Annotated in this window: 183 protein-coding genes and 3 pseudogenes (2 of these 186 cut by a window edge); 99 read left to right on the plus strand and 87 right to left on the minus strand. The window is 61.3% G+C overall.

Annotated features, from left to right (window positions below; translation table 11 throughout):
* Positions 1–890: the 5' portion of a sugar porter family MFS transporter gene (locus DYST_RS02795; protein ID WP_239949880.1), read on the minus strand. Its footprint begins 544 nt before the window's first position; only the first 890 of its 1,434 coding nucleotides appear in the window; it begins with the start codon at positions 888–890; its stop codon lies off the left edge, out of view.
* Between the two features lie 257 nt (positions 891–1,147).
* Here DYST_RS02795 and DYST_RS02800 point away from each other — a divergent pair, with 257 nt between their 5' ends.
* A complete protein-coding gene (locus tag DYST_RS02800; RefSeq protein WP_239952062.1) occupies positions 1,148–3,415 on the plus strand; it encodes an alpha-galactosidase in 2,268 nt (755 codons plus the stop codon).
* 71 nt (positions 3,416–3,486) lie between these two features.
* Here DYST_RS02800 and DYST_RS02805 read toward each other — a convergent pair whose 3' ends face one another.
* The 3 genes from DYST_RS02805 to DYST_RS02815 form a co-directional block, all read right to left on the minus strand.
* The gene (locus DYST_RS02805; RefSeq protein WP_239949883.1) at positions 3,487–3,825 is read right to left on the minus strand and encodes a hypothetical protein; all 339 of its coding nucleotides are present in this window, start codon (positions 3,823–3,825) and stop codon (positions 3,487–3,489) included.
* A gap of 203 nt (positions 3,826–4,028) precedes the next feature.
* Positions 4,029–4,355, minus strand: a complete 327-nt coding sequence (locus tag DYST_RS02810; protein WP_102304559.1) for a YkgJ family cysteine cluster protein — start codon at positions 4,353–4,355, stop codon at positions 4,029–4,031.
* Positions 4,352–5,023 carry a class I SAM-dependent methyltransferase gene (locus DYST_RS02815; RefSeq protein WP_102304560.1) on the minus strand — a complete coding sequence of 224 codons (672 nt, stop codon included), beginning with the start codon at positions 5,021–5,023 and terminating at the stop codon, positions 4,352–4,354. The genes DYST_RS02810 and DYST_RS02815 overlap by 4 nt, the downstream gene beginning before the upstream one ends.
* 937 nt (positions 5,024–5,960) lie before the next feature.
* Here DYST_RS02815 and DYST_RS02820 point away from each other — a divergent pair.
* The 5 genes from DYST_RS02820 (at position 5,961) to DYST_RS02840 (ending at position 22,036) form a co-directional block, all read left to right on the plus strand.
* Complete coding sequence (locus DYST_RS02820; RefSeq protein WP_102304562.1) at positions 5,961–6,182, plus strand: TonB-dependent receptor; 222 nt, start codon at positions 5,961–5,963, stop codon at positions 6,180–6,182.
* 737 nt (positions 6,183–6,919) lie between these two features.
* Positions 6,920–21,100 (plus strand): putative Ig domain-containing protein, encoded by a 14,181-nt coding sequence (locus DYST_RS02825; RefSeq protein WP_239949885.1) that lies wholly within the window; start codon positions 6,920–6,922, stop codon positions 21,098–21,100.
* A complete protein-coding gene (locus DYST_RS02830) occupies positions 21,097–21,246 on the plus strand; it encodes a hypothetical protein (protein ID WP_239949886.1) in 150 nt (49 codons plus the stop codon). The genes DYST_RS02825 and DYST_RS02830 overlap by 4 nt, the downstream gene beginning before the upstream one ends.
* Positions 21,247–21,491: 245 nt before the next feature.
* Entirely contained in the window at positions 21,492–21,695 is a 204-nt protein-coding gene (locus tag DYST_RS02835) for an antitoxin Xre/MbcA/ParS toxin-binding domain-containing protein (RefSeq protein ID WP_239949888.1), read from the plus strand.
* Between the two features lie 77 nt (positions 21,696–21,772).
* Complete coding sequence (locus DYST_RS02840; protein WP_239949890.1) at positions 21,773–22,036, plus strand: hypothetical protein; 264 nt, start codon at positions 21,773–21,775, stop codon at positions 22,034–22,036.
* A 616-nt stretch (positions 22,037–22,652) separates the two neighbouring features.
* Here DYST_RS02840 and DYST_RS02845 read toward each other — a convergent pair.
* Together DYST_RS02845 and DYST_RS02850 are read right to left on the minus strand one after the other, a co-directional pair.
* The gene (locus DYST_RS02845) at positions 22,653–22,886 is read right to left on the minus strand and encodes a hypothetical protein (protein WP_239949892.1); all 234 of its coding nucleotides are present in this window, start codon (positions 22,884–22,886) and stop codon (positions 22,653–22,655) included.
* Between the two features lie 252 nt (positions 22,887–23,138).
* Positions 23,139–23,498, minus strand: a complete 360-nt coding sequence (locus DYST_RS02850) for a helix-turn-helix domain-containing protein (RefSeq protein WP_239949895.1) — start codon at positions 23,496–23,498, stop codon at positions 23,139–23,141.
* Positions 23,499–23,647: 149 nt separating this feature from the next.
* Here DYST_RS02850 and DYST_RS02855 point away from each other — a divergent pair, with 149 nt between their 5' ends.
* The 8 genes from DYST_RS02855 to DYST_RS24250 all read left to right on the plus strand — a co-directional run bounded on the left by DYST_RS02855 (position 23,648) and on the right by DYST_RS24250 (position 31,106).
* Positions 23,648–26,686 (plus strand): CHC2 zinc finger domain-containing protein, encoded by a 3,039-nt coding sequence (locus DYST_RS02855; protein WP_239949897.1) that lies wholly within the window; start codon positions 23,648–23,650, stop codon positions 26,684–26,686.
* Positions 26,687–26,690: 4 nt separating this feature from the next.
* Positions 26,691–27,800, plus strand: coding sequence for a site-specific tyrosine recombinase XerC (gene xerC, locus DYST_RS02860; RefSeq protein WP_239949899.1), 1,110 nt, complete (start codon positions 26,691–26,693; stop codon positions 27,798–27,800).
* Between the two features lie 39 nt (positions 27,801–27,839).
* A complete protein-coding gene (locus DYST_RS02865) occupies positions 27,840–28,115 on the plus strand; it encodes a DUF1778 domain-containing protein (protein WP_239949901.1) in 276 nt (91 codons plus the stop codon).
* Complete coding sequence (locus tag DYST_RS02870) at positions 28,112–28,612, plus strand: GNAT family N-acetyltransferase (RefSeq protein WP_239949903.1); 501 nt, start codon at positions 28,112–28,114, stop codon at positions 28,610–28,612. The genes DYST_RS02865 and DYST_RS02870 overlap by 4 nt, the downstream gene beginning before the upstream one ends.
* A 318-nt stretch (positions 28,613–28,930) precedes the next feature.
* Entirely contained in the window at positions 28,931–30,052 is a 1,122-nt protein-coding gene (locus tag DYST_RS02875) for a hypothetical protein (protein ID WP_239949905.1), read from the plus strand.
* Positions 30,034–30,390, plus strand: coding sequence for a hypothetical protein (locus tag DYST_RS02880; protein WP_239949907.1), 357 nt, complete (start codon positions 30,034–30,036; stop codon positions 30,388–30,390). The genes DYST_RS02875 and DYST_RS02880 overlap by 19 nt, the downstream gene beginning before the upstream one ends.
* Positions 30,391–30,421: 31 nt before the next feature.
* Complete coding sequence (locus tag DYST_RS02885; RefSeq protein WP_239949908.1) at positions 30,422–30,850, plus strand: hypothetical protein; 429 nt, start codon at positions 30,422–30,424, stop codon at positions 30,848–30,850.
* 55 nt (positions 30,851–30,905) lie between these two features.
* A complete protein-coding gene (locus tag DYST_RS24250; RefSeq protein ID WP_428993952.1) occupies positions 30,906–31,106 on the plus strand; it encodes an antitoxin Xre/MbcA/ParS toxin-binding domain-containing protein in 201 nt (66 codons plus the stop codon).
* Between the two features lie 329 nt (positions 31,107–31,435).
* Here the strand turns inward: DYST_RS24250 and DYST_RS02890 are convergent, their stop codons facing one another.
* On the minus strand, positions 31,436–31,828 hold the full coding sequence (locus tag DYST_RS02890) for a hypothetical protein (RefSeq protein WP_239949910.1): 393 nt from the start codon (positions 31,826–31,828) through the stop codon (positions 31,436–31,438).
* Between the two features lie 463 nt (positions 31,829–32,291).
* Between DYST_RS02890 and DYST_RS02895 the strand changes: the two genes are divergently transcribed.
* The 28 genes from DYST_RS02895 to DYST_RS03025 all read left to right on the plus strand — a co-directional run bounded on the left by DYST_RS02895 (position 32,292) and on the right by DYST_RS03025 (position 56,405).
* Positions 32,292–33,443 carry a tetratricopeptide repeat protein gene (locus tag DYST_RS02895; RefSeq protein ID WP_239949912.1) on the plus strand — a complete coding sequence of 384 codons (1,152 nt, stop codon included), beginning with the start codon at positions 32,292–32,294 and terminating at the stop codon, positions 33,441–33,443.
* On the plus strand, positions 33,433–33,696 hold the full coding sequence (locus DYST_RS02900) for a flagellar biosynthetic protein FliQ (RefSeq protein ID WP_102303253.1): 264 nt from the start codon (positions 33,433–33,435) through the stop codon (positions 33,694–33,696). Before DYST_RS02895 ends, DYST_RS02900 begins: the two co-directional genes overlap by 11 nt.
* A gap of 11 nt (positions 33,697–33,707) precedes the next feature.
* The gene (locus tag DYST_RS02905) at positions 33,708–34,466 is read left to right on the plus strand and encodes a flagellar biosynthetic protein FliR (protein ID WP_146010506.1); all 759 of its coding nucleotides are present in this window, start codon (positions 33,708–33,710) and stop codon (positions 34,464–34,466) included.
* Position 34,467: 1 nt separating this feature from the next.
* Complete coding sequence (locus DYST_RS02910; protein ID WP_239949913.1) at positions 34,468–35,541, plus strand: EscU/YscU/HrcU family type III secretion system export apparatus switch protein; 1,074 nt, start codon at positions 34,468–34,470, stop codon at positions 35,539–35,541.
* On the plus strand, positions 35,538–37,598 hold the full coding sequence (locus DYST_RS02915; protein ID WP_239949915.1) for a flagellar biosynthesis protein FlhA: 2,061 nt from the start codon (positions 35,538–35,540) through the stop codon (positions 37,596–37,598). The genes DYST_RS02910 and DYST_RS02915 overlap by 4 nt, the downstream gene beginning before the upstream one ends.
* A 7-nt stretch (positions 37,599–37,605) precedes the next feature.
* Positions 37,606–38,283 (plus strand): flagellar hook-basal body protein, encoded by a 678-nt coding sequence (locus tag DYST_RS02920; RefSeq protein ID WP_239949917.1) that lies wholly within the window; start codon positions 37,606–37,608, stop codon positions 38,281–38,283.
* Positions 38,284–38,293: 10 nt separating this feature from the next.
* Entirely contained in the window at positions 38,294–39,061 is a 768-nt protein-coding gene (locus tag DYST_RS02925; RefSeq protein ID WP_102303257.1) for a flagellar hook-basal body protein, read from the plus strand.
* 2 nt (positions 39,062–39,063) lie between these two features.
* On the plus strand, positions 39,064–39,768 hold the full coding sequence (gene flgA / locus DYST_RS02930) for a flagellar basal body P-ring formation chaperone FlgA (RefSeq protein ID WP_239949918.1): 705 nt from the start codon (positions 39,064–39,066) through the stop codon (positions 39,766–39,768).
* Positions 39,758–40,348 carry a flagellar basal body L-ring protein FlgH gene (locus DYST_RS02935; RefSeq protein ID WP_158241337.1) on the plus strand — a complete coding sequence of 197 codons (591 nt, stop codon included), beginning with the start codon at positions 39,758–39,760 and terminating at the stop codon, positions 40,346–40,348. Before flgA ends, DYST_RS02935 begins: the two co-directional genes overlap by 11 nt.
* Positions 40,345–41,457 carry a flagellar basal body P-ring protein FlgI gene (locus tag DYST_RS02940; protein ID WP_239949920.1) on the plus strand — a complete coding sequence of 371 codons (1,113 nt, stop codon included), beginning with the start codon at positions 40,345–40,347 and terminating at the stop codon, positions 41,455–41,457. The genes DYST_RS02935 and DYST_RS02940 overlap by 4 nt, the downstream gene beginning before the upstream one ends.
* An 8-nt stretch (positions 41,458–41,465) precedes the next feature.
* Complete coding sequence (locus DYST_RS02945; protein ID WP_102303261.1) at positions 41,466–41,834, plus strand: flagellar basal body rod protein FlgB; 369 nt, start codon at positions 41,466–41,468, stop codon at positions 41,832–41,834.
* 2 nt (positions 41,835–41,836) lie between these two features.
* Positions 41,837–42,250: a flagellar basal body rod protein FlgC gene (locus DYST_RS02950; protein ID WP_233202414.1), complete on the plus strand. Its 414-nt coding sequence runs from the start codon at positions 41,837–41,839 to the stop codon at positions 42,248–42,250.
* Positions 42,247–42,549 (plus strand): flagellar hook-basal body complex protein FliE, encoded by a 303-nt coding sequence (gene fliE, locus DYST_RS02955; protein WP_239949921.1) that lies wholly within the window; start codon positions 42,247–42,249, stop codon positions 42,547–42,549. Before DYST_RS02950 ends, fliE begins: the two co-directional genes overlap by 4 nt.
* Positions 42,550–42,588: 39 nt before the next feature.
* Positions 42,589–44,013, plus strand: coding sequence for a flagellar basal-body MS-ring/collar protein FliF (fliF, locus tag DYST_RS02960; RefSeq protein WP_239949923.1), 1,425 nt, complete (start codon positions 42,589–42,591; stop codon positions 44,011–44,013).
* Positions 44,010–44,459 (plus strand): hypothetical protein, encoded by a 450-nt coding sequence (locus DYST_RS02965; RefSeq protein ID WP_239949925.1) that lies wholly within the window; start codon positions 44,010–44,012, stop codon positions 44,457–44,459. The genes fliF and DYST_RS02965 overlap by 4 nt, the downstream gene beginning before the upstream one ends.
* Positions 44,456–45,091 (plus strand): FliH/SctL family protein, encoded by a 636-nt coding sequence (locus tag DYST_RS02970; RefSeq protein ID WP_239949926.1) that lies wholly within the window; start codon positions 44,456–44,458, stop codon positions 45,089–45,091. The genes DYST_RS02965 and DYST_RS02970 overlap by 4 nt, the downstream gene beginning before the upstream one ends.
* Positions 45,091–46,416 carry a FliI/YscN family ATPase gene (locus DYST_RS02975; protein ID WP_239949928.1) on the plus strand — a complete coding sequence of 442 codons (1,326 nt, stop codon included), beginning with the start codon at positions 45,091–45,093 and terminating at the stop codon, positions 46,414–46,416. Before DYST_RS02970 ends, DYST_RS02975 begins: the two co-directional genes overlap by 1 nt.
* Positions 46,413–46,862 (plus strand): hypothetical protein, encoded by a 450-nt coding sequence (locus DYST_RS02980; RefSeq protein ID WP_102303268.1) that lies wholly within the window; start codon positions 46,413–46,415, stop codon positions 46,860–46,862. Before DYST_RS02975 ends, DYST_RS02980 begins: the two co-directional genes overlap by 4 nt.
* Positions 46,862–47,668 carry a hypothetical protein gene (locus DYST_RS02985; RefSeq protein ID WP_239949930.1) on the plus strand — a complete coding sequence of 269 codons (807 nt, stop codon included), beginning with the start codon at positions 46,862–46,864 and terminating at the stop codon, positions 47,666–47,668. The genes DYST_RS02980 and DYST_RS02985 overlap by 1 nt, the downstream gene beginning before the upstream one ends.
* Position 47,669: 1 nt before the next feature.
* Positions 47,670–48,089, plus strand: a complete 420-nt coding sequence (locus tag DYST_RS02990; RefSeq protein ID WP_239949932.1) for a flagellar hook assembly protein FlgD — start codon at positions 47,670–47,672, stop codon at positions 48,087–48,089.
* 10 nt (positions 48,090–48,099) lie between these two features.
* Positions 48,100–49,260 carry a flagellar hook protein FlgE gene (locus tag DYST_RS02995; RefSeq protein ID WP_239949934.1) on the plus strand — a complete coding sequence of 387 codons (1,161 nt, stop codon included), beginning with the start codon at positions 48,100–48,102 and terminating at the stop codon, positions 49,258–49,260.
* Positions 49,257–50,009: a hypothetical protein gene (locus DYST_RS03000; RefSeq protein WP_239949935.1), complete on the plus strand. Its 753-nt coding sequence runs from the start codon at positions 49,257–49,259 to the stop codon at positions 50,007–50,009. Before DYST_RS02995 ends, DYST_RS03000 begins: the two co-directional genes overlap by 4 nt.
* 15 nt (positions 50,010–50,024) lie before the next feature.
* Positions 50,025–50,327, plus strand: a complete 303-nt coding sequence (locus DYST_RS03005) for a FliM/FliN family flagellar motor switch protein (RefSeq protein ID WP_239949937.1) — start codon at positions 50,025–50,027, stop codon at positions 50,325–50,327.
* A gap of 1 nt (position 50,328) precedes the next feature.
* Entirely contained in the window at positions 50,329–50,730 is a 402-nt protein-coding gene (locus tag DYST_RS03010; RefSeq protein WP_239949939.1) for a hypothetical protein, read from the plus strand.
* Between the two features lie 56 nt (positions 50,731–50,786).
* Positions 50,787–51,464, plus strand: coding sequence for a flagellar type III secretion system pore protein FliP (gene fliP, locus DYST_RS03015; protein WP_102303342.1), 678 nt, complete (start codon positions 50,787–50,789; stop codon positions 51,462–51,464).
* Positions 51,418–52,179, plus strand: coding sequence for a sigma-70 family RNA polymerase sigma factor (locus DYST_RS03020; protein ID WP_275666921.1), 762 nt, complete (start codon positions 51,418–51,420; stop codon positions 52,177–52,179). Before fliP ends, DYST_RS03020 begins: the two co-directional genes overlap by 47 nt.
* 18 nt (positions 52,180–52,197) lie before the next feature.
* A complete protein-coding gene (locus DYST_RS24255) occupies positions 52,198–52,467 on the plus strand; it encodes a transposase (protein WP_428993978.1) in 270 nt (89 codons plus the stop codon).
* Positions 52,468–53,003: 536 nt separating this feature from the next.
* Positions 53,004–56,405, plus strand: a complete 3,402-nt coding sequence (locus DYST_RS03025; protein WP_239949942.1) for a hybrid sensor histidine kinase/response regulator — start codon at positions 53,004–53,006, stop codon at positions 56,403–56,405.
* 45 nt (positions 56,406–56,450) lie between these two features.
* On the opposite strand, the gene DYST_RS03030 is transcribed toward DYST_RS03025, so the two are convergent.
* The gene (locus DYST_RS03030; protein ID WP_239949944.1) at positions 56,451–57,362 is read right to left on the minus strand and encodes a LysR family transcriptional regulator; all 912 of its coding nucleotides are present in this window, start codon (positions 57,360–57,362) and stop codon (positions 56,451–56,453) included.
* A 166-nt stretch (positions 57,363–57,528) separates the two neighbouring features.
* Here DYST_RS03030 and DYST_RS03035 point away from each other — a divergent pair, with 166 nt between their 5' ends.
* From DYST_RS03035 to DYST_RS03070, 8 genes are all read left to right on the plus strand, one after another.
* Positions 57,529–58,326 carry a response regulator transcription factor gene (locus tag DYST_RS03035; protein ID WP_239949946.1) on the plus strand — a complete coding sequence of 266 codons (798 nt, stop codon included), beginning with the start codon at positions 57,529–57,531 and terminating at the stop codon, positions 58,324–58,326.
* A 581-nt stretch (positions 58,327–58,907) separates the two neighbouring features.
* Positions 58,908–68,540: a YDG domain-containing protein gene (locus tag DYST_RS03040; RefSeq protein WP_239949948.1), complete on the plus strand. Its 9,633-nt coding sequence runs from the start codon at positions 58,908–58,910 to the stop codon at positions 68,538–68,540.
* Positions 68,541–68,605: 65 nt separating this feature from the next.
* Positions 68,606–70,315 (plus strand): ShlB/FhaC/HecB family hemolysin secretion/activation protein, encoded by a 1,710-nt coding sequence (locus tag DYST_RS03045; RefSeq protein ID WP_239949950.1) that lies wholly within the window; start codon positions 68,606–68,608, stop codon positions 70,313–70,315.
* 282 nt (positions 70,316–70,597) lie between these two features.
* Positions 70,598–71,182: a lipocalin-like domain-containing protein gene (locus tag DYST_RS03050; protein WP_239949951.1), complete on the plus strand. Its 585-nt coding sequence runs from the start codon at positions 70,598–70,600 to the stop codon at positions 71,180–71,182.
* 46 nt (positions 71,183–71,228) lie between these two features.
* Entirely contained in the window at positions 71,229–72,011 is a 783-nt protein-coding gene (locus DYST_RS03055) for a class I SAM-dependent methyltransferase (protein ID WP_239949953.1), read from the plus strand.
* Positions 72,012–72,267: 256 nt separating this feature from the next.
* Complete coding sequence (locus tag DYST_RS03060; protein WP_239949955.1) at positions 72,268–73,122, plus strand: LysR family transcriptional regulator; 855 nt, start codon at positions 72,268–72,270, stop codon at positions 73,120–73,122.
* A gap of 564 nt (positions 73,123–73,686) precedes the next feature.
* On the plus strand, positions 73,687–74,196 hold the full coding sequence (locus DYST_RS03065; RefSeq protein ID WP_239949957.1) for a lipocalin-like domain-containing protein: 510 nt from the start codon (positions 73,687–73,689) through the stop codon (positions 74,194–74,196).
* 18 nt (positions 74,197–74,214) lie between these two features.
* The gene (locus DYST_RS03070) at positions 74,215–75,999 is read left to right on the plus strand and encodes a DUF885 domain-containing protein (RefSeq protein WP_239949959.1); all 1,785 of its coding nucleotides are present in this window, start codon (positions 74,215–74,217) and stop codon (positions 75,997–75,999) included.
* A gap of 82 nt (positions 76,000–76,081) precedes the next feature.
* Here DYST_RS03070 and folE2 read toward each other — a convergent pair whose 3' ends face one another.
* The 8 genes from folE2 to DYST_RS03110 form a co-directional block, all read right to left on the minus strand.
* Positions 76,082–77,023 carry a GTP cyclohydrolase FolE2 gene (gene folE2 / locus DYST_RS03075; RefSeq protein ID WP_239949961.1) on the minus strand — a complete coding sequence of 314 codons (942 nt, stop codon included), beginning with the start codon at positions 77,021–77,023 and terminating at the stop codon, positions 76,082–76,084.
* 28 nt (positions 77,024–77,051) lie between these two features.
* Positions 77,052–78,359, minus strand: a complete 1,308-nt coding sequence (locus DYST_RS03080; protein ID WP_239949963.1) for a S8 family serine peptidase — start codon at positions 78,357–78,359, stop codon at positions 77,052–77,054.
* Positions 78,356–78,991: an anti-sigma factor family protein gene (locus tag DYST_RS03085; protein WP_239949965.1), complete on the minus strand. Its 636-nt coding sequence runs from the start codon at positions 78,989–78,991 to the stop codon at positions 78,356–78,358. The genes DYST_RS03080 and DYST_RS03085 overlap by 4 nt, the downstream gene beginning before the upstream one ends.
* Positions 78,988–79,575, minus strand: a complete 588-nt coding sequence (locus DYST_RS03090) for a sigma-70 family RNA polymerase sigma factor (protein WP_102303282.1) — start codon at positions 79,573–79,575, stop codon at positions 78,988–78,990. Before DYST_RS03090 ends, DYST_RS03085 begins: the two co-directional genes overlap by 4 nt.
* A gap of 64 nt (positions 79,576–79,639) precedes the next feature.
* Positions 79,640–80,428 carry a TorF family putative porin gene (locus tag DYST_RS03095; protein WP_239949967.1) on the minus strand — a complete coding sequence of 263 codons (789 nt, stop codon included), beginning with the start codon at positions 80,426–80,428 and terminating at the stop codon, positions 79,640–79,642.
* 181 nt (positions 80,429–80,609) lie between these two features.
* Complete coding sequence (locus DYST_RS03100; protein WP_239952063.1) at positions 80,610–80,957, minus strand: c-type cytochrome; 348 nt, start codon at positions 80,955–80,957, stop codon at positions 80,610–80,612.
* Between the two features lie 70 nt (positions 80,958–81,027).
* Positions 81,028–82,356, minus strand: a complete 1,329-nt coding sequence (locus DYST_RS03105) for a cytochrome C (RefSeq protein WP_428993953.1) — start codon at positions 82,354–82,356, stop codon at positions 81,028–81,030.
* A gap of 47 nt (positions 82,357–82,403) precedes the next feature.
* Complete coding sequence (locus tag DYST_RS03110) at positions 82,404–83,015, minus strand: cytochrome b (protein ID WP_239949968.1); 612 nt, start codon at positions 83,013–83,015, stop codon at positions 82,404–82,406.
* Positions 83,016–83,257: 242 nt separating this feature from the next.
* Between DYST_RS03110 and DYST_RS03115 the strand changes: the two are divergent.
* The 15 genes and pseudogenes from DYST_RS03115 to DYST_RS03185 form a co-directional block, all read left to right on the plus strand.
* Positions 83,258–83,653 (plus strand): annotated as a pseudogene (locus tag DYST_RS03115) (sugar 3,4-ketoisomerase); the annotation flags it as partial.
* Between the two features lie 21 nt (positions 83,654–83,674).
* The gene (locus DYST_RS03120) at positions 83,675–84,346 is read left to right on the plus strand and encodes an acetyltransferase (RefSeq protein WP_239952065.1); all 672 of its coding nucleotides are present in this window, start codon (positions 83,675–83,677) and stop codon (positions 84,344–84,346) included.
* Between the two features lie 6 nt (positions 84,347–84,352).
* Positions 84,353–85,300, plus strand: a complete 948-nt coding sequence (locus DYST_RS03125) for a hypothetical protein (protein WP_239949970.1) — start codon at positions 84,353–84,355, stop codon at positions 85,298–85,300.
* Complete coding sequence (locus DYST_RS03130; RefSeq protein ID WP_102303288.1) at positions 85,293–86,225, plus strand: GNAT family N-acetyltransferase; 933 nt, start codon at positions 85,293–85,295, stop codon at positions 86,223–86,225. Before DYST_RS03125 ends, DYST_RS03130 begins: the two co-directional genes overlap by 8 nt.
* On the plus strand, positions 86,225–87,337 hold the full coding sequence (locus tag DYST_RS03135) for a DegT/DnrJ/EryC1/StrS family aminotransferase (protein WP_239949972.1): 1,113 nt from the start codon (positions 86,225–86,227) through the stop codon (positions 87,335–87,337). Before DYST_RS03130 ends, DYST_RS03135 begins: the two co-directional genes overlap by 1 nt.
* The gene (locus DYST_RS03140; protein WP_239949974.1) at positions 87,334–88,584 is read left to right on the plus strand and encodes an O-antigen translocase; all 1,251 of its coding nucleotides are present in this window, start codon (positions 87,334–87,336) and stop codon (positions 88,582–88,584) included. Before DYST_RS03135 ends, DYST_RS03140 begins: the two co-directional genes overlap by 4 nt.
* Positions 88,581–89,535 (plus strand): annotated as a pseudogene (locus DYST_RS03145) (glycosyltransferase). The gene DYST_RS03140 and the pseudogene DYST_RS03145 overlap by 4 nt, the downstream one beginning before the upstream one ends.
* Positions 89,532–90,707, plus strand: a complete 1,176-nt coding sequence (locus tag DYST_RS03150) for a hypothetical protein (RefSeq protein ID WP_239949975.1) — start codon at positions 89,532–89,534, stop codon at positions 90,705–90,707. The pseudogene DYST_RS03145 and the gene DYST_RS03150 overlap by 4 nt, the downstream one beginning before the upstream one ends.
* 42 nt (positions 90,708–90,749) lie before the next feature.
* Complete coding sequence (locus DYST_RS03155; protein WP_239949977.1) at positions 90,750–91,670, plus strand: lipopolysaccharide biosynthesis protein; 921 nt, start codon at positions 90,750–90,752, stop codon at positions 91,668–91,670.
* Positions 91,667–92,509: a class I SAM-dependent methyltransferase gene (locus DYST_RS03160; RefSeq protein WP_239949978.1), complete on the plus strand. Its 843-nt coding sequence runs from the start codon at positions 91,667–91,669 to the stop codon at positions 92,507–92,509. The genes DYST_RS03155 and DYST_RS03160 overlap by 4 nt, the downstream gene beginning before the upstream one ends.
* A gap of 4 nt (positions 92,510–92,513) precedes the next feature.
* Positions 92,514–93,737, plus strand: a complete 1,224-nt coding sequence (locus DYST_RS03165) for an amidohydrolase family protein (protein WP_428993954.1) — start codon at positions 92,514–92,516, stop codon at positions 93,735–93,737.
* Complete coding sequence (locus DYST_RS03170) at positions 93,737–94,435, plus strand: class I SAM-dependent methyltransferase (protein WP_239949980.1); 699 nt, start codon at positions 93,737–93,739, stop codon at positions 94,433–94,435. The genes DYST_RS03165 and DYST_RS03170 overlap by 1 nt, the downstream gene beginning before the upstream one ends.
* A gap of 20 nt (positions 94,436–94,455) precedes the next feature.
* Positions 94,456–95,970, plus strand: a complete 1,515-nt coding sequence (locus DYST_RS03175) for a B12-binding domain-containing radical SAM protein (protein WP_239952067.1) — start codon at positions 94,456–94,458, stop codon at positions 95,968–95,970.
* Between the two features lie 3 nt (positions 95,971–95,973).
* Positions 95,974–97,098, plus strand: a complete 1,125-nt coding sequence (locus DYST_RS03180) for a glycosyltransferase family 4 protein (protein WP_239949982.1) — start codon at positions 95,974–95,976, stop codon at positions 97,096–97,098.
* Positions 97,095–98,207, plus strand: coding sequence for a glycosyltransferase family 4 protein (locus DYST_RS03185; protein ID WP_239949984.1), 1,113 nt, complete (start codon positions 97,095–97,097; stop codon positions 98,205–98,207). The genes DYST_RS03180 and DYST_RS03185 overlap by 4 nt, the downstream gene beginning before the upstream one ends.
* Here DYST_RS03185 and DYST_RS03190 read toward each other — a convergent pair.
* Positions 98,177–99,451, minus strand: coding sequence for a nucleotidyltransferase family protein (locus tag DYST_RS03190; protein WP_239949986.1), 1,275 nt, complete (start codon positions 99,449–99,451; stop codon positions 98,177–98,179). The genes DYST_RS03185 and DYST_RS03190 overlap by 31 nt on opposite strands.
* Positions 99,444–100,922, minus strand: coding sequence for a B12-binding domain-containing radical SAM protein (locus tag DYST_RS03195; protein ID WP_239949987.1), 1,479 nt, complete (start codon positions 100,920–100,922; stop codon positions 99,444–99,446). Before DYST_RS03195 ends, DYST_RS03190 begins: the two co-directional genes overlap by 8 nt.
* A gap of 207 nt (positions 100,923–101,129) precedes the next feature.
* Here DYST_RS03195 and DYST_RS03200 point away from each other — a divergent pair, with 207 nt between their 5' ends.
* Both DYST_RS03200 and DYST_RS03205 read left to right on the plus strand, forming a co-directional pair.
* Positions 101,130–102,140 carry a serine kinase gene (locus tag DYST_RS03200; RefSeq protein WP_239949989.1) on the plus strand — a complete coding sequence of 337 codons (1,011 nt, stop codon included), beginning with the start codon at positions 101,130–101,132 and terminating at the stop codon, positions 102,138–102,140.
* A gap of 149 nt (positions 102,141–102,289) precedes the next feature.
* Positions 102,290–103,810, plus strand: a pseudogene (locus tag DYST_RS03205) (ATP-binding cassette domain-containing protein); the annotation flags it as partial.
* A 243-nt stretch (positions 103,811–104,053) separates the two neighbouring features.
* Here DYST_RS03205 and DYST_RS03210 read toward each other — a convergent pair.
* Positions 104,054–104,842 (minus strand): flavin reductase, encoded by a 789-nt coding sequence (locus DYST_RS03210; RefSeq protein WP_239949991.1) that lies wholly within the window; start codon positions 104,840–104,842, stop codon positions 104,054–104,056.
* Between the two features lie 139 nt (positions 104,843–104,981).
* A complete protein-coding gene (locus tag DYST_RS03215) occupies positions 104,982–105,611 on the minus strand; it encodes a class I SAM-dependent methyltransferase (protein WP_239949993.1) in 630 nt (209 codons plus the stop codon).
* A 370-nt stretch (positions 105,612–105,981) separates the two neighbouring features.
* Between DYST_RS03215 and DYST_RS03220 the strand changes: the two genes are divergently transcribed.
* Positions 105,982–107,115, plus strand: a complete 1,134-nt coding sequence (locus DYST_RS03220) for a YncE family protein (RefSeq protein WP_239949995.1) — start codon at positions 105,982–105,984, stop codon at positions 107,113–107,115.
* A gap of 282 nt (positions 107,116–107,397) precedes the next feature.
* Here DYST_RS03220 and DYST_RS03225 read toward each other — a convergent pair whose 3' ends face one another.
* The 5 genes from DYST_RS03225 to DYST_RS03245 all read right to left on the minus strand — a co-directional run bounded on the left by DYST_RS03225 (position 107,398) and on the right by DYST_RS03245 (position 110,905).
* Positions 107,398–107,727, minus strand: coding sequence for a hypothetical protein (locus DYST_RS03225; RefSeq protein WP_239949997.1), 330 nt, complete (start codon positions 107,725–107,727; stop codon positions 107,398–107,400).
* Positions 107,728–107,988: 261 nt separating this feature from the next.
* Complete coding sequence (locus DYST_RS03230; protein ID WP_239949999.1) at positions 107,989–108,912, minus strand: alpha/beta fold hydrolase; 924 nt, start codon at positions 108,910–108,912, stop codon at positions 107,989–107,991.
* A 207-nt stretch (positions 108,913–109,119) separates the two neighbouring features.
* Positions 109,120–109,887: a hypothetical protein gene (locus DYST_RS03235; RefSeq protein WP_239950001.1), complete on the minus strand. Its 768-nt coding sequence runs from the start codon at positions 109,885–109,887 to the stop codon at positions 109,120–109,122.
* On the minus strand, positions 109,884–110,306 hold the full coding sequence (locus tag DYST_RS03240) for a hypothetical protein (RefSeq protein ID WP_239950003.1): 423 nt from the start codon (positions 110,304–110,306) through the stop codon (positions 109,884–109,886). The genes DYST_RS03235 and DYST_RS03240 overlap by 4 nt, the downstream gene beginning before the upstream one ends.
* Positions 110,307–110,371: 65 nt before the next feature.
* Positions 110,372–110,905, minus strand: coding sequence for a LysR family transcriptional regulator (locus tag DYST_RS03245; RefSeq protein WP_239950005.1), 534 nt, complete (start codon positions 110,903–110,905; stop codon positions 110,372–110,374).
* 160 nt (positions 110,906–111,065) lie between these two features.
* On the opposite strand from DYST_RS03245, the gene DYST_RS03250 reads away from it, so the two are divergent.
* Both DYST_RS03250 and DYST_RS03255 read left to right on the plus strand, forming a co-directional pair.
* Entirely contained in the window at positions 111,066–111,683 is a 618-nt protein-coding gene (locus tag DYST_RS03250) for an isochorismatase family protein (RefSeq protein WP_102303328.1), read from the plus strand.
* 184 nt (positions 111,684–111,867) lie between these two features.
* The gene (locus DYST_RS03255) at positions 111,868–112,371 is read left to right on the plus strand and encodes a DoxX family protein (RefSeq protein WP_239950007.1); all 504 of its coding nucleotides are present in this window, start codon (positions 111,868–111,870) and stop codon (positions 112,369–112,371) included.
* Between the two features lie 208 nt (positions 112,372–112,579).
* Here DYST_RS03255 and DYST_RS03260 read toward each other — a convergent pair whose 3' ends face one another.
* Positions 112,580–113,998, minus strand: a complete 1,419-nt coding sequence (locus DYST_RS03260) for an aldehyde dehydrogenase family protein (protein WP_239950009.1) — start codon at positions 113,996–113,998, stop codon at positions 112,580–112,582.
* A gap of 98 nt (positions 113,999–114,096) precedes the next feature.
* On the opposite strand from DYST_RS03260, the gene DYST_RS03265 reads away from it, so the two are divergent.
* Together DYST_RS03265 and DYST_RS03270 are read left to right on the plus strand one after the other, a co-directional pair.
* A complete protein-coding gene (locus DYST_RS03265; RefSeq protein ID WP_239950011.1) occupies positions 114,097–114,984 on the plus strand; it encodes a LysR family transcriptional regulator in 888 nt (295 codons plus the stop codon).
* 231 nt (positions 114,985–115,215) lie between these two features.
* Complete coding sequence (locus DYST_RS03270; protein WP_102303331.1) at positions 115,216–115,437, plus strand: TonB-dependent receptor; 222 nt, start codon at positions 115,216–115,218, stop codon at positions 115,435–115,437.
* 156 nt (positions 115,438–115,593) lie between these two features.
* Here DYST_RS03270 and DYST_RS03275 read toward each other — a convergent pair whose 3' ends face one another.
* A complete protein-coding gene (locus DYST_RS03275) occupies positions 115,594–116,643 on the minus strand; it encodes a hypothetical protein (protein WP_239950013.1) in 1,050 nt (349 codons plus the stop codon).
* Between the two features lie 378 nt (positions 116,644–117,021).
* On the opposite strand from DYST_RS03275, the gene DYST_RS03280 reads away from it, so the two are divergent.
* Positions 117,022–117,954 carry a cytochrome b/b6 domain-containing protein gene (locus DYST_RS03280; RefSeq protein ID WP_239950015.1) on the plus strand — a complete coding sequence of 311 codons (933 nt, stop codon included), beginning with the start codon at positions 117,022–117,024 and terminating at the stop codon, positions 117,952–117,954.
* On the plus strand, positions 117,947–118,702 hold the full coding sequence (locus DYST_RS03285) for a molybdopterin-binding protein (protein WP_239950017.1): 756 nt from the start codon (positions 117,947–117,949) through the stop codon (positions 118,700–118,702). Before DYST_RS03280 ends, DYST_RS03285 begins: the two co-directional genes overlap by 8 nt.
* A gap of 182 nt (positions 118,703–118,884) precedes the next feature.
* Here DYST_RS03285 and DYST_RS03290 read toward each other — a convergent pair whose 3' ends face one another.
* Positions 118,885–119,895 carry an AraC family transcriptional regulator gene (locus DYST_RS03290; protein WP_239950019.1) on the minus strand — a complete coding sequence of 337 codons (1,011 nt, stop codon included), beginning with the start codon at positions 119,893–119,895 and terminating at the stop codon, positions 118,885–118,887.
* 55 nt (positions 119,896–119,950) lie between these two features.
* Here DYST_RS03290 and DYST_RS03295 point away from each other — a divergent pair, with 55 nt between their 5' ends.
* A complete protein-coding gene (locus DYST_RS03295) occupies positions 119,951–120,925 on the plus strand; it encodes an SDR family NAD(P)-dependent oxidoreductase (protein ID WP_239950021.1) in 975 nt (324 codons plus the stop codon).
* 108 nt (positions 120,926–121,033) lie between these two features.
* Here the strand turns inward: DYST_RS03295 and DYST_RS03300 are convergent, their stop codons facing one another.
* Together DYST_RS03300 and DYST_RS03305 are read right to left on the minus strand one after the other, a co-directional pair.
* A complete protein-coding gene (locus DYST_RS03300; protein ID WP_239950022.1) occupies positions 121,034–122,833 on the minus strand; it encodes an alpha-L-fucosidase in 1,800 nt (599 codons plus the stop codon).
* Between the two features lie 343 nt (positions 122,834–123,176).
* The gene (locus tag DYST_RS03305; RefSeq protein WP_239950024.1) at positions 123,177–123,956 is read right to left on the minus strand and encodes an alpha/beta hydrolase; all 780 of its coding nucleotides are present in this window, start codon (positions 123,954–123,956) and stop codon (positions 123,177–123,179) included.
* Positions 123,957–124,129: 173 nt separating this feature from the next.
* Here DYST_RS03305 and DYST_RS03310 point away from each other — a divergent pair, with 173 nt between their 5' ends.
* A complete protein-coding gene (locus DYST_RS03310) occupies positions 124,130–125,608 on the plus strand; it encodes an HD domain-containing phosphohydrolase (RefSeq protein WP_239950026.1) in 1,479 nt (492 codons plus the stop codon).
* Positions 125,609–125,765: 157 nt separating this feature from the next.
* Positions 125,766–126,275, plus strand: a complete 510-nt coding sequence (locus tag DYST_RS03315; RefSeq protein WP_239950028.1) for a GNAT family N-acetyltransferase — start codon at positions 125,766–125,768, stop codon at positions 126,273–126,275.
* Positions 126,276–126,404: 129 nt separating this feature from the next.
* On the opposite strand, the gene DYST_RS03320 is transcribed toward DYST_RS03315, so the two are convergent.
* Positions 126,405–128,486, minus strand: coding sequence for a S9 family peptidase (locus DYST_RS03320; protein ID WP_239950030.1), 2,082 nt, complete (start codon positions 128,484–128,486; stop codon positions 126,405–126,407).
* A 446-nt stretch (positions 128,487–128,932) separates the two neighbouring features.
* Here DYST_RS03320 and DYST_RS03325 point away from each other — a divergent pair, with 446 nt between their 5' ends.
* The 3 genes from DYST_RS03325 to DYST_RS03335 all read left to right on the plus strand — a co-directional run bounded on the left by DYST_RS03325 (position 128,933) and on the right by DYST_RS03335 (position 131,743).
* A complete protein-coding gene (locus tag DYST_RS03325; RefSeq protein WP_239950032.1) occupies positions 128,933–129,793 on the plus strand; it encodes a hypothetical protein in 861 nt (286 codons plus the stop codon).
* Between the two features lie 282 nt (positions 129,794–130,075).
* Positions 130,076–131,206: a PIN domain-containing protein gene (locus tag DYST_RS03330; RefSeq protein ID WP_239950034.1), complete on the plus strand. Its 1,131-nt coding sequence runs from the start codon at positions 130,076–130,078 to the stop codon at positions 131,204–131,206.
* A gap of 273 nt (positions 131,207–131,479) precedes the next feature.
* Positions 131,480–131,743 carry a hypothetical protein gene (locus DYST_RS03335; protein WP_239950036.1) on the plus strand — a complete coding sequence of 88 codons (264 nt, stop codon included), beginning with the start codon at positions 131,480–131,482 and terminating at the stop codon, positions 131,741–131,743.
* A gap of 1,092 nt (positions 131,744–132,835) precedes the next feature.
* Here DYST_RS03335 and DYST_RS03340 read toward each other — a convergent pair.
* The 10 genes from DYST_RS03340 to DYST_RS03380 form a co-directional block, all read right to left on the minus strand.
* Positions 132,836–133,069, minus strand: coding sequence for a hypothetical protein (locus DYST_RS03340; RefSeq protein ID WP_239950038.1), 234 nt, complete (start codon positions 133,067–133,069; stop codon positions 132,836–132,838).
* 98 nt (positions 133,070–133,167) lie between these two features.
* Positions 133,168–133,512 (minus strand): SEC-C metal-binding domain-containing protein, encoded by a 345-nt coding sequence (locus tag DYST_RS24260; RefSeq protein ID WP_428993955.1) that lies wholly within the window; start codon positions 133,510–133,512, stop codon positions 133,168–133,170.
* The gene (locus tag DYST_RS03345; RefSeq protein WP_275666922.1) at positions 133,512–134,267 is read right to left on the minus strand and encodes a VC1465 family Xer recombination activation factor; all 756 of its coding nucleotides are present in this window, start codon (positions 134,265–134,267) and stop codon (positions 133,512–133,514) included. The genes DYST_RS24260 and DYST_RS03345 overlap by 1 nt, the downstream gene beginning before the upstream one ends.
* Positions 134,268–135,123: 856 nt before the next feature.
* Complete coding sequence (locus DYST_RS03350) at positions 135,124–136,311, minus strand: zonular occludens toxin domain-containing protein (RefSeq protein ID WP_275666923.1); 1,188 nt, start codon at positions 136,309–136,311, stop codon at positions 135,124–135,126.
* A 10-nt stretch (positions 136,312–136,321) separates the two neighbouring features.
* Positions 136,322–136,615 carry a DUF2523 family protein gene (locus DYST_RS03355; protein WP_239950044.1) on the minus strand — a complete coding sequence of 98 codons (294 nt, stop codon included), beginning with the start codon at positions 136,613–136,615 and terminating at the stop codon, positions 136,322–136,324.
* Positions 136,615–137,193 (minus strand): hypothetical protein, encoded by a 579-nt coding sequence (locus DYST_RS03360; protein ID WP_239950045.1) that lies wholly within the window; start codon positions 137,191–137,193, stop codon positions 136,615–136,617. Before DYST_RS03360 ends, DYST_RS03355 begins: the two co-directional genes overlap by 1 nt.
* 924 nt (positions 137,194–138,117) lie before the next feature.
* Positions 138,118–138,339, minus strand: a complete 222-nt coding sequence (locus DYST_RS03365; RefSeq protein WP_239950047.1) for a major capsid protein — start codon at positions 138,337–138,339, stop codon at positions 138,118–138,120.
* 213 nt (positions 138,340–138,552) lie between these two features.
* Entirely contained in the window at positions 138,553–138,840 is a 288-nt protein-coding gene (locus DYST_RS03370; RefSeq protein WP_239950049.1) for a G5P family DNA-binding protein, read from the minus strand.
* Positions 138,822–139,901 carry a replication initiation factor domain-containing protein gene (locus DYST_RS03375; RefSeq protein ID WP_239950050.1) on the minus strand — a complete coding sequence of 360 codons (1,080 nt, stop codon included), beginning with the start codon at positions 139,899–139,901 and terminating at the stop codon, positions 138,822–138,824. The genes DYST_RS03370 and DYST_RS03375 overlap by 19 nt, the downstream gene beginning before the upstream one ends.
* A 213-nt stretch (positions 139,902–140,114) precedes the next feature.
* Positions 140,115–140,285, minus strand: coding sequence for a hypothetical protein (locus DYST_RS03380; protein WP_239950051.1), 171 nt, complete (start codon positions 140,283–140,285; stop codon positions 140,115–140,117).
* Between the two features lie 201 nt (positions 140,286–140,486).
* Between DYST_RS03380 and DYST_RS03385 the strand changes: the two genes are divergently transcribed.
* A complete protein-coding gene (locus tag DYST_RS03385) occupies positions 140,487–141,203 on the plus strand; it encodes a helix-turn-helix domain-containing protein (RefSeq protein ID WP_239950052.1) in 717 nt (238 codons plus the stop codon).
* A 367-nt stretch (positions 141,204–141,570) separates the two neighbouring features.
* On the opposite strand, the gene DYST_RS03390 is transcribed toward DYST_RS03385, so the two are convergent.
* On the minus strand, positions 141,571–142,752 hold the full coding sequence (locus DYST_RS03390) for an alginate lyase family protein (RefSeq protein WP_239950054.1): 1,182 nt from the start codon (positions 142,750–142,752) through the stop codon (positions 141,571–141,573).
* Positions 142,753–143,289: 537 nt separating this feature from the next.
* On the opposite strand from DYST_RS03390, the gene DYST_RS03395 reads away from it, so the two are divergent.
* From DYST_RS03395 to tssA, 4 genes are all read left to right on the plus strand, one after another.
* On the plus strand, positions 143,290–144,372 hold the full coding sequence (locus DYST_RS03395) for a phosphatidylinositol-specific phospholipase C1-like protein (protein ID WP_239952068.1): 1,083 nt from the start codon (positions 143,290–143,292) through the stop codon (positions 144,370–144,372).
* A 220-nt stretch (positions 144,373–144,592) separates the two neighbouring features.
* Complete coding sequence (locus tag DYST_RS03400) at positions 144,593–147,313, plus strand: TonB-dependent receptor (protein ID WP_239950055.1); 2,721 nt, start codon at positions 144,593–144,595, stop codon at positions 147,311–147,313.
* Between the two features lie 102 nt (positions 147,314–147,415).
* A complete protein-coding gene (locus DYST_RS03405) occupies positions 147,416–148,660 on the plus strand; it encodes a histidine-type phosphatase (RefSeq protein ID WP_239950057.1) in 1,245 nt (414 codons plus the stop codon).
* Between the two features lie 186 nt (positions 148,661–148,846).
* Positions 148,847–149,899, plus strand: coding sequence for a type VI secretion system protein TssA (tssA, locus tag DYST_RS03410; protein ID WP_239950059.1), 1,053 nt, complete (start codon positions 148,847–148,849; stop codon positions 149,897–149,899).
* A gap of 30 nt (positions 149,900–149,929) precedes the next feature.
* On the opposite strand, the gene DYST_RS03415 is transcribed toward tssA, so the two are convergent.
* The 28 genes from DYST_RS03415 to DYST_RS03550 form a co-directional block, all read right to left on the minus strand.
* Entirely contained in the window at positions 149,930–151,027 is a 1,098-nt protein-coding gene (locus DYST_RS03415) for a hypothetical protein (protein ID WP_239950061.1), read from the minus strand.
* A gap of 5 nt (positions 151,028–151,032) precedes the next feature.
* A complete protein-coding gene (locus DYST_RS03420) occupies positions 151,033–157,248 on the minus strand; it encodes a filamentous hemagglutinin N-terminal domain-containing protein (RefSeq protein WP_239950063.1) in 6,216 nt (2,071 codons plus the stop codon).
* Positions 157,249–157,261: 13 nt separating this feature from the next.
* Positions 157,262–158,962 (minus strand): ShlB/FhaC/HecB family hemolysin secretion/activation protein, encoded by a 1,701-nt coding sequence (locus DYST_RS03425; RefSeq protein WP_428993979.1) that lies wholly within the window; start codon positions 158,960–158,962, stop codon positions 157,262–157,264.
* A gap of 119 nt (positions 158,963–159,081) precedes the next feature.
* Positions 159,082–159,411 carry a hypothetical protein gene (locus DYST_RS03430; protein WP_102304094.1) on the minus strand — a complete coding sequence of 110 codons (330 nt, stop codon included), beginning with the start codon at positions 159,409–159,411 and terminating at the stop codon, positions 159,082–159,084.
* Entirely contained in the window at positions 159,408–163,064 is a 3,657-nt protein-coding gene (locus tag DYST_RS03435; RefSeq protein ID WP_239950067.1) for a bifunctional serine/threonine-protein kinase/formylglycine-generating enzyme family protein, read from the minus strand. The genes DYST_RS03430 and DYST_RS03435 overlap by 4 nt, the downstream gene beginning before the upstream one ends.
* A 2-nt stretch (positions 163,065–163,066) precedes the next feature.
* Positions 163,067–163,780, minus strand: a complete 714-nt coding sequence (locus tag DYST_RS03440) for a PP2C family protein-serine/threonine phosphatase (RefSeq protein WP_239950069.1) — start codon at positions 163,778–163,780, stop codon at positions 163,067–163,069.
* The gene (gene tagF / locus DYST_RS03445; protein WP_239950071.1) at positions 163,777–164,526 is read right to left on the minus strand and encodes a type VI secretion system-associated protein TagF; all 750 of its coding nucleotides are present in this window, start codon (positions 164,524–164,526) and stop codon (positions 163,777–163,779) included. The genes DYST_RS03440 and tagF overlap by 4 nt, the downstream gene beginning before the upstream one ends.
* A gap of 4 nt (positions 164,527–164,530) precedes the next feature.
* Positions 164,531–168,049: a type VI secretion system membrane subunit TssM gene (tssM, locus tag DYST_RS03450; protein ID WP_239950073.1), complete on the minus strand. Its 3,519-nt coding sequence runs from the start codon at positions 168,047–168,049 to the stop codon at positions 164,531–164,533.
* Between the two features lie 3 nt (positions 168,050–168,052).
* On the minus strand, positions 168,053–169,372 hold the full coding sequence (gene icmH, locus DYST_RS03455) for a type IVB secretion system protein IcmH/DotU (RefSeq protein WP_239950075.1): 1,320 nt from the start codon (positions 169,370–169,372) through the stop codon (positions 168,053–168,055).
* A gap of 4 nt (positions 169,373–169,376) precedes the next feature.
* The gene (gene tssK / locus DYST_RS03460) at positions 169,377–170,714 is read right to left on the minus strand and encodes a type VI secretion system baseplate subunit TssK (protein ID WP_239950077.1); all 1,338 of its coding nucleotides are present in this window, start codon (positions 170,712–170,714) and stop codon (positions 169,377–169,379) included.
* Positions 170,715–170,834: 120 nt separating this feature from the next.
* A complete protein-coding gene (locus tag DYST_RS03465; protein WP_239950079.1) occupies positions 170,835–171,422 on the minus strand; it encodes a helix-turn-helix domain-containing protein in 588 nt (195 codons plus the stop codon).
* Between the two features lie 349 nt (positions 171,423–171,771).
* Positions 171,772–172,413, minus strand: a complete 642-nt coding sequence (locus DYST_RS03470) for a response regulator transcription factor (protein ID WP_102304084.1) — start codon at positions 172,411–172,413, stop codon at positions 171,772–171,774.
* 32 nt (positions 172,414–172,445) lie between these two features.
* Positions 172,446–173,726 carry a type VI secretion system-associated FHA domain protein TagH gene (gene tagH, locus DYST_RS03475; protein ID WP_428993980.1) on the minus strand — a complete coding sequence of 427 codons (1,281 nt, stop codon included), beginning with the start codon at positions 173,724–173,726 and terminating at the stop codon, positions 172,446–172,448.
* Positions 173,727–173,758: 32 nt separating this feature from the next.
* Complete coding sequence (locus DYST_RS03480) at positions 173,759–174,304, minus strand: DUF6931 family protein (protein ID WP_428993956.1); 546 nt, start codon at positions 174,302–174,304, stop codon at positions 173,759–173,761.
* Between the two features lie 4 nt (positions 174,305–174,308).
* A complete protein-coding gene (locus DYST_RS03485) occupies positions 174,309–176,315 on the minus strand; it encodes a type VI secretion system Vgr family protein (protein ID WP_239950085.1) in 2,007 nt (668 codons plus the stop codon).
* Positions 176,316–176,628: 313 nt separating this feature from the next.
* Positions 176,629–176,874, minus strand: a complete 246-nt coding sequence (locus DYST_RS03490) for a PAAR domain-containing protein (protein WP_199039259.1) — start codon at positions 176,872–176,874, stop codon at positions 176,629–176,631.
* Between the two features lie 182 nt (positions 176,875–177,056).
* Complete coding sequence (locus tag DYST_RS03495) at positions 177,057–178,178, minus strand: hypothetical protein (RefSeq protein ID WP_239950087.1); 1,122 nt, start codon at positions 178,176–178,178, stop codon at positions 177,057–177,059.
* A 107-nt stretch (positions 178,179–178,285) separates the two neighbouring features.
* Positions 178,286–179,440 carry a hypothetical protein gene (locus tag DYST_RS03500; protein ID WP_239950089.1) on the minus strand — a complete coding sequence of 385 codons (1,155 nt, stop codon included), beginning with the start codon at positions 179,438–179,440 and terminating at the stop codon, positions 178,286–178,288.
* 109 nt (positions 179,441–179,549) lie between these two features.
* Positions 179,550–182,282 (minus strand): type VI secretion system ATPase TssH, encoded by a 2,733-nt coding sequence (gene tssH / locus DYST_RS03505; protein WP_239950091.1) that lies wholly within the window; start codon positions 182,280–182,282, stop codon positions 179,550–179,552.
* Positions 182,283–182,403: 121 nt separating this feature from the next.
* Positions 182,404–183,426, minus strand: coding sequence for a type VI secretion system baseplate subunit TssG (gene tssG / locus DYST_RS03510; protein WP_239950093.1), 1,023 nt, complete (start codon positions 183,424–183,426; stop codon positions 182,404–182,406).
* Positions 183,390–185,273, minus strand: a complete 1,884-nt coding sequence (tssF, locus tag DYST_RS03515; protein ID WP_239950095.1) for a type VI secretion system baseplate subunit TssF — start codon at positions 185,271–185,273, stop codon at positions 183,390–183,392. The genes tssG and tssF overlap by 37 nt, the downstream gene beginning before the upstream one ends.
* A 4-nt stretch (positions 185,274–185,277) precedes the next feature.
* On the minus strand, positions 185,278–185,781 hold the full coding sequence (gene tssE, locus DYST_RS03520; RefSeq protein ID WP_102304071.1) for a type VI secretion system baseplate subunit TssE: 504 nt from the start codon (positions 185,779–185,781) through the stop codon (positions 185,278–185,280).
* A gap of 12 nt (positions 185,782–185,793) precedes the next feature.
* On the minus strand, positions 185,794–186,582 hold the full coding sequence (locus DYST_RS03525) for a type VI secretion system accessory protein TagJ (protein ID WP_239950097.1): 789 nt from the start codon (positions 186,580–186,582) through the stop codon (positions 185,794–185,796).
* Between the two features lie 29 nt (positions 186,583–186,611).
* On the minus strand, positions 186,612–187,112 hold the full coding sequence (locus DYST_RS03530) for an Hcp family type VI secretion system effector (RefSeq protein WP_102304068.1): 501 nt from the start codon (positions 187,110–187,112) through the stop codon (positions 186,612–186,614).
* Positions 187,113–187,198: 86 nt separating this feature from the next.
* On the minus strand, positions 187,199–188,692 hold the full coding sequence (gene tssC / locus DYST_RS03535; protein ID WP_239950099.1) for a type VI secretion system contractile sheath large subunit: 1,494 nt from the start codon (positions 188,690–188,692) through the stop codon (positions 187,199–187,201).
* Positions 188,693–188,698: 6 nt separating this feature from the next.
* A complete protein-coding gene (gene tssB / locus DYST_RS03540) occupies positions 188,699–189,202 on the minus strand; it encodes a type VI secretion system contractile sheath small subunit (RefSeq protein WP_102304065.1) in 504 nt (167 codons plus the stop codon).
* Positions 189,203–189,517: 315 nt separating this feature from the next.
* On the minus strand, positions 189,518–191,311 hold the full coding sequence (locus tag DYST_RS03545) for an ATP-binding response regulator (protein ID WP_239950101.1): 1,794 nt from the start codon (positions 191,309–191,311) through the stop codon (positions 189,518–189,520).
* Positions 191,312–191,382: 71 nt separating this feature from the next.
* Positions 191,383–192,024: a response regulator gene (locus tag DYST_RS03550; protein WP_239950103.1), complete on the minus strand. Its 642-nt coding sequence runs from the start codon at positions 192,022–192,024 to the stop codon at positions 191,383–191,385.
* 539 nt (positions 192,025–192,563) lie between these two features.
* Here DYST_RS03550 and DYST_RS03555 point away from each other — a divergent pair.
* From DYST_RS03555 to DYST_RS03575, 5 genes are all read left to right on the plus strand, one after another.
* Positions 192,564–194,273, plus strand: coding sequence for a thiamine pyrophosphate-dependent enzyme (locus DYST_RS03555; protein WP_239950104.1), 1,710 nt, complete (start codon positions 192,564–192,566; stop codon positions 194,271–194,273).
* 220 nt (positions 194,274–194,493) lie between these two features.
* A complete protein-coding gene (locus DYST_RS03560; protein ID WP_239950106.1) occupies positions 194,494–195,561 on the plus strand; it encodes a hypothetical protein in 1,068 nt (355 codons plus the stop codon).
* A gap of 208 nt (positions 195,562–195,769) precedes the next feature.
* Positions 195,770–196,699 (plus strand): LysR family transcriptional regulator, encoded by a 930-nt coding sequence (locus DYST_RS03565; RefSeq protein ID WP_239950108.1) that lies wholly within the window; start codon positions 195,770–195,772, stop codon positions 196,697–196,699.
* 436 nt (positions 196,700–197,135) lie between these two features.
* Positions 197,136–197,651, plus strand: coding sequence for a hypothetical protein (locus DYST_RS03570; RefSeq protein ID WP_239950110.1), 516 nt, complete (start codon positions 197,136–197,138; stop codon positions 197,649–197,651).
* A gap of 174 nt (positions 197,652–197,825) precedes the next feature.
* Complete coding sequence (locus DYST_RS03575) at positions 197,826–199,952, plus strand: FUSC family protein (protein ID WP_239950112.1); 2,127 nt, start codon at positions 197,826–197,828, stop codon at positions 199,950–199,952.
* Positions 199,953–199,987: 35 nt separating this feature from the next.
* Here the strand turns inward: DYST_RS03575 and DYST_RS03580 are convergent, their stop codons facing one another.
* From DYST_RS03580 to DYST_RS03595, 4 genes are all read right to left on the minus strand, one after another.
* Positions 199,988–200,794: an FG-GAP repeat protein gene (locus tag DYST_RS03580; protein ID WP_239950114.1), complete on the minus strand. Its 807-nt coding sequence runs from the start codon at positions 200,792–200,794 to the stop codon at positions 199,988–199,990.
* 570 nt (positions 200,795–201,364) lie between these two features.
* On the minus strand, positions 201,365–202,660 hold the full coding sequence (locus DYST_RS03585) for a c-type cytochrome (protein ID WP_239950115.1): 1,296 nt from the start codon (positions 202,658–202,660) through the stop codon (positions 201,365–201,367).
* Positions 202,657–204,918, minus strand: a complete 2,262-nt coding sequence (locus DYST_RS03590) for a xanthine dehydrogenase family protein molybdopterin-binding subunit (RefSeq protein ID WP_239950116.1) — start codon at positions 204,916–204,918, stop codon at positions 202,657–202,659. Before DYST_RS03590 ends, DYST_RS03585 begins: the two co-directional genes overlap by 4 nt.
* A 42-nt stretch (positions 204,919–204,960) precedes the next feature.
* On the minus strand, positions 204,961–205,440 hold the full coding sequence (locus DYST_RS03595) for a (2Fe-2S)-binding protein (RefSeq protein WP_102304055.1): 480 nt from the start codon (positions 205,438–205,440) through the stop codon (positions 204,961–204,963).
* A 124-nt stretch (positions 205,441–205,564) separates the two neighbouring features.
* Here DYST_RS03595 and DYST_RS03600 point away from each other — a divergent pair, with 124 nt between their 5' ends.
* Positions 205,565–206,752: an XdhC family protein gene (locus tag DYST_RS03600; RefSeq protein ID WP_239950117.1), complete on the plus strand. Its 1,188-nt coding sequence runs from the start codon at positions 205,565–205,567 to the stop codon at positions 206,750–206,752.
* Positions 206,749–207,372: a nucleotidyltransferase family protein gene (locus DYST_RS03605; protein WP_239950118.1), complete on the plus strand. Its 624-nt coding sequence runs from the start codon at positions 206,749–206,751 to the stop codon at positions 207,370–207,372. Before DYST_RS03600 ends, DYST_RS03605 begins: the two co-directional genes overlap by 4 nt.
* Positions 207,373–207,427: 55 nt before the next feature.
* Here DYST_RS03605 and DYST_RS03610 read toward each other — a convergent pair whose 3' ends face one another.
* From DYST_RS03610 to DYST_RS03620, 3 genes are read right to left on the minus strand one after another with little or no spacing between them, the layout of a single operon-like run.
* Entirely contained in the window at positions 207,428–207,895 is a 468-nt protein-coding gene (locus DYST_RS03610; protein ID WP_102304052.1) for a nucleoside deaminase, read from the minus strand.
* 24 nt (positions 207,896–207,919) lie between these two features.
* The gene (gene cynS, locus DYST_RS03615) at positions 207,920–208,390 is read right to left on the minus strand and encodes a cyanase (protein WP_239950119.1); all 471 of its coding nucleotides are present in this window, start codon (positions 208,388–208,390) and stop codon (positions 207,920–207,922) included.
* 31 nt (positions 208,391–208,421) lie between these two features.
* The gene (locus DYST_RS03620; protein ID WP_239950120.1) at positions 208,422–209,081 is read right to left on the minus strand and encodes a carbonic anhydrase; all 660 of its coding nucleotides are present in this window, start codon (positions 209,079–209,081) and stop codon (positions 208,422–208,424) included.
* 115 nt (positions 209,082–209,196) lie between these two features.
* Here DYST_RS03620 and cynR point away from each other — a divergent pair, with 115 nt between their 5' ends.
* Positions 209,197–210,093, plus strand: coding sequence for a transcriptional regulator CynR (cynR, locus tag DYST_RS03625; protein WP_239950121.1), 897 nt, complete (start codon positions 209,197–209,199; stop codon positions 210,091–210,093).
* Between the two features lie 120 nt (positions 210,094–210,213).
* On the opposite strand, the gene DYST_RS03630 is transcribed toward cynR, so the two are convergent.
* Positions 210,214–210,951: an HD domain-containing protein gene (locus DYST_RS03630; protein WP_239950122.1), complete on the minus strand. Its 738-nt coding sequence runs from the start codon at positions 210,949–210,951 to the stop codon at positions 210,214–210,216.
* Positions 210,952–210,976: 25 nt separating this feature from the next.
* Here DYST_RS03630 and DYST_RS03635 point away from each other — a divergent pair, with 25 nt between their 5' ends.
* On the plus strand, positions 210,977–211,942 hold the full coding sequence (locus tag DYST_RS03635) for a GlxA family transcriptional regulator (protein ID WP_239950123.1): 966 nt from the start codon (positions 210,977–210,979) through the stop codon (positions 211,940–211,942).
* A 241-nt stretch (positions 211,943–212,183) separates the two neighbouring features.
* On the opposite strand, the gene DYST_RS03640 is transcribed toward DYST_RS03635, so the two are convergent.
* The 7 genes from DYST_RS03640 to DYST_RS03660 all read right to left on the minus strand — a co-directional run bounded on the left by DYST_RS03640 (position 212,184) and on the right by DYST_RS03660 (position 223,279).
* Complete coding sequence (locus DYST_RS03640) at positions 212,184–213,710, minus strand: DUF1254 domain-containing protein (RefSeq protein WP_239950124.1); 1,527 nt, start codon at positions 213,708–213,710, stop codon at positions 212,184–212,186.
* Between the two features lie 103 nt (positions 213,711–213,813).
* Positions 213,814–215,376 carry a DUF1254 domain-containing protein gene (locus DYST_RS03645; RefSeq protein ID WP_239950125.1) on the minus strand — a complete coding sequence of 521 codons (1,563 nt, stop codon included), beginning with the start codon at positions 215,374–215,376 and terminating at the stop codon, positions 213,814–213,816.
* A gap of 334 nt (positions 215,377–215,710) precedes the next feature.
* On the minus strand, positions 215,711–217,819 hold the full coding sequence (locus DYST_RS03650) for a TonB-dependent copper receptor (RefSeq protein ID WP_239950127.1): 2,109 nt from the start codon (positions 217,817–217,819) through the stop codon (positions 215,711–215,713).
* Between the two features lie 160 nt (positions 217,820–217,979).
* Entirely contained in the window at positions 217,980–218,381 is a 402-nt protein-coding gene (locus DYST_RS24265) for a DUF2946 family protein (protein WP_428993957.1), read from the minus strand.
* Positions 218,382–218,602: 221 nt separating this feature from the next.
* A complete protein-coding gene (locus DYST_RS03655; RefSeq protein ID WP_239950129.1) occupies positions 218,603–218,794 on the minus strand; it encodes a DUF1737 domain-containing protein in 192 nt (63 codons plus the stop codon).
* 174 nt (positions 218,795–218,968) lie between these two features.
* Positions 218,969–219,295: a BON domain-containing protein gene (locus DYST_RS24270; protein WP_428993958.1), complete on the minus strand. Its 327-nt coding sequence runs from the start codon at positions 219,293–219,295 to the stop codon at positions 218,969–218,971.
* Positions 219,296–219,445: 150 nt separating this feature from the next.
* On the minus strand, positions 219,446–223,279 hold the full coding sequence (locus DYST_RS03660) for an ATP-binding protein (RefSeq protein WP_239950131.1): 3,834 nt from the start codon (positions 223,277–223,279) through the stop codon (positions 219,446–219,448).
* 260 nt (positions 223,280–223,539) lie between these two features.
* Here DYST_RS03660 and DYST_RS03665 point away from each other — a divergent pair, with 260 nt between their 5' ends.
* Positions 223,540–224,178 carry a response regulator gene (locus DYST_RS03665; protein WP_239950132.1) on the plus strand — a complete coding sequence of 213 codons (639 nt, stop codon included), beginning with the start codon at positions 223,540–223,542 and terminating at the stop codon, positions 224,176–224,178.
* A 316-nt stretch (positions 224,179–224,494) separates the two neighbouring features.
* On the opposite strand, the gene DYST_RS03670 is transcribed toward DYST_RS03665, so the two are convergent.
* Entirely contained in the window at positions 224,495–227,863 is a 3,369-nt protein-coding gene (locus tag DYST_RS03670) for a GH92 family glycosyl hydrolase (RefSeq protein ID WP_239950134.1), read from the minus strand.
* Positions 227,864–228,240: 377 nt separating this feature from the next.
* Between DYST_RS03670 and DYST_RS03675 the strand changes: the two genes are divergently transcribed.
* The 4 genes from DYST_RS03675 (at position 228,241) to DYST_RS03690 (ending at position 230,512) form a co-directional block, all read left to right on the plus strand.
* A complete protein-coding gene (locus DYST_RS03675; protein ID WP_239950136.1) occupies positions 228,241–228,633 on the plus strand; it encodes a hypothetical protein in 393 nt (130 codons plus the stop codon).
* Positions 228,630–228,992, plus strand: coding sequence for a DUF2239 family protein (locus DYST_RS03680; RefSeq protein WP_239950138.1), 363 nt, complete (start codon positions 228,630–228,632; stop codon positions 228,990–228,992). The genes DYST_RS03675 and DYST_RS03680 overlap by 4 nt, the downstream gene beginning before the upstream one ends.
* On the plus strand, positions 228,992–229,342 hold the full coding sequence (locus DYST_RS03685) for a GIY-YIG nuclease family protein (RefSeq protein ID WP_239950140.1): 351 nt from the start codon (positions 228,992–228,994) through the stop codon (positions 229,340–229,342). The genes DYST_RS03680 and DYST_RS03685 overlap by 1 nt, the downstream gene beginning before the upstream one ends.
* A 144-nt stretch (positions 229,343–229,486) precedes the next feature.
* Positions 229,487–230,512 carry an aldo/keto reductase gene (locus DYST_RS03690; protein WP_239950142.1) on the plus strand — a complete coding sequence of 342 codons (1,026 nt, stop codon included), beginning with the start codon at positions 229,487–229,489 and terminating at the stop codon, positions 230,510–230,512.
* Between the two features lie 57 nt (positions 230,513–230,569).
* Here DYST_RS03690 and pgm read toward each other — a convergent pair whose 3' ends face one another.
* On the minus strand, positions 230,570–230,686 hold the end of the coding sequence (pgm, locus tag DYST_RS03695) for a phosphoglucomutase (alpha-D-glucose-1,6-bisphosphate-dependent) (protein WP_239950144.1). Its footprint extends 1,536 nt past the window's final position; 117 of the gene's 1,653 nt are visible here — the last part of the coding sequence; its start codon lies off the right edge, out of view; it ends in the stop codon at positions 230,570–230,572.

Below are 230,686 nucleotides of genomic sequence, written 5' to 3' on the forward strand. Positions count from 1 at the left end.
AAGATCACGTTGATGCCGCACCACTGCTGAAACACTGCCAGCACTACGCCAATCACCAGGATGGGGCGTACTTCAGGTGCCAACAGTGAAAAGCGCCTAGCGTTGCTGGTTGCCCCGTCGTGAGTCGCTCGGATCGCGGCGAGCACTTCGCGCGCGTAATCTGCGCCGCCAATGCGTTCAAGTACGGTGGCGGCCTGAGCATCGCGGCCGCGCCGACTCAGCCAGCGCGGTGACTCGGGAATCGTCAGTGCAAGCAGCAGGAAAAGCACTGCGGGCACGCCGCCGGAAAGGAACATCCAGCGCCAGCCGTGCTGCACGTTCCACGATTGCAATAGTGCTGCGGCGTCCATGCCCGCCGGTACAGGGCGGGCGATCCATAGGTTGACCAGCTGAGCGATTAGTACGCCGATCACGATAGTTAGCTGATTGATCGCAACCAGGCGGCCACGGACTGCCGCTGGGCTGACCTCCGCGATGTACATCGGTGACAGGCCGGAAGCCAGGCCGATACCGATGCCGCCGACGATGCGGAACGCTGCAAACGAGAGTGCGTCATTTGCTTCGGCGGCGCCGATCGCGCTGACAACAAACAATACCGACGCGATGATCAGCGAGGGGCGGCGGCCGTAGCGGTCAGCGAGCATGCCTGCGCACATGGCGCCAACGATGCAGCCGACCAGCGCCGAGCTCATCAGCCAGCCGGACATAGCTGGGTTGCGCACGCCAAAGTAAGTCTCGTAGAACAGCTTGGCGCCACCGATCACTACCCAGTCGTAGCCAAACAGCAGCCCGCCGAGTGCCGCTACCAGGCAGATCAGCCAGAGGTAAGCGGTGGGTGCGACGGCGGCGCTGTCGGGCAGGGTGCCCGGCATCGAGAAATCGTTATGCATGAGGACATCGGCTCCGCGGGCAGGGTGCGCCCGAGTGGGTGTGGCATGTGCGTCTTGTTTTGTAAATTGTCATACAAAAAGACAAGAAGCAAGGACGGGTTATCGCCTATTTATCGATGACTTGTTGCCAATGGTCATACAATATGTTTGCATCCATGAATCCACTCGCTCGGCGTGTTGCGTCATGGGCGTCTATTCAAAATCGCCGCGCACGATGACGTGACGGCTGCAACAATCTTTGAGGAGCGCGCTAGGTGATGCGACATTCCAGCGGCAAGATGTGCGCCACGGCACTCGTGTTGAGCTTTCTATGGGGCGGTGCTGCGCCAATGTCGCTGGCGGCCGCGCCCGCTGCAGCAAAAGCAGCGGCTAATGCTGGATCGGTGATCCGCTACGACGCTGCGCACAAGTTGTTCCGAATCGATGCGGGACATGTCACCTACGCTTTTGGCATGGATCCTGAGGGTGTGTTGCAGACGCTCTATTGGGGTGCGCGACTGGCTGCGGATGATCCTCTGGGCCCTGCGCATGTATCGCCGGGGTACTCCTCGTTCGACTCGCCGGGCAGCACGTCGCCCCAGGAGTACGCAGGCTGGGGCGGTCGCATCACCATCGCGCCGGACCTCAAAGCGCATTTCGCTGACGGCAATCGCGATTTGGTGATGCATTACGCAAGTCATCGCATCGATGGCAACGCGCTTGAGGTGGAGCTGCGTGATATCCGTCTCGATGTGTCAGTGTGGCTGCGTTACACAGTCGATCCGGCGACAGGCATCATCGGCCGCTCCGCGCGCATCGAAAATCGCACCGCGCAGGCGATGACTGTCGATGAGGCCTCGGCAGCGAGTTGGAACCTGCCGGCAGGCGACGACTACTCGCTGCGCTACCTCACTGGCGCCTGGGCGCGCGAATGGCATCTGCAGACCCGTGCCATCGTGCCGGGCGCCACCGAGCTTGGTAGCCGGCGCGGCACCACTGGCGACCAGAACAACCCGTGGTTCGCCATTGAGCGTGGCGGTCAGTGGAATGAGGAGCACGGCGACGTGTGGTTCGGCGCGTTGGCCTGGAGTGGCTCCTGGCACATCCGTGTTGACCAGGACGTGCTGCATCAGGTGCGCGTCACCGGTGGCTTCAATCCGTTCGACTTCGCCTATCGGCTGGCCCCTGGGCAGTCGCTGCAAACACCCGTGTTCTACGCGGGCTACACCTCGGGCGGTGTCGGTGAGGCATCGCGGTTGATGCACCGCTTCGAGATGAACACCGTGCTGCCCGAGCGTGCCGAAACCAAGCTTCGGCCGGTGTTGTACAACTCATGGGAGGCCACCGAGTTCAAGGTTGATGAAGCCGGCCAGGAGAGGCTGGCGGAGGCGGCGGCCAAGCTCGGTGTAGAGCGCTTCGTCGTTGATGACGGCTGGTTTGGCGCGCGCAACAGTGATCACGCAGGCCTGGGCGACTGGACGGTCAATCGCGACAAATTTCCGCACGGCCTCGCACCGCTGATCAGCAAGGTGCATGGGCTGGGCATGAGCTTCGGTCTATGGGTCGAGCCGGAGATGGTCAATCCCGACAGCGATCTGTACCGCGCGCACCCGGATTGGGCGCTGCACTTCGATGGCCGTCCGCGTAGCGAGGGGCGCAACCAGCTCGTGCTCAACCTCGCCCGCAAAGACGTCGCCGATTACGTGTATGGCGAGCTCGATCGCTTGCTGTCAGACAACGACATTCAATTTCTCAAGTGGGACTACAACCGCAACTGGACCGAGCCGGGCTGGCCGGAGGTTGCGCCGGAGGAACAGCAGAAAGTCTATGTAGCCTTTACCGACAACCTGTACGACATCATCCGCCGGCTGCGCGCGCGGCATCCCGGTGTGGAGATCGAGTCATGTTCCGGCGGTGGCGCGCGCGTGGATCTGGGCATTATGGGCCTGACTGACGAGGTGTGGCCCTCGGACAACACCGATCCGTCAGACCGTCTGTCCATCCAGGATGGCTTCACCTACGCCTATGCGCCCGGCGTGATGATGGCCTGGGTTACCGGCTCACCGAACTGGGTGAACGACCGGCGCAGTTCGCTGGACTTCCGTTTCTTGTCTTCGATGCAGGGCGGGCTCGGCATTGGCGCCAACATCCTTGAATGGACGTCGGAAGAAAGCGCCGTCGCGCAGCGCTATGTGGCTGAGTACAAGCGCATCCGCACTACCGTGCAGCGCGGCCTGTTGTACCGCGTGTTGTCGCCGCGCGACGAGTCGCCGCGATCAGCTACTGAGTCGGTGGCCGTCGACGGAAGCCAGGCCGTGTTGTTCGCCTTCCAGCGGCAAGGCCACGAAGCCGAGCCGTATCCCACGCTGCGCCTGCGCGGACTAGATCCGAAAGCGCGCTACCGCCATCGCCTGATTCATGGCGAAGCGGTAGAAGGCACACCCGTCGAAGCCAGTGGTACGTATTGGATGAACCAGGGCATCGGCTTAGACGTCCGCGGTGATCTGCAGGCGGCCGGTGTGGTGTTCGAGCGAGTGGGGTCGTAGCGGATCATTGATCCGCTACGGAGAACCCAGTGCGCTTGGCGGCGACGAGGGTGATCCATTGCTCTTTGCGCTCAGGCAATGCGCAAGCCTGTCGGGAACGCATAAACCTTGCCCGTGTCCGCTCCGCCACTTCGCGCCTTTTTCCAGGGCGGGGAGAGGTTGCTTCTCGATAGCAGGTCGTAGACCTTTTCCCTTACCCAGTCCCGCTGACCGGGTGGAACCCGGTCTTTGATCGCATTGGCGCGGTCAAAAAATTCGATCCAATACTTTGCGCTGCCATTAGGCTGCAGCATACATGGAACGATTGCTGCCAAGTATCTAATTTCGTTATCTATTTGGTTTTGACTTAAAGGCATCACTGTCACCGTGGCCACATTCAAGACTAACGATTTAAAGGCAAGAGGTGACATCCATAACCGCGAACGAAAGCCAATACTTGGCGGCGGGTACGCGGATGCGGGGTGAGCGTAGGAAGACCACCTCTCACCAGTAAGACGTTTGACCACGCCAGGAAGGAAATCCTTCGGGCGAGCGGCTTCAATCCGGCCAGGTTGGGGTCCGGCCGCTACTGGGCGGCAGAGTGGTTCGACGTGTGGCTAGGGCGCAGTAGAACCTACGCGGCCGATTCGTACCGTGCGCTGACGGCTACGGGGTCGTTGTACTCGGCGCGAACGCTCTTGCAATAGGGTCCATTCATCACAAAGCGGCGGCATACAGCGGGACGGCTTTCATAGATTCCACAGTTCATGCGTACGCTGTTCAAGGCTACGCACCAGCCGTCCTCTCCTCGCTTCATCACATGCAAGCCTTCTGGCGAGTGGGTGGTGAGGTGGCTAGGGATGGAATCTTCCGGTTGCAGGACGACCGTGAGACGACAGCAAACGGCCTCGCACAAGGAGCACTGTGCAGGGTCTTTGGCGGCGTTGGCTGTCTGAATCATGTGCAAGAAGGCTCTCCGCCTCGAATGTAGTGCAGAAGGTTGCCACGGTACGGTGGTGTATCGCGGTCATCCATGGGGCAGCGCTCTTCGGTCAGTACGAAGTGTTGCTCTGCCAATAGCTGGGTGAAGTGCTGACTGTGGTCACTGCCGGGGTCGGTAATCACCACCTCCGCCGATGGGTAGGCGTGCCGCTTGACGACTTCGGCGAGTAGTCGCGCTTGTGCCGATTCGTACAGCACATCACTCGCAATAATGGCATCGAAGCGACCTATCGATAGCTCGGGGGCATCCCAGGGGAGTCGATGGAAGTCAACGGTGGGTAGTGCGTTAAGTGCTGCGTTATAGCTAAGAAAGGACTTGGCCAAGGGGTGTACGTCCGATGCAACGATATCGGCGCCACGACGCTTGAGGACAAGGCAGGCCAATCCGATGCCGCACCCCAGTTCGAGGATGCGCTTTCCGTCTAGAGCGAAGCGATGCATGGCCTGGGCGAGAAGACGCTCCGATGGCCAGAGCTGACCGAAAAGCCCCCATTGCGTAGCCGAAAGCCCCGTGTGTTTACGGTGCCCTTTGGGGTCGGAAAACTGCTGCTTATCGCTCAGAACCCGCAGGCGGTACGTGTGGCCACCGATAGAGAGCTGCTCGTTGCGGGTTGCATAGACTTGCATTGATGCTCCCGGAGAGGCCCTTCAAAGAGGGCGAGGTGAAAGAGGGGAGCGAGGCATGTAGCCCAACAGGCCAATCATGACACGAGAGACGAGGATGTACTTGCGTAACTCACAGTACACCTCGCGTCACGCAGGTGACTCGCGTCATGAGCCGACACTTGACCTGACTTGGCGTTGGCCTTGATCGAGTAAGCGACGGCGTTGCCCATGGTTCAAATCGCGCGCTACCGCATCCTGCGTCCAGTAGATGATGGCGTGCGATTGGAGGTCGCGCCGGAATGGCCTGCATCGCGCGAAAAACGATCGGTTTTCCGGTAGTTGTGTTCCACCTCGGTTGTATCGCGCTTCTTTGCAGAGCCGCGGTAAACGTCATGGATATCAGATAGCGAGATCGGCTTGGTAGGTGGCGCCATGGGCAAGTTCCTTGGCAATCGGGGGACGCACAGGCCATATCGATCTCTCGAGTTCGAGTGATCGATATGGAAGAAAACGGTCTATCGACTAATGAAGGCTGTGATACCAAAGCGCTTCCATGCCAAGGCGAGTAGCGCACACCACCGCCCGATCCACGGTAACAAAATCAGCCTCGCGGAGACGGCGTAGATCGGCAACATGTCCAATGGCGTACAGCGACAACGGACAGCGCTTTACGACCTCACTCAATAGCGCCCATTGCTTGCAACTCAAACCCCGGGTTTGATGCGTGATCATGCGCTCTTGGTCGCGAACTTCCGTGCACACTGTCATATGAGTGAGCGCGGAGAAGTAGGGTGAACTAGCCCACCATACGCCCTTGTGGATCGCCAAGTGTTAGTTTCTTCGCTTTATGTTCCACGCGGGCATCATGCGAGAGCGCTTCCGGGCCATCCCGTACCTTCACATGTAACCTTCATCGGAGGAGTAGTGTCAGTTCACGGTATTCCGTGGAGGGGCGGCTATGCATGATCTATCTGGCATCACCAGCAATGGCTTTGATTACACCGCTCAGTACGATGCGGCGGCGCTGGATAGTGTCATTTGGGCCGCTACCTTCAGGAAGAGCGGGATCTATCGAGGGGTGCGGCACGGACGCGTCTTCGACGTTTCGAAACGGCAGAGTCCTGACGTAAAGCTCGCCGTGATGGAGGACATCGAGGAGATATGGGTCAACGAGCACTGACGGCCATTGGCGCGTAGCGTTGCCTCGCACGCGACCGGACCTTGTATGCCCTTCATGCGATCGCGTTCGCACACACTACGAACATGTGTTGGCGAAACGAGCTGCAGATTACGTTTTCGAACCGCAGCGGACATTAGCTTCGAGGCCGCCTTACTTATCGCGTTACCGGCATGAATGCCTGACGCTTTCATCTGCAAGAGCGTCGCTGCTGGTCTGATAGGTTGCGTTGCTTTGCTCGGCCCTCGTATCGATCGCGTACTCGATTGGGTGGATGCGCTCATCTGTCGATTTATCCGACACCCATGTCGAGCGTGTCGCTTGACTCCAACGGGCGGAGCCAGGGCATCCGCGGTTCGCTGTATACCCCGGGGCCATCATTAGTCGTGGATGCTGGGCTGCCGATGGATTTGAGCCTGAAGCGCCCGAATGGTCGCCTCGGTTGAGGGCGGGGATTCGGGGTAGTGGCTGGGGGTAATTGGTGGCGGGCGTTATCGTGGGTGAGGCGGGGCTGCTCTCGACCTGCAGAGCCAGTTTGGCTGCCCCAAACGACGCCTCTGGTGGCGCGGCCCTCACAGGAGGGCTCCCGTGTGTCACCTGGGGAATGCCCCGCGGCTTCTTTCGGGGGGTGAAGAAAAAAACGATCGGACCCCTAAACTTCTTCCTTTCATCCTGGATAGACATCAGAGGCCCAGCTTTGCGTGGGGCCTACTTACTGAGCCTATCTGGGGATTGGTCGAATGGTCGCAGTCATTTCGGGGAACGGTCTGGGTCTGGGTAACACGTCCTTGACCCAGTTGGGGCAAACGTCAGGAGGACAGGCGTCCATCGGGCAAGCCGGGGGCGGTCAATACCTCAACCTGGCCACCGGCAACCTGGTGCTGCAGAACGCCGATGAAGGCCTCATCGTCGACGGGCTCCCTCTGAATCTGCTGCGCACCTATAACAGCCTCGGGCAAGCGAGCGGCAACCAGGGGTGGTTGTTTGGTTTTACGCGCAACCTGAGTGCTGTCACCGGCACCCTGAATACCGCAGGCAGCACGCTCTCGCGCATTGCCGATGACGGCTCCACCGTCACCTACGCTTACAACGCCACCCTGGGCGTATACGTGAGCCAAGGGCAAAGCAGCGCCGGCGATACGTTGTCATGGAACGCGACCACGTCTAACTGGACCTGGACCGACGGCGCCAGTCGCGTGCAGGAAACCTACAACGCCAGTGGCCAGCTGCAGACCCTGAGCGACCCGGAGACCGGCGCGAGCTACAGCTTTGGCTACAACGCCAGCAACACTCTGAACACCATCACCGCCAGCGACGGCGATCAACTGCAGTTGGGATACACCAACGGCGCTCTGACCAGCCTGACGATCAGTGAGATTCCGCCGGGCGGCAGTACCGCCGTCGTGCGCCAGCAGGTGACCTACGGCTACGACAGCCAGGGCCGCCTGCAGACGGTCACCACCACGTTGGCCTCGGACACCCATAGCAGCAGTACCGCCAGCTACAGCACCAGCTATACCTACGACGGCACCAGCGACCGTGTCACCTCGGTGACCCAGAGTGACGGCACCACCGTCAGCTACACCTACGCCGCGGACAGCAATGGCACCGAACGTGTCGCCACCATCACCACTGGTACGGGCGCCGCGGCGCAAACGCTCACGCTGGGCTACAACCTAGTCACCGACACCACCACGGTGACCGACGGCCTCGGCAATATCACCACCTACACGTACAACGCCGCCGGTGAGCTCGTGCAGGTGGCGGCGCCGGCCGTGAACGGCGGCAGCCCAACCACCCAGTACAGCTACGACGCCAATGGCAACGTGCTGCAGGTCACCGACGCCAACGGCGGCATCACTAGCTACACCTACGATGCCAACGGTAATCGCCTGAGTGCGGAAGACTCGACCGGTCACACCGTTACTTACACCTATAACGCAGACAACCAGGTCACCAGCCAGACCACTTACAGCGTGGCTGCCCAGGGCGTGCCCGGGCAGAGCGGCTACGTGGCTCCCAGCGGTGCGCAGACCACGTACTACGTGTACGACGCCAGCGATCGCCTCAACTATGTGATCGACCCGGTGGGCAACGTCACCGAGCACGACTACGGCACCAGCAGTGGGTTAACGGTGCTGACCAGCACCAAGCAATACGTGGGTGTGAGCTACGCCCTGGCAGGGCTGAGTCCGAGCACGCCGCCGACCCTGGCGCAACTGCAGGGCTGGGTGGCGGGCGGCAACGTACAAGCTGTGCTTGGCCAAATGGTGCGCACAGACTACAGCTACGACGTACGCGGCCAGCTGAGCCAGTCAATCCAGTGGGATGTGCTCAATAGCAGCGGGCTGGGCACGCTTAGTGGCGATGTCGGCGCCACGGTCACCCGCTTCACCTATGACGCCCAGGGGCACCTGCTACAGAGTGCGACGGCGCGCGGTAGCAACCGCACCACCCTGGAGACCACCAGCTACACCTACGACGGCCTTGGTCGCCTGCTCAGCAGCACAGATCCGGTGGGCAACGTCACCAGCTATGTCTATACCGACAGCGGCAACCAGCTGGCCATCACCCAGGCGAATGGCCTGATCACCACGCAGGTGCGCAACAGTGCCGGCGAACTGGTCAGTAGCACTCAATCGGCCAGCGGGCAGGCCAGTCGCGTCACGTCGTATCTGTACAACGCTGCCGGGCAGGCGGTGGCGACCATCGATCCGGCCGGCAACGTCAGCTACACCTTTTACGATGCGGATGGCCGCGTTGCCGGTACGGTGGACGCAACGGGCGCGGTGATCGCCTATACGTACGACGCAGATGGGCATGTCATCGCCACCACGCGGTACGCGACCTTGCTCAGCACCGTTGGCTGGGTCAGTGGCGGCGCCCTTACCAGCAGCTACCCCGCTAGCCTGCCGGTGCCCACGAGCACCGCAAACGACCGTGCCGCGCACACGCTATATGACGCAGCAGGTCGCGTCATTGCCACCATCGATGCGGTGGGTAACGTCGTGACCACCGCGTACGATGGTGAGGGCAATGCGCTTGGCACCACGGCCTACGCCACGGCGCTGACCGGCACGCAATTGACGAGTCTTGGTGCAGCCCCGAGCTGGAGCGCCTTGCAGGCGGACCTGGTCACTAGCGCCAACGATCGGACCACGCACATCATTTACGACGCCGACAATCGTCCGGTGGCGAGCGTCGATGCTGCCGGCTACGTCACCGTCTCAACCTATGACACGGCCGGTCGAATCGTAAAGACCACGGCATACGCCACTGCGCTGACTTCTGCCCAGCTAACTGCCCTGGGTGCCGCGCCGGCGCTAGCTGCGGTGCAGGCGGACATCGCCACGAATCCGGCTGACCAGACCACTCGTACGTACTACAACGACCAGGGCCAGGTTGTTGCGCAGATCGACGCGGATGGTTACCTGACCACGACGTCCTATGACCAGACCGCGCACACCGTTGTCGATACGCGTTACGGCACCGCGCTGACCTCCGCGCAGCTCAGCTCCCTCACCGGCAGCGAGAGCACCGCGGCTCTCGTGGCGTTGCTCGGCTCATCGCCCGCCACCCAATCGACCACCAGTGCTTACGACGCCGATGGGCGGCTGTCCCAGCTCACCGCGGTGGATGGAACGGTAACCGTATACAGCTACAACACCGTCGGCCAGTTGTTGTCCAAGACGAGCACGCCTACCAGTGGTCAGGGCAGCGCACGCACAACCAGCGCCACCTATGACGCCTTCGGCGATGTCGCCACTGCTACGGATGGCAATGGCAAGGTCACCACGTATACGTACAACGTACTGGGCCAGCGCACCACAGCCACGGATGCCCTGGGCAACACCACCTGGACCTACTACGACGCCGATGGTCGCGTCGCATACACGGTGCAGGGTCAGCCCAGCGGTGCCACGCTCAATGCGAATGGCGACCTGGTCGCCTATACCTACAACGCGTTCGGCCAGGTGGCGAGCACGCGTCGCTACGCCGGCATGCTTACACTTACTACCGGCACAAGCAGTGGCAGCACACTTAATGCTGCAAACGCGACCACGGCGCAGGTGGCCGCTGCGGCAACTGCGCTGGCCAACCCGGCCACGGATAGCACTGCAACCTATACCTACACGCTCGACGGCCAGGTCGCCGGCACGATCGATCAACTCGGTTACCAGACCGCCAGCATCTACGACGCCTTCGGTGACCTGATACAGCAGCAACAGCAGTTGAGTGGCCCCAGTAACGCATTGGCCGCGGCCAATAGCACCATCACTACCTACGCCTATGACGCGCGTGGCGAGCGCACTGGCCAAACGGATGGTGCAGGCAGCGCCGTTGCCAGCAGTACAAGTAACGCCTACGACGCCTTTGGTCGCCTGATAAGCGCGACGGATGCGCGCGGTAACACCATCACCTACAGCTACGACAATCTCGGCCGCCAGGTAAGTTCCTCGCAGGTCGTGCAGGGCGCGACACGCACCACGCAGACGACCTACGATGCGTTTGATCGCGTGATGTACACGACCGATGGTGCTGGCAACGTCACCACGTACCAGTACGACCTGGCCAATCACAAAACCATCGTCACCACGGCCGATGGCGTCACCGTGACCACGGTGCGCGATGCCTTTGGCGATGTGGTGACCGTCACGGACGGTGCCGGCGACGTCACCACCTACACGTACGACGGCGACGGCAATCTGCTCACCACCAAGGATGCGCTGGGCAACCTCAGCAGCAATCAGTACGACGCGGACGGCCACCTGACTCAGACGACGGACGCTACCGGCCACGTCGTTACCTACACCTACGATGCCAGCGGCCACGTGTTGGTTCGTACGGTCGATCCGTCAGGCCTGAATCTCGTCACGAGCTACGCTTATGACGGTGAAGGCCGCGAACTAAGCGTTACCGATCCCACCGGTTCGGTGACCGCGTACAGCTACGACGCCGACGGCCATGTGCTAACCCAGGTGCAGGATGCCGGTACCGGCAAGCTCAACCTCACCACCACCTACACGTACGACGGTGCCGGCAGACAGCTCACTGTCACCGTGGGCGCGGGCACGAGTGCAGCACGGACTACCCAGTATGTGTACGACAACCTGGAGCGCCTGAGCCAGACGATCGTCGATCCATCCGGCCTGCACCTCGCGACCAGCTACACGTACGACGGCAACGACAATCTCACCAGCGTCACGGATGCGAATGGGAACATCACGCGTACCGTTTACAACGAAGCCGACGAGGCCGTCCTGAGCGTCGGCGCCACCGGCGCCGTGGTGCAAAAGACGTACGACGCTGATGGTCGCATCACTTCCGTGCACGCGTATGCCACACCGCTGACGAGCGCACAGTTGAGTGCGCTGGGCAGTGCGCCAAGCCTCGCGCAGGTTCAAGCCGATCTCACGGCGACGGGGGCGGATCAAGTCTCCTACACCGCTTACAACGCCGAGGGTCAGGTGCGTTACAGCATCGATCCATCGGGCTACGTGACGGAGACGCGTTACGACAGCGCGGATCGCGTAAGCGAAGTGCTTGCCTACGCCTACGCTGCCACCGTCTCCGCCAGCACGGCAGCAGCCTTGCAGCAAGGCACAGCGTTGGCTTCGCTTGCTCCTTTGGTCAGCGGTGCCGGCAATACCGATGCCAACGCCCAGGCGACGCTTCATCTATACGACGCGGATGGCCGTCAGCGCTTCACCGTGCAACAGAACACGGTGAATGGCCAGCTTGTGGGTGAGGTAACCGAGCAGCGCTATGACGCGGCGGGTCGCGTCACTGCCGCCGTTCAATACGGCAGCCTGCTGACGCTTTCGGCTGGCCAGTCGCTGGCTTTGCAATGGTCGACCAGTAGTGTGGCTCAGGCCTTGGCTAGTGCACCGAGCCATGTCACTGCGCAGGTGTACGACAACGCCGGTCGCCTGCGCTACAGCGTCGACGCCACCAGCCATGTCACCGAAACACAGTACGATGTTGATGGCAGGGTTACCGCGACCATCGCCTATGCCAACGCCATCACCCTGCCGGGTACAGCGACGGTAGCCTCGATGGCGAGTGCGGTGAGTGCTGCTAACAGCGGCACCAGTGGCGCACGGCTGACCACGACGACCTACGATGCCGCCGGCCGCGTCACCGCGACGGGCGATGCGCTGGGCACCAATGCAAGTTTCCAGTACGACGCCACCGGTCTGCAGACTGTCCGCACGAATCGCGACGGTCAGCAGACCTACGTGCTTTATGACAAGGCGGGTCGTAAGACGCTCGAGCAAAGCCCCGCTGTCACCGTTGGCAGTTACAACAGCAGTACGCAGCAGTACCAGACCGCCACGCAGTATCTGTACACCACCTACAGCTACGACAGCGTCGGTAACGTCACGGCGATCGGTCAGGGCACCGGTCCCGATTCGGCCCATGTAACCACGCTGTACACGACAAACTACGGCTACGATGCCGCCAATCACCAAACCAGCACGACCTACGCGGGTGTGGCCAGTACGCATGTGACGTACAACGCGCTCGGGCAGGCCGTGGTGGATCAGGATGCCGACGGCCACTACCAGTACAAGGCATACAACGCCGATGGCGAACTGGCTTACAGCATCGACGGCGATGGCTACGTTACCGCCACTGCGTACGATGCTTATGGCAACGCACTCACCACCACGCGCTACGCCAACGCGCTCAACGTCGGCGCCATCAGTGGCTGGGGTGCCGGCCAGCCGCTAAGCCTGGCGCAGGTGCAGCAAGGGCTGGTTGCATCGGGTAGCGATCGCACCGTTGCCACGACCTATAACCAGCTGAACCAGAAAACCCAGGTCCAGCAATCGTCGATCGCCATCGTGCTGACGGTGGGTCCCTTGGCAGGGCAAGGGGCGAACGGCTCGCCCACAACCACCTTCACCTACGACGCCTATGGCAACCAGACCAGCAGCGCTGTACTGATCCAGCCGGCATTGACGGTGGGCTCCACCAGCTCATCGGCTGTCTGGGCCACCACGTACAACTACTACGACGCACTGAACCACCAGGTGATGACGGTTGACCCCGTGGGTTACGTCACCACGACCGCTTACGATGCCTTCGGCGGCATAACCCGTGTCACGCAGTATGCGCAGGCCATTGGTACCAGTGGCCTCACCACGGCCGCCCAGCCAGGGTTGCCTGCGGCAGGCACCTATGCCACCGGTTATGACCGGGTCATTGCTTACGGCTACGACGCCATCGGTCGCAAAACCAGCGAGTCCGACACCGGTGAATACGATGCAGTGGGTGGTACGGCTGGCCAGTTCAACTGGTCCGCTGGCGCCACCACGGCGAGCAGCGTCACCACCTATGGGTACGATGGCGAAGGCCGCCTCACCAGCCTTACCGTAAACGGACGTACGACGACCACTGCCTATGACGCGGCCGGTCGAGTGATCAGCGTCACGGGGCCCTCGCGTCAGGTCTTGGTCGACAACTGGCAGAGCCAGTTGGCGAGTACCTCGCTAGACCTGACCACCAGCAGCCTGTACACCACGGTCAGCCCGGTCACCACCAGTCTGTACGACGCACTCGGCAACCTGCTCACGACTACGGTTTCTGCGGGTTCGCAGTCGCAGGTCACGCATTATTTCTACGACGCACTCAATCATCAGACGGGTGAGTCGGACACCATGGGCAACTGGTTTGCCACCACGTACGACAACAATGGCAATGTCCTAACCCAGAGCTCGACACTCACCGGCAATGCGGGCTCGGTGGCCGTTACCACCACCTACACGTACGACGCCAACAACCAACAGTTGAGCACAGTGACGCAGCGCAGTGGCGTCGGCGGTAGCGATACCTACTCGCAGGTGCAGTACAACGCGTTCGGCGAAGTGATTGCGCGCGGCGACAACAACGGTCTGGAGGCCCAGTACACCTACAACAATGCGGGTCAGCTCAGCACGGCTCCGGATGCCAAGAGCGGCGCCATACATACCTACGGATATGACCTGGCAGGCCATCAAGGTGTGGATGGCATCTATGTAACGGGTGGCAGCCAGCGCACCTGGACGGTCAATACCCTTGATCTGGATGGTCGGGTCGTGTCGCGCACCACGCCGAGCAGTTCGGCGTCCACGGGCAGCAATGGCACGGGCCAGCGCTTCACGTATGACAGGTGGGGCAATGTCAGCTCGCAGACCGACGAAAACGGCAACACCACCCACTTCTACTACGACAGCCAAAACCGCCTAATTCAGCAGGTGGAGCCGAATGTGCTTGTCGTGTCGGCCAGCGGCGTACGCACGTGGCAACAGCCGACCAAGGAGTGGTACTACAGCGTTGATGGCTGGCAGATCGGCTCCATCGACGAAAACGGCAATCAGAGCTGGAATGCCGTTGACGCGGTGGGCAACGTGGTCATTGCGCAGGATGGCGTGGGCAATCGCACCTACACCGGCTACGACTCGCTGGGTCGTGCCGTCGCGCAGCAGAACCCGCCGACTAACACCGCCACCGGCACCTACGCACGCATCACCTACACCAATTACAACGCGCTCAGCCAGATCGTGCAGCAGGGTGATTTCCTGCTCAACAGCACTGGCAACGGTCGCACGCAGCAGGCGCAGCAGACGTACGCACTCGACTCCAACGGCGACCGCATCCAGGTCACCGATGCGCTGGGCAATACCAGCTACTACAGTTACGACAGCCAGCATCGCGTACTGACCAGCCAAACCGCCATCCAGCATCAAAGCGGTTGGCAGGAGAGCTACACCTACGATGCCAGCGGCAACAAGATCGGCTACACCGACGCCAACGGCAATTCGGAAAGCTGGAACTACGACTACTTCGGTCGCGTGCAGTCGCACGTCGACCTGAGCGGCGCCACCACCACCTACACCTATGACGCCAGCTCCGGCCTGCTGGTGAAGCAGGTCAGCAACTGGGCGCCGAGCGGGCAGGGCAATCCAGGCTATGTGCCGGGCCAGCTTACCGGCAGTGGCAGCGAGCAGGATTACAGCTACTACGCGGACGGACAGGTCCAGCAACTCACGCAAAAGGTCGCTGGCGCGACCTCCGAGTGGGACACCTATCAGTACGACGCCAACGGTAACCAAACCAACGACACCACCTACACCATGGATGGCGGCGGGCTGGCGGTGCATAACGCCACCAGCACCAACTACGACAGCCATAACCGCATCACCACGGTAACCACGGTCAACCCGGACAACAGCGTTGCCAGTACCCGTACCGTCTACAACTACGACGCGGCCGGCAACCGTCGCGCGGTGTTCGTGCAGAGCGCCTACGGCAATGCCGCGGCCATCAGTGGCAGTGGCGCACCGCCCACGGGCGGTCCTGGTACGCAGACGGCACCGGCGGGAAGCTACTGGAATACCAACATCAGTGGCACGTTCACCGACAACGTCGGTTTCGGGCTGACCTTCAGCGCCACCGGCCTGCCGAGCTGGTTGTCGTTGAACAGCAATGGTGTATTCAGCGGCACACCCACGACAGCCGGCAGTTGGACGGTGGCGGTCACCGCCACCGACGTCAACGGCCAGAGCGTGACCACCAATGTCGTGGTCAACGTGCCCGTCGCGGCACCGGTGTTCAGTGCTGGCGCCGCCAACCAGATCGGCGGCGTGGGCGGCGCGCTCAACTTCAGCGTGCTGGGTGCCACCGATCCAAACGGCGCCGCCATCACCTACAGCGCTAGCCAGTCTGGCGGTGGGGCACTACCTTCGTGGCTCAGCTTCAACGCCAGCACGCTGGCGTTCTCCGGCACGCCCGTGCCGGGCAGTGTGGGCACCTACACCATTGCCGTTACGGCTACCGCAGCCAATGGCGGCGTGACCACGGAGACCTTCACGCTCAACGTGCAGTCCACGCCGCCCGTCATCAACGGCACGCTCAGCAGCCAGACGGTCTACGGCACGCGCCAGTTCGCCTTCGGTTTCAATACCGGCGCGTTCTACGAAAGTGACGGCGACACGCTGAGTTACACAGCCGGCACGTACCAGATGCAAACCATTCCGGGCGAGCCGGTCACGGAAAACGACTCACCACTGCCGGACTGGATGACGTTCTACACCAACACGCTCACGTTTAGCGGCACGCCGCCACAGAGTGCCGTGGGGCAAACGTTCAACATCTACGTCAAGGGCAAGAATCCGCAAGGGCAGTACGTCGAGGGCTATTTCAGCGTTACCGTTGCCCAGTACGTGCAGCCGCCGCCGGTCTACAACGGCAACCTGGCCAACCAGTCGGGCGTCATTGGCGGTGCGTCGCTCAACCTGCCGCTGACACCCAATGCGTTCACCGAGTCGGATGGCGGAGCACTCACCTATACAGGCTTGGTGCTCATTCCGGCGCATACGCTCACCATCAACCGGGGTGGCGAGCCCATCGATACCCAGGTGGCTGCTTCGTGGGTGACGATGAATTTCGTGGGACTGAGTGTCAATGCTTCAACCGGCGCGGTCACTGGCGTGCCGGTGGCCATGAGGTACGAAACGTCGTCGTTCTCGACCCCGGTTTACGCAACGATCAGCAGCTACCAGATCCAGATCACCGCGACCAATGCACAGGGTGGTGCGGCCTCGGGCATCTTCACCCTGAACAATACGTATGCGCCTGTTACTGTAGCCAACCCCATGCCGGCGCAGACGTATACGCCAAACACGGCTTTCAGTTACACCATGCCGTCCAACGTGTTCTACGACCCCACCGGCAACACGCTGACGTATAGCGTGAGCAATCTGCCGAGCTTCATGACTTACACCAATGGCTACTTCGGCAACAACGGTCAGTCCGCTCCAGTGGGAACGTATTACATCACGGTCACTGCGCGCGACCCCATTTCGGGGAACACCGCCAGCACCACGCTTACGGTCAATGTCGCGAACGTACCGCCCGCCTTCACTGCCGGCGCAACCAATATTTCGACGATGCAGAACCAGGCCTTCACCTATCAGCCGGCCGGCGCTGTTGACGCCAACGGCGATGCCATCACCTACATGGCGGGCTACTGGAACGGTTCAAGCTGGACCGGGCTGCCTTCCTGGGTGAGCTTCAACGCATCCACCCACACCTACACTGGCACGCCGCCGTCCCCCGGCAGCTACACGTTTTCGATGTGGGCCACTGACTCCCATGGCGCGGGCGTATACGAGACATTCACGGTCAATGTTTCCGCCCAGCCCCAGCCGCCGCAGTACGTCGGCACCATGAACGGCAAGCTCTTTGATTTCGCCTATCCGAAGGCTGTATCCATCAGCATCGCTAACCAGTTCATCGACCCGCAAGGGGCGGCGATCAACTACACATACTCATCGTCCACTGGCGGGATCGTGCCGTCGTGGCTGTACTTCAACGCGTCAACCCTGACGTTCACGGGCAACCCCAACATCCTGCGCGACAGCTATCTGACGTACGGGATCACGCTGACCGCCACCGACGCCAACAACGGCCTGTCCACCAGCATCACCTTCACCATCGGCTACCAGGGCAAGTCCACCGGGGTCAACTCCATGGCGATGCAGGCGCAGTCCGTGCAAGCGGTCCAGGCCGCGCAAGCTGGTGTGCCCGACCTCCAGAGCTTCTGGTTCACCTACGACGCAGACAATCGCACCGTCGTGAACAACGGCGCGCTGAGCAATGGACAGATCGTGCTCACGGGTGGCACGTACGAAGATCCCTCGTTCGCGAACCAGTACGACGCCGCCGGTAACGTCGTCATCCGTAACTCCGTCAATTCGGTCGCATATACCCCGACCTTTACCCACAACGTGACCTACAACGCTGGCGACTTGTTGAGCCAGCAGATGGTTTACGACGGCCGCAACGAACTGGCGCAGTCGTACTACCTCGTTGATACGACCATTGGCCAGAGCAATTTGGGCGTGCAGACCAAGTATTGGTATGACGCTGACGGTCATCAGATCGGTAACAACAACTACTTTGCATCCAATGCCCTCGAGCCGGAGCAAGGCCTGCCCGACATGCCGAACGGCACCATGTACATGCCTATTGGCGGGTGGCTCGAGTATGGCGCGGCCACAAGCTACAACGCTGATGGCCAGGTAACACAGCAGGTGAGCTGGGGCGGCCCGACGCGCGATTGGCACCAGTTGGGCCTGATCTGGGAGAACGGCAACCCCATGCCGGATGAAGGGCAGACGGCCGTGCCCACGACCGCCAGCGACGGCCAGGCCGTCATGGCATCCACCACGACGTACACCGCCTTCGACCATGAGGACAACGTCACCTCCTACAGCTTCTACCAGCCGGGCGTGACAGGTGGCAATCCGGCCTACGGCGCCAACTACACCGTCAGCTACATCCGCAAGGATGGCTATCTGGAGCAAAGCACGGCTGGCACGCCGACCGTCAGCGGATATCTGCCCGCTACCGACACCAGTTACTACGACGCCTTCGGCCAGCGCATCGCCGTCTCGCAGACCAGCCAGAACGGTGCCGGCAACGCCCAGAACGTCACTCGCGTGTTCGCCTATAACGCTACCGGAGAAATCCTTGAGCGTCGCACCGGCACCTCCAGTGGCAGCACGTTCACGCCCAATGGTGGCAACGGCACCGACCACTATGTCTACGCCAACGGCCAACAGATCGGGGACATGGATGAAGCTGGCGACATCAACGTCTCCGGCACGCTCACCGGTTTCAGCAGCGGCAACCCCACGCAGTACGTAGTGGCCTCCGGCGACACGCTGGAAAGCATCGCCCAGTCGGTCTACGGCAACAGCAGCCTGGCGTACATCATTGCTGCCGCCAATGGACTCACAAGTGATAGCGGCCTGGTAGTCGGGCAGGCGATCACTGTGCCGTCGGTGACGACGAATGCGAATACATCAACCACGTTCAAGCCGTATAACCCGGGGCAGATTATTGGCAGTACGACGCCGAGTTTGCCGGCGGCTCCTCCGCCGCCGCCGTCGAGTCATTGCAGTGGGTTGGCGGAGATTGTGGTGGCGGCAGTTATCGTCGTTGCAAGCATTTACACGGCAGGGCTTGCAGCAGAAGCCATGGGCGCAACAGCAAGCTCTACGTGGGCGGCCGGTGCGGCGGCGATGACTGGCGCGAGCTCTGCGGGGGTCGGTGCGAGTATGGCCGCAGCCGCGGCCGGTGGTTTTGTGGGGAGCTTGGCAGGGCAGGCGGCTGGCGATGCAATGGGCGTCAGCCATGGGTTCTCACTGGCAGCGGCCCTCACCAGTGGCCTTGCGTCGGGCTTGACTGCAGGCATTGGCGGGGCGATTGGTGGTCAGGGCGATGACTTCTCCATTGTTGCCAACAGTCAAGGTCATCTAGAGCCGGTCGGCGCCGGGCTTCTGGCCGGAGGCCAATATGCAAGTAATTCATTGGTTTCGAAGGTCACCGGTCAGGCGTCGCACTTCAGTTGGGCTGGATTGATCTCCACTGCGGTCACCTCGGGGATTACCGCTGATGCGGGTCTGGTCAGCGAGCCACTACAGAGCATGGGGCTTAGCTCGGGGTCGTTCGGGAGTGATCTGGCGGCGGGCATTCTGTCCAGTGGAGTGAGTCGCGAGACCACCAAGCTGTTGGGTGACGACCATGTGGCTAGTTGGGGCCAGACTCTGGAGGATGCGTTTGGGAATGCGTTGGGGAATGCCGCTATCGCAGGAATGAACAGCCCGAGCACCGCGCAGCAGGGCTTTAGTTTCGACTTCACTAAGGGCGGGCAGGGTGTAGGCGACACGATGGCCAGCGCGATCGATGGCAACGTTGCCTTGGCCGAAGGTTATGGCGGTCAATCACAAGATCCATTGAGCAATTTACCGCAGGTGCAATCCACCGATGAGCCCACGCTAGTGCAGCCTGGCGACGTGACGCGCTTCAAATGGAGCGCCGATGGGTCTCACATTAGCTGGACCGAGCATCAGCAGGAGGTCAGCTATTCCAGTGGAGGGGGCGATGACTCGGAGCTTCTGCCTATCCCTCAAGGGAATGCCATAACGGATCTTGCACCGGTTACCGTGAATGGAGTTACGGATCTCCCCATGCCGGATCACTTCGATGCCTTGTATCCGACAACGAATGCAGGTGGCGCGCAGATGGAGATTGGGGGATTCAGCGCTACGCCAAGTACCTTCGCAAGCAGGATGTACGACAGCGCCCAAGCAAGTGCTGATGCACTGACCGTGGCCGACGAGGTTTATACGCCGGGAATGGCCGGTATAACGCGTCTGACGCCGAAGGTGCTGGATGGCATAGGTCAACTCTGGGGAGGCCTCTTCGCATCCTCCTACGGAGGGGTGCTGCAGGGCACAAATCCATTCACGCAGGCGTCAATCAATGCTGCGGATGTCAAAAATACACGCTTCAATGTCGCGGCAAATATCGCGGTGTTGGGCGTTTCCGCAGCAGAGGATGGCCTTGAATCGATTGCCTCCCTCTTGAGAGGCACCTTTCAGAAGACTGCAGACGATGGAGTTCAAAACACGGCATCAAAATTGACTTTCGATCCATCGCTAAACGTTGTAGACAAGAATTTCTCTGTCAGAACGGGGCAAATCCTGGCGGATAATCCAGTGGGCTCCGCGAGCTATGCGCGACTACAAAGCCAAGGTACCAATGTGGTCTTTGTGAATGATCCAGAGATGGCATCCATGGGATGGTTTGACCCCAATGCCAATGAGGTGCGAGTGAATATGTTGCTACACTCCTCACCGGAGGATGCTGCGTCCACTATTGTTCATGAGGCCACGCATCAGAACGGATTCTTCAATGGCATTCCGCAGAATACTCAGTACACGGAGTATCAGGCGTTTAGGAACGAATACCTGTTCCAGAACGGCGTGAGGCCACCATTGAACGAGCGGATGAACATTTGGAACGACGTGCAACAGCTCTACCCTGATCTTCCTCAGGGTAAATATCCTTTTGGAGGTCAGCCATGAAGTCTTTGATCGCAGGCAAGGTTTCCAGTGCTGAGACGGTAAAGCTTATTGGCGAAGGATGGGAGTTGCACTGTCCCATCTGCAATGCAACCGTCAAGACGGTTCCGGAGCATTGGGTAAAAGGCACCCCCCCTACATGGAATTGAGTGTCCTGCTGATCAACGCCATTTCATGGTTCACTTCGATGACGGCGCTACGATGAGGGAGATGCGCGATCGCATGAAGGCAAGATCTCCTAAGTAGCGAATGTTTTAATAGGCGCACGCCTCGTGCCGATAAGCCGATAAGGGGCCGGAGGTAGTTAAATAAGGCTCGTTTGTCGCTGAGAAGCGTCCGCCTCGTGCGGACGTTTTTCTTTATGATGGCCTTCGGTCTTTCGACGGAGTGCTGCGTGGCGATCGTTGATGATCTACGTGTGAGGCGCGTCCTGCAGGCCGTCGAGGCGATATCGGGTGATCGCGACAAAGCGGTTGCGTGGCTACAGGAACCGCTCGTCACGTTCGGCGGCAAGACCGCTCTGGAGCTTGTCGCCGAAGGCCGCACCGACGATCTGCTGGGTTACCTAGCCTCGTTCGAATCCGGCTACGTCGGTTGAGCGGATGGCCCACAACGATCACGTGACATCGGTAGCGCGATGATCCGCTACCGATGTCACGCACGGGAGAAAGATGGATGAGCTACGCCACCGACGATGCCGAGATGTCGAGCGCCCGCGAGATCCTCTACCTATGCCGAGGCAAGCTGCTAGGCGAGATCCGTCAGGAGGCATCGAGCAGCCAGCCCGATGCGCGGCGCGTGGCTGACCTGGAAGGCATGCTGGACCAGCTGCGTGACGACATCCGCGCCGTCCAGGCAGGTGACCGTGCGGTGATCACGCGTGCCCGCGTGCTCTACGGTCGGCTTGTGCGCGCATGGTGCGCACCGGCAGCGCACTGACTAGTTGCATCATCGCTGCATCATTTTTGCCGCATATCTGCATCACGATGCGTCATTCTCGCATCATCGTTGCAGCAATATCGCATCATCCGTGCATCACGCCGTGGCCCGCTGGGCCACGTGATCGTGTCTGACCTTCTTGGCGTGTGCGTGGCGGCTTTTTTTGGGTGTTTTGGGCCGATTTTTGCCCTTAACTCTTAAGCCGATCCGCCATACACCATACGCACCTCTGCGGGTGCGCCAAGTGCCTGATCGCGCGGCATATATGCAGAAATGATGCACGACGCGATGTTTACACGGCTTATACACGACACCCCGCAAAGCCTTATCTGACGCCATTTCGGTGTAAACATGCGTTATACAGCCCGTCCGCGAACATGCGCGACTATGCGCGAACATCTGCGACTGTATGCGACGACGTGCGATCGGTCGCCGGATCGCGCATCGGCGCACGTTGTCGCGGATGAGCGCAAAGGAACAGACGGCAAGATGTGTCATGTGGGCCCACAAAGTGGCCCCACATGACCGGGCCTTACTCGCGCTGCGCACTCGACGGAAAGCACGCACGGCAAGGCGCACGGCGCAGCCGTGGCCACGCGAAGGCTGAGAGGGAAGGTCAGTCGCGCGTATCGAGTAGGGCGCGGCGGGTCACGTCCACGTTGTGGCGTTGCCGCTGCCAAGCGCGTTGCTCGGCAATCAGGGCGGCCAGGCGCTCGGCATCAGGGTACGGCTTGGCCTTCTCGGCCTGGACGAGCAAGCGAAGTTCACCAGCTCGCATCGCCCAGCGTGTCTTGTGCAGGTAAGCGAGGTTGCGCTCGCCAAGCCGGCGGTCCAGGTCATCACTCGACATGGTGGTGGTTCCTCCCGGATGACGTGCCGGTGAGATGGTCTTTATCTTAAAAGAAAACCCACCGCTCAGGCCGCTGTCGCGGCCCGTGCGGTGGGCTCTATGCGATGCCTGCCCGTGGGCGGATCGTTATCGTCTAGCCGCTCATCGACCCGACACGGACGTTTTCAGTGTACTGAAAGGCCGCGAGTGGGATGGAGCTAGTGCAGGATAGGCAAACACCGGTAAAGGTATATAACTCGGCGCCTTTGCCGCTTAGCGGCCCGCCTGAGCCAGCATGGAATCGAGCACTTCCGTGATGAGGCGCTGCTTGGCTTTAGGTAACTGACTGACCAGCTCCAACTGCCGTTGTAGTTTGGGAGCAGGGCCACGCTTGCCCGTTGTCTTTGCCGAGGCGCTACCGAGCAAGTCTTCCATGGCGACATCCAACGCCTTCGCCACCATCGTCAGCGTCTCCACGCCGATGCGCACGGTGCCGCCCTCGTAGTGGGCCAGGGTCTGCTGAGCAATGCCCAAGGCCTTGGCCAACTCGACCTGCGTGATGCCGCGCGCTTTGCGGTGCTCGGCGATGCGTTGGCCTAGTTGTTCGTAAAAGGCGCGGTCAGCGGCGGCCATGAGGGTATCTGGCAGAAAGGACGTGCTGGCGAGCATAGGCGGTGATCCTCGGGTGACGAGTTGACAATACTCGTATTACGGGTACTCTGCCAGCGAGTTATTTTTCTCCCAACCCCCTTGACAGGTTTTTCGGCCGGAGGCCGTTTTTGATGGCCCGTATTCCCGAACACGAGATCGAGCAGCTCAAACGCGAGGTGTCACTGGTTCGGTTGATCGAGGCCGATGGGATCGCCCTAGCCAAGCAGGGCAAGGACTATGCGGGTCTGTGCCCGTTCCACGAGGAGGCGACGCCCTCGCTGATCGTGACGCCAACCAAGAACCTGTATCACTGCTTTGGCTGCAATGCGGCCGGCGGCCCGATCGACTGGGTGATGCAGCGCCGTGGCGTGAGCTTCCGGCACGCCGTCGAGCTGTTGCGCGAGGGTCTTCCTTTAGCCGCCGGGGTGGAGGCGGCACCCGTGTCACGTTCGACCGTGCGCACGCTGACCGCGCCGCTGGCCACGGACACCGAGGATGCCGAAGCCCTGCAGCGTGTGGTCGGTTTTTATCACCAGACCTTGAAGGGCAGCGAGGACGCCCTGGCGTACCTGACGGCGCGCGGCCTCAATCACCCGGAATTGATCGATCATTTTCAGCTCGGCTACGCCAACCGCACCCTGGCCTATCGCTTGCCGGAAAAGAACCGCAGCGCCGGCGCGGCGATGCGTACGCAGCTGCAACGGCTGGGCATCCTTCGCGAGAGCGGGCACGAGCACTTCAACGGCTCGCTGGTCGTGCCGGTGTTCGACGCGACGGGGCGCGTGGTGGAGCTGTACGGTCGCAAGCTGCTGGACAACCTGCGTGCGGGCACGCCCAAGCACCTGTATTTGCCCGGCCCACATGCCGGTGTGTGGAACGCCGCCGCACTGACGTCCTCGCGCGAGATCATCCTATGCGAGGCACTGATCGACGCGATGACGTTCTGGTGTGCCGGTTATCGTCACGTCACCGCCGCCTACGGCGTGCACGGCTTCACCGACGAGATGCTGGCCGCGTTTCAGCAACACCGGGTCGAGCGGGTGATGATCGCCTACGACCGCGACGACGCCGGCAACCAGTCCGCCGAGGCCCTCGCGGAAAAGCTCATGGCTGTCGGCATCGACTGCTATCGGGTGCTGTTTCCGAAGGGCATGGATGCAAACGCGTACGCGTTGCGCGTGCAGCCGGCCGGTCGCAGTCTGGGCTTGGCGTTGCGCCAGGCCGAATGGATGGGCAAGGGGCGTGCGCCGACGCGGCCGCGCGTGCTCAATGCCGCCATTGATCTGCCGTCCGCTGTGATCGAGGAAGGCCATGACGCGGCGGCACCGACCGTCGAGGCCGAGCCGGCAACCGAGGCCGTGTTACCGGCCTCACCACTGCCCGACGCGCCGACGTCCGCGACGCCGGCCTATCAGGTCGTCGGTGAGGAAATGCGCCTGTTGCTGGGCGACCGTTTTTACCGCGTGCGTGGCCTGCCCACGAAACCGCTGCCCGAGCAGCTGAAGGTGAATCTGCTGGTCAAAGACCCGGCCAGCGAGGGCTATTACGTCGATACGGTGGACCTCTACAGCGCGCGGCAACGCCAGGTGTTCGGCAAGCAAGCCAGCCTGGAAGTGGGCGCGAGCGAGGAGGCGATCAAGAAGGATCTGGGTCAGCTGATTCTCGCGCTGGAAGGCTGGCAAGAGCAGCAACTCGTGCAGGCCCGCCAAGCCCAAGCGCAGGCCACGCTGAGCGACACCGATCGCGCCGCCGCGCTGGAGCTGCTGCAAACGCCGGACCTGATGGATCGCGTGCTGACCGATTTTTCCCGCTGCGGCGTGGTGGGTGAAGCGGTGAACAAGCAGGTCGTCTATTTAGCCGCTGTTTCGCGCAAGCTCGATCGTCCGTTGGCCGTGATGGTGCAAAGCTCCAGCGCCGCCGGCAAGTCGTCGCTGATGGATGCGGTGCTGCGTTTCGTGCCGCCGGAAGAACGCGTGCAGTACAGCGCGATGACCGGGCAAAGCCTGTTCTATCTGGGCGACAAGGATCTGCGCCATAAGATCCTGGCGATCAGCGAGGAGGAGGGCGCCAGTCAGGCCAGCTATGCGCTGAAACTGCTGCAGTCCGAAGGCGAAGTATCGATAGCCAGCACCGGCAAGAACGCCCAGACAGGCCAGCTGGAAACCCAGGAATACCGTGTCGAAGGCCCGGTGATGCTGTTCAGCACCACCACCGCGATCGACCTGGACGAAGAGCTGTTGAACCGCTGCCTCGTGCTCAGCGTGGACGAATCGCGCGAGCAGACCCAGGCCATCCATGCGCAACAGCGCCTGCGCCGCACGCTCGATGGCCTGAGGGCCAGCGAAGACAAGGCCCGACTCACCGCGCTGCACCAGAACGCGCAGCGCTTGCTGCGCCCGCTGAAAGTGGTCAATCCGTACGCCGAACGGCTGACCTTTCTCAGCGACAAGACCCGCATGCGCCGCGACCACGAGAAATACCTGGCCCTGATCGACGCCATCGCCTTGCTGCACCAGTGCCAGCGCGAGGTGAAGCGCGAGAGTTATCACGGCGCCGTCATCGAGTACGTCGAGGTGAGCGTGGCCGACATCGCCCTGGCCAACCGACTTGCCCACGCGGTGCTGGGCAGCACGCTGGACGAGCTGCCGCCGCAAACGCGGCGCCTGCTGGGCTTGCTCACCGCATGGGTGCGCAGCGAAGCAGCGCAGCAGGGCTGCGCGCCGTCCGCGTTGCGTTTCACGCGCAAACAGGTGCGTGATGTGACGGGCTGGGGACAAACCCAGCTCAAGGTCCATCTGGGCCGCCTGGAAGACATGGAATACCTCGCCGTGCATCGCCAGCCCTTCGGCAAGGGGATCGCCTACGAGCTGCGTTTTGATGGCGAGGTAGCCAGCGATGCGCCGCACCTGATGGGCCTGATCGATGCAGCCACCTTGTACGCCTACGACGACGAAAAGTCGGGAGCAACGGATGCATGGTCGGGGTCGGATCGGCCCGCTGTCGGCACGGCATCGGCCATGGATCGGTCACCTGACATCACGGCGCAGGTCAATGACAGCGCCGTTTTTGCCACACCGTCGATGCAATCGCTGGAAACTGCACGTCCGGGCACGCGCCGCACATCGCATCGTAGTGATGGGGCTTCTTCTTTAGCTGCTGTGCCGGCGTGATCCGATGGCTCGCCGCACCGCGCGCCGCTCGCGTTTCCTGACGCCGGTCGGCAACCCCGCCGATCCCGAGGGCTTGTTCGCTTACCTGCAGCGCTACCTGGAACACCTCGGGATCAAGGGCTACACCGAAGCCGGTATCCACAACACCGAGCGCTACGTACGCGCATTCATTCGATGGTGTGAACCCCGTGCGCTGACACGGCCCACCGAAATCACCAAGCCGATCATCGAGCGCTACCAGCGGCATTTGTTCTATCACCGCAAGGACAACGGCGAGCCGCTCAGCGTGTTCAGTCAGCGCAGCGCCTTGGTGCCGCTGCGTGGGTTTTTTCGCTGGCTGACCAAGCAAAATTACCTGCTCTACAACCCGGCCAGCGACCTGGAATTGCCGCGCTTGAAGCGCGTGTTGCCGCGGCACGTGCTGACCGAGGCGGAAGCCGAGCGGGTGCTAGCACTGGCCGATGTGCGCACACCGATCGGTATTCGCGACCGGGCGATGATGGAGGTGCTGTATTCCACCGGCTTGCGCCGCATGGAGCTGGCCAACCTGCGCGTGTACGAGATCGATCGGGCACGCGGCCTGGTGTTCGTCAACCAAGGCAAATGGCAGAAGGATCGCTGGGTGCCGGTGGGCGAGCGGGCGATGGCATGGGTGCAAACGTATCTCGACCAGGTGCGCCCGCAGATCGTGATGCCGCCGGACGACGGCACGTTGTTCCTGACGCGTGCCGGTGTGCCGTTCAACGAAGCGTGGCTCTCCACCACGGTTTCGGCGTACGTGCAGAAGGCCAACCTGGGCAAGCAGGGCGGTTGCCATTTGTTCCGGCACACCATGGCCACGCTGATGTTGGAGAACGGCGCCGATATCCGTTTTATCCAGGCCATGCTCGGCCACGCCGACCTCAAATCGACACAGATCTACACCCACGTCGCGGTCACGCAACTGAAGGCCATCCACGAGGCCACGCACCCGGCCAAGTCGCGCCGCGCGGCGGCGAAGGGCACCGGCGAGCCGGCCACCGCCAATGAGCTGTTCGCCGCGCTTGAGGCCGAGGCGGACGAAGAAGGCTTGAGGCGGACGAAGAAGGCTGAGGGCGGGGTGGCGTCCGGTTGACCGTGTGTGTACAATGTGTATACACAGAGGTATGCCGCCATGACCACCGTTGCTCGCCAAACCACCATCAACCTGCGCGCCCAGGCGCCGCAGCGCAGCCTGATCGACCAGGCGGCCCGTGTTGCCGGCAAGAGCCGCACGGACTTCATGCTGGAAGCAGCTTGCGAGAAGGCCCAGCAGGTGTTGCTGGACCAGACCGTGTTTGCCCTGGATGCGACACGCTTCAAGCGCTTCCAGGCGCTGCTCGATGCGCCCGTGGCGCACGGTGCGGCTCTGCGCAAGCTGCTGCGCCGGCAGGCGCCGTGGGAGGCGTGAAGCGACCGCCGCTCCGGGCGCCGGCGCCACTGGCCGATGCCCATCGGTTGGACGACTTCCGGTGCACCGAGCCGGCGCTGGAAACTTGGCTGAAACAGCGGGCCCGACGTAACCAACTGGACGGTGCTTCGCGCTGCTACGTAGTGTGTGCCGGCGAGGACGTGGTGGGTTACTACGCCTTGGCTGCCGGCGCCGTCTCGCATGAACAGGCCCCGGGCAACGTCCGCCGCAACATGCCCGATCCGATCCCGGTGATCGTGCTGGGGCGGCTCGCGGTGCACGCGGACTGGTCGGGCCAGGGCATCGGCGCCGGGCTCCTCAAGGATGCCGTGCTGCGCGCCCTGAGGCTGTCGCAGGAGATGGGCATCCGCGCGCTGCTGTGCCATGCCATCAACGAAGACGCCAAGCGGTTTTACCTGCATCACGGCTTCGTCGTGTCACCGATCGAACCGCTGACGGTGATGCTGAACCTGGCGAAGGTGCCGACGATCGACTGATCCATCGGTGCACATTCTTGGCGATCGCTGGGGGGCAAAAAACGCACGTCGGGGGTGGCGAGTTTTCGCCACCCCTTTTTTGCGCGTTCCGCCTTGCCTAACGTCTTGCTGCCACGACGAAAAATCGCGCCGCATTGAGCGAACACACGTCAGTCGATTCCGTTTGGGAATGCGTTGGGGAATGCCGCCATCGCGGGGATGAGTAGCCCAGGCGCAGCACAGACATCTATCCGGCAGGGCTCAAGTCCGGACTGGAATAACGCGCTATCCACGTACAATGCAGAGGGTGCGTCAGGTTGGCGGGAGCAAAATGCCGCGATGAGCTATGCACTGAATAGCAGCTCTTCCGTGGCAGCGGTCAACGGTGGTGGCGATACAGGCGGGGACTACCTGAGCCTGAAGGCCTCGTCGATCGACGACTTGTATAGCGCTGCCCAGGAGCTTAAAGCCACCGGCGCTCCCCAGGTGAGCTTCAGCACAATGTCGACCGATCAGGTCGAGTCGTATGTGCACGATTACAGCCAGCTAGGGATTTATCAGCCTGATGCGCAGACCCTAGCAACGGTCAATGTGACACCGACGGCGGAGGACATGGCAGCTGCCGGCCTTGGAAATGCCGGTGGTGGTTACGAGTTTGGCGGTACGCATGGCATCTCCGACACGGAGGCATTCTTTACCTTCAATCGGGCAGGTCAGTTCCTGAGTGGTGTGGGGCACCAACTCAAGGGAATGGCGACTAGCTCGATGATGGTCAATCCGCTGACGATGCCGGTCGTGTTGCCTCAGATGGTGAACCAGCTGAGTGATCGCTACACCCAAGCCTATAGCCAGGGCCAACTGGGTGACGCCGTGCTACAGGATGCGGGCGGTGCGGTTCACGGACTTGTGATGTCCACGCCCGTGGGTTTCATCAAAGCGCTCAACGAAAAGGATACGATGGGCGGCATGGAGCGGCTGGGTTCGTCGACGGTGGACGCGGCGATGTGGGTGGTGCCGGGAGCTATCGAAGGAATTCGGGCGGGCTCAGTTCCAAACACGGGAAGCCCAAACATTGTCTATCGCGCACTGAATGCCGATGATGCGGCGGCTCTTGATGCAGGCGGTGGATTGTCAGCGAAGGCGCCAGACGGAACCTGGACGGCTGCTGAGCACATTGCCAATGCAGGACCAGGTACTGGTGGAGCTGCTGCAAATAGCCCCTGGATATCGACCACTCGATCCCTTGAGGTTGCGCAGGGTTACGAGGGAGGGAATGGAATTGTGGCGATTGATCTGAGCAAGGTGGATGCACCTTACGTTGAGCTGTGGAAGCAAGCTCCTCCGACATTGGTGGGTGGTCCACAGTCCATTCCCTATTGGCGTTCTCTGTACGCGCAGGAAGTAACGGTGAATCAGGCCATTCCCAGGAATGCAATTATCGGATGGGTGAAGACACCATGACCGAGATGCGGGAAATGCAGGAGGATCTGAAGGAGAGACTATTCAGGTTTCTTCTTCCGATCCAGACGGAGCGCTATGTGGATCACCGCGCTTTTGAAGAGGTGATTGCGCGAGCAAACGACGCGGCACGACTGTTGAAGTCGCATGAGCTAGTTTCCAAGGCACTGCTAAACGATCTGCATATGACTTCGAAGGTGCTTCGCGCAGAGGCCGCTCATATCAAGCCAGAGACGGAAGCAATGCTTAAAATGGCAGGCAGGTTGGAATTTGTATTTGACTTGATTCTTCTGGGAGAGTCACCGGAGGATCGAGTCTCTGGCGTCGCTCGAATCGTTTGATTTTAGAAAATAGCCTGAGGAAGTGAGCGAAATGGAGCAGAGTCGTGGCCAGGTCCCCTCATTGCATGTGCCTATGCAGGTGAATATTTCGGGGTTTGATGTGGTGGATGAAAGCCTTCACATGATCGAGTGGCTCCGGCGCGGAAAGGATTTCCGCAGCTTCGTTGTGAATGACGTCGAGGCGGAACTCTATGCCCAGGACCAAGGTGCTCAGCTGCTCTCCGTTGATTGCGGGATACCGGAGTACGAAACCAAGCTGCAGCCAGATAGGTCGGGTGACAAAGCTATCGTTACTCAGTTTGGCGTGGTTTTCCCGATTACGGTTCGTGTTGTGGGAGGGGATGGACGGCGCTGGAAATTGCAAGTTAGGCACGGCTATCAAGCAACAAACATGGATGTGCCAGGTAAGTTCAACTTGCAGATGAATTTCACAATTATTGCTCACGAGGCCGAGGCTTGATGTGACACATGTTTTGATGGTCTGCGTCCAACACATCGTGCAAGGGTGATGAAAGGTGTTTCCTGACGTTAGCCCCTCTGTAGCCAGAGTCATATCGTCAGTCGAAGCGATATCGGGCGATCACGACAAAGCGGTGGCCTGGCTGCAGGAACCGATTGCAACGTTCGGAGGCAAAACTGCCCTAGAGCTGGTCGCCGAGGGCCGTACCGATGACCTGCTGGAAAACAGGGGTCAGAGTGCACTTTTTGATGCATGAGCCCCTTTGCGGGGTCGGCCAATTTTGGCCGGTCCTGCACGCCGATTGAGTTGGGCCTCGATCGCTGCGCGAAACCGCTCGGAACCCAAGGCATGCTGACGTTGAAGATGGAGCCGAATGCTGCCGAGGTCATCGGGAGATAGCACTTCGTCTACCAGGGCGCGGTAAGCCTCGCAGCGTTCGGCCTGCGTGTTGCCGAGTGAGAGGTAGCTGGCATGCGAGTAGATGAGCTTGTTGTCTTGCGGTGTGGGTGGCGTAGCTTGACCAGGACTAGCTCGCAGGATGCGCCACCAAGCGCGCGCAGGCGCCGGTGTTACCACCCAAGCCCATCACTTCTTCAAGCTGCGAATCATCTCGACAAACTGCGCATGGAATCGCTCATCGATATCCATCGCCTGATTGATCCGCTCGATCATCGGCTGAAACTGCGTGTTCTGCCTGAACTCGCCACCGAACTCCCACAGAATGATTTCCCGTAGCGTCGGCTCCCGCACGCGGCTGGTGGAATCGCTGTCATCCGGATCTACGTTGGCCAGCAGTGTTCGCAGGCGCTGACGCAGCTGTTCGATGGAGTGTGTTTGCGTTATTGCAGCCTGGTTTTTGCCGGTGAGCAACGTTGGCGATGCCGTGGCGGAGGAGCCCGTCGACTTGGCCTTGCCCTGAGCCAGGGCACGCATCGTTTCCAGTAACGAAGAGCCTGGGGTGATGCGGTCGGTCGGCATGCTGTGGTTCCTTGGTGCGATCAACGCAGTGAGTTTAACGGTGAAGGTGCGGACGAGTGGGTCGCCGGTGCACTGCAAGGGGTGTTTGCCGGACTTGTTCGGGGTCTTAGCGGCGAAGCAACAGGCATCTGGCTGCCTCGGCCGCCGCCAGAACTTGCGAACGTCAAATTCATGCAAGTGATTTTACGGAGTTTAATAGCGCAATATATTGCGATCCATTTGGCTTATTGACAGCTTCTTGACAGCGCACCTAGTCTCGCCGCGTCGCAGCCCAGATCAACATCACGGATCTGCTGGACAGCGCGGGGGCGCTGTTTTGAGGGGCTGGAATGCTAGGGGGCGTACGGTTTTTCGCCGTGCGTAAATGGATTTACGTGTACGAAATCATTCCGGACGCCGGGCGGCATTTCGCCCAGTTCTTCGTATCTATCCGCGGGCAGCATCGAAAGTTTAGGGTCGTCGCATGAGTCGCGTCGCATCCCTGGAAGCTTTTGCGGACCGCGACCCAACCAATCCCGATCTTCTTTGCGATCTGCTCGACAGCCTGGTGCTGGAGGGGCAGGTTCAGCGCGCTCGCGAGCGGCTGGAGCGGGCTCCGCAGGCGCTGCGTGCCATGCCGGGCGTGGTGTTTCGCGATGCACGGTTGGCGCTGGTCGAGGGTGATCTGCCCAAAGTCATTGCGCTGCTGAACCCGCTGGTTTCAGCGCTGCAGCCGGCACCGGCCGGGTTGTGCCATGACTTGGCCTATGCGCAGTTCACGCTGGGTGAGCCCGATGAGGCGTTGCGCACGTTGAGCAGGGCGTCGGCCGTCGAAGGTGATGACGTCATTTCCATTGCACTGTTGACCGCGCGCATCTGGCATCGCCAGCAACGCATTCGCGAGGCGCTTGCCTTGTTGGATGGTTTGCATGACCCGTCGCGACAGGCCGAGATCGACGGTTTGCGTGCACTGTTGCTGCTGGACCATGGCCAGGTATCCGATGCAGCGCGTGAGGCATCCCGCGCGTTGTCGCTGGATCCAGCGCAGTTCGAAGCCGGGCTGGTGAGCGGTTCGTTGGCATTGTCGGCGCGGCACGAGGATGCGGTTTCGATCTTTCAGCGACTGGTCGCCATGCGGCCGAATGTCGGACGGGCTTATCTTGGCCTGGGCGAAGGGCTGATGATGTCCGGCGATATCGTGGCGGCCACGGCCGTGCTCGATCGCGCTGTGACGTACATGCCCGATCACATCGGTACGTGGCATGCGCTGGCGTGGTGCCAATTGCTGCAGGGCAAGCTGGACGATGCGCAGCGGAGCTTTGATCAGGCGTTTGCGCTGGATCGTACGTTTGGCGAAACACACGGTGGTCGAGCCCTGATCCACGCGCTTCGCGGCGAGCGCGAAGCGGCCAGCGAATCGATCAAGCGTGCGCTACGGCTCGATCCCCATGGGCGCAATGCGCGCTACGCGCAGAGCGTGCTTCTGCTGGATGAGGGCCGGGAGGCGGAGGCGCAGTCGATCATCCAGGATCTGGTGGCATCGCCCCAGGCGGGGCGTCCGCTGGTTTCGCCGGATTTCGTCAATACGCTGCGCGACCTGCTGCGTCCGAAGCAGGGCGGCAGCCGTGGACACTGATGTCGCCATGCATTTGCTCGCACAAACACTGCTGACGGCGGCGAAGGTGAGTGCGCCCATTCTTGTCGCCACGTTGCTGGTGGGCGTCGTCATCTCCATCGTGCAGGTGGTGACGCAGATTCAGGAAATGACGCTGACCTTCATCCCGAAGCTCGTGGTGGTGGTGGTGATGTTCGTGATCACGGGCGCCTGGATGATGGCGGTGGTGGTGGAGTTCACGCGGCATTTGTTTGGCCTGGTCGCGGGAATGTAAGCGCAGTGAAGATGGATACGGATCTTGTTGTTTTTCTGCTGGCTATGGCGCGCTTTTCGCCCTTGCTGATGGTGCCCGCGCTGGGCCCGCTGGCGTGGGTGCCGGGGTATGTGCGCGTGATCATGCTGACGGCGTTGAGCGTGATTGCGCTCGGTTCGGCGGACATGCACGCCATCCAGGCGCATGTCACGGAGTCGCCCTGGCTGTTCGGGCTCGCCATGGCGGGCGAAAGCCTGGTCGGGCTTACCTTTGCGCTGGCGACGGTGCTGCCTATGGCTGCCTTGGGCTTTGCAGCCCGCATGGTGGACATGCAGTCGGGCGTGGCGGCGGCCAGCGTGCTCAACCCCTCCACCCGCACAACGGAATCACTGTTTGGCACGGTGATTCAGTGGAGCGGCATGGTGGTGTTTTTTGCGCTCGGCCTGCACGTGGTGCTGTTGCGCGGGCTGGTGTCGTCGATGCAGCTGGTGCCCATCGGCAGCGGCAGCGTGGTGGTTTCTCCGGGAACGTTCCTCGGCCTGCTGTCGACGCAGTTCCTGCTTGGCTTGATGGTGGTGCTGCCGGTGATCCTGGGTCTGTTTGCCATCGATCTGGGTACGGCGTACGCAAGTCGCTCCATGCCGCAGGCCAACATCTATTTCGTGGCGCTTCCGTTGAAGCTGCTGGCCGGCTTTACGCTGCTGGCGGCAACGTTGAGTTTTGCGCCGCCGCTGATCGAACGGTTGTTCCGCAACGCCTTTGCTGCGTTGCCGATGATGGGAGGCCACTGAGGTGGCCGAGAACGATCAGAACAAGACCGAGCAACCGACGCCGTTCCGTCTTGAGGAGGCGCGGAAGAAGGGGCAGGTACCACGTAGCCCGGAGATGACTGGCCTGGTGGTGACCTTGGTGTTCAGCGTAACGCTGTGCATCACCGCCTACACCTTGGCGCATGCCTGGGGCCGCTCGTTCGAGCGCATGATGTTGATGGCGGGCAATGCACCGGCGCCTTCAGTCGGCCTTATGCGCTGGATTGGCGCCACTTTTCACCCGGTATGGCAGGCGATGGTGCCGCTGGTGATCGCATTGGTGATCGCGGCCGTGGTGGCCAACCTCGTGCAGACCGGGCCGGTGTTCAGCACCGAGCCGCTCAAGCCTGACTTCTCCCGCCTGAATCCGGCGCAGGGCTTCAAGCGGATCTTCTCGATGCGCCTGCTGTGGGATCTTTTCAAGCTGACCTTCAAGGTTTCCTTGCTCGGCGGCCTGGCCTGGCTGTTGGCCGGCAAGCTGCAGCACCAGGTGCTGGCGACCGCCAATGCGGCACCCAGGGCGGCGGGCGTGCTGCTGCAATCGGTGTATGTGCGGGTCACGGTCTGGACGTTGGCCGCGCTGGCGTTTGTGGCGCTGTTGGATCTGTTGTTCTCGCGCCGCGAGTACCTGCGCAAGTTGCGCATGAGCCACAACGACATCAAAGACGAAGTAAAACGGCGCGAAGGCGACCCGGACATCCGCCAGAAGCGCAAGCGCTTGATGGTGGAGCTGCTCAAGCAGTCGCGATCCATCCGCCGTGTGCCGGAGGCGGACGTGGTGCTTACCAACCCCACGCATCTTGCGGTGGCGTTGCGTTATCGGCCGCGCACCATGCGTTCGCCGGTGGTACTCGCCAAAGGCACTGATGCCGTGGCTGCTGCCATGCGCAGCAAGGCCGCCGTGTCGGGCGTGCCTTGCCTGCGCTCGCCGGCACTGGCCCGTGCGCTGTTCCGCGAATGTGGCGTGGATCGGACGGTTCCCGATCATCTCTATAGCCAGCTGGCCCCGGTGTATCGCTGGCTCATGCGTCGGCCCGGCAACAGGATTTTCTCGTGAACACGCTCTTCGGTCAGATATGGAGCGGCAAGCGCGACATGGCGCTGGTGTTGGGCATGGTCGGCATCCTGATCATCCTGTTCACGCCCATTCCGCCGGGGTTGCTCGACTTTCTGCTGGTGCTCAACTTTACGACGGCACTGTTGGTGCTGCTCATTACGTTCTTCACCGAGACGCCGCTGAGCTTCTCCACGTTTCCGTCACTGCTGCTGATCACCACGCTGTTCCGCCTTGCGCTGAACATTTCGGCGACGCGCCTGATTCTGGACAAGGGCAATGCGGGGCGGGTGATCAACGCGATTGGCTCGTACGTGGTGGGCGGCAACTACGTGATCGGCCTGGTGGTGTTCCTGATTCTGGTGGTAGTGCAGTACGTGGTGGTCACCAGTGGCGCGCAGCGCGTAGCGGAAGTGGCGGCGCGCTTCACCCTGGACAGCATGCCCGGCAAGCAGATGAGCATCGACGCCGACATGAACATGGGGCTGATCGATCAACATGAGGCCAAGCGTCGCCGTGCCCTGGTTGAGCGCGAGGCTAGCTTTTACGGCGCAATGGACGGCGCGACCAAGTTTGTGAAGGGCGATGCCATCGCCGGCATCATGATCATCCTGATCGACATCATCGGTGGGCTTGCCGTGGGTATGGCCCAGCGCGGCTTGCCTTGGTCGGATGCAGCCCACCAATACACCTTGCTCACGGTTGGCGACGGCATCGTGACGCAGATTCCCTCGCTGGTGATTGCGGTAGCGACGGGCATCATCATCACGCGCGCGGCCTCCGATGCGCAGCTGGGTACCGAGGTGACGCGGCAGGTGCTGTCCAACTCGCGCACGCTGCTGATCGTGGCGTTGGCGTTGCTGGGCGTGCTGATGCTGCCCGGTCTGCCGGCATGGCCGGTGTTGGTGGTGTTGGCAGGCGTTTGCGCGTTGATTTTCTTCTCCGTGCGCAGCAAGCAGTCGAAGGGACAAGATGAGCAAGAGCAGGCGATGCCCGAAACACCGGCTGCTCGCTCCGAGGAAGACATTTACAAGTTGATGGCGGTCGAGCCGATCGAGATCCATCTCGGTACGGCGATCGTGGCCACGTACAAAGCCAAGAATCTGGATCTGGGCGAACGTATCGCCACGTATCGCAAGCAGTACGCGCTGGAGGCAGGTTTCATCCTGCCGAAGGTGAAGTTGATCCAGGAGGCGCCGCTGCCCGAACGGGGCTACGAGCTGCACGTGCAAGGTTCACGGGCGGGAAAGGGCGAGTTGCATTTCGATGCGTTGCTAGCCATTGATCCGGGTGGCAAGCGTCCGCGCCTGGAAGGCAAGGAAACCAAAGACCCTGCCTATGGCCTGCCTGCGCTATGGATATCCCCGGACCAGCGGCAGTTCGCTCGCGGGGCGGGTTACACCTTGGTCGATCCGGAAACGGTGTTGATCACCCATCTGGGCGAAGTAGTGAAGCGGTATGCGCCCGAGCTGCTGACCCGCGCGGAAACCGAACGGCTGGTCACGCGCGTGCGTGAACAGCAGGCATCGCTGGTGGATGAACTGATTCCTGGTGTCATGTCTTACACAGACGTCCAAAAGGTGCTCCAACAGTTGCTGCGAGAGCAGGTCAGCATCCGCAATATCGAGGCCATCCTCGAAGTGCTGGTCGACGCGGGCAAGACGCTCAAGCAGACCGACGAGTTGGTGGAGCGCGTGCGCGAGCGGCTTGGGCCGGTGATCTGCCAGCGCGTAAGCAATGCGCAGGGCGAATTGCACGTACTGACGCTGGCGACAGAGCTGGAGCGCAATATCGTTACGGCGCTGCGCCAACGCGAGGGCGCTGGCCTGTTGCTCAGCGATCCTGGGCAGTTGGAGGCGCTGCTTGGCGGCTTGGCCAAACAATCCGAGGCGATGATGGTTCGTAGCCATCTGCCTGTGCTGCTTTGCCCCAGTGCGCTGCGCCGGCATCTTCGCGCGCTCGTCCAGCGCAGCCTTCCCCATATCACCGTGCTCGGCATCAACGAGGTGCCGGCCTCCCTGGCAGTGAAGTCATTTGGCGTCGTCACGGCGACGCAGTGAGGAGTCCATGAGTAACGTCATTTCCAGTATTGCCAGTTACCTCAGCCGGGACGTCGAGTCGCTCGATGTCATCGGCCAGAACGTCGCGAACATGCGGACGGCCGGCTATCGCACCGAGCGTCTCAAGGGTGACTTCCGTACTGCGACCGGCGCCGATGACCGCGCCCTCAGCATGCTGGATGGCAACCTCGACAAGACCGGCGCGCCGCTGGATCTCGCCATTCAGGGTGCGGGCTTCTTCGTGGTGGACCAGAACGGCCAGGAGCGCCTGACGCGCAATGGGCAGTTTCATATCGACGCCGATCACCAGCTGGTGGATGCCATGGGCCGCCCCGTGTTGGGCGAAGCTGGGCCGATCACGCTCGACAGTGCCTCCGTACACATTGGTGTCGATGGCGCCATCAAGGATGGCGACAAAGAGATCGACACGCTGAGGATCGTCGGCATCGCCAACGCCGATGGCTTGCGCGAGATCGGCGATGGCCTCTATGCGTACGACGGTGCGACCGGCGACTGGAACGGCACCTTGCACCAGGGTGCACTGGAGCGCTCCAACGTCGACCCCGGCACCGAAATGGTGCGCCTGATGGAAGTGACTCGGCACGCGCAATCCGTGCAACGCGCCATTCAGGCCTATGACGCCGCCATGCAGGGCGGTATTTCCCACCTTGGCGACAACGCCTGAGGAGCACGAGATGATCGACGCGCTTTATATCGCTACCTCCGGCCTGAAAAGCCAGCAGAGCCAGATCGATACGCTCTCCAACAATATTTCCAACATGCAGACGCCGGGCTTCAAGGCCAAGCGCGTTGCGTTCGGCGACATCGCGACCATGTCGCCTGCCCAGGTGGCCGCAGGGCTTTCGCCGGAGAGCGAAGGCGCCGGTTCGGAAATTATTGCCACGACAGCGCTGTTCTCGCAGGGTCAGGTGATGCAGACCAACAACACCTGGGATCTCGCCATTCAGGGCAGCGGCTTCTTCGAGGTGGTGGACGGTAACGGCAACCATCTGTACACCCGCGCCGGCCAACTTCACGTGGATAGCGAGGGCTACCTCTCTACGGTCGATGGCAATCGATTGGCGCAGGAAATCCAGATTCCGCCGGACGCCGCGCAAATTCAGATCAACCAGAGTGGGCAGATCTACGCGAACGTCGGCGGCAGTGCCACGCAAACATTGTTGGGCACGATCGAGCTGAGCGTGTTCCCTTCTGCGGACGGGCTGCAATCGGTGGGTGGCAACAATTTTTCAGCCACGCAGGCCTCGGGTGACCCCAGCGTGGAGAAGGCGAACGAGAACGGCACTGGCAGCATTCTGCAGGGCTCACTGGAGAGCTCGAATGTGGACATGGTGTCGGAGATGTCTTCGCTGGTGATCGCGCAACGGGCCTATCAGCTCAATGCACGCGTGCTGCAGGCATCTGACCAGATTCTCGACACCATCAATAATCTCCGGCAGTAAGCATGCGCCTGCTTCTTTTCGCTCTCGCCATCTTGTTGTTGCCCCTGCGCCTTATGGCCGGGGATGCGCAGCAGACAGTGGTCGCATCCCGACTGGTCGATGCGGCCCAGATCGTGCTGCGCGAGCGCCTGCCGGGCAACGGCGATGCGACGCTGTCCACCATGGGGGCGCCGGAGGACGTTCGCGTACCCACCGGTGCGGTGAGCATCAAAGCCCGCGACGTCAGCGGGCGCTGGCCGCGTTCGCGCGTTGGCGTGCCGGTGGATGTGTTGGTCGATGGCAGGGTTGTTCGGTCTGCCACAGTGTGGTTTGCCGTGAGCGTTCGCGGCAAAGCGCTCACTTACAGCGAGGACGCTGCCATGGGTGTGCCGGCGCAGTCCCTGCGTACGCAGGCCGCCGACATTGACATGGCGGCGCTCCAGGAAACGCCAGTCGAAAGCCCCGAAGCACTAGATGGCCTGCGCCTGCGCAGGCCGGTGCAGGCGGGCGCGCCCGTTCTGTCGAGTGATTTTGAAAAGATTCCAGACGTCGATCGACGGGAGAAGGTGCGTGTGCTCGCGAGCTACGGCGCCATTCATCTGACGACGCACGGCGTCGCCAACAGCACGGGGAATGCGGGGGACGTGGTTCCCGTGCTGGTTGATGGTGCCGATGTGCCGGTGCGTGCTCGGGTTACCGATAAGGGAGTGGTCGAAGTTGTCCAGTAAACACGTCATTGCGCTCATTCTGGCCTGCGTGCTGATGGCGCCGCGCTTGCATGCTCAGCATGCCGACGGCTCGATGATCGAGCCGGATACCTATCGGGGCCTGGCTGCCGACCGGCGTGCCCATCAGGTGGGGGACACCCTCACCGTGGTGGTCACCGAGACGGCGCAGGCATCCGCCAGCGCCAATACCGATGCGGATAGCGGCGTACAGCTTGCTGCCAACGTGCAGAGCAAGCGTTCGCAACATAACTACGGCGTCGGTTTGTCAGGTTCGGATGCGGGTGAAGGCAAGACGACCCGCGCCGGCATGCTACAGGCGCAGCTGACGGTGCGCGTCATGGCCGTGGAAGGCGACGAGATGCTACGCATTCGCGGTGAGCAGACCGTGGTTGTAAACGGCGAGAAACAACACTTCGCGCTGACGGGACTTGTGCGGCCGGAGGACATCTCGTCCACAAACGTGATCCTTTCCAATCGGATCAGCGAAGCGAACATCGAGTTCACCGGCCAGGGCGACGTATCCGAAGCCCAGCGCCGCAGCATCCTTTATCGCATTACGCGCTGGTTGCACCTCATATGAAATATCTTGGCTTTGTCATTGCGTTGCTGGGCATAACCGCATTTCCCGTGCACGCGGATGCTGTCAGCGTCCGCCTGAAGGAAATCGCCCGCATCGAGGGCGTGCGCGATAACCCGTTGACAGGATACGGCCTAGTGATCGGCTTGGCCGGTACGGGCGATACGAGCAAGAACCACCTCACGGTGCAGTCGGTGGCCAGTACGCTGAGCCACTTTGGCGTGAACATCAGCCCCGATGATCTCAATAGTCGCAACGTGGCGGCTGTGCTCGTGACGTCGACATTGCCGGCGTTTGCCGAATCAGGGCAGAAGCTGGATGTGTCGGTGTCCTCGCTGGGTGATGCGCGCAGCCTGTCGGGCGGCGTATTGCTGCTGACGCCACTCAACGGCCCGGATGGAAAGCTTTATGCCCTCGCGCAGGGTGCGCTTTCCGTCGGCGGTTACGACGTGCGCTCGTTCGGCAGCGTGGAGCAGAAAAATCACCCCACGGTGGGCCGCGTGCCAGATGGTGCATCGGTCGAAAGGGAGGCGCCACTGGGGCTCAATACGGACAGCCGCACGCTGGACGTCGTGCTTTACCAGCCGGATTTCACCACGGCCGAGCGAGTGGCTGAATCCTTGCGTCGCAACGCAGGCGTCAACGCCGTGGCGGAACACGCCGGCAAGGTAAAGGTGGTGTTTCCCTCGCCGCAGACTGACATGGTGCGGGCCATTTCAATGATCGAGAACGTGCCGGTGGTGCCCGATGCCATTGCTCGCGTGGTGGTCAACGAGCGCACCGGAACCGTGGTGTCGGGCGGTGACGTGCGACTTGGCAGCGTGACCATCTCGCAAGGCGATCTGCGCGTCTCGGTGCAGACCGACTACCTCGTGTCGCAGCCCGAGGGGCTTATCAACCCCTCTCGCAATATCGGCACGGCGGTCGTGCCGCAGTCGACCATCCGCGTGCAGGACCCGGAGGCCCGCATGGTCAACATGCCCAACGGCGCCACCGTGGCCGATCTGGTCGGGGCACTGCGTGCCATCCATCTGTCGACGCGGGACGTGATCACCATTCTTCAATCCATCAAGGCCGCCGGCGCGTTGCACGGCGACCTGGTTATTCAGTGAGGCATGCCATGGATCTGACTACTGAGGCTTTGCGCCTGAGCATGGGGCTGGCGCGAACACGCGCGGAAGTGGCGAGCGCCAATATCGCCAATGTCGACACCCCGGGGTACCGCGCGCAGCGCGCGGATTTCGGGCAGGCCGTGGGACTTCTGCAGCAGGCCGCCTCCCATGCCGAGATGAGTGGCGAGACGCTACGTGTGGAAGGGGAGCGGGACATTGCTTCGAAAGTCACGAGATCGGACGCAGACGATGCGGGCGTGCAGCTTGATGGCGAGGTGGCCGATCTCGAGGCCGCCAGCACGGACTATCAGTCGATGACGGCTGTGCTTTCCCGTCGTTTCTCACTCATGCAGCTTGCGCTGGCAGGCAGGAACTAATCATGGTGGATCAGATTTTTGCGGCGACACGCTACGGCCTTGAGTACGAGCGTCTGAGGCTGGAGGCGGCGAGCCACAACATTGCTGTCGCCAATACGCCCAGCGACAGTTCGCGGTCTTCGCAGTTGATGCGCGTATCCACCACGTTTCTTCCGCATGTGGGCGTGCAGGGCGCGGATGCCGGGCATTGGCCGCGCGCCATGCTGGTTGGCACGCAAGCTGCCGAGCGCAAGGTGCACGATCCGTCGGATCCGGCCGCGGACAAGGACGGCATGGTGAGCTACCCGAAAGTGGATATGGTCCAGGAAATGAGCGAACTGATGGACGCCAGCCGAGCCTATGAGGCAAACGTCAGGGCGTTCAATACGCTGCGTGGCATGGCGCTGCATGCGCTGGATCTGGGCGGTGGCGCATGAGCATCGCGGCCATTGACCCCATTGCGATCGGAAAGATCGACGCGGCGCACGAGGCTACGCCACTTAACCTTACCCAGGGAGAAAAGTTCATCGATGCCCTGGGTGATGGACTCAACAGCATCAACGCGGATCTTTCGCAGGCCGACTCGCTGGCACGGCAGATGGCTGCGGGCGATAAGGTGCCCGTGCACGACGTGATGATCGCCTTTGAGCAGGCGCACCTGAAGTTGCAGATGGCAGTGGAGGTGCGCAACCGAGTGGTGGATGCGTACCAGAACCTGACCAACATGCAGTTGTAATCGTACGTCGTGGACGGCAGTTCTATGCCCGGAGCAGGTATGCAGCAGTTTTTCTCTAATCTATCCCGACGTTCTCGCGTCGCCTTCGCATTGGGGGCGCTCGCTATTGTGGGGATCACCGGCGGAGCCGCGTGGTGGCTGGGCCACCCTGATTACGGCGTGCTATTTCGCGACCTGAAGGATGCGGACGCCGCCGAAATCACCATGGCGCTGGGCCAGATGCAGGTTCCTTATCGCATTACGGATGGCGGGCATTCGATCCTGGTGCCCGGCGATGCCGTGTACGACACGCGCATGAAGCTCGTATCTCAAGGCGTTCCCAAGGGTGGGAGCGTCGGGTTCGAGTTGTTCAAGGATTCGGACTATGGCGTGACGGAATTCGCCCAGCGCGTGAATTTCCAGCGCGCGTTGCAGGGCGAGCTGGAACGCACTATTGATGCGATGGACGAGGTGTCGTCGTCGCGCGTGCACCTGACCATTCGGCGGGACGATCTGTTCGCGCACGACGGTGATGCCTCCAAAGCCTCCGTGAGCATTGCCATCAAGCCGGGCAAGCACGTGGATGCCCGCCAGGTGGTGGGTGTGCAGCGCCTTGTCGCATCCGCGGTCGAAGGATTGACGTCGGACGCCGTGGTGGTGCTCGACGGCAACGGCACGGTGCTGTCCGCGCACGCTGTGGATGGCTCTGGCTTTGCCGCAGACGACCGCATGGACGAGCAGTCGCATCTCGAGTTGCAGTTGCGCCAGAAGGTGTCGACATTGCTGCACCGCGCACTCGCCAACGACGATTTCACCGTGTCGGTGGATGTTCGCCTCAACTACGACCACGTGAAGCAAGTGCGCGAGCGCCTTATTGCACAGGGTAAGGACGGTAACGGGCTGTTGGTCAGGGAAAAAACCGGATCCAGCGGTAAGTCCGCCGACGACTCCGATCCCGATCGCCTGAAGCCCGGCTCGTCGAGCACTGACCGCGAAGTGGAGTATGCGCACGGACGCGAGCAAGAAGAGATCGTGCAGGCGCCTGGGCGTATTGAGCGAATTTCCGTGGGCATCGTGGTGCCAGACGCCATGCCTTCGGGCGAGTTGTCCAAACTATCGGATGTGGTCTCCGCGGGTCTGGGCCTGGATCCGAATCGGGGCGACAAGGTGGATATCGCATCCATCGCGCCGCCGGTGACCCTGGCGAACGACAAGCCTCATGTGGCGAGCACGAACGGATCCTCGGCCGAGACCTCGTCGGTGGACGATACCGATGGTGCGCAGCAAGCCCGGGGTGACGCCATGCGTGTGAGTCGCATGCCTACCTGGGCCTATCTCGCCCTTGGCGCGGGAGCGTTCCTGCTGGTCGCGCTGTGGATGGCCTTTAGCACGCGCCCCCGCCCCCGCCGGCTTACCGCGCCGGAACGCGAAGAGGCGCTCCAGCGACTCCGTCAGTGGATTTCCACGGCTGAGGTGAAGTCGTGAATGCAGCGGGCATGCGCAAGGCGGCGGTTTATCTGGCGTCGCTGCATCCAACGGATCGACGCTGGTTGTTGGCGCAGTTGCCCGTGGCGTCGGCGCAACAGTTGTGGGCGCTTGCCGAAGAAGCAGAGCCTCTGGTTCGCGCGATGCCTGAATCGCTGCACGCGCTGTTGGCGGAGCAGGATCAGCACGATGCTATTGAAGTGCCCACGCCAGACCTTTTGATCGGAGCAATCAATACGCTCGATGAACCATGGGCGGCGCGGATGATCGCCGGTGCTGCGCGGGATCACGCGGAAATCTATCTCGCCGCCTGTTTCCGGCAGCGCGCCATCGGCATACGCAGCGAACTGATGACGTTGCCGCAGAAGTTTCCCGCGGCACTGGCGCAGTGTCTTGCTGAGGAGCTGTCCTTGATGGCCAATCAGGCTGAGGCGGCATCCGCATGATCCGCCGTTTGTCCGATGCCATGGGTGCAGATAGCGCCATGCCCTATCTGCCCACGCAGGTTGCGTCTTCCGCAATGCCGGAAGTGGCGCCCGCAGACACCAAGGCTTATAGCGACGGCTACCGCGAGGGATTCGAGGCGGGCGATGAAGATAGTCGGCGCGAAGCCGAAGCAAGATTGGCTGCGATCGAGAATGAGCTGCGCGGTCGATTCGAAACGGCTGAGTCATTGCTACATGCCGAGCGCGAGCGCCTGTCCGTCCTTCTGGAGCGGCTGGCAGAGTCCGAAGCCCAGCGTGTGATGGCGATGGAGGCCGCAGCCTTCGAGATCGCCTTGCTTTGCATTTCAAAAGCGTTTGGCGAGCGTGATGGCGATCAGGCGCTTATCGGCCGCCTGGTCTCCGGCATGGTGCAGGAATTTCGTTCGGACGCTGTGCGTCTGCAGGTGGCGGATAGCGACAGACAGCTGTTGCCCGAGCAAATCGACGGCATGGCTATCGAGTCAGATCCCGCAATGTCGCCAGGCTCCTGTGCGCTGGTCACTCAGCGCGGGCGCATTGAGACGTCCATCGCCGAGCGCCTGACGACCATCCATCAGGCCATGGTCGATTCGCTCCAAGGGGCAGGACCCTGATGGGTGCCGCGGTGGCGAAGCTCGAACGTATCCTTGCCAGTGCTACCTGGGTGCGTCGCGTTGGACGCTTGGTGGCGTTCAATGGCCTGGTGATCGAAGCCGAGGGTCCGGATGCGGTGATCGGCGAGTTGTGCCATGTCTTCGGCGATGCCAATGAAGCGCCGGTGCTTGCCGAAGTGGTGGGCTTTCGCGAAGGCCGCGTACTGTTAATGCCGTTCGGTCACCTTCGTGGCAAGCCGGTGGGAGCCGTCGTGGAGGCGCTCGGTCGTCGACTGCGTGTCCCTGTAGGGCGCGACATGATCGGCAGAGTGTCGGACGCCTTCGGCAATCCGCTCGATGATAAGCCGCCGTTCCGCGCCGAGACGGACCGGGACCTGTATGGAAGTGCCATCAATCCCTTGGCGCGTGCACCACTGAGCGAGGGCCTCGAAACTGGCGTTCGTGCCATCGACACCTTGGTGCCCTTGGCCAAGGGGCAGCGCGTTGGCATCTTCGCGGGCAGTGGCGTGGGAAAGAGCACCTTGCTTGGCATGCTCGCCGGTCATGTCCGTGCAGACGTCATCGTGGTTGGGTTGATCGGGGAGCGTGGTCGCGAAGTCGCGGACTTTCTCCACGATGCGCTGAGCAAGGAGGGGCGGGCACGCTCCGTATTGATCGTGGCGACCGCTGACCAGCCGGCGCTGCAGCGTACTCATGCCGTCCATGCTGCCCATGCCGTGGCCGAGTATTTCCGGGATCTCGGCAAGGACGTCCTGCTGGTGATCGATTCCATCACGCGATTCGCTATGGCTCAGCGCGAAGTGGGGCTGGCCACGGGGGAGCCGCCGACATCTCGCGGCTACCCGCCGTCGGTGTTCAATCTGTTGCCACAGATCCTGGAGCGTGGAGGAAGCCTGAAGGGCTCCGGGACGATCACCGCCATCTACAGCGTGCTGGTGGAAGGCGACGACATGAACGAGCCCGTCGCTGATCACATGCGCGCGATTCTCGATGGCCATATCGCGCTCTCGCGTGATCTGGCATCGCGTGGGCAGCTTCCAGCGATCGATCTTCTCTCCAGCATCAGTCGCCTGCAGTCCAAGGTATGTCAGGCCGATGAGCTTGAGTTGATGCAACGCGTTCGTTCCATGATCGCAGTTCATGAAGCCTCGCGTGACCTGGTGGACATGGGGGCATATCAAGCGGGCGCGAACCCGTCGCTGGACGAGGCCCTGCGACGCCATCCGGATATGGTCGAGTTCATTCGCCAGATGCCCGGTGAACGGACCACGAAGGAGCGCAGCATGCATATGCTTCGCGAGCTGATGACAAAGGGCGCGGAATGAACGCACGTAAGGTTCGTTCCTACGAGGTCATGCGTCGCCTGGCTCACGTGCGCGAGTCACAGGCCTCGCTTGAACTGGCGGCGGCTATACGCGTCGAGGATGCGGCGGCAAAGGATGCAGCCGAAGCCGAGGCGCTTCGTGTTGCCGCAGCGGATGCGCGCTATCGCTGCCTTCATGTGCCCGGTGGCATGCCTATGGGCGAATACGCTTTGCTGACGACCCTGTGTGATTCGCTGCATGAGCGCGAAGCTGCAGCCAATGGCGCGTTGCAGGAGGCGGCGGAGCGCCGTCTGGCGAAAGCCGAGCACGCTGCGATGGCGGGTCGGTTCGTCGATCGCGTTGAGGATGAGTTGACCGTAAGCCGGCAGGCCTTCGCGTCGGTGCGTGAGGGGCGGTCGCTCGCGGATTCGCTCGACCTTTGGGTCAACGCCAGGGAGGGCGACTGATGGATCTTCTGCCGGTGCTCGGTGCCGCGGGTAGTTCGAACTTCAATAGCGCGCAGGGATCGTCTGCGGATTTCGCCGATGTGTTGAAGAAAGAGCCTGAACAAAAGCCGTCATCCAGAACACAGGATGAGTCGGCGGTGGCCATCGCGCGGCGTGAAGAGGCAGAGGGCGAGGCTTCGCGGCAAGGTCTGGCATCGCCAGACGAATCGAGCGAGGTACGCGCGGCGCTCGCTGTTTCATCCAGTGTGTTGTCGGCATCGGATATCGCGACGGTGGAGCAGGTGTTGTCAATGCGGGTGTTTGGGTTGCACTTGACGGCATCGGGTTATCTGTCTGAGTACGCCTTGTCGACATCGCAAACCACGCCATCGGATGAGCGCGAAACGGTCGTCAATGACGCGGCGACGAGCCAGGCCGAAATTGCAATAAACGACCCCGAGGAAATGGCGGGACGCCCGCTTGCATCGGTATCCGATGTCGATGAGCGCGGCCTTTTTGTCGGCCTCGAATCACCCGTGGAGTCATTGCTTGGCACGCCAGACGATGACGCGATGGCCATGCAAGCCATGATGGGCGCAGCAGCATGGACCGAAACCCGCTGGCAGGAGCGCTCTGTTCGCCTGTTCCAAAGGGCGGGCGGGAAGCACGTGGCGTGGTTGCGCGATTACACGCTTTCAGAAGACGAAGCCCGGTACTTGTCCGTTGAGCTCGTTCGGCATTGGCTCAGCCAGGGTATTTCCCTGCAAAGCATCGTTTGGAACGGCCGAGAACTCTGGTCATCCAACAACCTCAGTCAAGGAGAGTGACATGTCCGTCGAAGCCATCGGCAGTTCGTTGAGTACGTCCGATCCATCCGCTTTGTCGAGCTCGGGCATCAACGAGCAGGATTTCATCAAGCTGTTCGTCAGCGAGCTGCAGTTCCAGGATCCCATGCAGCCGCTGGACAACAGCCAGTTCCTCACGCAGCTCGCGCAGTTCGTGAGCATTGAACAGCAAAGCGAGGAGGTCAGCGGTATCAATAACCTTCTGACGCTCGACTCGTCCGATCAATCGCTAGGCTTGCTCTCGCACACCGTGCAGGTCGCCAACGCCGATGGCTCGACGACCACGGGCAAGGTGACCGGCATTCAATACACCAGCAATGGTGTGCAGATGACTATCTCCACAGGCACGAGCAACGTGGTGACGAATGTCGGCCTGTCCCAGATCCAGCTCGTCACTCCCTGAGGATTGACCCATGCCAAGCATCATGCAGGCTCTGTACAACAGTGTTTCCGGGCTTTTCAGCTTCTCCCAAACGCTGAATACGATCAGTAATAACGTGAGCAACATGAATACGCCCGGCTTTCGCGGGAGTGATTCGTTTCTTGAGAACGTGCTGGACGACGATGGCTCCAAGGTGGCGGGCTCCGGCCTGAATCTGAGCGAAGGTCAGATCGAGCAGACCAGCACGGCCACCGATGTCGCCATTGATGGTAAGGGTTTCTTCATTCTGCAAGACCCACAGGGTGTCACCTACTACACGCGCTCCGGCCAGTTCCAGTTCAATGACAAGGGTCAGTTGGTTGATTCGGTCAATCAGTACGTGGTTCAGGGCTACGCCACGAACGGCAGCTATGGCCCGATCGATATCTCGTCATTGCAGAAGCTTCCGGCGCAAGCGACGACTTCGATATCCATGGCGGGAAATATCGTGCCGAGCACCCCGGATACCGTGAACAACGTGACCGTTTATGACGCGCAGGGCAATTCGCATGTGCTCAGCGTCAGCCTGACGAACAGTACAACGACGACAGGCAGCTGGGCCGTCAATATTGCCGACAGTAGCGGCAAGTCGCTAGGCAGCGGCGAAATCCGCTTCAGTACGGATGGAACATTGCAGGCCGGTTACACGACGGTAACCGCCACCGGCAACTGGGGACCTGGTCCTCAGGCACTGACTTTCAACTTCGGCACGGCCGGAGGCCTGTCAGGTACTACGACCTTCTCCGGTGGAACAGCAACGCTAGCTGCGCAGGTGAAGGACGGCCATGGCGTGGTGGGTCTTAGTTCGGAGAGCTTTGACTCCACCGGGACGTTGCAGCTCAGTTATGCGGATGGCGAAACCAAGCAAGGCCCGCAGCTCGCGCTAGCGACATTTCAGGACGAATCGAGCCTGACGATGATTCAGGGCAATTTGTACCTGCAGCCACAGACACAGACGGCTCAGATTGGCAAGCCGAGCTCCACTGTTTTCGGAAAGATCGACGGCAGCAGCCTGGAGATGTCGAATGTGGACCTTACCCAGGAACTGGCTGACATGATCGTCATTCAGCGCGGTTATCAAGCGAGCTCCCGTGTCATGACTGTGTCCAGCGACATGCTCCAGCAGCTCTACGATTCCACGCGAGGTGGATGATGACCGATGCCTTGCGTTTTGGTTGGCTGGGTGAATCGCGGCGCATACCGCTGCACGCACTGCTGGCTCGGGAAGTCTCCGAATGGTCCAGGGACTGGTGGCTGGAGCATTCCTCCGCCGCGATCGATGTGTACCCGCTCGATGAATGGCTGCCTGTCGATAGCGAGGTTTCCACTTGGCGGATGGGCGAGGGCTGGTTCCAGCTTCACGCGCATCAAGGTGAGGCCGCATTGGGGGCCTATCTTGCGGCCACCGGCAGCACCGATGCCTCCGCTCTTGCTGAGCGAATAGGCGCGCGCGCATTGGCTGACCTGATCGCAAGGGTGGCTAAGCGTGCGGCGGTGCGCGCCCATGCAGCCACGGCGATTGCCGCTCCGGCAGCGGCTTGTCATCGGCCAGAACTCGGCGCCTATATGGCCACACTTTCGCTGGGCAGTCACACCCTTGCCATGGCCATGGACCGCACGGTGGTGGACCTGCTGGTTCCTCCTAAAAAGCACGAGAAGACGACGCTTGTTGGGCGTGCGCAGGCGATAGGCGGTGCGAGCGTTGCTTTGGAAGTTTGCATCGCGCTCGGCACCTCTTCGCTCTCGCAACTGGACAACCTGCAGGTCGGTGAGGTGCTCGTCGGAGACGCCCTGTTGACTGCGCCTGTTGAGCTGCGCGCGGCTGGATCGGGTGCAGTGGCTCTCGCAAAACTCGGTGTCGGGCAATCGTCCCGCATTGTCACGCTTACTCATTCCATCTGAACTCGGAACACCCCTATGAACGAAGATACTGTTGCCGCCGAGGCCATCACCACGAAAACGGAGGCGCCCGAAGTTCACCCGCTTATCAAGCGCAATCTCTCGCTGCTTGGCCACGTCAATGTCGCGCTGGACGTGGTGGTCGGGCAGGCGAACGTCTCGGTGGATCGACTGTTCTCCCTGGCGAAGGGCGATGTGGTAACGCTCGATGCGGACATGGATGCGCCGGTTGCGATTCGCCTGGATGGAAAGATTGTCGCGATGGGCTACCTAGTTGCCGTGGGCGACCAGTTTGGCGTCAAGATCTCGGAGATCCTCTGACATGCTCGGATGCGGAAGCATCGCGCTGGCGATCTTCCAGGCGGCGCCAGCCTCAGGCGGAATTCCGTTTCGCACGGAATCCGCCGTTTCGATGGATCGTCTGGTGCTCGCCATGGTGGTGCTTGTGCTGGTCTTGGTCTGTCTGGTGGCCGCCCTTTACCTTGCTCGCAAGAAGGGCTGGTTGAACCGCATAGCGCCACATGCCTCAACGGGGCAAGGGCAGGGTGGTCGGTCGGAGTTGTCTCTGCGGACATCCCGGCGCATCTCAGCCTTTACATCCGTTCACGTGCTTGCACACGGTGATCGCGAATTCGTGGTCGTAGAATCCGTTCGTGGTGCCACGGCGCAGGTTCAGATGTTGCCGGTGCCATTCGCCGGCGAAGCTCAGGAGCGTTCGCCGTGAAGAGTCGCGCTTGGGCTCTATTGGCTTGTGGCTTTGCTTGCCTGTTCGCCACCGGCATGCTTCACAGCGAGCCGCTGCCGGGATTCTTCAGTCGCCTGGCCAGCGATGACTACTCGCCCGTACTTCGCTCTTTCATCATGCTGTCGGCGCTGGCATTTCTCCCGCTGATGGTCATTGCACTGACAAGCTTCACGCGAATCATCGTGGTGCTGTCCCTGCTCAGAAACGCGCTCGGACTGCAGCAGACGCCACCCAATAGCGTGCTGCTCACGCTGGCGATCTTCCTGACGTTGTTCTCGATGAATCCCGTCTTCGAGGCGGTCAGGCAATCCGCGGTTGAGCCTTACAGCAGACACGAAATTTCCGCTGACGTGGCTATCGCCAAAGGGTTCGAGCCGTTCAAGCATTTCATGGTGCGTCAGACCCGCGAGGAGGATCTGCGTGCCGTGGTGCAGATGGCCAAGGTGCCGATGCCCAAGTCAATCGACGAGGTTGGGGCCCTCCAGCTTATTCCCGCTTTCATGCTGAGCGAGTTGCGCACGGCCTTCCAGATCGGCTTCGTCATCTTCCTTCCGTTCTTGTTGATCGATCTGGTCGTTGCGGCGATCTTGATGGCGCTTGGCATGATCATGCTTCCACCCACAACGATAAGCCTGCCTCTTAAGATCCTGCTTTTCCTTCTGGTCAATGGCTGGGCACTTCTTGCCCAGGCGCTGCTTAGTAGCTACCACTGACTGGCGTCGAGTATTGGACGCACACGAACACCAGCTTTGGGAGCGCTGGAGGGGTGGCCAGGACCACGTGGCCAGAGGCGAGCTGGTGGCCAGACACTCGGACTGGGCGCGCCAGATCGCCCGGTCCATCTATCGTCGCGTTTACGGTCTCTCCGGTATGTGGGAGGACTGCGCGCAGAACGCACTGGTGGGCTTGCTGGAGTCCATCGACCGGTTCGACCCCGCGCGGGGCATTGATTTCGAGCTCTACGCGCGTTATCGCGTGCGCGGTTGTGTTTTCAACGGGTTGAGGCTGTTGCGGCAAGGCCCGGAACGAATTGTCGGAAGAGAGGCGCGGAACGAGGTCGTCCGGGAGCGGGTGGAGTCGATTCAGGATGATGTGCCGGTTGACCCTCTGGAGGCTTTCGTTGCGACCGCTGTCGGGCTTGGATTGGGCGTTTTACTTGAAGCCCAGTCGCTACCCTTGGCATCCCTTCAACCGGATGCCTATGCGGTGACTGAGGAGAGGCAGCGAGACGCGTTGCTGGCTGATTGCGTTGCTGCGCTTCCAGAACGAGAGCGCCTGATACTCGTTTTGCACTACTACCATCACCTGCCATTTATCCAACTGGCTGAGCGCATGGAGGTCACCAAAGGCCGCGTGTCCCAGTTGCACAAACAGGCGATTGGGCGGCTAAGGCGCATGTTGCAAGACCACTGGACGGAATCAGTCTGATTTGCGACAGCTGGGCGGCTGGCGGAGTCCGGAACGGTGGTTGCCGACGTCTGTCGGCACACGGGGATTGCCAGGGCGATGTTCTACGCGTGGAAGAAGAAGTGCGCGAGTCGGGCATGGGTTTCGGTCTGCTCCATACGCACACCGGTCCGGATGGCTAAGTCACTACGTGGAATCAAAACGCGACGATGCGTGCGCAAGGGCAATAGTCTTGGCTATGGCATTGCTTTTGGGTTCTTACGTCTTGGTTTTTCCAGGTGCGACTCAATGGTTAGTGCCAAGTGGTGAGTACGCACACCGACGAAGTTGATCAGTCGAACCCATGGATCGTGATCGGCGCGCCAGGGTCTTGATCAGCGTTGGCCCATGTGCCGGAATCGGCCAGGAGCGGTCATATGTTTGTACTGGAAGCACGCCCATGCCTCGAAGCACCGCAATTCGCCACGTCTGCGTTGGGATTTGGGCGGCTGCCATGGCTGAACGTCATCGGGCGATATGTCCGTACTATGGACTCCCTCTGCAAGGGCCCCGTGCCCTAGCGTCCGTGTGCATTCGACATGAACGCTAGAGCTAAGCGATGCTTGGCGAAGGGGGGGGGCCATATACGGATCCAGCTAGGGAGACATCTCCTGGGGCGAGCAGGTTTTTAACTACTGTGAATTTCGGGACATTCAAGGCGGAGCTTGTCGGCAGGAATGTGCAGCGTTGTCACGAACCGATCTGAACGACAGTTCGTCAGGCGCCTCCGGCCTGGGCGAGGGCGAAGCTTCGCGTTGTTGTTCTTCCTGGCGTGGAGCTTACTAAGCACGCACGCGACCCTTGCCGTGCAATTGCCTGTTGCCATGCTAGGTCGGGACGTCGGCCTGGATAAGCAGGAAGTACGAACCCTCTATCAGGATCACGCCGGGTTCGTTTGGGTTGGCACGAGCACGGGCCTGTATGTGTTCGATGGCTCAAGCTTTCTGCAAATGGGGAATGCACAGGGGTTTCAGTCCGCCGAGGTCATCGGCATGGCTGAAGGCAGCTCTGGCGATTTCTGGGTCGCGACGCTTGCGGGTATGCAGGTGCGCCAGCAGGGGCGGTTCTCCGCATTCAATCCTGGGGGCATGCCCTTAGTGGCCGATCGCGGTCAGACATTTGTCGTGCAGTCTGACGACAGGCTGTTGGTGGTCAGTGAGCACCAGTTGCTGGTTGTGACTCGGAAGGGTAGCGAAGGCTGGCGGGTGCGGCCTATGTTTTCTCGAAAGCAGCGCCAGGAAGATCCGACGCTGAATCGGGTTAGCACGGTAACGGTGCAGGGAGATGCCATCTGGTTTGGCTGTGGCGACGGATTGTGCCGCCTTAACCAGGGGTTGGTAAGCCATTTTGGCGCTGGTGAGGGTGTGCGCCCGAGTCATTGGCAGGGCCTCTTATCGGCACGTGATGGCAGCTTGTGGGCGCTAGGTCAGGGCACGGTGCTTCGCCGGGCGCCGGGGGCGAATGCCTTTATCCAGCAAGACATTCCCGCAGGGCAGTCATGGTTGGACGGAGCCAGCGGCTTGCTGGCGGAAGATGCGCGAGGGAGCTTGGTCATCGGCACCAAGACAGGTCTTTTGCGCCTGGATGGCAACGGCTGGAGAGTTTTCGGCAATGCCTTTGGGCTCATGCCGGTGCCCATCCAACCAGTATCCACGCTGCTCACCGACCGCGATGGCAGCCTGTGGATAGGAAACGACGGCTGGGGCGTCGTGCATTGGAGTGCAAGCCGCTTCGTCGAGAACTGGAGTTCCTGGCAAGGATGGGATGGGCCGGAGCCCGCGGCGCTGAGTCGTGTGGACGCGCTTACCCTCTGGACTCCCGACGATGGTGAGCTTCCATCGGGTCCGGGTGACCAGCGCAGTCGCCGATGGCCTTTGACCTCGCTACCCCCGGGGCAGGCGCATATGAAGCGAACCGCGAAGGACGGCTCTGTGTGGACGTTTCACTTCGATGGCCGGATCACGCGACGCCGGCCCGGTGAAACCCGAACGTCGCCGGTGGTCAGCCTGAAAAGCTACATCCGAGGGGTCAAGACGAGTCGCTCGGGCGACTTCTGGATCTATACACAGGGCGGTATCGATGTTCTGAATCCAGAGACGGCAGCGGTGACGCACGACGAAGGTTTGCTGCCTGGCACGAGCTGTTTCGGCGTGGCGGAAGACCATGCCGGTTACATGTGGGCGGCCTGCAATACGGGGATCTATCGCCATGACGGCGTGTGGAATCACGTCGTCGTGCAACCCGTGAACAATGCCGACGGCTACGAGAGCATCACCATTACACCAGACGGCAGGTTGTGGGTCGGAACATCACACGCCGAGCTACTCGTGGGAGAAGCAACTGCCTCCGACGATCTGGTCATGCAGCCGGTGGGCAGAGATGCGTTGCGCGACGTGTCGAGGTTGGATTTTCTCGAAACTGACGCACGAGGATGGCTCTGGGTGGGGAGCCCCATGGGCCTGGATATCTTCGATGGCACCCGCTGGTCGCGCTTGGCCTCACGGGATGGTTTGCTTTTGGATGAGTCGGGTGTGATGGCTTTTCATGCCGAAACCGACGGTTCGGTATGGATCAATTCGAAGGCTGGTCTATCGCATCTGATCGATCCCGCTCGACTGCTCGCACCGCCAGCGTGGCATGCCAAGGTTATTGCGGCGGACTATGGCGAGGGCGATCTCTTCTCTACGCCGTCGGCGCGATTCGAGGAGGGCAAGACCCTCTCGTTGCGCGTGGCTGTACTCGGTAACAGCACAGGGAATCCGGTTCGTTATCGTTACCGCCTGGAGGGCGTGGACAAGGATTGGCGGGAAACCAACGACAGCACCGTCAGTTACCTGCTGCCTAGTTCCGGTACGTTTCGTTTCGAGGTGCAGGCCATCGATTTGAATCGAGGGCGCATATCTGCCCCCGAGGCCTGGGCGTTTGTGTTGACGGCGCCCTGGTGGCAGTCCCCATGGACAGCACTGCTGGTACTTCCCATCGTGTTTATAGCCATCGTTCTGATGTGGCGCTGGCGAAGCAGTGCCCTGATTGCCAGGACCCGGCAACTTGAGCAGATCGTGGAGCGCCGCACGGCTCAGCTCCGGGCCGCGCTTCATGCGCGCAATGATCTGCTGGCGAGGATCAGCCACGACCTGCGGTCGCCGCTCTCCAACATCATCGAATGCGTCAACCGGTGGCGTGCCGGTGACGCCAAGCGCGACTACCCCCGCATCATCGAACAAAGCGTATGGCAGCAAATCGCTTTGATCGATGACTTGCTGGAATTTGCGCAGGACGAGCATGCCGGTGCGGAGCTGGAGGAGACGGGAGGCTATTTGCATGCCTTCCTGACGGAAGTTGCGGCGCAGGCATGGTTGATGGCCGAACGAGGATCGAATCGGTTCGTCTATCGCTTTGATGAGCGCCTTCCCATCCTGATCAAGGTCGATTTTCGACGGTTGCGGCAGGTGCTCACGAACCTGCTGGGCAATGCGGCCAAGTTCACTCACGAAGGGCTTGTCGAATTCGATGTCAGCGTGGATGCGCACGAAGAGGAGCGCGTGCGCGTGCGCTTCACGGTTAGGGATAACGGCATCGGCCTTGCGTCTGAAGAGATCGACTCCCTGATGAAACCGTTTGTACGCGGCGCAAATGTCGAACATCGGGAAGGCAGCGGACTTGGCCTGTCGATCGTCGCGCAGTGGCTGGATCGCATGCGCTCCAGACTCGATGTGCGTCAATTGGCGACCGGCGGCAGCGAGTTCATCTTTGTGGTGACATTCGACCTGGCGGACGAGTCGGAAGCGACCTCCAATCTGCTGGATGACGACCCCATGGACGAGAGCCTCGATGGCCGCGGCCGGGTCATCGTCGTCGTGGATGACCAGCAGCAGAATCGCGACATGATCTGCGATCTGCTCGATAGCTACGGCTTTGCGAGCTTCCCGGCCGGTGACGGCAACGAAGCCCTGGCGATCATCGAGGAGCACCCGCCGGCCATGGTGATCACCGATCAGTACATGGATGGCATGAATGGATGGGTGCTGCTGGATGCACTGCGAAGGACGCAGCCGGATTTGCCCGTGGTGCTCTGTTCCGCTGCGCCGCCTCGTCGTCCTGCCGGCTGCGAGCCAGACCTGGATTTCGACGCCGTGCTCATCAAGCCCATCAGCGTTCGCCTGTTGTTGCAGGTTGTCGTGAGCCGGCTTGATGCGCTGCCTTCGTGATGCCCGCTCACATCCAAGATATCGTGCGCCGTATCCTCGAAGGCGTCAGGCCATGATCGCGGCTGGCTCAACGCCCGCGATGGATGCCTTTTCAAGGTGCTTGCGGATAAATCGGATCATGTCGTGCGTGGCATGGCCTGCGGCTTCGCGCTGTCGCGTCAGTGCATATAAGGGCCGTATTGGCATGGCGTCGGTCGGGCAGGCGACCTGAAGTTGCCCTTGTCGAATATCGTCATGGCACAGATAGAGCGGCAGACAGGCAAAGCCCAGCCCGGCGCGTGCGGCGGCCATGAGCGAGCTCACCTGGTTGCTGGCAAAGCGTGGCGATGATCGGCGGCCGTGGGATACCGACAACTTTGCGGGCTCCCAACCAACCAACTCGATAAGCTGTTGATCGGGTATCGAGCCAGGGCTATCGGGTCGGCCTGCTTGCGCTAGCAGGCGAGGGCTGGCCACCACGACCTGCCGTAGAGCGCCCAGCGGGTGCGCCACGATATCGGCGCTGTCCGGAAGATCGGTGCCCGCATGGAGCGCCACGTCGGTGTGGTGGTTGAGCAACGCGTGCCAACCGTTTCCACTCAGCATCACGTTCAGGCGCGTATCGGGATGTTGGGTATTGAACGCGTCAAGCATGCCGCTCACCAGACCAAGCAGCGCGTCGCTGGCATGGATACGGACATGTCCGCCCAGTGCGCCTTTGGCTGTTGCCGCCACAGCCTGGGCAGCGTCACGAAGGTGCAGGGCGTGACGGTAGACCTGTTCGCCCATGGGCGTCATGGAGAAGCGTCGGGCATCCCGATGCAGCAGGCGCGCACCCAGGCGTTTTTCCAGCTCGATGACGCGTCTGCTCAGACGCGACTTGGTGGTTCCGGACTGGCGCGCGGCCGCCGAGAAACCGCCTGCTTCGACGACTACCGTGTACAGGTAAAGATCCAGCAGATTGTCTGCTTCGTTCATTGCTGCGTCCTTCGCGGCGCGACCATGGCGCCGGAAATGCACCCCTTGGGCTAGGGTAGTCGCGCTGGGTGGGACGATCTTTTGCCGGAAGGTACGGCACCTTTGCCGGAGCGCCCGGAAGCGTCTATAACGTGCAGCGGGTCGTCCGTTGCCGGCGACGGGGCGGGTGTTCAAGGGGAATCGTGCGTTGGCGCAGAACCAGCCGTTTGTACTGATCATCGACGATCACCCGGAAGGCATTCGCGCGGTGACGGAGTTGCTGCGCGCGGAGTCGATACGCGTCAATCTCGCCACGGATCCGCAACAGGGTTATCAACGCGCGCAGGCGCTGCGGCCTGACCTCATCCTGCTGGACGTGCGCATGCCGGGCCAGGACGGCTTCGCGGTTTGCCGCATGCTGAAGGCGAACCCCCGCACGCAGGACATACCCGTCATTTTCCTCAGCTCGGCCAATGCCGACGGGGAACGTTTGGAAGGATTGGTCAACGGCGGAGTGGATTACATTCTCAAGCCGTGCCTGCCCATGGAAGTACTGGCGCGAGTACGCATCCACCTGAAGCTGAGTTCCCGTGCCGCCAGTGCCGAAGCGCCGACGGAGCCGGATGCCCTGTTATCACCGGACGAGGTGACGCTGCGGGCGGCCATGCGCTTCATTCATGCCAATCTCGCCGGGTTGCCTTCGCTGGCGGAGATCGCCGGCAAGGCGGGGACGCACGGCAAGCGGCTATCGGTGATTTTTCGCGAGCAGCTTGGGGTGACGGTGTTTCACTGGATCAGGGAAGAGCGGCTGCGTCGCGGCCGCGAGCTGCTTGCCGACTCGCGCATGAGCATGCAGGACATCGCCGAACAGGTCGGCTTTCGAAGTGCCTGCAACTTCACCACTGCGTTCCGTGAGCGCACAGGCGTGACGCCCACGATGTTCCGGTCGAGTGCACAGGCCGGTAGCGGTAGTGAAGAGGATTGATCGCCCTCGCGCGATAGAAGAGGCGCTCCCTCCGGCAAAGCATCGCGCACTGTCGCGCGCATGTCGGCAGCGATAAGGGCGGGGCGTTTCGCATCGTCATGACACTCGCGCCATTTGCCGACTCGCTTTGGACAAAGGCCCAGTCGTCGCGTCAGGCGTGACGTAGAGTCCTGCCCTTGGATCTTTTGTGTGACCTGAGTCTCACTTACCATGCTTGCCGTCGACCGATACGTCTGATTGCCACCCTCGGCTCGATCTGCTGTCACGCGGAAGGATTTGCTGGCGATTGATGGCACCCCATAGCGGTGCGCATCGACGATTGGAAACGGATTCACAGGGGCCTTAGACCCACCACCGAGAAACAGGGGAACACGGCAAACGACGACGTCGGTTGCCTTCGACATCGCATAGCGTATGCGGCAACGCCTTTCCGCTTTCAGTGGAATCGGGGCGACGGGCGTTGCACGTTTTTTCGCAGCAGGAGTTCTCCTTGACGACTGTTTCCTGACCATCTGCGATGGCCGGGCAGTGGCTCTGTGTGTCCGTATTTTTCTTTGTTGAAGAACAGGACGCGCTTCGCCATGAACCATATCTATCGACTCTGTTGGAATCGCGCACTGCGCGCATGGGTTCCGGCCTCCGAGCTGGCGAAGGGCAAGGCCGTCGGCGTCACTCGCCGCGGCGCGGCGGCACGCACGCCCCTCATGCTTTCGCTGCTGTCGGTATCGCTGGGAATGACCGGTCTTGCCTGGGCAGGTGTCGCGCCCACGGGCGGGCAGGTCGTGGCGGGTTCGGGGCAGATCCAGCAGTCCGGCAACGTCACCACCATTCAGCAGAACAGCCAGACGTTGTCGCTCAACTGGCAGAGTTTTGATGTGGGCGCGGGACAGACGGTGAATTTCCAGCAGCCCGGCACCAGCTCCATTGCGGTCAACCGGATTCTTGGCAATACCGCCAGCGACATCGAAGGCCATCTCAATGCCAACGGGCAGGTATGGCTGATCAATCCCAACGGCGTCCTGTTCGGCAAGGGCGCTCAGGTGAATGTCGGTGGCATCGTGGCGTCCACGCTAGATCTGGACGACAGCACGCTGGGCACGGACAACGTGCGTTTCGCTGGCAACGGTCGCGGCAAGGTGGTGAACCAGGGAAGTATCTCTGCGGCGCCGGGCGGTTACGTGGCGCTGCTGGGCAATCAGGTCTCGAACCAGGGCGTTATCCGTGCGCAGTTGGGCACCGTGGCCCTGGGCGGCGGCACTGCCATGACGCTGACCTTCAAGGACAACCACCTGATGCATCTGGTGGTGAACGAGAACACGGTCCGCAGCCTGGTCGAAAACCGTCAGTTGATCGTCGCCGACGGCGGCAGTGTGCTGATGACGGCGGGCGCGCGTGCGTCACTGATCGACAGCGTAGTCAACAACACGGGCACGGTGCAGGCGCACAGCGTGGCCGAACACGATGGCACCATCACACTGCTCGGCGGCATGGAGGCCGGCACTGTGCAGGTGGGCGGCACTCTGGACGCCAGTGCTCCGCAAGGCGGCAATGGCGGCACCATCGAAACCTCCGCGGCGCATTTTGTTCTGGCGGGTGACGCGCATATCACGGCAGCTTCGGCTTACGGCAAAGGGGGCACGTGGTTGGTCGATCCGGTCGACCTGACTATCGACGGCGCCGCTGCCACCACCATCTCCAATACGTTGAACGGTGGAACCAGCGTTACCGAGCAGACCACGTCGACTGGTTCATCGGGCCTGGGCAATGCCGTTGCAGGCAGCGGCGACATCAACGTCAATGCGGCGATCAACTGGAATTCCGCCGCCACGCTCACGTTGGATGCTTACCGCAACATCAACGTCAACGCGGCCATCACCGGTTCGAATGGCGGCGTGGCACTCAACACGGGTTACGGCAACGGCGGCAACACCGGCAAGCTCACCATCGCCGGCACGGGCAGCGTGTCCGCGGGTAGCGGCGCCACGATCAACACGGGCGCCTTCGTCAACAACGGCTCGTCCTCGGCGCTGGGCGCCAAGTGGATGCTGTACACCGTCAATCCCGCGGCGAACACGTTGGGCGGCATTACCCCGAACTACATCCAATACAACGCCACGCAAGGCTCGACGCTGGCCGCGAGCGGCAACGGGCTGCTCTACAGCGTGGCGCCGACGCTGACGATCGGCGGGCTGACCGGCACGGTCAGCAAGGTGTACGACAACACCGCAGCGGCCAGCTTCGCGGGCGCCAACTTCAACGCCACCGGCCTGCTGGGCGGGGATGCGATCAGCTCGGCGACGGGCGGCAGCTACGCGTCGGTCAATGTCGGTAACGGCATCACCGTCACCTCGCCGGGAGCAATCGGCAGTTTCGTGATCACCAACGGCGGCATACCGGTGTACGGCTACGCGCTCGGCGGCTCGCCAATCTCGGCCGCCGTTGGTGCGATTACGCCTGCTCAGTTGACCGCGAAGATCATCGACACGCCGACCAAGATCTACGACGGCACCACGACGGCCACGCTGGGCTCGTCCAATTACGAGATCGATGGCTTCGTGAGTGGCCAGGGTGCGGCGGTATCGCAGCCAAGCTCGGTCGCCTATGCCGGTTCCAGCGCGGGATCGCAGCAGGTGAACGCCACCTTCTCGGTCACCAACTTCAACGCCAACAACGGCACCAGCCTTTCCAACTACATCCTGCCTACGGCGGCCACCGGGCTGGGCTACATCAACCAGGCGCCGTTGCTGATCAGTGGACTGCTGGCGAGCAACAAGGTGTACAGCGGCACTGCGGATGCATCACTGGTCACCAGTGGCGCCTCGCTCTACGGCATCATTCAGCCGGACGTGGGGCAGGTATCGCTCAACTATGGTCTGCTGACCGGCGCTTTCGCGCAGTCCAACGTGGGCAATGGCATCGCCGTTAGTGTCGGCACCGGTGCCGCTCAGCTGACGGGCAACAAGGCCGGCAACTACTACCTGGTCGCGCCTAGCGGACTCACTGCCAATATCACGCCCAAGGCGTTGACCATCAGTCAGGTCACGGCGTCGAACAAGACCTACGACGGCACCACCACCGCGACGCTCAACACGGGCTCGGGATCGTTGTTCGGTGTGGTGGGCACCGATAACGTCACGCTCAGCAGCGCTGGCGCCACAGGGAACTTCAGCCAGTCGGACGTGGGCAACAACCTCGCGGTCAGCACCAGCGGTTTCGGCCTTGGCGGCACGGCCGCTGCCAACTACACGCTGATACAGCCGACGCTGTACGCCAACATCACGCCAGCGCTGCTGACCATCAGCATGACCGGGACGCCTGAGAAGACCTATGACGGCACTCAGGCCGTGACGCTGGGGCAGGGGAATTTCAATATCACCGGCTTCGTCGGTTCGCAGCACGCGACGGTGTTCCAAAGCTCGGCGTCCTACGCTACGCCCAATGCCGGCTCGAATATCGATGTGACGGCAACGCTGCAGCCATCGGATTTCACGCCGGCTTCCGGCACGTCGATGTCCAACTACACCTTTGCCAGCACCGTCGTCGGCTCCGGTCTGGGCAAGATCGATCCGTTGCAGCTTATCGGCCAGATCGTCGGCAACCCGACCAAGACCTACGACGGCAACACCAATGCATCGTTGAGCGCGTCCAACCTGCTGCTGCAGGGGCTGCTGCCCGGGCAGAGCATCACGGCCAGCTTCAGCGGCACCGAGTCGGGCACCTATGCGAATGCGAATGCAGGTGCCTGGAAGGTGACTGCCGGCAACCTGCCGGCGGGCGACTTCACCGCGGGCAACGGCACGTTGCTATCCAATTACATTCTTCCCGTCGCCTGGACCGGCTCGGGCACCATTGTCCCCGCGCCGCTTTCCGGGCAGGTAATCACGGCGGGCATCACCGGCGCCTCCAAGGTTTATGACGGCACCGTCTACATCACGCTGGGTGCAGCCAACTTCCTCTTGAGCGGCTTTGTCGGCGGCGACAACGCCACAGTGAACAGCGGCGCCAGCATCCAGGGCACGTTTGGCCAGTCGGATGTGGGCACCAACATTCCGCTGTCGGCCACGCTCCATATGAGCGACCTGTCCGGACAGGGCAGCACGAACCTCAACAACTACACGTTGGCTGCGCCGTCCCTCGGGGTGGGCAATATCACGCCCGCCCCGTTGATCGTCAGCATCATCGGCAACCCGACCAAGGTCTACAACGGCAGTATCGATGCGGCGCTGACCTCGTCCAATTTCAGTGTCACTGGCTGGGCGACGGCAACCGGCGAAGGTGGCTCGATCAATCCCACGGCGACAGCACAATACGACTCGATCAATGCTGGTGCGCGCACTGTCACGGCGGTACTGGCGCCGGGCAACTATGTGACGAACGCCAATACCAAGCTCAGCAACTACACGCTGGTCTACTCGGCCAGTGGCGCTGGCACCATCACCCAGGCGCCGCTGTATATCACTGGCGTATACGCGACCGGCAAGATCTACGACACCACCACCAAGGACACGCTCAATACCGCTGCGGCGGGCCTGGCGGGACTGGTCAGTGCGGACGTGGGTAACGTGTCGCTGGATGTGAGCGGTGCATCGGCCAACTTTGCGCAGAAGAACGTCGGCACGAGCCTGGCGGTGACCGCCAGCGGCTTCGCCCTCACCGGCGGTCAGGCATCGAACTATCTGTTGCAACCGCTTACGGGTCTGTTCGCCGATATCAACAAAGCCACCCTGACATTGTCGGGCGTGACCGCCAACAACAAGACCTACAACGGCAACAACGCCGCGACACTCACCGTCAGTGGATCGGCGGCACTCAACGGCGTGCTCGGCAGCGACACCGTTGGATTCGACACCAGCGGGCAGGGCGCCACGTTCGTTACCGCCAATGCCGGCACCAACCTGGCCGTGACCACGAGCGGCTTCACGCTGACCGGTACGGACGCAGGCAATTACCAGTTGAACCAACCGGCCGGATTGACGGCGACGATCAATCCCGCACCGCTGACGGCCATCATCACTGGCAGCCCGACCAAGGTGTACGACGGCACGAACTCGGCCACGTTGACCGCTGGCGACTATCAGCTTCAGGGCTTCGTGGGCACCGATGGTGCAAGCGTTCCGCAGTCGGCGACGGCGAGCTACGTGACCAAGAACGCGGGTACCGGGTTGGGCGTGGAGTCCACCTTGGTGACGTCGGATTTCGTCGCCAATGGCGGCACCAACTTGGCCAACTACATTCTTCCGACGACGGGTTTTGGCACGAATGGCGTCATCACGCCGCTGGTGCTCAACCTGACGGCTACGCGCATCTATGACGGCACATCCAACGCCAATGCATCGCTGTTTGGTCCGTTGCAGGGCGTCAATGGCGAAACGCTGGGGTTGAACGGCAGCGGCACCTTGTCCAGCAAGAACGTCGGCAGCAAGTGGAGCTTCAACAGCTTGGGCTCGCTGCAGCTCGCCGATGGTTCGAACGGTGGACTCGCCAGCAACTACACGCTGGTCGGCGGTACCGACTGGGTGACGATTACACCGCGCCCGTTGACGGCCACCTTCGACGCGAGCAACAAGGTCTATGACGGCAATACCACCGACACGCTGAGCAATGCCGCGCTCGTGGCCGACAACGGCTCGACCAGCAGCGGCCTGGTCGCCGGGGACAGCGTCAACTTGACCAATCCGACGGCCGGCAATTTCAACAACAAGAACGCGGGCAACGGCAAGACGGTCACGGGCGCCATGGGCATCACCGGCACCGATGCGGGCAACTACATCTTCACCAATGGCACAGCCACCGCCAACATCACGCCCCTTGCCATCACCGTGTCGGCGACCGGCAAGAACAAGGTCTACGACGGCAACACCAATGATCCCGGCCTGACGCTGGCCGGCGCCGGCGTGCTCACCGGTGACACGATCAACTTCGCCAGCAATTCGGTGGCGTTCAGCGATGCGAATGTCGCCAACGGCAAGACCATCACCGTCAACAACATTACGGCCGGCGGTGCCGATGCGAACAACTACACGTTCAATACCAGTGCCACCACGACGGCGAACATCACGCCTTACCTGATCAATCTGACCGGTTCGCGCCTGTACGACGGCACCGTGGGCGCTGGCTATGCACTGTTCAGTAGCAACGGCGTGCTGTCGACGGGCGTCAACGGCGAAACACTGACGCTGTCGGGGATTGGTTCTGCGGCGGACAAGAACGTTGGCAACGGCAAGGGTGTTGCCTTCGGAACGCTGGCTTTGTCCAACGGCTCGAGCGGCGACCTGGCCAGCAACTATCAGTTGAACAGTGCCAAGCTCACCATCACGCCGCGTCCATTGACGGCCACGTTTGACGCAAGCAACAAGGTCTACGACGGCAACACGGGCGACTCGCTCAGCAACGCCGCTCTCGTGGATGCCAATGGTTCGCTGACCAGTGGCCTGGTCGCGGGTGATGACGTCAGCCTGACCAATCCGGCGGCGGGCAACTTCGCCGACAAAAACGTTGGCACCGGCAAGACCGTGACGGGTGCCATGGGCGTGTCCGGTGCGGACGCCGGCAACTACGTTTTCACCAATGGCACGTCCACCGCGGATATCACCAAGCGCGACCTTACGGTGGGCGCCGTCGGCAGCAACAAGGTCTACGACGGCAATACCTCCGCGTCCGTGACCCTGGGTAGCGATGGCGTGGCGGGCGACAACCTGACCTACGCCGATACCTCCGCAAGCTACGGCGGCAAGGACGTGGGCTCGTACACGATCAATGTCCAGGGCATTTCGGTGGGTGGTACCGATGCGGGCAACTACAACCTCATCAACACCACGGCAACAGCCGGCGGCAACATCACCCCGGTGGTGCTGAACCTGAGTGGTTCGCGCGTCTATGACACCACCAATCAGGCAGGTGTCGGTACCTTCAATGGCGGCGGCACCCTGGCAGGCGTCAATGGCGAAACGGTGACGCTCAATGGTCCTTACACGCTCGCCAGTTCGAATGCAGGCACGTACAACCATGCCTGGCAGGCCGGCGACGGCCTCGGCCTTGGCAATGGCGGCAACGGCGGCATCGCCAGTAACTACGTCATCGGCAATGTTTCGTATACGGTGACGCCGTACGTGCTTGACCTCAACAGCACACGGGTCTACGACGGCACGGTGAATGCTGATGCCTCGCTGTTCGGCACAGGTGGTGTGCTTACCGGCCTGAATGGCCAGACGGTGAGCTTGGGCGGCACTGGCCACGTGGGCGACAAGAACGTGGGCAACAACAAGGCGTTCGCCGACTTAGGTTCACTGGCGTTGTCCGATGGCAGCAATGGCGGCCTCGGCAGCAACTACACGCTGATCGGTGGTACCGACACGCTCACCATCACGCCCAAGACCATCAGCGTGACCGCCACGGCGAACAATAAGGTGTATGACACCACGGATGCCGCAGCGGTGGCGTCTCTCACAGGCAACGGAACGATCGCGGGCGACACACTGACCTACGGTTCGGGTGCAGCAACTTTCGCCGATGCCAATGCAGCGAACGGCAAGACGGTAACGGTCAATGGCCTGACGCTGGGCGGCGCAGACGCGGGTAACTATCAGCTCAGCGGCACGACGGCCACGACCACTGCCAACATCACCCCGTACGTGTTGAACCTCAACGGCACGCGTGTATACGACGGCACAGTGAACGCCGACGCCAGCCTGTTCGGTGCCAATGGCGTGTTGGCCGGTTTGAACGGCCAAACGGTGAATCTGGGTGGTGCCGGCCACGTAGGCGACAAGAACGTAGGCAACAACAAGGCGTTCGCTGATCTGGGTTCGTTGACGCTGTCCGATGGCAGCAATGGCGGCCTCGGCAGCAACTACACGCTGGTCGGCGGCACCGACACGCTCACCATCACGCCCAAGACCATCAACGTAACCGCCACGGCGAACAACAAGGTGTACGACACCTCGGATGCGGCGACGATAGACACGCTGACGGGTAACGGCATCATCGCCGGTGACGCGCTGAGCTACGGTTCGGGCGCGGCAACCTTCGCCGATGCCAACGCGGCGAACGGCAAGACGGTGACGGTCAATGGGCTGACACTGGGCGGCACGGATGCGGGCAACTACACGCTTGCCAACACGACGACCACGACCACCGCCAACATCACGCCGTACGTGCTTAACCTCAACGGTACGCGCGTCTACGACGGCACGGTGAATGCCGATGCCTCGCTGTTTGGCACCGCTGGCGTGCTGGCCGGCTTGAACGGCCAGACGGTGAGCTTGGGCGGCACTGGCCACGTAGGCGACAAGAACGTGGGCAACAACAAGGCGTTCGCCGACCTGGGTTCGCTGGCGTTGTCCAACGGCAGCAATGGCGGCTTGGGCAGCAACTACACGCTGGTTGGCGGTACCGATACGCTCACCATCACGCCCAAGATCATCAGCGTAACCGCCACGGCGAACAACAAGGTGTACGACACCACGGATGCGGCAACGGTGGCGTCTCTCACCGGCAACGGAACGATCGCGGGCGACACACTGACCTACGGTTCGGGTGCAGCAACTTTCGCCGATGCCAATGCAGCGAACGGCAAGACGGTAACGGTCAATGGCCTGACGCTGGGCGGCGCAGACGCGGGTAACTATCAGCTCAGCGGCACGACGGCCACGACCACTGCCAACATCACCCCGTACGTGTTGAACCTCAACGGCACGCGTGTATACGACGGCACAGTGAACGCCGACGCCAGCCTGTTCGGTGCCAATGGCGTGTTGGCCGGTTTGAACGGCCAAACGGTGAATCTGGGTGGTGCCGGCCACGTAGGCGACAAGAACGTGGGCAGCAACAAGGCGTTCGCCAACCTCGGATCGCTGGCGCTGTCGAATGGCAGCAATGGCGGCCTCGGTAGTAACTACACACTGGTCGGCGGCACCGACACGCTCACCATCACGCCCAAGGCGCTGGGCGCGACGGCGACCGCAAATGATCGCGTGTACGACGGCACCGTGATCGCCGGCCTCACCGGTGCGAGCCTGGTGGGCTTGGTGGGCGGCGATCAGGTCGCGCTGAACAACGCGAGCCAAGGTACGTTCGCCGACAAGAATGTGGGCAACAGCAAGGCCGTGACCACGAACATGACCATCGGCGGCGCCGATGCAGGTAACTACGACTTCACCACGGCCACTGGCATCACCGCCAACGTGACACCCAAGTTGATCGACGTGACCGCGACTGCGGCGAACAAGGTGTACGACACCACGGCGGGCGCCACTGTGACCACACTCAGTGGCAATGGATTGATTGCCGGTGACGCGGTGAGCTTCGGTTTTGGCTCGGCAAATTTCTCCGACGCTAATGCCGCCAATGGCAAAACGGTGACGGTCGGCGGCCTTACCAAAGCCGGTGCTGACGCCGGTAACTACACGCTTGCCAACACGACGACCACGACCACGGCCGACATCACACCTTATGTGCTTAGCCTCAATGGCACGCGTGTGTACGACGGCTCGGTGAACGCGGGTGCGGACTTGTTCGGTGCGAATGGCGTGCTGACGGGCCTGAACGGCCAGACGGTGAACCTGGGCGGCACGGGCCATGTGGGCGATAGGAGCGTGGGCAACAACAAGGCGTTCGCCGACCTAGGTTCGCTGGCATTGTCCAACGGCAGCAATGGCGGCTTGGGCAGCAACTACACACTGGTCGGTGGTACCGACACGCTTACCATCACGCCCAAGACCGTTGTCGTGAATGCCACGGGCACGGACAAAATGTTCGACGGCAATACGTACGACACGGTAACGCTTGGCAGTCAGGACATCCTCACGGGTGACCTGGTACAGATCGGGAAGCTGGCGGCGAACTTCTTTGATCCCAGCGTCGCCAACGGCAAGACTGTTTCGGTGACCGGCCTGCAATTGAGCGGAGCGGATGCGGGCAACTACGTGCTGTCCAGCACCGCAACAACGACCCGGGCCAGCATCACTGGTGCGCGCCCATCGGCCTTCGGTATCGACGATGGCCTTCTGGCGCAGCTATCCAGCGCGGTCGGTCCGGCCGAACTCCCAACGCCTTATGGCCTGGCCGCTCAGGACACCGTGGGGCCCTATACGGGCAACAAGAAGAAGCTGCATCACCCGGTGGAGCGCAATGTATCGCGTGACGATTTCACTTCCGGACTGTCCCTGAGGGTGATTGATGGTGGCCTGCGCGTGCCAGTGCAGGCGCTGCCATGAAGGATGCAGGTGACCCTTCTTCGACACCGCGTCTTTCGTCAGTCAACTGTTTTCGAATGGAACTCATGAATACCAAGTCTTATTCCGCACCGCGCCTGGGCGCGCTGGTCACCATGATGTCGTTGGCGCTGTCCGGTGTAGCGAGCGCCCAGCAAGCATTTCCAGGCGCGCCGGTGCAGTTGCCCAACGCCGGGTTGCTGCTGCAGCAAGTGCCGCAGCAACCCGCGACGGTACCGCCATCGGATCTCGATCTGCGGATGCTGCGCTCGGAGCATCGGCCTGCGGGCGACTCGCATGCTTTCCTGGTCAAAGGCATCCAGATCGTGGGCAATAGCCTGCTGTCCACGGACAAGCTGCATGCACTCGTCGCCGATAGCGAAGGCAGGCAACTGACGCTGACGGATCTCGACGGCCTGGCTGATCGCATCAGCACCGCTTATTTGAAGGCGGGATACCCTCTGGTGCGCGTCTACGTGCCGGCCCAGACCCTGAGCGATGGCATAGTGAAGCTCGCGGTAGTCGAAGCTCGGTACGGCAAGATCGTGCTGCAGAACGACAGCGCAGTGAAGCAGGACACTCTCCAGGCGACTCTGGCCCCATTGCAGGCAGGGCAGCCGGTATCCAACTACGCGCTGGAACGTAGCCTGTTGTTGCTCTCGGACATTCCGGGTGCGCAGGCCAGTTCGGCGATCAGGCCGGGCGATGAGGCGGGCACCTCGGACCTTGTCGTCGACGTGACCTCGGCGCCCCGTTACACGGGCACCCTGGGCATGGACGACTTCGGCAACGCCTATACCGGCCGAGCACGCCTTACTGGCAACTTCGACGTGAATGGTCTGCTGCATCGTGGCGATCTGCTGGATGTCAGCGCAGTGAGCTCGGGCGGCGGCATGAACTACGTGCAAGGTGGCTATCGCTATCTGCTCAACGGCCAGGGCACCACCTTGCGCGTGGGTGTGTCGTCACTGCATTACCATCTGGGCGATGATCTTGCGCCGCTCGACGCGTACGGATCTGCGCTGGTCGGCAGCGTGACGTTGACGCAGCCCATCATCCGCAACACCGCGGGCAATCTGTATGGGCAGCTGGAGTTCGACCACAAGCTGCTGAAAGACGATATCGGCGTGGTGATGATCGACAACGATCGTCAGGCCAATGTGTGGGTAGCCACCCTTGCCGGCGATCAGCGCGACGACCATGGCGTGACCAACTTCAACATCAGCGGTTCGCGGGGCAAGATCACCTATACCAACGACCTGGCCGAGCTCATCGACATGCTGACTTCGCGCACCCAGGGCTCGTATACCAAGTACGGCCTGTCGGTGTCCCGCCTGCAGCAGTTGGGCGCCAATGACGCCATCTATGCCGGTTACACGCAGCAGTGGGCCAACAAGAACCTGGATACGTCGGAACAGTTCTTTCTTGGTGGCTCCAATACGGTTCGTGGTTATGACACGGGCGTGCTCGCCGGCTCGCAGGGCAATCTGTTCACCGCAGAGTTCCGGCACGACTTCAGTGTGACCGGCGTGCCGGGGCGGTGGCAGGCGTCACTGTTTGCCGATACTGGCCGCGTCGAGGTCTACAAGAACCCCTTCACCCAGGGCATCAACAGCGGTCGACTCAGCAGTGCGGGTATCGGCCTGCATTGGGCGGGAGCCAATGGCTGGATGGCCATGGCCTCGGTCGCCAAGCCCATCGGTAACACGCCGGAGATTCTGCGCAACGTCGACACGAAGTCCAGGCTGTGGGTTCAGGTGCAGAAGGGATTTGACTGATCCTTTCATCCAAGGTGACGTATTGGGGCGAATAAGAGCGGGGGTTTTTCCAGCGCTCCCGCGCTCACTCCTCACGCATGAGTTATCGTGGATATAGCGCGCTATGTGAGTAAAGGGCAGGGAGGCACTGTGAAGCCTCCGTCGGGCGGCTAGTCGATGTAGCCATCCATGGCCGGTGCAGTCATGTTGTTTCGCAATGACTGAAATACGTGTTCGATGGATTTATCGCCCCGGGATGGCCGGCTACGCTCGGTCATTGCCTTACGTGCCCCGGCGACCGTCATGCATCGATACCCATGGATTTCCGCGCTTTGTTTCCTGGGGCTGACGCTCTCGCACGGCGTTGTGGCCGGCGCGACGGATTTTGAGAAAGCGGTGCAACGCGCGGACACGGCGCCCACTCGCTCCGAGACACCCCTGGCCACACGCGACGGTGTGCCCGCGTGGCTGGTGGGAACGTGGGTCCTGGTGCGCTGTGACAGCGTCTATCCGGATGGCCGGCTCGCGGAACCGTACGGACCCAGCCCGGAAGGGTTGTGGATCATCGATGGCCAGGGGCATTACGTGATGCAGATCGTTCGGGATGAGCACGGACGCGCCGCTGCCAATGACACGTCCACGAGCATGTCCGCCGACTATCGGGCGGCGTCCATGGATGTCAGCTCGAACTACGGCTGGATACGTGCTGATGGCGCACAACTGCACACGCACATCGCACGCGCGTCATCCCCGTATTGGGACGACAGGGATACCGATGCCGCTTATCAGCTTCAGGGCGACCAGCTGACCTACGCCTTGGATAAGCCGTCCGGTGGTACGTCGGCGGATGCGCGCGGCGTCATGGTGTGGCGTCGCCTGAGAAACTGATTCGGTGCAAACACTTCAACCCCACGCTTCCGGAGCGATACGATCCATGAACAAGTTCTTGTTGTTCGGTTCCCTGTTGTTTGTCGCCACCACGCTGGCTCACGCCGACGCACCCACGCTGCCGGCGTATGTGTCCGCGGCGGTTGCCGATCATGCAAGGCCTGATGTCGATACAGCGCGGGATGGTGATCGCAAACCGGCTGAATTGGTCGCCTTGGCGGGGATCAAGCCCGGTGACAAAGTGGCTGACCTGCTTCCTGGTGGCGGCTATTTCACGCGCATCTTCAGCAAGGTCGTTGGGCCGAAAGGGCATGTGTACGCCGTCATTCCGGCCAGCGTTGCCCAAGGCGCTGCAAAGAAGCTCGACAGTATCAAGGCGCTGGCTGCCGATCCGGCGTACAGCAATGTCACGCTTGCCATCCGACCCTATGATCAGATTGGCGGCGACGAACCGCTGGACGTGGTCTGGACATCGCAGAATTACCATGACGTCTACGGCGCCGTCAGCGTTTTCGCCGTGCCCGGCACAACCGGCGCTCAGGAGGCGGCCATCATGGACGTTGCCGCTTTCAAGGCGTTGAAGCCCGGTGGCATCTACCTGGTGACGGACCATGTGGCCAAAGCGGGCTCAGGCGAGCCTGAAGCCAAGAGTCTGCACCGCATCGACCCGGCAGTCGTCATCGCCCAGGCAAGTGCGGCAGGTTTCGTGCTGGAGGCACGCAGCGACATCCTCGGCAATCCCATGGACAGCCACGAACAGATCATATTCGCGCCGGAGATCAAGGGTCATACGGACCAATTCGTGTTGAAGTTCCGCAAGCCCCGTTGAGTTGGTTGCCACTCCAACACGTCCAAGGTTGCTGAGTGGAAGTCGCACGCGGCACGATTGCGGCCCGTGCGTGCATGAGGTGGCGCGTTTTTCGTTGCGGCACGCGCCGCCCGTCGTCATGCCTTTGACCTTCAAGGCATGACGGCAAGGTGCGGCACGTATATTCTGGGCGAAGGCTTAGGCGACTAGCACCGTCTGGCGCATACGAAGCCAGCTGAGTGCCATCCTGGGCCATCCGCCACGCAACGGGTTCATCATGAAAAAGCTCGATCTCGACGCCGTCAAGGCGTTCGTACTGACCGCTGAATTGCAGAGCTTTACGCGGGCCGCGCAAGCACTGGACAGTACGCAATCGGCTGTCAGCATCAAGCTACGGCGCCTGGAAGAACAATTGGGACGGCGCCTGTTGGAGCGAACGCCACGACAGGTGCGTCTTTCTTCCGAGGGCGCTGCCTTTCTTGAGGCGGCCCGTGACCTGGTTTGTGCGCATGATCGGGCGGTTGCCTCGTTCGATGTGGAAAAGCGCCGCATGGTCATTGGTATCAGCCACCAATTGGTGGGCAGCGAGTTGCCCGCGCTGCTGCGACACATGAATGATCATGACCCACACTTGGTAATCGAGCTTCGCGTGGCCGGTTCTCGCGAGATCAGCCAGGCCTACGAGGCGGGCGCGCTGGACGCGGCGCTGGTGCTGCAGGCGCGCGAACAGCGACGCAATGGCGAAGCGCTGTTTACCGAATCGTTCGCCTGGATCGCCGCTGCAGACTGGCAGCCCCGTGCCGGCCAGCCGCTGCCGCTGTCCACACAGGGTGAGTCATGCAGTATTCGCGCGGGCGCCGTGCACGCGCTCGACCAGGCCGGCATTGCCTGGACGGAAGTGTTCGTGGGCAAGGGCGCTTCGGTGGTGGGCGCCGCCGCCGCGGCAGGGCTGGCCGTGGCAGTGCTGGCACGACGGAGTGCACCCAGCGGCACGATCGACATTGGCCCGACACTGTCGCTGCCGAACTTGCCCACGCAGGAAGCCGTGCTCTATACGGCGCTACATGACCGGCGTTCACGCAACGCGCTGCATACCCTTAGTGTGGCTTTCAAAGGCCTGACTCAGGCGTGATGCTGGTGATCGGGTTCAGCGCGGGCCGTTGTCGATGCGCCAGGAGCTTTTCGTCGCGCATCGCGCAAAGCATCGATCAACCGCGTAAACAGGAGCAGGGATGCGTGAGCGGCAACCAGTGGCGAGGGTTCGGCCCACCACGGTGACATCTGGGGCGGTGCTTTGTTTGCTGGCGAGTCCTCTTGCTTCATGCGCGCGGCTCTCTTTTCAGAATGGATGGCGTGGCCTATAGCTGGCCGCCGTCGGCGCTCCCGCGCCTGGTTCCGCAAACCCCATCAGTACGCCGAGGAAGGTAAGTCGCCGCAGGATGGCGAAACAGGCCGTGTACGATATTTCAGTCATCGCGGCGTGATATGTGAATGCATCACGGCTCGATCCGCACGCTGCGCGCCGTGCTGGTGTAGCGGTATTGATAAAGCGCATGGCAGAAATATTCCGCATCGCCTGTCAACCGGAAAAGAGGCTCCCTGAGGATGCGGACCATCTAACAACGGGGTATGTCACATGCGCGTCTTGTCCGGACTTTTGCTATCAACCCTGCTTGCAAGCTCCTCGGCGTTCGCCATGGAAAGCATGATGACCTCGCCCCTTGCCGGCACATGGACCCTGAAGTCGGCATACGACCTGCACAAGGACGGCAGCAAGACGTTCGGCTTTGGATCCAAGCCCACGGGAATCCTGATCGTCGGTGCGCAGGGTGAATACTCCCTGCAGGTATTTCGCAGCAACGAACCGACCTTCGCTGTGGATGAACACGGTGCGCGCAAGGAGTTCAAGCCTGCCGAGCTGGCCAGCACACACTACGGCCACGTGAAGCTGGATACCCAGGCGCACACGGTCACGTTTCAGATTGACCAGTCCTATATCCAGCGATGGAACAGTACCGCGCAGGTGCGCCCGTACACGTTGACCGGTGACGAGCTGAGCTATCAGGTGCCGCCTCAGCCCGGTAGCGACAGCGTGGCCGTATCGGTATGGCAGCGTGTCGGCAACCCTCATGTGTCAGTATCGAAGGGTTCGATGGAGCAGGGCTTGGCCATGCGCCATTCCGGTACCGACGTGGGGACGCCTTGAGTGGGGATTGGAATGGGTATGAAACGTTGGCGGGTGATGGCGGGGCTGCTGGGTTGCGCCATTGGCATGTCGGCGCTGGGCAGTGATGTATCGCAACGCGTAAAGGCATTCGACGCGCTGCTGGCCGAGCAATGGCAGCATCAACTGGAAGCCAGTCCCGAGTCTGCGACGACGTTGGGTGACCTGCGTTACAACGATCGCTGGAGCGATGCCTCACTGGCGCATGTGCAGAGCGAGCGCACCATTAGCCTGGATTTCCTGAAACGCTTCGAGGCGGTGGACACCCAGGGCTTTTCGGACGAGGAGAAGCTCAACCAGCAGCTCATGGTGCGGCAGCTGAAGCAGGATCTGCGCGCCATCGACCTGAAGCTGTACGAGATGCCCTTGGACTACCACCACGGCATACAGCTGCAGCTGCCTGGCTTGATCAGCTCCATTCCGTTCGACAACACCAAGGAATATGAGGACTACCTGGCTCGTCTGAAGGCGATTCCGCGGGTGCTGCAACAGACCACGGAAGTTGCCCGCCAGGGTATGCATGACGGCATGATGCCGCCGCGGTTCCTGCTGGAAAAGGTGGCCGTCCAGATTGACGGCATCGCCAAGCCGACAGGTGCCGATAATGCGTTTGCTTCGCCCTTGAAACATTTCCCGGCCAGCGTGTCGCCTGCAGATCAGGCACGCCTGCGGGCGGCGATTACCGCTGCCATCGACAACGACGTGCGTCCTGCGTATCGCAAACTCGGTCAGTTTGTGTCCACGGAATACGCGCCTCACGGGCGAAGCGAGCCCGGTATATGGCAGCTGCCAAGAGGGGACGAGATCTACCGTTTCGCCGTGGAGCAGATGACCACCACCGAGCAAACGCCCGCGCATATCCATGCACTGGGACTGGCGGAGGTGACGCGCATCGAGGCGCAGATGACAGTAATCGCCAAGGCGCAGGGCTATTCCGACCTGGCGAGCTTTCGCGCAGCGCTAAAAGACGATCCGAACGTGCATGCGCGATCGCGCGAGGACATTCTCGATCGCTATCGCGGCTTCATTGCACAAATGCAGCCACAATTGCCCAAGTTGTTTGGACTGCTGCCCAAGACACCGCTGGAAGTGGTGCCGGTGGAAGCCTATCGCGAGAAGGGTTTCCAGATTGCCTCGTACCAGCAGGGCACGCCGGACGGCTCGCGTCCGGGGCAGCTCTACGTCAATACCGGTGACTATGCCAGTCGCACGACGGTGGACATGGAATCGGTGGCGTATCACGAAGGTATTCCCGGCCATCACCTGCAACTTTCCATCGCGCAGACGCTGCCCGGCTTGCCGCCGTTCCGCCAACAGGCGGACTACACCGCCTATATCGAAGGCTGGGCGCTCTACGCCGAGCAGTTGGGCAAAGACATCGGTTTCTACAAGGACCCGCTGTCGGACTACGGCCGCCTCACAGGAGAGCTGTGGCGCGCCGATCGCCTCGTGCTGGATACGGGGGTGCACTACAAGCATTGGACGCGACAGCAGATGGTGGATTACTTTCGCGCCCACTCCAGCGTGGCCGAAGCGGATATTCAGACCGAAACTGATCGCTACATAACCTGGCCAGGTCAGGCATTGGCGTACAAGGTTGGCCAGCTGAAGATGTTGGAGCTGCGTGAGCGCGCAAAGAAGGCGCTCGGCAGTCGTTTCGATATCCGCGCCTTCCACGACGAGATCCTCGGGGGCGGGGCGTTGCCACTGGACGTGCTGGACGCGCGCATCAATGCCTGGATCGATACCGTCAACAGCGGCACGGCTTCCGTTTCCCGATCATGATGTCATCGTGGAAATTGAAAGTCGCTGTCGCTGGTTGGTGCTGGCTATACGGCACACACTCGCGTTGAGAGGCCTTGGCAGGCTATTGGCGTTGCGGTAGTGAAACTTCCTGCTCTTTTCTCGCGTACGCAACTGCGTTGTGCGCATGAAGACTTTCCTGGTGCACGATGCGTACGTGAAAGTCCGCAATGCTGCAGTCCGTGTCTAGCGCCCGCTGGATTCGTCGCGCCGCATCCTCGCAGAACATCAGGTTGCCGCCATTGGCCAGCGCGAAGGCTTGCTCGTCCTGACGTTTGACGATCGTCTGCACAGGCGTGCCAAGCGAGGCCTCGACACGATCGACGAGCGCAGCGACATCCCATGCTGTGCCCTGAGCTAGCCGGGTCCAGACGTGGGCGATGCTGCGCTGTGCATGCGGTGTGGCGGGTACGCCCTGTTCGCTGCCCAGCCACGCAGACGCCACGTTGCAGGGCACTAGGGGTTGCGAAGAGAAACGCTGCTCGAAGTGCTGCTGAATCACTTGCCGTGCCAGCGCTGCAGACGCGGGGCAGGTTGAGGAGTAGGCGATCTCGGTGGCTACTGTGATGTCCAGGCCACGTTCGTCCAGTGTGCCTTCGATGGTGACGGGATAGACGCGCCACCCGTGGAGATCGCTCCGCAGTGCCTTGCGGCGTAGTGCCTGATCAAAATGCAGGCGAATACGAGCGCGGTCGGCAAGTTCCTCGTGCGATTGCAGGAAGGCGCGCAACAGCTGCTCCAGCGTGCGGGCATCGAGCGGTGTATCGCCAAGGTGTTGGTCGATAAGACGGTACAGACGCGACATGTGGATGCCGCGCTGATCGCTCCGGACAAGATTGACAAAGGCGTCGACACGGCCGATGACCTGCTGTGTGGAATCAGGGCCGGTAGCGATGCGCATGGGCATGAGGATGTCCTCCATGCCCACCCACGCCAGTGGCCCGCTGGATACGGGTTCGGCATGGACGTCGGGCATGAGGGAGAGCGGTTCGGGGATCTGCTTCACGTTGGCCCTGATGGCATGGGGTTATGCATCAGTGATGCGGAGCGGCGCGGCTTTGGCCAAGCGCACTGACCGCCGCTGCGGCATCGACCTGTTGTGCGCCACCCACCATCCTGCTGCTGTGCAAAAGCAGATCGTGGACGTCGTGGGCATCCAGGTTCGGGGAAAGCGAGAGCAATAACGCAACGATGCCGCTCACGTGTGCAGCAGCCATGGACGAGCCGGATGTGAAGTCGTATCCCCCGCCTGGCTGGGTCGTCAGGATGTCGTTGCCTGGCGCGCTGAGCACGCCGGCTGGCGCGCTAGAGGCGTTGCTGACGCGTACCACGAGCACGCCGGGTGCGCTGTCGGGGAACCCTGCATGGCTTCCATCGGGTGGCATGGCGGCAACGATAATGCGTTGTTGCCCCAGCAACTGCTTCAGCAGTCTGTCCAGCAAGGGGTCGGATGGACCGCCCAGGCTGAGGTTGATGATGCGTGCATCGGTGTCGAGGATCGCAGCCAGGGCCTTGGCGAGCGTAAACGAGTTGCAGTGCGCGCCGTCGGGGCTGTTGGCGGGATACCAGCAGGCCTTGTAGACACTGATGATGGAGTGAGGAGCGATGCCGACGATGCCGACGTGGTTGTCGCCGACGGCACCGATAATGCCGGCAACCTCAGTGCCATGCGGATCGCGATTGAAGGCTGGGGCATTGTCATCGACTTCGTTGCTGGTGTCGTGAATGCGCCCCTGCAGGTCCGGGTGCGAGGTATCAACGCCCGTGTCGACAATGGCGATATGCACGCGATCGCCCTGGCTGACGTTGTGCGCCAAGGCGGCATCCGTTTCGACAAAGCCGCGTTGCAGATTGGCGTAGGGGTCGTTGTATTCGTGCGCGTTGTTCTGCGCCTGCGAATACACGCTGTAATCCTGCAGTGGTTGCGCCAGTGCGACGCGGTCGTCCTTGGCCAGCACGGCGAGCAGCTCGTCGCGGGTCATGCCGGGCGGCGGCTCGAGCACGATGCAGTACAGGTTCAACGCCTTGATGGGCCAGCCGACAACTTCGTGCCAGCCGTAGTGCTGCCGCATGGCCTGCAGCTCCGAGATGGCGCGCTGCCCGGCACCGTAGTTTGCGGTAGGGACATAGCCGAGCATGGTGGAGCCCGCGTGCGTGGGTGGCGGGTCCTGGGGATTGGCGACGGCGAGCACGATGTCGCGCTCGCTGTTCATCGCAGTGATGGCATGGCTATTGGCAGTGGTTTGATCGACTGCTGCGCCCGTCGGCTGATCCGGGCGCAAAGGCGCACAGGCCCCCAGCAGGCTGGCGGCGAACAGGAGCAGCAGTGCAGCGTACTTCATGGGCTGGCGGCGACGGGCTCGGCGAGGCGGATACCGTGCGTGGTGCGTAATTGCTGAAGGGCTACCTCTACCGTGGACGTATGCGTAGGCATCACGGTGTAGGCGCCGACGTCATTGGGGCCATTGATCACCTCGAGCTGCAGTGAGTGCAGCAACGTATTCCAGTCGGCGAGCTTCATGTTCGTATCGGGAACCACGCGAATCGCGCCCGGCGCGACCGGTTGAGCAGGGCTGCTCAATGTGCGGTAAGGCGAGTGTCCGCTGTCAGACGACCAGAGTTCCACGCCGAGGATGCCTATACCCACCGCCTGTACCAGCACGGCGGCCACCAGTGCGCGGGTGAGCCAGGTGCCAACGCGCGCCCGAGGCGTCGCTTCATTGGCTTCACTCGCGTCGATGCGGCCCATCAGACGCTTGAGGCCGGCCTCGGGATCAAGCTGGGTGCCGGTGGGCAGGGCCAGCGCAAGGCGCAGCCGACTCTGTTGAGCGAACTCCTCGCGGCAGGCTTCGCAGCGCGCAAGGTGGTCGGTGAGCCAGGCGCTTTGCTCCTGAGGGGCACTGTCCTGCAAAACCCAGGGCATGGCGTCCCACGCCCGGGCACAGTCCTGGTCAGTATCTTTCGTCGACTTCATGGCACGCGGTTCTCTTTGGGCGTGATCGGGTCGCCAGCCAGTGCCGGCAAGATATTGCGCAACTTCACCCTGGCGTGGAACAGCCGCGCCTTCACGGTGCCAACCGGGCACTGCATGATGGTCGCGACGTCGTCCAGCGTGTGGCCCACGCCATAAACCAGTTCCACCACCACGCGTTGATCAGCCGACAGGCGCTCCATGGCCTTGCCCAGCCAGTCACGCAGTTCGCGGTCCTCGCCAGGGTCGAAGGCCGGGGTGCGATCTTCGGGCAGGCCTTCATCGTCCACTGGTTCATCGCCGCGCTGGCGTAGCGCTTTCAGGCCACAGCGATAGGTGATGCCGATGATCCAGGTCGATACCCGAGAGTCACCGTTGAAGGCGCCGGCCTTCTGCCACACGATCCAGAAGCAGTCGTTGATGACCTCTTCGATGACGTCGTTCCGGCGGGTAAGGCGAGTCAGGAACCTGCATAACCGACCGTGATAGGCGCGGTACAGCGTAGCCAGTGCCGCGCGGTCTCCCGCCGCCGTGCGCTGGAGCAGCAGGCGATCTGTCTCGTCGGCATCGATATCGGCATCTTTCATGGCTGAGGCGAAGGCAGGGTGTTACCCGGTAGGTGCCCGAAAAGACCGAAATGGTTGCACTGAACTAAAACGACCACGTGATCGTCGCGACCCAGGGCGAGGCGGCTAGGTTGTCCTGGCGCAGGGTCGCGTCGACGAGGACACGGTCCACTTCCACGCGCCACGGCCCCTGGCCCCAGATAAGCCCGAGGTGTCCGTACCCATAGGAGTTTACGCGGTCGCCGTTGCGATAGCGGTGAGCGCCGTATTCATCGTTGTAGACGCGGTAGTAAGGCACCTGGGCCTGGGCATAGCCGGCACCCGCGGAAACGGAGAAATGGAAGGGCAGTGGCCAGTGGAAATCCACGTCGGCGGCGCCGCGCAACCGGTGGTCGTCGCCGCCTGTGGGGGCCAGGGCGGTGACCCCCAGGGTGAGTACGTCGCGATAGATCCAGTTGGCGCTGCCTTCGGCGCGGTTGAAGGCGCCATTGCCCCGGCCCGGGTAATCGTAATAGGCAAGGCCGGCGATGAACTGCCAGTCCGGCGCGATCTGCCAGGCGCGGGAAGCCTGGGCGAACGCTTCAGCGAGCGGCGTCGCGTTGCGCACTTCCGTGCTGGCGGCGACGCCGAATGACCAGCCCGACGGGAGTGCCCAGGACGCCGCCCCCTGCAGAACCGCAGTGTCAGGGGTGACCGCCAGGCCACGGTCCACGAGCTGTGAGCTCAGTGCGACTGTGCCGCTGACATTTCCCGACTGCGCGTGCGCCGCCCATGGCATGCAGGCGCATGCGAGCAAGGTCGACAGCACGATGGCGAGCTGATGTCGCCGGTGTGTGTCGGCACGGGCAGGTGGCTGGTCGGTGCCTTGTTTCATCGGCGCCTCGATAGGGAGGCATCCACGCGAAGCGGCGTGGAAAACGCCGCGGGCGGACATGGCCGGTTACTGCTGGCAGGAGCCTCGCCGTGCAACATCGGTCCCAGGATTGATCCGCGTCGGTGCCGCCCTAGGTTAGTGGGCGGAAAGAGCCGTGTATACGTGGACGCCCCTCCGCGCATCAGTGGTTCGACTGCAGATAGGCGATCAGGTCATCGAGTTGCCCGGCATCGTCGAGCCCCGAGTACTTCATCTTGGTTCCGGGGTTGGCTTTCTTGGCCGGCTGCGACAGGTACCAGTGCAGCTTGTCCTCGGTCCATGCCCAGTCGGCGTTCTTCAGCGCATCCGAATAGCTGTAATCGGCGATGCTGCCCGCGTGGCGGCCCACGATGCCGAACAGGCTGGGGCCCTTCTTGTTGTGCCCTTGCTTCGTGGTGTGGCACTCGGCGCATTCCTGCTTGAATACGCTCGCTCCGGCGCTGGCGTCGCCAGCCAGTGCGGGCAGGGCGCCTGCGCCGTAGAACAGCATCATCGTCATCAAGGCGCTGCGCGCCATTCTCCCCAGCTTGGGTATCGTCACGTCCAGGCTCCAGCAGGTGTCAGAACGCAACGCTTGCGCTCAAGGTAAAAGCATCGAGGTCTTTGGCTTGGGTCATGGGCACGCCGGGTGGCGCACCGAAGATGTTGTCGCTCACGCCGTTGAAGCGCGTGAAGCGGAACCAGGTGGCGGCAATCTTCAGGTTCGCTTTCGATGTGAACGAGTCATCCTTGCCAAACGGTGTCCAGTACAGACTGATCAGGTTGGCGGTGCTGTCCGGTGTGCCAAACGGCGGATAGCGCGCGGGATCCTCCGTGCCAGTGCTTGCCAGGTGGGCCACCTGTAGGGCATAGCTCTGCAAGAAGGTATAGGTCACGCTGAGTGTGCGGTCGTGTGCATCCCCGTGCGATTTGGCCGCTAGCCCGTTGATGGTCGGCGTGCTGCCATAGTTCCGTTGTTCCAGGATGTTCACAAAGCTCGCCTGCACAATGTGATCGCGATTGCCAAGGAACTGGTACGTCAGGTCGTAGCCGAGGTCGGTGATGTCGTCGCTCTGCGCATTGCGCGGTAGTTGACGCTTCGTCGTGAGTGCCACGACGCCGGCGGAAAAGAACTGCCGCTTCATATCTTTCATATACGCAAAGCGGAAGTAACCCGTGTCGCTGAGCCGGCCGGGATCACCGGAGGTGTTGTAGCCCAGGTGGTCTTGCGTCGAGGTTGGCATCGCGTTGTAGGTGCCGATCTCGCCGTACCAGTTGTCGTCGTACAGCGCATACACGCCGCCACCGATCACGCGGTTGTTGAGCGAGTTGGGGCTGGACAAGTTGAGCAGCGTGCCGGATATCGCCGGCGGCCCGAGCGTCGATGCGTTGGGCAGGGCGCCGATAGGGTCGTCGAACCCGGGACTGTTGTTGATACTTACGCCGACGATGGTGTCTTTGCCCGCGATCTTCAGATCTTTGGCGACGAAGCGCAGGTCCAGGTTGCTGAGCTTGGTGCTGAATTGATCCTTGCCGTTATTGTCCGTTTCCACCTTGACGAAGCCGCCGAGGTGATCGCTGATGCGGCCCGCCAGATAGATATCCGCTTCCGTGAGCTGTGTGGTGTTGTCGCCACGCTCCGGTATGGTGCGTGTGCCGATGAGCTGTGCAGCCACCGGGATCTTGGTGCCCTGTCCATCCGTGTCGGTGTATCCGTTGAGTTTGAAGCGCATGCCATAAGGCGTCAGTGCGGGGCCATACGCACCTGCGTGGCAATCCGCGCAGGCGGACCCCGTCTGGCGTGCGTAGGCGGGCACCGCATGCGCGCTGTTGCCGGCCAGCATGGATAGCACGACAACGACGGCATAAGCGGCGCACAAGCGCCAATGGCGGATTAGGGCAGGCGGCATGAGATCTCCTGGTCTCGACGGGGCTTGCGCGGGGAAGTGGGCGTTGTTCATGAGCGCCGCCGCCCGGGCAGCATCAGGCGAAGTGTGCGATCGCGCAGCATGAAGTGGTGCCAGAGCGCAGCGGCCACATGCAGCGTGATCAGTGCGAGCAATAGCCAGGCGACGCCCTGGTGCCAATCGGTAAGGCTGTCGGCAAGATCCTCGTCACTGGCGACGATGGCGGGCAGCGTGAGGCCGAAGAAGTGCACCGGTTTGCCCTGCGCATTGCTGAGCACCCAGCCAAGCAAGGGCTGAATCAACAGCAGCACATACAGAGCCAAATGGGTCGAGCCAGCGGCGAAGCGGATCAACAGTGACGTGTCGCCCTCGGCCGGCCATTTGCCCAGCCGAAAACGAAGCGCCGCGCGCACAACGAACGGCAGCAGCACCAGTAGCCCAAAGTGACGATGGCCTTCCAGTAGCCACATGCGCAACGCGCGGCCGTCTACTTCGTCGCGTACCACGATGAGGGCGGCTGCTATGGCGAGGAACAGCGCCGTCAGCCAGTGCAAGGCCACCAGCGCGCGCGGTCGTGCCGGCGGATCATCGGCATGGGCGTCACCGGATGCATGCGCCTGGTTGTCGTCTGTCGTCGACGGAGTCTTGTTCTGCCATTCCATGTACGAACCTCTGTGCCTCGCCTCGATGGTTCGCGCGGTCCATGCGTCCATCCGTCCCGGTGAAACGGAAAGGATGGCCGCAAGGGGCGAGCCTGCGTTGTGGCGTGAGTGCCCGGTCCGAACGGAAAGGTTGTGCCGGTGTGCCGCCACCGCGGAAGAGGTGCCACGCAACCTTGTGCGTGGAGGATGGCACTCAGTCCCTGAGAGTCCCCGATGACGACTCCACACGCCGGGCCGGGAGCATGGAAATCGAACGCGTTCAATTGCAGAAGCATGGTGATCACGGCGGCATGCTCATTGCCCTCGAACAGGACATCAATGTGCCTTTCGTGATCCGCCGCGTGTACTACATTTTTTCGACACAGCACGATGTGCATCGTGGCAAGCACGCCCACCGGCAATTGCATCAGTTGGCCGTGGCCGTGCGCGGGTCGGTGACCATGCTGCTCGATGATGGTACGGGGCCGGTCGAGGTGGTGCTCAACGATCCATCCCAGGGTTTACTGCTCGGCTGCATGGTATGGCGGGAACTGTACGACTTCAGCGACGACTGCGTGCTGATGGTGCTGGCGGACCATCTCTATGATCCAGCCGACTACATCACCGATTACGACGTCTTCTTGAGCGAGGTGAAAGACCTTGCTTATCCGAACGGGCGGGTGGCATGCCAAAGCGTCTCAGTCCTGATCGGTGCGGGCGAACTGGCGCAGATCGCCTGTGAGTATTTCGAGCACGACAGCGACTATGAGGTTGCGGCCTTCAGCGTGGAGAGTCCGTACCTGACTGAGCCGGAGTTGGCGGGGCGGCCGGTGGTCCCGTACGAAGTGCTGGACTCGCTCTATCCTCCGGCTGAGTTTGAGGCTTTCGTGGCGGTGCCGGCGAGCCAACTCAACCGCCTGCGCGCGCGCCTCTATTTGGACGCAAAAAGCCGCGGCTATCGCTTCGCGACCTACGTGAGCTCGCACGCCTTCGTATGGCGCAACGTCGAGGTGGGCGAGAACAGCTTCATCTTCGAGAACAACGTGATTCAGCCGTTTGTGCGCATCGGCAACAACTGCATCCTGTGGAGTGGTAACTATATCGGGCATCGCACGGTGATTCGCGACCATGTCTTCGTGGCATCGCACGCGGTTATCTCGGGCTACTGCGATGTCGGCGAAAGCAGTTTCATTGGCGTCAACACCACGTTCAACGACCACGTGAAGGTGGCGGCGGACAACGTGATCGGCTCCGGCGCGCTGGTTCATCGGGATACGGAACCGGGGAAGGTCTACGTCGGGTCGCCGGCCAAGGCGGTGCCTGGTCGGTCCAGTTTTGACGTGAAGCTCTGATTGCCCATGACCATCTGGCGCAAGCAGGGGTTGGTCTTCGACACCGCGCGGCAGGGCGTGGGCGGGTGGATGCGTCACTCGGCGCTCACCCCGACGCCATGGCCTATCGACGAGTCTACGATCCGCGTTTACGCGGGTTTTCGTGACGACGATGGCGTGAGTCGCATCGGCTACGTCGATGTGCTTGCGAAAGAACCATCCATCATTCTTCGCGTCAGCAAGCAACCTGTGCTTGATGTGGGTCGCGCTGGTTGCTTTGACGACAACGGCATGATCCTGGGCGATGTGATTGATGCGCCCGGCGGCCTCCACCTGTTCTATGTGGGCTTCCAGCAAGTGGCCCGCGCGAAGTTCCTGGCCTTCACCGGGCTCGCCATCTCCAGCGATGGCGGCGAGCATTTCGAGCGAGTGCAGGAAACCCCCATCCTCGATCGCGCCCCCGGCCGAAGCACCATCGGGGCCGTACACACTGCGATGTTCGATGGGATGCAATGGCGCCTCTGGTATGCGGTGGGCGACGACTGGGAGTGGATCGGCGGACGCCCCTTTCCGCGCTATCACATCCGCTGTGTCACAACGCGCGATCTCACGGATATTCCTCGCGACGATCACGTCTGCCTGCTGCCGCGGGACAGCGAGTACCGCATCGGACGTCCGCGTGTGTATCAGGTAGGTGATCGTTACGCGATGCTTTTTACGCGCGGCAACATCACCGGCGAGTACTTGCCCGGGATGGCCTTCAGCGATGACGGGCGCGACTGGGCGCGCCGCGACGAGGCGCTCGGCATCGGGCTTTCCGACAGCGGCTGGGATTCACGGACGCTTTGCTATCCGGCGCTGATTCCTCGTGGCGATGACGTCCTGATGTTCTACAACGGCAATGACATGGGCCAGGACGGCTTTGGCGTGGCGGTAGCGCGCCAGTCCCTTTTTGGTGAGGCCATCCATGCTTAAGGTGCGCCCCTACCAGCCGTCGGACGCCGATGCCTGGGATGCCGTCGTGGCGCGGTCGCGGAACGGCAACTTCCTGCACCGACGTGGCTATATGGATTATCACGCAGACCGCTTTGCCGATTGCTCGTTACTGGTGGAGCGGGGGCAGGAGATCGTCGCAGTCTTTCCGGCCAATCTCCGCGCCAACGTGGTCAGCAGCCATGGAGGACTCACCTATGCGGGCGTTATCGCAACGCATGAGTTGCGTGCCGAGTCCACCCTGCACACCTTCGAGCTGATCGGCGAGTACTACCGGCGCAACGGCGTGGAACGTGTGGTCTACAAACCGGTGCCGCATGTCTTTCATGCATACCCGACCGAAGAGGATCTCTACGCCCTGCAGCGCGTGGGCGCACGCTTGAGTCGACGTGATATCTCTTCAGTGATCTCGCTGCGTCATGCCGCAGGGTTCTCCGACATGCGTCGAAGAGCCATTCGGCGGGCCGAAAGCGCGAGCGTGGAAATAGGACAGGGCACGGACCTGCTGGCCTATCATGGCTTGCTCAATGAGGTGCTGCGTCGACACGAAGCCGTGCCAACGCACAGTGCCGCCGAACTTGCCCTGCTTCAATCCCGGTTTCCGGGGCAGATCGTGCTGCATGAGGCGCGCCAGGCCGGCAAGTTGCTGGCTGGGGTGTTGGTCTACGACTTCGGGCGCACCGTGCACGCCCAGTACATCGCCGCGTCGGAGGATGGCCGGCGCGTCGACGCACTCAGTCTGCTGCTTGGTTCGTTAGTAGGCAGCGTGTACGCCGATCGCAGCTACTTTAGTTTGGGCATCTCTACCGAGCGGAACGGCACCGTGCTCAACAGTGGTCTGGTCGCGCAGAAGGAGTCCTTCGGTGCGCGCGGCGTCGTGCACGACTTTTACGAGTGGGTGCTGTGATGGATGTGCCGTTCCTTTCACTGCGCGACGTTAACGCCCCTTACATCGACGAGCTCAAGGCTGCGGCGGCGAGGGTAATCGATTCCGGCTGGTACGTGATGGGTGACGAACTGGCGGCATTCGAGCGCGAGTTTGCCGCCTACTGCGGTACTGCGCATGCCGTCGGTGTGGGCAATGGGCTGGATGCGCTCTCGCTGATCCTGCGTGGCTACAAGGAGATGGGTCGGTTGCGCGATGGTGACGAGGTCATCGTTCCGGCGAACACTTTCATCGCCTCGTTCCTTGCCATCACCGCCAATCAGTTGGTGCCGGTTCCCGTCGAGCCGGATCCTGCGACCTACAACATTGATCCGGTGCGAGTCGAGGCTGCGCTGGGTGTGCGGACACGCGCGATCATGCCGGTGCATCTCTACGGCCAGCTGGCGGACATGGGCGCGTTGGCGGATATCGCCCGTCGGCGCGGACTGCTGCTGATCGAGGATGCAGCCCAGGCGCATGGCGCAAGCAGCGAAGGCCGCCGCGCCGGTGCCTTTGGCGATGCCGCAGGGTTCAGTTTCTTTCCAGCCAAGAATCTCGGCGCGTTGGGGGATGGCGGCGCCGTGGTCACCGCTGATGACGAGCTCGCCAAGCGCGTGGCGGCTCTGCGGAATTACGGCTCGGAAGTGAAGTACCACCATGTGTACCAAGGCGTCAATTCGCGACTGGACGAAATGCAGGCGGCCCTGTTGCGGGTCAAGCTTCGCCACCTCGACAACGAGGTCGCGCGTCGCCGGTGGGTGGCGCAACGTTATCGGGAAGCCATACGTCATCCGCACATCGAGCTGCCGCAGGTGCAGGCGGAGGACGCGCACGCTTGGCATTTGTTCGTGGTTCGCTCCGGCCGGCGCGACGCGCTGAAAGCGCATCTGGCGGCCCATGGCGTACAGAGCCAGGTGCACTATCCGGTGCCGGCGCATCGCCAGCCGGCTTACCCGTCGCTGCATGGCATGAAGCTTCCGCTGACCGAGCGATTGCATCGCGAAGTGTTGAGCTTGCCGATCAGTCCGGTCATGAGCAATGAGGCTATCGTGCGCGTCATCGATGCGTGCAACGCCTTTGAGTACGCGCCATGAACATGGCGCGCGCAAGCATCTACGCCTCGGTGGCCACGGCGGCCAAGCTGCTCGCTGGGCTGGTGATCATCAAGCTGGTGGCCTGGATGGCGGGGCCCGAGGGCGTGGGCCGCCTCGGCCAATTCATGAGCCTGATGTCGGTGCTGGCGGTGTTGGCCGGCGGCGGCATTAGTGCAGGTGTGGTGAAGTACGTCGCCGAGTATCGCGACGATCCGCAGAAGTTGTCCCGCTTGCTGGCCGCCGCACTGTGGTATGCACTTTGCGCGTCATGCCTGATCGGTGCCGGCGGGCTGTTGCTCAGCCGGGAGATTGCCGGCTGGCTGCTGGGTGACGTCCGTTATCAAAGCCTTATTGCCGTGCTGGCCGCCGTGCAACTGGGTATTGCCCTGGTGAACTACATCCTCGCCGTCATCAACGGCTTCATGGATGTGAAGCGGCTTGCCTGCATCCAGGTGTTGGGGTCGCTGCTCAGTATTGCGCTGGCGTTGTGCCTGTCGCGCTGGTTGCATCTGTACGGTGCGTTGCTGGCGCTGGTGGTCGGCCAGTTGTTGGTGCTCGCCGTGGGTCTTCCCGCATGGTGGCGAAGCCCGTACTTCAATCGGCGCATGTTACGCATGCGCTTCGATCGCGAGATGACGTTGCGGCTGGCCGCATTCTCGGTAATGACGTTGACCTCGGCATTGCTACCGCCGCTGGTGAATATCGCTGTGCGAGACCATCTGGCCGCCCACTTCGGCTGGGAGCATGTGGGCTATTGGCAGGCGGTGGGTAAGGTGTCTGATGCCTACCTGTTGTTCCTGACCACGGCGATCAACGTGTACTACCTGCCCAAGCTGGCATCGACGCATGCGCGCGAATCGCTGGTGGCGGAACTCCGCCTTGCCTATCGCTACGTCATGCCGGCCGTGGTGCTGCTTGCTGCGGCGGTCTACCTGTGTCGGGGCTGGGTGACGTCACTTCTATTCAGTGACGGCTTTGCGGCGGCCAATGCGCTTTACGCGCCGCAATTGATTGGGGACGTCGTGAAGATCGCTTCCTTCGTGCTGTCGTACGTGATGCTGGCGAAGGCCATGACGGGATGGTTCGTGGCTTCCGAGATCGTCTTTGCCATCAGCTATGTCGCGCTGGTGTTTCTGTTCACAGGGCGTTTCGGGTTGGTGGGCGCGATGTACGCATTCGCTGTGAATTATGTGCTTTACCTGGTTTTCAACGTCATCGTCGTGCGTCGCTACCTGGGGGAACTATGACGAGGGACGGAGATGTGCCCGAAGTCGTGCGATGCCAGCCGCTGGTTTCCGTGCTGGTGCCTGCGTACAACCACGAAGACTTCGTGGAGCGTTGCCTGGACAGTGTGCTGGAGGAACCGTATCCGGCGAAGGAAGTCGTCATCATCGATGACGGATCGACGGATGCCACGGGTCAACGCATTGCCGCCTGGATCGCCCGGCACGGTGATGAGGTACCCGTCGAGTATGTGCGGAGGGAGAACAAGGGCATTGCGGCCACGCTCAACGAGCTAGCGGCGCGTGCGCGCGGAGACTTCCTGCGTCTCAGGCGCCAGTGACGACTACCTCTTGCCGGGCGGCATCGAGGCCCAGGTGGGCTATCTGCTGGCGCATCCTGGCAAGTGGGCGGTGATTGGTGATTCGCTGGTGGTGGATCGACATGGCCGGCACCTGCACGACAGCGGCATGCGTGACCTGCACCACGCGGACATGAGGCTCTACCAGACAGGCGATGGCATCCGTCGTGCGGTGATCACGCAATGGGCCGTCGGTGGCCCGGTGACACTGGTGCGTCGCCGCGCGTTGGAGCGGGTGGCGGGTTGGAACGAAGGGCTACGATTCGACGACTGGGATTTCTTCCTGCGCCTCTCCGCGCACGATGCCATTGGCTTTATCGACCGACCTGTGTGCGCCTATCGCATTCACGACACCAACGTGAGTCGCACGCGCGACACCCGCGCGCGTATCCACAATCTCATCGAAGCCCGTGACGTGGCGATTCGGCGGATGGGTATGTTCGATGAGCCGTATCGCACGCTGCTGCTCGCCCAGTCCCACCATATCGGCGCCAAGATCGCCTTTTTGCAGCGACGCCTGTCAGCCGTCGCCGCGCACATGGCCGCGTACGCATGGCTGACGCAGGTGTCTCGAATGAAGAGTGGGCCACCCCATCGACTGGCGGCACGCACATGAAGCAGCTCCTTCGCTTGCCTGCGTTCTACCTGAGTGCGCCGCTGCTGGTGGCCTGCGGCTTGACGTTGCTCACCTATGACCTGCCATCCGACTACATGGAAGGCCTGCTGCTGCTTGCGGCGGCGGCCATGGCGATTCTGGCTCTGGACACCTTCGTTGGCATTCGCTTGCCGCGTAGCGAGGCATTCCTTGCGCGCGACTACACGGGAACGCGCGACGCCTTCGTGGCCTTGGTCTTCGCCGCCGTGATTGTGTTGTTTTGCCTGTTGGACCTGCTGCTGTTCCCGGTGCCCTTGTTTGCGTCTCCAACCTCCTACGCGAACATGGAAGGTGGCCGTGACCATATCCGGCACGTGTCGGACATGTGTTGGGTACTGCCGCCGATCGGCCTGTTGTGCGCACGCCAGCGATGGCTGCGTGCCGCGCTCGTGCTGGCGGGCCTTGTCTTTCCGGTGCTGGTGATTGACCGAAACCGGATCTTTGCGGCGTTGTTCTCCGTGGCGCTCGTCGTGCTGCTGCGGCGTCACGAGGCAAAGGCCTTGCCGTGGAAACGGGTGCTGCTGTTGGCCGTGGGTGGCACGACAGTGTTCTCGGTGCTCGGCATCCTGCGCTCGGGCACGCTGGATTACGTGACACTCCCTTTCAGCGACATGTATCGGGGCGCGCCACAAGGCGTGAAGTGGCTACTCCTGTATGCCAGCGCCGGGCCGTACAACTTCGCCTCCATCCTGGCCAAGCAGTACAACGACACCCATTTCCTGATCAATCAGTTGGTGCCGATGGCCGGATCGATCGCCACGGCGGACACCGGCATTCCGCTGGATGCGGCCAACATCAACGTGGGCACGGAGTTTTTCCCCTTCCTTATGGCGCTGGGGCCGGGCGGCGCCATCGCCTCCATGGTCGGCCTGTATCTGATGCTGCTGTGGAGCGTGCGACGCGTGCAGCCGACGGTGCCGCTGTTCGGTCTGCTCATCTTCCTGCGTGTGTCCTACACGGCCGTGATGGCGCCGTTCGCACCGCAGGCGTTCACCTGGACCAGCTTCGGCTTCATTGCGTTATGCCTGTTGCTGCAACTGGTCTCCTCGCTGCTACCTGATCGCCGTACTCAGGGGCCGCCTGTCGAACACGGTATGCCCGCCGGCCACGGCGCATCCCCCTCCACCCATTGACGAGTCAGGATCATGCAACGAGATGAAGTTTACGTAGGAGACATGTCGCGGATCCTGATCCGCGAGTGGCCATGGTTTGTCGCAGGACTACTGGTGGTGATCGCGGCGGTCTTTGCCTTTGCTCAGTCGGCACGGCCGCAGTGGGAGGCCACAGGCTACCTCCAGATCGGTCAGGTCGCGGGTGTTCTGCAGGGACAGGATCCGAAGGTCGAACCGCTGGCACGGGTACTTGAACGCCTGAAGTTTGTGCCGTTCCAGAATCAGGTGATGGCGCGCATGGGCATCGGCGAAGGCGCACCGGAGGCGAGGCTGTATCGCAAGAGCCTGAAGCTTGAGCCGCTGCCGTATGCCGGCCCGCTGGTGAAGTTCACCGTGAGGGGCTGGTCACCCCAGCAGGCCAGTCAATTTGCCGAGGCTACCGTGGCGCAGCTGCAAACGCTGCATCAGCAGTTGCAGGCCGGGCCGCTGGCGTTGACTCAGGCGCGACTGGGTGAGGTGCAGGCCGATCTCGACATCGCCCAGAACCAGCGCAGGCAGTTGATTCTGGCTGCTACGCCGGATGATGCGCGCGATAAGAACGCGCAGACCGCCGGAGTCGCCTCCATGCTGTTGGCCACCACGAACACGGAGATTCACACCTTGCAGCAGACCCGGGGTGAACTCGCGGTACGACTCAGCCCGAACTATACGTACGACACCTCGTTGATGTGGCCCGTCTATGTACCCCGTGGGCCGGCGTTTCCGAATCTCCCGTTGCTATGGGGCGTCGGCGTGTTGTTCGGTTTGGCGCTGGGCGCGTTTGCCGCGATCGCGCGGCACGCTGTTCGACGTGCACATGCAGTCACCGTCACGTTCAACCAAACAACCGACACAAGGCACCTACCGACACATGGCGGTCGTGGCGCAGCAGCAGGGCGCGACGCCGCAACATCCAATCCGCATGCAGGTGTGAGAAATCCATGATGGGGCAGGCAAGCCGACGTCCGCCGGAGGCATCCTTGAACGATGCGCAGTTACTCGACACGCAGCGGGCTTTCGACAGTGTTGCCGAGGATTACGACGGTCCGCGTGGCAACAACGAGTTGATCCAGCGTATGCGTACCACGCTGTGGGACACCGTCTGCCGGGAGGTGTCGCCAGGATCGCAATTACTGGACATTGGCTGCGGCACTGGCCTGGATGCCATCGAGTTCGCGCGGCGCGGCCATCAGGTGATCGCCACGGATTGGTCGCCGGCCATGATTGGACGAACGCGCTCGCGCGCCGCCGTGGCTGGATTGGAATCCCATGTGGTCGCCATGCATTTGGGCGTGCAGCAGCTGGATCAGTTGCATGAAGAGTTCGACGGTATCTATTCCAACTTCGGGCCGCTCAATTGCGCGCCGGACCTGCGTGGGGTGGCGGAAGAATGCGCGCGCCTGCTGAAACCGGGCGGCAAGCTGGTGTTCTCTGTGATCGGTCGTATCTGCCCTTGGGAACTGGGGCACTACGCGCTACGCGGACGCTTCCGTCGCGCCAGCGTGCGTGGCACGCGAGGGCCGGCGGCAGTGGGGATGAACAAACACACCATATGGACGTACTACTACCTGCCGCGCGAGTTCTACCGCGCATTTGCTCCCTTGTTCTCGCTGGAAAGCTACCGCGCATTGAGCCTGTTCATGCCGCCGCCCTATTTGGTGGATTACTACCGCAAGCGGCGGCCTTGGTATGAGCGGCTCGGTCGCCTCGATGATCGCATGGGGGCGCTGCCCTTGCTGCGTGACATGGGCGACCACTTCCTGATTGTCATGCGCAGGCGGTGACGTGATGGCTGCGCCATCTGCACGCATCCACGCCAGCCTGTGCGGCGCGGCCTGTGTGCTGCCCGAAGGGCTGTCGCGTGCACCATTGCTGATGCGCGGTGGCTACATCGCCGACTCCGTGCCGGCGTGGGCCTGCCGGGTCGATCTGCGCGACCACCTGATCTTCCCCGGGCTGATCAACGCACACGATCACCTGCATGTGAATGCCGTGCCGCCGCTCGCTACGACCGATGTGTTCGCCAACAGCTACGCCTGGATCAACGCGTTCCAGGCGCACTTCGCCGATCCTGCCGTCGAGGCCGCGCTACAGGTGCCCAAGGCAGTGCGCCTGCGTCATGGTGGTTTGAAGAATCTGCTGGCTGGGACCACATGCGTTGCCCACCATGATCCCTGGCACGAGGTGCTCGATGCCAGCGATTTTCCCGTGGCATTGTTGCGCGATTACGGCTGGAGTTATGCACTGGGCTGGCGTGCCTACGGTCCGCCGGTGCAGCAGAGCTTTACGCGGACATCGATGGATCGGCCCTGGCTTATCCATTTGGCCGAAGGGATCGATGCGACGGCGCAGGCCGAGTTGGCACAGCTGGATGAACTCGGTTGCCTCGCGTCACGCAGCGTGCTGATTCACGGCGTGGGGATGCGAGAGCGGGACATCGATCGAATCATCGCCGTTGGAGCTGGTGTGGTGTGGTGCCCGAGCAGCAACCAGCGGTTACTGGGCCGCACGCTGGATCCCCGGCGTTTGGCCGGCACAGGACAGTTGGCCTTGGGTACGGACTCGCGCCTGAGCGGATCGCGTGACCTGTTGGAGGAGCTGCGCGAAGTCGCCGCCTGCGGTGCGCTCGCGCCGAGGCAATGGCTGGGACTGGTGACGACCGACGCGGCGCGGATGTTGCGCATGCCATCGCGCGGCGCGTTACACGTGGGTGCGCATGCCGACCTCGTCGTGGTCGAGGATCGCGGTGGCGATCCGGTGCAGAGTCTGGCCGGTATCGGCCGGGCGCAACTGCGCGCGGTGGTGCGTGATGGCCTGCCGCGCATCGCCGATCCGGATCTCGCGAACTGGTTCGACGCGGCTGGCGTGGAAACGGTTCCTGTCGTGCTGGATGGCTGCCCCAAGCTGCTCGCCAAATCGTTGGCGGATCCAGACGTGATCGCACTGGAGCCCGGTCTTGAGCTGCTGCCCGCGTACAGCGGCGCGGCGCTTTCCCTTGAGGCATGTCACTGATGTTGCACACACCGATTCTCGATCCCGCTGAAGCCTATGCGCTGTGGGCGCCCAGCTATCCGCCACACGCGCACAATCCTGTGATGCAGGCGGAAGAGCGGGCCATGCTCGCTCTGCTGCCGCAGGACCTGAGCGGCCGCAACGTATTGGACGCCGGCTGTGGTACGGGGCGCTATATGCGCTACGCCTTGCAACGCGGCGCTGCTCGACTGCTAGGGGTGGATCTATCGCGCGACATGTTGCTGCGCGCCGACACCGAGTTGCACAACGAACGCAGGCGCGTGCCTGTGGAGCTTATGCAGGGCGGCCTGGATGCGTTGCCCGTGGCCGACGCCTGGGCTGATCTCACCGTCTGTGGATTGGCCGTCGGGCATGCCGAGCAGCTCGAGCCGGTACTGGCGGAGCTCAGTCGTGTCACACAACCCGGCGGCATGGTGTTGTGCAGCGACGTGCATCCCATCGGTCACGCACTGGGTTGGTTGCGCGACTTCAAGGCCGAAGGTCGTCGTTATGCCGTGCGCCATACCGCGCATCTCTACAGCCACTGGCATGCCGCGTGCGCGGCGTTGGATCTGGAGATCGGCTGCGTGCTGGAGCCCATGATCGATCCCGCGGATATCCCGGCCGGGGCGCACTTTGATCCCGCGGCACTGCATGTGCCGGTGGCTCTTGTTTTCCAGTTGTGGCGAAGGCCATGAGTTTGCCTATTCACGTTCCCATGAGTCGGGGGCCGCATACGCTGCTGGTCAACCCCACGATTACATCGCAGTCGAGCGCGCGCTTCCCGCTGTCGCTGCTCCATCTGTCCACTTCGCTCGATCGCACCGGCAGCAGCCGCATCATCGATGGAAACATGGATCGCGACTTCATCGAGCGCACGCTGCACGCATTAGACGAACGCGCGTGCAGCGCAGTGGGCGTCAGCGTGATGGGTGGCCCGCAGATAGAGCCGGCCATCGCCGTGTCACGCGCCATTCGCGCACACCGTCCGGATGTGCCCATCGTGTGGGGTGGCTACTTCCCCACGCTCTATACGGACACGGCGCTGTCTGCGCCCTATGTGGATTACGCCATTCGCGGGCAAGGCGAAGACAGCCTGCCGGAGCTGGTGACTGCATTGCATGCCGGCGATGCGGCCGGGTTGGCGTCGATTCATGGCTTGTCATGGAAAGGCGAGGGTGGCCCGATCCACAACCCGGGCCGTCCGTTCTCACGCAACGGCCCACCGGTGGTTTTGCCGTACGACAAGCTGGGTGATCCACGCCGCTATCTGGCGCGCACGTTTCTCGGTCGCCGTACGGCAGCGCATCAGGCATCGGTGGGTTGCCGCTTCCGTTGCACGTTCTGCGGTGTGGCGGCAATGTTCGGTGGTGCCACGGCCTTGCCGCCGATGGCACGGCTGGAGCGGGATCTGGCTTATCTCAAGCATGAGCTCGGCGCGGATTCCATCCAGTACTTCGACCACAATTTCTTCGATCGCGAGGAGGACATGATTCCGCTGCTGGAAATCATGGCGCGTTACGAGCTGCCATGGTGGTGCTATGCGCGCGCGGATGCCTTGCTCAACTTGTCCGAAAGCACATGGAAGCTGGTTCGCAAGAGTCGGCTGCGCATGGCCTATATCGGCGCAGAATCGGCGAGCCCGACCATGCTGAAGGAGATCCGCAAGGGTACGCGACCGGATCAGACGCTGGCCGTGGCGGAGCTATGCCGGCGCCACGGGGTGATTCCGGAACTGTCCTTCATGGTGGCGCCGCCGGAGAACACTCAAGAAGAAACCGAACACACGTTCGAGTTCATTCGCGAACTCAAGCGTATCAATCCGCAGTCCGAGATCATTGTCTACATCTACACGCCGCTACCCGAAAGCAGTCGCCACGAGAAGGATCGCAGTCGACGCCCCTCCACGCCGCTGCTCGATCTCAATGGTGAGCCCGTGGTGTTTCCTGCCACACCGGAGGAGTGGACGCAGAAGCAATGGGTGGATTACGCCTGCCATGCGGATGCGCCATGGCTGAGTGATCGGTTACGCCAACGTATCCATGATTTCGTTACCGTGCTGCGTTGCCGTTACCCCACCGTGCAGGACCTGCGCTCACCGCCGTGGGCAAAACGCACGCTGGCCGCGGCGGCCTCGTGGCGTTACCGGCTGCGCCGGTACGACCGTCCGTGGGAGCTGAATCTGGCGAGCCGATTAGTGCGTTTGCGTGTACCGCAGGTTTCGGGGCTTTAATCCGTGTCGCCACTCCATGTCGCGCAGATCAACTTTCATCCCACGCCGGCAGGTCAGGGCCTGACTGACACCTTGACGCGATGGCCATCGCTGGTCGACATCGCGGAGGCGGCAGCCGGCGCAGGGGCGAGGATTACGGTGATCCAGCGGGCGGCGCACTCGGAGCACCTGCATCGGAATGGCGTGGACTATCACTTTGTGGTGGCGAACGATCATGATGATGGTGGTGCCCGCACCATCGCGAATCTGCTGGCCGACTTGCGAGCGGACGTGCTGCATGTCCATAGCCTGAGCGCCGCCGCCCAGGCCCATGCACTCGCGCGAGCACTGCCAGGCGTTCCAATGCTTCTGCAGGATCATGCGGACCGCGTGCCGACATGGTGGCGGCGCTCGCGCTGGAGGCACTGGTATGCGTCGGCCCGTGGCGTGGTGTTCACAGCGAACGAACTGGCGCGGCCCTACATGTCCGCGAAGCTGTTCGGTGCATCGACGCGCTTGTTTGCCATTCCCGAATCCACCAGCCGCTTCACCCCGGGGAGCCGCGCACATGCATGGTCCGAAACGGGCCTGTACGGCAATCCCTGTGTGGTTTGGGTCGGACATTTGCAGTCCGGCAAGGACCCGTTGACGGTGTTAGCCGGTGCGGCGGAGGCCGCTCAGGCCTTGCCGGACATGCAACTGTGGTGTGCTTTCGGTAACGCCCCTCTGCTGTCGCAGGTCCAGCAACGTATCGCGAGTGATCCTCGCCTGAGGGCGCGCGTTCATCTGCTCGGCAAGGTGCCGCATGAGCGCGTGCAATCGCTGATGCGGGCGGCCGATATCTTTGTTTCTGGAAGTCGTGCGGAGAGTTGTGGCTACGCGTTGCTGGAAGCCATGGCGTGTGGCGTGACGCCGGTGGTGACCCGTATTCCTTCATTCCGAGCGCTGACAGGCGAGATTGGCCGTTTGTGGTCGCCCGGTGACAGTAACGAGTTTGCGCAAGCGCTGATCCAGGCAGCGGCGTTTCCCTCGTCCCCGCAAGCAGTGCGAGCCCACTTCGAGCGCCATCTGTCGCTGGATGCAGTGGGACAGCGCTGGGTTGATGCCTATGAGCAACTGGTCAGCGATCGCCAGGGAGATGCATCGTGAAGCTCGCGCTGGTGGTGCCAGGGGGCGTCGACCGCACCGGGGAGTTCCGTGTGATTCCCGTGCTGCTGGCATTGATCCGGCGACTGGCCTGCGAGCATGAAGTGCACGTGTATGCGTTGCGACAGGAGGCCGCCGCGGATGGTTGGCGGCTCGCCGGTGCGCATATCCACAATATCGGTGATGGCTGGCCGCGCCTGCGTGCCATCGGCGCCATCCGCGACGAGCACCAACGGGCGCCATTCGATCTGGTGCATGCCATCTTCTCGGGTTCGTGCAGCCTCGTTGCGGTGGTGGCTGCTGTATGGCTCGGCGTGCCGAGTCTGGTGCATATCGCGGGCGGCGAACTGGTCGCCATGCATGAGATCGACTATGGCGGCCGCCGTTTCCTGAAGGGGCGGTTGCGCGAAGCACTTGTGTTGCGCGGAGCCGACGCGGTGACCGCGGCGAGCGCGCCCATCATCGATTCCCTGCGGACACTAGGGCTGCGGGCGCGCCGGGTGCCATTGGGCGTGGATCTTCGTTGCTGGCCACCTAAGCCACCAAAATGCCGGCGCGAGAGTCGTGCGCGGCTTATTCATGTGGGCAGCCTCAACCGTGTGAAGGATCAACCGACGCTGTTGCGTGCGCTTGCCGTGCTGGTCGAACAGGGCGTGGACTTCGAGATGGATATCGTTGGGCAGGACACCCTCGATGGCGAGATGCAGCAGCTGGCTCATGCTCTGGAGCTCGATGAGCATGTGCATTTCCACGGCTTCAAGACGCAGCGCGAGTTGCGTCCCATGATGGAGGCGGCTGATCTGTTGGTGATGTCGTCCTTTCACGAGGCAGGGCCGCTCGTGGCGCTGGAGGCTGCCGTGGTGGGTGTACCTACGGTTGGCACGGCCGTGGGGCATATTGCCGAGTGGTCGCCATCTGCCGCGATGGCCGTGCCTGTAGGCGACTGGTCGGCGTTGGCAGAAGCCATTCGACGTGTGCTGGAGGATGACGCGCTGCGCCTGCGACTCGCGGTATCAGCGCATCGCCGCGCCGTGACGGAGGACGCCGACCACACGGCGCGAGCCTTCCAGGCGCTCTATCTTCAAGTAGTGACGGCGGGCCCGGGGCGCTGAGTCCACGCGGGCGATGTCTGCTCAAGCGCAGCACGCACCACGTACATGGTGTCCATGCGGGTTACCGGGTGCTTGAGCCAGGCGAGTGCGCGACGCCACAGCGTGGCCGTTACCCATGGTGACGCCTGCAGCCAGAGTTGTGTGCGCACCATGTCGGCCCGTTCCTGTCGTGCTTGCGCCGATGGACGTACGCGGTTCAGGGCGAATTGTCCGGCTTCGCGGACCGAGCGCGACCATTCGATGCCGGACCACGCATGCAGCCATAGTTCGGAGCAGGAGGCCTTGGTCAGGGTGAGGTGCCTGGATGCGAAGCGAAGTGGGCCACGGCATTCGGACTCAAGCTCGTAGAGCAGCGAGGGCGGAACGGCGCCGGTGTAGTAGCGCGACACCAGCAACAGCGGAGGCAGAGCCCACCAGGGAGATTCCGTGGTGCCGTCACCCCAGAGCGCCAGCCACTCGCTACGCACCATACGGGCGGCCAGCAGCGAAATATCGTTCAGATGAATGAGCCGCATCGTGCGATTGCAGATGTTACCCGCCGCGTGCAGCAGCAAATGGCTCATCAGCGCGCCATGCGACGGATACGAGTTGATGCCTGGCGCCGGCGAGCGCGGGTAGATGCAGCTCGTGATATCCACGGTGGCTACTGGAAGCCGTTCCTGGATGCGCGTATGCAGTTCGATGTTGATCGGTGTGTCGCGGTGTTCGCCAAGACAGACGACGTTTGCGTTGTCCGCCGGCTTGTAGACCCGGTGCTTCCAGCCGGCGAACGAAAGCACATAGCCCATGCTTTCGAGCATGGCGCCGGCGTACTCCTGATTTTCCTCGCTCACCAATAGGTCGATGTCCGCCATGGGACGCTCGCCCGGCGCATAAATGCCGATGGCGTGGAGTGCCGTTCCCTTGAGTGCCACCAATGGCACGCCTATGCCGCGTGCCTGTGTGTCGATACGCTGCAGTAAGGTATCGATGCGCTCGTGGCGCCGCGCCACATGGTCGTGCTGACTTTCGAGGAACCGCGTCCACTCGGGATTGCTCCAATGGACGTAGGTGTGTAGTTGCCCGGCGACACCATGAGCCACTGCAGCCGCAGTGGCCAGTCGCCATTCCAGCGCATTCCAGTCGGGCGTGTCGCCCGTGGGATGTGCGAGCTCGATGGCGAGCGTTTCGGTGGTGCGCAGCAGGCCAGCCTTGATACGTTCAAGCGAGGGCTGGGCGCGTGGCGTGGTGCGTCCGTCAGGCATGTTGTGACGTTCCTGCGCGCAGTGGCGCATCCAGGGGAGTCGTGCGATGCGAGACCTCTGTCTCGATCAGTGAGCGCCAACGGCCATCCAGGGTGCGGGAGGCTTGACGGTGCCGGTCGGGCAGGTCGACCACCTTCCATTGCTGCACAATGACCTGTTCGTGCAGCAGATCGCGCACGCGGCGATAGAACTCCGAGTCGTAGGCACCCTGGAACATCATGGCGAGGTCGTCGCTGTCCCGCCAATGCGTCTTCTCACCAAGTTGCGCCTTCACCTGTTCGTAGAAGCGCGTGCCGGGCAACGGATAGGAGACGCTGACGCCAATATCATCCGGCGCGGCGCGTGCAATGAGATCACGCGTAGCCAGAATATCCTCGAGCTGCTCACCTAGATAACCAAGCTGGATGAAGAAGCCCACGCGGATGCCCAGCGCACCCAATCGCTCGCGAGCGGTGATCAGATCAGCGACCTTGGTGCCCTTGTTCATATGGTCCAGTACGCGCTGGCTTCCACTTTCTGCGCCGATCCAGGCTTCCGTGCAGCCCGCGTGGCTCAGTGCCGTCGCCATGCGGTCGCTGATAAGGTCGGCGCGGGTCTGGATGGTGAAGGGGATGGCGCCGCCGATCTGGTTGACGTGCGCGGCAAACGCCTCGACCCAGTCCACGTGGAATCCAAAGATGTCATCGGCGAGCCAGATATGGTCCGCGTGGAAAGTGTGTTTGAGGTACGCCATCTCCGCCGCGACATCCTCGGCGGATCGACGGTTGTAATGGTTACCCCAGATGGGCTTGGCGCACCAGTTGCAACGAAACGGACAGCCGCGCGATGCCGCCATATTGAGGCTGAAATGGCCGTGCCGCTCCACCCAGAAGGTACGGTAGCGTTCCACGTCGATAAGATCCCACGCGGGATGGCCGACGATGCGTGGATCGGGTGGTGCGGCGCCGATGCGTTTCAGTTGCAGCGTGTCGCGTTCCATCGACGCCACACCGGCGAGACCAGCTACCCATTCATGAGCGTCGATGGATGGATTCTGGTCAAGCCGACGGATCAGTTCGACCAAGGGCGCAATGCCTTCGCCGATCAATACGGCATCCGCACCCGCGGCCAGGAAGGCGTCTGGCTGGTCGGAGGCGTCGGAGCCCGCGACGATCACGCGCGCACCCGATGCGCGGGCCATGGCGATCATCTCGCAGGCCGCATCGCGCATGCGGGCCAGGCACATCTTGGTCAGGTAATTGAAGTTGTCCTCGTAGATGAGGACAACGTCGGGCCTGGATGTCGGCAAGGTCGCGGCATAGTCTTCGACGCCTTCGGCAAGCATGGCGTCGAACAGGGAAACCTGGTGGCCTACGCGACGTAACAGCGCGGCCACATGGATGGTCGCGAGAGGCGGATAGGGTTTGCCGCGTTCCCATTGCTTGCGGTCGAACCTCAGGAAGTAGGAGTGACCGACCTGAATGGTTAGCATCTTGGAAGGATCTCCGTCATTGCCGTTGGGCGAGCTGCTCCGGCGCATCCACGGCAGGTCGGCGATCAAGCCTCCAGCGTTTTACGCTCGTCAGGCGTGAGTGCCGCGAAGGGGTTCAGCGGTTGCGTTGCCTTGCTGAAATATTTGGATGTCCATTCGTGTTGGCGTGTGCTATCACATAGCCGCCTGACATCATCGATACGTGCCATGACATCCGAGCCCGAGACGAGCGACCTGCTCGCCGATCCCTTCCTCGAGCGACCTGCACGCGGGCGATCGGTCGAGCACTGGATCCTGGGGCGTCGCTTTCGCTTCACCAGTGAGAGTGAGGCGCTGCTTGCTTTGGTGGATGCCACGTATGCAGGACTGCCTCCGCATGCGCTTTCGGCAGACCCGACGCCGCTTCAGATCGAACTGCGCGTGGCGTCGCTTCGCAGCGAGTGGGCGGGCGAGCCGCCGCCGGTGCACATGCAGTCCGGGGCTGGCTTGTTGTGCGGGGTCGTGGATGCAGCCAACTATGTCGTGATTTCCCCTGCGACCGGCCATGCACTCATCGTGGCATCCGCGGACATGCTGGCCTTCCCTTATCACCTGCGCTACGAACTCATCGAGTTCGCGGTGTTCACCTTGGCTACGCGCGTGCAGGGCTTAATCCCCCTGCATGGGGCCTGTCTTGGCCTGAATGGCCGTGGGCTTCTGATCATGGGTGGCAGTGGGGCAGGTAAGTCGACACTGGCGTTGCACGGTATGTTGGAGGGGCTGGAACTTCTCGCCGAGGATGCGGTGTTTGTGCACGCGGAAAGCTTGCGTGCCACCGGCGTTCCCAACTATCTCCATGTGCGTCAGGATGGGTTGGCCTGGGTGGACGACGCGCAATATCGCCAATGGATCAGCAGCTCGCCGACGATAACGCGCCGTAGTGGGGTGGAGAAATTCGAGATCGATCTTCGCCATGGGCCAGCGCGACTGGCTGCGCCACTCGCGCTCGCGGGTATCGTGTTTGTTGCTTCACCCGGTCCGGCGACAACCACGGCGCAGCTTCGCCCGGTCGGCAGGGAGGGCGTGGCTGCTCGCCTTGCCGTCGAGCAACCGTATGCCGCCAGTCAGCAGGGATGGGTGACCTTTATGCATGAAGTGGCACGACTGAAGACATTCGAGCTGATTCGCGGGCGTCATCCGCTGGAATCAGTCCGCATGCTCCGGCAGTTGCTGGACTGACCGCTTTCCACCCACGCGGTGAGCAACCCTTTTCCCTCCGGGCCGCACTCATCGACAGGAGCGGCTGAATCGGGTGGGGTCTTGCACAGTCATCAGGTGCCAACTGAACCGCGGCAGGCGCGGTCGCGCAGCAGCATGGAAGCCTGAGCATGCCGAGTGCATGGCGGGGTCTGTTGCGTGAGCGGGCGAATGGCCTGCCGCGGTCCTTTTTTGGGACGTTGCGGCCCCTGGGGCTGTGGCGGATCGCAGCGTACGTAGCGTTGTCGCTAGGCAGTGCATTGACTGGCGGCATCGCAGCCCTGCTGGTGGCGTCGATGATTCAACCCGGTTCCGTGGGCTGGCTCGGTAGCCGGTGGCAAGTGCCCAGCGCCAGCATGGAGATGCACGCACTGCTCTTTGTGATGGCGTCCGCGGTGTTTGCGCTGATGCGTTGGCAGGCAGCGCGCTTGGCCGCAGGGCTCGCCAGCAGTTATGGCATGCAGCTCCGTGGCCGCGTGCACGAAAGCCTGATCGAGGCACCACTCGCATCGTTGGCGGATGCCACCTCGGCTGAGCTGGCCAACGTGCTGACACACAACGTCGAGATCGTGACGCAGGGCTTCAATGCCCTGATGCAATTATTGGTCGCGGGAATCACCACCCTGGTCAGCCTGGCGTTTGCGCTCTGGGTATCGCCACCGCTCGTGTTGGCGGTGCCGGTCCTCGTGGCGTGTTCGTTGATTGCCGCGCACTTCAGCAGTCTCGAACACGCAGCGGTGAGTCGGCGCTATGTGGCGGATATGACACGGCTGTTCTGGATGAGCGAAGACTTTCCGCGACGCTGGCGACATATCAAGTCGTTTGGACAGGAGCAAGCGGAGAAGGAGCACCATGCAGCGGCGTCAGGGCAACTGGGCGAGGGATATCGTCGGCAACTGGAGTTGATCGCATCCGGGCGCCTGGTGATTGAAGTGCTTGCAGCCGTGGGTATCGCTGCGATTCTCGTGGTAGCGCATCGATGGCACGGCGTCGACCAGGCGTCACTGATCGCGGTGTGCTTGCTGCTGGGGCGTTTGCTTCCGTATCTTGTCTCCACTCGGCAAAGCGTTCACCAGCTTGCATCCGCCATACCGGCTTTCGCGCTGTGGTGCAGGTATGCAAGTACGACGCCCTCCGCAACTACGGAGACGATGGCAGCTCCAGCTGCGCAGCCTCTGCGCATCGAGTTGTTGTCGATCGCCGATCCCATGACGTTCTGCGTAAACGATCTATGGCTCTACCCGGGCAAACTGCTTCTGATCCGTGGCGACTCAGGTATCGGCAAGACCAGCCTGGCGGATGTGCTCGCGGGCATGATTCGTCCCGCGGCATTTACAGCATGGCTGGGCGCACGCCGCATGGACTTTGACGCCTACCGCGCATGGGTCCGCAATGGGGCCTATATCAGCCAGAGCGTACGACCTTGGCAACGGACGGTACGCGATTGCCTGCGCTGGGCTGCGAAGGACGCCAGTGAAGAAGCCATGCACGAAGCCCTGGTGGACGTAGGGCTCGATAAGCGCCTCGCGTCTTCGAGAGACGGACTCGACGCCACCCTGGATGGTTCATCGGGCCGGTTGTCGGGAGGCGAGATCCAGCGGTTGCTATTGGCCCAGGTATTGTTGCGGCGACCGACCCTGGCCATTCTTGACGAGGCGACCAGCGCACTGGATGCGGCAGCCGAGGCGCGGGTGCTGACGATAGTCAGGCAACGATTGCCGGATACGATCCTTATCGTCATCTCACATCGCGCCGGCGTTGCCAGCCTGGCGGACCGGAGCCTGACAATCGGCGCCGATCTGGTTGCAACCATCAAGGAGTCGATCGAATCTGGCGACAGCACGAACACGTTATCGCAGCTTTCCGAGCTGAGATCGTGCGGGAATGACCTCGCACTAAGCCTCGGCGAACGGCATTTCCTGCCGGCGACGATAGGTCTGATAGTAGCCTGGCGTGTGATGGAGCTGATCGCCGTGCGCGAGCGGTTCGTCAGAGAAGATCCGGCCGAGAAAGAAAGTATGGGAGCCGATTTCCTGACTGTGCAGCAGGGTCAGCTCATGCACGCATAGCGCCGAAGCCACCGCCGGAATGCCCAGTTCCAGCGAGAGGCGCACGGGAAACGGCAGGGCGTCCCAGTCCTTCAGCGGCACTTTATGGTGCTCGCTGAGTTTGTAGGCCATGGGTTTCATGTCAGCGGGAATACAGGACAGCGCAACGCGGCCCGTTTCACGCATGATCTGCGCGGAGACGTTGGTACTGCGCAAGGCGAGTGAATACAGTCCGCTCCGCGATAGCGGACCGATCAGGTCCATCGGGAACATGTTCCGGTGATGAGGTGTGTCGATAGAGACGAGTACGACCGGTCGTGGGCACAGGTACGCGACCATCAGTTGCTGTACCGCAACGGGAGCCATCAACGCATGATGTGCGGAGGGTTGCCGCTGCATCAGGCGATTTTGCAACCAGCGGTTCCAGGCGCTTCTCGGCCAGCCGAGGCAATGATGCTCGCCCGCTGTGACGCGATAGAGCGTGGGTGAACCATGCTCAGCGATGCCCAGTGAAACCATCCGTGTCAGCCGCAGGCTTCCCACCCGCTTGCCCGTGAGCTTGTCGCAATACTCGATGGCCGTTCGTTGACCTGCATCGATGCTGGTCGCGATGACCAGCGGCTTGAGCGAAGCCACGGTGTGATCCGCAGTGACATCGGTCACGCCGTCATCCCCGTGCAGATACGCAGCAACCGCGTGTTGCGGAGCGGCGATGGCTACCGTCGACCATTGCGGGAGCGGACGCACCAGGGGACGTATCCAGTCTTTCCACATGTCAGATGCGCCGGAACAACAGGAACATGTAGAGCTGGGTCGCCATGCCGAGGCCGCCAGGTTCGATCCGCTCCAGGCGGAAGTGCGGCGCTGCTGACCGAGCCACGACGCGCGGCGCAAAACGATGGATGCGGCTTTCGCTTGGGATGGCGTAATGGCCGCGGCGAAGTAGATGGAAAGCGTTGGCCAGCCACCAGCCGTAGCGCGCATCGCCCAGGTAATAGGGGTTGAGCATGCTCGTCAGCACAAAGCCGCCCTTGCGGACCGTGCGAGATAGCTCATCGAAGAGTTGGGTGTGATCCGCGAAATGGTTGAAGACCGCGAAATTCGCCGTCACAGCGAACACCCTGCATTCGTTGGATTCATCGATACTGATGATGGTTCGCTGATCGAGTTCTTCGCGGCAGTACATCAACAGGTGATCGCGCATGGCGGATGAAGGTTCATAGACAAACGTGCGGTGCCCATGAGCCGCGTAGGTCCTGGCATCAATGCCCGTTCCCGCCCCAAAATCGAGTATGTCTGCCCCATGCGGTAGCAGCTCCATCGCCATCCGCTGGAACCGGCTGCGCACCGCTACGTCCCGGCGGGAGGTCAGAAAGAATTGGTGGTACTGCTCTCCGGTATGCATGCCGCTGACCACCTTCTTCGCGATTGTCGCCTCAACTCGCGCCAGCAAAAGAAAGCGCAGGAATGGCCATCAGATCGAACCTCTTTGGCACCCCGTGAGTGCCATGCTGGCCAATGAAAGTTGCGATGATGGGGCCGGGGTATCGCGGTCCGGAGGCAGGGTGCGCCGTGTCAGGCTTGGTGAACATGTCCTAAACACCAGGCGACACCTGATGAACCGTTTCGCGCGGAGAGAGCAATCACATGCGGCGGTGCACGTCTTTGCCGTGCAACCAGTCTGAAAGGCCACGCAAGTATGCGCCGCTCATCAGGACCACACTGTGCAGGGGAGTGGAGAGGTCCTGGCGTTCCTAGTGAAGCAGGAGCTAGCCATGAGCACGAGTATGCAAAGGATGACTCGCCTGTCCGCCATCGGGCTGGCGTTTCTGACCCTCCATTCCTTCGGCGGCACGCAGACGGCCAGTGCACAGGATGCCTTCCTTCCGCGCAGCATCACGTCATCGACGATACCGACGAACGGCGACCTGAATCCCTATGGCGTGGCTTTCGTGCCGCAGAACTTCCCGCGAGGTGGGGCCATCGCTCCCGGCGACGTGCTGGTATCGAATTTCAACAACATCAGCAATCTTCAGGGCACGGGTACAACGATTATCAAGTTGACGCCCACAGGTCAGCTAGCCCCAGGTGTCGCCGCAGGCACCGGCGGCAACGCGACGACTTTCTTCCAAAGCCATCTCGGTGGCCTTACGACTGCGCTTGGTGTTCTCAGCCGCGGTTTCGTCGTTGTCGGGAACGTACCTACAACGGACGGCACGGTAACCACGATTTCACAGGGTGCTCTTCAAGTTATCGATGGCCGCGGCAAGCTGGTCGCGACGTTGTCGGATAGCAGATTCCTGGATAGTCCCTGGGATCTGGCCATCAACGACCAGGGCTACCGCGCGCAGATATTCGTCTCCAATGTGCTTAGTGGCACTGTGTCGCGACTGGACGTGACCATGGGTACGGCGGGTTTCGTGGTGACCAAGCGGGTTCAGATCGCTGTGGGGTATTCCCATCTACCCAACTCCGCAGCGCTTGTGCTGGGGCCAACGGGGCTGGCTTACGACGAGGGCTCGGATACATTGTTCGTTGCGTCTACCGCGGACAATGCGATCTTCGCCGTGCCAAGTGCGGGTGGACGTAGTGCGGCCGTGAACAAGGGTCGTGTCGTTTTCGTAAGCCCCCATTTGCGCGGCCCCCTGGCGCTGGCATTCGCCCCTAATGGACATTTACTGACGGCCAATGGCGACGCGGTCAATGCAGACCCTCTGCATCCAAGCGAGATCGTGGAGTTCACGCGCACCGGTGGCTATGTCACCGAATCCAACGTGGATGCTTCACAAGGTGGCGCATTCGGTGTTGCCACCGTGCTTTCGGTGCAAAACGTGGCATTCAACTATGCAGCGATCGACGATGTCGCTAATGACCTCATCGTAACCTTGGTCCCAGCCGCCGAACAGTAGCGTCGGGCGTGCTGATAGCGTTGTGTCCGGACCTTGTGCCGGGCACGACGGCTTGCGTTCCTGGCATACGAAATTTGTACTTTGATGGCAAGGCTGCGAACTTTCGAATGACGCGGATCGAACGTCGCATCGGGCGATGCAGCAGAACGCGACGCCATCCGGCACACATGACCGAGTCAACACAACCCCTTTTTCAGAGGCTGAGAAACAGGGCGCGGTCCCTGTTGGACGATAGGGGGAACTGACAGGCAAAGTGTGCGCTGGAGCGACCATTGCCACTGACTAGCCACGTTCACCATCTCGAACAGAGCGAAGAAATAGGATGATGTCTTCTGCCCGTCCCATGGATACAAGCTGCTTAGCAGTCAGGTGACCAAGCTCGGAGATGGTCACGTAAAGGTACCACTCGACAAGTTCGGCCGGATCCGCTTCGATTTCCGCCGCAACCCTCAGGACTGCAAGTGAAGTAGGAATGAGGCCGAGTACGGTGCTGTAGCGGCCTTCTGTTACTGGACATATAAGTCGATCTCTGGGATCGGTCACGTACACAGACAAAAGCAGCGACAGCAGTGCGGATCCGTCAGCCCTCAGATTCGATTGCGTCTTGGTCATGACTCGCTGCTCATTTAAAATGGCTTGAGCTTGGTCCGAGATCCTTGCTCGGTCTTGATCGCGCTGTCTTAACTTTTATCTTTGATGGACTAAGCTAAAGATCAAAGCCGAAACGCGTGGCGATCGCTCACATCTGACTGTTGATTCGCTGGTTGACGCTTCTGTTAGCGCAACCTCAGGGACGCTTGGCAAGCCCTGACAAAGCTCCCTGAGGTTGACCACCACAACTGCATCGGCAATGCGAAGATTACCGGGGGCCGATCATTTGCCCGGATCTTCTTGTTCGATGAAATTGCGAACTGCTGTGATCGTGGCATCCGGGGCTTCTTCCATCAGCCAATGGCCAGCATTGGGAATCACCAACTCGGTCACATTGTTCGCCGCGTTGCGCATGACCACCGCTTCGTTCGATCCAAACGACTTCTCGCCGCCAATGGCCAGCACGGGCATCGTGAGTTTGCTGGCCATCGACGCTTTGTTGTCCTCGGCGTCCTGCCGGATTGAATTGAACTGAGCAAAGGCCGATCGCATCGCGCCTGGTTTCGCATAGATGGCGGCGTAGTGCTCCCTGGTGGCCTCGTCGATCTTGGCTGGATTACCGGCAAATTCATTCCAGAAGCGGTCTAGATAAATGCGCTCGCGGCCAGCTACGAGGCGCTCTTCATCCGGCCCACCGAAATCGAAATGCCACAGCTTGGGCGAACGAACGATCTGATCCCACGGTGGAATGCCAGGGACCGGCGCATCCATGACGACCAAGCGATCTGTCTTGTCCGGGTATCGTGCGGCATAGGCATAGGCAACCATGGTGCCAATGTCATGACCAACGACCACCGAGTGATCAATATGCAGTTGCGTTAGGATCGCCCGGATGTCCGCCGCCTGGGTTCTTTTGTCGTAGCCGCCAGCCGGATGTGATGACAGACCCATACCACGCAAGTCGGGAACGACGACGGTGTGGTCGCGAGCGAGATTCTCCGCCAATGGCTCCCACATATCGCCGGTGTCACCAAAGCCATGAACAAGCACGACGGCAGGTCCCTTGCCGCCCACTCGTACGTGGAGTGTGGCGCCATCCGCTTGGATCTCCTCGTTGTGAAAGTTAGTGGGATAAGGCCTTACCTCAGCGGCGACGGAGTGACATATCGCCAGGGCGCCAAACAAGGTCAAAAGTAAGCGGGTCATATCGCGATCTCCTTGAATTCCGCGGCACATGCAGTGGCATGGCTTGGGTGTTGAGCTCGCGGCATATGCACGTGCCGCGACCAGATTCGGCCGGTATTCAATCAACTTCGGGGCCGTTGCATCTCAAACGGTTGGCTACTTTCGATAACTCGATAAAGGGAAATTACGTTGGCCGCCCGGAAGCGATCCGTCCCAGATCACGGCGTACTACGTCGCCCGAAACTCAATCACGATCTCATCGTCGCAGCGGAGCTGGCTAGCCGCAATGGTTTCGAATGATCCACACGGCCTATTTCCTTCCGGGTCCTCAAGCTCGGGGCGGACAACGATGGCGTACGGGCCTATTCGCCACGATTGGCTTGGCTTGAAGAGCCAAACGGTTTCGTTGTTCTCAAGCGCAGCGGTACCGGAGAAAGCATTTCCTGCAGGATCACGAACGGCCACCATATGCGCGGAAGCTTCGCTAATAGGGGAGTTCAAACGGAGAGTTAGAGGGTCCTTGCTTCCCACGCGCGGGTGCGTGAGCGACCAAAGGACAGGAAGAGGCGATTCCGCATTGAAAGGAGAGACCTTCCATGACTTACGGATGGTTCTAGATAACCTCGGGTCATCGACTACTAACGTTACCGTCGTTCCTGCATGCAAAGCACGCCCCGCTACCAGATTCGCTGCAACACCTGATTTCACGCGTGCGGGATCAAGGAGGACGGTAACCCGCTGACCATCCGAACTCAACAATAGCTCGTCGAGAAAAGCATTCTTGATCTCTCGATCCTGACTGTCATAGAGCCTGACATGGTTGATTTCAGGAGGCGATCCCAGCGGGGACGAGAGTTGGACTTCGATGTGCAAGAGGTTTTCAGGGACGCTGTCGCCTGAAGGGAAGATCGCCCCAGAAGGACGAGCTTCGTAAGTCCAAGCCGCCTGCGATCCAAAGAGCAGCATCGCCACCAACGAGAGTAAAAGCGGTCTCATGGCTTGGCACGAGCGGCTAGGTCCGGATAGCCCTCGTCCGTACGTAGCAAGTGGTGGATGCCGATCCATGGATCATGGGGGCCATATTTAAAATCTGCGAAGTCGTACTCGTTCACGAAGTCGCTTAGCCGTAGGAAAGCGACCTTGCGTATCGACACTAACTCCATAGCACCGGTTTCATCGTTCCGGCGAAGCGCACCAAAGAAATCACTATCTTGAGAGCCTATCTGTGCGACACCGGCCAAAGGAATGTAGGTTGATTTCAGCCCCTCGAAGGGATCACTCGGGACTTTTATCGGGGTACTGAGCCCTGGCTTGGCCGAGGCCGACGCGATCGAATCGACGGACATCAGGTCAGCAGACTTGTGGGAGTTCGTGAGCAGGACCATCGGCCCGTGCCCTGCATCGAATGTAAGCATGTCTACGGGTGCACTTCCCCAGCCAAGCTCTGCGATGGTCTTGCCAACGATATGAGCGCCGTCCTTTAGATCCTTGATCGGAATTCCGTGCCCGCGAAAAGATACCAAGGTGCCGGTGCCAAGGTGCGCTGTACGAGATTGGAGTCGGGGAGGGGGCCTGAATGCGCGCGGATAGCCAGGTCAAAATTTTCACTGACAATATCGACGGTGCGATCCAGCGCGTGCGCCTCAATGCTGACCTTGGGGAATTGCGCCAAGAAACCTGCAATGGCCTCTGCGAGCGCGAACTGCATGGTTGCGACGCCTGCCGTGCATCGAATGGTTCCGCTCGGCTCCCCCAGACGTTGCCGGATCACGCTTTCAGCCAGTTCGGCTTCGCGAAGCATCACGACGGCGTGCCGGTAGAAGTCTTGGCCGGCGTCAGTCACGCCAAAATGCCGTGATGTCCGGTTGAGGAGTCGTACCCCCAGATGGGCCTCCAACGCCTGCATGCGGTGGCTGATCGTTGACTTGGGCATGCGTAGCGTCCTGCCGGCCGACGTGATGCCCCCGCGGTCGACCACCTGCACGAACAAGAAGAAGTCGTTGAGATCGAGCATGGCCTCACCCGCATCGTCCAACCAGTGGGACGCTGGGTTCGCAGTCTGGCGACTTCTGGGCGGATGATCCAGTGCGTAGCTTTGTCTCCACCACGACACCTGATCGTGATCCGGGATTTCCCCGGTTACCTAGGCACCACCAACGCCATTGGAGACTGTTATGACGCAGCGCACCTACGAGCCGCTCACCCGCGACAACGCCGCCCTTGTCCTGGTCGACCACCAGGTTGGCCTTCTGTCGGGCGTTCGCGACTATTCGATCGCGGAACTCAAGCACAACGTTGTCGCACTGGCCAAGGCCGCCAAGGCGCTCGGCCTGCCGATTGTCGTGACGACCACCGCACGCGACAGCATGTGGGGTCCGACGTTCCCCGAGCTGGTTGAAGCACTGCCGGGGGTGCAGATCATTGATCGCATGTCCGTCAATGCGTACGACGACGACAAGGTCGCCAAGGCTATCGACGCTACGGGCCGCAAGAAGCTGATCTTCGCTGGCGTGTCGCTGGAAGTCTGTGCCGCTCTTCCGGCCATGACGGCGGCGGCGCGTGGATACGACGCCTACGTCGCCGTTGACGCTTCGGGCACCTTCAACAAGACCAAACACGATGTGAACCTTCTGCGCATGCAGCAGGCCGGCGTCATTCTGTCGGACTACAGCACCTTGATGGTCGAGATTCTGAAGTTCAACAGCAGCCCGGAAGCGGGTGCGGTTTATGGTGCGCTCGACATGGATTGGGCGACGCTCGTCGGTCAAATCGCGGCCAGCTACAAGAAGTAGGCGTAGGTGGGGCGGCCTGACTTCTCGCGAACCGTCGGGCCGCCTTTGCAGACGCTGCGCCAGCCTGACGGTTGGCGATGTCGGTCGACCGATCCTGTTGTCATGGCTCTCTCACGAGTGACAGAGCCGTTGTTGTAGCGGGCGCAATACCGCGCGCCTCCATCATCCATTTGGGGAAGCCACCATGTTGTCGCCGCGCTTCAAGAGCCTCGGACGAACGGACCCGATATGGGTCGACGCCATACTGGATTGGCGTTGGACATGGTTGATCGCCCGACTCGCGTTGACCGCACCGTTTATCGTCGGCGCACTGATGAAGCTGAGTAACTTGCCAGCGGCAATTCTTGAGCAAGAGCATTTCGGACTTCATCCAGGCCTTCCGTGGGCGCTGGCCACGATCGTCGTGGAGGTTGTCGGCCCTGTGATGATTCTCACTGGGCGATTCATTTGGCTGGGGGCCGGAGCGCTGGCCGTGTTCACCTTTATCGCCAACCTCCTGGCTAATAGGTTCTGGGAGATGTCAGGCGCAGAACGCTTCATGGCAACGAATGGATTCTTCGAGCATATTGCCCTGATCGGTGGTTTTGTCCTCGCTGCGCTGGCGGCAGAGTTTGAGCAACGAAAGTACAGCGCCAAGCGTGAAGTATCGGAAGGCGAGCGCGTAAACGATCCGAAGTGGTGGCATTGATGGGTAAGGGCGGAGATTCCCTTTCTCTTGCCTTCTGAGTACGTGTCAAACTCGAAGGTGGAGGCCTCGATTATCGAACAAGCGGCCAAGAGCGTGGAAACGTCTTCCAAGTGATTGAGGCGCTCAGCGCTGGAAGGCCCCTGTCGGGGCCTTCTTTTCACGACTCGCTACCTGGTAGTCAGAGGGTTGGCTGGATCCCGACCCAGACTTAAAGGCCAATAATGGTTTTCGGTTCCAGGTAGGCCTCCAGGCCGAAGACGCCATATTCGCGACCGATGCCGGATTGCTTGAAGCCGCCGAACGGCGCCTTGGGCTCATGAGTGAGCGTATTGACCATGACCCGGCCGGCATCGATGCGGGCAGCCACGCGCGCGCCACGTTCAGCGCTTGTCGTAGCTACGTAGGCTGACAAACCATAGGACGTATCGTTCGCAATGGCGATGGCTTCGTCTTCGTCGTCATACGCGATGATCGACAGTACCGGCCCGAAGATTTCCTCGCGGGCGATAGTCATGTCGTTACGCACGCCCGTGAACAAGGTGGGGCGTACTAGCCACCCACGCGTGTAGCCATCTGGACGGCCCTCGCCACCAGCCAGCAGCCGGGCGCCTTCGTCGATGCCTTTGCGGATATAACCCTGCACGCGCTCCCACTGTTTGCGGCTGACCATGGGGCCGACGCTGGTGTCGGCATTCGCCGGATCACCGGCCACCGTGGTTTCGACGACAGCCTGCGCAAGCGCTTCGAACTCCGCTAGGCGAGCCCGCGGCACCAGGATGCGCGTGCCGGCGATGCACGCCTGTCCGCTGTTCATGAAGCCCGCCTGGATCGCCATGGGTACGGCAGTGGCGAAGTCGGCATCGTCCAGGATGATGGTGGGCGATTTGCCGCCGAGTTCCAGCGTCACACGCTTCACGTCATTGCTGGCGGCGCGCAGGATGCCCTTGCCCACGGCGGTGGAGCCGGTGAAAGAGATCTTGCGCACGTCCGGGCTTTCCACAATGGCCGCGCCCACGACCTCGCCACGCCCGGTCACGATATTGAACACACCAGCAGGAGCGTTGGCCTCGTGCAGGGCCTCCGTCACGATGCGCGTCTGCAGCGCGCTCATCTCGCTGGGCTTGATCACCGCCGTGCATCCGGCGGCCAGCGCCATGGAGAGTTTGCTGCCGATAAAGCCGGCATTGCTGTTCCACGGCGTGATCATCCCCACGACGCCTACCGGCTGCATCACCACGCGCGCTGTCCCAAGTTGGCGCTTGAAGTCGTGCGCCTCCATGGCGTCGATGGCGTCGAGAAACACCTGGGCCGCATATCGGGACGTCCAGCGCGCAAAAGCGACGGGAGCACCGTATTCCTGTACCACGGCGGCAAATAGCTCATCCTCTCGGGCAGCCATGGCTGCATGCATTCGACGCAACAGGGCGGCCCGTTCGGCCAGCGTAGTGCGCGACCAGGCGGGCAAGGCGCGCTTGGCCGCCGCGATGGCGCGGCGTGCGTCGTCGGCGTCGGCAAGGCGGACGGTTCCGATCACGTTTTCGGTGGTCGGATTGAACAGTTCAAAGCGCTCCTCGCCGTGCGGGGTAACGAAGGCGCCGTCGATATAGATCTGGTCGATGCTGAACATGGCAGTTCTCCTGAAAGGGTGGCCTTCCAAGGATGCGGGCTGCCCATTGCCTTGATAAGCTGCACAAAAGGGGATGAGTTATTAAGCAGGAGCGGATAATGCGTAGTGGCCTCACTGAACTCGAGGCGGTGCTGGCGGTGGCCCAGCGCGGCAGTTTTCGTGCCGCCGCAGCCGAGCTGGAGATGTCCACATCCGCGCTGAGCCAATCGGTGGCAGCGCTGGAAGCCCGACTCGGCACGCGATTGTTCCATCGCACCACCCGCAGCGTGCGCCTGACCGAGGCAGGGGAGCGTTTCGTGGCCGAGGTGGCTCCGGCGATTGCTGGCATCCGCGGCGCGATGGAGCGGGCTGGCGAATCGGCCGGCGCGCCTACCGGCACCCTGCGCTTGAACACATCGGTCGGCGCAGCTAGGCGTCTGATGAAGCCGCTGTTGATCCCTTACATGCAGCGCTATCCCCAAGTGCAACTGGAGCTGGCCACCGAAGCTCGCCTGATTGATATTGTGCGGGACGGCTACGACGCCGGCTTCCGCACGCTGGATATCGTGCCGGGCGATATGGTGGCCGTACCTGTCGGGCCGCCCATTCGCCATGCGGTGGTCGGGTCTCCCGCTTACTTCGCAAAGCACGGCCGACCCAGTCATCCCGGTGATCTGGCTCGCCATGTCGCGATCCGTGCGCGCTTGCCCTCGGGCCATATCTACCATTGGGAGTTCGAGCGCCGGGGAGAAACTCTGGCTGTTGACGTGCCCGGCGTCGTTACGTTGGACGAGCCTCACTTGTTGCGCGAGGCAGCGCTGGCCGGACTGGGCCTGATTTACGTAAGCGAATACGACGCTGAAGCCGACCTCGCAGCAGGACGACTGGAGCGGGTGCTGGACGATTGGACACCGCCTTTCGACCGACTGGCGCTGTACTACCCCGGGCGCCTGCATTTGCCTGCGCCGCTGCGGGCGTTGGTCAACTTGATCAAGGAAGCCGGCTAAACGGTGACTCGATGTCTCCCGTGAATCTCTGTCGCAAGCGACGTAACGACGTCACTTCATACACACCGTTGCTTTTTCTGGAAAGGCAATGGCTTGAACCTTCAGTTGAGCCAGGGGCGTCACGTAGGGCGGCGCAGATGGTGAACGGCTCGGCGGTGACGTGAAAATTTCACATGCGATGCCCGCAGAGCGAGTAGCGTCGAGATCCACCACGCCCGGGATTTCGTAGCCATGACCGACTGCGTCGGAACTACTAGCAATGGCTTCAATTACACCGCGCAATACGAGCTGGCGGTGATGAGTAGCGTGACTTGGGCTGCAACGTTTCGAAAAGATGGGATCTATCGGGGCATGCGTCATGGACGCGTGTTCGCCATTAGTGAACTGTCTGATCCGGACTTGAAGCGGGCCGTGATGGATGACATCGAGGAAACGTGGGTCGGAATGCATTGAGGTAGCCATCAGTCCGCCTCATGCGGAATGGGATTCTGCATGGCGCGTTGACTGGTAGCGGTGCCACTAGCTGCTGCGAGACACCATGGCCACCTTCATTCGTTTGAAGAACTCCGCGCCGGAATGTGGCGATGATCTCCGGCGCGGGAGCCTCAATCAGTCGTCGACATCATCTCCTGCATGCAGGATTGCAATGCCGTTCGTGGTGCCACTATTGAGGGTGACGCTGCTCTTCAGGTCGAAATTTCCGTCGCCATCGACATGGAAGATGGATACATGGGATGCCGATCCGTTGCCATCCACCACGGCGGCGAGGTTGTCGCGGTACGTTATGTCGGTTGGATTGCTGTTGAATGTGGCGACGACGGCCGCGTCCTGGACAATCTTGCGGTTGTAGACGGAGTAACGCGATACGGAGTGGCTCGGTGAATTCGCCGAGAATAAGAACGAGCCATCGAGCGCGACCCAGCAGGGCGCCATCTGTGTGCCGGAGCCGGTCACCGTCAACACGGCATTATCCCGTACCAGGCTGATCTCGTTGGCATGGGCGATGGTGACGTAGGCATCGCGACCACGCGTGGCCAGCCCGAAGGGCGCGTTGACGTTGGCAGGGATGTTGGCCACCAGCCTGGTTTGGCCCGTGATGGCGCCTTGGTCTGTCAGATGCACGGTTTCGATGGCGTTGCTCTTCTCGGTGACGACGAGTTCTCCATCGATCACGCCTACCTGGGCGGCGGAGCCATCAGCAATCACCAGCTGCGCCGAGCCATCAGCCGTAGGCTCCACGCCGTAGCGGTCAATCGGATGCGATTCGATATGTGTGGTCGTGAGGATATAGAGGTGGCCGCGACCGAAGGCGACGCTGACGGGATTGGTGATGGCGGGCACGACCTTCATCCGTTGCAACGGAACGCCGCCATCGAGCTTTCGAAAGATCGACACGTTGCCGGATCCGAAATTCACCACAGCAAGCAGGCGACGGTTTTGAGCAATGCCACCGGCATTGCCGGCCACTCCGCCTGTTCCTCCGGTTTCGGATTGTTCCACCAGCACGCCGCGTGTGTTGTAGACAAGTAGCTCGTTGCTGGCAGTGTTTGATGAGGTGACAACAAGATCGCCGTCGTTCCATGCCGGGTCGGTTTGGGCATAAGCCGTTCCGACGACCATCAATCCCAATAGCGCTGACCCACAGATAGTTCTTTTCATGACCAATCCTTGATGTGATCGTAGGTAATTGCGGCATCGTGTGTTGCCACGACGCGCTCCCAACAGCGACCGTGCGCATCGGTCTTTAGGTATTCGAACGTTGCGTTCGCGGGGTTACATCGCTCGTCTCCCGGAAAGGAGGCGCGGCTGTCGCGATGTAACCGGCGTACGAGCAGGCACGAAGTAGTCAGTAGCTTCGACGCGAAGCATCAGCATCGAAGCAGACACGTTGGGTTGAAACGCAAATCTTGCCCGGCTGGTTTTAAGCGCTATCCGGGTTCTTTCCAGCGATCGTGTGTGGTCAGCTCGCCAGCACCGGTGCGCGAGTAAACTAATCGCCAAACCGTTCAGTTCGCCTTGCTTCCCTGGAGTATGGCCATGAGTACGGAAAGCCTCGATGCTGGCGCATCTCCTCCGGTTACCTTGGTGGTTCCGGAACCGCGCAGGCTCGTCTATCGGCACCCGCTGCCGATCCGGATCATGCACTGGATCAATGTAGTTGCGCTGACGCTGATGTTCTTCAGCGGGTTGCAGATATTCAACGCGCATCCGCGTCTTTACTGGGGCAATCGATCCGACGAAGGCACGGCCATCTTTGCGTTGGGCGCTCACCAGGATCCGGCAGGCAACCTGCAAGGCATCACGCGCATCGGAACGCGTGAGTTCAACACGACCGGCGTCCTTGGCGTATCGAACGGGAAGGATGGCAGTCCCCAGGTACGCGGGTTCCCGTCATGGCTCACGGTGCCAGGCTCGCAGTGGCTGTCGATGGGACGTCGCTGGCATTTCTTCTTCGCGTGGGTGTTTGTGCTCAACGGGCTGTGCTACGTCGGCTACGCACTGGTCACCCGGCACCTGCAACGGGACTTGTGGCCTACGCGTGCGGACTGGCGCGGCATCGGGCGATCCGTCATCGATCATCTGCGCTTCAAGCACCCGCACGGTGAAGCGGCGCTGCGCTACAACATTCTGCAACGGTTGGCGTACTTGACTGTCATCTTCGTGTTCGGTGTGGGCATCGTGCTTATGGGGCTGGCCATGTCACCACGCATGGACGCGGTGCTTTCGCCCATGGTCGAAGCTGTCGGCGGCCGGCAATCGGCGCGGACTATTCATTTCATCATCGCCTGGGGCTTCGTGGCCTTTGTGCTGATTCACCTGTTCGAAGTGTTGATCACCGGCGTGTTCAACCAGCTTCGGGGCATGATCACCGGCTATTACGCGATCGACGCCACGCCAGTTAAGACACAGCCACAGGTCGAGGAAGCACCGAGTGATTCCGAGCCATCGGAGGACCGCTCTCATGAGTAATCGCAGATCGTTCCTGCGCATAACGATGGTGGGGGCGGCGGGAGTGCTCGTCGCCGGTTGTGACCGCATCTCGCAGACGCTGTGGGGGCCCAATGTGTTGAGCAAAGCGGAGGGTTTGAATCGCCGCGTGCAGGCCTTGTTGTCGCCATCGAGCAGCATGGCGAAGGAGTATGCCGAAGCTGATATATCGCCGGTATTCCATCCCAATGGCACCACCATGCCCACCACGCCTGCCTATCAGACCCTGATGGCTGACAACTTTCGTGGCTACAAACTGCAAGTGGATGGGTTGGTGACCCGCCCGGCGATGCTCTCCATTGATGACCTGAAACACCTGGACCTGCGCACGCAGATTACTAGGCACGATTGTGTGGAGGGTTGGAGCGCCATTGGGAAATGGCAGGGAACGTTACTGTCTGCCGTACTCGATTATGTCGGCGTCGATCCGAGGGCGCGGTTTGTCGTGTTCCACTGCTTTGACGACATGGAAGAAGACACGCCTTACTACGAGAGCATTGATCTTGCGGAGGCCAGGCATCCGCAGACGCTCTTGGCTTTCGCCTTGAACGACCAGCCGCTTCCCGTGCCGAACGGTGCGCCCTTGCGCGTGCGGATTGGGCGTCAGCTCGGCTATAAGCAGGCGAAATACCTGGCACGCATCGAACTGGTCAGCTCGTTCGAGGATATCGGTGATGGCCAGGGCGGCTACTGGGAGGATCAAGGCTACGAATGGTACGCCGGCATCTAGTGTCAGGAGTCCGTCGCGCCGCCTGCAGTCGTGAGAATGGAGTCGATCGCCGCACGTAAGGCGCCCAGGATGATCAGGGAAGGCTATCGGGGGTAGGGCAGCGATCTATTCGCTAAGGTGTCTAATGTTCGCTCCGACCCTAAGCAGACTCTCCTCCTTCAACGTGAACGCTCACGTCCAACTCAGAATGAGTCGGCCATCGAATCCTCTTCGTAGAGCTCACGCCGCGCTTCGTGTGGGCCTTCAACAGTCTTGCGATACCTGCCTGGGGCTATTCCCATGCTGCGCTTGAAGGCATGACTGAAGGCGCTTTCCGATGTATAGCCAATCGCATCTGCCACCTCGGCTACCGTCGCGCCAGCGAGTAGTTGCCGCTCGGCGACGTGCATGCGCCAGTTGGTGAGGTAAGTCAGCGGAGGCATTCCCATGACCTCACGGAATCGAACAGCAAAGGACGTGCGTGACATACCCGCCACCTGAGCAAGATCCTCCAAGCTCCAGGCGCGTTCAGGCGCTGCGTGCATTCGACTAAGCACGCACGCAAGTCGTTTGTCGCCAAGACCTTTCAGCCATCCTGTGTCATCTTCCGGCGCGTGCGCAAGATAGGCGCGAAGCGTGTTGACGAATAGGAGTTGTGAAAGCTCAGCAAGGATGACGGTTCGGCCAGGGCGCTCCGCCGGCTCCATCTCGCGCACAAGCTGCTTGAGCAGCCAGGCGATGATGGCCGCGTCGGGCATGCTGCCGTGTACATGGAGCATGGGTGGCAACCCATCCAGAAGCAGCGACTGGCGTCTGTCGTCGATGTGCACGAACCCAGCCAGCATCGCAAGGTCGCTCCCGGCTCCAAGGCGGTAGATGCCGTCTTGATCCGCGACAAGCGGGGTGTTTACGGCGGTTGCTATCAAGGCTGGATCGCTAGCCAGAATCAGAGACCGCGTGCCGTTCGTCACCAGGACATCGCCCGCGTCAAAACGGACTGGTTCGGCCATCCCGTCCATGTAGCACCAGCAACCCCCTTCAATCGCCGCACAGAACTTGATGGCATCCAGATTGGAGCAGCGTCGGCCCCAGGCGCCACCAGCGAGAAGGCGGCCGGACACGATGCAACGCGCCTGGACGAGTTCGAGTACGTCGGAGAGAGGGTCGGAAGCCATGTTTGAACTATCACGCATAAAAAGCGCATCAACAAGCATTCTTCATACGAGCTTCTGGGCCTACCTTGGCAAGTACCACTAGGGAGCCCCATTCATGTCCACACCTCAGAACGCTATCGGCTCTGGCTTTGGAGCCGCCTCGACGGCTCAAGATGTCATTCATGGCATCAACCTGCGCGGCAAGAACGTCGTTGTCACTGGCGGATACTCCGGCATCGGCCTGGAAACCGTTCGCGTTTTGCGGTCGGCCGGCGCAAAGATTTTTGTTCCCGCACGAGACATAGCGAAGGCTGAGCAAGCCTTGCGCGACATGCCTGATGTCGTTGTTCACGGCATGGATCTGCTCGACCCTGCATCCATCGATCGCTTTGCCGAACGCGTACTCGACACAACGGATGCACTCCATCTCCTTATCAACAACGCAGGCGTCATGGCGCCGCCACTCATGCGAGACGGCCGCGGCTACGAGTCGCAGTTTCGGCCAATCATCTCAGGCCATTTCCAACTGACCTGCCGCTTGTGGCCCGCGCTCGCTCGCAGCAGGGATGCGCGCGTCATCGCGCTCAGTTCCTACGGACATCGCCGAGGCGGCATCGATTTCTCCGATATCCATTTCGAGCGTCGCCCTTATGACCCTTGGCTGGCTTATGCGCAGTCAAAAACGGCGAATGCGTTGTTCGCCGTGGCGCTTGACTCCCTCGGCCAGCACCAGGGTGTCCGCTCATTCTCTGTGCACCCAGGCGCCATCATCACGGACCTTGTTCGCTACATGTCGCGAGAGCAGCTTGAGGCCGGCCAGATCATCGATAAGAACGGTAGTCCCATCATTGATCCGGAGAACAACAAGAAGACCATCCCGCAGGGTGCATCAACCACAGTGTGGTGCGCGACGAGTCCGCGGCTCCTGGGCATGGGCGGTGTCTATTGCGCCGATTGCGACATTGCAAACGCTCTCCCGAGCGATGACAGCACGGATCTGCACGGCGTGCGACCGCGCGCCATCGATCCCGTGGCGGCCGGACGGCTCTGGCAGCTCAGCGAGCAACTGACCGGCGCAAGTCTCGATTGATGTGAAATCGCGTGGGCCATGCCTCAGGCTCCGATGGCCTACCTGATATCGTTGCCCTAGCCCCGAGACAGGCCCGCCCATGCGAGGGCCTCACCTGATCGATGCGGATCAACGCGTCGGTGAAAGCTCTACAGAATGTATGGATACCGGCAGACGGCTACCCTGCTCGAACGGCGATGGTGGTGTGATCTCCACCTGCATCGCATAGGGGGGCGCCACACTATCTCGGTGTACATGTATCGCCTGGCTGGTGATTTCCTTTGTGTCAGAGGCTGCGCCCGCCAGATCCAAGGAGTAACGCTGCCCATCGACCCATAGGTCAATCCGCGCTGTTTGTGGCCGCGGTGTGTAGTGGACGGTGCACGTGTAGTCGGATGCGTTGGCGTCGACCTTCCACGTCAGCTTGTAAAGCGTGGCGGGATCTTCATAGCCTTCACCGTTGTAGTTGAGATAGTGCGCGGCCTGCACGGATGGCAGGTGAACGCTGCCGTCGCTCGCGGCGGCAATAGCTTTGGGGCGAACATGTAGCGTGCCTTTGAAAGGCAGTACAACGACCGGCATGAACGAATCCACGTTCGCGTCGCTGGAATCCGCGGCAGGCCAATGGGTGAAGCGATCCAGTGGGATGGTCACACCGTCAGCATCGTGCCGTGCGTCGATCATGGTGCCGGGCGAGCCCAGTGGATAGGCGCGACCCAGTTCAGTGTCGATCAGGCCCGGGAGGTGAAGCTGGTGATCTGCCGGGGTTTTCGCCACGAACAGGTAAATCGCATGCGGCCCCACCGTTGCATAGCCGAAGTCCAGTGCTTCAAACGGCTGCTTGCGCGTGCCGTAGATAGCGTCGCCGTTGCGCTTCAGCCATGTGCCGATGCCATGCAATACCTGCGCTTCATAGGGCACGACGGAGCCATCGCCTTCGGGGCCGATGTTGAGAATGTAGTTGCCGCCCTGGCTGACGACGCGAACCAGTCGCGTGATGTTCTCGCGAATCTTGGCGGGTAGATCGGCTCTTGCTTGCCAGGAGCGATAGCCCCAGGTTTCTGGAAACATAGAGGCCGGCGCCTGCCAGGGCAGCTCCATCGCCACGTCGGGCTCGCTGTTGTCGCCCATAACGGCAAAGTTGCCGCGACTGTTCCAGACACGACCGGAGATCATGGTTTGCGGCTGTAGTGCATGCACGGTCTGCGCGAAGTGCGTGCTCTGCGCCGGCGTCGGCTTGCCCATGTCAAACCAGATTTCCGAGATGGGGCCGTAGTGGCTCATCAACTCCTGCAGCTGCGCAACATTGAATGCCTCTTGCGCCGGCGTGATCGGGTTGCTGTTGCCTTCGATATACGTATTGCCACCGGGATGATGCCAGTCGATCGTCGAGTAATAGACGCCGAACTTAAGGCCTGCCCGCGCGCATGCATCCGCAAGCTTCTTGACGATGTCCTGGTGATAGGGCGTGCCATCCACCGCGTTGTACGGCGTTTGCGCCGTCTGGAACAGATTGAATCCATCGTGGTGCTTGGCCGTGACCACGACGAACTTCATGCCCGCGGCCTTGGCGAGGGCGGCGATGGCATCGGCGTCGAAATTCACGGGATCGAAGCTCTGGGCCAGCGCTTCGTATTGGTCAGGCGGAATCGGCGCATTGGCGAGAATCTGCTCGCTGTAGCCGTTATCCACGCGATGGCCGTCCCACATGCCGCCCGCCAGCGAATACAGGCCAAAGTGAATGAACATGCCGAACTTGCGGTCCTGCCACGCATCGATCGTGGTGGCGCTGGGGCCGGGACCTGAAGGTGGTTGTGGTTCGTCCAGCGGGCGTTGTGCTGGTGCCGTGCGATCGGCCATCGGAGGGGACGCGGGTGCAGCCCCCATGCCTTGCGACAACACCAGCATGCCGGCCAACAGGCACCGCATGATTCCCTTCTTGTTAGAGCTGTTCACCATTTGCTTTGCACCCGTTGCCCCATCCCATGAACGTGTTCAGTGCCACGCGCACCCTGGTCGACGCCCTGCGAAGGGCATGCATTTAGATCGATCTATACATGGTGCCAAAAAAAGGGCCATGTCGTGATGGCCCCGATGTCCGGACGCTTTGTGATCCGTGCCCCGGCTGGACTCTAACCCGTTTTTGCAGCACGACGCTTGTTGCATTGCAGAAGGGTGGGGGTTACTGACAAACCATTCGCGCTTCGCTCGATGCTTGCCTTGCACATGAAAGGGAGCGGAGCGCCCGCTGCGCTCCGCTCCCTCGCCACGATTACTTCTTGCCGTAGGACGCCTGCTCGATGAGCTTGGCGACAACCTCCGGCTTGGAGACATAGATGGCATGGCTGCCGGCCACTTCGACCACCGTGGAGCCCGCGCGCTTGGCCATCATGTGCTGCGCTTGGGGTGGGATCATGTGGTCATCCTTGGTAACCAGATACCAGCTCGGCTTCGACTTCCAGGCAGGCACTGTCACCTGCCCACCCAAGGCCTGAACGCCCCACGGCACCTGCGAGTCCGCCATGAAATTGGCTTCAGCAGCGGGCACGTCGCCGGCAAAGGCAGCCGCGAACTTCGCGCGATCCAGGAACAAAAAGCCATCCTGCGGCGGCAGGATCGGCGGCTGCGACGCGCCCGGGGGCGGGTTGGCGATCAGGCTCTGCACCGACTCGCCGGTGTCCGGTGCAAACGCGGCGATGTAGACCAGGCGCTGGACCTTGGGATCGGTGCCGGCTTCGGAAATAACCACGCCGCCGTAAGAGTGGCCGACGAGCACTACGGGGCCATTCTGCTGCGCAATGGCGCGCTTGGTGAAGGCGACGTCATCGGCCAGTGTGGTCGTGGGGTTCTGGACGATGGTGACGTTGTAACCGTCCTTCTTGAGGATGTTGTACACCTTCTGCCAGCCGGAGCCATCTACGAAGCCGCCGTGCACGAGCACGATGTTCTTGATGGATTCCTGTGACTTGGGCGCCATGTCGGTGGCGGCATGGGCAGCAGATGCGAGGGTCATGGCGGCCAGGGCGGCGAGACCGAAAGCTTTGATCTTCATCAGAATCTCCAAAGGTTATTTGACGGAACGAAGCAGGGACATACATCGCGGGGGAAGACAGGTCGTGCTGTCGACCTTGGAGCGCAGCTTGCGCGTCGGGGTTTGCGCAAACCATCGGATGAATGACCGAGGCCGTGGCGAGAATGGTGGCGCTATGCTCCCTGCCCATGAACATGTCCCGATCTGACGCAGAGGTGTCCGCTGTTGCCTTGCTCGACGTGATCCGCTCGATCGCGTTTGTGGGCGACCTCGCCATGGGGCAGCCGACCGATCACTCCCCGCGGGCCGCCTGGATTGCCGGGCAACTGGCCAAGGCCGCCGGCGCCGATGAGGTGGCCTGCACCGAGGCCGCTACCGTCGCATTGCTGCGCTGGTCCGGCTGTACCGCCAATGCGCCTGAGTTCGCGCGACTGGTCGGTGACGACATAAGTGCGCGCAAGGCGCTGCTTGCTCTCCAGTCGCCCGGCAGCGGCTTTCGCGCGGGCACCAAGGGCAATGGCTCGGCATTCCACTCGTTGTCGCGCATCCATTGCGAAGTCTCCGGAGACATCGCCAAAGAACTGGGTTTGAGCGAGACGGCGCAGTTCGCGCTGCGCCATTTGTTTGAAAGCCACAACGGCGCTGGCGCCCCGGACGGCCTGCAAGGCGAACAGATCCCCGCTTCTGTTTACATGGCGTCGCTTGCCGGTGACCTCGACATCTTCCACCGCCTCTATGGTTTTGAGCAGGCGTGCCAACTGATTGGCCAACGCGCCGATGTGTTGTATCCCGTCGGCCTTGCGTCGCTGCTGATAGAAAACGCTTCGCGCTGGCTGGCCGAACTCGACAACGACCCGACCTTATGCGGTCGGTGTTCGCTCGGCGAGGTGTTCGCCGGTCGTACGACATCGCTAGAAATACTGGCCGACATCATCGACCTGAAATTACCCTGGATGACCGGGCATTCGCGGCGCGTGGCGCAGTTGGCGAAGAACACGGCCATCGCGCTAGAACTGGATGAAGCCCGCCAGCAGAAGGTGTATCGGGCGGCCCTTATCCATGGCATCGGTCGCGCCGCCGTACCGAACATGGTCTGGGATACGCCAGGCAAACTGATGGAACCGGAGTGGGAGCGCGTACGCCTTGTTCCCTACTGGACCGGACGAGCGGCGCGACAACTCGGCAGCCTGGCCGGCGAGGCGGACATTGCGTCCTACGCCTACGAAAGGCCGGATGGCTCCGGTTACTACCGGGAAGCCAGAACCGGAAACATTCCCCTCGAAGGACGCATCCTCTCCGCTGCATCGGCATTGGCTGCCTTGCGTGCGGCGCGCCCCTGGCGAGAAGCCATGGACGAAAGCGCCGCGCAGGCTTTGATGACCGCCGAGGCCGTCGCTGGACGCCACGACGCCGACGTTGTCCGCGCATTGCTGAAGGAGCCACGGACAAACAGGAACAAGCCAGCTGTCGCCGCATTGACCAGCTTGCTTACGCAGCGCGAGCGCGACGTGCTGCGCTGGATCAGCCTAGGCGCCAGCAACAAGGAGGCTGCCAAAAAACTGGGAATCAGCCCAAGCACCGTACGCACTCACGTCGAGAGTGCGTTTCGCAAACTCGAGTGCACCACCCGCGCCGCAGCCACCCTGAAAGCAACGCAACTAGGTTTGCTGTAGACCGCCGACGCGTTCTTCCGGGCACTGGAAGACTCCGGCACGAAGTGGTGCATCGGTACACTGGCGAGGCTTGCTTTCGACCCGTGGCGGACATTCCCCTAGAGAGGGCTGCTGCCAAAAGAAACCCGTTGCCTTGCCATCCCCCGAGAGTCGCCACATGAACTATCCCCCGTCCACCCAACGACTGGAGTTTCGCTGCTGGACTTCAGACGACCTGAGTTTGGCGTTGCCGTTATGGGGCGATCCGCAAGTAACTGCATTGATCGGCGGCCCGTTTACCGAGGAAGCGATAGCGCGACGCCTATCTACCGAGATGTCTTGCATGCAGGAACATCACGTGCAGTACTGGCCGATCTTCCTCTTGGAAAGCGGAGAGCACGCGGGATGCGCTGGATTGCGTCCCTATGACGTGGATCAGCAGGTCTACGAGTTGGGAGTACACCTGCGCCATAAGTTCTGGGGCCAGGGCCTGGCCATAGAGGCGGGCAGGGCGGTGATTAACTATGGCTTTGATTCACTGAACGCTTCGGCGCTTTTTGCAGGACATCACCCTCGGAACGAGATGTCGCGAAAGTTTCTTCTGAAGCTTGGTTTCACCTACACGCACGATGAGCTCTATCCTCCGACCGGGTTGAATCATCCGTCGTACCGGCTATCGCCGCGCTAGCGCTCCTTCTGACCGAGGCGATGCTTGCTGCCTTGCGCTTCGATGGAAGCAAGGACATGACCTGCCGCGCGATTAGGTCAAGTTATCAAGGGTGGCGTGGCCGTCCGCTCCCAAGGCAGGCAGCTTGCTTCATGGTGTGGATTGAGTGCTTTGCGCTCCGGTTGCAGCCTTGGACGTCCATTCGTCCAGCCACTTGAAGACCTCGTCGTACCATTGAATGCTGTCCACCGCCCTGGCTTCGTAGTGGCCTTCGTCCGGAAACACGAGCAACCGGGAAGGAATGCTTCGCTCCTGCAGCGCCGTAAACGCTGCCACTGCCTGTCCGGTCGGGCTTCTGAAGTCCTTTTCGCCCGTGATCACAAGTTGAGGCGTTCGCCATTGGGCAACGGCATTGACAGGATTCCATCGCTCGTATTCGACGGGATCGACATAGTACGGTCTGTTTCCGAAATCCCAGTGATCCTGGGCGAGTTCGTCCGTCTCGTACGTCATGCCACGCTCGTCGAAGATGCCGTCATGCTGGACGATGCAATTGAATCGGCCAGGCCAATGGCCTTCGATCCAGTTCATCATGTATCCGCCGTAAGAAGCACCGACCGCGCAGGCGTTGTCCCCGTCGAGAAATGTGAAGCGCTCGATCGCCGTCGCGAGACCAAGCTGGAGGTCTTCAAGCGGCTTGCCACCCCAGTTGCGATTGACCGAGTCGGTGAACGCTTGGCCGTATCCCGTGCTTCCATGGAAGTCGACCGACACCACGCCGTACCCATGTTCCGCGTAGAGCGCCGGATTCAGTGGCCATCGCGGGTACCAGATGTCGCCGAGGGAGGATTGCGGGCCACCGTGCACAATGAGGACGACAGGGGCTTTCTTGCCTGGTGCCAGTCCGGGTGGGCGCAGCACGATGCCACTGACCTCGTCGCCCCCGGCACCGGCGAACTTGAAACGCAGTACCTGCGGCCACTCGACGCCGGCCAGCTTGGCAGCGTTGGCGTTTGTGAGCCTCGTGAGTTTGCCTCTGGCGCTGCGGCGCCACAGATTCGGAGGCTCCACCAGTCCATCTTTCTTGAGGATTAGCGACCCGTCGGGCTCGACCGCGATAAGCGCCAAGTGCCCAGCGGTCGTCAGTCGCCGAACGACCTCATCGGCAACGTCAATGCTGAAGACAGGATGGTCCAGCGTGTCGTTGGCCGTAGCGTAGAGCGTGGTTGAGTCCGGGGACCACAGAATCGCATCCGGCGATCGATCCCATGCTTGTGTGAGTGGGTGAGCCTTCCCGGTGGCGAGATCGCGAAGCCAAACCACGCGCCTGTCATCGGCATATCCCGGCCGCGAGGTGGCGAGCCAGGCCAGCCACCGCCCATCGGGCGATACCGCGGGCCATTGGTCCGCAGCCGCATTGGCTGCTGTCAGATCGATGGGTTCGTTCGCGCAGTCCGCTGACGCGGCGTAGATGTCGGTATTGGTGGAAAGCGGCTCGATGGGACCCGCGGCTCGCAACGAAAAGTAGATGGTCTTTCCATCCGCGCCCCAGGCTGTCTCCTCCTTTCCTCCGCTGGGTTGTGACGGTACGTCTCCGACGAGCGTCGGCGCGACCGCGCACCCGGGTCCAGTTGCCTGTCCGTCATGCAGAGGCAGCAGGAATAATTGGGATCGATTGCCATCCTCCCATTGATTCCAATGTCTTATGGGGAGCTGATCGAAGACCCGGGCGCCGCCGTTGGCTTGGACGATCCCAGTCTTGTCATCCAGGAATCGCGTATGCGGTCGTCTACGCGCCCAGACAAGCACTGCATCGCCACGCGGAGAGATCCTAAATCCTGCGAGACCTTCGGATGCCAGCACCGCAGTCGGCTTGGTGTCATCCATCGACATACGGAAGATCGTCGGCATCGCCGACGGCCGTTCCGACAGGAAGTACAACATACCGTCAGCCGAGAACGCAGGGGCGGACGGTGCAGAGTCGTCGAGAAACGCCATCTTCTCCGGTTCGCTGCCGCTGTTGGCGAGATCGAGTCGCCACAGCACGTGTTGCGTCCCTTTTATATGCGGATCATCCGTGGCCTGCTCCCATACCAGCCATTTGCCGTCGATCGAGGCGGTGGCGTCGCCGATCTGACTTAGATAGGCCAGATCGGATTGCGTGAAATGACGAGCGTAGGCCGGGGAAAAGGCCGTGATCATGAGCCAGAAAGCGAGGGCGCAGTTCTTCATCTCTTCCTCATTGAGGTGATCTTACCGACCAATGGATGACGATGTGATGCGTGCCCAACCCAAAAGGTTTCACCGAGGGGGCGCCAGGGTACCTCTAGTCCGACGGGGATCATGGGGGCGAAGCCGTCAAAAATTATGCGCTTGCCATGGAAGGGCAAGGGCAGGGCGATTAGCCCGTGTTATCGAGGGTAGAGACACTCGAGTATCTGCGTACACCTGGTCTCAGGGATGGCTGCCTACCTCTGGAATTCGCGCCAGGGAAGATCACAGAAATCGACGCTCGGGCTTCAAGTAAACCAAGCGCTAGGTTATTTAGCGATCGCTAGAATTTAATCGGCATAGCTCGCTTGAGCCTCAGTGCGAAATGCAGAGGCTACGCCATGTGCAGTAGGATAGAATTTCAACCCAGGGTAAAAATCCGACATCAACCCAGATATGGAGCGACAATGAGCAAGGATTGTGTCGATCGCGTTTTGAATGCGCTCCTTAGTAGCAACCCGCTGCTTGGTGACGGCATGAAGGAGGACACCCCAATCTATCGTGTTCTGCCTCTCAAGTATCTCGTTCCGGATATTCTAGATAGTCGGCTTACGCTGTCGCGCGTGATCGGCTGGGAGGATACCCATGAGGCCGCTTATTTTAATCGCACGGTGCCTTTTGGCCCTAAGGGTGAAGACACTGGCCTTTTTGGGTTGGCACAAGACTGGTTCGGACAGTGTTGGTCGACGACCGAGGAATCTGATGCCCTTTGGCGGATTTACAACCCAGACGGGTGGTCAGTTCGCATCCAGAGCACGCCACGAGCGCTGATCGAGGGCATCCTTCGACCACTGGACCGTGAGAAGCCAGTGCTGCTTAACTTCGCTAACATCCTTCTTTACCTTGGCCAGGTTAGCTATCCCGATCCAAGCAGTTACCAATCCACGATGGGCGCGCCTTTGGAAGACGTCATGACCTCCGACGGATGTGGCGTAGCTCGAAAATTGTTGGTTAAGCGGCAAGCATTTGCCCATGAGGCGGAAGTACGCCTACTGTTTCAAAGTGGGGTAACGCCGTCGGAGGCCGGAAGGTCCATGGTGGCCGATTACTTCGATGCAAACAGCGTCGGTCGCGTTAATCATGGCGGCATAGCCTATCTGCCCATGCGGCTGCGACTACCTTTTGACTGGAGTGCAGTCACTGACGTTATGACCGGGCCACGGGCTGATCACGGAACCCATGTCGTGATTCAAGAGGCCCTGCAAAGCGTAAATCCTGCAATTAGATTGACGAAGTCGGAACTATACGGAAAACCCCACTTTTCCTGAGATACGGCTGCCTACATGGAGACCATGATTTCGAGGAAAACGAGGGTAAAAGAAGAGCCACGCGTGTTGTGACGTCCAGCTGACATCCTTTGCGTGTATTCAAACTTTGACGTTTGCGCTTATCCGTGGACAGCCGTTATTGCCCAGCATAAAGATGAGGCACGTTGTGAAGCAATGCTACCTGAGACTGCTCTACTCGAGATCGATGTCGGCGGCGGAGAATATCGCTCGCGTAGAGAATGTAGCCGTGCAAAACAATGATGAGTAGAGAGACCAACGGAAATGGCTAAAACTGATCAAGGAAAGCTTCGCGAACTGATCCTGTCTGAACTGACGGTTGCTGTCTGCATCGACACGAACATTTACGAGCAACAACAATTTGCGTTTCACCGAGGCTTGCTAGCTGAAGTACCAGCGCTCACACGATCCGGCATTCGGCTTGTGATGCCGGACGTTGTCGCGTTTGAGGTGGTTAATCACCTGAGAGACAAGCTTCCCGAAGGGCTGAATGATTTGCGGAAAGCAGCGCGTTTAGCCTGCAACTATGGGTTGACCACCGAAGCTATCGAACAGCAAATACCGTCCGGTGACGTAGATTACCGACAACTGGCCTCAGACAGGCTGACTAGCTACGTTCATAGAACGAACGCACTAGAAATCCAAGTCGCAAAGTTTGCCAGCCTCTCAACGGTTATCGATAGATACTTCAATCTGGAAGCCCCGTTCGAGTCCAAGAAGAAGGCGGAATTTCCCGATGCGTTCGCTCTGAGCGCACTGGAGTCTTGGGCCGAAGCAGAAGGCAGCTTTGTTGTCGTCGTTTCAGATGATGCCGGCTGGAACAGGTTCGCTGAATCTAGTAAGCGGTTGCTTACGGGCGTGTCGCTCAAGGAGCTGTTGGTAGCCACCCAAGATCCAGACGTTGTGCTGCTGCGGGCAGTAGCTGCGCTTATAAGAGGAGACGGCTATGAATCCATCAAGCAACGCCTTGAAGATAATATTTCGGGTATGGATATACGCGCTGATGCGCACAGCTATCACTATGCTGAAGCAGAAGTGGTTGAGGTCATCGTTAAATCTATTGATGTGAGTGATCTAAAAGCAGAGGATCTTTCCATCATACGAAACGAAGAAGGTCGGCTGATTGTCAGTTGGGAAGTCCAGGTCGATATAAGTGTCGAAGCGAGCGTATCTCTAAGCGTCTACGACTCGGTTGATAAAGACTATGTTGTTCTTGGATCTGAGAGCGTGCTCAGAGATCTGACGCAATGGTTCGACACATTGATGACCTTAGAAGTCTCAGTTGAGAGTGGCGAGCCTTCTCTTAAGTTCGATGACATCGAGCTGACTGCAAGCCATATCGATGTAGATCTTGGTGAGGTCGAACTTGACTACAGCGATGACTCTGACGTCTAGTTTTGTCTTTGCGAATAAGGCTTGACCCGAACGACCTAAGCCTCATTCACCGGCTTGACTGAAGGGCACATCAGCGCCAAATAGTTAATCAATGTGGAAAGAGAATTGGGCTGGATGCGCACACGACCAGGCCTTTGGCACCACGCGCCAGGGCGACATAGAGGTTCTGAGCGTTCATGGCCTCTGGGTTAAGCACTACAGCGATTCAGATGATCGCTACCGACTCATGGCTAAGGCCATGATTGCCTCTGCCCCACGGCTTAAGGAGTATTTGTGAGCACTCTAACCAACACGCAACTCGAAGCTGGACTGCGTGCTGTAGCGGCCGTAGTTGGACCGGCTTGCACTTACAGTATGAATAGGGCATTTGAAATTGTTAGGAGTGAAGTCCATACAGAAGTCCATGCAATCGACGCAGCCAAGGTGCGCGAGGTGATTGCTGAGCTTCGTGCGTATAACCCGAAGGCTGACGAATACGACGGCAAGCAGATTCATAAGTATTGGGCCGACAAGCTCACCGCCGCACTGCAGGAGTAGAAGCCATGACGCCGCTCTGACGCCATGAGCTCAACCAACCTCGACCTACCAATGACGTCTAACATTTCGTTCAAGGCTGACGGCTACGCCGCCGCTTAACTACAGCGTTCAACTTCTGCTTATGGCCGATTCTGGCCGGTGGCCTCGCACTGGTCAGGATGCCAATGGGCTGATCATCGCCGATTGGTTCTACTGATCAACAACACCGGTCTGCGCAGCCGAAATGGAGCTATACACTCGCGCAGCCTGGATTGCGGTGACTGGGGTGCCGCCGAATACTGAGCGTGACTCGTGATTGCCTCCCGGGCTGCTCCGCGATCCATGTTTGATGGCTGTAGTCAAAAAATTTAGGAGTAGGGGCATTGAATCTTATACGTACGAGTCAAAGTCCCCCTCTTTGCATTGCCACGATTGCTATTGGCCACAAAGGAAGCGCCATTGGAGTGACCTTTGCGCCCGGCAAGAAACAAGCGGTGTCCATGACGGGCATCTGGCAGCTTCTCGATACTAAAGCAGCCGCCGACGCCGAAAGTGCCATGCAAATGGTTCGAGCGGTCAGGCCGGGCGCCATCGAAACATCAGGTCATGGCGCCCGGGAGCCACACGGGCCACGGAATGATCGCCTCGCTTGGCGCGGAAGCACGTCACTCTATGTCAGGGCCATTTGCTTCGGGTTTCTGCCGTGGAGGCAGCGGTTTCTCAGCGAAGAACAAGCCTCAAGGCAGCAAGCAGTGGCGCTGCATTGTTGGCAGTCCAACGGTGTTGGTCCAATCTTGCTGGCCATTACACGCGACGCCCCAAGTTTTTAGGCACACATGGCGCAAGTTGTCGGTCGTTGTGGTTCAACTTTCATGGCTGCAATCAAATAGCACGGTGTCAAAAGATGACCGAATAAGCGGACATGACACGATTAACGGACAAACGACAGAATTAAGAGGACTGCGACAGACAGAATTAAGAGGACTGCGACAGCCATGCCAGCCATCAAGAATTTCGCATAATGTATATCTTTGGTCTGCCGCTCAGCCATTTTCCGCCCCCGACGTGATGTCATTATGGGAGCGGTTATCTAGGGCGGCAAACTGTTCATTATCAGACCCGATTTTGAAGGGGGGTCTGCTCGGCATTCCAGCGACCGATTATCTCGGCGTAGTCGCCCCGCGTTATGTCATCTCCGGCGAGCTTGCGGGAGATCTCCAACATCCAGGCGCCGACCATGGCGGCCCCATCCAAGGGGCGAGCCGCACGGGCGTTGTAGTAAGCCCCGAGGGCCATCCGGATAGCGTGATCGGCGGTAAAGCTGGCGTGCTTCCTCATCTTGCGCATGCGATCATTCCTTGGGGCTCAAGCCCCGGTTGCTGTTGCAATCGCGGCACCCGGTCAGGCCTTCGAAACGTGGCCGGGTGTCGCACCTCAATCAGGCGTCAGAGTTTCCCGTGACACCGCTTGTATTTCTCACCGCTGCCGCACGGGCACGGCTGATTGGCCCCGACCCGGGGCACGGACAACACAGAGCGCTGCTGCGCCTTCTCCATCTCCCTACGAACTTCCTCCGCCCGCGCATTTTGCGCCGGCTCAGCCAGGGCATCGGGCGGCGAAGCCGCTTCCCGTTGCCCTGGCCGTACCGGCGCAATCCCACGCCTCGCGTCCAGGTAGTCACGCAGGGCGATGAGGCAGAGCGCATTGAGGGACACACCAACCCGAGATGCGTAGTCGTCGGCATCGGCCTTGAGGGCCTCAGGGAGGCGGAGAGTCGTAGAAGCAGCCATCAGCTTTCTCCAGGAAAGGTCTTTTGGCCCCTGTTAGCGTCTGGGCCTAAGGCATGGCTTATCCCCGATCCAGCCGGGGAAAAGTCACCAATCTGATGGTAATGTGATAGCAGATTGCTATCAATAGTAGAGGGCTGGCCTTGCACCAACGCCGGAAACTGCGCGGCCAGGATAGCGGGATCAGCGAGAAAAACACCAGCATTGGCCAGTGCCGGCAATGCCAAAGCTGCCGCCGCGACCACCGAGGGATCGATGGACGCAGCGGCAACCGGCAGGAGGAAAAGAGCGGTGGCCGGAGGAGGGGTCTCGGCCACAGGATCGGCCGTAGCGAGTGCGGTGCAGGATAGGCTTTCGCCGGTAGGATGCTGCACGGCTGCACCTGGGGACGCTCCTTGCAGTCGCTCGACGGCGGACCGCCGCCGGAAGTCGTCCCGCCAGAAACGGGCCTGCTCACAAAGGATCGGCCACACCTCAAGCTTGCCCGGCTGGAAGCTGTAACCGTTGGGGCTGACCAGCTCCGCAGTCCGCTCGTTGAGCACCCAGCCCGCCCAGGCGTCGTGTAGCGCACCGATGTCACCACGGCGACGCAGCCGGAGCAGCCGAACCACGGACCACGGGACCCGATTGCGACCCGCATCCCAATGACGGACCGTCCGGACGCTCACGCCAAGCAACTTGGCGCAGGCCTCACGACTCAGAAAGCAGCTGTGGCGAAGGGCCCGGAAACCCTCGGCAGAGACGTACCAGGGGCGCACCGGGCGACGCTTACGAGGCTTCTCCGACTTCGCATAATGTATATTATGTAAAATTCTTGATGCGCCTACGCCGCCTTGGCAAGCGCCTTGCTTCTCGCATGATCCCGGTCATGCAAGAAGCAGCGAATGCGGTTTAACTGGACGTTCGACGCGCACAAGCAGGCACTTTCTGCCCCCAGCGGCTGGACAGTGACCGTCCGCGAAATCGCCACGTGGCTACAAGACCGCGTGTATTGCCGACACGATCTAACCGGGCCATGGGCTGGCTGGCGAATACGCGGTAAATGGCTCACCGGTCCGAAGGGCCAGCGCTGGACACCTTCCGCGCTTCTGATGGCGTCGCCAAATGAATGTCACAGCGAGCAAACTCACCCGGACGAGCACCGCCCATTTGAGCGTCCGGAAAACCCGTCGCGTGAACCCACAGGACGCCATCCTTGCAATACGTCCACCAGCACGCACTATGAGCAGCCTGACACGCACGATACTCCGCATAAGCCCGTTGACCGGCCTGTTGCTCAGCCTGCTGCGCACGCACCCGAGCCAAGACAGGAGCCAAGGGCCCGAGCGAAGGTGGTACAGCTGGCCGACTATCGGCGGCAGGCTCCCTAATATCCCGATCCGGATACCAAGCCCGGTAAGCAGCGAAACCCATTCCCACGGCCACGAGCGTGAGCACGCTCAACACAACGTCCACTTGTCGCATGGCTATCCCCTGTCCTGTAAGAACAGGGTAGCAAAAGCGGGTTTGGCGGGAGGGTGATCGAACCTCGATCGAGAAACCGTTAAACCTGCCCGATTTGTCCGATGAATTCCTCGAGCAAGGCGTCACCGGACGTGCGTCCAGCAGAAGCGGTTAACGACCCGCTTTGTTGGCACCGCCAAACGGATCAGAGTTCCAAGCGTGATACTCGGGAGGCGTGTACGAAGTAGCCGTCTGACGCTCGGCGTGCGGTAGCTGCGAGGACGCCACGTCCCCCGCCATCATCCCGCCAGGGAGCGGGGCTCGCCCGTCAGGCGGCGAAGCCGCTGTCTGACGGGGCGAGCCCCTGGACTGACTGTCCGACGGCGAATAGGACTGATCGGCGCCCACAGCCGCCACAAACGGGTTGTAGATGCCCTCGCGCGCGACAGTGCGGCACATATTGGCCTCGACCTCGTAATGCGTACCCTGCTCCGTCAGGCACGTGCAGCGGCCGTCATCGACCGCAATGCAGAACAAGCGCGGCTCGGACTTCACAGTCTGCGTATCGAAAGCCGGCGCGGTCCAAGGCACCCCGGCAACACGCGGCTTCATCCACTTCACGTAATCCGACTGCCTCAGCGCGACGTCCTGGGCAGCGACAGCATCGGCCGAAGAGCCTCCCGCAACAACAGGCTTCACGGGCTCGGTGTGCTTGTGGATGCGGTACGGAATAATGATCGCGAGCGCGACGGCAGTTAGAACCAACGCACCTCCGATATACACGATGCGAGGCGTTTTCACCTTCATCGTATGGAGCGAACTCGACTTGTAAAGCTCAAAGACCTCTTTGGGCAGCGGCGCGAACGACATTTCGGCCACTTTCTTCTCGCGACGAGAGTCCGGATCGTCAATGCAACGCATCCAGGAGAACGTCTGCCGAACGCCCTTGGCACGCATCACCGAATGCACGTGGCTATCCACCAAGCGACGCACGTAGGCACTCATATTGGCCGGGTGCTGTGTAGTCAACAGGAAGTCCATACCGTAGTGGCGGACCTTGGTAATGCGCTGCACCCACTCAGATGGACGTCCATTGTCTTTCGGCATCAGACAGATGGTGCCGGGGTGCGAACCGTCCTCCTGGCACTCGTCCAGGCAGATGATGGAGCCTGCCGGAAGCTCCCACCACTTGTGCAACATTTCCTCAGTAAGAGTAATCGCAAGGCCTTCCTTCAGCCCGTTGATGCCGTACTGGAAAATAGGCCGCCCGGGCTCTTTTTCGAGCAGCTCGGTAATGCGCTTCACCAGCGACGCGGTCTTGCCTGAGCCAGGAAGACCCGTAAACAATGAAACCGGCATACCCTATCCCCTACTTCGTCTTGCCAGTATTGGCGGTCAACCGGACCTTTGCCGCATCCGTGATCTTGCGACCAGCCCAGGCGCTCAAAACAATGGTGATGCACTGATCGATACGAAGAATCGCCACCCAGCCCAACAACGGACCAGCGGCACCCATCATCGAACGAATGCTTGAGCTATCGATGATCGCCGATACGCCCGCGTTAGCCGCAAATCCTATGCCCACAGAGACCAACGCCGTGATCGCGAGTTGACCGACCACCGACAACAACATTTCACCAATCCATGCGACGAGTGCAGGCATTACTGATTACTCCCCGCCGTGATGCACGCCGCAGCGAACAGCGCGAACGCCACCAAGCCATAGCCGAAGTACGTGAGAACGTCGCAACCGATGGAAAATTTCACAAGAAACGGAACGGATGACAGCGACATGTCCTGTAACGGGCAAGTACGCGCGTAGCCAAAACCACTCTGATCGTACGTGCCAGAATTCGCTTGGCCGCCCACCGTGCCGTTCTGCGACGTGTCTGGCTGCACCCAGACGGCGCTCTGCCCGTACTTCGTGCTATCACTCGCAAACGTGGGAGGGCCATTGCCATCGCCCGCAACGGCTTTGTACAGCGCATCCGAACTCGTCTTGGCGGAACACATCGAATACCACTGCTGACGAACAATGCCGCAGTTCACCGCGTCACCAGAGCACGCCGGCGGCGTGTTGCAATCCTGACCGCCGTTGACGCTTCCGCCGTTACCGCCCGCGCTACTCGAGGGAGCCGGCCCAATGTCACCGGTCTTCTGACCACTAGAAACCGTGCCACCCGCACCGGCATACACGTTCACCGTCTGATTGGCGTTAGCACCGGTAGTTGGGTCGGCCATCGTATAGTTGTCACTGCCCTTAATAGCGGTGGCAGGATCAGCCACCACGTTAGGCGGGGGCGACGGCGCGGGATTGCCCATACACAAGGAACCGTCGCCCATCACAGCGCAATTACCGCCCTGCTGCCCGGGCGACGTAGGACCCTTAATACAGACCTGAGCACCGTTCACGAGAGCACACGCATCACCCGTGTTCGGGTTATAGCAACTGACACCGCCGCAAATCTGTGGCGCCGCTGAAGACGCCACTGACGAAGCAGACGCAGGAAGCGGCGGAGGCGGCGGAACAACCGGGTTGCCATTGGCATCCGCTACCTGACCCGCTGTCAACGGCTGACCGTCCGCGCTGGCACCGACAGGGGCAAGGTTAATAAAAGTGAACCACTCACCGCTGCTATTAGCCATAGGCGGAGTCGTCGGACTCAACGCCATACGACACATCACCGTCTTGCCGCTCGAAGGATCAACGACAGCCTGATCCGTCTGGTACGAGTTGAGAATCTTCCCTGGCCTCCATTGGTTCGCGTGCGGTGCGTTAGCTTGGCAGACGTTCGGTGTTGGTGGCCCAGCACAGTACGAAAAAGTTGCACCAACGTTGGTCACGTTCGGAACAAAATATTCCAAAACAGCGCCGGTTCCATTCGTCTGAGGGCCTGGGTCGTAGCAGCCCAGCGAGGGAGAACCAACAATATCGGCCTGACAAGCGGACATCGCCGCACCCCGCGTCATGCACGAGTCAGCGAGACATGGCATAGCGACCGACGCAAGCGCGAGCGAGAACACGCAAAAAATCAGTCGTCGGACGACGGCGCGAAAAGTATCCACCCAGCCCCCAGTAGCGCAACAATCACGTAGTAACCAGAAATGTCCACGACGCCTCCGAAAAGGCATGCGGGGCATTGCACCCCGCACACCGAAACCGCGTTAGACGCGGAGGTACGACACCAGCTTCTTGCCGTACACGATGGTCAGCACGGCCACCGCGATAAGGCCCACGTCAGTGGCGTACGTCGCCAGCGTGCCGGTAATCGTCGTGGTCGGATCAGCAGAAGCATCCGCCATCGCAAAGCCAGACATCAGCAGGCCACCGGCCGCCACAGCCACCTTCTCCGCGCCAAAGCGGACATTCTTCACGAACTTCAACATGTCAATTTCCTCCACCCTGCCGGAGAGCTCTGGACATATAGGCCGCGCACCAGCAGGTCAGAATTGCGAAGCCTATAGGAGCCCCATCACCGAGGCTCAAACTTGGGAGGAACGACGGCGCTTCTACCCACTGCGTTTGCGTGCACGTCACGCCATCAGTGTCGAATTGCACGCAAGACAGATAAACGCTCTGCACCGTCATCCCCCCTTAAATCACGCCGCTTTCGGAGCGACCGCGCCGGTCGGCTTCACCATCACCAACTTCAGATAACGGGACAGCTCCAAATCCCCGAAACGACCGAGGGAGAACGACTCCGGAGAGACGTCGTAAGCGCCCACCGAATAGACGGGGCCAGAACCGAGGCCGACACGGAACGGAAGTTCATAGCCGTCGCCGAGATCGAGCGCAGCGCGCTGTTCGCGAATGATCTGCGGCTTGCCATCTTTGCCATTGAAGGTGCGCTCATGGACGTTCGTGTCCTTCACATTGATACGGGGCATAGTTGTTGCCTCACGAGTTGATTGAGTTGATCGGCGGCACCAATAGACTTCCAACGCGAAGGCCGCCCTTCCCGCGTCACGTTTTTATCGACGTACTCCCAGGCGTCCTCTCCCAGCGCGTCACGAATAACGCGAAGAGACGGACCAACCTGAGTGCGCAACCACTTCACCATCGCGTTAGCGGTGGCCTCGACTTTGGCCTTCACCACGAGCAACTTGTTCGTCGCATCAGTCAGGCCGATACGCTCGCAAAGGTCAGCGAGGTATTCATACGCGCCGCGAAAAAACCGCAACGGATGCAGCAGGATGTCCAGGGGAACACCGCGACTTGGAAGTTCACCGAACTCGTTTTCTTTCCCGAAGTGCTTCGCGTAGAACCGCACCTCAAAGCGCACCCATGGCGAGGTTTCATCCTTCAGCTGCTTGCCTTTCTCATAGCCGCAAAATTGCTTGTGATTGCGACTACCGACATAGACAGAGCAGCCGGTGCCATGGCCGTGATCATCCTCGAAACGTGTCTTGGGCGGCCTTCCCTGCCCGGCGAATGCGCCGGAGCGCGCGGCGTCATTCAACTGGTGAATACCCACAGCGACGCCAGCGAAATCATCAACCGCAACGTCGCAATGCGTGATACGCGCGCAAAGAATTTCAAGCTGAAAATGCACATGCGACCAGTTCTGCACCCAATGGCAACCCGTGCCCGTGAGCTCGACCTGCATCGTGTCGTTATTGCCGCCGAAACAAATTCGGCCAGCCAGTTCGCCTTCACGATCAAGGATCACGCAGTAGTTGTCGTAGAACTGGAACTTACGGCCGGTAGGCCGCATGACCTTCAACATCGCAGAGCCACCGAAAATGAAATCGGCAACCTGCGTGAGGTCAGTAACAGAGCATTCTTCGAGACGGGCCAGGGGAAAGGTGGCCGTGAGCCAGTCGATTCCGACAGCGAAGCCGGTCACCCTACCCTTTTGGCCCCTGTTAGTTCCCGGGCCCTTTTCACTCGCTACACTTTCGCGCGCCCGGACCGAGGGAAAGTCGAAAGCTTCTTCAGGGCGGCGCATCAGCCGACCCACCTTGCAGCGACGCAAGCGATCACCACGCCCACGAAGAACCAGAAATACTGGCGCGACACGACACGCCAGAAGAAATCCGAGACACCAGCGCGCGTCACAGGGACACCCCCAGCGCGTGAAAGCCCCAACGCACAGCGGCGCGCATCAACATCGCGACCGCGATCCAGAAGAACAGCACGCAAACGTGCGACGTCAGCCGGCTCACAGCTGCACGCCCTGCTTGGCGCACTGATCACGCAGCGCGACGAAGCCGATGCACATCTTTTCGGTCCACAAGAATTCCTGCTTGGACTGCTCACAGAGCTTGAGCAAGCCTTCAGCCTGCTCGGCACTGAGGGTGAGGACCACGTCGGCTTGCAGGATGCGGTTCACGCCGTCACCCCGCTCAGAGTGGCCGCCTGACGGGCGGCGAGATCGCGAAGGGATCGAACGAGGTAGCCGACCCAGAAGGCCGCTACAGCAACACAGGCGTAGCCCAGAACGTCCATTTGTGCCCCTTCAACGAATATAGAGACTCTCTACAATGAGGCGTAGTAGAGTCCCTCTACAGGGTGAATGTAAAGGGCCTCTACAATGAATAGTTCCAATCAGTTGCTCGGTATCTATCGACAACGCCTATCGCTAAAAACGAATCAGGCCATCGCTGACAAGCTGGGCGTGAAACAGCCCACGGTAAGCATGTGGTTGAACGAGAAGTCGCACCCCAACGCCGAAGCCATTGCAGACATGTGCAAGGCGACGGGCGAGTCATTAGCGAAATGGTTGCCGCTGATCGAATCGGAGCGATGCCGCACCGACGCAGACAAAAAGGTCTGGCTTCGACTTGCTCAAATGGCTGCGGCGATCACGCTGACAGTGGGCGTCTTTGGCCCCCACTCCACCGCTCGCGCAGAGGCCGGCAATTTCGCGAAATCAGCCGACTCTGTATATTATGTAAAATCGCGTATGGACCTGCTTTGCGCCCCGAGCGTCTGGGCCGTCACCGTTCGCGAAATCGCACCCACCATAGATACGACCTCACCGGCCCTTGGGCCGGATGGCGTGTACGTGGCAAATGGCTCACTGATCCGAAGGGCTGGCGCTGGACACCCGGCGAGCTTCTTCGGGTGTCGCGAGATGAATCTCGCATCGCCCAGCGTCCGGAAAATGATTCATCGCCTCAACTGGCTTTACCCCTACGTCCGCATGCCAATAAAGAACGCCATTGCGGCACTCAACCTGTTGAACCAGTGCAGGATGCGGACCGTGCCTCAGAGGCGGAGTACACGCCACGGCGACGGGCACAGGTAATCGATCTGGGCGACTATCGTCAGCAACGCTGCGCTGCTCAAGGATGAACTGATACACCGGCACGCTCGCGGCCACCAAGACGGCAGCCAGCGTGTAATTCAGCACGTCAATCCTGCGCATGACATTTCCCTGTCCTTTCCGGCCAGGGTAGCAAAAGCGGGTTTGGCGGGAGGGTTGAGAAGCCCGAACCAGTGGGCTGGACGCCAATCCGAACGAACCGGGCCATGCGGCAACTAGGGGCGGCGTGTAGTCGTTAGCAACCGCACTGCCCTTCCACTGTGTATCCGAATCACGCGCTGCGTTGGCTGGCAATCGGTAGTTGGTTGAGACACTCAAACAGCTTGGTGCCAACGCATCGTATTTGCCGCTACTTCAACGTATAAGTCAGCGTGCCATATCCAAGTTGGTCGAATCCGCCGCTGTTGGGGCCGTAGTCGCCGCCACCACCTTCGGGGCGCACTTTCTCGGCGGCCATGCGGAGATAAGGAGCGTCCAGTCCTTTGAGCACCACGTAGTGGTTGTAGAACAGCTCCCACACCGGGCGGATATCGCCGCGCCCGCCACTTGAGATGATTGGCTGCGTTACATCGCTGTTGCTATAGGTCGTGTAAGGAACGTCTTGCCCGAGGTTGTATTTGGCGATGTATTCCACGCCCTTGAGTGCGCGATTGTCGTCATAGCCGAAAAGGTCGTCGTGCTGATTCCAGGCCATCTGGCAGAACGCACCCAATAGCGCCACGTCGAGGGTACTGTGCCCCTGGTCGCGCCCGCTTTCCTGAGTCTGCCCAAGGCCATCAGGGTAGATCTTCCACACGAAGTGTTCGATGGCCCCATTGCCTGCGCCGTGCTTGAAATACTCGACGGCCTCGTCGTAGATATCGTGGCGATCCGTCAGAATGCCGATGGCCAACATGGACGACATGTTGGCGAGATCCCAGTTGGCCCAGTAGTGATCGATCTTCTGGCCGTTGTGATGCACCAGAAACTGATGGTTCATCGGGTAGAAGACGTTGAGCATCATGGTCTTGAAGCGAGCGACATCCTGCTCCGGCCAGCGCTTGTAACTGCGCATGATCTCCGCCGCGTTGGCGAGCTGGTAGCCGTAAATGCCTGATGCCAGAAACTTGTCGGATGTGCCGTCGATCCCGGTCAAGGTCTTAGACCACGCGTCCAGAATGGCGATGGCCTTGTCGGCATAGGCGTCGTCACCACTCACCTTCCAGCGTAGGGCAAGCGCATACGCAGCCGCGGCGTCGTTGAATAGCGCTGCATAGTTCTCCCGATGAGTGCCGTCATAGCCACGATAGACAATGGCTTGGGGGTTCGCGGTCCACTTCAGTGACGCATGGGAATTCTTGATCAGCACATCCCAGCCATCCGTCCAAGGCTGCGCGCTTTGCGCCACCTGAGCCTTCATGCGGTCGAGATCGGCCTGGGTATGCAAGGCACCCGGATGAACGAACGAACTCGCCATCACCGCCGGCGCGATCAATGCCAGTGCGACCGACATGCCGATGGAATAGCCCAGGCTTTTGAATAGAACGTTCAACGTGTCTAACTCCGAGTGAAAAGGCTCGCCTCTACAGAAAGTACGCCATCAAGGTTGAGCAGGCCTTTCACTGCAGCGATCGCGGCAAGCATAAATTGGAGCGCATGTCCGCCCGAAGTCAAAGCGATGACTGAGCGCAACTCCTCCATGAATCTACCCCCTGCCCTTGGCGACGCCTACGCGAAGCTTGCAGAAGACTCTTCGTGTCGCACGGTGACGGGGTACTCCATGCCGCCCCTGCCTCGCGCAATACATTTCCGTTACAAGACGTCCGTATAGACGTCCAAACTTCGGACGGCAATTCACGCCACCGTCACCACCTGGACACACTATCGGATAAGAATCCTCACCGACAATTTGGATCGATTTAACTCGATGACATTTTGCGATTCGCGCGAACTGTCCGTCACCCCATGATCGTGCCGGCGAGAGGTTGCCATGCTCAAAATTCAGCATTTTTTTCCGACGCATCGACAACACCACGGCGCACCACCGCGCTCCGCGACGATGCGCGGATCACGACGCCTTTTTCTGCTGATGCTTGCAGCATCGGCGTCCTGTGCGGCGATGACGGATCAACACGACCTTCGCCTGAATCAACTGCAGTACATCGGTAGCCACAACAGTTACCACGCTGGATTGGCTGCCGGCGAAGCTGCCATATGGAAGCGCGTGGCGCCCGACATGTTCGCCATTCTCGACTACACGCACCCGGCGCTGACCCAGCAGCTCGATGACGGCGTGCGACAGATCGAACTCGATATCTGGGGTGATGCGAAGGGCGGCCGATACGCCCGTCCGGCGGTCGTCAACGAAGTAGCCAAGGCGGGTTTACCTGCGGATACCCCGTTCGCCGATCCGAAGATCATGCAGAAACCCGGGTTCAAGGTCATGCATATTCAGGACATGGATCAGCGCAGCAATTGCGAGCCGCTGGTCGCGTGTTTGCGTGAAGTACGCGCCTGGTCAAAGGCGCACCCCGGCCATCTGCCCGTGTTCATCTTGCTGGAGACTGAAGAGTCGCCACTGAAGATGCCCTTCCCTACCGTGCAGCCGGAGCCGTTCAATACCGCGGCGCTCGACGCGCTGGATGCCGAGATCCGCTCGGTATTCGATCGCCACGAGTATCTAAGCCCCGATGATGTTCGCGGCGATGCAACCACGCTTAATAGCGCCATTCTCGCGCACGGCTGGCCGCACCTCTCAGAGGCGCGCGGCAAGGTGATCTTCCTGCTCGATCAACGTTCGGTAGGCCCGGCGTACCTGACGGGGCACCCCTCGCTTCGCAACCGAGTGCTGTTCACCAATGCCGCGCCAGGCGATGACGATGCTGCCTTTACTGAGCTCAACGACGGAAGCGCCGAGGAGATCACCAAGCTGGTGAAGGCGGGCTATCTGGTGCGAACCCGCACCGACGCCAACCTCAAGGAGCCGGCGCGTAACGACACGACACGTCGGGATGCCATGTTCTCCAGTGGCGCACAGCTGCTAAGCACGGACTATCCCGATCATGAGCCGGCCGCCTCCGGCTATATGGTGAGCTTTCCTGGTCATGCACGCGCTCGCTGCAATCCGCAGATCAACGAGGCGCACTGCATTGGGGTCGACCTATCGCAATAGGCGACAGCTGGTGATGCCAATCACCCACTTCCTTGGTTGAAGCCCGGACTGAACGGGTTATCCCAGGGGAAGGTGGGTCGCGCTCAAAGTACCCGTACGCACTACGGAAGAAGCCACACCGCCACATTCGTTGGCGGAAGGCACCCTGCTGCCCGGCGCAGCACAAGCACTACAGATTTTCAGAAAGAAGCTCTGCCCTTCCCCCAGGACCCTCCCCGCCATGAATCAGCCGTACAAGCTCAACTTACTTGCTGTCTCTGTATGCCTCGGCCTTTGCCTGAGCTCCATTGCCTACGCGGACGATGATGCCGACAAGAAAACCAAAACCTTGTCCGAGGTGAGCGTGACCGCCGACGGCACGCCCTCTACCGGCACAATTGATGAACAGAGGCTCGGGGTCAGTGTCAGTACCGTTATGACCAAGCAGGAGATGAATGCGGTTCCTTCGGCCAACATCGCGGACGTGGTGTCCCATATGCCAGGGCTGTCGGCCTATAGCGACATGCATCTCGGGCAGGCCGCCACCGGCGAGAACGAGTACGTGACCATCCGCGGCCTGGACTCGAGCTACAACGCCTATACGGTCAATGGGTTTGCGCTGCCGGAAACCGACTCTTCCACCCGCGCGATCTCACTGAACATGCTGGCGCCATTTGGCATCCAGTCGGTCAAGGTATCCAAGGCGCCCACGCCCGATATGCCGGGTGACTCTATCGGCGGCACCATCGACATGCGCACGCCGACGGCCTTTGATTTCGAGAAAGACACCTATGCCAAGACCACGGTGCAGGGTCAGATGAATTCCCTGGCTTCCGATTTGGGCGTCTCCAACAAGGGCGGTACGGTACAGCAGGAGTTCGCCCGTCGGTTCGGCGAGAACAAGGCGTTTGGCATCTATGCCGCCGCGTACTATGGAAAGAACAACAACGCGGCGGAGGCGGTTGCGCCCAACTCTTCTTACACGCCAGTGAACTCAGCGGAGGCGAACGCGACTGATCTTCGATATGCCGGTCCGCTGCAAAGCTCGCAATACAAGTACAGCATCTACACCAACCAGATCAAACGTTACGGCGCCAATGTTTCGCTGGATTGGCATGGCGATACGACATCGCTGTATGCACGTGCCATTTATGGCTCCTACAGTGTCAAGGGCGAGCAGAATCAGGCCTCGGCGCGAAATCAGAATGCGACGGAGATTCTCCGCGGCGGCTACTTCAACACCCGCGATATCGACGAGAAGATGGCGTCGCTGCAGCTGGGCGGCGATAGTCGACTCGATCGCCTTAGTCTTGAGTACGGCACATCGTTCGGTTACGGCAACCGCAATCGTCCCGATTATGTGGAAGCCAGCCTTTACGGCACACCGGTGCCGGGGCAGTTCTCGTTCGGCCTTGGCAATCCGACCTATCCGAGCATTGCCGGCAACCCAGCGTCGCTTCAGAACAATTTCTACAGCCTGGGCACCGATTCGTTCTGGAAGGTGCAGGGTCACAATGCCGGCAGCAAGGACACGCGCATCAACGCGCATGCCAACGGCACCTATCAACTGGACGATGGCGCGCTACAGAACATCAAGTTTGGCCTTTCCGCCGATACGTCCAAGCGCAATGCGTACGATCACCCCTTCTTCCACGACGACAACAACTTCGTCTACGGCGGCACTTACTTCGGCGGCCCCAGCTACCCCTACTACGCGCCGGGCGGCCCCACGCTTGCTGCCCTGCCAGGTCAGGTTATCAATGGCGCTTTCGGCGGAAAGTATGCCGGTCCGTTCAAGCTCATCGACCGCAACTGGGTGCTTGCGCAGGCACTGCCGTATCAGTACGTGAATGATCCCAACGGTGCGGGCAACTACACCGCCAACGACTACAACGCCAACACCACGTCCAGCCGCGAGAACATCTATGCCGCCTATTTCATGGCGACGGTGAACTATGACGCGCTGACGATACTGCCTGGTGTGCGCTATGAGCTGACCCACTACTCGGCCAGTTCCTGGCAGTCGAATGGCGATGACGCCACGGGTCAGTTCGTCAACAATGGCCGCACGTATGGCGAAGTGTTGCCGGGTATCAGCCTGAACTACCGGCCGGACGACCTGACGGTGTATCGCGCGTCGTTGCGTCGCAGCTTCAGCCGGCCGGCCTTCGGCCTCATCTCCGGCGAAACCGTGTATTCGATCGACGATACGACGGGCAAAGTGCTCGGCATCTCCAAGCCCAATCCGGATCTCAAGCCTACGACGGCAGACAACCTTGACCTTTCCGCCGAGTTCTATGACGCCAATGGCGGCTTACTCACCGCATCGGCGTACTACAAGCGCATCAAGGGCTTCGTCTATACCTCGCAGGCGAACACCACCAACGACAGCACGCTGGGCGGCAATGTGCCGACGGGCACCATCCTCGAGAACGGCGTGCCCGTTACCACGCCCGAAAATGGTGGCACGACCACGCTGTTCGGCACGGAGCTGGCCGCTAGCAAACAGTTCGTGAGCCTGCCGGGTTTCTGGAGCCACTTCGGCGCCAGTGGCAATGTCACACTGCAACACAGCTCGGCCGAAAGCGGCCGTATTGATCACCCAGGTAGCACCTGGCTACCGCGCGCACCGGAGAAGATCTACAACGCGGATCTGTTCTATGACGACTCGAAGCTTCGCGCCGATCTGACCTACAACTACACCGGCCTGCAGTTGATCGGGCTGACCAGCGACCGGCTCGACTACTACCTGCAGCCGGTCAAGACGCTCAACTTCAACGCCACCTATCACCTGCCCCATGGTGTCGATGTTGGCGTTTCGGTGAGGAACCTGCTTAACGAAGCGACCTTCTATGAGACGGAAGGCAAATCGAAGCACTACCTGGCCTACGACCCGGGTGCGGATGGTGCGTACGTGGATACGGGCCGCGTCTACATGGTCAACCTGAGCTATACGTTCTGACGCTCGGACACTCCGATGATGCACCGATCATGCAGCGCACCCGCATGATCGGTGCACGAGCTTAGTTTTCTCAGCGGCAAACGAAACCGCATGGACTTGCCTATGAAAAACCCTCGCTACCGTCGCCGTGCCATCACTGTGTTGATCATGTCGACCTGGATGGCGTTCGCATCCGTCACTGCGATGGCCAGCGACGATATGCAACTGGAGCGCGTCATCCTTCTTTACCGGCATGGTGTGCGCACGCCACTTCCGGGTGAGATCCAGGCCAACGAGGTCAACGGAAAGCCTTGGCCAACCTGGAAACAAGCCCCCAGTGAATTGACTCCGCATGGCGCCAAGGGAGCCGAGCGCATGGGCGTGTACGACCGCGAACGCCTCGCTAGCGCGGGCCTGTTCCCTGCGAGAGGATGCCCTGCGCCGTCCAGCATCTGGTTCTGGGCCAATACGGACCAACGCACTATCGCAAGCGCCAAGGCGCTCGCGCAGGGTTTCGCCCCGGGTTGCCCTATCGCTATTGGGCATCTTCCCCAGGGCGATGACGACCCTCTATTTCACCCCATCGAGGTGAAGGCGGTCGACTGGAGTGCGGGGGATGCGGTGGCATCCATTCAAGCGCAGACCGGCGGCCCGGATGCACTGACTGCGCCCCATGGAGAGGCGTTGGCCACCATGGCATCGGTGCTGGGTTGCAAACCCGGCAGTACGCAACCCCTGTGCGACTCCAGCACGTGGCACGGCGGTCTTGCGACCTCGCCAGACCAAAGCCACATGGTGCTGACCGGCCCTATTGCAACGACCTCCGGTACCGCGGAAGTAATGCTCATGGCCTATGCGGAGGGACGCGCGCTAAGCGATGTGGGCTGGGGGCGAACAGACGCTGCCAAGCTTGAGGAGCTTTCACGTCTGCATTCATTGCTGTTCGATATTTACGCGCGCCCAAGCTACATGGCGGAACGAGTCGCGTCGCTAATGAGCAAGCGGATCGTCTCGACGCTGCAAGATGCCGATGCCCCTCGCCTGAGTGTCATGGTGGGAAGCGACAACAATATCGTCGCGCTCGCAAGCGTGCTGGGTATTCACTTCAAGATGCCGGGTTACGGCCAGGACGACCCGCCGATTGGTGGTGCTCTCGGCATTGAACTATGGCGTCGTCCAGCCACGGGCCAGCGCTATGTTCGCGTCTTTTATCAGGCGCAGACCTTGCCGCAGTTGCGCTCGCTCAGTGCGGATAAGCCCGCCACTTTGCTTTTGAATCCGGCAGGCTGCCCGACGAGCAAGGAGGGTTTCTGTCGCCTGGAAGCGGTGATTCCGTCACTCGAACGGGCCGCGGCACACGTCAAGTAAATCGCTCGTTCGTGCTCTCCTTCGGCCGTCGAAGCAGCGCTTGCTGCATCTCGTAGTTTCCGCGGTAGCGGTTTGCCACTCTTCTGGCTCGCAATGGCGAATCCGCTCCACCAACGACACGAAATGACGGGTGCCACCGGCGGGCGGTGCTTACCATCAGGTTCTCGCTCAACGAGTCTCGACGCCATGCCGATCTACGATCTGGAACCCCTCCTGGCTCCGATCTCAGACGACGCTCCCTCGGGCGAGAACCTGGAATACGACGCTGACTTCCTCGCTCTTGAGCGGGCCGCGACGGTCAAAGCCGAACGCGTGGTCGGCGACAGCGTCAAGCAGGCGGAAGAGCCGGATTGGGAGCGGGTGGCAGAACGCTCGCAGGCTCTGCTTGCGCGCTCCAAAGATCTGCGCCTTGCGACGCACCTCACTACAGCATGGACACGCACCGCCGGCCTGCCCGGCTGGACCGCCGGCCTGGCTCTGATCCGCGGCCTGCTCGAGCAACACTGGGATACCGTCCATCCCCAGCTGGACGCGGAAGACCATGACGATCCGACTACCCGGGTCAGCTCCGTGGCGCCGATCGCCGATCCACTGAGCCTGCTTAGTCATGTCCGCACCACGCCATTCGTGCAATCGCCGCGCTTGGGTCCTTTCAGTCTGCGCGATCTGCGCATCGCCAACGGCAGCCTGAAGATCTCCGCGACGGACGGCGATGACCAAGCCGGACTGCCCACTCAGACGGAGATCGAGGCCTGCTGCCTGGATTGCCCCTATGAGCAGCTCGCCGCGACAGCGAGCGCGGTGACGGAAGCGCTGGAGCATGCCAAGGCCATCGACGCCATTTTCAATGAACGCGTCGGCACGGCGGGCCCAGAACTCAAGCCATTGCTAAGCGACGCGTATGAACTGAAGAGTTTCCTGGAAGCGCAGCGCAATTTGCGCAGCCCTCAGACGTCGACGGATGGCGCGACCGAGGAGGCGGAGCAGGTGTCCGCTGGCACGACCGCCGTTACCACCGTGGTCGCAAAGGTCGGCATTCAGGACACACGGGACGTGCTGCGTTGCCTGGATGACCTTTGCGAGTACTACGCACGCGAGGAGCCCTCCAGTCCGGTGCCGCTGTTGCTGCGCCGTGCCCAGCGTCTGGTAGGCAAAAACTTCCTCGACCTGCTGAAGGATCTCGCGCCTGGCGGGCTCGACGAGTTACAGCGAGTGTCCGGCCACGGTGATGATGAGTGACGCTGGTGAGTGGATGCCCTTGGCGTCCGCTCAATAAAAGCCGTCGCATGCGTTTGCGGCGCTGCGCAGCACCAGTTGCCGCACCGCAGGATTCCATTGCAGCGACAAGCCGCCCGGCAAGCCGGCGGTGATGGTGGTGTCGGCGGGCTGAGAGATCGGCCCGATCTGCTGATGACTGCCATCTGCGTAGGTCACCTGCGCGGACAGCGCGAAACCATTCGGTGTCGCACAAGCGTCAGGCTCCACCTGAGCCACTTGCGTCGCACCAAAGGCGGTCAGCACGGGCAGGCTTCCGCTCCGTACCGACGCCCCGCCCTGCCCTGATGAGCAACGGGCATCCAGCGTGTAGGTCACGGCAAAATGCGGCGGCGAAGCCATCTGCACTACACCCACTGCTTCAGGCTGCGCGACACAGCCCACCAGAAAGGCTTTGCGCTGGGCTTTGACATGCAGCACATAGCTTCCAGGCGCGATGCCGTCACCACCCGGAAGCACCAGTTCAATACGCGTCGGCTGAGCACTCACCAACGTGGGTTGCAGTGCCAAAGGTTTGTCGTCGGCATCTGTCGCGATCACCTTCGGGTCGGCGCACTGGGCGTCTGCCAGGTTCTTGCCAACCAGTACAAGGTGCCGCTCTGCCTCTCCGCCATGTATGGCAAAGATCGCTCGTCGGTCCGGCGTCTCCACGGCCTCGATCACCGGTGGCGCGGCGGACGGCGCATCACGCGCCTCAGCCAGCCGCTCGACCGTCAATGCCAGCGCCTGCGCCATGGTGGCCGCATCACCATCCAGGCAGCGCGTGCAACTCTCAAGATAGGCCTGCGTGCGCAAGACAGCTGCGTGGGCGCGCATGGCTTGGGCGCGCCGCGCGTCGCCCATCAGCTCCACGGGCTGGGCGGCATCGTTACCCAGGTTTTTCTCCAGCGCGTCCTGCCATTGGCTCAGGCGTTGCGCGGTCGCTTTCAGCGACTTATCGGGATGTGCCTGTTCGCGCACCTCCAGTTTCGAGCGCACGTCTTGCAGTTCGGCGATGACGGCGCCCCCGCTTAAGCGCGGTCCATTCTGCGCGCAAGCGCCCGCCGTGACGGCCAGCGCAAGCAACACCATGCTGAGGCGCAGGCGGCACATGGCCATCATTCGCCCTGGCAGTCCGCCGTCTCCGGATCGCAGGCCTCCTGGTCGGGCGGTAGGCGGATACCCGAGGGGACGATGCCGTACGCGCGGTAGCTGGCCGTGATGATGCTGGCGTCGATGTAAGAGTCCAGGCGGTTGTTGCCGTTCTGCGCGTGACTGGTCGACATGGTGGTGGGAAGGTTGATCGACAGCAGGCCAGCCTCCGGCAGCGGATTGCCCTGTCGGTCCAGCGCATAGAAGTACGCGGGCGGAAGGCCAATGGCTTCGACCACATACGGCAGCGTGCCAAACGCGTAGATAGGCGCCGTGATCAGGCCGATATGCTCGCTGGCCGCATATATGCCCTGCCCGTTGTACAGCGGCGTCGTCCCGGTCTGCAGCAGGCTGCCATTGAGCACCGCGAGGTAAAGCGCGGACGTGCCCGCATCCACCGTGTAGCTACTTCCGTCCACCGACGCCAGCGTCAGCGTTTGCCCGTTGGTGAGGCTGAAGCCAGCCGGCGACTGGAAGCCGCCCAGCGTACTGATGTGATTGGCGATGGGCTGGCTCTGCGTCCCCAGTGAGGTTGCACCACCTGCCCGGCCGCTCAGCGTTGTGGCAACAATATTGCCCGTCGCGCTTTCGTTGATCGCGCCTGCAGCGTTGAGCACGACACGGCTGCCGCTCAACGTACCCGTCACATCCAGATCGCCGCCTTGGGTCATAAGCGTTACGCCACCGGTACTCAGTAAGGGCCCGGCGATCGTCAGCCCATTCGCATTGGTCAGGCTGAAACCGTTGGCGCTGAAGTTGCCAACGTTAGCCACGCTGTTGACCTGCATCAGGCTGGTGGCGCCGGACGAGCTGCCGGTCAGCGTGCGCGCATTCAACGCGCCTGCACTCTGATTGATAGCCCCGCCACTCACGAGGCTGAGGTTGTTGGCCGCCGTAACGACATTACCCAGGTTGATGCCGCCACTACCCGTCAACGCCACGTTCGCGCCGCTCAGGTCCGCTGTCGTGCTCAGCAAGCCACCGCCGGACGTCAGTACCAGATTCGAACTGCCTGTGTTTATGGCCGTGCTGGGCAAGAACAACGAACCGCCGAGGGAAATCAGGCTGACAGCACCATTGGTGCCATTGGTCAGCGAAGCAATCTGCAGATCGCCAGCATTGGTAATGGCAATGCCGGTGCCAATGGCAGTCACTGGACCAGCCAACTGATTGCTTGCATTCGTCAGCTGGATGCTGCCGTTACCGGCATTGAAATAGCTGCTGCCCGTGACATTGAGCGCACCCACCTGCCCAATGGCCGGATCGTTGCTGGTGACGCTCAGGTTACCGTTGATCTGGCTCGCGCCAAACACCAGCGGACTAGTGTTGGCAATCTGCGTGTTTCCGCCCGTGAGGCTGACTGCGCCACGCAGATTGTTGGCACTGTTGGTCAAGGTGATGGCGTTGGTTCCGGCATTCAGCGCCGTTGCTCCTTGCACCTGCAGGGAGCCGCTCTGGACGATGGATGTGCCATTGGTGAGGCTGAAATCACCGCCACTGGTGTAGTTACCCAGACTGCCGATCTGGTTGGTTTGGGTAAGCAGCGTGGCTCCCGAGGACTGGCCCGTCAGCGCGCCTGTCGTCAGCGTACCGCCGGTCTGACTGATCGTTCCGGCACTCGCATTCAGCGCCACTCTCCTGCCATTTACGGCATTGGCCAGCGTGATGTTCCCACCACTGGCGAGCGCAATGTTACCTACGCTACTCAATACGCCAGACACGATCAGCGAATTCGCGTCAGCCAGGCTGAAGTCGCCACCACTGTGGTAATTACCGAGGCTATAGATCGTGTTGCCTTGCATAAGCGACGTAGAGCTCTTCGAAAAGCCACTAAGCATTCCCGCGCTAATCGCGCCGCCAGACTGAATCACTGCGCCGTTGTTTGCCGTAAGCGATACATCCGTACCACTCACCGTTCCCTGCAACGTCAGGTCGCCATTGGTCGTGGTCAGTGCCGTACTGCCGTTACCGTTCAAAGAACCCGTAACGGTCAGTGCGCCCGCATTCGTAAGGCTAAATCCGTTGGCAGTAAAGCTGCCAAGTTGCGTGATCTGGTTTGCCTGATTCAGCGTTGTAACACCCTGCGAGCTGCCGGTAAGTAGCGGCGCACTGAGCACGCCACCTGTCTGGGTAATCGCGCCACCGCTGCTCGTGAGATTCAACACGCCGGCTGCGGAGACATTGTTTGCGAGCGAGATGCCCTGACTGCCGGAGAGGGAGATGTGGGTGCCCTTCAGGCTTCCGGCTGTCATCAGCGAGCCACCAAGGGCGGAAAGCGTCAGGTTCGCCGAACCGGTATCGATAGCTGTGCTCGGCAAATACAGCGCGCCGCCTGCGATCAGACTGACGGCGCCGTTCGCACCATCGATCAAATTCGCCACGCGTAGGTCACCGCCACTACGGATGGTGATGCCGGTGCCGGTGGCGCTGACGGTTGATCCAAAGGCATTGCTCGCATCGGCCAAGTTGACAGAGCCGCTGCCTGAGGCTGTGTCCACCGTGAACGCGCTTGTGCCTGTCACCGTCAACGCACCGAATTGGCTGATCGCGGCGCCGCTGCTACCCGTAGTCGCAGTCAGATTGCCGAATATATTGCTCTTGCCAAGATTCAGTGCACGGGCGTTGGTGACCAGCGTGTTGCCGCCAGTAAGGCTCACCGCCCCATACAGCTGATTGTTGCTACCCAGCGTGATGGTGTTGGTACCCGCATTGAGCGTGGTATTCCCCAGTACGGTGAGCAAACCGGATTGCGTAATGGCCCCGTTGTTGGTCAGGCTGAAATCGCCGTCACTGGTGTAAGTGCCAAGCGAGAGGATGCTGTTGCCTGCCTGATTCAGTGAGGTATTGCCGCCCGATCTTCCGCTGAGCGTCACTGTGGCGATGCTTGCGCCCGCACCTTCGCTGATGGCGCCCTGTACATTCAGCGAAACAGCACTGCCAGTCGTCGTGCCATTCAATACCAGGTCGCCACCATTTGTGGTGGTTAACGCAACAGCAGCGCCACCATTCAGTGCACCTGTGGTGGTGAGTGTCTGCGCGTTGGTCAGGCTGAAGTTGTTGGCACTGAACCCGCCAAGTGTCCTGATGTGGTTGGCCTGGTTCAGAGTGGTACTGCCGATGGACGAGCCAGTGAGACTGTTCATCGTTCCAGTAGTGGTGATACTTCCACCGGCACCTTCTGTGATGGCACCCGCTGACATCAGCGAGACGTCCACTCCGCTTATCCCGCCATTAATCGCCAAGTCGCCGACAGTGGTCGCCAATGCCACACTGGTGCCACCGTTTATCGTACCCGTGGTGGTCAGCGTCTGCGCATTGGACAAGCTGAAACCGTTCGCGGTGAAGTTGCCAAGCTGTCCAATCATGTTGAGCTGGCCCAATGACGTGACGCCCTGGGAGCTGCCTGTCAGCACGGCAGCGGTGAGCGCACCGCCACTTTGCGTAATCCCGCTGTTGCTGCTGGTCAGACTCAGCGTGTTTGTCGCCGTCACGTTATAAGGCAGTGTGAGTGCGCCGTATGACTGCAGCGAAACATTGCGCCCAACCAGATCGCCCGACGGCGTGAACGAGCTACCGCCCGCCACCAGGGTGATATCACTGGTACCGGTGTTTAGTGACCCGCCAGGGAGGTTCAAGCCGCCGTTGAGCGAGGTCAGACTCAAAGATCCATTGGTGCCATCACTCAGCACACCCACACTCAGGTTGCCTTGATTGACGACAGTGATACCGGTACCGGTGAGATTGACGGTGCCATTCAGCTGATTGCTGTTGCCCATCGATATGGCGTTGGTGCCGGCATTCAACGTCGTATTGCCCACTACGGAGAGCGTATCCGTTCCCGACTGCGCGATGCCGCTCGTGTTGAGCAGGCTGAAATCGCCGCCGCTGGAGTAAGTACCCACGTAGGTTATGGCGTTGTTGGCCTGGGTAAGTAAGGTGCTTCCCGTCGACGAGCCGGTCAGCGTGCCCGCCGTAATACTTCCACCAATACCCTCGGTGATCGCGCCAACCACATTCAACGTAGTCGTGCCGGCGCCACTGTTCAACGCCCCATTGATGGCCAGTGCGTTGCTGTTCTTGAGGTTGAAATCGCTGGCGCTGAAATTGCCAAGCGCCGTGATGCTATTGGCTTGGCCCAGCGTGGTGCTTCCGGTCGACGAGCCGGCCAGAGTACCGGCCGTGATGCTTCCTCCCGTGCCCTCGGTAATGGCGCCGGTCACGGCCAGCGTTGTCGTGCCGGCGCCGCTGTTCAATGCCCCGTTGATGGCCAGTGCGTTGCCGTTCTTGAGGCTGAAGCCGTTGGCGCTGAAGTTTCCAAGCGTCGTGATGTTGTTGGTTTGGTATAGCGCAGCAAGGCCAGTGGACGAGCCAGTGAGAGTGCCAGCCGTAATGCTTCCACCCGCGTTCTCGGTAATGGCGCCGGCCACGTTCAACGTGGTCGTGCCAGTGCCGCTGTTCAACGCCCCGTTGATGGCCAGCGCGCCACTGTTGTTGAGGCTGAATTCGCTGGCGCTGAAACCGCCAAGCGCCGTGATGTTGTTAGCCAGACTCAGTAGCGTGGTGCTGCCTGTCGACGAGCCGGCAAGGGTGCCGGCCGTGATGCTTCCGCCTGCACCCTCGGTAATGGCGCCGGTCACGTTCAACGTGGTCGTGCCGGCACCGCTGTTCAACGCCCCGTTGATGGCCAGTGCGCCGCTGTTGTTGAGGCTGAAACCGTTTGCGCTGAAGCTGCCGAGCGCGGTGATGTTGTTGATCTGGGCCAGCGTGGTACTGCCGCTCGACGTACCGCTCAAAGCCGCCACGGTAAGCGCACCACCCGATTGAGTGATGGAGCCTCCGCTGTTCAGGGAGAGCGATTGCGCGTTAACGTTGCCGTTGAGGGTCAGGTCCGATCCCGCAGCCGTGCCCAGCGCCACCGAGCCGCCGCTGACCGTCAGCCCGCCCACCTGCAACGATGCGCCCGCGCCGTTGGTCAGGCTGAAGCTGCTGCCCGAGCTGAAGCTGCTGACGTTCTGGATCTGGTTCGCTTGCGTCAGCGTGGTGCTGTTGACGGAGCTGCCAGACAAGGTGCCGGCCGTAATGACGCTTGCGGGTGATGATCCCGAATTCGCCGTCTGAGTGATCGCTTGCTGCGAGCTCAGGACTACCTGGCCACTGCCGGCGTTGACCGCACCGTTCAGGCCAATGGAACCATCGCTGGTGATTGCGATATTGCCGCCAGTCGCGCTGATCGTTCCGCTGGTATCGACATCGCCACCCGTGCCAAGCAACTGCACCGTGCCGCCGGTACCGCTGATGCTGTTGGCCTGAACCACGCCAGTGTTGTTCACCATCTGCGTGAACAAGCCTGGCGTGGCAGACGCCTGCAGCACAATCGTGCCGCCATCCGCGGTCAGCGTGCCGTTATTGGTCACTGCAGCGCCGGTACCGGGGCCCGTCCCAAGCGCACCCGTCAGTACGACGTTGACCAGGTTGTTGCCGTCGAAATCGACGGTCACCCGGTCGGCGCCATCCAGAAAAATATGCCCGGCGCTGGCCATGATCTGGCCGCTGTTGACGACATTGCCACCTACCAGGATCACGCCGCCGCCACTGGCGGCACTGATCGTTCCCTGGTTGATGATCGATGCTGAGCCGCCGCTATTGAGCAGGTCGTAGTAAGTGTGCCCGTTGGATGCCGTGGTTCCGTTGACATCCAGCGTGCTGGCCACCAAGCCGCCGACAGAAACCTGGGCGCCATTGCCAAACACGATGCCCGCCGGATTGATCAGGAACACCTGGCCGGGCGCCGTGAGAGCGCCGTAAATCTGGCTCGGTACAGGCGAGGAAGAACCGATACCGATGCGATTGAGCGCTACCGAACTCGCACCCTGGGCCTGGTTGAACATCACCGTTGCACCCGATCCGATATCAAAACTCGTCCAGTTCATCGATACCTGGGCGCTCGTTTGATTGATCGTCATGGTGTTTGCGTTGGACGACACCGTGGCAACGCCTGTGATGACCGTGCCGCCGGTAGGCAACGCATTGGCAGCCGGTCCGCCGGCCAGCGCGCTGCCAACGGGAAAACAGGAGCCCGCCGCCATGCCAAGCAGGGACAGGCTCAGCGGCAAGGCCTTACGCTTCAGGCGCAGCAATAGAGGGGACGCGGCGCGATGCGTGCGGTCATGGATCCGGTTCATGGTCGTCACCCCTTTAGAACGTAAAACCAAATCGCGCGTACACGTGATAGCCCTTGCCATCGGAGGCGTCGAGCGAACTCAATGCCTTTGCGGCGTCAACGTGCAGTTCAAAACGATGGAAGCGCGGCAGGCGGAACACAAAGCCCGCACCGATATCGCTAACTTCCTGCATCTTTCCGCCATTGAGCCGGTTGCCACCCACCGGCCACCCTTTGGCGTAGTCGACAAAGGTTTCCAGCTCCAGTAGCTCGCGCCATGGGCGCGCATAGAACGGCGACACCTTGTCGGCAAAACCGGGCGCATCGACGTGATACTCGACCGAGGAGTAATACCCACGGTCGGCGAGCACGTCGGCAATCGGATAGGCGCGCACGGTGTCCGGGCCACCGATGGCAAACTGCTCCATGGGCGTCAGCGCATCGTTGGTGTATTGGCCGGTGAACTTGAAATACAGGCGTTGCGTGCGGGTGAGGAATTGCAGACGCGTATAGGCGACCTTGCCCACCGTGAAGCTGCTGTCGTGCCCGGGGCTCACCAGATCCACTTGCGATGGCGAACGGTCGCTGATCGACTGGCGCACGGCGACCTGCAGCAGGTCGATGCCATGAAAGCGCGTGTCGGTGTGGTTCATCGAAAAACCGAACTCGGCCACGTCGAAGCGCTCGTCCGACATCAGCAGGATGCTGCTGTTGAGTTTGGACTCCTCGCGAATCAGACGGAACGTACCCATCGCCTGCAAGTTCGGCGTGTTGATGAACTTCCAGTCGGCGCCGCCGTACCAGGTCGACGTGGGGCCGTGCACGTGCAGCGAAGCGAAGATGCCGCTATCCACTTCCAGTTGGCTGCGCGTCGCACCAAATACGGCTGTAAGGCCAGAAACCGGCGCGATAGGGGCGCGATAACTCAAAGCGCCAAACAGGCTCTGGGCGGGCGCGAACGCGTAATCAAGATTGGCGTTGAAGACATCGCCATAGCCCAGGGGACTGTTCCAGGCTAAACCGACCTGCGCGCGATAGCGGCCAGTCACATCTGTGCCGTAGTCGTTGCCACCCACCGTGATCACATAGGGTCGCTTCTCTTCCTGAGCCACCATGATCAAGTCGGTTTCGCCCGTTTGCTCGCCGGGCTGAAAGGTCGAGGTGATCGCTACGCCTGGCAGGTCACGCGCGTACAGCAATGCGGTATCCACATCGCCTTTCTGCAGCGACTGGCCTTTGAGGTGTTCGGCCGGGGCCGCGATGATGTCTGCGCTATAGCGTTTAGCGCCCTTCACCACCACCTTGCCAATCGTGCCCTCCAGCACCCGTATCTCGACGATCTGGTCGGCGCCAACGGTTTGGGCCGGCACCACGGCCTGCGCCACGATGAAGCCACTGGTGCGGTAGCGCTGGGTGATGGCCGCGGCCACCTTCTCCATCTGCGCAATGCTCAGTCGCGGATGCTCGGCCGTACCGGCCATCTGCTTGTACTGTTCGTCGGCCAACGCCTGGATGCTGGCGGGCGTGATGTGCGCGGACGCGTGCTCTCCGACACCCGTCACACGAAAACCTTGCACGGCCATCTTGGCGGCCGCGACGGGCTCGCGATCCTTGACGGGCGGCACGATGTCTTCGCTATTGCCAGGCGTCGGCGATGCCGTCGCGGCGTCCATGTCGTTCGCATAAAGTCGCTCACTGCCCATGGCTAACGCCAGGGCAGCGGCAAGGCATGCCATTCGCACTGTAGATTTCCCCTGTAGAAATCGCCCCGTCCCTGTGGTCCCTGCCAGGGTGGCCGGGGTACCCGGCCACAGGAGTGGCCGGCAACGTACCAAGGCGGTCTGGCTCGGCCGAGTCATGCGGCGAGCAGCCAGTATGCCAGCAGTGCACACAAAAGAACGCCCGTCGCCCAAACCCACAGACGCCCACTCAACAACCAGGGTCGCGATGGAAACATCGACGGCAAGACGTCCGCTTGCGCGGAACCATCGTAGGCAGATGGCGGGTCTTGCTGGGACGGCGTACTCGTCGCGGTGCGGCGAGTGATGGCGCTATCGCCGCCCTGCAGCGTGCCCAGCAACCTGCGGCGGCGCGCTCGATATTCGTCGCGGGTCAGGCGTCCCATGCGATGCGCATCGTCCAGCGCGCGCAGCCCTTCGTTGACCCCCCACTCGCGCTCGCTCATTTCAGCTCCCGAAGTACACGGAAGCCCACGTCCTTCTGCGGGGTACCACTGTCCGTGCGGCGAGCCTCCACCGTGCAGTCGGACCAATAGCTGTTGAAGCTGCCACCGCGCACTAGTGTGGCGCCATCATTGGTCACCCATTCCCATACGTTTCCCGACATGTTGACCAGCCCCCATGGATTGGGTTCGCGCCCCCGCGCAGCCACTGGTGCACCGGCAACGTCTGCGCCTTGACTGGTCGGTGGGATGCAGTTGCTGTCTTCGGACTGCTTCCAACTCTGGCCGGCCTGTGCGGCATGCAGCCATTCGGCATCGCTCGGCAAGCGATAGGTAAATCCCGTGCTGCTGGTGAGCCAGGCTGCGTACGCCTTGGCCTGCACAAGGCTGATATTGCTCACGGGCAGACTGCCAAGCTCGGGGTCATCGACGGTAATGGCATGGCACTGCCCGCTAGCTGTGCAGAAGCGGTTGAAATCGTTGACGGTGATTTCCGCGCGCGACATGGCATACGCAGCGCCGCTGCCTACCCCAGGCACCACGACCAACGACGGGCCGCGCTTGCCATCAAGCACATCGGAGCAGACCTTGCCCGCGCCAACCAGCGCTGATCCGCCACAGGGATCCGGACCCGTGGCGACACCGGCTTTCGTTGCTGTCGTTTGCGTGGCAGTCACTGCAGCGGCCGTGGATTTGGCCGTCTGCGCCGCAGGGGTGTTCGCTGTTGGCGCTATCGCTGGAGCGGCCGAGCTTGCCGTTGCCGGCGTAACTATCAGTGCCGCAGCGGGCTTGCGTGCTTCCAGTCGCGCGGCGAACGAGCCTTGCGGCAGCTGGCCACGCTGCTTCATGTCTGTCTCAAGGCTTTCCAGTGTCGCGCTGTCCGTCTTGCGCAGATCGCCAAGCTGCTTTTTCAGGCGGTCATAGTCCGCATCGGTCAGCGCACTGGTGCCTCCCTGCATCAGGTCGGATACGAAAGCGTAGCGCTCACGCGCGCTGCGCAGGTCCGCGCGACTGCCCAAGGCGCGAGTGCCCTGCCCCGCAATGTCCGCCGCGCCCTGATAGCGCCCGCGCTGGAAAGCATCCTTGGCCTGCCCGAGATAGGCCGTCGCCAGCAGCTGTGGCCCCTCGTTGGCCAGGAAGGGAGCATTGGGCTGCAGCGTGCGCACACGATCCAGCGACTCCTGCGCCTTGGCCACGTCATTGGCCGCCGCCGCACGACGCATCGACTCAATGCGTGAGTCGATCTCCGCCGCCACGCTGTCCTTGGCAAGCTGGGCTTCCAGCTGTTGCTGCAGTCCATCCAGCCGACCGCGCTGCTCAAGCAATCGCGACGAGCGCGGCACATATTGCAGGCCGAAATTCACCCATGCCAACGTGCGTTGCGCCTGCATTGGGTCGGTGACCTTGGCCGCTTCGTCGGCCACGGTGTTGCCCAGGGCGTCGAACAGGCGTTGTGTTTCGGGCGCGTTGTCGTTCTTCAACGGAGTGGCGACGCGCGTGATCGCAGCCTCCCAATCCACAGTGCTGGCGGGCTTGGCCAGAAGGTCGGCCAGTTCACGACGTGCGTCCGTCAGACTCTGCGTGCTCGGCGCTGCTTGCGCTGCCGTAGCGATCTGCTGCAACGAGGCGGTCTGTTCGTCCGCTGCCAGTTGTACGCCGCGCTGCTGCAGCCGGGCGGAGCCGGGGAACAACGTGGTGGCCAGCGCCAACCGTTGCTTTGCCTCGTCGAGCCGGTCGGCGGCCAGTGACTGGCCGATGGCGGCGTCGTACTTCAGCTCAAGCTCGGCGTTCTTCAGTAGCGCGCTGCCGGGGTCCACCGCACGGATGCGCGCCAGTGTGGTCACGACATTGTCGGGCTGGTCTTCGAAGATGGCGCCCGCATCGATCTGCCGGGTCAACTGCGTGTCCAGCGTGTTGAGCAGTTCATTGCGCTGCTGCTCCAGCTCGCCACGCTTCATGTCCAGCGCGGGTGAATATAAGCGCAGTTGGTCGCGCAGGGCCAGCACGCGCTGCGCACCCGCGTAATCAAACCGTTGCTGCGACGGCTGCCAGTAGGTGTCAATGCGGCTGAGCAGGTAACTCTGGATGGCCTCTCCCTGGTCGATGATGACGCGCTTGCGGTCGTCCTCGTCCAGCGTCGCCAATGCCTGCATGGCCTGCACTTCGTTCGCGTAGCGCTGCTTGCCCGTGGCGGAGAAGCTTGCGATCACCTTGGCGAGGTGATGACTATGCATGTAACGGCTCACGCCCCAGCCCCCGCCCACCAGCAGGATCAGTGCGAGCGAACCACCCAGCACATACGGGCCCATCCGTTCTTTAAGGCCTACCTCGCGCAGCCCTTCGATCAGCGCTTCGGCATTCTTCAGGCGCTGATCGCTGGTCAATGCCACGCTGTCGCACAGCGTCTTGTGCTGGCGACGGGTCAGCCCCGGCACGGCGGGCGGCTTGCGCCCTTCCTTCTGCACTACCTCGGCGCTGACCTTGTCGAACGGGTGCTTACCGGTCAGCAGCTCGAAGCACACACACCCCAGCGCATAGATGTCATCGTTGGGCGACGGCTCGCTGCCGCGGATCATCTCCAGACTCGCGTAGGCCGGCGTCAGCGCGCCCAGCGTGCCTGCGTCAAACAGCGTCTGTTCGCCCGATGCGTCCCCGGCGAACTTGCCGGCGCGGGCGATACCGAAGTCGAACACCTTAGGCAGGCCGTCGCGCGTCACCATCACGTTGCCTGGCTTGAAGTCCGAATGCACGATGCCTGCGGCGTGCGCACGCCCCAAGGCCCGCGCCATGCCCTCGATCAGCGGACGGGCCTTGGCCAGCGGCATGCCGTTGTAGGCGCGCTCCCGGATCAAACTCTTCAGGTCCGAGCCGTCGATGTACTCCATCGTCATGAAGACGATGGTGCGATCCTTATCGAAGTCAAACACGCGCACGATGTTGTCGTGCGCCAGCAGTTGCGAACGGCGCGACTCACGTTGCAGGGCAATCAGCGAGTCGGGATGGCGGCGAAACTCGTCATTCAGCACCTTCACCGCGACATAGGGATCGCGGTCGCGGGCCTCCACCTTGCGTTCGTCCTTCGCCAGATAGACCACGCCCATGCCGCCACGGCCCAGCTCTCGCTCCAAATGGAAACGCCCCTTCAACAGCGAGCCCACGGTGACGTAGTCGCCCCCCTCTTTCGCCGCAATGCTCTCCCAGCTACCGAGGCTGGACAGGCTACTGGTGGTGCCGTGCGTCGATGTGTCTCCGGGACTATGGGCAGCTTGCGTCGGTCCGTGTGCCTGCGGCTTGACCACAGTCATCTCGTCGACCAATGCAGGAGACGATGGCACCTGCACGATGGTCAGTTCTGGGTCCGGTGTTTGCAGCGGCTTGGCCGCGGCGGGCATCATCACGGTGAGATCGGCGTCCACCGGTGCGCGCGCAGCGATAATCCGCATGGCGCCCAAGCGGGCGATCAGTGCAAGTACCACGTCGGCATCCAGTTCGCCGGCTTCACCCATCTGTTCCAACTGCGCCACCTCAGCGCGATAGTCGGCCTCGTCCAGCACGCCACGTGCTTTGACCGCGTCGAGCAACGCAGGCAAGGCGATGCGTCCGGCACGGAGTTCATCCACTAGCTCAATCAGGGGCAGTGCGCGCGGTACGGCCATGGTCATTCCTCCAGGCGCACGATGACGGCCGAGACGTTGTCGCGCGCGGCCCGACTCATCGCCAGGTCCAACAAGCTGGCCACCAGGGCCTGCGGTTCCTGCGCGCGACGACAGGCGTCGTCCAGCTCGGCATCTGACATTTCTTTGTTGATTCCATCGGTACAGAGCACGAACTGCGTACCGGAGCGCGAAGCGGCCACCACCCAGTCGACGAACAACTGCGGCTCAGCACCAACCGCGCGGGTAAGCGCACCCGGTGAAGGCGTTGGCGTGGCATGGTGGATCTGCGTCACGTCGTCTTTCACTCCGTGCACGTGGTCACGGGTGATCTGACGCAACTGGCCGTCCTCGTAGCAATAGGCCCGACTGTCGCCGACCCAGCCGCACAACATGTATTCCTCGTCGTACACCAGCACCACGACGGTGGAGCCAATCAGGTCGACGCCTCGCGCAGCCGCGGACTGCAGCAAGTCACCGTTGACGCGCTGCAGCTCATCTTCGATCGCCTCGACGAAATCGATGACATTGCCCTGGCGTGGCACGGAGGCCAGCCGCTCAACGATCATCGAGCTGGCATAGTCGCCGGCCGCATGCCCACCGAGACCATCCGCCACGACCCACAGCCCCGCCTCGTCGCGCAGCAGGATGGCGTCCTCGTTGTGTGCCCGGACCTTGCCGGTCACCGTACGCCCGGCGGACTGATAGCGCGTCATCATGGGTGTGCCTCCGAAGGCATCAAGGCATCCGGCGAGCGCCAGGCTCGGCCAGCGTGCGTAGCGTCGATGAAACCCGCAAAAGCCTCAGGCGCCGGCAGCCCTCGCGTGGCAAGCACGCTGGCCGGCACGCGCGCACCACCGCCTGACCACCACAGGCACCAGGGCTGCGACAGCTCGCTGAGTCGCGACCACCAGCCCAGCAATGTGGGGGTCGCGTCGGCGTGGCGTGGCAGCGGGAAGCGCCAGTGATCGGCAGCACTCCAGTCCACATCGATAGGCGGATGGCGGCCCGGTATGGCGGTTTCGTCAGAGAGATCGGTCAGCGCGCGCACCTGCATGTCGAACAACTCCACACCCCATGCGGGATCGGTTGATGCGTCGACACCCATGCGTTCGGCCTGTGCATACCAACCCTGGTCTTCGTGCCATGCGCCGGCCCCCGGTGCATGCGGGATACGCGTGGCGATCACCAGGGGAAAGCAGCGCCCTACCCGATCGCTCGACGGCAGCATCACCCCGGCCATGGCGTGACCACCGCACACGCCCGGCGGCAACATGAAGCGCCATGGCGGGCTTGCCTGAAAGCTGTGTTTCCATACGCCGCCGAGCGCATCAGGAAGCGCAGCCATGGCGTATTCGAAATGCCGATCCCAGGCATCCACAAAGGCGACTGGCAGGCGGCGCTGCACGAAGTCTCCCGCGCTGGGCAACTTGCCAAAGAATCCCGCGGCGTCGGCATTGGTCATTGGCCTAGCCACCACAGCGGAAGCGCTGTACGTCGTCGTTGAGGAACGGGTTGCGCAAGTTGCTCGCCTGGATGCCCAGCTTGGCGCCGCGTCCACCGAAGTCGAACGTAGCCAGGAAACGAAGGTCCGACTGCTTCTGCAACTGCGCCGCCTGCAGTGCACGAAAGAAGGCCCAGTCGCCCTGATAGTCGAAGCTGCTCAGCAGGCCGCCGCTGGCGTCATAGGCGGCGACGGTGACGTGCCCCGGCGTCGGGCCTGGCCATTTCATCGCCATGCTGGACGCACCGCCGGGTTGGTAATCGTACTTCTGTCCGTCGATGTCGACCACGAGTCGCGCAATGCCCGCATCGAGCACGGGCGTGAGCACCGTGAAATCCACTTCGGGGAGATTCCCGCCACGGAAGTACATCTGCTTGATGCGGTCGGCCGCCTGCAGTTGGGCCAGCATGGCCGGCGAGCCAGGAACGACGCCTGGACTGTCCTTCCAGCGCCATGTCTTGCCGGTGGCGTCGATCAGTTTGTCCAGGCTCTGCTTGTACAGCGTGTCGAAGCGACCGCCAGAGCCGAACATCTCGCCGAAGTTCTGCACAGGAATATCGCTGCGACTGTCCGGTGAGAACGGATAGCGTCCACGGATGAAGTCTCCACAATCCTTGGCTACGGCTTGCTGGAACTGATCATCCAGCGCGCCCTTCGCGCCCGAGGCCACCAACGCCTCGCTTTTGCCGGCAAGCGAACCCACCCAGTCCGATACCGGCGGCGGCAATTGCGACGCCTGCTGTCGCGCAAGCAGCAGTTGCGGATTGGGCTGGCCGGCTGCATTGCTGAAGTCCGTCATGGTCAGCATGGTCTTGCTCAGCTGATCCAGCGCGGCGAGTGTCTGATCGATCGGTGCGGTGCCAGGTGCACCTTCACTGAGTTTGTTGAGCGTTTCGAAATGGTCGCTGATCGCCTGCCCAGGCTTGTCCGTCGTCGCCTCCGGCTTGCCGCCCGCCGCCTTGGCCAGGGTCGCCGCCAAGGCATTGCTGGCGGCCTTCTTCTGCGCGGCACTGGCTGCAGCCGCCACGGCGTTGTCGGTTGCATCGGGCGGTGGCTGGCGCATCAGGTCGCTGGTGTTGTCGCGCACCAGCTTCAACAACAGCTTCAGTGGCGAACTGGGTCCGGCCAGCTTCGCCGCCAGGGCGCTGGCAGATGGCATGTCGCTCACCTGCTGCAACTGCAGATCGGCTAGCAAGGCATCCCATGCCTTGATGTAATCCTGTTGGTAGAGCGCAAGCACCTGCTGCGACAAGCGTGCACGCTGCAACGCGTCGATGGGCTGGGCACCGAATACCCAGTCGTCCTTGGCGAAGCGTTCCACCGCCTTCTCGATACCCTGACCAGCTTCCTCCGCGAACATCGGCTGGGTGTAGAGCGCAGGCAGAGGTTGCGACAACGGCGTGCCGCTACGGCGGCGGAACACCGTGCCGAGCAGGCCCAGCTCCTTGTCGAGCTGCACGGGCGCATGGTCCGTACCTTCGGTGGTGAGCTGCAAGTTGCCGTAGATCAGGCTGGCCAGATCGGCCGAGCGCAGCGTATTGCGCGCCTGTTCCACCAGGCCGTTGTCCAAGGTGATAGCGCGCAGTTTGCCCGGATCGTCCAGCAGCACCTGAAAATGCCGCTCCAGTGTCTTCTGCAGCACCGGATCGTCCGGAAACACTCGCCGCCATTCCAATTGCGTCAACGCGGCCAGCTCGTCCACCTTGCCGCGTTTGGGCTGGCCCAGCATCAGGTAAGCCTTGAGGTAGTAGTACAAGGCCTGGGGTTCGGACGCATGGGCAGCCAGCCCGGCTCGGAATTGTGCCGCCACGCCCGGCAACAGCAGCCCGTTCAGTTCGCGCACGTAGGCGTCTTGCAGCTCGCTGCCCACCGCGCGCCCCTGGTACAGCCCAAACCGCATCGACAGTGGCACCTGCCCGCGATACTGCTGTGCGATGTCCACCACGCTGGACAGACTCTCCAGCCGCTGCAGAGCGAGGGCGAAATACGTCTTCTGGTCATGCGCACCGGACATGTCCGCCTGATCCGGAAGGTCTTTCAGCGCTGCCTGCACCTGTGACAGATAGCTGCTGTTGCGCGCATAGCTCCCCGCGAAACCCAGCAGGAACAGCAACGTGGCGGCGATGACAGCGAGGTACGAGGCCGCGTGCAGCAGCAGCTTGCGGCGCTCCAGCGTCGGATTGGTTCCGGCAAAGCCGGACTCCTTGAACAGCACACCCTTGAGCAGGCGCTCAACGAAGAAGGTGCGACTCTGCGCACCCGGCGTGTGCACGCGCGACGCTTCCAGCCCGAACGTCCGCGCTACCGCGCCCATCATGCGGTCGATGGGTGTGCCTTCCTGCGTGCCCGAGGTGAAATACGCGCCACGCAACAACAACGGTGCTCCATAGGCATGGCCGTTGAACACGCCCTCCACGAACTGCCGCGCCACATCACCCAGTGAACTGAATTGTTGCGGAAAGGTCAGGATGGCCGCGCGACGGTTTCGATCGCGCTCGCTATGCAGGCGATCCAACAGGCGCGTGTTGAGACGGTCCAGCAAGAGCCGGAACTCGTCGGCGAACATGCGCGCCGCGCCCCCGTCCATCGTCTTGCCAACAGGAAAGGACACACCCCACACCTGGCTGCGCTGCTCCGGGTTGAGATCATCGAAGTATTCAGTGAAACCAGCCACCAGATCGCACTTGGTAAACACCAGGTACACTGGCACGCTGATACGAAGATGCTCCACCAGCTCGTCAAGGCGCCGGCGAATCAGATGTACGTGTTCGTCCCGGCTGGCCTCGTCCATGGTCAGCAGGTCGGAAAGGCTCGCAGTGACGATGACGCCGTTGACTGGGCGCCGGCGCCGATAACGACGAAGCAGCTTGAGGAACTCGCTCCACGCCGACGCGTCAGCGCCGCGATCGGAGTCTTGCGTGGTGTAACGACCCGCGGTATCCAGAAATACCGCTTCGTCCGTGAACCACCAATCGCAGTTGCGGGTGCCGCCGATACCCCGCACTGCTTGCTTGCCGAAGCGATCGGACAACGGAAACTGCAGGCCCGAATGCTGCAGCAGCGTGCTCTTGCCCGATCCCGGCGGACCAATCACCACGTACCACGGCAACGTGTAGAGATTGGCGCCACCGCGACGCGTTTTGCGGAGCGTGTCCACGGCCTCCTGGAATCGCGCCTGCAGTTGCACCCGCTCGGCAGCACTGCGATCGCCACTGTCCTGCGCGCTGCGCGCATTGTGCCCCGAGATTTCCTGGGACAGTTGTTGCTGCCGATGGCGCGCACGGAGTTGCTGGATCTGTAACCACGCTGCCCATGCAACGACCAGCAGCACAATCAGCACCAGGCGCGCCTGGACGCTGGCCAATGGCTGCACAGCACCGAAGCCGAGGTAAGGGCCTGCCAGCCATATCAGTAGGGCCAGCAGCACCACGCCCACGAGGGTGATGAACCAGCCTGCCTTGAGCAGTGAGAGGATGTTCTTCACGGCTCAACTCCCAGGAAGGTACAGAATCTCGACGCGACGATTGCGCGTGCGGTTGGCGGGCAGCTCCGGCGGGCGCGCGATCGGCTGCGAATCGCCGGCACCGCTGGATTCCAGCCGCGCCGGGTTGTCCAGCGATTGAGCGAGGATGGTGCTGACAGCCTTCGCACGCGCCGCTGATAGCTCGTAGTTGTCTTTGAACTTCAGTGAGCGCACCGGCTGGTCGTCGGTATGACCCACCACGATGGCGCGACCGGGCACCTGATTGAGCGCTTCGGCGATCTTCCGCAGTAACGGCAACTGCGACGAATCGACGTCGACACCGCCCGAGGAAAACATGGTCGCCGCGTTCAGGCGCAACAGCTCTTTTCCATCCGATTGCTCATCAACGCCAAGCTGCCCTGCCTGGATTTCAGCGGCCAACAGTTCTTTAAGGGTCTTGTGCGCCGCCACCGGCCGCGCGGTGTCTGCGGGCGGTACGGCCGACGACAGGCCGATGCGTGCTGCCTGCGCGCTCAACGGTGCGGATACCGCATTCAGGCGGACATGGAAGTACACGAAGGCACCCACCAGTACGGCGGCAGCCGCAACCCTTACGACCCATAGCGGCACGTAGCGCATCAGCGGGTTGCGCCGATCCTCGATGCCTCGCCAATGCGGCGCAAGCTCGTCGGCCGGCGGCGGACGCTTTGCCTTGATCTGGCGGTAGAGCGACTCCTGCAAATCGGCGAGCTTGGCGCGGCCCCCGGCTTCAACCTGGTAGCGCCCCGCAAAACCTAGCGCAAGACAGGCGTACATCAGCTCGATCAAGTCGATATGCGTGGTGAAGTCGTTACATAGCCGCTCGAGGATCTGGAAGAACTTCTCGCCGCCGTAACTCTCGCCATGGAACGTCACCAGCAGGGTCTTCTGCGACCAGCCACTCTGGTCGCCCCACGGCGCGCTGAGTACGGCCTCGTCGAGCATGGTGCACAACACGTAGCGGGCCGCGGTCATGGTTTGCGCGGAAATGCCCGCTTCTTTCGCGCGGTGCTCGAACTTGTGTACCTGCACCACCGCCTGCTCGCGCAGATGCGTCGCATTGGGTGGCGCCGCACTGTGCCTCAGTTGCACGCCAAGCAGAAGCAAGGGACTGGCAGCCTGCACCAGTGGATTCATGCCGCCACCGAGGAACTCGCTGATGTCTGTACGCTCGGGTTCCATTGCGGGCGGCCTGGGCGCTGGCGCTGGTGCCGGCGTCGACGCTGCCGGCGCACCATGCTGGCGCGGGCGCACTATCGTGGCGTCACGCATCGGATCATCGTCGTAAGGCCGCTCGATGTTCATCTGCTCATCCCCTGATGGCCCACAGCTGCAGATCTAGACCGGAGAACTCGCTACCGAAATGGAAGGCGATGCCCCCCGACGTTTTCAGCTCGCGCCACATGGGTGAGTTCTTGTCGAACTCGAAATACACGTAGCCCGAGTGATAGGGAATTTGTCGTGGCGCCACGGCAAGCGGATTCGCCACGATGCCTGGCAACTGGAGATTCACCAGATCACGGATCTTCTCCACCGGGCCGATCTTTGCCTGCGCGGGCAATTGTCGGCGTAGGTCTTCCGATTTGAGATCCGCTTTAGCAGCCAGCACGAAAGCCGCAGTGTCCAGCAGGCTAAGGTCAGACGCGATCGCCACCCACACACCGTATTTCCGCTGCTGCAACGGGATGGGAATTGCCGTCTGCTCCATCACCGCACTGAGGCTCTGGCGCAATGCCATCAACACTGGCTCGAAACTTTCCTGCAGCGCGTCCTGCCGATAGGCCGGAAAAGTGGGGGAACGCTTGCCCGTGGAAGTAAACGTGGCCAGCTCGCCCGCCATTTCCACCAGCATGCGGTAGAGGTCCTCGGGATGCGCCACCGGCGCCGCAGACCAATGTGCGACCAACGGTTGATAACGGTTCACCACTTGCAGCAGGAGGAAGTCGGCGATCTCAGCCGCACCGCCACGGTCGGTCTGCGTCACGCGACCGGCAAGCGCCTCGCCACGCTGATGCAATAAGCCAAGCAATTCGACCAGAAACATACTCAGGCGAGAGGCCGCCAGGCAACTCATCACGCTGGGTATGAAACTTTCGTCCAGCACCACTCGCTGGTCGGATCGGCACTCCACAATGCGCGCCAGTGGAATGCGCGAAAGCCCTTCCAGCGGATGCGAATGAGGCAGCAGACGACTACTGAGCCCTCCCACCTCCACCAGCGCGGTACCTTCCACGCTACCCGAGGCATCGCCCACTTCGGTTTCACGCACGCGATAGCGGAACAGTTTGTCGTCTGGTGCATCGGGCCAACCGCTTTCCGGCTGCGACGGCGAACGCAGCGGCAAGGTGAGATAAACGGTCTGGTCGCGCCAGTTAGGATCGATATCCAGCGCAGGCGGCAGCGGGTCGTCGCCTGGCATGGCGAATGGCGTGCCATCCGGAAACACGCCGCGCGCGCGACGGATGCCAAACTTGCCCATGGCGAGCAAGTTGGTTTCCAACTCCAGCTCGGTGAAGCCCCATGCGTAGGGTCGCAAGGCTTCGCTGCGCAGCGCTACGAAACGCTCCAGATAACGTTCCTGCTGCTGCATGTGCTGCGGACGAAGGAACAGACCCTCGCTCCAAACAACTTTGTTGTTCTGAGTCATCAGTCGCGCCCGTCCATTGCGATAGTCACCGGGTCGTCGCGCGCAGCACCCGGCCACTCCGGCAGGCGCCGCGAATGGACACGTGGCGCGAACGAACGATCGACTGTCGGCAAGTGTGGTTCATGGTTTGGAGCCGCACCCGGCATTCCGTCTCATGCGGTCGGATGCGAAGGTGATGCCTTCCGACGCCAGCGTGGTGTCGTACAACTCGTCTCCGTCACCCTCGCCCTGTTTGATACACGCTGCTTGCGCCTGCAGGCACGTGCCACGGCAACGCTTGCGCCATTGCGCCGGCGAGATGCCGTAGGTCGCGTGGAACGCTCGCTGAAACTGGCGCTCAGAGGCGAACCCGAGTTCGTACAAGAGCCAGGTGATGCTGCATCGTGGCTCATCCATCAAATGCTTGTACGCATAACCAAGACGGCGCTGGCGAATGTATCGACTGACACCACCCTCGTCCCCAAACAGGCGACATAAGGTGGATCGGGACACGCCGAACGCGCGAATAAGCGAGGCGATACCCAGCGCTTCGTCGCCAAGGTTTGCATCGATATAGGCGCGAATGCGCCGATGCAGATCGACTCCAAAATCCGGATACACCACGGCACCGACCAGCGCCATGTCACTGGCCATAGTCGTTGAGGCGTGCACCATTTCATCCGCAAACGCCGTCACACACGGCGTGCGCCATGCTCTTTCCACACTCATGTTTAGCCCCCTGTCGCTAGACGGAACCGCACCACCTATCCCAAGGCAGTGCGTACGAGGCGAAATCATCTGTGGGCGGATCAGAGAGATGACTAGCCTCAAAACAAGCAGCGCGTCAGTCGCATCGCTTCTTGTTCGTCTGAGAGCATAGAATTGTGGTGGCCTTTCCGCATCGGACCAAAGTCCTGAGATCGATACGGATATTCGGCAAAAAGTCCTACGCAAACCCTGATAACGACACTCTTGCGGACACACGCTTCCGTCTTTCAATCACGCGACTGAAAGCGATTCGGAAGAACCATTTCACACGTCAACTACACCTTCTCTTGCTTCACACGCCGTTTGATCACTACATCAAGTTGCGCAGAAGACCGCCGCGCCTGGCCACAATCGTCGCCTGGGTGCGATTGGGAACATCGAGCACGGCGAGTACCGCCGACATATGGGCCTTTACCGTCTTCTCGGCCATGCCGAGCCTGCTTGAAATCTCGCCATTTCGCAGGCCTTCGCACGCCAAACGCAGCACCTCGGTTTGTCGCGGCGTAAGCCTGCCGAGCAGCACGGCGTCATCCGCGCGCATGGCCTGGGCGCCCGCCTGGGCGAAAGCCGCTGGCACATAGTCGTGCCCGGACAGCACGCAGGCCATGGCATCCAACAACCCATGACTATCCGAGCTCTTGTGGATATACCCGTGCGCACCGGCCGATAGCGCACGATGGACATCCACCGGATCCCTTGATGCCGACACCACCAGAATCCGCAGCCTTCGCCGTAACTGGCGCAGATAGCGAAGCAATACGTTCCCCGCGATGTCAGACAAATAGATGTCCATCATCACTAGGTCGATCTCTTTGTTCGCACTCAGTACAGCCATCGCCTCCTTGCCGGTGGATACGGCATGGATGGGCGTATTTCGGAACTCCTGCGCGATAGTTAGCGCGATGCCTTCACGGAACATGGCATGGTCGTCGATCAATAGGATGGCAGACACGTTCTTCGTCCCCTGTCTTGATGGTCGCCCGATCAGCGTCGCGTTGGCGCCATAGCCGCCCGCCGCGCTGACTTGAGTCGCGCTAGCTGGGCTTCATAGGCACGTGCGAACTCATCACCAAACAGGCGGCGGAAGCATCCATCGGGATCTTTCGACAACTCATCGAAGTTCTCCCGATAACGGTCCCAATAGCGGCCCTTGCCTGAGAATGCCGATCGACGCGCGGCGCTGTCGGTCTCGCGCTCGAAGCGGTCGGGATTAAAGTGGAACAGCAAGGAATCGAACGCGGCGCGCATGCCGGCCAGCATGGCCATCTGATGGCAGCGAATGTCGTCGAAGGCATCGTCGAACGCGGCGCTGCCGGCCAGGAAGGCTGCGCTGGGTGGCGCCATGATTTTCTGCATAGCCTCCTCGGACGTCGCCGCAAACTTCAGCGGGTTGTTTTCCGAGCGCTGGATAATGGTGACCGGAAGACGAAACGTGTTCTTGATCTCTGCGCGGGCACGCAGCACATCCATCACGCCATCCACTACGATGCGGAAGATCTGCTCGAGTTCCGCCGACATCGGTGCAGCGGCCACGGGCGGTGGCGTTGACTGGGTTGGCGTCGGACTCGCTACCGCCGGTGGCGATGCAAAGTCACCCATGGTCAGGTCCCAGTTCTCTGGCAGCGCCGGTCGTTGCCCGACGGCGCCGGGTGGACGAAAGTGATCCTCCACACCGGGCGTATGGTTCCAGCTCGGCGATGCCTGAGCCGTGCTGGCTTGCGGTGAAGGCGCGGGCGGTGCGTCCAGAAAACTCAGCGGATCCAGGCTGCCGCCAGGCATCGCGGGACTCGGGCCGTCGATCAGACTGTCCATGGCGGAGAGCCGACCAGGACTTACTCCGAGGTCGAGCATGTCCAGATCGAAAGGCTCGCGCGCGGGCGGTGGCGATGGCGCAAGCGCCGGTGTCGGCGCGACATGGGTCCGATCGGATTCGGCGGCAGTACCATCCTGCAATGCCACCTCTACTTCGAAGGTGTCGATCTGCAGACGGTCGCCGTGATTCAGTGCGGATGGCTCGCCTTTGGCCAGCGCTGCGCCGTTGAGCAGCATGCCATTGGTGCTGCGATCCTCCACGAAATACAGGCCATTGAGAAAACGGATCATGGCGTGCGTGCGCGACACACCGGATGCATTAAGCACCCAGGCACTGTCCTCCGAGCGGCCGATACTGCCGCCCTGCTCTTCGAACGCCTTTTGGCCGCGGCTGCCGAATTGCGCAGCCTGCTGCCCAACGACAGCGAGGATCAAGGTCTTAGACACACTCAGTTCCCTTCTTTCAGTCAATGGCAGGCGTAGGCCTATGCGCCCACACGCTCTACGTCGAGCAAGCCCATGGCATGCCCGATGAAAGCGATGCGCCGCACCTCAAATGCGTCCGACACCAGCGCGGCCAACAGGTTGATGGCGGCTACCGCGGCGCGTGCCGTCAAATGGTCCGCCGGTGGCACGGGCGTGGCCTGCGCCGCCGGTGCAAGGCTCCCGCCCGCCCAACCCGCCGAAGCGGCAATCCAAGCGCCAAGCGAGCCGTATCCACCCGCCGTCGCGAAATCGAAAGCAGCGCGTCGGTTGTTTTCACTCGGATCGCGCACCCACTTTTCTGCCAGTGAAGCGCCTGCCATTCCCTCACCGTCGAGGCGCTGTTCGCGTGCGCATTGGCACAGCCAAGCCACGACATAGCGCTTAGGCAGCAGCCTCGCCAGCAACTTCAGGGCATCCGTGGTCAAGCCGGCATCCAGCAGATCGCGCACGGCAGACTGCGGCGTCATTTCCGACCGCAGTCGCGCGATGGCGTCAGGCGATAGCTCCATCTGGCGGGCGGCTTGCAACAAGACGGACATGGGCATCTCCTCAGCCGATCATGGTGATGCCACCACCCAGCTTGGCCATGCCCTCGCCATTCAAGGTGAGCATGGCGCCCTTCACCGTGGTCATGGCAGCGCCATTGACCTCCAGCATGCCGTCCGAATGCACTTTGAGGCTCGCACCCGCGCCGATGTCCATGGTGGCTCCGGCTTTCACGCCCACGTCGACCTGACCTTCAACCTTCACACTCACGTCACCACTGATCTTGATGTTGACGCCCTTGATCTCGATCTCGCCGGAGCTCTTCATCACGATGCTAGACGCGCCGGTCACCAGTTGGATCTCGGTGCCCGCGGTGAGCTTGAAGGTTTGACCGACGCTGGTGGTGGCGTTCTGGGTCACGTCCAGCTTGTCGTCGTTGCCCACGCTGAGCTTGCGATCGTGCTGCACGGTTTCGGTCTGGTCGTTCTTCACCGTGACCGTTTGGTCGTGCGAAATCTCGACGACGTGGTCATTTTCCACCTCCTCGCGCATGTCCTTTTGTGCGTGAAGAAACAGTTCCTCGCTGCCTTTCTTGTCCTCGAAGCGGATTTCGTTGTAGTCCTCGGTGCCGCCCTGCAAGCTGCGGCTCTTGATGCCGCTCTGCGTCTTGTTGTCGGGCAGGCTGTAGGGCGGCGGATTGTCTGCGTTGTAGACGCTGCCGATGATCAGCGGCCGATCCGGATCGCCCTCCAGAAAGCTCACCACCACCTCCTGCCCCACACGCGGAATGCTCACCGCGCCCCAGCTTTTGCCCGCCCACGGCGAAGCCACGCGCACCGGACAGGACTGCCGGCCGTTAGGCTTATCCAGCTTGTTCCAGTGGAAGATGACCTGGACGCGGCCGTGCTTGTCCACCGCAATGTCTTCGGCGGTATCGCCGGCAACCACGGCAGTTTGCAGACCCACGATGGCGGGCTTGATGGCCAGTGGCAGGCTGCGGAACGGCAGCTTGCTTTCGATCGCTTCCAGTTCGCAGGTGAAAGGCTCGGCGCCGTTGTCGCCAGAGGCGTAGCCACTCTCCGTCAGTTGGATGCGCGTGGCCGTCACCAGATACTCCTGGTTCCAGGCACTAAGCGGAAAATCCTTCAACTCGAACAACGCCCCGATCATCATGCCGCAGGCGTTGGTACGTCCTTCGTAGCGCGAGCGGCGAACATTGTTCGCTTCGGCGCGTACCAGGGCGTAATGCCCGCCCGTGGTCGAAACAACATGCGAACCCGGGTAATCGAACACGTCCAGGCCCGAGATCTCGTGACAGTCGTCGGCATGCCCGATCTCCTCGGTAGCCAACAACGAGGTCTTCGGATTGAGCGGGTCGTAGTCCGTGAGCTGCACCTTGGTAGCGTGCACGCCGCGCACCTGTTGCCATGCCTCGATGGACGCCGCATCGCGCTTGCCTTGCTGCACAGGCGGCGCATACGGGATCTTCTCGAATGACGGCGTACGCGCGTGCGCACCAAGTGCATCGGCCAGCACCATGGTGTGTGTGCTGGCGGAGTGCGTGAAGAAATAGTAGATGCCCTCCTGCTCCAGCAGGCGGCTGATGAAATTGAAATAGTCCTCGCGGTACTGCACGCAGTATTCACGCGTGTCGTAATTGCCGCTCAGGCTCAGCTTGAGATCGCCGTAGCCGATTTCTCCCAGCACGGCGCGCACGATGTCCGGCACGCTCTGGTCGACATAGATGCGGCAATCCACCTTGCGCGTCAGCAGCCAAGGCTTGGGCACCAAGGCCACCTGGTAAATCGCATAGCTCAGCTTATCGACCGTGCGGAACCCGGTTTGGGCCGCCTCCACAACGACGCCGTTGAAGTACCGCGTGTAGCCATCCGTCGTGACCAGCTTCACCGTCATCGACGTGCCCAACAGCCCGCGCAGGTCTACCTTGTCGTCCTGGCTCAATACCTCGATGTCATAACGGAACAAACGGCCCAGCTGCTCATCGGCACGCATGCTGGCAAACAGCAGCTTGTCGCCGAGGTCGCTGGACAGAGTGATCGCGTGGGCCATCGTTCGGTTTCCAGGGTGCGCCGTCCTATCGCCATGGCGCGGCCGGCAAACCACATAGATAGCGAAAGGCGAGTCGAACTGCCCGTCACTTCGTCTCACGCGGTGGGTGCGGCAGGCTGCGGCCGCATCCTGGCGAGACTGAGCTATACGCGCAGGCCATGGTTACCCCCGAAAATGGGGGTGTCCGGCTCGAGGACGTTGCGCCCTCGCAGCCCGACACAGCGCCGGGCATCCACGTCCGCAAGTTGGCACATCACCCATCGCTGGACGCTTATGTGAAGGCCGCTTCACGCATGATCCACGCAGGCCGATCTCACCCGATCAGCACGGTAAAACATCCCAGTACGATGACCCCGCCGTGCGCCGTACTGTCTCCCAGGCGTGCCGCGGGCTGGCCACCGATCAGCACGGTCGGCGAGCCCACGATGATTGAATCCGGCGGCCCTACGCACACTGCCATATCACCCAGGCGGGCGGCTGGCAGACCACCGATCAATACCATCGGAGCACCCGGGGCGGACACGGGGCCACCAACGTGGGGGACCACACCCGTCACCATGGGACAGGTGTGCAGATCGGTGAGGCGAGCAGCGGGTTGCACGGGTCCTCCAGTGTGTAGTGCGGATTCAAGCAGCGAATCCCATGACCCCTTTCAAGCCAGTCCGGGCTGCTTGATGGCAATACGGCATAGCGCAGCTATTTACCTGCTTCAGATCCGGCGGTGCGCGCCCCTATCTTCCATCAAGCGCGAAGCAACCACATGCGCTGATCCTCGTCCGACTTCATTTTCTTGGGGAGATTCAGTGATTTGTAACATGACGAAATACCGAAGCCATTGGCGTCAATTCTTCCGCATATAAAAATCTCATCGGCCAAGTGATATCCACACACGAACGCTTTGCCGCTTGAGCAAGTCACCGCCACCGTGGCCATCACCTTGCTGAGGGACAACGCATACTTTCTATAGATATCGGCGCCCCTTCCGATAAGCATGCTCTGAAGTTGCGCACTATTTTTTATGGTTTCCGTCTTAAGGAACGACTCAAGCTTGCCTCGATCAATGTCACCCGACTTAGTGAAGAAACTCTGTAGCGCATTCCTGTCGCCAGGGTCCGTGATGCACGGCAACACCTGGTCATAGCGCAAGCTCAAGTCAAATTTCTTCCACCACCAAGCTGCCTCACTGGGAAAAACAGCTTCCGCCGGCATCTTGTTCGAATAAGCGCAAACATGTTTCAAGAAATGCCCATCGATGTTCTCTTGAACAGTGTTGTAGTTCGCCGCCCCCCATTGCGTGAAACTATGAAATCCCGATTTCGGCGTGCGCCCGGCATCAAACAAGGCAACGAGACTTTTCATCGAGTCTCCTGACAGCCATTTCGGATCGCCGCCATTGCGCAAGGCGTACAGCAACACAACCAGCGATCTTGACGCATAAGCCGCAGCATCCCCCACCAGACCAACCGGAAATATCAAACCAAGGAGATCAGAGATCTTTCGCGTGCCACAAAAGGAACGAAGCAGATTCCTGTCATCAAGCACCAGGGGCTCGACACGGCCACACAGAAGAGCCCAGTTGTCCAGATTAAGGTGAGCAATGGTCGCGAGATCGAGCTTATCGGTCAGGTGCGTGGCAGTCACCCTCAAGCACTCGCACCTCTTACGCAACTCGCCTCCCTTGCCAATGAATCGAGCCAGCAAATTGAATTTTTTGATTTCCTGATTCACCGACTTTATGAAGAGGCCGGCATGCTGGTTCAACCAATCGCTAGATGCGCCATCCATGTACGTATCGAGCTGAACATAGAACTTATCGTCGATACCGATAATATTGAATTTCACCGCTATTGATTTTGTATCCATAGAATTTTCTTCCGCAAAGAGATGGATGACCCCGGAACTGAGCCATGGGACGTCCTTTCTACGTGGGTGAAGCCAGTCGTGGTCCGCGAAGGTCCTTTCTCCAATCCTTAGCCGCCGTAATGCCGGAGCATGCCTGAAGCAAACTGGCCGTAGCTGTCGGCGTTCACGATCGCGTAGTCGGGCTTGTGCTGACCGAGCAACTTGACGGTGGGTGCGGTACTCGCCTGGACCGAATTGTCCGTCGACGCACCGAAATTTGGATCGGTCGGGATATCCGATTCGCGCGCGTGCAACCAGGTACCTGACGCATCGACAGGAGGCACATCGACTGCATTGATAGCGCCATGAGCAAATTCGTGAACGAGCGTTCCGACCGTTGCATCGGTCGAGTCCCCGTAGTTCATCGTGCCCGAGACGAAGAAGGCTCGACCCAGGAAAACCGTAAGCGCAGACAAGACGCTGACCTGACCGGTACCACCATCCGTTTGGCCCAACGTTCCACGAAAGCAGGCCGCATAGCATCTCAATCCATAGTCAGTATCGCGCATATCGACGATGCGCGGCCCTCGGTCAATCGCGAGCTTCAGAACCGTGAAGTTGCGCATAACCCTGGCAATGCGTTTGGCATCGTAACTCCCGAACGAACTGATATAGAGCGCTTCTTCCGTGGTTGCCGGGGATGAAAAGCTCGTCACCTTGCTAATCCGGATCATTGCCCGATGGGCAAAGCCAAGCGCCATCTTGGCTCGGCGCAGCGCCTCGGTGACGCGAGACGTCTGTGAAAGCGAGAGTGCGCCATGGAAGCCGGAGGTAATCGCAGATGTCCAAGAGAACTCGACGGGGTCGAATGGTGCATAAGACCAGCCCTCCATTCGCGTGTTCTCTGCACCCACTCGGTAGTTTGTCCCGGAAGGAAATGCACCCACCGGCCCTTGCTGGACCTGCCGAAGGTTGCCGTGAACCGAAACCAATGTGCTGGCTGTCACAAGAGGCGCCGGCTTTAGCGCTTCTTCAACCTGCGTCCCGAGCAACGTGACGCCACTCTTTCCCTCCCTTCCGCTCAGGGTGTAGTCCCCATGCTTTAGATTCTTCACCTGCTTAAAGGCATCGATCGCTTGTTTGAGCGTATTCAACTTATCTTTCGTGGCCGGCGGTGTGTGATACGTCTTGAGCGCGGTATCAATGTCTCCTATCGCACCGTTGCGGAGACTGAAGTTCTTTGCAGTGAGTTTCTTGAACGCGGCAAAAGTCATGATGGTCACGGCTGAAATCCCATGCTGCAATGTTGACGACCTGTCGCACAGGGCGATTGAAGAACAGCCTCGGAAGCAAGTCCGCTCATGTAGCCAGACTTACGTGTGATCTTCCCCTTCAAGCAAAACCATACGAGAACCCCGCATCATCTATACCGACCTTCACTCCTGCCACCGGCACGCCTTCGATCATGCGACTGAGGAATTCGCGGGATACGTCTGGCAACATCGAGTTGGTGAGAATCGCGTCGATCATCCGTCCGCCGGACTCGCTCTCCGTGCAACGACTTACCACCAGCCTCACCACGGCATCGTCGTAGTCGAAAGGAATGCGATAGCGCGCCTCGACGCGCTTCTTGATGCGATTGAGCTGCAGCTTGACGATCTCGCCAAGCATCTCCGCGCTCAGTGGGTAATACGGAATCGTCACCAGACGCCCCAGCAGCGCAGGCGGAAAGATCTTGAGCAACGGATCGCGCAGGGCTTTGGCCATCCCTTCTGGATCGGGCACGAGCTCCGGATCTTTGCACAGGCTGGCGATCAGGTCGGTGCCGGCATTGGTGGTAAGCAGGATCAAGGTATTCTTGAAGTCGATCTGGCGACCTTCGCCATCCTCCATCACACCCTTATCGAACACCTGGAAGAAGATCTCGTGCACGTCCGGGTGCGCCTTCTCCACCTCGTCCAGCAGCACGACGGAGTACGGCTTGCGGCGCACGGCTTCGGTAAGCACACCGCCCTCGCCATAACCGACGTAGCCTGGAGGCGCGCCCTTGAGCGTGGAGACGGTGTGCGCCTCTTGGAACTCGCTCATGTTGATGGTGATCAGGTTCTGTTCGCCGCCGTACAGAGCCTCGGCAAGCGCGAGCGCGGTTTCGGTTTTGCCGACACCGGATGTACCGGCGAGCATGAACACACCGATGGGCTTGTTCGGGTTATCCAGACCAGCGCGTGAGGTTTGGATACGCTTGGCGATCATCTCCATCGCGTGGTTCTGTCCGATCACGCGTTGGGCCATGAGGCTGGCGAGGTTCATCACGGTTTCGAGCTCGCTCTTGACCATGCGCCCGACCGGAATACCGGTCCAGTCGGCAACCACGGCGCCTACGGCGGTGTAGTCGACGGTGGGCAGGATCAGCGGCGCATCGCCCTGCAGTTCAGCCAGTTCGGTCTGCAATGCTTTGAGTTCGCCCAGTGTCTTGGCGCGCGCCACTTCGTCGAGCACGGGTTCGTGAACCGCGACATCCGTCTCCGCATCGGCGGCCTTCTCCAACGCACTCCCTGTGCCTTCGACCACCGAGGCGTCAGCGCGCAGGCGTGCGCGCAACGCCAGGATGCGCTCGACCAGTGATTTCTCTGCCTGCCAGTTGGCTTCCAGCGTTTCCAGTCGCGCCTTGGCAAAGGCAAGTTTCTCGCAGGCTGCAGCCTCACGCTCAGCCACATCGATACCCACGGTGCGCTCGCGGGCGATGATGCCCAGCTCGGTATCCAAGGCCTGGATGCGCTTGCGCGTGTCGTCCACCTCGGGCGGCACGGCGTGCTGGCTGATGGCGACGCGCGCGCAGGCGGTGTCGAGCAGACTCACGGCCTTATCGGGAAGCTGGCGCGCGGGAATGTACCGGTGCGAGAGCTTCACCGCGGCCTCAAGCGCTTCGTCGAGAATCTGCACGCGATGATGCTTCTCCATCACGCTGGCGACGCCGCGCATCATCAAGATGCCCTTCTCTTCGCTGGGCTCGTCTACCTGCACCGTCTGGAAGCGACGGGTAAGCGCGGGGTCTTTCTCGATGTGCTTCTTGTACTCGGCCCAGGTGGTGGCGCCGACGGTGCGCAGGTTGCCGCGGGCCAGTGCGGGCTTGAGCAGGTTGGCTGCATCGCCCGTGCCTGCGGCACCACCTGCACCGACCAGGGTATGCGCCTCGTCAATGAACAGGATGATGGGCTTGGGACTGGACTGGACCTCTTCGATCACTTGACGCAGGCGGTTCTCGAACTCGCCCTTCATGCTGGCGCCGGCCTGCAGCAGGCCAACATCCAGCGTGCGCAGCTCCACGTCCTTCAACGGCGGCGGCACGTCGCCCGCCACGATACGCAAGGCGAAGCCCTCGACCACGGCCGTCTTGCCCACGCCAGCCTCACCGACCAGCATCGGGTTGTTCTGGCGGCGCCGCATGAGGATATCCACGACCTGGCGGATCTCCTCGTCGCGGCCGACGATGGGATCGATCTTGCCGCTACGCGCCTGCTCCGTGAGGTCCACGGTGAACTGGCGCAGCGCCTCCTGTTTTCCCATCTGGGCAGGACCCATCGCGCCACTGGCTTCGCCGGGTGCGGTGCCGCCGAGGCGGAATCCATCATTGGCGTTCTGGCCATCCTCCGGCGAACCGCCAACGACGTCGGCAAACTTTTCGCCCAGGGCCTCCGGTTTGATCTTGTCGAACTCGGTCGAGATGGCCACCAGCGCGTTGCGCAGGTGCCGGGTGCGCAGGATGCCGAGCATGAGATAACCAGTACGCACCTGCGCTTCGCCGAACATGAGCGTGGCAAATACCCAGCCGCGCTCGACAGCCTCTTCCACGTTGCTCGACAGGTCGGAGATGGTGCTGGAGCCGCGCGGCAAGCGATCCAGTGCATCGGTGACGTCGCGCGCCAGGTTCGACGGGTTGAGGTTGAACTGTTTGACGATGCGATGCAGATCCGAATCCTGTAGCTGCAGAATCTGGTGAATCCAGTGCACCAGTTCGACGTACGGGTTACCCCGTAGCTTGCAGAACACGGTGGCGCTTTCGATGCCGCGATAGGCCAGCTTATTGAGCTTGCCGAATAGAGCGCTGCGACTGATTTCAGCCATGACGGCGACTTCCTTTCAAAGTGATGGAGCGGCCTGGGCCGAAGGCATGCGTCTGGGGGATTGCCGCCTTCATGCTCATCGCCCACTCTCTGGAAACATCGGATACACGGGCGCAAGCGCCCTAGCTCATCGGATGAAGAATCACATCGTCCACCGTGGCGCCATGACGCGGCTTGCCCATCCAGGTGGTCATACCCATGCGGCCTTGTCGCCCCAATTGAGCGACAGGCGCGTCATGCGCATGCAGCACCAGTTGTACGTCCCAGGCTTTCTCGTCGCCCGCATACGCGCGCACGGCGGCGGTGAGTTGCTTTAGCGCTTCTCCACCGGGCAAGAAGCGGTGGAACTGAAGACGATCGAGAGGGCCCAAGCGCAGGCGGAAACGCTGCTGGCCCCCGCGCACCTGCGCACCGATCACAGCAGTCTGGCCCAGGCTTGCCACATTCATGCCGCCACCCAACCGCAGATGAGCACCCTGCGGCAGCCGCATCCATTCAACGACGAACTCGACTACGGCCACCGGCACGTGGAAGAAGCGCTCAAGCAAACCACGCAGGCCTTCCGAGTTGCGCGCCTGCTGCCACAAGCGCCCGGCGAAATGACGCCGGTAACTGTCGGGTAAAGCGTCACGCGCATCCAGATGCGGCGTCGCCTGCCCCACCAAGGCGCCCAGATACAAATGGAAGCCATCGTCGGCCGGCCGATCATGCTGCACGGTGGGCTGGGCGTTGGCCCAGGCGCGATAGAACAGCCCCATCATGCGGTGATGAAAGATGTTGGCAAAGGCGACAAGGGTCGAGTCCTTGGCGTTGCGTTCGCGATCCAGCGCGTACTCGGTCAAATGCAGCGGCAGCGGCGCGTTCGGCCCGAACAGGCCAAAGAACAAGCCGTGTAGCTGTGGTGGTTGGCCGGCGTCGCGCAACTCGTAGCGATCGATCATGCGCGGTGCGAAGGCCAGCGAAGGCGTGTGGCACAGGCGCACGGGGTCATCCGACGGCTTGGCCGATTGGCCGAGCCGCGGTTTTTCCGGGTGCGCGCATTCGATCCGCCGCAGCGCCTCGAAATACTCGAAGGCCTCCGGCGTTGCCTGCAGGGCTGCGTGCAGCGCTACAGGATCTGGGGTGTGCCGAGCATCGCCGGCCATCGGGCTACCTCGTTGCGCTCCAGGGTGCGCAGTACGGTTTCGGTGAACGCATTGACGGAGGCGTAGCGTGCAAAGAATCGCTGCATCACTGCGCCAAGCAGATAGGCGCCGGTACCTTCGAAGGCACCGTCGTCGCAGGTCAGCGTGATTTCCAGCCCGCGACCAAACGCAATAGGGCCCGGCACCGGTATGCGCCGGACAATGGGCCGGGAGCCTACGGATTTGATGCCATCGATCTGGCGAAGCGCCGCGGAGTCAAATTCATCGCAATACAACAGAAGCATCTCGCGCAGTGCAGCCGCGCCCTTGCCCGCACCTTCGTCCAGCAGGGACACGTAATTGAGCTGCAGGTGGCTTAGTAGACGCCATGCCGTTTCACCCGTGGCGCGTGGTGCCCGTGGTTTGGTGGGGCCGGCGACGCAGCGCACGCTCTCGACGGGCGCGCCGCTATCCATGGTGAAATCGGTCCGCGACTTCCCAATCGGCATATGCAGTGGCAAATCGCGGTTGGTGCACAGCAGTTGCATACCAAGCTGGCGAAGCCGGCTCGAATACGGTGCATCATTGGCGTCCACCAGCGAGATGAACATTTCGCTGCCGACATAGCTGGAGCGCGGCCCCTGCAACTTCTGGCGCGCCGAGAGCAAACGCGGTTCGCGACGAATGGTGTAGAACGCCGCCTGACGCTGGTGCCAGGTGCGTTCGTCGCCACCGTAGAACGCTTGAAAGCGCTGCTCCGGCTCTTGCAGGTCGCCGAAGCCCTCCACCTGATCCACGCTGTGGATTTCGAAATCCATAGGGCGCGTGCGATCGGCCAGGATGTGATACTCGGCCTTTCCTTGCTGCAGGTGGATGCGGTCGGCGCGACGAGGGAACAGATTGATGGCCGGCGTGCAGAACAGGCGGAAGTTGTTGGCATCCACGGCGTTATGCAGGCTGCTGACGCTGCGATCAAACAGCACGACCAGCTCGAACTCACTACCCTGCATGCGGGCCAGCAGCGGACGCAAGCCGGTGAACTCGGCAAACAGAAAGCGTTCCGGACAGGCAAAGTATTCCTGCAGCAGCCGGTAGCCGCTGAATGAGCGGCCGTCATAGGGAATAAGCGCATCCTCGTCGTCGAAGCCGCGCGTACGAATGCACGCTGCGTCCAGCTTGCGACTGAAGGGGCCGTCTGCACCCTGCCCGCGGACCACGCACGCCACGGCATTGCCCAACAGCTGCTCGTAGAGGCGTTTGGGCTGCTCGTCGCTGCCGGCGATGAAAACGGGCAAAGCATCCATGGACAGCATGCTCACCTGCATACCGGCTGGCACCGTCAACTTCAGGCGCAAGCCGGCGCGTACACTCTTGCCGGCGGGAAGCTCAATGCCGGCCGCGGCGATGGCTGCGGGGGTTTCGAGGTACTTGGCGTCCACGATGCTGAGTGGCCACAGCGTGACGTCATGCGCTGTCCGGTACTCGCAGGCCGTGCGCTCGTCTCGTGCGGTGAGACTGCGCAGTGCGGTGTGCCTCGGCACTGTGTGCCCAGCCACCAGGCCACCTTCCTTCAGATCGGGATGCAACTGCACCACCGCCATGGAGGGCACAGGCGCCAGGTAATGCGGATAGATCATCTCCAGCAGATGCTGGGTAAACACGGGGTACTGCGCGTCCAACTTGAGTTGCACGCGAGCTGCGAGAAAGGCGAATCCCTCCAGCAGGCGCTCTACGTACGGATCAGCGCACTCGAAACCCTCCAGGCCCAGGCGCCCGGCGATCTTGGGGTACTCACGCGCGAACTCGCCGCCCATTTCGCGCACGTGCTGCAGTTCGCGGTTGTAGTAGCGGAGTAATCGCGGGTCCATGGCGTCAGCCCAGGCTTTCCGAGACGGCGAGCTTGCCCGTTTCCAGGTCCATCTCGGTCTTCAGGTAAAGGTTCAAGGGAATCGGCTGCGCCCACATTTCCGACTCGATGTCGAACATCAGCGATCGTCGATCCATGCGGGCCGAGTTGGCGCGTACCGTGACGCGCAAGCTGCTGGCCGTCAGGCGTGGCTCGAACGCCAGGATGGCTTCACGGATTCGTCGTTGCAGCTTCTCGGTGTCGATGCCAGAAAGCGCAGCGCCCGTGAGATCCGGGATGCCGAAATTGAGTACAGAACGCGCGACATCGGGATAGAGCTCGAGATCCACGCTTGCCTCGAGATTGACGCAGTTAAGCAGCCATGACATATCCCGCGCCACGCATTCGCGCAGGCGGGCCGAAGAAATCACGCGTTTGTCGCGCCCCTCTTCCGACTTGGCCGGCTCATCGTCGGTCAGGCGATCGAGCAGCGAAGGCTGCAGCCTTTCCTGGGTGGTGAGTTCGGCCACGGCGCGGTTGCCTCACGTATCGAATTCAATACGACGGATATCCAGCAACGGGTGGTCGCCCGCATCCGTGATGAACATGCGTTGTCCGACACCGAGGAAGTTGTCCGCCCCGACATCCAGCCATGTTGTTTTGCGAGCCATGAGCAGTTCGCCATCGTCCGAACGTTCGGTGTCGGGATAACGCGCAGGCACGAAACCCATCATCTGGCCACCGTTGGAGAGCGTCACCTGCACAGGCGCCCATACCTTGTCGCGAAGATCGGACGGCGCATCGAAGACCAGCGACTTGATTCGCGTGGTCGGCAACCAGGCATAGCCGCGGTTGACGATGATTTCCAGGCAAGGCCCCATGCGGGAATCGGCATCGGCCAGCCACTGGAACGGCAGACCGTCGATCGTCCCGCCGATAGCGGGCGCTTCCTCGAAAGCCTGCTCCCGCAGCTGAGCGGCCTCGACATGTCGACCCTCCCCTTGAAGCTTGAGCGCGTGCAGCAGCAAGGCCACCCACGGCTCCGGCTCGCCAATCACCGTGGGCTTGCTGCGACCGGCAAACACCGAGGTGCGATCCACCTCGGCCCTCGCTGCCGTGCCATAGGCCTGTGCGAGCAATGTGTTGGCAGGGTCCAGCTCGGAACTCACCACCAACTGGTCGCCTGCCCGCTCCCACTGGCCGAGCACGGCCAGCAGTTGGAACAGGAAAATACGCGCACGCGCATCGCCCGGCTCGCTCCGAATATGCGCCATCAACACTTGCCGAGCACCCTCGACATCGCCGGCTTTCAGCAGTGTTTCTGGCGTCATATCCGTAACTCCCTGTGTTTCGCCGGCGATCAGCCCGCCGCCACTTCCTGCATGTTGTAGGTAAAGGGCTTGGCGGCGCCGTCCGCGCTGCCATCGGGCTTCTGCGGCTGGAACTTGTAGAGGAACTTGCCGAAATGCAGGGTCACGTTCTCGGTGAGTCGATCCTCGCCACCGGAGCCGCCGGTGGACACCGACGTGACCATCACGCCCTCGCTCAGCTCGATGGTGACGTAGTCCGTCTGTTCGCCGGTGGCGTTGGTCACCGCCAGGGTGGCCTTATCCAGCCTGGCACCGGTGCAACAGGCCTGGAGCAGTGCATGCGAACTCGAGTCGACGTACTTGGTGACCGAGATGTCCTGCACGTGCGCCTTGCCACCGCCACCGGTCTTGCTGTTGTGCAGGTCGGCCGAGTTGGAGGCACCCCACGACCAGGCCAGCACGGGCACTTCGCCCTTGTGCTTCTTGTGGGCGGAGCTGCCATCGATGGTGACGGCCTTCCCTTCAAACTTGATGTGCATGTCAAATGCCATGAAACCCACTCCTATCTCGATGTAACTCGGACGATGTCGTTGCTTCACCCATCCAGCACGGGCGAAGTGTCAGGACGGTGCGAAGCTCAAGCCTTGGCTTGCGATGGCAAGCGCGACACAAGTCGCAAAGACACGGTCAGGCCTTCCAACTGGTAATGCGGTTTCAGGTAGAACTTGGAGCTGTAATACCCCGGCGCACCCTCCACTTCCTCAACCACCACCTCGGCGGCGGCCAGCGGATGCGAGGCTTTGTAGGACTCGCTGGAGTTGGCGGGGTCGCCATCCACGTAGTTGAGGATCCAGTTGGTCAGCCAGCTCTGGATCTGCTCGCGACTGCTGAAGGAGCCGATCTTGTCGCGCACGATGCACTTGAGGTAATGCGCGAAACGGCAGCAGGCAAACATGTAGGGCAAGCGTGCTGCGAGCGCCGCGTTGGCGGTCGCATCGGGGTTGTCGTATTCATCCGGCTTGTTCAGCGACTGCGCGCTGATGAAGGCCGCCATGTCGGAGTTCTTACGATGCACGAGCGGCATCAGGCCCATCTTGTCCAGCTCGGCGGAACGACGGTCGGTAATGGCCACTTCGGTAGGGCACTTCATGTCCACGCCGCCGTCGTCTGACGGAAAGGTATGCGTGGGCAAGCCCTCCACTGCACCACCAGACTCCACGCCACGGATGCGCGAACACCAACCGTACTCCTTGAACGAGCGGTTGATATTCACCGCCATCGCATAGGCTGCGTTCTGCCAGGTGTACTTCGCTGAGTCGGCGCCGGAGGTGTCTTCTTCGAAATCGAAATCTTCCACCGGATTGGTCGCGGCGCCGTAGGGCAGTCGCGCCAACGTACGCGGCATGGTGAGGCCAATGTACTTGGCGTCATCCGACTCGCGCAGGGAGCGCCATGCGGCGTAATCAGGCGTCGAGAAAATCTTCGCCAGATCGCGCGGATTGGCGAGCTCGTTCCAGTTGTCCATGCCCATCAGCGTGGAACCGGCCGAGGCCAGAAATGGCGCATGCGAGGCAGCCGACACTTGGGCAATGCCTGCCAGCAGTTCCACGTCCGGCGGGCTATGGTCGAAGTAGTAGTCGCCGACCAGGCAGCCATAAGGCTCGCCGCCGAGCTGACCGTACTCTTCCTCGTACAGCTTTTTGAAGATCGGGCTCTGGTCCCAGGCCGTGCCCTTGTAACGCTTGAGCGTCTTGGCAAGGTCCTTCTTCGAGATGTTCATCACGCGGATCTTCAGCTGCTGATCCGTCTCGGTGTTGTTCACCAGATGGTGCAGTCCCCGCCAGGCGCCTTCCAGCTTCTGGAAGTCGGCGTGATGCATGACCAGGTTGATCTGCTCAGTGAGCTTGCGATCGATTTCGGCGATGTAGGCCTTGATCGTCTGCGATACGTCTTCAGAAACGATGTCCGATTTGCTCAGCACCTGCTCGGCCAGCGTGCGTACGGCTGACTCGACTTCTTCCTTGGCGCGGTCGCTCTTGGGCTTGAATTCCTTGCTCAGAAGCGAGGCGAATTCATTGACATCAACGGTTTCGGCGGTAGCGCCTGTGTCAGCCAGTCTCTCGGTGGCCATGGGTAATCACTCCCCTTCCGGTTTGGGTGAAGAGGCCAGCGACTGAAGCAACGCGGGGTCTTGCAACGCCTGTGCAATCAGCTTTTCGGCGCCAGCCTTGCCGTCCATGTAGGTATCGAGATTGGCGAGCTGGGAGCGTGCTTCAAACAACTTGGCCAACGGAGCGATCTTTCGCGCCAACGCAGCGGGCGAGAAGTCGTCCATGCTCTCGAAGGTGACGTCCACGCTGAGGTTGCCCTCACCTGTCAGCGTATTGGGTACGGCGAAGCTCACACGCGGCTTCATCGACTGCAGGCGGCTGTCGAAGTTATCCACATCGATCTCTAGTGCCTTGCGCTCTTCCACGGAAGGAAGCTCGCCGGCATTTGCCCCGGAGAGATCGGACATGACGCCCATCACGAATGGGATCTGCACCTTCTTCTGTGCACCGTAGACTTCAACGTCGTACTCGATCTGCACACGCGGAGCCCGATTACGGGCAATGAACTTTTGGCTGCTCTTGGTAGCCATACGGAGTCTCCCATCGTATTGGGCGGAATTCCTGCTCGATGCGTTGCGACACGCCGAGCGAGGTGATGGAAATCACGACGCTCTACGCAACGACAAACGGCTCGATGAAGACTGAGTCTTGCACCGAACCACAACGACTACCCGTCATTCCGTCTCATGGGTCAGCCACGCTCATTCGCATCCGCAGATGCGGATCTCTTCACTCACTTTTTGCACACATGCTGTCGACTAATGCGCGCCATCACGAGGCCGTGTGCGACGAGCGACATGCGACCAAAGACCTAGGCCGTGATAGGCGAAATCTCCATGCTGCGATTACTGTGCAGCAGGCGACGCCTCGCCATGGAGCATGCGACTCACCCAGGCGCGAAGGATCTCGACCTGCACGGGCTTATGCAGTAGAGGAATGCCGCGCTCGCTGCTTTCAATCAGACGGACAGGATCCGTGTCTCCACTGATAAGCAACGCAGGGATATCTGCGTCGTTGTATTCCTCACGCAGGTAATCAATCACGTGAATGCCCGTTTCATGGTCACGCAACCGGTAGTCGCTGATGATCAGTGCTGGCTTGGATCGCTGATGGACGACATTCGCCAGTGCTTCCTCGCCACTAGCCCCACAGATGACCCGATGCCCCCAGCTCTCCAGAAGCAACCGCATGCCTTCGCGATTCTGCGCGTCGTCGTCAATCACGAGCACGAGGTGCTCAACCGCTGGGGCTCCACCTCTGCCATAGGGCGCTGCGTGCGATTCACTCGTCATGTTGGCGGCCAGGTGGCCTTGATCCACCTTGTGCTTCTGATCAAGACCTACGCTCAAGCGGAACATGGTGCCCCGTCCCGGCACGGAGAACAGTGTCAGCCCGTGGTCCAGCAGGCGAGCCGTGCGCCTCACGATGGCCAGGCCCAGGCCAAGCCCCTTCTTTCGGTCGCGTTCCGGGTTACCCAGCTGATGGAACTCCCAAAACACACGCTCTTGTTGATCTTCAGGAATACCCGGGCCCGTGTCCCATACTTCGATGCATACCTGCCCAGCACGCTTGCGGCAACCAATGAGCACCCGCCCCTGGATCGTGTGCTCGATGGCGTTGCTGATGAGGTTGCGTACGATGACTTCGATCAGGATGGGGTCCGTGCGAACCACGGCAAAACTTGGCCGCACACGAAGTTCCAACCCTTTCTTTTGCGCCTGTAAAGAGTACTCGGCACATAGCTGCTCAAGTAGGCAGTCCAGTGGAAACGACTGATATGCTGGCTGCACCACGCCGGCATCCAGGCGGGAGATGTTCAGCAGCGCATCAAACAGATGCCCCATAGCAGCGGTCGCGCTGGTGATGTTGTTTACCAAGTAGCGGCCATGGTCGGACAGGCTCTCCTTGACCAGCAACTCAAGGAACAGACTCATGGCATGCACCGGCTGCCGAAGATCGTGGCTTGCTGCCGCAAGAAATCGGGATTTTTCCAGATCGCTACGTTCGGCTGCTTCCTTCTCCTTCTGCACTTGCTTCAGCAGCGCCAGGTTTTCATAGCCCAGCCTCAGCGCATCCATGTGCGTTCGATGCATCCGATGGATGAAGGCAATGGCGGCCACGAGATAGGCAATGCCGCCCGTGACCAGTGCGAGATGCAGGGCTGATGGCTTGAATGCCAGCGCGATAAATGGAGGAGCGAACGCCGGCAACAGGAAGGCATACGCCACGGGCAGGATCATGTAGTTGGAATAGATGACGCCCGTGCCCAGCCCAAACAGGATCACGATGAAGAACAGCTGGTATTCGATGGGCACCGTGAACGACCAGTAGGCAAATCCGCCACCCCACAACATTCCCGACACCAGGTTGCCCATCGTCATACGCCGCAGCCAGCGCTCACCTGCCCCGGGCTGCGCTAGTGTGCGGGAGTAGCGGATCAAGGCCGCAAGCCGGCAGGCTGAGGTGAACAACGAGATGCCGAGCCAGGCCCATAGCTCGGCCACCGGCACAGAGTGATAGAGCACGTTGGCCGTCATGCAGGCGACCAGTGTCGAGCCGAACAGAGCGAACGGAAAGCTTCGCCGCAACGAGGCGAGCTGGATCTCGCGAACATGGTCGGCATCGATCGCCACGGTCATGGTCGCTGCGTCGTATGACCGCCCGGGCCGCCCGTTGTCATCACCCATGGAATCGCCCCGCTCGTTTCAATTTAGCTGGGTTTGCCGAGCAAACCCCCGCGACGCGCCAACAGGCTTGCCTGCGTGCGGTTGGGTACATCCAGCACGCTGAGGATGACCGACATATGGGCCTTGACAGTTTTTTCCGTCATGCCCAGTCGTTGCGATATCTCGCCATTACGCATGCCCTCGCACACTAGGCGCAGCACATCCGTTTGTCGTGGCGTCAGCCTGGCCAGCAATGCAGCCTCATCGCGTGGCGCCGCGCCTTCACCGGTGGGCGAATAGGTATCCGGCAGATAGCCCAGCCCAGCCGACACGCGCGAGAGCGCGTCCAGCAAGCTCTGACTGCCGGCGGTCTTGTGAATGAATCCACCTGCACCCGCCTGCAGCGCCCGATGCACGTCCGCGGGATCTTCCGAGGCGGAGACCACCAAGATCTGAATGTCGCGGCGCATCGTACGCAACAGGCGCACAAGGGCACTTCCTGGCATATCGGGCAAATAGAAGTCTGTCACGACCAGTCCGATGCCCGGATGCGCTTCCAGTGTCGCCAAGGCGGACGCGCCCGACGAGGCTGCATGGATCTCCAGGGCTGGATGAGCCCTGGTAATGGTCAGCAGTATTCCCTCACGAAACATCGCGTGATCGTCCACCAGCAATATCGCGTACATGGTTCCCCGTTTCTCGCATCGTGACCGTGAAATGGCACGGCGAAGAGATAGCACTGTGTCCGTGGAATCGATCCACGAAAGCGGCAAGTTTGCCTTACTAGCTCGAGGGTGCAAGTGTAAAAAGTATGGATCACATTTCTGAGCCCGCAGCATGCTGTGCCCCCAGGCGCCCACTCAGCGGCATTGTGATCAGCTGCAGGCCTCTGAGGGGCGTTTGAGTTGAGCGTTTGGAACGGCGTTCTCTAGACCATCACGGCCTTCTCGATAGCGTCACTGGCTACTTGTTGCAGTACCGACCTGCGGAGAGTGTCGTCTTTGGGGCAGTGGTGGATTTACTTCCAATCGCCGCAAGCTCGGATGCGCCTTGCCCACAAAGGCCGCGCTCTTTGGGTGAGATGGGGTCTTAGCTTCATCTCCGTGGCGCCAGGAGGCCTGGGAGCGCACACGCGTTGGTCACCAGTCACTACACGCGCGGTATGGACGAGCCCGCTTTGTCGAGGGTGGAGCGCCCTGCTTGGTATCTACTCGAGGAGAACGACATGAGCAAGAAAGTTGCCGAGATACTGATCGAAGTCCTGGAACAAGCCGGCGTGAAGCGTTGTTACGGCATCGTGGGTGACACCCTTAATCTGTTCGCGGAACATTTGGAGCGCAGCCCCATCGCCTGGGTGCACGTTCGTCACGAAGAGGCTGGGGCCTTTGCCGCCGGCGCCGAGGCACAACTGACCAACAACCTGACGGCGTGCGCGGGGAGTTGTGGGCCTGGCAGCCTGCATTTCATCAACGGGCTGTACGAAGCCAATCGTAATCGCGCGCCGGTCATCCTCATCGCCAGTCAGATCATGATGAGCGACCTAGGTTTCGAATCCATCCAGGAGGTCGACTTCAAGGCGGTCTTCAAAGACTGCAGCGTGTTCTGCGACATGATCCTTACGCCAGAGCAAGCGCGAAAGAAGGCTGTGATGGCGTGCCAGGCCGCGCTCAACAAGCAAGGTGTCGCCGTGCTGATCGTTCCCGTGGATATCTCCCACGGCGAAGTTCACGAGGATTTCCCCTATCGGGTCCACCACGCCAAACCCGTGGTGACGCCGAACGATGGGGAGCTCAGCGAGATCGCCAGCATCCTCAACAGCGGCAAGAAAATCACGATCTACGCAGGCAGCGGCTGCGAGGATGCGTTGGACGAGATCAAGCAGGTGGCGGCGAAGCTGAAGGCGCCCGTTGCTCATACCTCGCGGGCGAAGAGCTTTCTTGAGCACGACAATCCGTACAACGTGGGCATGACCGGACTGCTCGGCAGCGAGGCAGGCTACAAGGCGATCCTCGATTGCGACACCTTGCTGTTGTTGGGTGCGGACTTCGCGTGGCGTCAGTTCTATCCGGATCATGCCAAAATCGTGCAGATTGACATCGATCCCACGCATCTCGGGCGGCGCCATCACGTGACCATCGGCGCCGTGGGCGACATTCAGCCGACCTTGCGCGCGCTCTTGCCACGCCTGGAACAGCGCGACGATGCATCGTTCCAGCGGGAATACGTGGAGCGATTCGCCAAGGCCATGGCGTCCTGGAAGAGCCACCTGGTGCCAGGCCATGACGACACTATTCCCGGGTCGTACCTCACGTCGGTCATCGATCGCTATGCGGACGACGATGCCCTCTTCTCCGGTGACGACGGCACACCCATCGTCTGGGCGGTCAGGCATACCACGGCGAACGGAAAGCGCCGTATTTTCGGCAGCTTCCTGCATGGAACCATGGCCACAGCGCTGCCCAATACGATCGGCTTGAAGAAGGCGGCGCCCGATCGACAGGTGATTGCCTTATGCGGAGACGGTGGGCTGTCCATGCTCCTCGGCGAGCTACTCACCATCATCCAAGAAGACGTACCCATCAAGATTGCCGTCTTTGACAACCGGAAACTTGGATTCGTAGAGATCGAGCAAAAGTCCGAAGGCATGCTCGACACCTTTACGCGCCTGAAGAATCCCGATTTCGGCAAAGTAGCCGAAGCGATAGGCCTATGGGGCAAGACGGTGAGCAAGGCGTCGGAGATCGAGGCGGCGGTACAGGAGTGGCTGGCGCAGCCGGGGCCTGCCCTGCTCAATGTCCGGGTGAGCCCGCTGGAATTGGTTAAACCACCCTTTGTCGAACTTAAGCCCGTGCTGGGCATGGCGTTGTACACCACGCGTGCGATCCTGCATGGCCGGGGCAGTGACGTATTGGAGCTGGTACGCGAAAACGTCTGACATATCGGCGAATGCGATGGGCCACGAGAGGACAGATCCATGGCCCATCGCGCTGTCACTTCACGACGAGGCTATTCGGGTGCTTCCGGTTGTGGCGTCGCCAATCATGCAGCACGGGCATGGCACTATATGCCATGGATTCGCGACGACACTCGTATCCACGCATTTTTGATAGACGCGGCATGGATCGCCAGCGGCCCACAAGGCCGACCGAAATCCCGTGTCTGGCAAGCTTCATCACCAAGCACGGCGAGAAACCCGCTCCTCCATGATTCCCGTTCCGATTTTTTCTGGCGCCTTCTTCATTATCCTTGGCCTCTCGTTTCTGGCGACCATCGCTGTTGTTTTCTGGGGCGCCGCGCTGGCCTTGATTCCCGCGGCCCGGCGATCGTTTGGCAGGCATCGAGGACGTTCCATCGGCATTCTCGCCGTGCTGTGTACGGCCAGCCTGTTTTTCGTCTGCGCGGCCGTCGTGTGGCTGGGGGTCGATCTGGAATCCAGGAAGGAACAGGCTGCGTTGCATCCCACGCTGACGGCACCCGCCACCTTGCTTGGCGTCGACATGCCGGTGGGCACGCAGCTGTCACTCCGTGACGCGACTGACATGACCTCCTTGGAAGAGGCTCATTTCCCCCATGCTGTCAGCGTCTTCGCTATATCCGCAATCGCCTTGAGCGTTCGCTCAGAGGGCGACGATGAGGCGCCGCAAGATGCGCCATCCCCCACCTATCTTCCCGCTATGGCGCTCACCATCACCAGCACGCAGATGGTCGATGGCTGGACCTGCGGCGCAAGCGAGCCTTTGGAAGTCGTGCTACGCCATGACGCACGGATCAAGACGCTGTATTCGTGCCAACTGGCGGCAGGCAATGCGGTGGCCCAATCGCCGATTCCTGATGGGTCGAGGCTCATTCGCAGCACCACAACCTATGGCGATGGCCTGCGCGACAATGACTACTGGCGCATCGATGTAGTCGATGACGGCGTCTTCGAGCTAGAAGGACTGCCGCTGCGTCACCCGACGTTGCGGCTGGACAGGCAACGCAACGTTCTGGCCGTTGAGTACGCTGTGTTGGCGCGCGACACCCGTCTCGGCGACATCAGCTACCCCGCTGGAACGGCGGTCTCCACTGGCCTGCGCGGCGTGCGCGAGAAATACCCCGGTGCATGGGTCTTCAGACCCGTACAAGGCCATCCCGCTCATGGCAAGGACCATGGGGACATAGCCGAGGGGATGTCCGTGGTGCAGGCTCCTGACGGAAAAGTCCAGGCGATCATGCCGAACTGAGTACGTGGTTCTCGCGGGCATTCATGGTTGGAATGCCCGGATGGTGCTCTGGGCTGATTCAGCGCTCTGGCGGCAATGCCGCCACGGCTCCTAGTACGATACGAGCCAACGCATGGCTGACATCGGTTCGCATGCGCTCCCTGCGCATTGGCAAACCCGCTTTTCGTAGACGAAGTCTGCTGCACATCGACAACAACGACTCCCGCACATGGAACCTTATCGACTTGGCGATATCGCCGCCTTCGTGGCCGCTGTAAGGTCCGGCAGCTTCACGGCCGCCGCCACCGGTCTCGGACTCACACGCTCCGCCGTGGGCAAGAGCATCGCGCGCCTGGAGAGCCAGCTTGGTGTGCGACTGCTTCATCGCACCACGCGCAAGCTGAGCCTGACGGACGAAGGCAGCATCGTCTACGAGCGCTGGCGACAGATTCTGGAAGAACTGGAGGACGTGGACGCCACGATGGCGCTGCGCCGCAGCCACCCCACAGGTACGCTCAGGCTGATTACGCCACCGTCCTTTGGTCAGCGCCACATCATGCCGGTGATCCACGACTACCTGAAGCAATGGCCGGAGCTTCGCGCAGAGCTGTGGTTCACTGACCGCTTCGTGGATCTGATCGAAGAAGGCTTCGACATTGCCTTGCGCATCGGCACTCCCAAGCAGGACTCGCTGATATTGACTCGCACGGTGGCCTGGCAGCAGTTCATCGTCTGCGCATCGCCGGAATACCTGGCCAGGCGCGGCGCGCCGATGAATCCCGCTGAGCTGGCCGACCACGACACCATCGTTTACATCAACGCCGAGCGGCCACGACCGTGGCGCCTGCAAACCGAGAATGGTCCCTTCCTGTACGAGGGTCCGGGCCGGATAAACATCGACAACTCCGAAGCCGTACGCGAGTCGGCCCTGGCGGGATTCGGGCTTGCCCATCTGGCCAATTACGTCATCGGCGACGACTTGCGTGCAGGCAGGCTGGTGGAAGTCTTGCGCGCGTACCGTCCGCCACCGGATCCCATCCGCTTGGTCTATCCGAGCAAACGCCATCTAACGCCTCGGACTCGCGCATTCATCGATTTTCTCGTGGAGCGCTGGGGCGCCGGTGCGCCGTGGGATTCGGCCATTGCCCCGCATACCTGACCGCCCGGCGCGGATGTCTCACCCTCAGGCGACGCGCATTGGGGAATGACAGGACCATGTGCCGGGCGCTGCAGGTGATTTATCGACGCGAACGAATCCATAACACTGGCGCCTTCGCTGATCCCCGCACCTTCAGGCAATGACTGCTTCCGTTTTCACCGCACGGCCATGGCGCTCCGTTGAACGTATGACGCCAGCGCTTCCGCATATCCGATATACCCAGTCTGCACCGCGATCCCAGCCCGACGCGTCGTCCTGACGTTTCCGCGCACGGGTAAAGCCACCCGCTGAGCCACTCCACAGTCACCTGACGTACCACGCGGCGATGCAAGCCGCTTGGGCATCTGCGCCTTCTGAACCGTACTTGCCACCGTATCGCGTCAAGCGATGCGCCCTTGACGCGCGCCCCGCGCTGCCACCCCAGAGACCTATCACCATGCTCATCCATTCCCGACTGACCGCCCTCGCCTTCGCCGCTGCCACGCTGATGCTTGCCGGTTGCCATGCCACCGTCGATGCGCGATGGGCGAATTCGGACGACACGGTGGATCACTGGAAGAAGGCCATGCCGAGCCTGCCGATTGAAGTGCGTGGCGCGTTGCCGGATGCCACTAATCAGCAGATCGCCGACGCTATTCCGAACAGCGAGGCCGTGGGCGCTGCCAACCTGGCATCGCCGCGACTGATCGTGGAATTGGGCCAGGGCCCCAAGCCTCAGGATGAGGCCTACTGCAGCAAGCCGATGCAGGAAACGGCCGTCAACGCCGGTACGAAGACCGCCATGACCTTGACGATCTGCGACGGCGCGCGCCTGGTGGTTTCGTTGCGCACGCCGCTCGATCCCACCAAGACGCCGGTGTCGACGCTTCCCAAGCGCGTGGACAACCTGAAGAAGCTCGCACTGATCGGCATCTCCCGCAGCCAGATCGAGGCCTACCAGATTCAGGGGTGATGCGGGCCGCCGCCTCGCGATCGCGTTGGCGGCTCTGCATAACACGGGTGTCGCACCACCGATGCCGCACGGCTACCGTGCGGCATCGGCCGCTCTGCCGCCCCTGCTTTCGCCATTCAACACGTCACAAGCAGCAGGGACAGGATGAATTCGGTGCCGATGGATCGCCCCGCGATGCGGCGAGGTTCCCGCATGGCGTTGTTCCTCGCTGGCGAGCGCCAGGCGTGGATCTTCGTATTCAAGTGCCTGTTGGCGTTCTACCTCACCGCATGGCTGTCGATGCTGTTCCAACTGAAGCAGCCCGCGACGGCCATGATCACTGTCGCCATCGTGATGCATCCGCAACGTGGCATGGTGCTCGCCAAGAGCTTCTATCGCGCCATCGGCACAGTGGCTGGCAGCGTGTTCGCGCTTCTGCTGATGGCTGCGTTTCCACAGCAGCGCGAGCTGTTTGTGTTCAGCCTGTCACTATGGGTGGGCCTGTGCTCAGGGGGCGCCGTGCTCCATCGCAACTTCATGGCCTACGGCTTTGTGCTGGCTGGTTACACCGCGGCAGTGGTGGCGTTGCCTGCGGTTAGCGACCCCTATCGAGTCTTCGACACAGCCATGCTTCGCGTCAGCGAGGTCATGCTAGGCATCGTCATTGCCGCGCTGGTCAGCGATATCGTTTGGCCGGAGCGCTTGCGCGATGTGTTGCAGCGCACCGAGCGCGAACACTTTGATGACTTCATTGCCTTTGCGCGCGAAGGCCTGCTCGGCGGCATCCCTCGCGAACAATTGGAACAGGCCCACCTGCGTTGCGTGCGCGCTGCGGTGCAATTGGAGGATCTGCGCGCCTCCGTGATCTTCGAGGATCCACAGGCGCGCGTGCGAAGCAGCCGCATGCGGCTATTGAACCTGCGCTACATGGCGGCTGCCACCAGCTTTCAGTCCCTGCATCATCTGGTCAATCGCCTGGAGCGCAACCATCACGGTCGCACGGCGCGAGCGCTTACCCAGCTCTATGCGCCAGTCAGCGCGGCGCTTGCACCCATGGCATCCCCAGCGTTGAGGCCGCTTGCCGCCCGCCTGGACACTTGCGAAGCAGCGCTCCCCTCGCTGGCGATGCAACTGCGCACGACCCTGCGCCAGGATCCGGATCTTTTGCTGCAATTCGATAGCGGCGCCGCATTGCTGTCCCGCTTCGCCGGTGAACTTCGCGACTTTGCCGCACTGGAGGCGACCCTGCGCGAGACACAGGGGCATCTGCAAGGCGAGATAGAGGAGGTCACTTTCAAGCGCCCCAACGATAAGGTTGCCCCGCTGATTGCCGTGGCGCGCACGTTCATCACCATGCTGGGCCTTAGCGTGTTCTGGCTGGCAACAGATTGGCCATTGGCCACTACCGCCATGTTGCTGGCAACGCTATTCAGCGGGCTGCTAGCCACCACGAGCGCCCCGGTAGCTGTCACGGCCAACACGCTAGGCGGCTTCGCGCTTGGCGTCGTGGCCTCATACATCGCCTCGTTCTGGCTGCTGCCCGGTAGCGACGGCTTCACCATGTTGGTGCTGGGAACGCTACCGCTGTTGATGATTGGGCCTTACCTGACTACCCGCAATGCGACTCTGCCCGGCGTAGGCACGGGGTACACGCTGGGCTTCGTACTCACCCTGGCACTGAAGAACCCGATGGTGTACGACCCGGATCGCTTCATCAACGAAGCGCTAGCGTCCATGTTCGGCCTGATGGTCACGGGCATAGCGTTCATGCTTATCCCTGCCGTTGTCGGCTCTCACTGGCTGCGGCAACGCCAGATGCAGCAACTGCGACGACAGGTGCAACTCGCTGCCACAGCACCCACGCACGGCCTGCTCTATGCGTTCGAAAGCGGTAATCGCGATCTCTTTCACCAGATCGTTGAGCACACCCGCCATGGTAGCGCGCAATCACGCAGCCTGATGGCCTGGGGGCTGGCGGTTCACGACTGCGGCCGCACGCTGATCGAGCTTCGCCAGGACGTACAGCACGCAGCACTCCCCGTCATCGTACGCGGTTCCGTGCAACAGGCCGTACGGGCACTGGCTGAGTTGTACGATGCGCCGGATGTAGCGCGATGGCAAGCGGCCGATCACGCCGTCGAGCGCGCTATCCAGCTCGCGTCCCTTGCCTTGCCGCAGGCGCGCGCGAGCTGCCAGCCGGCCCTGTCTCACCTTCTGCAACTACGCAACGCGTTGCGCGATGATGAATCCGCGCTTGCACCGTATATCGCCAGGACGGGATTAGGATGGACGCTCGGTGACATCGACGCGCCTCCGCATTGAACGACATCAGCCACGGCATAGCCGTTCGATGGAATTCATCGCGGCGAAAGTCCGCTGATATTGACCCAGCCCTCGATGCTTCCCTTCGTGGCGTTGCGATACGTCACCCGAGCCCAATGCAGATCCGCGGAAACGTCCTCCACGTCGACATGATCTCCCCGCACAAGATGGCGCCCCGATGTGCCATGGCCTGGCTTGTCATACATCGGTAGGTGAGGCGCGATCACCTGCGCACTGCCGTGAACGATCGCCAAGCTGTCGCGATGCGCGAGGACGCGTGCGATCACGCGGCCACGGTCGTCGTAGGTCAGCAAGCGACCGATGGGCGTGTCTCCTTGCTTGACACCAAACAGCCGCTCCAGCGCCGGGTTGCTGTCGATACCGGCGTCCTCGGTCGACTGATAGAGATAGATCCCACCATCGGCTGCATAGCGATAAGCATCCAGGTTCCAGCCCGCCCCGCGGCACGCGCTGAACAGCGTGCGGCTCTTGGGGTCGACAGTGACGCTCGAAAGGCCTGCGCAGCTACCGCTTTGCTTGACCTCCAGCGGCACGAAGCGCTGCCCCGCTGGATCGAAAAGGAAGATCTGGTAGCCCTCGGTCACACCGTCGTAGGAATCGACGATGGCGACATCCTGATGGCCATCGAAATTGAAATCGTCCGTTGCCAGGCGGTAGCCGCCGTCCGCATCGGTCGGTTTGATATTCAGCGTTTGCGTCTTTCCGCTCAGCAGAAAGCGAATCACGATGCGATTGGGCGATAACGTCACCCGGGCCTGGGTTTGCGGGTCGACCTGGATGATGGCGGCCTCTTCCGCTCGCGCGTGAAATGCGACCGCCAAGAGCAGGAGCGGGCACGCCCAGCGAGACCATTGGCCCCTCCGGGCATGAAAGATCGGCATAACACCATCCTAGGGAAAGGGCGCCCAAGCCACGGTACAGCATAAGAGTGACGCCGCCGGATGTCTTTTCGTTGTGATCATGGCCAAGCCATTCGATGAATGGTTTGGCTCTAAATGCCGCTCGATGCAGGTGATAGCCGCCATCTATCACCGCCATTCAATCAATCGACTTCACTCTGGCCGACTCGTCGCCTACCGTACACAACAGACGTAGCTAATACCCATGGCCCATACAGAGTGGCCTTGCCTACGATGTTCCATGCGAGGTGCATCCATGCAAACCAAAGAATGCTGGCGCTCTCCCGGCCGCCACACCAGTGGCGCGAACTACGCCACACTGCATCGCTCGCGACATCGGCACGTCGGTGACATTCGTTTCGCGATCGTCATGGTGTTTGCTTTCGCACTCGCCTGTGGCCTGGCTTTCAGGAGTGATGCCGAGCCAGGGACGTCATCCTTTTCGGCCCACGTGCACGGCCACACGCTCGGGCACCATCAGGCGTCAGCCGCTCACGGCTGACGTCGCGCGGCGATGTCGGCGGCACTGAGTCGTCCCTGCTGGTCGCCAAAGTGCTGGACCACGTAGTTGGACAGCGCGGCAATCTCGGTATCCGAGTAAGCGCGGCCAAACGACGGCATGAAGATCTCTTGACCGCCCACGTGCAGTACCGAGCCGCTGATGATGATTTGAGTGAGATTGGTGGCGTGCGGATCGCGCACGGAACGCAGGCCGGTCAACATGGCATAGTCGGTCTCGCGCCCCTGACCGCTTTGCGTATGGCATCCCACGCAAGCCCCCACGAATAGCTGCTCACCCAGGCTTGTGGTCGCGACGGCTGATGCCGGTACGGCAGTCGTGGGGGCCGGCATCGCTGCACCACCCTGCTGGGGTTTGACGTCACGCAGGTAAGTGACGAGTGCGGACAGATCGGATGGGGTGAGGTATTGCAGGCTGTAACCCACCACCTCGCCCATCGGCCCGGAGGCGGTGCCTCGACCTGCAGCATGGCCTTTCGAGAAGTAGTCGACCAGCTCTTGGTCGCTCCATGAGCCAACGCCATGCTCCTTATCGGACGTGATGTTGTAAGCCTTCCAGCCCTGCAACTCGGCGCCTGCCAAGGCCTTGCCGCTATCCATGGCAAATGCAACGTTGCGAGGTGTATGGCATTCGCCGCAATGCCCCAGGGCTGTGGCGAGATACGCGCCACGATTCCACGCCTCTGATTTGCCCTGCTCCGGCTGGAACCGCTCCTTCTTGAGGAACAGCGCATTCCACAAGCTCAGCGTCCAGCGTTGGTTGAACGGGAAAGACAAATCATTGGGGCGCGCGGGTGCACGTACCGACGGCAAGCTGAAGAGATAGGTCTTGATTGCCACGATGTCATCGCGGCTGAGTGCGGTGTACGAGGTATAGGGGAACGCGGGATACAGCGGGCGACCTTCCTTGTCGACGCCGGCATGCAATGCGCGCACGAAGTCGTCGTCGCTCCAGTTACCGATGCCGGTCTCCGGGTCTGCAGTGATGTTCGATGAGTAGATCGTGCCGAATGGCAGCTTGAATGCCACGCCACCCGCAAACGGTTGTCCACCCGGAGCTGTGTGGCAGGCCTCGCAATCGGCGGCACGCACCAGGTACTCACCGTGCGCCATCTGCGCCGGAAGATCAGCCGGTGCCCCCGCCCCAGCGGGCTGCGCCGCCTGCTCGTTACCGCTGTGCGTGACGGAAACCAGTGCGTAGACGGTGAATCCGGCCGCGACCAGGACGATCGCGCCGACGAGTGTCCCGATTACTCGCCCGATCTTCATGCGAGCCTCCCCATCGGCGAGGCCGACGATGTTGCCGACAGCACGGACTTCAGTGCGTCCTTGTCTTGCACGAGCGCCGAACGATCGATAGGCAAGGTGCGCAAGCGCACGCCCGTTGCCGCGAATATCGCATTCGTCAGGCTAGGCATGGCCATCACCGTACCGGTTTCACCGATACCACCCGGTGACTCCTTGCTCGGCACCAGATGAACCTCGATGGGCGGCGTTTGGTTAAGTCGAAGCACCCGGTAATCGTTGAAGTTCCGCTGCTCCACGGCGCCGTTCTTCAAGGTGATGCCGCTGTACATGGCCGCACTCCAGCCGAACACCAGTCCGCCCTGGATCTGTGCCTCGACCGTGTTGGGGTTTACCACCGTACCGCAATCGACCACCGCCACGGCCCGGCGCAGCATGACTTCACCCTGCGGTGACACCTCGACATCCGTCACTACACAGAGGTAACTGCCAAAGGGCGCAGCGAGTGCGATGCCACGACCGTGACGCGCAGGCACATCGCCTTTGCCCCAGCCGGACTTCTCTACGGCCAGCTCTAGCACCGCCTTGGCGCGGGGATTGTCGCCCAGGATCGCGCGCCGATAGTCCACCGGATCTTTGCCGACGGTGTGCGCGAGTTCGTCGACGAAGCTTTCGACGACGAACACGTTATGTGTTGGCCCCACGCCACGCCACCAGCCGATCGGCACACCGTCGGGCATATCGTGCCGCACCCAGTCGACGCGAAGGTTGGGCACCTCGTAGGGCAGTTCGGCCGCGCACTCCACCAGGTCGGAATCCAGGCCGTTCTTGCCCATGGCCGGTGGCGCGAACGTCGCCAGAACCGATGCACCGGTGGTGCGATCCTTCCATGCCAAGGGTCGCCCTTGGTCGTCGAGCGTGGCGGAGATGCGGTCGTAGTAGGCGGGACGATAGCGATCCTGCGCGATGTCTTCCTCGCGCGTCCAGATCACCTTGACTGGATAATCCACTTGTCGGGCGATGCCGACCGCCTGCCCAACGGAATCCTCAAACAATCGCCTGCCGAAGCCGCCGCCCATGTACTGGTTGTGCACCTGGATGCGCTCGGCCGGCAGGCCGGTCACCCGCATGGCAACATCGACGCAGCGCGCCGGCACCTGCGTACCGACCCAAATGTCGCAACCGTCCGGACGCACGTGCACCGTGGCGTTGATCGGCTCCATGGTGGCGTGAGCCAACAAGGGCATTTGGTAGGTGGCGGAAACGACCTTGCCCGTGACCTTGTCGACGTTACCGACCTCGCGCCCCAGGATAGGCGTGCCGTGTTCGGACGCATCGGCCAGGTCCTTGAACAACTGCTCGGTGGTGAATTGGTGATTGGCACCCGCGTTCCATTGGATAGTCAGCGCATCCAATCCTTTCTTCGCCGCCCAGAAATGTTCGCCGATGACGGCGACCGCGTTATCCAGCTTCACCACCTTGAGTACACCGGGAATCGCCCGAGCGCGCGTATCGTCCACCGATGCCAGCGTGCCGCCGAATGTCGGGCACGCCCGCACCGTCGCCACCTTCATGCCGGGAACGCGGATGTCGATGCCGAACGGCAAGGTGCCATCGACCTTCCCCGGTGTGTCTACGCGACGCATCGGTTTGCCGATCAGCTGGAAATCCTTGGGGTCTTTCAGCACGGGCTTGGCGGGTGGCGCGATGCCCGCTGCAGCGTCCGCGAGTTCACCGTATCGCAGCGTGCGTCCGCTGGCCGTGTGCGTGACCACACCGCGCGCCACGGTGCATTGCGATGCGTCTACCTTCCAGCGTTGCGCGGCGGCGGCCACAAGCATGGTGCGCGCGGCGGCGCCGGCATCGCGCAGGCTGGTCCAGCAAAAGCGGATGGTGGTCGACCCACCGGTGGCTTGATCACCCAGCAACGGGTTGGCGTACAGCTTGCGATTCGCCGGCGCGTGCTCGACGGTGATCTGATCCAGCCCAACGTCCAGTTCCTCGGCAAGCAAGGTGGCCTGCCCGGTATAGGCGCCTTGCCCCATCTCGATGCACGGCATCACCAGCTGAATGCTGCCGTCGCTCCCCACGCGCACGAACGCATTGGGTGCGAAGCGTGGATCATCCGCGTTCAGTCGCGTGCCTTCCGAGAAACCCCACACCCGGCTCGCACCACCCAGCCATATAAAGGCCACCACCAGCCCGCCACGCTTGAGTAATTCGCGACGCGCGGGGTTCTGTAGTTCGATCTCTTCCTGGGCGGGATCCACGCGAAGCATCATGGCGAAGTCTCGACAGTCGGCAGTGAATGGGATGCCAGAGGTTCAGGCGATGGTCTGCGGCAGCGTGATCTGACCGGTAGCGGCTTGCTTGATCGCCGCACGAATACGCACGTAGGTCCCGCACCGGCAGAGGTTGCCCGACATGGCCGCATCGATGTCTTCGTCGGTTGGCGTCGGCTTCTGCGTCAGCAGCGCTGCGGCGGACATGATCTGGCCGGTTTGGCAGTAACCGCATTGCGCCACTTCGATACCCAGCCATGCCTGCTGCACGCGCTTGCCGAGGTCGGTGGCGTTCAGGCCTTCGATGGTGGTGATCTTCTTGCCTACGGCGCCTGTCACGGGTAACACGCACGACCGCACAGCCTCGCCATCCAGATGCACGGTGCACGCACCGCACTGGGCCATGCCACATCCAAACTTGGTGCCGTTGAGGCCCAGCACGTCGCGCAATACCCATAGCAACGGCATATCGTCGGGCACGTCGACCTGGGTGTCCTGGCCGTTGATGGAAAGAACGATCATCAGGGTCTCCCGGGCAAGGCAAGTATGTGGTGGCAACGGGCTACCGGAAGCGCCATGGACCCAGGCCGCGTCGCAGCACCGTCATGAACACGCATGATCTTCCTCTCCGCCGACGAAAAGACAAGTGAAGACGCTTTCACCTGGCAAGCCACCGGTTGCGCTGGCGTCCCTGCCCGGCTTGATAGAACATCGACGCGTCCCGTTACTGACTGCGTTCATGAACGTCGCCCAGGAATTCGAGCCGCTCTACCGTGCCGCCCAGGCGCTGGACCTGCGTGGTGATAGCGGCGAGGCCGCGCTCGTCACTATCACGCGTACTCGCGGCTCCACCTTTCGCCGGGCTGGCGCCAGCATGTTGGTGCATCGCGACGGCCGCATGGTCTGCGAGCTGTCGGGTGGGTGCCCGCAGCGGGATATTGTGCTGCGCGCGCAACGGGCGATGGAAACGGACCAGCCGGCCATCGTGGCGTACGGTCGCGACAGCAACTACGACGTCATGATCGAAACCGGTTGTGGTGGCGAGCTGGAGGTATTGATCGAGCCTTGGCGGGAGCCGGATGACGTGCGCTTCCTCCATGCCATTGAGGCGCTGAGGACGCGGCGCATCCCTGGCATCATGGCGTCGTTGTTCGCTACGGACGACCTCCCCGTGGCGCGGCGCCCCTGGCGCCTGGTCCAGAGTCATGGCGACCGTTGGACAAACATCACCCATTCGGCACTGGAGCAGCAAATTCTTGCGCACCTGGCGCAGACCACCACCCTGCCCGGCAATGCCATGGCAACCCGCCTGCACGACGCCGAACGGCATCACGATGTGCTGCTCGAATGCCTGCAGCCCCCGCATGCCCTGGTCGTGGTCGGCGACGGCGTCGGTGCAGGCATGCTCGCCCGCCTATCCCATCAACTCGGCTGGCACACCACACTGGTGGGCACCAGCGAAACAGCGAACTCGGAGGATGGTGGCGTGCACCGTGTGTTCGCTACGCCAGCCACACTGACAGCTGCTGTAACGCTCGACAGCCTGACGTCCGTGGTGGTCATGACGCATCGCCTGGAGCGCGACCTGGCCTATCTGGCGCCACTAATGGCAACGCCCGTGCGTTACATCGGCGTCATTGGCTCCCGGCAGCGCGCCGAACAGATACGCGCGGCCTTTCCGGATGACGATCGTCTGCACGCGCCCGCCGGTCTCGATGTCGGCTCTGAAACACCGCAGGAGATCGCCCTCGCCATCGCCGCGGAAATTCTCGCTACGCGCAATGGTCGCAGCGGCGGCTCGCTGATCCGTTCGCAGGCGCCCATACATCCATGACTTCATCGCATGCCCATACTGGCGCCGTGATCCTCGCTGCCGGAAGTTCCAGCCGCTACGGCGCGCTCAAGCAACTGATCGCCATTGATGGCGAACCCATGGTTCGACGCATCACGAGGTACGTGCTGGCGGCCGGTCTGCATCCGGTCGTAGTGGTGGTGGGCGCGCAAAGCGACCGCGTCACCGACTGTCTCAGCAATCTGGATGTGTGTGCCGTGAGCAATCCGGATTGGGCTACGGGCATGGGCAGCTCACTGGCCACGGGCGTCACGACATTGATGTCGCAGGCGGCGCCGTTGCAGTCACTGATGGTGATGCTGGCCGATCAGCCGGCGATCAAGGTGGGCGACCTGGAGCGCATGCTGGCGACCCATGTTGCCCGGCCCAACCGCATCCTTGCGTGTCACAACAAAGGCGACTTCGCGCCGCCATGCATCTTCCCTCTGACTTACGTCGACGAGCTCATGGCCTTGAGCGGCTCAGAGGGCGCGCGTGTCTTGCTCGACCGGCATGCTTCGGATGTCCAAAGCTTCGACTTGCCTGCAGCGTTTCAGGACATCGACACACCGGACGACTACAACGCCTGGCAGACCGAGCGCGGCGACCCGTCAACGGGCTAAGCTCGAGTAGACCCAGCCGTCTCGCCTGAGGCCGCGCACGGATACCTGCGAGGCATTACTTCGCGTTGAGTTCCTTCCAGCGCTGATAGACCTTGATCGCCTCCGTACTCTTCTGCTGGATCATCGGCATGCGGCGCTCACCAACAGGCTTGCTGAACTCGGCATAGAACGTATCCAGCTCGAAGTACTTGCGGTCGTCACGATAGAACGGCGCGTAATCCTCGCGCGTGGTGATGTAAGTCACCTGTCGCGGGCTGCAGTAGTACATCGCACCCAGGCACATCGGGCACGGACTGGCCAGGATGTAGAAGTCGCAATCGGTCAGGTGCTCGGTCCCCAGCTTTTTGCAGGCTTCGCGAACGGCGAGGATCTCCGCATGTGCGGTCGGGTCGCCGGTCTGGGCCACCCGATTCGGGCTTTCGGCGATGACTTCGCCATCGCGAACGATCACGGTGGCAAAGGGGCGTCCACCCTCCTCCACGTTCTTCATGGCGAGGTCGATGGTGCGCTTTACAAAATCCATGGGATACCTCAATTCGGTGGTGAATCAGAATGGCTTGGTCGGCAGGTACTTGCCGTCGAGCGTGATCACGGCGCGGGAGCCGCCTTCCGGATCGTCAATCTTCTGGACGTCCAGCTTGAAGTTGATCGCACTGATGATGCCGTCGCCGAACTTCTCGTGAACGAGCGCCTTCAGCGTGGTGCCATAGACCTGCAGCATCTCGTAGAAGCGATAGATGGTGGGATCGGTCGGCACGCGATCGGGAATGCTGCCGCGCAGCGGGATGGTCTGAAGCAGCGCGACAGCATCGCCGTCGAGACCCAACTTGGCGGCGACGACCTGTGCGGCTTCCGCCGGCAAGGCATGCTGTCCGAGCAGTGCCGCCGTGACAAAGGCGAGGCTTAGGCCTGTGCCTTCGGTGAGTTGCTCGAAGGACAAGTCCTTCTTGAGCTTGGCGGCGACGATGGTTTCCGCCAGCGCCTGGCGGGCGAACGGGTGATGTTGCGACTGGATCATGGGGTTTTGCTCTCTGTGGATGGCAAGGGAATCAGGCGGCGCTGGCGTGCGCAGCGGGCATAGCGGAGGTGTATGGATGCGTCGCAAGCGAAACGAAGCGACCAGTCATGCCGTCGAGCGCATCGATGGCGCCCGACTCGATGTCGTACACCCAGCCATGCAGGGTCAGGCGACCCTCTTCAAGCGCCAGTCGCACGGAGGGGTGCGTCTTGAGATTGGCCAATTGAGCGATCACGTTCTCGCGCACCATCGCCTGCACGCGCTCGGCAGCGCCCGGGTGATGTCGCGCTTCGTTGACCACGCGCGCCGAGTCCGCGTATCGCAGCCAGTGACGCACGGCCGGCATGTGATCCAGACAGGTACAGGATGCAATGGCCGTCATCGCGCCGCAGTCGGAGTGGCCGCAGATCACAATGTCAGAGACCTTCAGTGCGGCAACCGCGTACTCCACCGAGGCCGATACACCACCCGGCTCTGGTCCGTAGCACGGCACGATATTGCCCGCATTGCGAATCACGAACAGGTCGCCGGGCTCGCGCTGAGTTACCAGCTCAGGCACCAACCGGCTGTCGGAGCACGAGATGAACAAGGCACGCGGTGCCTGATGATTGGCCAGCTCCCGAAAGAGCCCGGCGCGCGTGGGAAACGCTTCGCGCTGAAACCTCAGGAAACCGTCGATGATGTCTTTCATGGCAGTCACTCCAGGACCCTGCGGGTCGACGGAGCACACGGTACGCCGCGCCATTCATAAGGTAAAAGATCCATTTCCTATAGAATGCATAGGCACACCTTATGGGTAAGGCATCATGCTCCTGCGCCACATTCACTACTTCCTGGCGGTCGCCGACCATGGTGGCTTCACCCGTGCGGCGGCGGCGCTCCATGTCTCGCAGCCTGCACTGTCGCAGCAGATCCGGCAGTTGGAGGAAACCCTCGGCACACCCTTGTTCGATCGAAGCGGGCGATCGACGCGATTGACGGATGCAGGCGAGGTCTATCAGCGTTACGCGCGACGGGCGCTATTGGATCTCGATGCGGGCAAACGCGCATTGCACGACGTGCAAGACCTGAGTCGCGGCACACTGCGGCTCGGCGTAACCCCCACCTTCACCGCCTATCTGGTCGGCCCGCTGATGGAGGCGTTCCACGGGCGCTATCCGGGCATTGCCCTGACTGTGCGCGAAATGCCCCAGGAGCAGATGGAGGAGCTTCTGAATGACGACCAGCTCGATGCGGGCATCGCCTTCGATCCGGTGCGCTCTCCCGACATCGCCACCCAGCCGCTGCTCACGGAAACATTGGCGCTCGTCGTGGGTAAAAAGCATCCATGCGCGGGTAAACGCACCATGGGACTGCACGCCCTGAACGATGAGTCGCTGGTGCTGCTTTCGGGCGAGTTCGCCACGCGCGAACAGATTGACCGCTATTGCAGGCAACATGGCGTTAGGCCCCATGTCGCCATCGAGGCCAACTCGATCAGCGCCGTGGTGGAGATTGTGCGACGTACCGCCCTCTCCACCCTGCTGCCGGCGGCCATTGCCGAACAGAATGCGGAGCTCTCTGCGATTTCGCTTTCCCCTAGCCTGCTTGAGCGCACGGCTGCGCTATTGCATCGCAAGGATGCCTATCAAAGCGCGGCCCTCCGCGCATTTATCGAACTGGCGCTTGAAGATCGCCAACGCGGAAAGCGGCGACGCAAGTAGTGCCTTTCGCCATGGTGATGTGTCTTTCATGACCATCCTCTCAGTGATGGATTGCATGCCGGCGCATGGCCGGCATCGTTTGATCCCTCGAGGCGAAACCTCTCGCTGGTATCGAGAGCCTCACGCAGGCCAGCTCGATCCCCGGATAACGCTGCAGAACTTGCCGGCATGGAAGTGCGGATTCTTATCGGCAAGCACGTCCGCCTTGACGTTACCGAATGTCGTATCAGGCTTGTGTTTTATGCCGTCGTAGAAGGCCTGTATGATGTCTTCCTTGAACTGATGTCCGCGCGGATGCGCCTTCACGACAGCATCGCGCTCGGCATCGCTGTACTCGGCGTAGGTCAGGCCAAGCACGTCCATTTCCACGCCGGCGGTCACCAGTGCGATCAAGGGATGCATATGCTGTGGAATCCCCGGTGTGGTGTGTAGCGCAATGGCCGCCCATACCGTGTCGATGTCGTACTGGTGTATGCCGTGCCGCCTCAGGAAATCGCGAGCGGCGTTGGCGCCGTCCACTTCGAAACGCTCATTGGGGCTGCTATGGCGCGGCGTCAATCCCATGTCATGGAACATGCAGCCGCAGTAAAGAAGTTCCGGGTCGAACCTGAGTCCCCGCTGCTTGCCGGCCAGCGCAGCGAAGTAATAGACGCGACTGGAATGGTGAAAAAGCAGCGGTGATTCTGTATCTCGCACCATATCCGTGATTTCACGGGCGAACTGGCTGTCAGGAATGGCAACGCCGTTGATGCTGAGGGACATGCTGGATCTCCATAGGCTAGGGAGATCCATTTTCAGCAACCCCATCAATGTCATCAATCGGCGTGATACGCCATATACTGCCATTTCACGCGTCATGCGGACGCATGGGAATTTCACTGTCGTGACCAGAACCATTGCCGTCGTCGCCCTGCCGGGCGTGCAACTGCTAGACGTTTCAGGACCCCTGGATGTCTTTGCGCAGGCGAACATTGAGGCTGGCGAGGAGTTCTATGCACTGAAGGTCATTGCCTGCCAGCGGGGCCCCATCCACAGCTCGTCTGGCGTGCGCCTGCTGGCCGATGGCATGGCGGGCGAATGGAGCGAGCGCGTGGACACCCTGCTGGTTGCCGGCGCCCCGCACGCTGCTCGGAGCACTCTCCCGCAACACATTCTGCAATGGCTGCGGACGACCGCCGTGCGTAGCCGGCGCTATGGGTCGATCTGCACGGGTGCGTTCGCGCTCGCCGCCACCGGCCTGCTGGACGGGCGCCATATCACCACCCATTGGTCTGCAGTGGATGACCTAAACCGCGCCTATCCCTCGCTCCAGATCGACGAGGATGCACTCTATGTGCGCGACGGGAAGCTGCGTACGGCTGCTGGCGTCACCGCTGGGCTGGACCTGGCGCTGGTCCTGGTCGAAGAAGACCTGGGCCGCGATATCGCCAAGCGGGTCGCCGGGCAGCTGGTCATGTACTTCAAGCGCCCAGGAGGGCAACTGCAGTTCAGCCGAAAGGGCGAAACACATCCCATGGGGCGCTCCGTGTTACAGGAGGTGCAACGCTGGGTCGCGACAACGCCTGACCTGGACCACAGCATTGCGAGCATGGCCAAGCGCGCCGGGCTGAGCCCTCGACACTTTGCACGCCTGTTTCATACCGAAGTGGGCATTACGCCGGCCGCCTGGGTGGAAACCACCCGCATTGCTGCCGCCCGAACGCTACTGGAAAACGGGCACGACACACCCAAGCTCGTCGCCTCCAAGTGCGGTTTTGCCAACGCTGACACGCTGCGCCGAGCCTTCCATAAGCACGTAGGCGTCACGCCCGCCGAGTACCGAAAGCAACATGCATCGCAACTCCAGTAGATGAGGTGGAGAGGGCCTGTCGAGCCTTCTCCAGCTCATCTGGGACTGCTGATGGGGCTGCATCAATCTGACGACGCTGCTGGTCTTAGCTGTCGGCGTTGCCGGTTAGACTGTCGCGCCTGCGAGCCGATCTCCATGCAGGAAGCAGCCCCGCACGGAGCAAAGAGACGGCACCAACGATCTCAGTGCCGCCCCATTTTTCCTTATAGATTTCGCGTAACCCTGAACCTAGTGACTGGTTTCAGCCTTGCTTCTCCACGTCGCTAGGCTTCCATGTCTTATCAAAGAAGGCCTTGGTGGGGCCGTACAGGCGGAAGATCACGAAGTAGCCCTTGCCAGGTATCGTCTTCAGCCAGTTCTTTCCTGCGCCTGGTGAATCGGGGCCAAAGTAGACATCGATAGAACCGTCGGCATTTTCGACGGGCTTGTCCATCATATTGATGGAAGGAAATGGCTGGCCACTATCCACACCAACTGCCGTGACCGAGTCATACACCGTCACTGACCAGAACAGAGCGACGGGAATGCCTTTGGGCAAGTGCAGTCGATAACGGTTCTGGCCGCGTAGAAACTCACCCTTCGAATCAACAAATGTCGCCGGATACTTGGCGCCCACATTCTCGATGTTGACCGCCATTACTGGGCTAGCGGAATAGGCATTGGTGAAGAACCCCGTGCGGGGATCAATGAAATTGAAGGTTTCCGACGTGAAAGTGGGATTGCCCGGGAACACATTGAGCCAGCGTCGGTCGTCGTACCACTTGCCGTTGGGTACGATCGTCTGCGGCTGATACGAGCCTGCGAGCCCCATCTTGATGGCCGTTTTCGCGGCAGCATCTAGCAGCGAGCGCGTGTGTTCGTCAAGGTGGAATGGCTGACCCTTGATGATGCCAAGTGCGGCCAACATGCCACGCATTTCCATGTCGGCCGGGTCGACGTATTCGCTATCGATGAAGCGCGAGAGCATATCGAACGCTGTGGCATCCCTCGGGTACAGCATGTTCACGGGCACGCCGGAGGCATCGGGGAATTGCATCGGCTTGGCCGAGGCTTCTTTGCCCAACGGATAGATACGCGTCTGCTCCATCACCTTCACCGGCCCATCGAGCTGCTTCGGATCCTTGAAAAAGCCACGCCAGAACACGAACACGTTGTAGGTCCGCGAACGATAAGGCAGATACCCCTTTGGAATCTCGCCCGTGTAGTCAGGCGGCACGATCAGGTACTTGGCGCCCTTGCCTTTGTCCGGTCCAGGCAGGCCGACGTCGCCGCACCATTGTCGACCATCAATCTCGCCGATAGAGCAGATTGGGCGCTGGAAGAAGTCATCGAGAATACCCTGCAACCCCGGCGGCGCCTCGATCACCATAGGGCCATCTTTCTTGAGATCCAGATAACCCATGGCGTAGATCACATCCGAGTTGGGTGTGGTGACCAGCGTCTTGGCATTCAGGCGCTCCTTCCAGATGGGAAGGACGTTATAGCCCGCGCCGAACTTCGCTTCCGAGCCTTCTTTCATGGCGTACACGTTGAGTGCCGGCAGCGCCCAGATGTAGCTCTGCACGCCGCGCTGGAAGGCCAGCTCATCGTGCAGCTTATTGATGTCGCTCAACGAGGGATAACCCTCTGGAAACGGGATGTCCGCCAGGCTGGTGTAGTGCGACGACGCGTCGTGCGGTGAAGCTTTAGTCGCCGGATGTGTCTGAGCGAATGCCACCTGGCCGGTCGCCAGCGCCACGGCTATTGCCGCAATCAAAGCGATGCGCATGTGATCCATCCTTCTGTCGTGTTTGAACGATGTATTTCCGCCGCGGCACGGAGGCGACACTGGCATTGCCGATGAGCCGCCATGGCAATGCCAGTGCTGGGCGCTACTTGGCGACCACCACGGCAGGCGGCACCCATTGCCCATCGGTCACCGCCGCCTGGGGCCAGTAAGCCCTCACATACAGCGAGAAGTCCCCGCCCTTGGGCGATGGCAACCAGTTGGAGTGATGCGCTTCGGCTGGCGGATCGGGTTGCACATAAATGGTCAACGAACCATCGTCATTGAGTTTGAGGTCCTTGTTCTTTGTACCCAGCGAGAAGCGCTTGATCGCATTCGGCGCAAAGAAGTGAAACTGGTCATACAACGTTAGCGACCAGAAGCCCTTCACCGGCGGCAGCTGACCCTTGGCGAAGGTCACCGTGTAACGCTTGCCGCCATTGAGGCGAATGCCCGCTTCGTCGAGGTCCTGATAGAAGTACTTCGTCTCATTCGGCTTGTTGACGAAAATGTTGGATCGTCCCACCGCCGTACGGGTGTAGTAGTCGGTGCCGAACTGGGCGCCGTTGTTCTGCGTGGTCCATCCATTAGGAAGCGGCAAGCCGTAATTGCGAAATTGCAGCAGCGGCCCGATCAGATCCTGATCGGCCTTCTTGGCCTCATCGATCATGGCGGCTTTAAGTTTTGGATCCTTCTGCGCTGCGGCGACAACGGCAAGCACCTCCGCGTAACGCGCTTCTTCGCCCGGTAGTGGCGGAGCATCCTTCAGTACCAACGGCAACTCATCGACGAACTTTTCTGGGAATACCCAGCGTGTCTCTTCCTTACCGGAGGACTGCGACGGGTAGGTTCGCACCTTGTTCCAATCGCGCTGCTTCATCTTGCCGTCGAACATCGACAGCGGGTACATAGCGATTTGGTCGATCAATGGCTGAATCGCTTTCTTGTCTTCGGCAGTGTCATCCTGAAAGACGCGGGGAATTACGAAGCCCGTGTTGGTCTTGGAGTGAAATACACCCGCGATGCCTTTGGGTACCTGCCCCTTCCAGTCAGGACCCACCAACAGATAAAAGCCTGGTTTGCTGCCATACATGGCACCGAGATCGGCGAAGGCATCGGTTCGAAGATCGACGGCCTGATAGACCCAGAAGCGGTCGCCAAAGTCGGGCACTTGGATCACTGCAGGTTCGACGTCGAGGCCAATGCTGCCTGCACCATAAACCACGTCCTGATTTGGGCAGGCGACGAGTCGCTCTTGCGGCTCGATGTAGTCGGTCAGCATGGTCAGCTGATTGAGCGGTGCCACTGGCACGATCCCGCCCATACGACCAGGCTCGGGCAGGTCCTTGAAGGCTTGCCGGCGGTTGTAAATATTGAGCATAGGCCACGCCCAAAAGTAGGCTTCGCGGGCAACCATGCGGGCGTACTCTTCGGTGATCCGGGTACCAGCAATCGGGCCTGGAGGTAGCGCTTCTGATCTCACGCTCGCCTGTGGACTTGATGGCGAGGGTGATGCAACCGAGTCCGCAGCGTGCGTAATCATTATCGTTATCGGCGTTGAGGCCGCAAAGGCCATGCCGATAGCAAGCGTAACGATTCTTCCCTTGAACACGGCCGACCCCCGCTGTGCGATAGGAGGCACAACAATAAGCTGCGTTTTACAAGTCAAGCCACCGTAAAACTACGGTCAATCAATCAGTAAGAATCACATGGCCTTCCTGTACGCGCTCACCCAAAGGGAGCCCATCATGCGTGAGAAGCTTTGCATCCGGCTCATCTTTGGGGTGATTTAGCGGGCCAATGAGATGGGCAACCTTCGCCTTGGCGGTTGAACGCTTGCTGCAGGCGAACATGAACGTGACGCCCCTCTTAGTCCCTCGCCACGATATGAATCGCGCCATTCCATCCGGCTTATGCATACTCATGGAACGAGAGAAGGACGTCCGCGGTAGACATCCCGTATCCCGGCCATGAAGGTGGCCGGGATACGGGCATGGAACCACTCAGAGCTTCGCGTCCAGCTTGATCCACAACGTACGACCCGGCTCGTTCACGCGTGTGGTGTTGACGTAACCGGCTAGCCCCGCGGTTGCCGCATTGACGTGCTCGGCGTAGGTTTTATTGAACACATTGTCGATGCCGGCGCTCAGCGTGTAACGCCGATCGATGCGATAGGCTCCGTTGAGCGAAAAGACGCCAAAGCCTGCGCTGGGCCCAAGGTCTTGGCCGACGATGTTGCCCTCGCCTTCAGCCACACGATGCTGTGCGGTCACCAGTCGCCACAAGGCACCCACCGACCAATGCGATGCTTCGTAGCTCAAGCCTAGGCGCGCATCAAGCGGCGGCATCTGCGGCAGCGGACGGTGCTCCGTGCGATTCTCGCCCCAGGTGTAGGCAAGCGTGATGTCTGTCTTCCAATGACTGTCGATGGCGTAGCTTGCACCCGCCTCACCGCCCGCAATACGTGCCTGCACGTTGCTGGCGTAACCCACGTCCATCGCACTCACTGGGTAATGCATCAGGATGAAATCATCGACGACGACGCCATACGCCGAGACCCAGGCCTTCAGGCGATCGTCGCGGTACTGCATACCAACGTCCAACTGCGTGGTGCGCTCCGGCTTCAGCGAATGAAAGCTTTCCTGTGTCCCTTCCACGTGTTGGCCGAACAGCTCCCAGTAATCCGGAAACCGTTCCACGTGACCAATACCGGCATAGAACGTGGCTGATTGGCTTGCCAGATCATGTTCGTATCGCACGAAACCCGACGGCAACGTATCGCTACGACTGGCCGCAACCTGTGCAGGCATGGTGGACATATGCCCCATGCCACCCATGCTGTCGTCACCCCCCAAGCCCGCGTCCAACGTGTATCCGCGCGCTTGAGCCCGGTCCATGCGCACGCCGGAGACAAGGCGCTGTGACGGCGCGAACGCCCAGCGCGCCTCAGCGAACGTGCCAATGTCCTGCATGCGTGCATCGCGCACGCGGGGCTTGTCCTTGTAATAGCCCATCCTGCTGCCCGGCGGCCCGCCCATGCGGTTGTCGTGCACGCTGACCGAACCGTCGAAACCGCCCTGAAGTTCCAGTGCGTCGCCCCAACGCCAAGTCCCCACGGCACGGCCACCCGATGTTCTGCGATCCACATCCGATGCCATCGCCATAGGCATCATGCTGCCAGGGTCTGGCTCACGCAGCGTGTAGTTGTCCATTACATGATCGGCGTAGTTGGTGTAGGCCTGCACTTCCAGCTTGTCCCAATGCGTCGTCAAGTGCTCCTGCGTCCATTTGAGTGCCACGCTCTCGCGCAGGAACTGTGCGCCGTCCATGCCGCTGAATGCATAGGCCGCATCGCCGTTGCCCTTGCCCGCCGTCAGCTCTATACGGGCGTCGTCGGTGGGCGTCCAGCCAATAGTGGCATCCGCGTTCCAGCGGTCGTACTGAGAGTGGACGCGGTTTCCATCGCCGTCCTTATAGTCTTGTGAATGCGTGTGGTTGGCGCTGACGCCGATGTAGCCAGCAGCGTTGCCGGCACGCAGATCCAGGTTCTGATCGTTGCGGCCTGCCGAGCCGAACAAGATGCTCGCATCACCGTCAAGCGTCGATTGGGTGTAACGCTTGAAGTCGCGATCGAACAGCACAACGCCCGCCGAATTTCCCGGCCCGTACAGCACGGTTTCCGGGCCCTTGATGATCGTGACGCGATCGAAGAGCTGAGGTGCGATGTAGGCCGTTGGCGGATCCATACGCGAGGGGCAGCCACCGGCGATCATGCCCCCATCGATGAGGATGTTTAGCCGCGACCCACTCATGCCTCGCAGCAGCGGATCGCCATTGCTACCGCCTTTGCGGATGGTGGAAAAGCCGGGAATGCTTTTGAGGAAGTCGGCGCCGTCGCTGGCTGGCACGGGCTGCCGCGGCTTCTTGGGATCCACGACGATAGTGAGCGGGCTGTCCTGCATGGTGGCCGTGACCACCACTGGCGTGAGCGTAGTCGAGGGGGTGGTCGCGAGATCTGCGTCGCCAGCGTGTGCTGCATGGCCAAGCGCGATGCCAAGAGCCGCAGCCAGCGCGCAGCGCGACGCCGTGGAGTGAAGGAGGTAATTGGGCATGGTGTCGATGTCCTTGATGCGGCCGACGATCGCCTGGCGTCAGGCAGGCGCGCGCCATCCGACGCTTGAGCGCCAGAGGTGCCGCGCGCACGAACGCGCCGGCCGCACGATGAGTCCGGGGATAAAGAGCGTTGAAATGTCGCGAGATGCGCTGACTCAGTTAGCCAGCGAAAGCGCCCAGGAACCAGGATGGAGGCCCGCGCGCACGCTGGCGTTGCACGAGGTGCGCCGTGCCGATTGGCAATGCGAATGGCGCGGTAGCGTCCGCCGGCGGAATGGCCGGAATAGAGAGAGCCCATGCACCCGAGGAAACGGTGCCATGCGACACGAGTGCACAGTAGGCACACGCATCAAGCGCATCGGCGTGATGATGATCTCTGGCGGGGTCGGGGGCTGCGTGCTGATCTCCGCCACACATGGCCGCCATGGGAGCTGCCATCGCGACGCGGGAAACACTGGGTGCGACCACCAGCAGGCATGTCGCCAACAAGGCGAGCCAAGCGACAAACTTTCGCCGAGCGCGTCTGCGATCCATGCCAAGTCCCACAAAAACTTGCGACATGATGGCATGACTGAATCGTCAACGCCGCCGATGTGCGCTGTGACAAATCGACACGCGGATTAAAGCGCGGCAGCAGGCTGCCTGCGCCATTGCACTCTTGCGGAGATTGCCGCCGTCGACAGCACTCAGGAGGCCGATGGCCTTTGCGCGTGATGCTTAATGCAAGGGAGACGCGGCCACCTTCACGTGCCGCCACGGCGGCAATGTTCGGTGGAGATGAACTACTTGTCGTTATCCGGCCAAAGAATGGCTTGCGCGACGACCACGTACTGCCCGTTGAATGTTGCTGAGGGAGAGCCGTAGAGCTCGTAACCCAGCGCGAGCGCCTCCGATACTCTGTGACAGAACGAAGCGTCGTCCTTGCCGGTGAGCAGGCGGTACCTAGGAAGGCCATCTGGTGGGCTACTGGACATGGCTTGACCCCCTCAGAACGAAATCAACGATCGCGCCGCATGGCGATAACAGCTCCGTCAGCATGCCTGTAACGGAAGATCTAACGCAATCGCCTCGTCTTGGGGCTCACATAGCTCGAATGTGCACTGAGGCACACCCCGCACTCATCGTCCCTCATGAACAGACAATGGCGCCTATTGTTTCACGTCAAGCTCGTCGGTCAGCTCCTTCACACCGCTTACGCTCCGCACGAGCATGTCGATCCTGGATTTCTCTGCATCATCCTGGACTCGACCACGTAGCACCACAGCGCTGTCCGAGACAATGACAACGACGCGATGCCCCGCGTCCGAAAGCAACGCATCATTCGCGATAGCGCGCCGAACGGATGCCTGTAGCTGTGCGTCTGCCGAACTGTGTACCTGCGACGCTGCCTGATGCGTAGGCGCTGGCGCCGCCTGAAATGCCAAGGCTTGCCCTGCCACCCATATCGCTAGCCCAGCCATCATTCGAAGCCTCATGCCTGCTCCTTATGCCGTAGATGCCGACGCCGCTTTACGTATTTGTCGCCATGGACCGTGAATCAAGCGTGCACTCGATGTTGCCGGCAGCCAGCTTTCATCGATGCGCGAAGGGGGCTTGCGGAATAGCCGCAAGTCCCGAACGACTACTCAGGTACCCATGTGCAACTGTTCAACCAGCGCATGAATCTCGGCGAGCTGCCGAACAATGGCGTCACGGCGTTGTGATGATGTTTCCTGGTCGTTGGATTCAAGGGTCCCGGGATCGATCAATCGCAGGGAGCCCACCAGACGATGAATAAGAGCCTGTTGCTGTTCGGTATCGCCGTTGACGATGGCTGAATCCAGCTTGATGACATCGGCCTGCCCCGCAGCCAGCAATCCTTCGAGCAGCTTCTTCACCTGGGCTTCCGAGCCGAATATCCCTGCCAGATACGACAGCTTGTCTTGTCCCGGTGAGGTCCGGACGACCGTCGCGCCGCCCGAGATGCCCTCAATCTTTGCCCGCAGAGCATCCAGCTGTACGGGCTTAGCCAGGAAATCATCCATGCCGGCGCTTCGGCACTTCTCCACCTGCTCTGGCAAGGCACTGGCCGATAGCGCAATGATGGGCAGGTGTCGCTGAGTGCTGACTTCTGACTCGCGGATGCGATAAGTCAAGGCATAACCGTCCAGCACAGGCATGTGGCAATCGGTAATAAGCACATCGAAATGATCAGCCATCAGTGCGTTCCATGCACCCAGGCCATCCTCAACGACGACATGCTCATACCCAAGAAGATCGAGCTGCCGGTCGATCACTGCACGATTGATCGGGTGATCCTCCGCTACAAGCACGCGCACTGCATACGCCCCCGCAGCCTTCGCAACCAATGCCGGCCTCCGCTCATCGAGAAGACCCAGCGCCATGCGACAAGCATCCGTGACTGATCGCCACAGCAACGGGCTTCCACACAGCATGATTCTGTCGTCATCCACGTAAAACCCACGGGGATCGGTATCCGGAAACACGTGGATAGTCGGCACGCCAATGACGCTTACGCCCTGCCGGATGAGTGACGTATCCGCGATAAAGAGATCCACGTCCTCTAGCGTAAACTCCGGAATATCCACAGCGTCGACTTCCATAACGGCCAGCCCCATGGACGAAAGCGCATTGGCCAACTCCCTCTCGATGAAGTTATCCCGCGTGCAGACAAGCGCTCGCTTTCCATCCAAATCGGGAAGGGTTGACGCGCCGCGCAGAACGGGAAGCACCACCTCGAATATCGCGCGCGTACCACCACCCGCCTCACTGCTCAGCTGAACGGAGCCACCCATCATGTGAGCCAAGCGGCGACAGATGCTAAGACCGAGCCCAGTGCCGCCAAAGCGACGTGTCGTAGAGGCTTCAGCCTGCGTGAATGGTTGGAACAACCGAGCCAGCTGATCGGGCGAAATGCCAACCCCGGTATCCGTGACGATGAATCGCAGCCGTTGCCCACCCGCGACCTCCCCCGCCATGTCGACGCGAAGCTTTACATGGCCCGAAAGAGTGAATTTCAAGGCATTGCTCAAGAGATTGTTGATGATCTGCCGTATGCGATTGGCATCGCCCCGATACTCGGAAGCAAGGCGCCAGTCCAACACCAGATACAGCTGAAGCGCCTTCTGTTGAGCTCGCGCGGCAAAGGTGCCCACGGCACTATCCGCCAACAAGCGAAGATCGAAAGGCTCCGGCTCAAGTTCCAGCTTCTCCGCCTCGATCCGCGAGAAATCCAGGATGTCATCCAGGATCTGCAATAGAGCCACTCCGGAGTCTTCCACCATGCCAACCATATGCGCCTGCTCGGTATTCAATGGTGTTTTCGAGAGCAACTCCACCAACCCGAGCACGCCGGCCATGGGCGTACGAATTTCGTGACTCATCATGGCGAGGAAGGCACTTTTGGCCGCAACGGCGGCCTCGGCGGTTGCCTTGGCCTCCAGCAGTGCCTGCTCTTGCTCCTTCAGCGTGGTTACGTCGGCGCAATAAACGCTCCAGAAATAGCCGCCCCGCCCCGCCGGCTTCAGTTCGCCACCGAGCGCACGTATCCAACGGGTTCGCCCATTAACGTGAACGGAGAACTCGATAGTCTCTGAGTGTTGCGATTGATAGAACTGATCGATCAGCGAGCGAACTGCGTCACGATCCTCCTTGCGCATGGCATCCAGCGAATTGGCGCGACCGGAAAGTATGTCTTCACGAGACATGCCAAACAGGGTCTGTGTGGGTCCGCTGACGTACTCGTAAGTGCGCAGGCCGTGCGCATCGATATATAGCCGCATCACGACACCAGGTAGATTTTCGTTGGTGTCGATCAGCCTTTGCTCCGAGGCACGGGCTCGCGCCTCAGCGTCACGCATCCGTTTGTAAGCGAACCCTATGATCGTTACCACAGAGGCACTGATAGCGAGACCTAGAAGAACCCAGCCCCACGGCACGCCATAGTTATAGCTTGCGCGCAACCACCGACTACGCATGGCCTGTCGCTGGTTGTCCTTCACTCCTCCGATCACCCCATCGACCAGCGGCGCAAGACGGGCTTTATCCCGACTGACGCCAAAGGAGAAGTCCTGATCCAGGCCCGCAGGTGCCACTACGCGCAACGTCGCGGCGTAGCGGTCACGAATCAGCGCGTCGATGGCTGGCAAGGTTCCGATGTACGCCGAAACCTCGCCGCGCTCCAGCAGCAAGAGCCCCGCCTCGTTGCTCGCCACCGGTACTAGTTGGGTCTTCGGCATGAGCATCTTGAGGCTCTCGATCAACCCGGTCTCTTCGCGCACTGCTGCTTTTCTTCCACGAAGATCTTCCGGTCCGGCAATGGCGGGGCCATTGATGCGCGCCACGATCACTACCGGAAAATGCTCGTAAGGACGAGTGAATGTCATGCTCGATGGGTCGTAGTCGGCCGGCATGGCTGCCGCCACCATGTCGATCTCTTTGGCGGCAACGCGACGTTGCAATTCGTTTAAGTCCCTCGCTGGCACGAACTCCAGCCGCAAGCCAAGATTGTTCTTGACCAAGGACAGATAGTCGGCAGCCAGACCGCTCGGTGCTCCGTCCTTGTTGGTGAAGCTATAAGGAAAACGATCGGCCTCGTAGCCCACCCGAATCGGCCCTAGGCCGGCAAGCCAGTGCAGGTCATCATCAGTCACGCCTTGACCGTGCGGAATCGGCGCTAACAAGTCGACATTGAGCCCCCATCGCGCCTTGAGGTTGTCCAGCTCGTCACTGCTGATGGATGTCTCTGCCTTTCGCAAGATGGAGACGAGCATCGATTGGTCACGCGGCACTGCCAGAGAGACCCGTATCACGCCCAGGTCAGGTAATCGGGACAGAATGACCAGATCATCGCGCTCACGCTCCGCGAGTGCCCAGCGCGTGCGGCCTTGGGAGCCGATAAATGCGTCAGCCCGCCCATCAGCGACCATGTCCATGGCTTCGTGCACATCATCAGCGAACACAATGGTGGCAGCTGGAAAGCGATCTTTGATCTGCTGCGTGTAGTACTTGCTAACCCTCTCAACGGCAATACGCGCATTTACCAAGCTCTCCTCTCCAAGAATCTTCAGATCGCCTTTTCGGGCGACCATCACAAACCCTGATTCCAAGAACGGCTTCAGGTAGTCAAGGCGGTCGCTACGGCCATACGGCTGCCCTACCAAGAGATCGAACGGAATGGGTTCGCTGGAGTCCTCGAATGTCACGCCACTCCAATCGGTGAACGGACGAAACTGCAGCCGTAGACCCGCGCGGCTGGCCAACAGTTTCGCGTAATCGACCCCAATGCCTTCCGGCGAGCCGGCGACCCAGGCCTCAACCGGAAAGTGGTTCCCCGCAAACACACCAACCTGAATAACAGGGTGGGCCTCGATCCATGCCGATTCTTCTGGAGTCAGCGCCACCTGCCCCTGACTGGCCGCATGGCTGGATGAGCCAGGAAGGAAGGTCAGAAGAAACATGAAGAGCCCGCTGAACAGGGCGGGGAATGCTCCCCATCCATGCCTCCTCGGACACGAGGTGCTCGATTCAGTACTGCCCGTAGGACGACTGCGACTCATAGGCACTCCGGATGTCATTAACTCGCAGACTTAGGATAAGAGTCGCAAACAAGCCCCCTCCATGAGAACTATCCGAATTACTTAGTAAGAGGACGTTCCATGTGGCTTGGACGGCTATCCTTTGACTTGAGCAATCAGAAGCCCCGGGCAGTGCGCCGCTTATGTCACTACGAATCTTCATCGCCGATGATCACCCCATTGTCCGCAGTAGCGTCCATATGGAAGCCAGCCGCCTGGATGGAGCTAGTGTCGTTGGCGAGGCATCAACTGCCGACGAGCTCATGAACTTCGTACGAGAGGGGTCTTGCGACTTGTTGGTGACAGATTTCAACATGCCAAGCCAATCCGAGGAGGATGGGCTGGCCATGATTGACGCCATCCGCCGTCTGCGGCCCAAGTGGCCTATCATCGTCCTAACCATGCTCACCAACTCAGCCCTGCTCCGGGCTATCCATGAGCGTGGCGTGGCGGGCGTCGTGGTGAAGTCTGATGGTATGAGCGAGCTGGCAACCGCGCTCCAGTTCGTCGTTGCCGGTGACAACTACGTTAGTGCAAATGCCAAGCGGCTACTTCTGAAGTCGTCGCGGCGTGACGTTGGCTCGCCAGGCGCACTGTTAACAGATCGTGAGTCCGAGGTGCTGCGCCTGTTTGCCTCTGGCCGCACTGTCTCTGAAATCGCCGCGTTGCGTGGGCGAAGTGTGAAGACCATAAGCCACCAGAAGATCAGCGCCATGAACAAGCTGGGGCTGCGCAATGATCCGGAGCTCTACACCTATGCGCATGAGCATGGGCTGTGCTGACAGCGCTTGCCTTCCTTGATCGCCCGAAAGAGGTGGCTAGGACGGGCATTTACTCTCTCGCAATGACGACAGCACGCACAAATACTTGAGTCGTACATGGTGCGTCGGCCAGATGGAGCGAGCTCCGAATACTCCGGCGTGCAGAACCGAATATGAGTGCGAGGCGACCGCATGGTAAAGCCGCGCGTGACTTGGCGAAGGCGCTTTCGCCTGGATTGCACATTCCTTTGACCACCCGCTAACGGGTGGCTTTCTTTAGGGCGACGAAAGCGGCAACGTAGCGCAAGAGTCACTCACAAAGTGCACCCCTACAACGTCATAGCGTTCCGAGCCACTCCATCTCGGACAGCGCAATGCCGTGCGATGACGCGTGCTCAGCCCGCCAGCGATAGTGGCTGTAGTTCCCCGGATGCGCCACGCCGAATGCGCGTGTCTGTCGACGCCAGGGGAAGCTTTCGTCGCGCCGCTCGTCCAGGGTCATCCAGTGAACGTTGTCGTTCGAGCCTTCCAGCGTCCATGCCTGAGGATCGCGTCCCGCCTGGGCGCCAGACGTAAGGGTATACATGGCCACTTGCCGCGGCTGCTTCAGATCCAGTTGAACGGCTGGCTCACTGCCACGCAGCAAGGCTTCAGTATCCGAAGTGTTGTCACTCAAAGCACGTGCAGCAGCCGTGTCGCCAGCCACGAGCACCTGCGCACCCGCGCTATCGGCGAGGTCCACCAGCGGCGCCGGCGCGGCGCTGCCCGTGGTGATCGAGGGGAGCCGTGCCTCGCCTTCGGCACTACCCCACGCCGAGGGCGTATCACCCATGCGGAAGTCGAGCGCCGCACCCTTGGCAAGGTCGGCATGTGCCAGCCAACTACGGTCATAAGGCTTGCCGTTGAGCGTCATGCCCTGAATGTAGCGATTGCGATCGCTCACTTCGGGTGCCCGGATGTCGATGGTCTTGCCGTTGTCCAGGTGGATGATCATGTGCGGGAAGTACGGCGCGCCGATGGCATACGTCGGCGTGCCCATGCGCAACGGATAGAAGCCAGCCGCGCTGAACACCCACCAGGCGGACATCTCTCCATTGTCTTCGTCGCCGGGATAGCCCTGCCCGATCTCGCTGCCCGTGTAGAGGCGCGACAACGCATCACGCACCTTGTCTTGCGTCTTCCATGGCTGGCCGGCCAGGTCGTACATGTAGAGGATGTGGTGCGAGGGCTGGTTGCTATGGCCGTACTGGCCCATGCGCACGTCACGCGCTTCTAGCATCTCGTGGATGATGTCGCCGTAGGCGCCGGTGTGGAACTGGGTGCCCGCCGCGAAGAAGGCATCGAGCTTCTTCGCCAGGCCGTCGATGCCGCCGTAAAGGTTGGCTAGCCCCTGTCCGTCCTGCACGCTGTCGAACGTCATGTTCCAGGCGTTGGTCTCGGTGTAATCACCACCCCAGGCGAACGGATCGAAATGGTCGGCGTCGATGCGCCATGCGCCGTCCGGCCTTCGCCCGACAAAGAAGCCTGTTGCCGCATCGAACAGATTGACGTAGTTGAGCGAACGGCTGTGGAAATAGCGGGCATCGTCTGCGTAGTGCGCCGCGTAAGGGTCGGCAGCGTCGTGATCGGCCGACAGTGTCTGCGCGAGCTCAGCGATGCCGAAATCGTTGAGATAGCCTGCCATCGACCACGACAGCCCCTCGTCGGTACTGTTGTCGACATAGCCTTTGAACACCGATCGGGCGATGCCTTTTCGACCCGCTCCAGGTATGTCGCTGACTACAGTCGCGTCCTTCAGGGCAGCCTGATAGAACGAGCGCACATCGAAGTTGCGGATACCCTTGTTCCACGCGTCAGCAAAGGCCACGTCGGCGCTGGTACCGACCATTAGGTCCGCGTAACCGGGTGAGGACCAGCGCGCGATCCAACCGCCGTCGCGGTATTGCTGCACGAAGCCATCGATCATCTCACCGGCTTGTTTCGGCGTTAGCAACGCATACGCGGGCCACGCGGTGCGGTAGGTGTCCCACAGACCATTGTTCACATAAGGCTTGCCGGCCAGCACGCGTGCTCCGGTCTGCGTTGCCGTGCTGGCGCCAGTGGCGGCCGAGAACGGGCTGGCGTAACGATAATCCGGATGCTGTGGCGTGCCGACGTTTTCGAAGGCTTCGTTCGGATACAGAAACAGGCGATAGAGGTTGGAATACAGCGTGACTTTGTCGCCCGTACTGGCCCCGGGGATTTCGATATGGCCGAGCATCTCGTTCCAGCGTTGCGCGGCACGTGCCTGCACGCTGTCGAAGGTGTCGTCGGTAGCGACTTCCTGCGCGAGATTGCGCTTGGCCTGCTCCAGGCTGATCAGCGAGGTAGCGATGCGCATCGTCACGGTTTTGTTGGCACGGGTATCGAAGCCAAACCACGCAGCCACGTGGTCACGCCCCTGACCACTCAGCCGACCGCTTTCCGTGATGGGCTGATCGAAGCTTGCGTAGAAGAACAACCGGGTGGCCCCGGTCGACAAGTGGCTCGCTACATCCGAGTAGCCACTGATGCTGCCGTGCTCCGCATCCAGCTCGATGCCGCCCTTGTCATTGCGATTGTCGAACACCAGTTGCGAGCGATCGCCGGCGAAGGTGAAGCGCATCATGGCTGCATGATTGGCGGGCGTCATCGCAGCGGTGATGCCGTTGTCGAACGTGACCTGGTAAAGGTCGGCGCGGGCAATTTCGTGATCGTGCGTAAAGCCGAGTGAACGGGCATCACGATCCAGCGGCGGCGCACCGGATGCCGTGGCCGAAGGCATGATCTGGAAGGTCTGTCGATCACCCATCCACGGGCTGGGCTCGTGACTCAGCGCAAACGCCTGGATGCGCGGGTGGTTATCGGCACCGTTGTGATCCTGGTACTGGTAAATCCAGTCGGAGCCCGCCTGCGTGGTGGGCGTCCAGAAATTGAAGCCATGCGGCAGCGCCACCGCGGGGAAATTGTTGCCGCGCGAGAAATGCGCATTGGCATTCGTGCCGCGTCGCGTATCCACAAAGGTGTTGGGCGCAGCATCGGCACGGGCTGGCGCCATATCGACAAGGCGCAGGTCATCGAGGTAACCGTGAAACGCTTCCGTACCTTTGGGCGCATCCTCGACTAGCTCGATGGCGGCCACAGTCTTGCCGGCAGCCACCGCACCTAGGTCGATGTCCAGGGCGTTCCACTGATTGTCGTGTAGCACGCGGGAACTGCCCTGCGCGGCGGCGCTTGCGTGCACACGATGCTGGTCCATGGCATTGAGCGCCGACAAGCGCGTTCCGTCGGTAAACACCAGATCGACCGCCACATATTGCGCGTAACCGCGTGCCTGCCCGGAAGCATCCGCGGGGAGCACCACATACGACAAATGGGTGGAGGCTGTAACGGGCTGCTTCAGTCGATAGAGCGTGGCGCGTCGCTCGCGTCCATCCGTGACGGCATCGGCGTCGTATCGCAGGCTGCGGATACCAGTAAAGCCGGCGCCCGGCCGAGAGGTGAGGGAGTCCTCTTTGCCGGGGCCGGGTACCACGCTCATTCGCCAGCCCTGGACGCTGGCCGATACCGGCTGGGCATCGCCCGCCTCGAATGAGGTGACGAAGCCCGGGGTGGTTATCGCGCCGTGCGCGATGCCCGCGAGACTTAGGGAAATGGCGACACCCAACATGCAACGGCTCACGTCCATCCGCACTTTCCGCATTTCCCCTTCCCTCGCTTTCGCTCGTTGATCTAATCACAAATTAGATCGATCTAAAACCCCCACCCAAAAAAGGGCCACGCGATGGTGACCCTTGCTTCAGGACGCTTCGGGACTGTAACGCGCTTTTGCACCCGGATGCTTGCTGCGATGCAAAAGCCCCGCTCCATCCACGGGTTACACCTGCTGCCCACTGGCGACCGCATCTGCCCCAGTAGCCCTGATTTAACCCGGGTGTTATTGACTCGAATAAATATACCCGGGTATATTTTGCGCCCGTCGCGTCCAACCGGGCGCAAGGAACCATTCGCATGTCCCAGACCCCATACCTCGAGCCAACCGCAGCTGCCGGCCGGAGCTTTGTCATGCGCGGCCTCACCGGCAACGTCGTCATGCTCAACTTGCTGCGCTTCCGTAACGTCGCCGACTACACCGCAACACCTGAGTTGGCTCCGCCCTCACCGATCACCGGAGAGGAAGCCTTTCGGCGGTACATCGCCCACACATTGCCATTTCTGCACGAGTCCGGCGGCGACGTCGCCTTCCTCGGTGAAGGTGGGCCGTTTCTGATCGGACCACCTGACGAACGCTGGGACATGGCGATGCTCATCTGGCAGCAAAGCGTTGAGTCGGTCCTTGGCTTTGCCTCACATGACGCTTACCTGGCGGGGATGGGGCATCGCACGGCGGCACTGGAAGACTCACGCCTACTGCCGCTCACGGATGCGACTCAAGGGTTCATGGAGAGAACGCAATGAACCAACCGCACATGGCACAACACAACGAACGCAATGTCCGCCTGCTTCCCCGTCATTGGGCGTGGCTTGAGGCGCAGCCGCGTGGCGTCCACGCGAGCTTGCGCCTGCTGGTGGAAATGGCCAGCCGGGATATGGACGGCTATTTCCGCGCAGTGCGAATCAAGGAGGAGTGCTACCTGTACATGCGTGACATGGCGGGCGACCGCCCCCATTTCGAAGAAGCCGTTCGCGCGATGTTCGCTAACGACGCCGATGGATTGCAGCAACAGATGACGTCCTGGCCCGCGCCTGTGCGCACGCACATCAACGCGCTGTTGGCCGCAACGCAGGTAAACGTCATCGGCAAAGAGAGCACGTGATGGATCGCTCAAGGCGCAAGGCACTCACCCAGTCCTACAAGCTGGCGCTGCCGCCAATGGGCATCTACGCCGTTCGGAATCTGGCCAGCGGGCGAATGCTGGTGGATCAGAGCACCAACCTGACCGGCGCCCTCAATCGCCATCGGACTGAGCTGAAGCTCGGCAGCCATCGCAACAAGGCGCTCATGGACGATTGGCGCGCACACGGTGAAACAGGCTTTGTGTTCGAGGTGCTGGAGAAGATCGAGGAGCGACCGGAGCCGGACTTTGACTACAAGGCCGAGATGACCCGACTTCTCGCTCTGTGGCACACCCGCGTGCCACCCGGGTCTGCGGCTTCCTACCTCTAGCAGCGGGCGGTCGCGCGACGCACACAAAGTCCTTGCATCGCCCGCGCGACGATAGAGGGGTGGGTTTGCTTGACTGGGTATAGTTCCGTATCTTTGAACTTTAGAACATCACTCCCCTCCCTCACACACGTAAAGAGGTTCCCCATGGAATATCGGCATCTGGGTGCATCAGGCTTCAAAGTGCCCGTACTCAGCTTCGGCACCGGCACGTTCGGTGGCAAAGGCGACTTCTTCGGCGCCTGGGGCAATACCGACGTCGCGGAAGCCAAGCGTCTGGTGGACATCTGTCTCGACGCCGGGCTGACCCTGTTCGACAGCGCGGACATCTACTCCAACGGCGTGGCCGAATCGGTGCTTGGCGAGGCCATCAAGGGCCGTCGCGATCGCGTGCTTATCTCCACCAAGGCCACGTTCCGCTTCAGCGACGAACCAAACGATGTGGGCTCCTCGCGCTTCCATTTGCTGAAGTCCTGCGATGCCGCCCTCAAGCGCCTGGGCACCGATTACATCGACCTGTTCCAATTGCACGGCTTCGATGCGAAGACGCCCGTGGAAGAAACACTGTCCACGCTCGATGACCTCGTACGCGCGGGCAAGATCCGCTACGTGGGCGTGTCGAACTTCTCCGGCTGGCACCTGATGAAGTCCCTTGCCGTGGCCGATCGCTACGGTTACCCGCGTTACGTCGCCAACCAGGCGTACTACTCGCTGATCGGTCGCGATTACGAGTGGGAACAGATGCCGCTGGGTATCGACCAAGGTGTTGGCGCTGTCGTGTGGAGCCCGCTGGGCTGGGGCCGTCTGACCGGCAAGATTCGTCGTGGCGCCACGCTGCCCGAGACGAGCCGGCTACACAAGACCGGCGATATGGGGCCGCAGGTAAGCGACGAATATCTCTACCGCGTGATCGATGCGCTGGATGATATCGCGGCAGAAACAGGCAAGACCGTGCCGCAGATCGCGCTGAACTGGCTGCTGCAGCGCCCGACGGTGTCGACCGTGGTGATCGGCGCGCGCAACGAGGAACAACTGAAGCAGAACCTCGGCGCGGTGGGTTGGAACCTCACCAAGGAACAGGTGGCGAAGCTGGATGCCGCGAGTGCCGTGACGCCGGCATACCCGTACTGGCACCAACAGGGTTTCCAAGAGCGCAATCCTTCGCCAGTGTAACTAGCATCAAAAAGGGCGCCTCATCGGGGCGCCCTTTTTGTCTTCCCGCAGCAAACCTCAGCCTGCGTTGAGCGCCTCATCCACCATGGCCTGCGCTTCTTCCAGCAGGCGCTGCAGATGTGCCTCGTCCTTGAAGCTTTCCGCATAGATCTTGTAGATGTCCTCGGTGCCCGA

It is taken from the genome of Dyella terrae (assembly GCF_022394535.1).
Taxonomy (GTDB): domain Bacteria; phylum Pseudomonadota; class Gammaproteobacteria; order Xanthomonadales; family Rhodanobacteraceae; genus Dyella.

Bases quoted from the DNA above. Each gene is read 5' to 3' on its own strand.
- DYST_RS02800 (WP_239952062.1), top strand. From the start codon at position 1,148: ATGCGACATTCCAGCGGCAAGATGTGCGCCACGGCACTCGTGTTGAGC.
- DYST_RS02805 (WP_239949883.1), bottom strand. From the start codon at position 3,825: ATGTCACCTCTTGCCTTTAAATCGTTAGTCTTGAATGTGGCCACGGTG.
- DYST_RS02810 (WP_102304559.1), bottom strand. From the start codon at position 4,355: ATGATTCAGACAGCCAACGCCGCCAAAGACCCTGCACAGTGCTCCTTG.
- DYST_RS02815 (WP_102304560.1), bottom strand. From the start codon at position 5,023: ATGCAAGTCTATGCAACCCGCAACGAGCAGCTCTCTATCGGTGGCCAC.
- DYST_RS02820 (WP_102304562.1), top strand. From the start codon at position 5,961: ATGCATGATCTATCTGGCATCACCAGCAATGGCTTTGATTACACCGCT.
- DYST_RS02825 (WP_239949885.1), top strand. From the start codon at position 6,920: ATGGTCGCAGTCATTTCGGGGAACGGTCTGGGTCTGGGTAACACGTCC.
- DYST_RS02830 (WP_239949886.1), top strand. From the start codon at position 21,097: ATGAAGTCTTTGATCGCAGGCAAGGTTTCCAGTGCTGAGACGGTAAAG.
- DYST_RS02840 (WP_239949890.1), top strand. From the start codon at position 21,773: ATGAGCTACGCCACCGACGATGCCGAGATGTCGAGCGCCCGCGAGATC.
- DYST_RS02845 (WP_239949892.1), bottom strand. From the start codon at position 22,886: ATGTCGAGTGATGACCTGGACCGCCGGCTTGGCGAGCGCAACCTCGCT.
- DYST_RS02850 (WP_239949895.1), bottom strand. From the start codon at position 23,498: ATGGCCGCCGCTGACCGCGCCTTTTACGAACAACTAGGCCAACGCATC.
- DYST_RS02855 (WP_239949897.1), top strand. From the start codon at position 23,648: ATGGCCCGTATTCCCGAACACGAGATCGAGCAGCTCAAACGCGAGGTG.
- xerC (WP_239949899.1), top strand. From the start codon at position 26,691: ATGGCTCGCCGCACCGCGCGCCGCTCGCGTTTCCTGACGCCGGTCGGC.
- DYST_RS02865 (WP_239949901.1), top strand. From the start codon at position 27,840: ATGACCACCGTTGCTCGCCAAACCACCATCAACCTGCGCGCCCAGGCG.
- DYST_RS02875 (WP_239949905.1), top strand. From the start codon at position 28,931: ATGAGCTATGCACTGAATAGCAGCTCTTCCGTGGCAGCGGTCAACGGT.
- DYST_RS02880 (WP_239949907.1), top strand. From the start codon at position 30,034: ATGGGTGAAGACACCATGACCGAGATGCGGGAAATGCAGGAGGATCTG.
- DYST_RS02885 (WP_239949908.1), top strand. From the start codon at position 30,422: ATGGAGCAGAGTCGTGGCCAGGTCCCCTCATTGCATGTGCCTATGCAG.
- DYST_RS02890 (WP_239949910.1), bottom strand. From the start codon at position 31,828: ATGCCGACCGACCGCATCACCCCAGGCTCTTCGTTACTGGAAACGATG.
- DYST_RS02895 (WP_239949912.1), top strand. From the start codon at position 32,292: ATGAGTCGCGTCGCATCCCTGGAAGCTTTTGCGGACCGCGACCCAACC.
- DYST_RS02905 (WP_146010506.1), top strand. From the start codon at position 33,708: ATGGATACGGATCTTGTTGTTTTTCTGCTGGCTATGGCGCGCTTTTCG.
- DYST_RS02920 (WP_239949917.1), top strand. From the start codon at position 37,606: ATGAGTAACGTCATTTCCAGTATTGCCAGTTACCTCAGCCGGGACGTC.
- DYST_RS02925 (WP_102303257.1), top strand. From the start codon at position 38,294: ATGATCGACGCGCTTTATATCGCTACCTCCGGCCTGAAAAGCCAGCAG.
- flgA (WP_239949918.1), top strand. From the start codon at position 39,064: ATGCGCCTGCTTCTTTTCGCTCTCGCCATCTTGTTGTTGCCCCTGCGC.
- DYST_RS02940 (WP_239949920.1), top strand. From the start codon at position 40,345: ATGAAATATCTTGGCTTTGTCATTGCGTTGCTGGGCATAACCGCATTT.
- DYST_RS02945 (WP_102303261.1), top strand. From the start codon at position 41,466: ATGGATCTGACTACTGAGGCTTTGCGCCTGAGCATGGGGCTGGCGCGA.
- DYST_RS02950 (WP_233202414.1), top strand. From the start codon at position 41,837: ATGGTGGATCAGATTTTTGCGGCGACACGCTACGGCCTTGAGTACGAG.
- fliE (WP_239949921.1), top strand. From the start codon at position 42,247: ATGAGCATCGCGGCCATTGACCCCATTGCGATCGGAAAGATCGACGCG.
- fliF (WP_239949923.1), top strand. From the start codon at position 42,589: ATGCAGCAGTTTTTCTCTAATCTATCCCGACGTTCTCGCGTCGCCTTC.
- DYST_RS02970 (WP_239949926.1), top strand. From the start codon at position 44,456: ATGATCCGCCGTTTGTCCGATGCCATGGGTGCAGATAGCGCCATGCCC.
- DYST_RS02975 (WP_239949928.1), top strand. From the start codon at position 45,091: ATGGGTGCCGCGGTGGCGAAGCTCGAACGTATCCTTGCCAGTGCTACC.
- DYST_RS02980 (WP_102303268.1), top strand. From the start codon at position 46,413: ATGAACGCACGTAAGGTTCGTTCCTACGAGGTCATGCGTCGCCTGGCT.
- DYST_RS02985 (WP_239949930.1), top strand. From the start codon at position 46,862: ATGGATCTTCTGCCGGTGCTCGGTGCCGCGGGTAGTTCGAACTTCAAT.
- DYST_RS02990 (WP_239949932.1), top strand. From the start codon at position 47,670: ATGTCCGTCGAAGCCATCGGCAGTTCGTTGAGTACGTCCGATCCATCC.
- DYST_RS02995 (WP_239949934.1), top strand. From the start codon at position 48,100: ATGCCAAGCATCATGCAGGCTCTGTACAACAGTGTTTCCGGGCTTTTC.
- DYST_RS03000 (WP_239949935.1), top strand. From the start codon at position 49,257: ATGATGACCGATGCCTTGCGTTTTGGTTGGCTGGGTGAATCGCGGCGC.
- DYST_RS03005 (WP_239949937.1), top strand. From the start codon at position 50,025: ATGAACGAAGATACTGTTGCCGCCGAGGCCATCACCACGAAAACGGAG.
- DYST_RS03010 (WP_239949939.1), top strand. From the start codon at position 50,329: ATGCTCGGATGCGGAAGCATCGCGCTGGCGATCTTCCAGGCGGCGCCA.
- fliP (WP_102303342.1), top strand. From the start codon at position 50,787: ATGCTTCACAGCGAGCCGCTGCCGGGATTCTTCAGTCGCCTGGCCAGC.
- DYST_RS03020 (WP_275666921.1), top strand. From the start codon at position 51,418: ATGGCTGGGCACTTCTTGCCCAGGCGCTGCTTAGTAGCTACCACTGAC.
- DYST_RS03030 (WP_239949944.1), bottom strand. From the start codon at position 57,362: ATGAACGAAGCAGACAATCTGCTGGATCTTTACCTGTACACGGTAGTC.
- DYST_RS03040 (WP_239949948.1), top strand. From the start codon at position 58,908: ATGAACCATATCTATCGACTCTGTTGGAATCGCGCACTGCGCGCATGG.
- DYST_RS03045 (WP_239949950.1), top strand. From the start codon at position 68,606: ATGAATACCAAGTCTTATTCCGCACCGCGCCTGGGCGCGCTGGTCACC.
- DYST_RS03050 (WP_239949951.1), top strand. From the start codon at position 70,598: ATGCATCGATACCCATGGATTTCCGCGCTTTGTTTCCTGGGGCTGACG.
- DYST_RS03055 (WP_239949953.1), top strand. From the start codon at position 71,229: ATGAACAAGTTCTTGTTGTTCGGTTCCCTGTTGTTTGTCGCCACCACG.
- DYST_RS03060 (WP_239949955.1), top strand. From the start codon at position 72,268: ATGAAAAAGCTCGATCTCGACGCCGTCAAGGCGTTCGTACTGACCGCT.
- DYST_RS03065 (WP_239949957.1), top strand. From the start codon at position 73,687: ATGGAAAGCATGATGACCTCGCCCCTTGCCGGCACATGGACCCTGAAG.
- DYST_RS03070 (WP_239949959.1), top strand. From the start codon at position 74,215: ATGAAACGTTGGCGGGTGATGGCGGGGCTGCTGGGTTGCGCCATTGGC.
- DYST_RS03080 (WP_239949963.1), bottom strand. From the start codon at position 78,359: ATGAAGTACGCTGCACTGCTGCTCCTGTTCGCCGCCAGCCTGCTGGGG.
- DYST_RS03085 (WP_239949965.1), bottom strand. From the start codon at position 78,991: ATGAAGTCGACGAAAGATACTGACCAGGACTGTGCCCGGGCGTGGGAC.
- DYST_RS03090 (WP_102303282.1), bottom strand. From the start codon at position 79,575: ATGAAAGATGCCGATATCGATGCCGACGAGACAGATCGCCTGCTGCTC.
- DYST_RS03095 (WP_239949967.1), bottom strand. From the start codon at position 80,428: ATGAAACAAGGCACCGACCAGCCACCTGCCCGTGCCGACACACACCGG.
- DYST_RS03100 (WP_239952063.1), bottom strand. From the start codon at position 80,957: ATGCTGTTCTACGGCGCAGGCGCCCTGCCCGCACTGGCTGGCGACGCC.
- DYST_RS03105 (WP_428993953.1), bottom strand. From the start codon at position 82,356: ATGCCGCCTGCCCTAATCCGCCATTGGCGCTTGTGCGCCGCTTATGCC.
- DYST_RS03110 (WP_239949968.1), bottom strand. From the start codon at position 83,015: ATGGAATGGCAGAACAAGACTCCGTCGACGACAGACGACAACCAGGCG.
- DYST_RS03125 (WP_239949970.1), top strand. From the start codon at position 84,353: ATGACCATCTGGCGCAAGCAGGGGTTGGTCTTCGACACCGCGCGGCAG.
- DYST_RS03130 (WP_102303288.1), top strand. From the start codon at position 85,293: ATGCTTAAGGTGCGCCCCTACCAGCCGTCGGACGCCGATGCCTGGGAT.
- DYST_RS03135 (WP_239949972.1), top strand. From the start codon at position 86,225: ATGGATGTGCCGTTCCTTTCACTGCGCGACGTTAACGCCCCTTACATC.
- DYST_RS03140 (WP_239949974.1), top strand. From the start codon at position 87,334: ATGAACATGGCGCGCGCAAGCATCTACGCCTCGGTGGCCACGGCGGCC.
- DYST_RS03150 (WP_239949975.1), top strand. From the start codon at position 89,532: ATGAAGCAGCTCCTTCGCTTGCCTGCGTTCTACCTGAGTGCGCCGCTG.
- DYST_RS03155 (WP_239949977.1), top strand. From the start codon at position 90,750: ATGTCGCGGATCCTGATCCGCGAGTGGCCATGGTTTGTCGCAGGACTA.
- DYST_RS03160 (WP_239949978.1), top strand. From the start codon at position 91,667: ATGATGGGGCAGGCAAGCCGACGTCCGCCGGAGGCATCCTTGAACGAT.
- DYST_RS03165 (WP_428993954.1), top strand. From the start codon at position 92,514: ATGGCTGCGCCATCTGCACGCATCCACGCCAGCCTGTGCGGCGCGGCC.
- DYST_RS03170 (WP_239949980.1), top strand. From the start codon at position 93,737: ATGTTGCACACACCGATTCTCGATCCCGCTGAAGCCTATGCGCTGTGG.
- DYST_RS03175 (WP_239952067.1), top strand. From the start codon at position 94,456: ATGAGTCGGGGGCCGCATACGCTGCTGGTCAACCCCACGATTACATCG.
- DYST_RS03190 (WP_239949986.1), bottom strand. From the start codon at position 99,451: ATGCCTGACGGACGCACCACGCCACGCGCCCAGCCCTCGCTTGAACGT.
- DYST_RS03195 (WP_239949987.1), bottom strand. From the start codon at position 100,922: ATGCTAACCATTCAGGTCGGTCACTCCTACTTCCTGAGGTTCGACCGC.
- DYST_RS03200 (WP_239949989.1), top strand. From the start codon at position 101,130: ATGACATCCGAGCCCGAGACGAGCGACCTGCTCGCCGATCCCTTCCTC.
- DYST_RS03215 (WP_239949993.1), bottom strand. From the start codon at position 105,611: ATGCATACCGGAGAGCAGTACCACCAATTCTTTCTGACCTCCCGCCGG.
- DYST_RS03220 (WP_239949995.1), top strand. From the start codon at position 105,982: ATGAGCACGAGTATGCAAAGGATGACTCGCCTGTCCGCCATCGGGCTG.
- DYST_RS03225 (WP_239949997.1), bottom strand. From the start codon at position 107,727: ATGACCAAGACGCAATCGAATCTGAGGGCTGACGGATCCGCACTGCTG.
- DYST_RS03230 (WP_239949999.1), bottom strand. From the start codon at position 108,912: ATGACCCGCTTACTTTTGACCTTGTTTGGCGCCCTGGCGATATGTCAC.
- DYST_RS03235 (WP_239950001.1), bottom strand. From the start codon at position 109,887: ATGAGACCGCTTTTACTCTCGTTGGTGGCGATGCTGCTCTTTGGATCG.
- DYST_RS03240 (WP_239950003.1), bottom strand. From the start codon at position 110,306: ATGCTTACATTCGATGCAGGGCACGGGCCGATGGTCCTGCTCACGAAC.
- DYST_RS03245 (WP_239950005.1), bottom strand. From the start codon at position 110,905: ATGCTCGATCTCAACGACTTCTTCTTGTTCGTGCAGGTGGTCGACCGC.
- DYST_RS03250 (WP_102303328.1), top strand. From the start codon at position 111,066: ATGACGCAGCGCACCTACGAGCCGCTCACCCGCGACAACGCCGCCCTT.
- DYST_RS03255 (WP_239950007.1), top strand. From the start codon at position 111,868: ATGTTGTCGCCGCGCTTCAAGAGCCTCGGACGAACGGACCCGATATGG.
- DYST_RS03260 (WP_239950009.1), bottom strand. From the start codon at position 113,998: ATGTTCAGCATCGACCAGATCTATATCGACGGCGCCTTCGTTACCCCG.
- DYST_RS03265 (WP_239950011.1), top strand. From the start codon at position 114,097: ATGCGTAGTGGCCTCACTGAACTCGAGGCGGTGCTGGCGGTGGCCCAG.
- DYST_RS03270 (WP_102303331.1), top strand. From the start codon at position 115,216: ATGACCGACTGCGTCGGAACTACTAGCAATGGCTTCAATTACACCGCG.
- DYST_RS03275 (WP_239950013.1), bottom strand. From the start codon at position 116,643: ATGAAAAGAACTATCTGTGGGTCAGCGCTATTGGGATTGATGGTCGTC.
- DYST_RS03280 (WP_239950015.1), top strand. From the start codon at position 117,022: ATGAGTACGGAAAGCCTCGATGCTGGCGCATCTCCTCCGGTTACCTTG.
- DYST_RS03285 (WP_239950017.1), top strand. From the start codon at position 117,947: ATGAGTAATCGCAGATCGTTCCTGCGCATAACGATGGTGGGGGCGGCG.
- DYST_RS03290 (WP_239950019.1), bottom strand. From the start codon at position 119,895: ATGCTTGTTGATGCGCTTTTTATGCGTGATAGTTCAAACATGGCTTCC.
- DYST_RS03295 (WP_239950021.1), top strand. From the start codon at position 119,951: ATGTCCACACCTCAGAACGCTATCGGCTCTGGCTTTGGAGCCGCCTCG.
- DYST_RS03300 (WP_239950022.1), bottom strand. From the start codon at position 122,833: ATGCGGTGCCTGTTGGCCGGCATGCTGGTGTTGTCGCAAGGCATGGGG.
- DYST_RS03305 (WP_239950024.1), bottom strand. From the start codon at position 123,956: ATGAAGATCAAAGCTTTCGGTCTCGCCGCCCTGGCCGCCATGACCCTC.
- DYST_RS03310 (WP_239950026.1), top strand. From the start codon at position 124,130: ATGTCCCGATCTGACGCAGAGGTGTCCGCTGTTGCCTTGCTCGACGTG.
- DYST_RS03315 (WP_239950028.1), top strand. From the start codon at position 125,766: ATGAACTATCCCCCGTCCACCCAACGACTGGAGTTTCGCTGCTGGACT.
- DYST_RS03320 (WP_239950030.1), bottom strand. From the start codon at position 128,486: ATGAAGAACTGCGCCCTCGCTTTCTGGCTCATGATCACGGCCTTTTCC.
- DYST_RS03325 (WP_239950032.1), top strand. From the start codon at position 128,933: ATGAGCAAGGATTGTGTCGATCGCGTTTTGAATGCGCTCCTTAGTAGC.
- DYST_RS03330 (WP_239950034.1), top strand. From the start codon at position 130,076: ATGGCTAAAACTGATCAAGGAAAGCTTCGCGAACTGATCCTGTCTGAA.
- DYST_RS03340 (WP_239950038.1), bottom strand. From the start codon at position 133,069: ATGCGCAAGATGAGGAAGCACGCCAGCTTTACCGCCGATCACGCTATC.
- DYST_RS24260 (WP_428993955.1), bottom strand. From the start codon at position 133,512: ATGGCTGCTTCTACGACTCTCCGCCTCCCTGAGGCCCTCAAGGCCGAT.
- DYST_RS03350 (WP_275666923.1), bottom strand. From the start codon at position 136,311: ATGCCGGTTTCATTGTTTACGGGTCTTCCTGGCTCAGGCAAGACCGCG.
- DYST_RS03355 (WP_239950044.1), bottom strand. From the start codon at position 136,615: ATGCCTGCACTCGTCGCATGGATTGGTGAAATGTTGTTGTCGGTGGTC.
- DYST_RS03360 (WP_239950045.1), bottom strand. From the start codon at position 137,193: ATGGCCGACCCAACTACCGGTGCTAACGCCAATCAGACGGTGAACGTG.
- DYST_RS03365 (WP_239950047.1), bottom strand. From the start codon at position 138,339: ATGTTGAAGTTCGTGAAGAATGTCCGCTTTGGCGCGGAGAAGGTGGCT.
- DYST_RS03370 (WP_239950049.1), bottom strand. From the start codon at position 138,840: ATGCCCCGTATCAATGTGAAGGACACGAACGTCCATGAGCGCACCTTC.
- DYST_RS03375 (WP_239950050.1), bottom strand. From the start codon at position 139,901: ATGCGCCGCCCTGAAGAAGCTTTCGACTTTCCCTCGGTCCGGGCGCGC.
- DYST_RS03385 (WP_239950052.1), top strand. From the start codon at position 140,487: ATGAATAGTTCCAATCAGTTGCTCGGTATCTATCGACAACGCCTATCG.
- DYST_RS03395 (WP_239952068.1), top strand. From the start codon at position 143,290: ATGCTTGCAGCATCGGCGTCCTGTGCGGCGATGACGGATCAACACGAC.
- DYST_RS03400 (WP_239950055.1), top strand. From the start codon at position 144,593: ATGAATCAGCCGTACAAGCTCAACTTACTTGCTGTCTCTGTATGCCTC.
- DYST_RS03405 (WP_239950057.1), top strand. From the start codon at position 147,416: ATGAAAAACCCTCGCTACCGTCGCCGTGCCATCACTGTGTTGATCATG.
- tssA (WP_239950059.1), top strand. From the start codon at position 148,847: ATGCCGATCTACGATCTGGAACCCCTCCTGGCTCCGATCTCAGACGAC.
- DYST_RS03415 (WP_239950061.1), bottom strand. From the start codon at position 151,027: ATGTGCCGCCTGCGCCTCAGCATGGTGTTGCTTGCGCTGGCCGTCACG.
- DYST_RS03420 (WP_239950063.1), bottom strand. From the start codon at position 157,248: ATGAACCGGATCCATGACCGCACGCATCGCGCCGCGTCCCCTCTATTG.
- DYST_RS03425 (WP_428993979.1), bottom strand. From the start codon at position 158,962: ATGGCATGCCTTGCCGCTGCCCTGGCGTTAGCCATGGGCAGTGAGCGA.
- DYST_RS03430 (WP_102304094.1), bottom strand. From the start codon at position 159,411: ATGAGCGAGCGCGAGTGGGGGGTCAACGAAGGGCTGCGCGCGCTGGAC.
- DYST_RS03435 (WP_239950067.1), bottom strand. From the start codon at position 163,064: ATGGCCGTACCGCGCGCACTGCCCCTGATTGAGCTAGTGGATGAACTC.
- DYST_RS03440 (WP_239950069.1), bottom strand. From the start codon at position 163,780: ATGATGACGCGCTATCAGTCCGCCGGGCGTACGGTGACCGGCAAGGTC.
- tagF (WP_239950071.1), bottom strand. From the start codon at position 164,526: ATGACCAATGCCGACGCCGCGGGATTCTTTGGCAAGTTGCCCAGCGCG.
- icmH (WP_239950075.1), bottom strand. From the start codon at position 169,372: ATGAACATCGAGCGGCCTTACGACGATGATCCGATGCGTGACGCCACG.
- tssK (WP_239950077.1), bottom strand. From the start codon at position 170,714: ATGACTCAGAACAACAAAGTTGTTTGGAGCGAGGGTCTGTTCCTTCGT.
- DYST_RS03465 (WP_239950079.1), bottom strand. From the start codon at position 171,422: ATGAGTGTGGAAAGAGCATGGCGCACGCCGTGTGTGACGGCGTTTGCG.
- DYST_RS03480 (WP_428993956.1), bottom strand. From the start codon at position 174,304: ATGCCCATGTCCGTCTTGTTGCAAGCCGCCCGCCAGATGGAGCTATCG.
- DYST_RS03485 (WP_239950085.1), bottom strand. From the start codon at position 176,315: ATGGCCCACGCGATCACTCTGTCCAGCGACCTCGGCGACAAGCTGCTG.
- DYST_RS03490 (WP_199039259.1), bottom strand. From the start codon at position 176,874: ATGGTGACGGGTGTGGTCCCCCACGTTGGTGGCCCCGTGTCCGCCCCG.
- DYST_RS03495 (WP_239950087.1), bottom strand. From the start codon at position 178,178: ATGGATACAAAATCAATAGCGGTGAAATTCAATATTATCGGTATCGAC.
- tssH (WP_239950091.1), bottom strand. From the start codon at position 182,282: ATGGCTGAAATCAGTCGCAGCGCTCTATTCGGCAAGCTCAATAAGCTG.
- tssG (WP_239950093.1), bottom strand. From the start codon at position 183,426: ATGGCCGGCGATGCTCGGCACACCCCAGATCCTGTAGCGCTGCACGCA.
- tssF (WP_239950095.1), bottom strand. From the start codon at position 185,273: ATGGACCCGCGATTACTCCGCTACTACAACCGCGAACTGCAGCACGTG.
- DYST_RS03525 (WP_239950097.1), bottom strand. From the start codon at position 186,582: ATGACGCCAGAAACACTGCTGAAAGCCGGCGATGTCGAGGGTGCTCGG.
- DYST_RS03530 (WP_102304068.1), bottom strand. From the start codon at position 187,112: ATGGCATTTGACATGCACATCAAGTTTGAAGGGAAGGCCGTCACCATC.
- tssC (WP_239950099.1), bottom strand. From the start codon at position 188,692: ATGGCCACCGAGAGACTGGCTGACACAGGCGCTACCGCCGAAACCGTT.
- tssB (WP_102304065.1), bottom strand. From the start codon at position 189,202: ATGGCTACCAAGAGCAGCCAAAAGTTCATTGCCCGTAATCGGGCTCCG.
- DYST_RS03545 (WP_239950101.1), bottom strand. From the start codon at position 191,311: ATGACCGTGGCGATCGATGCCGACCATGTTCGCGAGATCCAGCTCGCC.
- DYST_RS03550 (WP_239950103.1), bottom strand. From the start codon at position 192,024: ATGTACGCGATATTGCTGGTGGACGATCACGCGATGTTTCGTGAGGGA.
- DYST_RS03555 (WP_239950104.1), top strand. From the start codon at position 192,564: ATGAGCAAGAAAGTTGCCGAGATACTGATCGAAGTCCTGGAACAAGCC.
- DYST_RS03565 (WP_239950108.1), top strand. From the start codon at position 195,770: ATGGAACCTTATCGACTTGGCGATATCGCCGCCTTCGTGGCCGCTGTA.
- DYST_RS03570 (WP_239950110.1), top strand. From the start codon at position 197,136: ATGCTCATCCATTCCCGACTGACCGCCCTCGCCTTCGCCGCTGCCACG.
- DYST_RS03575 (WP_239950112.1), top strand. From the start codon at position 197,826: ATGCGGCGAGGTTCCCGCATGGCGTTGTTCCTCGCTGGCGAGCGCCAG.
- DYST_RS03585 (WP_239950115.1), bottom strand. From the start codon at position 202,660: ATGAAGATCGGGCGAGTAATCGGGACACTCGTCGGCGCGATCGTCCTG.
- DYST_RS03590 (WP_239950116.1), bottom strand. From the start codon at position 204,918: ATGATGCTTCGCGTGGATCCCGCCCAGGAAGAGATCGAACTACAGAAC.
- DYST_RS03595 (WP_102304055.1), bottom strand. From the start codon at position 205,440: ATGATCGTTCTTTCCATCAACGGCCAGGACACCCAGGTCGACGTGCCC.
- DYST_RS03605 (WP_239950118.1), top strand. From the start codon at position 206,749: ATGACTTCATCGCATGCCCATACTGGCGCCGTGATCCTCGCTGCCGGA.
- DYST_RS03610 (WP_102304052.1), bottom strand. From the start codon at position 207,895: ATGGATTTTGTAAAGCGCACCATCGACCTCGCCATGAAGAACGTGGAG.
- cynS (WP_239950119.1), bottom strand. From the start codon at position 208,390: ATGATCCAGTCGCAACATCACCCGTTCGCCCGCCAGGCGCTGGCGGAA.
- DYST_RS03620 (WP_239950120.1), bottom strand. From the start codon at position 209,081: ATGAAAGACATCATCGACGGTTTCCTGAGGTTTCAGCGCGAAGCGTTT.
- cynR (WP_239950121.1), top strand. From the start codon at position 209,197: ATGCTCCTGCGCCACATTCACTACTTCCTGGCGGTCGCCGACCATGGT.
- DYST_RS03630 (WP_239950122.1), bottom strand. From the start codon at position 210,951: ATGACGCGTGAAATGGCAGTATATGGCGTATCACGCCGATTGATGACA.
- DYST_RS03640 (WP_239950124.1), bottom strand. From the start codon at position 213,710: ATGCGCATCGCTTTGATTGCGGCAATAGCCGTGGCGCTGGCGACCGGC.
- DYST_RS03650 (WP_239950127.1), bottom strand. From the start codon at position 217,819: ATGCCCAATTACCTCCTTCACTCCACGGCGTCGCGCTGCGCGCTGGCT.
- DYST_RS24265 (WP_428993957.1), bottom strand. From the start codon at position 218,381: ATGTCGCAAGTTTTTGTGGGACTTGGCATGGATCGCAGACGCGCTCGG.
- DYST_RS03655 (WP_239950129.1), bottom strand. From the start codon at position 218,794: ATGTCCAGTAGCCCACCAGATGGCCTTCCTAGGTACCGCCTGCTCACC.
- DYST_RS24270 (WP_428993958.1), bottom strand. From the start codon at position 219,295: ATGAGGCTTCGAATGATGGCTGGGCTAGCGATATGGGTGGCAGGGCAA.
- DYST_RS03660 (WP_239950131.1), bottom strand. From the start codon at position 223,279: ATGTTTCTTCTGACCTTCCTTCCTGGCTCATCCAGCCATGCGGCCAGT.
- DYST_RS03665 (WP_239950132.1), top strand. From the start codon at position 223,540: ATGTCACTACGAATCTTCATCGCCGATGATCACCCCATTGTCCGCAGT.
- DYST_RS03670 (WP_239950134.1), bottom strand. From the start codon at position 227,863: ATGGACGTGAGCCGTTGCATGTTGGGTGTCGCCATTTCCCTAAGTCTC.
- DYST_RS03675 (WP_239950136.1), top strand. From the start codon at position 228,241: ATGCGCGGCCTCACCGGCAACGTCGTCATGCTCAACTTGCTGCGCTTC.
- DYST_RS03680 (WP_239950138.1), top strand. From the start codon at position 228,630: ATGAACCAACCGCACATGGCACAACACAACGAACGCAATGTCCGCCTG.
- DYST_RS03685 (WP_239950140.1), top strand. From the start codon at position 228,992: ATGGATCGCTCAAGGCGCAAGGCACTCACCCAGTCCTACAAGCTGGCG.
- DYST_RS03690 (WP_239950142.1), top strand. From the start codon at position 229,487: ATGGAATATCGGCATCTGGGTGCATCAGGCTTCAAAGTGCCCGTACTC.